The sequence below is a fragment of the Roseburia sp. CLA-AA-H209 genome (genome assembly GCF_020687575.1).
Classification (GTDB): Bacteria; Bacillota; Clostridia; order Lachnospirales; family Lachnospiraceae; genus Roseburia_C; species Roseburia_C amylophila.
Genome location: NZ_JAJEQU010000001.1, coordinates 57,396 through 288,081, shown reverse-complemented (window position 1 = coordinate 288,081; position 230,686 = coordinate 57,396). Strand labels below are relative to the sequence as shown.

The following is a 230,686-nucleotide window of genomic DNA, read 5'->3' as shown; positions in this document are numbered from 1 at the left end:
CTTTGACCGCAACAGCGGATATCATGTGGCACATATTGCCATGGCACAGGAGGCAGATGTAGTGATGATTGCTCCGGCATCTGCCAATGTCATTGCAAAGCTGGCACACGGAATTGCAGATGATATGCTCACTTCTACCATGTTAGCCTGTGAGGCTCCGATATATCTTGCCCCGGCAATGAATACACATATGTTTGACAATCCGGTAACACAGGATAATCTTAAGAAGCTAAGAGAATATGGTTATCACATCATTGAGCCATCCTCAGGCTATCTTGCCTGTGGCGATACCGGAAGGGGAAAACTTCCGGAACCGGAAGAACTGTTAGAATATATTCTGCAGGAAGCTGCCTGTGAGAAAGACCTGACAGGAAAGAAGGTTCTCATCACAGCAGGAGCCACCCAGGAGGCAATTGACCCGGTACGTTATGTGACCAACCATTCCACTGGAAAAATGGGTTATGCACTGGCAAAGAATGCGGCAAGAAGAGGGGCAGAGGTAACACTGGTCACCGGACCGACCAGCCTTGAAAAGCCTTTTTTTGTAAATACAATTCCGGTGGTTACGGCAGAAGAGATGTATCAGGCTGTCACAGATGCATTTGCAGAACAGGATATTGTAGTCATGGCTGCAGCAGTAGCAGATTACCGCCCAAAGACCGTTGCGGATGAGAAAATAAAAAAAGCCGATGGTGGACTGGCGCTGGAAATGGAACGCACGAAAGATATTTTGGGAACCATTTCTGCCCGGAAGGAAAAACAGTTCCTGTGTGGATTTTCCATGGAGACACAGCATCTGAAAGAAAATTCCAAAGCCAAGTTAGAAAAGAAAAAGCTTGATATGATTGTTGCCAATAATCTTAAGACAGCGGGAGCCGGATTTGGTACCGATACCAATGTGGTAACTTTGATTACAGAATCAGAAGAAAAAGAGCTTCCGATTATGTCGAAGGATGAAGTGGCTTCAGCTATCTTTGATGAGATTCTAAGCAAAATGCAGGCGTAGAAAATAATAATAATCCCTGTCAGCGGAAGGTCACCTGAGTTTGTGACTTGTAGCAGACAGGGATTTTGCTGTTTCTGATAGAAGCCTTTATTTCTTGTAGAAATCTTTGATGCCATCCATCCGGGCACTCATGTTAGAAAGCATGGCATCGAAAATAGTAATGGCAGCCATGGATTCGACAACCACAACAGCTCTTGGAACGATAATCGGATCGTGACGTCCCTTGATATTGATTTCGATTTCCTCGCCGTTTTTATTTATGGTCTTCTGGGTGGAAGCAATGGAAGGAGTCGGCTTGATGGCAGCACGGAATACAATCGGCGAGCCATCACTCATGCCGCCTAAGATACCGCCGGCGTGGTTGGTTTCTTTTGTGACAGAACCGTTTTCATCCGTTACAAAGGCATCGTTGTTGGTAAGTCCGGTAGCGGCAGCAACTGCAAATCCATCACCGATTTCAAAGCCTTTTACAGCACCAATGGAGAAAATTGCTTTGGCTAAATTTGCATCGATTTTTTCGAATACCGGGTCACCGATTCCTGCAGGAACACCGGTAATAACACATTCGATAATACCGCCGGCAGAGTTCTGCATGGCTTTGCATTCTTCCAGATAGGAAGCGGCTTTTGCAGCAGCATCTGCATCCGGCATATAGAGCGGATTCTTCGTAATTTCTGCAGCATCAAATCTGGTTTCGTCAATGGTGATGGGACCGATGCTCTTACTGTAGGTGAGAATCTCAATGCCAAGTTCCTTTAAAATCTTTGCGGCAACCGCACCGGCAGCCACACGTCCGATAGTCTCACGACCGGAAGAACGTCCGCCACCACGGTAATCCCGGAAACCGTATTTGGCATCAAAGGTAAAGTCAGCATGTCCCGGACGATAGTAGGAAGCAATCTCACGGTAGTCTTTGGAATGCTGGTTTTCATTTATCACAATCAGTGAGATTGGAGTTCCGGTGGTTCTGCCTTCAAAGACACCGGAAAGAATATGTACTGCATCATCCTCTTTTCGCGGGGTAGAGAAAGCAGATTGTCCCGGTTTACGCCGGTTTAAATAGGTCTGTATATCTTCTTCACAAAGGGAAAGTCCGGCAGGACAGCCGTCAATTACGACACCGATTCCTGATCCGTGTGATTCTCCCCAGGTTGTAATTTTAAAGTTAGTTCCAATAGTTGAGCCTGCCATAGCATCCTCCTGAGTTGTTTTTGTAAAAAAGTCAGACTCTATTATAGAAGATTTTTCAGATACTGGCAATCCCACAGTTGCAAAAAGTGCGAAAACAAGGTATGCTAGGATAGTATTTGTAAAAAGAACAGAAACAGGAGATTATATGTACGAATTATTAAAACAGGATGGAAGAGCAAAGAGGGGCATTTTTCATACCGTACATGGTGATATACAGACCCCGGTGTTTATGAATGTAGGAACGGTCGCTGCCATAAAGGGAGCTGTTTCTACCGAAGACTTAGAGCAGATTAAGACACAGGTGGAATTATCCAATACCTATCATCTGCATGTACGTCCGGGAGATAAATTAATCAAAGAGCTGGGCGGACTGCACAAGTTCATGGTGTGGGACAAACCAATCCTTACCGATTCCGGTGGATTCCAGGTATTTTCACTGGCAGGACTCCGTAAAATCAAAGAAGAGGGAGTCTATTTCCATTCCCACATTGATGGAGCGAAAATCTTCATGGGACCGGAAGAAAGTATGCAGATACAGTCTAATCTGGCATCCACCATTGCCATGGCATTTGATGAATGTGCACCGGCACTGGCTGACCGTGGATATGTAGAGGCATCCGTAGCCAGAACAACCCGCTGGCTGGCACGCTGTAAGGCTGAAATGACAAGACTGAATGGGTTGGAAGATACCATTAATAAAAATCAGATGCTGTTTGGAATTAACCAGGGAGCCATTTATCCGGATATCCGGGTTGACCATGCAAAGCGAATCAGTGAATTGGATTTAGATGGCTATGCAGTAGGTGGACTTGCGGTAGGCGAGACCCACGAAGAGATGTATGATATCTTAGACCAGACCGTTCCATATCTGCCACTTGAGAAACCAACCTATCTTATGGGTGTCGGAACTCCGGCAAATATTTTAGAGGCAGTAGACCGTGGCGTGGATTTCTTTGACTGTGTATATCCGACCCGTAATGGCCGCCACGGACATCTTTATACCAATCAGGGAAAGATTAATCTTTTCAATAAGAAATATGAAAAGGATATGCGCCCAATCGAGGAAGGCTGTCAGTGTCCGACCTGCCGCCGCTACAGCAGAGCCTATGTCCGCCATTTATTAAAGGCAAAGGAAATGCTTGGCATGCGTCTTTGCGTATTACACAATCTGTATTTCTACAACACTATGATGGAAGAAATCAGAGACGCCATCGATGCCGGCAGCTACAAGTCATACAAAGAGGAAAAACTCTATGGTATGAACCAGATAAACCGTGAAAAAGAGGCACAAATCTAAAAAAAGAATGAAATATCGGGAAAATACTTGTGAAACGCAGTCTTTTTGTGTACAATGTTTTTTATGAACTTAAGTTGTAATTCAGGAGGAAAAGAAATGTCTATTTTAGCATCACAGCAGGCACAGGCCTGGGGAAGCATTATTATGTGGGTAGTAATTATGGTTGTATTCGTATACTTCTTCATGATTCGTCCACAGAAGAAAGAAGCAAAGAAAAAAGAGCAGATGATGTCAGAGTTAGCAGTAGGTGATACCGTACTGACAACCAGCGGTTTCTACGGAATCGTAATTGACGTATCTGAAGATGATACTGTTATCGTTGAGTTTGGCAGCAACAGAAACTGCCGTATCCCAATGCAGAAAGCAGCAATTGCAGCAATCGAAAAACCGGAAGAAGCAGTAGAAGCAAAAGAAACCAAAGAGAAGAAATAAGATAAGACCTTAGAAAATCCGTGGAGTGTGCGAGATGTACAAACCACGGATTTTTTGTATACAAGGAACAGACAGTTGCCTGAAAAAATGCAGGTATGTTATAATAGAATAAAATTGCAACAAATAGAAATTGTTATAAATTCATAGAAAATGAGGTGAGAATGATGTCATACAGCATGAAAGAATTGTTAGATAAATATATAGCAGAAATTAAAAAAATATATGGAACGCATTTGCAGGAAGTGATTTTGTATGGCTCATACGCCAGAGGGGATTTTAAAGAAGATTCAGATATTGATATCATGATATTGCTTGACATAACAGATATGGAAATGAAGCAATATCAGCATCAGTTATCTTATGCGACATTCGATTTTAATATGGATAATGACCTGGATATTAAGCCGATAACAAAGAATGATGAACATTTCCGCAAATGGAGTGAAGCATATCCGTTTTATGAGAATGTAAGGAAAGAGGGAGTAAGGTTATATGAGAATATTCAAGAAAAAATCCATGCCATTGCCCTATGATAAAATGAACAAGAAGCCTGTTATTAAAGCCAGCATCTGCAATGGAGAACAGGTGGCGGGCTTTAAAGATATCCATACAGGAAAAATAGAGGAAATAATGCTGATAAAAAATGAGGCAGACCTTGATACTTTCCGGAAAATGTATGGAATTGAGGGAAAAATAGAAAAGGAATATTAAGCAAGGCATAATAGAAATTCAAGAACAGAAGGAAAAGGAGCATAACCATGCAGACAGACATTAACGCAGCATATTTTAAAAGCATCATTGACCAGGACCGTTGTTCCGTTGTGATATGTAATTTAAAGCACGAATAGTCTATATGTAGAGCGGTACATCGACAAAGGTGTATCGCTCTATTTTGAAAAGAAAGAGTTTAAAAAAACAACAATACTGTTTAAAAACAAACTATTTAAACAAAAAAATAAACTCGAATTAAAATGTTAATTGAGATATTATAGTAAATAATCAAAGAAAAATGAGGTTAATCATTTATGGATGTATATTATGAACTGTTAAAAAAGCCGGTATTTACATTAAATGATGTGAATCAGTTTTATCAGAATATGGAATCAGCCTGTTCAGCAGTTCGACGGTTGTTGAATAAGGGGCGCATTGTTCGGATAAAAAAGAATATGTACACTTGTATAAGTGGAGAAACAGATAGTCCTGTTGCAAACAAGTACCAGATAGGATGTGCTATTACGGAATCATCATATATATCGCATCATACAGCAATGGAATATTATGGCATGGGTGACCAGGTGTATTATGATATATATGTTTCGTCTAAAACACCATTTAAAGAGTTTGAATTTGACGGCTATAATTATTGCTATATTGCCTCGAAGTGTGATATCGGTATTGAAGAGATTATGTACAGTGGTGGTATACGGGTGACAACTAAGGAGAGGACAGTTGTTGACAGTATAAAAGATATGGACAAAATAGCCGGCATTGAGGAGGTAATAGCAGATATAGAAGCAGTGACATACTTACAGGAAAAACGTTTGTTACAGTATCTGCAAGCGTATCATAATCAGTTCCTGTATCAAAAGACAGGGTACCTGCTTTTGGCGTATCAAAATAAACTCGGATTAAGTGATGATTTTTTTGAATTTTGCAGGGGAAAAATCGGGAAAAGTAAGCGATATCTGACGAAGGAAATGACGGGTGGAAAATATGATAACAGTTGGAAGCTGGTTGTTCCAAATGATATATATGGCATGAAAAATGGGGTGTTAGATGATAGCATATAATAAGATTGAATTAGAAAAAGCGGCAAAACAGGCAGGATTTGTCAGAGATACATTTGAAAAAGTGCTACGGTTGAAAGAAGTTTTGAAATATATTAACAGTGATGCGTATTTAAGGGAGCATTTAGCGTTAAAAGGCGGTACTGCAATTAATATGACAATATTCAATCTGCCACGTTTGTCAGTAGATATTGATTTAGATTTTACTCCGAACTTATCCAAAGATGATACGCAGATGCATAGAAAACAGATTACGGAACAATTGTGTGAATATATGGAAGAATCAGGGTATTACCGGTCTGAATCATCAAGATATAGCCATAGTTTAGATGCATTTTTGTTTTTGTATCAAAATGCAGGCGGAAATAGGGATAATATCAAGGTGGAAATCAATTATTTCTTGCGGTCACATTTGTTTGAACCGACAAAACGGAGGATTGTGACGGATATGTTTCAGGAAGATGTGATGATTCGAACATTACATCCGATGGAAATTTTTGCTGCCAAGGCAAATGCATTAATGAGCAGGGCTGCAGCGAGGAACTTATATGATTTCAATAATATGATAACATATGGTTTATTTGGAAAAGAGGAAGAAATTCTTCTACGAAAATGTATTATATTTTATGCTTCAGTATCAGCAGAAGTAATTAACAGGAATTTTGACACATCTGCAATTGATGGCTTGAATTTTACGAAAATCAGGAGAGATTTGTTTCCGGTTTTGAGGAAGAAAGATAATTTTAATCTGGAAGAGAGAAAGAAGAAGGCAAAAACATATATACAGGAACTTATGATGTTGACACCAGAAGAAAGAGAATATTTAGAGGCATTTGAAAGAAAAGAGTATAGACCAGAGTTGTTGTTTGATGATAAAATAATTTTAGATAATATTTGTAGTCATCCTATGGCAATATGGAAAATGAAAGAACAGAAGGAAAAGGAGCATAACCATGCAGACAGACATTAACGCAGCATATTTTAAAAGCATCATTGACCAGGACCGTTGTTCTGTTGTGATATGTAATTTAAAGCACGAAATCATTTATATGAATCCGACTGCAGTAAAAAGCTATGAGAAATGGGGCGGTGAAAGCCTTGTTGGAAGAAGTCTTTTAAACTGCCATAATGAAGAATCGCAAAAACGCATCCAGCAGGTAATCGACTGGTTCTCAGCAGATGAAAGCCACAATCTCATCTATACATCCCATAATGTGAAGCAGAATAAAGATGTGTATATGGTTGCTTTAAGGGATGCCGAGGGAAAGCTGATTGGCTATTATGAGAAGCACGAATTCAGAAATGCGGAAACCATGAAAAAATATGATTTGTGGTAAAAGGACATTCGATAATCCTTCTTACAGTTGTAATATATTTTATAGAGCGGGTAGAATGAGATAAAGGAGATAAGAACAATGAAGATAAATGAAAAATACAATATTGGAAAATTATACATTTTTAATGAAAATTATGAATTGACACCATATATTCCAACACAGGAAGATATAGAAAAACATCCTAATTTTTTATTTGATAAGCGTAATTGTGAAAATGTACATATTTTTCCAAAGGATATTAGAATTGGAAAGAGTTGTTCAGACGCTATTGCAAATAAGCTGAAAGAAATTAGAAAAATAATTTGCATATCAGATAGTAGTCTTGTTCAAAGTATGGGAAGTGGCAGGGCTGTTATTTGCAGAGATACAATCCAGTGTGAAAGTGATAAATTATTTCAGTATATCCCACTGATATATAAGGATGTACGATATGATGTTACAGCAATACGTTTCTTTAAATCGGAAACAGAGGTGAATTGCATTTTAAATGCTATGCAAATAAAAGTGTATCAGGGAAAGGAACCTTTCTCATTACAGAATTATCCGATGCATGGTGGGGATGATGTGAATTATGATGATGAGGCAGTTTATTATAATATACCAATTAGATTTGAAGATTCATCGGAACAAATAGCATCTCAGATATTACAATTTGTGAAAAGAGAATAAGGACTAGTATATATAGAGAGCGGTACATCGACAAAGGTGTATCGCTCTATTTAAATTCAATAATATCATTTGGGGTACATTCTATGATTTTGCAAAGCTTTTCTACAGTGAGTAAAGTAATATTTCTGTTATGTTTTAAGCCGTCCAGGGTTTTATTGTCAATGCCCATCTTTAGAAGCTGGTATTGGGATATCTTTTTGGATTTCATGGTATTCCACAGGGGTTCATAGCTTATTATAGCAAATCATTCCTTTCTGTTAGTATGATGAATCTAATTTTAGAGAAATATTGTTGAACATAACATTGTGAATATATCCACAATGTGCTATGATTGAAATTGCCAAAAATAAAGTACAGGAGTGATGAAGATGAAAAAGAAAACAAAAATAATATTGGCGAGTATAGTGGTTTGTATCATTGTGGTAGCACTGGGAGCTGTAATTAAGATAAGCCTTGATAGACAGGCAAAGAAAAAGAGCCTGGCAGAGGGTGAGACAGCAATAGAAACGTATTTACAATCTTTTCAAGAGGAAAGTGAAGAGGCAAAAAAAGAAGAAATATATGCATCTTTTCAATCTGATGAAAAAATTAACGCAGTGATAGAAAAATATTTTCAGAGCAAGAAAGAGAGAAAGGAGGATTGGTATAAGAATTATTCAAAGACAAATAAGAAAATGTATAATTATTTCGTTGATTATTTTAATGATTTAGTTGATAAAGAAAATGAAAACTTTGAGAATGACAAAAGTATTACCAATTGTGATACTATTATCGGTAATTTAAATAATATTAATGATGAATTAAAGAAGGATAATGCTTTATCCTCTGATGATAAAAATGATCTTAAAGATACTTTATCAGGTTATATCAATACAATTAATGATGAAATTAATAATATTGTTTCAAATTATAATGATACGTATAATTCATATGTAATCAGTGACGTTGATAATGCTTCAAAAGATGATTTAAATACTGCAATTACAAATTTAAATACTTTAAAAGATGAATTAACAAATTTAGGTACTGATCATTTTACAGATATTATTTCTAATATCGATAGTAATGTTGAAACTTACACTAATAAAGTATCAGAGATTGAAGAAGCAGAAAAAAAAGCAGCTGAAGAAGCTGAAAAGAAGAAACAGGAAGAAAAGAAAAAGAAAGAATCAGCCGCTTCAAATAACGATTCAAATAGCAATAGCAGCAGTTCTTCAAGTAATAATTCTTCATCGAGTACTCCATCTAGAGGTGGCTTGACACAGGATTCTTGGGCTATTACTGCTTTAGATGGACATTTTAATGCTCCGCAGGTTATTTATGATGCTTGGAATAGTGGAAAAGGATATAGTTGGACTCAAGCTGATGATAATACATGTTATTGGAGTGTAGAAGGTGGAACTATTGGTTATGCTTGTGATCAATATGGTAATGTTCTTTATACATTTAATTAATTTTTAAAGGAGAAATATTTTATGAAATTTTATGTTGGTGGAAATAAAATAGCCGGTAAAAATAATAATTCTATTTTTGGCTGGAGTGCTGTCTGTGAAGATGGCATTCTGGTTGAAATTAGTTGTGTTAATGGCACAGATATAAAATAATAAATACAAAGGAGACAGAGTGATGGAATTTACAGAACAGGAGAAAAAAGTATTAGCAGATAAGTATGAGACATTCAAGGAAGAAATAGAACTTGCTATGATACAGAATTGTATTGTGGAATGCGAATTGTACTCTCTTCTGGCGGAGATTATCCGGGGAACAAAGAGTGGAAAGAAAATTTCTTTAAGGGATGTAACTGCAAGAAAAAGAACGGAATTATCAAAGAATTTAGAAGGGGAAGCAGGTTTCCCGGATTTTGTTGTGTTGGAAAGGAAGAAAAGTCGAGATGCAGCTAAATATGGGTGCATAGAAGCAAAACGACCGTATGATAATATGGAGATAACAGAGCAGATAGAAGGACATCTTAATTCTTATGGAAAAGTAATTTATACAAATGGACTCATATGGAAATTTTATAAAGTGAAAGAAAAGCCAGTAAAAGAGTTTTGCTTGGGTTGTATAGACCCTGATAATCAGGATTCTGTAATCTGGGAACCGGTAGATAACTGGTATAAACTGATGAGCTTTTTAGAGGACTGGAACTGGAAATCATAAGATAGGGTTGTCATAGAATAAGACACAAAAAGACAGGCATATCACACGACGTATAGCTATCTGTGTGATATGCCTTTTCCAATCCCCCTAAAAGTTACTGTCATTCCATCCCCAGTCTTCAGTCGGGAAGTAAGCAACATAGATTCGTTTCTTCGGAATACCAAGTTCTTCTTCTAAGAGCGTGCAGACTTTTCTTGTCATAAGATTCATCTGTGGCTTGGTCGGATAACCGTAGCATTTTACTTCTACATAAGCAATATCTTTGGTGCTTCCTAGAAAGCAAAGAGAAGCATTCCCTTCGAACCCGGTCATCACCCAGTTCTCGCCTTTGCCGAGACAGTCTCTGGTGATGATGCAGAGCTCCTTGGACAGGGCATCTTTTTTTGCAATATCTAAAGTAGCAGTAGTTTTCATGTTAATAAATGGCATTTGAAAATCCTCCTTGCAAATTGATAAGTTAATTGGCTCGTTATATAGGTGAGAGTGAAAAAGCTATGATTCATCAGAATATGGATGCTTGAAGCAAACGGTTAGAGGCGCCTGGCATTTCGTACAATATCAGGCAGCACCGGCACATGGATGTGACGGTGAGGTGCAGCTTGAACATGGATGTGAATCTGCACCGGTTGCCGTACGATGTCAGGCATACTAGGAAAATGCCTGCTGCCTCTTACCGGTTTGCTTTGCATCCATATCTGATGAATCATAGAACCTTTCTCAACTCCTATAAAATACCTACCTCAAGTCTACTGTACCAGTCCCCATCTGACAAGAAAAAGATTTGTATAATAACAACAAATCATATCAAGAGAATAGAATATAACCACAGTTTATAAATACTATGAGAAACTATAATGGTAAAATTTATTGAATTCTTCGGATAAATAAGCTATGATATAGGATAATGAGCATTACCATAATCAGTAGTTATGAAATTGGGATGCATGCAATAGGAAAAGAAAGAAGGATTTACCCATGAATTATAATGTTGGAGTAATTGCCGGTGACGGAATTGGACCGGAGATTGTAAGCGAAGCAAGAAAGGTGTTAGATGCCATTGGAGCAAAATTCGGACACACCTTTACATATGACGAGATACTGATGGGCGGTTGTTCAATCGATGCAACCGGTGTACCGCTGACCGATGATGCCATTGCACATGCAAAAGCAGCAGATGCAGTTCTGATGGGTTCCATCGGAGGAAATACAGCAACATCACCTTGGTACAAATTAGAGCCATCCCTTCGCCCAGAGGCAGGTCTTTTGAAATTAAGAAAAGCATTGAACCTTTTTGCAAACTTAAGACCGGCATACCTTTATGAAGAATTAAAGGAAGCATGTCCACTGCGTGACGATATTATCGGAGACGGATTTGACATGATGATTATGCGAGAGCTGACCGGCGGACTTTATTTTGGCGAGAGAAAGACAGAAGAAGTTGACGGTGTGATGACGGCAACCGATACTTTGACATATAACGAAAATGAAATCCGCAGAATTGCAAAGCGTGGATTTGACATTGCCATGAAACGCCGCAGGAAAGTAACCAGCGTGGATAAGGCAAACGTACTGGATTCCTCCAGACTCTGGAGAAAGATTGTAGAAGAAGTAGCAAAGGACTATCCGGAAGTAACATATGAGCATATGCTGGTAGATAACTGTGCCATGCAGTTGGTAAAAGACCCGAAGCAGTTCGATGTAATTTTAACTGAGAATATGTTTGGAGATATTTTATCCGATGAAGCAAGTATGGTAACCGGTTCCATCGGAATGTTATCCTCTGCAAGCTTAAATGATACGAAATTCGGTCTTTATGAGCCAAGCGGCGGTTCTGCACCGGATATCGCAGGAAAAGGAATTGCAAACCCAATTGCAACCATTTTAAGTGCAGCGATGATGTTAAGATATTCCTTTGATCTCGATAAAGAAGCAGATGCCATTGAAAATGCCGTAAAGAAGGTATTAAAGGCAGGCTATCGTACCATTGACATTATGCCACAGGAAGAAGCAAAGAAAGCAACCGTAACCCAGGTAGGAACAGCCAGAATGGGTGACTTAATCGTAGAGAATCTGTAAGAGATAAGAAATTTTCAGACAGAACAATAAAAAAGAGAGGAAGAATAAAGATGAAGAGTGATAATGTAAAAGCCGGAATGCAGCAGGCTCCGCACAGAAGTCTTTTTAACGCTTTGGGATTTACCGAAGAAGAAATGAAGAAACCAATGGTTGGTATCGTAAGTTCTTATAATGAAATCGTACCGGGCCATATGAATCTGGATAAAATTGTAAACGCTGTAAAATTAGGTGTTGCAGAAGCAGGTGGAGTACCGGTTGTATTCCCTGCAATTGCAGTTTGTGATGGAATTGCCATGGGACATATCGGAATGAAATATTCCCTGGTAACAAGAGACTTAATTGCAGATTCCACCGAATGTATGGCATTAGCCCATCAGTTTGATGCACTGGTTATGGTGCCAAACTGTGATAAGAATGTACCGGGACTTCTGATGGCAGCAGCAAGAATTAATGTTCCTACCGTATTTGTTTCCGGTGGTCCGATGTTAGCTGGTCATGTAAAGGGACGTAAGAGAAGCTTATCTTCCATGTTTGAGGCAGTAGGTTCCTATGCAGCAGGTACAATGACAGAGGAAGAAGTAAGAGAATACGAAGAGAAAGTATGTCCGACCTGTGGTTCCTGTTCCGGTATGTATACCGCAAATTCCATGAACTGTCTGACCGAGGCACTTGGTATGGGTTTACGTGGAAACGGAACTATTCCTGCCGTATATTCCGAGCGTATCAAATTAGCAAAACATGCCGGAATGGCAGTTATGGATATGTATCGGAAAGATATCCGTCCAAGAGATATTATGACAAAGGATGCGATTTTAAATGCACTGACCGTAGATATGGCGTTAGGCTGCTCTACCAACAGTATGCTTCACCTGCCTGCAATCGCACATGAAGTAGGATTTGATTTTGATATTTCCTTTGCAAATCCAATCAGTGAGAAGACTCCGAACCTCTGCCACCTGGCACCGGCAGGCCCGACCTATATGGAAGACTTAAATGAAGCCGGCGGTGTTTATGCTGTCATGAAAGAATTAGCAGATGCAGGACTTTTACATACAGACTGTATGACCGTAACCGGTAAGACCGTAGGCGAGAATATCAAAGATGCAGTCAATAAGAATCCGGAAGTTATCCGTCCGCTGGATAATCCATACAGTAAGACCGGTGGTCTTGCCGTATTAAAAGGAAATCTTGCTCCGGACGGCGGTGTTGTAAAACGTTCTGCAGTCGTAGAAGAGATGATGGTTCATGAAGGACCGGCAAGAGTATTTGACTGTGAGGAAGATGCCATTGCTGCAATCAAAGGTGGAAAAATTGTTGCCGGTGATGTAGTCGTGATCCGTTACGAAGGACCAAAAGGCGGCCCTGGTATGCGTGAGATGTTAAATCCGACTTCTGCAATCGCAGGAATGGGACTTGGTTCTTCCGTAGCATTGATTACAGACGGACGTTTCTCCGGCGCAAGCCGTGGAGCTTCCATCGGTCATGTTTCACCGGAAGCAGCCGTAGGCGGACCAATCGCATTGGTAGAAGAAGGCGACATCATCAGGATTAACATCCCGGAAATGAAGTTAGAGCTTGCAGTATCCGATGAAGAACTGGCAGCCCGTAAAGCAAAATGGCAGCCAAGAGAACCGAAGGTAACAACCGGATATCTGGCACGTTATGCTTCCATGGTTACTTCAGGAAACCGCGGTGCAATTTTACAGATTCCAGGTGCCGGGGAAGAAAAATAAGAACCGGTAATCTGTAAATATACAGCAGAAAGATAAGTTGGAAAGAGAGGAAATTTCAATGCTCTTAACAGGTGCTGAAATCGTAATAGAATGTTTGAAAGAGCAGGGCGTGGATACGGTATTTGGTTATCCGGGCGGTGCAATTTTAAATGTATATGATGAGTTATATAAACATAGTAATGAAATAAAACATATTTTAACTTCCCATGAGCAGGGAGCTTCCCATGCGGCAGACGGATATGCAAGAAGCACCGGAAAAGTTGGGGTGTGCTTTGCCACCAGCGGACCGGGTGCAACTAATCTGGTAACCGGAATCGCAACCGCATATATGGATTCTGTTCCAATGGTAGCAATTACCTGTAATGTCAATGTGCCGCTTCTTGGCAAAGACAGTTTCCAGGAAATTGATATCGCAGGAATTACCATGCCGATTACCAAGCACAACTTTATTGTAAAAGATGTCAATGATCTGGCAGATACCATCCGCCGGGCATTCCGCATTGCAAAAAAAGGAAGACCGGGTCCTGTTCTTGTGGATATTCCAAAGGATGTCACTGCCAACAAGGCAGAATATAAAGCACAGCGTATTGAACCGGTACTGCGTGTGACAGAAACCATCCGGGAGGAAGATTTAGAAGAAGCAGTAGCTTTGATTCAGAAAGCGAAAAAACCATATATCTTTGTGGGCGGCGGTGCCGTAATTTCCGACTGTTCGGATGAATTGAGAGAATTTGTGGATAAGGTGGATGCACCGGTTTGTGATACCCTGATGGGAAAAGGTGCATTTAACGGAACGGATGAACGTTATACCGGAATGCTTGGAATGCATGGAACCAAGACTTCCAATCTTGGAGTCAGCGAGTGCGATCTTCTGATTGCAGTAGGTGTCCGTTTCTCAGACCGTGTGCTTGGAAATGCTAAGAAATTTGCCCATCATGCAAAAATCTTACAGTTTGATGTGGATGCGGCAGAGATTAATAAAAATATCATGGTAACAAACAGCGTGATTGGTGATTTAAAGAAGATTCTTGCAAGAATCAATCCGATGTTATCTCCGATGGAGCATAAAGAGTGGATGGAGCACATCATGGAATACAAGAAAGAATATCCATTGAGCTATCATCCGGAAGGATTAAGCGGTCCGTTCGTAATCGAAGAAATCTATCGTCAGACCAACGGAGATGCTATCATGGTAACGGAGGTCGGACAGCATCAGATGTGGGCAGCACAGTATTATAAATACAAACAGCCGAGAACACTTCTGACATCCGGCGGACTTGGAACCATGGGTTATGGACTGGGGGCAGCAATCGGTGCGCAGATAGCAAATCCGGATAAACAGGTTATCAATATTGCCGGTGACGGATGTTTCCGTATGAATATGAATGAGATTGCAACAGCAGTCCGTCAGAAGCTTCCGTTAATCGAAGTTATCATCAATAACCATGTGCTTGGAATGGTAAGACAGTGGCAGACACTTTTCTATGAGAAGCATTATTCTGCAACTGTTTTAGACGATGGAGTAGATTTTGTAAAACTGGCAGAAGCCATGGGAGCAACGGGATATCGTGCAACCAGTCAGGCAGAATTTGTCGATATTTTGAAAAAAGCACTTGCAAGTAGTACACCAGTTGTTATAGACTGTATAATTGATAGTGATGATAAGGTGTGGCCAATGGTAGCACCGGGGGCAGCTATATCTGAGGTGTTTACCGAGGAAGATTTAAAATAATAAGCCATTACATACAGAAAGATATGTGTAAGAAGTGAGGAGGAATTAGAAAATGAGCAGAGTATATAATTTTTCTGCAGGTCCGGCAGTATTACCGGAAGAAGTTTTACAGGAAGCAGCAGATGAGATGTTAGACTACAGAGGATGTGGAATGTCCGTAATGGAGATGAGTCATCGTTCCAAAGTATATGACAACATCATCAAAGAGGCAGAAGCTGATTTAAGAGACTTAATGAATATCCCGGATAATTACAAGGTATTATTCTTACAGGGTGGAGCTTCCCAGCAGTTCGCTGCAATTCCAATGAACCTGATGAAAAATAAGAAAGCTGCATACATTGTAACTGGACAGTGGGCTAAGAAAGCTTACCAGGAAGCAAAAATGTATGGGGATGCAGTAGAAGTAGCATCTTCTGCAGATAAGACCTTCTCTTATATTCCGGATTGTTCAGATCTGGATATTCCGGAAGACGCAGATTATGTTTATATCTGTGAAAACAATACGATTTATGGAACCAAGTTCAAAGAACTTCCAAATACCAAAGGACATACATTAGTAGCAGACGTATCTTCCTGCTTCTTATCAGAACCGGTTGACGTTACCAAATACGGAGTAATCTACGGCGGCGTTCAGAAGAACGTTGGACCTGCAGGTGTTGTAATTGTAATCATTCGTGAAGACTTAATCAGAGATGATGTTCTTCCGGGAACACCTACCATGTTAAAATACAAGACTCAGGCAGACGCAGATTCTCTTTACAATACACCACCATGCTACGGCATATATATCTGTGGTAAAGTATTCAAATGGTTAAAGAAGATGGGCGGACTTGAAGTTATGAAACAGCGTAACGAAGAGAAAGCTAAGATTCTTTATGATTTCTTAGACCAGAGCAAGTTATTCAAGGGAACTGTAGTTCCAAAAGACCGTTCTCTTATGAACGTACCATTCGTTACCGGTGATGCTGACTTAGATGCAAAATTCGTCAAAGAAGCAACCGAAGCCGGTTTTGTAAACTTAAAGGGACACAGAACCGTTGGCGGTATGCGTGCCAGCATTTATAATGCAATGCCAAAAGAGGGTGTTGAGAAGCTGGTAGCATTTATGAAGAAGTTTGAGGAGGAGAACGCATAATGTTTAACTATACATGTTTAAATCCAATCGCTGGTGTAGGCTTAGACCTTTTGTCAGATGAATATAACAAAGTAGATGATATCAAAGATGCACAGGCAGTCTTAGTAAGAAGTGCAGCAATGCATGACATGGAACTTCCAAAGACTTTAGAAGTTGTTGCAAGAGCAGGTGCAGGTGTAAATAATATCCCATTGGATAAATGTGCAGAAGCAGGTATCGTAGTATTCAATACACCGGGTGCAAACGCAAATGGTGTAAAGGAACTGGTATTTGCAGGAATGTTATTGGCAGCCCGTGACGTAGTCGGTGGAATCGAATGGGTAAAAGGCGAGGAAGGCAATGCAGATGTTGCAAAACTTGCTGAGAAACAGAAGAAGAACTTTGCCGGAAGCGAAATTGCAGGAAAGAAGCTTGGCGTTATCGGACTTGGTGCCATCGGTGTTAAAGTAGCAAATGCTGCAACACATCTTGGAATGGAAGTATACGGATATGACCCATACATTTCTGTAAATGCTGCATGGAGCTTATCACGCAATGTAAATCATGTAAATGCTGTAGAAGAAATTTACAAGAACTGTGATTATATCACAATTCATGTTCCGCTTTTAGATTCTACCAAGAAAATGATTAATGCAGAAGCAATTGCAATGATGAAACCTACCACTGTAGTATTGAACTTTGCAAGAGACTTACTGGTTGATGAAGAGGCAATGGTAGCAGCATTAGAGGAAGGAAAGATTGCAAAATATGTCAGCGACTTCCCAAATCCAACCACAGTTGGAAAGAAAGGCTGTATCGTAACTCCTCATATTGGAGCTTCTACCGAAGAATCCGAAGATAACTGTGCAGTAATGGCAGTAAAAGAGATTCGTGATTTCTTAGAGAATGGAAATATTACACATTCTGTAAACTATCCGGACTGCAATATGGGCGAGTGCAAGAGTGCAGGAAGACTGTTACTGTTACACCGTAACGTAAAGGGAATGATTAGCAGCTATACTTCTATTTTAGGAGATGCAAATATCAACATTTCTGATATGACTAATAAGAGCCGTGGCGATTATGCATGTACACTGCTTGATGTGGATGCACCTGTTACTAAAGAAGTAGAAGAGAAACTTCAGACCTTAGATGGTGTATTAAAGGTTCGTATTGTAAAATAATAAATGCAGGTGAGAAAAAGATAATATATGGACTGCCCGGTTACGCCGCGACAGTCCATTTCTCTTACGCAGGAAACTCACAAAGCGTGTTTTTCGCAATTACGCAGGAAGGAGAAAACAATGGCAGATATCAGACCATTTTTATGTATCAGACCAAGAGAGGATGAGGCGGCAGAGATTGCAGCGCTTCCGTATGATGTATATAACAGAGAAGAAGCAAAGAAAGCGGTAGAAGGACATGACAAAAGCTTTCTTCGCATTGACCGTGCCGAGACACAGTTTGATGATTCCGTAGACACTTATGCACCGGAGGTATATAAGAAAGCCCATGACATGCTCTGGGATATGGTAGCAGAAGGTGATTTCGTAAAAGAAGAGAAACCGTGCTATTATATTTACGAACTGACCATGGACGGAAGGGTGCAGACCGGTATTACAGCCTGTGCTTCGATTGATGATTATCAGAATCAGGTCATTAAAAAACATGAGAATACCAGAGCAGATAAAGAGCAGGACAGAATCAACCATGTAAATATCTGTGATGCACAGACCGGACCGATTTTCTTAGCATACCGTTCCAATGATGTCATCAATGCAGTGGTAGAGAAGGTAAAGAAGACAGCACCTCTTTATGATTTTGTGGCAGAGGATGGAATCGGACATCGTGTATACAGAATTGTAGAGGCAGAAGATATTGCGGCTATCGAGGAAGCATTTGCAAAGATAAAAGAAATCTATATCGCAGACGGTCATCACCGTGCAGCATCCGCGGTAAAGGTAGGACTGATGCGGAGAGCAGAGCATCCGGATTATGACGGAACTGAGGAATTTAACTATTTCTTATCCGTATTATTCCCGGATGACCAGCTTATGATTATGGATTATAACCGTGTGGTAAAAGACTTAAATGGAATGACAGAAGAGGAATTCCTTGGAAAGATGAACGACCTGTTTGAAGTGGGCACGCCACAGAAGGAAGCGGTTCATCCAACGGAAAAAGGAAGTTTCAGCATGTACCTTGGGGATAACTGGTATGCCTGCCGGATGAAAGAAGCGGATTTAAGCAGTGACCCGGTAGATGGGCTGGACGTATCAATTTTACAGAATGTGTTACTGCATCCGGTACTTGGCATTGAAGACCCAAAGACCGATAAGCGGATTGATTTCGTAGGTGGAATCCGTGGACTGGAGGAATTGGAGCGCAGAGTACATAGTGACTGTAAAGTGGCATTTGCCATGTATCCGACCAGCATCGGAGAGCTGTTTGCAGTAGCAGATGCCGGAAGACTGATGCCGCCGAAATCCACCTGGTTTGAGCCAAAACTTCGCAGTGGATTATTTGTTCATGCACTTTCATAATAACTTTCATAAATAACTGGAGGATATTAAAATGGGATTTTATCTGACCGCATTAGAAGCCGGCACAGAGGGCATTACAGCGGAAGAAGTCAGCGATACTATTGAACAGATGAAGAAACCGGGCGTGGTACGTACTTACCTGGAGGGGCTGGTGCCGGATTTACTGGCGTTTCTCTTTCAGGTGGTGATTGCCTGCGTGGTATATGCCATTGGCGTAAAGTTAATCAAACTTTTCCGGAAACTCGTCCGGAAATGGCTGGATAAAAAGGATGCTGACAAGGGTGTAAAACAGTTTATGGATGCACTGGTCAAGTGCATTGGATATTTCTTCTTGATTGTAATCATTCTTTCGCTTTTTGGAATTGCAACCACATCTGTAATGGCAATTGCAGGTTCTGCAGGACTGACGGTAGGCCTGGCACTGCAGGGAAGCTTAGCCAACTTTGCCGGCGGCGTATTAATACTGATGTTAAAACCGTTTAAAGTGGGGGATTATATTGTAGAAGACAGCCATGGCAACGAAGGAACGGTAACAGAGATTTCGATTTTCTACACCAAGTTAAAGAGTGTTGACAATAAGATTATCGTAATTCCAAATGGAATCTTAGCCAACAGCAGCCTTACCAATGTAACCTACAGTGAGAAACGCAGGATTGACCTGGAAGTAGGGGTGTCCTATTCGGCGGATTTAAAGAAGACGAAGGCTGTGATAGAGCAGTTGCTTCTTTCCGAAGAACGCCGGCTTAAGGACGAGGCGGTGCAGGTCTTTGTATCGGAATTGGGAGACAGCAGTGTTACCATTGGTGCAAGAGTGTGGGTGCCGACTGATTTATACTGGGATATCCGCTGGGCACTGACTGAGGAGATGAAAAATGCCCTGGATGAAAATGGAATCGAAATTCCATTCCCGCAGCTTGATGTCAACGTAAAGAATCCGGTATAAAATCGGACAAAAAAGTGAAAAAGTTTGACAAATATTGGAAAATATGCTACTGTTAGTCATGTAGTCGTGCACAATTTTGTGCAACTTTTTAGATTTATTGTGTATTAGGAGGAAAAAGAAATGCAGGGAACTGTAAAATGGTTTAACGCAAAGAAGGGTTATGGATTTATCTCAGATGCAGAAGGAAATGATGTATTCGTTCATTTCTCCGCATTAAATATGGATGGATTCAAAGAGCTTAAAGATGGAGAAGCAGTTGAATTTGAGGTAGTAGAAGGAGAAAAAGGACCTCAGGCAGCTAACGTAGTTCGCTTAGGTTAATTCGTATAGAGTTGAATATGAAATAAGCGCAGAGCAGGAAGATGGATATCCGTCTTCCTGTTTTTAGGTTTATCAGGTGTAAATGTAAAAAAAATGTGTTATACTGATAAAGACTGTGAGTCAGATTATGAGAACATGGAGGATAAAACATTTGAATTTAGCAGCGTTAACAGCATATGAATTAATCAAAGAAGAAAATCTGACAGACATCCATGCAAAGGGATATCTGCTTCGACATAAAAAGAGTGGAGCTAAAATCAGCCTTATTTCCAATGATGATGAAAATAAGGTCTTTTATATTGGATTCCGTACTCCGGTAGAGGACAGCACCGGCGTACCACATATCATTGAGCATACGGTATTGTGCGGTTCGGACAAGTTCCCGGTGAAGGACCCGTTTGTGGAACTGGTGAAGGGTTCTTTAAATACATTCTTAAATGCCATGACTTACCCGGACAAGACCGTTTATCCGGTGGCAAGCTGCAATGATAAAGATTTTGCTAATCTGATGGATGTATACTTAGACGCTGTGTTCCATCCGAATATCTATAAGAAAGAAGAAATCTTCAAACAGGAAGGCTGGCACTATGAATTAGAGGATAGAGATGCACCGGTTACCATCAATGGAGTGGTATACAATGAGATGAAGGGCGCATTTTCTTCTCCGGAGGGTGTCTTAGACCGTGTAGTATTAAATTCCCTGTTCCCGGATACCACATACAGCAATGAGTCCGGCGGTGACCCGGAAGTAATTCCGGAGCTTACTTATGAGCAGTACCTTGATTTCCACCGGAAATTCTATCATCCATGTAATTCTTATATTTACCTTTATGGAAATATGGATATGGACGAAAAACTGGAATTTCTCGATAAAGAATATTTAAGCCATTATGATAAAATCGAAGTAGATTCCGCAATTCAGCTGCAGGCTCCTTTTGAAAAGCCGGTAACCATCAGCAAGCCATATTCCATTGCATCTTCCGAAAGCTTAGAGGACAATGCATATCTTTCCTATAATGTAGCAATCGGAACGAATCTTGAGAGTGAACTGACTCTGGCATTTGATGTCTTGGATTATGCACTATTAAGTGCACCGGGAGCACCGTTGAAGCAGGCACTTATTGATGCAGGAATCGGAAAAGATATCATGGGCGGATTTGATAACAGCACCTTACAGCCAATTTTTTCTGTGGTGGCAAAGAATGCCAATAAAGAAGACGAAGAGAAGTTTGTAGGAATTATCGAAGATACTTTAAAGAAAATCGTCAAAGACGGTCTCAATAGAAAATCCCTGTTAGCAGGAATCAACAGTGAAGAATTCAAATTCCGTGAAGCAGATTACGGTAATTTCCCGAAGGGATTAATTTATGGATTATCCTGTATGGACAGCTGGCTTTATGATGATGACGAACCATTCTTATATCTTAAAATATTAGACGTATTTGCAGCATTAAAGGAAAAGATTGAAACAGGATATTTTGAAGAATTGATTCAGAAATATCTTTTGGATAACAGCCATAAATCCTATGTATCCATTGAACCGGAAAAAGGCTTAAATGCCAGGCTGGAAAAAGAATTAGAAGAGAAACTGGCAGCTTATAAGAAGGACTTATCAGAAGAAGAGATTGATAAGTTAGTAGAGGATACAAAGCATTTAAAACAGTATCAGGAAGAGCCGTCACCAAAGGAAGACCTGATGAAGATTCCGATGTTAAAACGGCAGGACATGAAGCGTGAAGCACAGCCACTGGTATATGAAAAGGTAAGCTGCAATGGCATCGAAACCATTCATACCAACATTTATTCCAATGGCATTCATTATCTGAATCTGATGTTTGATATCAGTGATATTACAGAAGAAGAACTGCCATACCTTGGGGTGTTAAAAGCTGTACTTGGTTATATGGATACAGAGCATTATAATTATGCAGACTTAGCAAATGAGATTAATCTTATGACCGGCGGTATCTCTTCCCAGATTAATATTTATGCGGATACTAAGAAAAAAGACAGTTTCCATGCAAAATACGAAGTACGTTCCAAGATTCTTTATCAGAATCTGGAAGAGGGGCTTAGACTTCTTTCTGAGATTCTGATGGGCACACAGATTACAGATGAAAAACGTCTCTATGAGATTTTAGCGCGTATCAAATCGAGACTGCAGATGTCCTTAAGCTCTGCCGGACATTCCGTATCTGCCATGCGGGCAATGTCTTATTTCTCACCGGTAGCCCGATTCAATGACCTGGTTGGCGGAATTGCACTGTACCGGACGATTGCAGAATTAGAAGAACATTTTGAAGAAAAGAAGCAGTTCTTAATGGATAAATTAAGAAGCCTTACAGAGAAAATATTTGTAAAGAACAGACTGTTGATTTCCCTGACGGCAGACGCAGAAGGATATCAGCTGTTAGAAGAAAAATTCCCGCAGTTCTTAACTGTTTTACCGGATGGAGAGAAAGAGGGAGAAGCAGTTACCTTCCATTGTGAGAAAAAGAATGAAGGCTTCTTAGATGCATCCAAAGTACAGTATGTATCCAGAGCCGGAAATTATTTATCAAAAGGATATTCCTATACCGGAGCACTTCGTATCTTAAAAGTAATTTTAAGCTATGATTACCTTTGGATTAATGTCCGGGTAAAGGGTGGTGCATATGGCTGCATGAGCGGATTTATGCGGAACGGAGATGCATATTTCACTTCTTACCGTGACCCGAACCTTAAGAGCACCAATGAGATTTACGAAGGTATCCCGGCATATTTAAGAGCTTTTGATGCAGATGAACGTGATATGACAAAATATATCATCGGAACAGTAAGTGATATGGATACCCCGTTGAATCCGGCTGCCAAGGGCATGCGTTCCGTAAGTGCTTATCTTACCAATATTTCTTATGAGGAATTACAGCGTGAGAGAAATGAAGTTTTAGATGCACAGCCGGAAAACATCAAAAATCTCGCAGGACTTATTGAAGCGGTACTCGCACAGGATGCCTTGTGTGTCATCGGTGCAGAGGAAAATGTAGAAGCAGAAAAAGATATGTTCTTAGAAGTAAAGAATCTTTATTAAAAGCTGTGGGTAATAGTCCCGCAGCATACATAAGAAGGAGTAAGTATGACGGAAAATTTTAAATCAGGCTTTGTAACACTGATTGGACGGCCGAATGTAGGAAAGTCCACCTTGATGAATCATCTGATTGGACAGAAGATTGCAATTACATCCAATAAACCGCAGACTACCAGAAACCGTATCCAGACTATTTATACGGATGAAAACAGAGGGCAGATTATTTTTGTGGATACACCTGGTATCCATAAGGCAAAGAATAAGCTGGGCGAATTTATGGTAAATGTGGCAGAACACACATTGAATGAAGTGGATGTCATTTTATGGCTGGTGGAACCGAGTGATTTTATCGGCGCAGGAGAGCAGCATATTATTGAAAAGTTAAAAACTGTAAAGACACCGGTTATTCTGGTTATCAATAAATTAGATACCTTGGATAACAAGGATAAAATGCTGGAGTACATTGACACTTATCGTAAAGTTTATGACTTTGCAGAAATTGTACCGGCATCTGCACTGCGTGGAGAAAATACGGATGTTATTATTGATTTGATTTTTAAATATCTGCCGTATGGTCCGATGTTCTATGATGAGGATACCATTACTGACCAGCCGGAGCGTCAGATTGTGGCAGAGCTGATTCGTGAAAAAGCCTTACATGCTTTAAATGAAGAAATTCCTCATGGAATTGCCGTTTCTATTGACCAGATGAAGAAACGCAAAGGCAGGAAAATGTTTGATATTGATGCCACGATTATCTGTGAGCGGGATTCCCACAAGGGAATTATTATCGGCAAGCAGGGAGCCATGTTAAAGAAGATTGGTACCAATGCCAGATATGAAATTGAACACCTCTTAGATGCCAAGGTTAATTTGAAACTTTGGGTAAAAGTGAAAAAAGACTGGCGTGACAGCGATTATATGATTAAGAACTTCGGATACCGGGAAGAGGAATTCTAAATATTGACAGTATTATCTTAAGTGCTTCTGGAAAACCTAATTTCATACAAGTATGAAGAAAGGGCAGGAAGGAAGCATATGGTAAGAGCAAGCTGGAATCATTTTACTTTGACCGGAAGAGTAGATGATTATCTTAAGTTTAAGGAACAGGAAAAAGAGGAACAGGATGGATTGGGCAGCCTGAAAGAGAAAGTAAGAGGTGAACAGGACCGTGGGCACAAACGTGATGGTTACGGGTATGGTGCTTACCGCAATGCCAATCAGTGAATATGACAAACGAATTACGATACTGACCCTGGAGAGGGGAAAGATTACGGCGTTTGCCAGAGGTGCAAGAAGACCGAACAGTACACTGCTGGCAGCCTGCAATCCCTTTTCCTTCGGACAGTTTGAAGTCTATGAGGGCCGTACCTCCTACAATGTGGTGCGGGCAGAAATTAAAAATTATTTTACCGAACTCACCACAGATTTGAATGATACATACTATGGATTTTATTTTCTTGAGATGGCAGAATATTATGCCCAGGAAAACAGTGATGACCGGGAAATGCTAAAGCTTCTTTACCAGTCCTTAAAGGCACTTGGAAAGAAGAATTTTGATAACCGGCTGGTCCGCGTGATTTATGAATTGAAAATGATGGTGCTAAATGGAGTATATCCGAATCTTTTTTCCTGCCAGAAATGTGGGAGAAAGGAACCGATGCAGTTTTTCAGTGTGCAGCGTGCCGGACTTCTTTGTGATTCCTGCAGCGAAACAGAGCATGGCAGACGGTTAGATGCATCTACCATTTATACGATGCAGTATATTATTACCACGGAATCAGCAAAGCTTTTTCATTTTGCAGTATCAGAAAAAGTGTTGTTTGAACTGATTCGGACGGTGAAGGAATTTCGGGAAAAATATGCACCCCATACATTTAAATCAGAGCAATTTTTAGAAGGGCTTTTCTGATTTATGGGAGAAGCCGGGCATTTTGCCTGAGGTAACGCTTGAAATACCAAACCGAAAATAGTATAATTGTTGAGATTATGAGATATAGGGATTTGGAGGTTCGTATGAAGAAGAAGATAAGTGCACTCCTTGTAATGCTGTTAGTCTGTGGAATATTTGGCGGCTGCGCTGCTACAAAAGATGCAGATACCACGACACTCTTTCCGGAGAAAAAGGGTGGAATCACAGAAGTTGCAGTAGGCGACTTTGACAAAGACAATTATGATGAGAATGAGTTAGAACAGTATGTAAAGGATTCCATCAAAGAATATGAAGACAATGATGGAGCCGGGACAGTAAAATTAAAAAATCTTTCCGTAAAAGACGGAGTCGCAAAGCTTGGTATGCATTACAGTGACAGCACAGCATATTCTGCATTTGTGGGAGATACCGTATTTACCGGAACGGTGGTACAGGCAATTGCTGCCGGATATGATTTTAATACAGATTTCGTAGCGGTAACAGATGGAGCTGCCGGAGATGCAGCGGACAGCAAAGATGTCATGAAGAATGATGACTATCATGTTATCGTATTAAGCAAGGGTGTAGATGTTACGGTTGATGGAACACTGCAGTATGTTTCATCCGGGGTAACCGTCAAGGATAAGAACACCGCAACTGTGGATGAAATTCCTGCTGGTGAGACAGCAGAAGCAAGATATATTATTTATAAATAGAATGCGAGGAAGAATTTTATGGAAAAATCAATGGAAAAAATTGTAGCTTTAGCAAAGGCAAGAGGTTTTGTATATCCGGGTTCCGAGATTTACGGTGGACTGGCAAATACATGGGATTACGGTAACCTTGGTGTAGAATTAAAGAATAATGTGAAACGTGCCTGGTGGCAGAAATTCGTACAGGAAAATCCATACAATGTTGGTGTAGACTGTGCCATTCTTATGAACCCGCAGACATGGGTAGCTTCAGGACATTTAGGCGGATTTTCAGACCCTCTTATGGATTGTAAAGAGTGTCATGAACGTTTCCGTGCAGATAAGATTATTGAAGATTATGCAGAAGAGCATGGCATTACATTAGAGACTTCCGTAGATGGCTGGAGTCAGGAAGAAATGATGAACTTCATCAAAGATAACAGTGTTCCATGTCCATCCTGTGGAAAACATAACTTTACAGATATCCGTCAGTTCAACCTGATGTTCAAGACCTTCCAGGGTGTAACTGAGGATGCAAAAAATACGGTATATTTAAGACCGGAAACAGCACAGGGTATTTTCGTTAACTTCAAAAACGTGCAGAGAACATCCCGTAAGAAAGTGCCTTTCGGCATTGCACAGATTGGAAAATCTTTCCGTAACGAGATTACTCCTGGTAACTTTACTTTCCGTACCAGAGAGTTTGAACAGATGGAGCTGGAGTTCTTCTGTGAGCCGGGTACCGACCTTGAGTGGTTCCAGTACTGGAGAACCTTCTGCCATAACTGGCTGTTAAGCCTTGGCATGAAAGATGAAGAATTACGTCTTCGTGACCATGATCCTGCAGAGCTTGCATTTTACAGTAAAGCAACTACCGACTTTGAATTTTTATTCCCATTCGGATGGGGCGAACTGTGGGGAATTGCAGACCGTACCGACTATGACCTGACACAGCATCAGAATACATCCGGCCAGGATATGTCTTACTTTGATGATACCAAGAATGAAAAATACATTCCATACGTTATTGAACCGTCTCTTGGAGCAGACCGTGTGGTACTTGCATTCCTTTGTGCAGCATATGACGAAGAGAACATCGGAACAGAAGAGAAACCGGATATGAGAACCGTTCTTCATTTCCATCCGGCACTTGCACCGGTTAAGATTGGTGTGCTTCCGCTTTCCAAGAAATTAAATGAAGGTGCAGAGAAAGTATTTACACAGCTTTCCAAGAAATACAACTGCGAATTTGATGACAGAGGAAATATCGGTAAGCGCTATCGTCGTCAGGATGAAATCGGAACTCCATTCTGTGTAACTTACGATTTTGAATCTGAAACAGACGGAGCAGTTACGGTACGTGACCGTGATACCATGGAGCAGGAGCGTATCAAAATCGAAGATTTGGATACATATTTTGCAGAAAAATTCACTTTCTAAATCAAACACCTGATTTTTAACAGAACAGAGTGGTCTGATTTCGAAAAAATGGTTGCGAAACTATAAAATTATGATAAAATGAATATGTGCGCTTGTGGACAAGTGGCACGCGTAATGGGTGACATTGTGGATATCAATTGTTGTTGATAACAGACGATGTTCGCATATCAATAAACCAAAGTAAATTTATTAGGAGGAATTCAAAATGGCAAACAAATGGGTTTACATGTTCAGTGAAGGAAACATGTCCATGCGTAATCTCCTTGGTGGAAAAGGTGCTAACCTTGCCGAGATGACTGATATCGGTCTTCCAGTACCACAGGGATTCACAATCACAACAGAGGCTTGTACTCAGTATTATGAGGATGGCCGCAAGATTAACGACGAAATCATGGCACAGGCTATGGAAGGCGTTAAGAAAATGGAAGAGATTAACGGAAAGAAATTCGGAGACCTCAAGAATCCATTACTTGTTTCTGTTCGTTCCGGTGCTAGAGCATCTATGCCAGGTATGATGGACACCATCTTAAACCTTGGACTGAATGACGAAGTAGTTGCAGCAATGATCGCTGGAAACCCAGATCCTAAATTCGAGCGTTTCGTATATGACTCTTACAGACGTTTTATCCAGATGTTCTCTGACGTTGTTATGGAAGTTGGTAAGAAATATTTCGAGCAGCTCATCGATAAGATGAAAGCAGACAGAGGAGTTAAGTTCGACGTTGAACTTACAGCCGCTGACTTAAAAGAATTAGCAGAGCAGTTCAAAGCTGAGTACAAGAACCAGTTAGGAACCGATTTCCCATCTGATCCTGTAGAGCAGTTAAAATTAGCTATCGAAGCTGTATTCCGTTCATGGGATAACCCACGTGCAAACGTATATCGTCGTGATAACGATATCCCATATTCCTGGGGAACAGCTGTTAACGTAATGCCTATGGTATTCGGTAACTTAAATGATGAGTCTGGTACAGGTGTTGCATTTACCCGTGATCCTGCTACAGGCGAGAAGAAATTAATGGGTGAGTTCTTAATCAATGCTCAGGGTGAGGACGTAGTTGCTGGTGTTCGTACACCTATGCCAATCGCTCAGATGGAGCAGGAATTCCCAGAAGCATATGCTGAGTTCATCAAGGTTTGTGAGACTCTTGAGAATCACTACCATGACATGCAGGATATGGAGTTTACAGTAGAGAACAAGAAGTTATACATGCTTCAGTGCCGTAATGGTAAGAGAACTGCTCCAGCAGCTCTTAAGATTGCATGTGACCTTGTTGATGAAGGACATAAGACAGAAGAAGAAGCAGTAGCTATGATTGATCCTCGTAACTTAGATACACTTCTTCATCCACAGTTTGATGCAGCAGCATTAAAAGCAGCTACACCAATCGGAAAAGGTTTAGGAGCTTCTCCTGGAGCAGCTTGTGGTAAGATCGTCTTCACAGCAGAAGATGCAGAAGCTTGGAACGCTCGTGGAGAGAAAGTTGTACTTGTTCGTCTTGAGACATCTCCGGAAGACATCACAGGTATGAAAGCTTCCCAGGGTATCTTAACTGTTCGTGGTGGTATGACATCTCACGCAGCCGTAGTTGCCCGTGGTATGGGTACATGCTGTGTATCTGGATGTGGCGATATCGCTATGGACGAAGAGAATAAGAAATTCACTCTTGCTGGAAAAGAATTCCATGAGGGAGATTTCATCTCTATCGATGGTACAACAGGTAACATCTACGATGGCGAAATCAAGACAGTTGACGCTACCATCGCTGGTGAGTTCGGCCGTGTTATGGCTTGGGCTGACAAATATAGAAAACTTAAAGTTCGTACAAATGCAGATACTCCTGCAGATGCTAAGAAAGCTCGTGAGCTTGGAGCAGAAGGTATCGGACTTTGCCGTACAGAGCATATGTTCTTCGAAGAAGACAGAATTGCAGCATTCCGTGAGATGATCTGTTCTGACACTGTAGAAGAAAGAGAAGCAGCTCTTGAGAAGATTCTTCCATATCAGCAGGGAGACTTCAAAGCTCTTTATGAAGCACTGGAAGGATGCCCGGTTACTATTCGTTTCCTGGATCCACCTCTTCATGAGTTCGTTCCTACAGAGGAAGCTGACATTAAGAAATTAGCAGATGCTCAGGGCAAAACTGTTGAGCAGATTAAGACAATCATCGATGGACTTCATGAGTTCAACCCAATGATGGGTCACAGAGGATGCCGTCTTGCTGTAACATATCCTGAAATTGCTAAGATGCAGACAAAAGCTGTTATCCGTGCAGCAATCGAAGTTCAGAAAGAGCATGCAGATTGGAATGTGAAACCTGAAATCATGATTCCATTAGTATGTGAGGTTGAAGAACTTAAATACGTTAAGAAAGTAGTTGTTGAGACAGCAGACGCTGAGATCGCAGCTGCAGGCGTTAAATTAGAGTACGAAGTTGGTACTATGATCGAGATTCCTAGAGCTGCTCTTACAGCTGATGAAATCGCTAAAGAAGCTGACTTCTTCTGCTTCGGTACTAACGACTTAACTCAGATGACATTTGGATTCTCCCGTGACGATGCTGGTAAGTTCTTAGATGCTTACTATGACAAGAAGATCTTCGAGAACGATCCATTTGCTAAGTTAGACCAGACTGGTGTTGGTAAACTTATGGATATGGCACTGAAACTTGGTAAGCCAGTTAATCCGAACCTTCATGTTGGTATCTGTGGAGAGCACGGTGGAGATCCTTCATCTGTTGAATTCTGCCACAAGATTGGTCTTGACTATGTATCATGTTCACCATTCCGTGTACCAATCGCTAGATTAGCAGCAGCACAGGCAGCAATCGCTAACAAATAAGAATGGAACAAAATATAATATGTAGTATTCCTGTCATTGTCTGGATGCTATATAGTTAAAGATAAGCCCCTCCGGTTGGAGGGGTTTATTTTACTTTACAGGAAATTGCTTTCCTGTAAAGTAAAAAACAAAAGAGATTTCCCTTGTAAATTTGTATTATTTGTATTATAATGCATAATACAAAAAGAAAACTGACATATCAAAGAAAAAGGAAGAAAGAATATTCGGAAAGAGAATATCAAAAAATCAGAAAGGAGGGACCTTGGGTGGTTATATCCATAAATGAAACGTCGGAAGTGCCAATTTATCAGCAGATTCGAAATCAGATTGTACTTGGAATATCCGATGGAAGATTAAAGCCGGGAGAGCAGCTTCCCACTGTACGGGCATTGGCCGGAGAAATCGGGATCAATTCCATGACGGTGAATAAAGCCTATGCACTTTTAAAGCAGGAAGGTTATATTTATACAGACCGGCGGAATGGAGCCCATGTGCGGAAGGAATTTTCCGAAGCAAAGGAATTATCGGAGAAATCCAAAGAACTATTGCAGCAGATTATTTCCGAAGCCAAAATCTGTGGTATGACACAGGAAGAATTCTTAAAGATATGTGAGAATATGTATAAGGGGTGAGAAGAATGTTTCTAAATATTATATTTTTTGCAACATTGTATCCTGTTTTATTTATCATATGCATTGTATTTGCATTACAGAATTCCTATAAAGATGGCATGCTTTTTGCTGTAAATATGAAACGTGAATGGGTAGAGGATGAGAATGTAAAAGCAATCCAGAAGCACTTTAAAAAAGAAATGATATGGTATAGTCTTATTCTTGCAATTATTCCGTTTAGCTGTCTTTTTATTCCATACTTTTCCATACAGATGACAATCTGGATGGTGTGGTTGATTGTAGCAATTATTCTATTGATGCTTCCAACTGTATTTGCCAATAATCGTCTGAAACAATGGAAACGGAAAATGGGCTACTATGAAGAGCAGTCAGCAGAACGATATGTGGAATTAAAAAATGCAGGAACTGTCCATTGTATGCATTTTCTGCCGTTTTTTGTACCGCTTGCCCTGGGAACAGTCGCCGCAATTGCTGTTATTCCTTTTGCTAAGGTGATGGGAATCTTCTGTCTCATTGGTGCCGCAAGTGGATATATTTTTCTGCTGGTAGCAATCTGGACGGACCGGCAGCCGGTACAGGTAATAAGCAGCAACAGCGATATCAACATTAATTATACCAGAGCCAAGAAAAGAATCTGGAAGAACATGTGGCTGTGTGCAATCTGGTTGAATACAGCATTAATCCTGTTTTTAATTTTGGTATCTTTTATGCAAAAGCAGGTGGGATTTATTTACCTTGCAGGCATGATTGTATTTATAATTCTTCTGGCGGCTATGTGCATTCCGGCCATTGTGATATTAGGAAGAGTAGAAAAGGCATATGAAGATAAACATGATTTAAATGGAGGAATCGAAGACGACAGAAACTGGATTGGCGGCATGCTTTACTATAATCCAAAAGATCCGCATACAATCGTGGATAAGAGAGTTGGAATCGGAACTACAGTGAATATGGCATCCAAAGCCGGAAAAGGCACGATATTGTTTATTATAATAGCATTACTGATGCTTCCACTTGTCTGTGTATGGGTGATTGCAGAAGAATTTACACCGATTCATTTGGAAATTGAAAATCAGTCCCTTTGTGCAGAACAGATTCGTACAGATTATGAGATATCACTGGATGACCTGGATGATGTGGAAATACTGACAGAGCTGCCAAACTGGTCAAAGGTAAATGGAACCGGCATGGAAACCTTGGAAAAAGGAACCTTTAAAATCAGTGGTGAAGGAGAATGCCAGGTATTCTTAAATCCACAGAATAAAAAGTTCCTGTATTTTACTGCAAATGGAAAAAACTACTATATGAGTGGTATTGACGATACCGAGACAGAAGAGATTTATCAGGAAATTTTGAATCAAAAATAGGGTGATAGGATAAAACTACAGGAAACACGCTTTGCAATCTACTTGCGCAAATGAAAATATTTGACTTGTAACATAAAAAGAGTTACAATTTAAATATATAAAGGAGATGGAACTTTGAGAGAGTATTTAGAACAAATAATGCATCAAAGTATCACGGAACGTCCTTATGACTCTGTGGAGAAATTACCATTGGGATGCAGAAATGCATTTGAATTAACAATCATAGAAATTCAAAACCAGGAAATTCTTTTAGCAACACCGGTAGATACGATGAATCTGACAGAACTTCGAAAAATGCGAATTCAACTGGAGCGGTATACAGGGTATCGATGTGTGTTCTATTTAAAAAAAGCAAATTGGTATTCAATTCCTAAAATGGTGGAAGAGGGAATTCCTTTTATATGGGAAAATCATCAGATTTATCTACCGTTTATGGGAATGCTTTTGAAAAATAATGAGCAGAGAACACCAAAGAACTGTTCTGTTATTTCATTTTTGACGCAGAAAATGTTACTGAAAGCCTTATATGAAAATTGGCAGGATGTATCTGCGGTACGGGCAGCGGAGAAATTGGAAGTGTCCAGAATGTCAATAACCAGATGCTTTGATGAAATTGATGCTTTGGGAATGCCTTTTTTAAAAATAAATGGAAGATCAAGACGTTTCTTTGCCAGAAATGATAAGAAAGTAATGTGGGAGGAGATACGTCCGTTTTTGCGAAATCCTATTATACATGAATTCAGACCAGAAAGAAAACCTGATGCAGATATGGTTTTAAGTGGCATATCTGCCTTGGCAGAGTACTCCATGTTGGGAGAGGATAACTATGTCACATATGCTATAAGTAAAGCTCAGGTTGGAGCGTTGGGATTAAAATCTATTCGGGAAATCCCAAAGAATGAAGAACCAGTCTGTATAGTGCAGGAAATGGGATATATTTTGCCCTTCGAGAAGGGCAATGTGATAGATCCACTTTCATTGACACTGATACTGTCCGAAGAGGAAATGAAAGATCCTCGTGTAGAAAGTTCGGTAAATGAAATGTTGGAGGAATTTGTATGGTAAAAGGAATCGATATTTTTCAAGAGTATTTTAACGAATATACAGATCAGTATGTGCTTATTGGTGGGGCAGCATGCAGTGTGTCTTTTGAAGAACAGGATATCAATTTTGGACGAACAACAAAAGATCTCGATATTGTTCTGATTGTGGAGGCACAAACAAAAGAATTTGGAGAACGTTTCTGGAAATTTATCAAAGACGGAAAATATAGAATCAGGGCAAAAAGTAATGGGGAACCACAGTTCTATAGATTTGATAAGCCAGAAGATGAACGATTTCCTAAGATGATAGAATTATTTTCAAGAACTAATTATCTGTTACAGGAGGAGAATGGACTGACCCCAATTCATATTGACGATTCGGTCTCAAGTCTTTCTGCTATACTCTTAAATGATGCTTACTACCAGGCATTAATGGATGGAAGAGAAAATATGAGAGGAATCTCTGTGTTAAAGCCGGAATGGATTATCCCATTTAAGGCAAAAGCATGGCGGGACCTAAGAGAGAAAAAAGATGTGGATTCATCGGATATAAAAAAACATCGAAATGATATCATTCGAATTGTATCTGATATGGTTTTACAGAAATGTATTCTTCCAGACGAAGTGCGAAAGGATATGGAGAAATTTATAGAGCAGTTTGATGTTACGGAAAGTGAATTGAAGAATTTAAAAATTCGTGGAACAAAACCAGAAGACATCAAGCGGGTATTGCAAACTACATATCTGGATTAAGTTATGAATGATGGAAGGACATCTATATATTAGAAAAACAAAAACAGCCTGCCTTACCGGGCACTCTGAATTATCAGAAGTGCCGGATAGGGCAGGCTGTTTTGTTGGAAGTTCATTTTAATGGAAGTTAGTTCCTGTTGGAAATTAGTTTCCGGTAAAAATATCAGTGTTTTCTTCGGATATGTACTTCCGGAATAGCGACATTATCAAAGCTGACGCTGGAAGTATGTTCGTCCTTGGAGGAGTTCTGTTCCTCAGCTGTATGAGTAGTGGCATCAGAAGCAGCTTTGTGTACTTCCGGAATGGCAACATTATCATAAGTCAGATCATAATTTTTCTTTTCACGTTCTTTTCTTGCATTCTTGATTTTATTTTTAAAATGAAACATAAGGTGCTCCTTTATTTACAAAATATTAATAAAAAATGTAATTACAAGGCTGTTGATGAAATCGGCAAACAGACTTCCCACCAGTGGAATCAGAAGGTATGCTTTGACGGATGGAACATAGCGGTCACAGAGAGCCTGCATATTTGCCATGGCATTTGGCGTGGCACCCATACCGAATCCGCAGGTACCTGCAACAAGGACTGCTGCATCGTAATCCCGCCCCATAATATTGAACTCAATAAAGTAAGTAAATACAGCAATCAGAATGACCTGTGAGCTTAATAAAATGATAAGTGGAAGTGCCAAAGAAGCCAGTTCCCATAATTTTAAAGTAATCATAGCCATACCAAGAAATAATGACAGGGAAATACCACCCAGGTCATTAATTTCTCCCATATGGATCGTGGCATTGCCATGGGAGTATTCCACAATATTACGAATCAGTGCGGCTGCTAACATGGCACCAATATAAATTGGAAAAGTCAGTCCTGTTTTTGTCAGAAAATAGGAAAAAATAGTACCAAGTCCAATGGCAAGGATAAGCTGGAAAACAGCGGAAGCATACATGTTGGTATGGCGTTCGTGTTTTTTCTCATCTTCCACTAAGAGGCTGTCATCTTCGGAAGCAACAGTAGCAAGAAGATTTTTCTTTTCTACAAGACGTTTTCCTAAAGGACCGCCAATCAGGCTTCCTGTAATCAGACCGAAGGTAGCAGCAGCCGTACAGATGGTAGTGGCACCATGGATATTGAAATCCTCCAGTACCGGTCCAAAAGCACCTGCTGTACCATGTCCGCCCACCATTGGAATGGAACCGGTACACATACCGATTAATGGATTTAATCCTAATAGTTTGGATAATCCAACGGCAAGAAAGTTCTGGGTAATAATAAGGGCAATGACCAGTCCTAAAAATACTGCCATGGATTTCCCACCACTTTTTAAGACTTTTAAGTTAGCCTGAAATCCTACGGAAGTAAAGAAGAATACCATACATACTTCCCGCAGGGTATCATCAAAGGAAAATTCTGCAACTCCGGTACTGTAACAGATACAGGTGAAAATCGCAAAGAGCAGACCGCCGATTACGGGTGCCGGAATACAGAATTTTTCCAGAAAATGTATTTTCTTTCGTAAAAAACTCCCCAGCATGAGTACCAGTACAGCGACAGCTAAGGTCTGGTACATATCTAAATGTATATTCATAGTGTTCCTTTCTGGTTTTGTGTGTCGTTTTCGGAAGAAAGTGTAATGCCCTGTTTCTCATAATAGGCAACAGCTCCCGGATGGAATGGAATCGGTATGCCATCAGTAGCATAAGTTTCATCTAATTGCAGGTTTAAAGAAGTTGCATACTGTAAATCCTTCGCATGGGAAAAAAGCCATTTCGTTAAGTGTTCTACCGTATCGGAAGAGAGCCTGTCGGAAGCAAGGAGAACCGCTTTGACACCAAGGGTATGGATATCTTCCGTCTGTCCGGTGTAAGTATTGGCAGGAATGGTATATTCACTATAGGATGGATAAGCAGACAGCAATTTATTCCTGCATTTCTCATCAATATCCAAAAGACGGATATCACATTCTTTGGCTAATTCTTCGATTACAGTTGTCTGGATACCGGCAGTACAGAAAAATGCATCGATTTTTCCATTGATAAGCTGGTCAGCAGCATCGGTATAATCGAGGTTTACTGTTTTCACCAGCTCAGTGGTAAGTCCGCTCATGGTCAGAATCTGGTTAGCGTTCTGTTCAGTACCGGAATCCTCCGCACCGATGCTGACGGTTTTGCCCTGTAAATCATCCAGCGTCTGAATATTGGAGTCTGCACGGACGACAATCTGACAGGCTTCCGTATAAAGCCCGGCAATAGCGGAATATCCCTGACAAGGCTCTCCCTCAAAAATTCCACTGCCTTCATAGGCGGAGGCAATCAGGTCAGACTGGGCTAATCCAAGTTCGATATATCCACCGGAGAGCAGCCTTAGATTGGCAGCAGAGCCTGCGGTTGTCTTAACTTCAAACTGATAGGTATCATCCTCCGAGGAGGCAAGCCCGGTAAAGGTATTGGCAAAGGTATAGTAGATTCCACCTATGTCAGCGGCACCAAAGCGGATGGTTTTCTGATAACCACTGCATCCACTCACAAAAAGCAGCGCAAGACATAGAAGAAGACGGAATGGTTTTTTCATATATAAAATCCTTTCTTTTTAAAATTTAATCCCAGTAAAGTATTTTACAATAATTTTTTCAGAAAAGGAAGAGCGAAAAATTAGTGAGAAAAAATATCGTTAATCCTATATTTTTTTAGAAAAAAAGAGATTATAATGTGATGGAATGAAATGAAGGAGGAAGGATTTATGCAGAAAATAACAGTAAAAGTAGATGGTATGCAGTGTGGAATGTGTGAGGCACATGTAAATGATGCAGTGCGGGCAGCATTTCCGGTAAAGAAAGTAACTTCATCCCACAGTAAAAAAGAGACCGTAATTATTACCGATACCGATATTCCGGAGGAAAAAATCAAAGAAGTGATTAAAAACAGTGGATACGATGCGTTAGAAGTAACAAAAGAACCATATGAGAAGAAGGGATTATTTTCAGCACTCCGCAAGTAAACAGAATATCTTAAGAAAAATAATATATATATTATCGGCATAGTATGTTAAAATGAGGAATCGGAAATAATAGGAAAAGAGGACAACGAAATGTTATTGGATTTTGTAGAAATGCTGAAGGTTATTTTTCTTGGAATTGTAGAAGGAATTACAGAATGGCTTCCAATCAGCAGCACAGGACATATGCTTTTAGTGGATGAATTTATCAGGCTTGATATGACAGATTCATTCAAAGAGATGTTTTTCGTGGTGATACAGTTGGGAGCTATTCTTGCGGTAGTGCTTTTGTTCTGGAAGAAAATGTTCCCGTTCCAGTTTAAAGACAAGACACAGCCGGTCGTCCGGAAAGATATTTTTTCTTTATGGTTTAAGGTTGTAGCTGCCTGCATACCGGGAGCTGTGGTAACGCTTTTGTTTGATGATTATGTGGATGCACATTTTCATACACCGCTTGTGATTGCTGCTGCATTGATTTTCTATGGTTTTGCGTTTATTCTGATTGAAAACTGGAATAAAAAGCGGAAAGTAAGAGTGGAAAGCTTAAATGATATTACTTATCAGACAGCATTTCTTATCGGACTTTTTCAGGTACTTGCAATTATTCCGGGAACCTCCCGTTCCGGTGCAACCATTATCGGAGCACTTTTAATCGGAGTATCCCGTGTGGCTGCGGCAGAGTTTACATTTTTCCTGGCTGTGCCGGTTATGTTTGGCTGGAGCCTGATCAAACTTATTAAGTTTGGCATTGCGTTTTCTGCTCAGGAACTTTGTGTCTTAGGCTTAGGCTGCGTGGTAGCATTTGCGGTATCTGTAGTAGTCATCCGTTTCCTGATGGGCTATATCAAAAAACACGATTTTAAAGTATTTGGCTGGTACCGGATTATTCTTGGAGCCATTGTTTTAGGCTATTTTGCACTATAGGAACCGGTTAAGAAAATGAGAGATTCTTCCGATATAAAGAATGGAACAGATTGTTTTAAGCAAAAGGATTTGCTTATAGATATTTTCAAGGAGGAATTTTTATGAACACAAACGCAGTAAATCAGGTGGCAGAAAACGTTTCTGGTTATACGGAATCGGAAAAGAGCAGCAAAGTCTCCGGAAAAACCATTGGAGAGCCAAAGCTTTCGGATAAGGCGAAAGAGTATTATGAGAAGCTGAAAAAGAAATTTAGCACGATGGATTTCATTCTGGTATCCAAGGATATGAAAGAGACAGCAAAAGCCAATGCAGGACAGTATGCCAATGCCAACAAAATGGTGGTTCTAATTGATGAAGAGAAGATTGAGCGGATGGCAGAAGACGAGTCTTACCGGAAACAGTACGAGGGAATCATAGCCAATGCATCCAGTCAGCTTGCAACCATGCAGAGTCGGTTTGCGAATGGACAGAGTGGTGTGAAGGCATATGGCATTCAGGTAAATGATGGCGGCAATGCATCATTTTTTGCAGTTGTAGATAAGTCTTTAGCTCTTCAGAAGAAACGTATCGAAAAGAAACAGGAAGAAAACCGTGCAGAACGTAAGAAAGCTCAGAAGGAAGCTTATGAGAAACGTCTGAATAAGTCGGATGAGGATGCTGCTTCTGTTAAGAAATCGGACAAGACTGACAGCACGGATAAAACTGGTAAGAGTGAAGATCTGGTAACGGTTACTGCCGGTTCGCTGGAAGAACTGGAAAAGAAAATCCAGGATATGTTATATGACAGCATGAGCGATTATGTATTTACACCACAGGAAAAACAGGTTGGCTGGAATGTAGATTTTCGTGGATAATAAATAAAAGGCAGGATACAATATGGAAAAGAGCCCCTATCTATTGCACTCCGGGCAGTCCTGACTTTCTTAATCCACTGGAAAATCAAAGTGGAGAAAAAGGACTGCCTGGAGTAGAGGTACGGTTCGTATGCTGACGTTCCGGAAGGGAATGGATAAACTGGCGTGGTGTCGTTCCATAGCGTTTTTTAAATTCCCGGTAGAAGTAGGAAAGGCTGCTGAAACCGGCAGTCATGGCGGCATCTGTAATGGAAAGCTCCTGCTGTTCTAAGAGGTCGGCAGCCTTTTGCAGGCGCAGGCTCTTGATATAATCTAAGCATGACATTCCGACATATTTCTTAAAAAAGCGCATGAAATGGTATTCGCTGAAATAGCAGGAGGATGCCAGGCTTTCAATAGAAATATTTTCGGTATAATGTAATCCGATATATTCTAAGACACCCTTAATCTTCTGGGTATGTTCGCTTTGAAGCTGTGGCTGCTCAGAACTTTTGCTACAGTACGGAAGTAGAAGGGTAAGAAGTTTTAACAGCAGGGATTTTAACATCAGTTCATATCCCGGCTGGGCAGCGGAATAACAGCTGCTGATTTCATAGAACAATGCGAGGGCATCCGGGTAGACCGGGTGCTCTTTTACTATATGAAAAGGGGGAATCAGCTGCTGCTTGGCAAGGGGCATCAGATATCGCATGGCACAGATATCTGCAGAGGATGCACCAAGGAAATCAAGGTGAAAGACATATGTTTCCGAATGCATATGCCCGGCAGGTAATATGGCAATGGAATGCAGAGCCAGTGGAGGAATGAAAACGAAATCTCCAGGCATAGCCTGAAAGCTTTCAAGGTCAACCTGATACGTACAGACACCGCTGGTAATCAGGGTAAATTCAGCCTCTTCATGCCAGTGTGGCGTAACAATGGGATACCGTTCCTGCAACGTAGTAAGATATTTCTTTAATGGAAAAATTCGTTCGCCATGAACGGCCTTTTCTTTTTGCTCCAGAGGGAGCTGTTTTTTATCTTTCATTGGAACCTCCTTTTAATGTTGCTTATTTAAACAGCATTTATCCTGATTTTTTATACAAACAAAATGAAAGAAATGGAATTTTGGATGCAGACGGTGGAAGGGTAGGTCTGATGCAAAACAGCGCATTTCTAAAATACATTTTTTCTTTCTATGATAAAAACAGTCTTTCCAATGTTTGACAAGATATCTGTACCGTTCGCCGAAGTATGGATGCATGATAAGGATTGTTAGGCGCACTTAGAATTTCATACAGCAATAGCCAACGCTGGCACAGGGACGTGCCGGCGAGGCGCATATGAACATGGATGTGAATTTGCGCCGGTTGGCAGATAAAATAATATTAATACTGAAATTCTTAGTGCGCCTTACTATCTTTATGCAGCATCCACACTCGACGGACGGTGCAGATATCTTCGTCAAAGCAAGCGGAAAGACAGTTTATAATCAAGAAAAAATGTATCTAAGAAATGCTGCTATTTTGTATCCTATAACCTACCTTCCACCGTCTGCATCTGAAATCCATAATCATATCGTTAATTTTGTTTTACATAAAAGAGCAGGATTGTGCAATAAAAACGCAAATATCACGGAAGAAACTTCCTGAAACTTCGTATATAATAACAGTATCATACAAAGAACGAAGTGTAAATACAGGAATAATGGAAATATGGAGGATGAGAACATGAAGAAAAAATGGTGGCATGACAAGGTGGCATATCAGATTTATCCAAAGAGCTTTCAGGACAGCAACGGAGATGGAATCGGTGATTTGAGAGGAATCATATCCAGACTGGATTATTTAAAGGAACTGGGTATCGATATCGTATGGCTTTCACCGATTTATAAATCCCCATTTGTAGACCAGGGATATGACATTTCAGATTATTATAATATTGCTGAAGAATTCGGAACCATGGAAGAGTTTGATGAGCTGCTTGCGGAAGCAAAGAAACGTGATATGTATATCGTAATGGATCTGGTGGTAAATCATTGCTCCGACCAGCATGAGTGGTTCCGGAAAGCACTGGCAGACCCGGATGGAGAGTATGCAGATTATTTCTATTTTGTGAAAGGAAAAGATGGCAAGGCTCCAAGTAATTACCGTTCCTATTTTGGCGGAAGCACCTGGGAGAAGGTGCCAAATAGTGATAAATACTATCTTCATATGTTTGCCAAAGAGCAGCCGGATTTAAACTGGGAGAATCCGGTAGTGCGTCAGAAAATCTATGAAATGGTGAACTGGTGGTTAGACAAAGGCGTGGCAGGATTCCGTATAGATGCAATTATCAATATCAAGAAAGATATTAACTTCCCGTCCTTTGAGCCGGATGGACCGGATGGACTTGCAACCTGTATCAAGATGGTGGAAGCAGTAAATGGAGTAGGAGATTTCTTAGAGGAATTAAAGCATGAGACCTTTGAGAAGCACGATGCCTTTACAGTAGGAGAAGTCTTTAATATGAAGGAAGATGAACTCTTGGAATTTATCGGAGAGGATGGACATTTCTCTACGATGTTTGATTTCAGTGCCCATGTGCTTACTTTTGGGGAGCATGGCTGGTACGACCAGAAACCATTACGTTTTGAGGAATGGCGGAAAGTAATTTTCGATTCCCAGCAGGAATTACAGGGAAAATGCTTTAAGGCAAACATTATTGAAAATCATGATGAACCAAGAGGAGCAACCCATTATCTGCCGGAGCATGCCAGAAATGATGCAGGAAAGAAGATGCTTGGAACCGTATCCGTTCTTTTGCGTGGAATTCCATTTATCTATCAGGGACAGGAAATCGGGATGACCAACTGCAAACGAAATGATATTTCAGAATATGATGACATCAGCACCATCGACCAGTATCAGGAGGCGTTGCGTGCAGGACTCAGTGAAGAAGAAGCCTTGAAATGCTGCTATGAGAACAGCCGTGATAATGCCAGAACACCAATGCAGTGGTCCGATGGAAAAAATGGCGGATTTACAGATGGAACTCCATGGCTTGCCATGAATCCGAATTACATGGAAATCAATGTAGCAGCCCAGGAACATAAGGCAGATTCTGTATTGGCTTATTACAGGAAATTAATTGCACTGCGTAAGGCAAAAGAATACAAAGATACTTTCACTTATGGTATTTTTAAGCCAAAATATGAAAATGTAGATGACATATTTGCGTTTGAACGGGTAAATGAAGAAAGTGGTCAGAAGCTTTTGGTTCTTGCAAACTTTGGAACAGAAGAACATACCATCACATTAGAACATAAAGTTGCAAAGGTCTTATTAACCAATAAAGGCCGCCAGGAAGCAATCAATGCTGAGGCAGCCTTAAATGGAACAATTACATTAGACAGCTGTGAAACTGTTGTCTTAGAATTAGAAAAGTAAACTTTAGAAAGAAATTTGATCTGGAAATTTAATCCATAATCTCGCCATCAACAGAGATGGTAACAACCTGCCATGGAATCATTTTCCCACTTTGCTTTAAGGCATTCTGGACAGCCATTACAATGCCGCCGCAGCACGGAACCTCCATGCGCACAATACTGATCTCTCTGATATTGTTATTGCGGATAATTTCAGTAAGCTTTTCACTGTAATCCACATCATCCAGTTTGGGACATCCAATCAGGGTGATGTGGTTTTTTATGAATTTTTCATGGAAATTGCCATAGGCAAAAGCTGTACAGTCTGCAGCAATCAGCAGTCTTGCATTGTCAAAATACGGAGCATTTGTAGGTGCTAATTTAATCTGAACCGGCCACTGGGTAAGCTGGCTTTCCGGTGCGTTTCCTGCTGTGACTGCGTTGGATGCAGTACCGGATGCGGTATTAGAGCCTGCAGAAGTATTTTCCGTGTTTTTACGCTGCATGGAGCGCATCCGGCTGCCCGGACATCCGCTGAAAACCGGAGCTGCGTGATTGGCTGAAACTGCAGGTTTTACCGAAGCCGCTTCACGGTTCTTTAAGTGTTCTTTTACAGCCACTTCGTCATAGGCAGCGGCTTCTCTCTGTACAAAGGTAATAGCACCGGTAGGACATGCCGGAAGACAGTCGCCTAACCCATCGCAGTAATCCTCCCTTAAAAGCTGGGCTTTTCCATCGACCATGCCGATGGCACCTTCGTGGCAGGCGGATGCACATAAACCGCATCCATTACATTTTTCTTTATCAATATGAATTATTTTACGAATCATTTTAGATTCCTCCTCGTTGATTTTGTATGGTCAGTATACTATAATAGCAATAAATAATCGGTTGGAAAAACAACGGAGGTTGTAAAATGAAAAAATTTCCTGTAGAAATGAAAAAGTCACCTTTTTTTGAAGGAATTGAGGATACAGAAGAGGAGAAAGTCTTAAAGGGATTAGATGCCCATGAGATGACTTATGATAAAGAAAATTATATTCTGCACTGCGGAGAGCAGGTAAAAGAAATGGGAATGCTGGTTTCTGGTGGACTTTTGATTGTGCAGGAGGATTTCTGGGGAAACCGGAATCTGGTTGCAAAGATAGGTCCTGGGGATGTTTTTGCAGAGACCTTTGCCTGTATGCAGAGGCGGAATATTAATGTAAATGTGATTGCAGAAGAAGCAGCAAATGTGCTGTGGCTGAACGTTCAGAATATATTGGATGCAGATGGAGAAACGGAAGGCTGGAAACTGGTTCTGCTTCGGAATTTATTAGAGAATATGGCAGAAAAGAATCTTCGCTTTAATGAAAAATTAACCCATATGGGAAAACGCAATACCAGGGAAAAGTTATTGTCCTATCTGTCGGCAGAGGCACAGAAACATGGAACATCAGAGTTTGATATTCCATTTTCCAGACAGCAGTTAGCAGATTATCTTTCTGTGGAACGAAGTGCGATGTCAACGGAACTTGGAAAATTAAGAGATGAGGGAATGCTTTCTTTCCGGAAGAATCATTTTTGCCTGAACAGAGATGCATATTTATAATAGAAGAAAATGCACTCTTGAGAAATTGTACTGAATTCAAAACTTGATTTTTATTTAAAAGAGGGTACAATAATATGCAGTTAAAATAATATATAGAGAGTAGAGGAGAGAAAGATATGTTTGGTTTTGGTCAACTGATTGATATTTTGAAGAAAAGCCCAAAGAAAATTGTGTTTACAGAGGGAAATGACCCAAGAATTTTAGAGGCAGCATCCCGTCTGCTGGCAAGTAATTTTTTAAGCCCGATTCTGGTTGGAAATGAGGCTGAGATTCAGAAAGCAGCAGAGGAGAGCGGATTTAATATTCGCGGAGCCAAGATTATCGATCCATTACATTTTGAAAAATTTGATGAGATGGTTACTATGTTCTGTGAATTAAGAAAGAGCAAAGGCATAACACCAGAGCAGGCAAAAGGAATTCTTTCACAGGCTAATTATTTCGGAACCATGTTAGTAAAAATGGGATATGCTGATGCACTGTTAGGTGGAGCAACCTATTCTACAGCAGATACTGTTCGACCGGCGTTACAGTTAATTAAGACAAAACCGGGTAACAGCATTGTATCATCCTGCTTTATTCTGGTACGTCCTTCTGCAACCGGCGAGAATGAAGTACTGGCAATGGCTGACTGTGCAATCAACATTCATCCGACAGAAGATGAACTGGTTGAAATTGCCGGAGAAGCAGCAGAGTGTGCAAAGATATTCGGTGTAGATCCAAGGGTAGCATTCTTAAGCTATTCTACATTAGGCTCCGGAAAGGGCGAGGATGTAGATAAGATGCGTAATGCGGCAAACAAGACAAGAGAAAAATATCCGGAGCTTCCAATCGAAGGAGAGCTTCAGTTTGATGCAGCTGTATCTCCAAGAGTTGCACGTACCAAATGTCCGGAATCCAAAGTGGCAGGACATGCAAATACCTTTATTTTCCCGGATATCAATGCAGGAAATATTGGATATAAGATTGCACAGCGTCTTGGTAACTTTGATGCATATGGTCCGATTCTTCTTGGATTAAATGCACCAATCAATGACTTATCCCGCGGATGTAATGCATCAGAAGTATATTCCATGGCAATTATTACAGCTGCATTAGCTTAAACTGTTAGAATGAAAAGGTGACGGTATGCATAACGAATTAACACAAAGTGATATCAAGAAGATGGAAGAAGAAATTGAATATCGGAAATTAGTGGTACGAAAGAATGCAATCCGTGCTGTACAGGAAGCAAGAGAACAGGGTGACTTAAGTGAAAACTTCGAGTATTATGCTGCCAAGAAAGATAAGAATAAAAACGAAAGCAGAATTCGTTATTTAGAGCGCATGATTCGTACTGCAGTCGTGGTATCAGATGATTCTAAGGAAGACGAGGCAGGTATCAATAATACGGTGACGGTTTATATTGAAGAAGATGATATGGAAGAATCCTTCAAATTGGTGACTACCATGCGTGGAAATTCGTTGAAAGGATTAATCAGTATCGAATCTCCTATGGGGAAAGCAGTGCTTGGCCATAAGGTAGGAGACCGTGTCAGTGTGAAGGTAAATGACGATTACAGTTATGATGTTATAATCCGTAAAATTGAAAATACCGGAGAAGAGAACGAGAAAATCCGAAGCTTCTAAAAGATAATAAGAATAAGAATAAGAACCGGAAAACGGTTTAAAAAGGCGAGAAGAGGTCTGTAAAAGGTGATACTTTTGCAGGCTTCTTTTTTGTATATTTTGCACAAATTGTGAAATGAATTTTTGTGAACGGAAATGACGGAACGTGATTGACTATGACTGGTTTTGAACGTATAATAAAACCATAGAAAGCAGAAAATAGGAATGGGAGGGATGATATGCTGACAGAGGAAAGATATGGAAAAATCCTTTCCCTGCTGGAAGAACAGGGTAGTGTTAAAGTGACTGAGCTGATGCAGCTTTTCGATGCTTCCGAATCAACGGTACGAAGAGATTTGAATACTTTAGATGAAAATGGAAAGCTTTTGAAGGTTCATGGCGGTGCAATTTTAAGGGGAACAGTTTTTCACACACAGGATGATGATGTGCTACTTCGAAGAAACATGCATCGTGATGAGAAAGCAGCCATAGCGAAGTATGCAGCATCCTTAATTACAGCAGATGATTTTATTTATCTGGATGCAGGAACCACAACAGACAGCATGATTGATTTTATGGATGTGAAGCCATCCTGTGTGGTAACCAACGCAGTAGCCCATGCAAAACGGCTCTCTGAACTGGGATGTGAGGTTTATATCATCGGCGGAGAGTTCAAGGCATCCACAGAAGCTGTGGTAGGTGCTGAGGCAGTGGAGTCCTTGGATAAATATAACTTTACAAAAGGTTTCTTCGGAACTAATGGAATTAATGTAGAAAAAGGATATACCACACCGGATGTGAAAGAGGCTATGGTAAAGAAGAAAGCAATGGCAAATTGCAGACAGTGTTATATCCTGGGAGATAAGAGTAAATTTGCACAGATATCCAGTGTGACATTTGCACCATTTGCTTCAGCAGATGTGATTACAACAGGTCTTACCTTAGAGTCTTATCGGAAGTATAAAAATATAAAGGAGGTGGAAGAATGATTTATACCGTAACGTTTAATCCGTCACTGGATTATGTGGTGGATGTAAAAACCTTCAAAACCGGTCAGGTAAATCGGACGGAACAGGAGAAAATGTTCCCGGGAGGAAAGGGAATCAACGTATCCATCGTACTGAATCATCTGGGATTAAAGAGTACCGCATGGGGCTTTTTAGCTGGCTTTACCGGAGAAGAAATCAGCAAGCGTCTGGATGAAGAGGGTGTAAATACCGATTTCATTCAGGTAGAGGAAGGAATATCAAGAATTAATGTGAAGCTTCGGTCTACAGAAGAAACAGAAATCAATGGCCAGGGGCCGATGATCCGCAGCACAGATATCGGGAAGCTTTATGCCAAATTAGATACCTTAAAAGCCGGTGATGTGCTGGTACTGGCAGGAAGTATACCGGATGTTATGCCGCAGTCCATATATATGGATATCATGAAATACCTGGAAGGAAAGGATGTCATGATTGCTGTAGATGCAACCAGAGAACTTCTGGCAAATGTACTTCCGCTTCATCCATTCCTGATTAAACCGAATAATCATGAATTAGGACAGTTATTTGGTGTGACAATCAGCAGCAAAGAGGATGTAAAGAAATACGCAGCGAAGCTGCAGGAGCAGGGTGCAAGAAATGTACTTGTTTCCATGGCAGGTGACGGGGCTGTGCTTTTGACAGAAGAGGGAAAAGCTTTTGAGAGCGAAGCTCCGAAGGGTAAAGTAAAGAATTCCGTAGGAGCAGGAGACTCCATGGTGGCAGGTTTCCTTGCAGGATATTTAAAGAATAAGGATTATGCGCAGGCGTTTAAGATGGGAGTCTGTACCGGAAGCGCCAGTGCATTTTCAGAAGAACTTGCAACGAAAGAAGAAGTAGAACAATTATTAAAGAATCATGCATTTCCATTTTAAGAAAAAGGAGGAAGATATATATGAGAATCAGAGATTTGCTGGCACCGGAAAGCATTCAGTTGAATGGCTCAGCAACCGGAAAGGAAGATGTATTAAACCAGATGGTTTCCCTGATGGTAAAGAGTGGAAAAATAGCAGATGAAGAGACTTACCGGAAAGGAGTCTTTGCAAGAGAGGAAGAGAGTACCACAGGAATTGGAGAGGGCATTGCAATTCCTCATTGCAAATCAGCAGCCGTAAAGAAACCGGGATTAAGTGCAATGGTATTAAAGGATGGGGTAGATTTTGATGCATTAGATGGAGAGAAGGTTCATTTAATCTTCTTAATTGCAGCACCGGATACAGAAGATAATGTACATCTTGACGTATTAAGCCGTCTGTCTGTTCTTCTGATGGATGAGAATTTCACCAACGGATTAAAACAGGCTGCTTCGGTTGAAGAATTCTTAAAAGTCATTGATGAAGCAGAGTCTGAGAAGGAAGAAAAGGAAGAACAGAAGGAAACAGAAAGAAAGGAACCGGAAGTAAATCAGAAAAAGATTCTTGCAGTAACCGGATGCCCGACTGGAATTGCCCATACATACATGGCAGCAGAAAGTCTGGAAAAGAAGGCAGCAGAATTAGGTTGCTTTATTAAGGTGGAAACAAGAGGCTCCGGCGGAGCAAAAAATGTGCTTACTGCAAAAGAAATTGAAGAAGCAGACTGCATTATTGTTGCAGCCGATACCAAAGTCCCGATGGATCGTTTTGCGGGAAAACCGGTTATCATCTGTCAGGTTTCCGATGGAATCAGTAAAGCAGATAAATTAATACAGCGCGCTATGGCAAAGGATGCACCAATTTATAAAGGCAGCGGTGAAGCATCAGAAAATGAAAGCATGGGCGGAGAAAGCTTTGGACACAAAGTTTACAAGCATCTGATGAACGGTGTTTCCCATATGCTTCCATTTGTTGTCGGTGGTGGTATTATGATTGCCATTGCATTCTTAATCGACAGCTTTGGTGTAGACCTTGCATCACTTCCTACGGATGAGCGTGCTAATTTTGGTACAATTCTTCCGGCAGCAGCATTCTTTAAGTCCATTGGAGGACTGGCATTTGGCTTTATGCTTCCTGTACTGGCTGGCTATATTGCCATGAGTATTGCAGACCGTCCTGGACTGGTAGTAGGTTTCGTTGGAGGAGCAATTGCAGCAAATGGAAAATCAGGTTTCCTGGGAGCCTTAGTAGCCGGATTTGCCGCAGGTCTTATCATCCAGTTATTAAAGAAAATCTTTGATAAACTGCCAAAAGGCCTGGATGGATTGAAACCGGTTCTACTGTATCCGCTGCTTGGTGTACTGTTGATAGGAGCATTGATGACCTTTGTTATCGAACCGCCGGTTGGAGCATTAAATACTGCAATTAATACCGGACTGGCACATATGAATGGCGTAAGCTCTGTATTACTGGGAGCATTGGTAGCAGGAATGATGGCTGTGGATATGGGCGGCCCTGTAAATAAAGCAGCATATGTATTTGGAACTGCATCCATTGCCGCTGGAAACTATAATATTATGGCAGCCGTTATGATTGGCGGTATGGTACCACCAATTGCCATTGCACTTGGAACCTTATTTTTCAAAAATAAATTTACCGCAGAAGAAAGAAAAGCCGGACCGACAAACTTTATCATGGGCTTATCCTTTATCACAGAAGGCGCAATTCCATTTGCAGCAGCGGATCCGCTGCGCGTGATTCCAGCCTGTGTGGTAGGTTCTGCAATTGCAGGAGCAATGTCTATGGCATTTAACTGTACACTGATGGCACCACATGGTGGAATCTTCGTATTCTTGGTAATGGGTAATGCAATCTGGTATCTTTTATCATTGATTGTAGGTTCAGCAGTATCTTGTCTACTTTTGGGATTGTTAAAAAAGAAGATTGTATGATATAATAAGTGATGTACTCACGAATAGTGAGCATAAGCGAGTCAACATACTTGCAAATTAAAACTATGGTATAAAAAACGGGAAAAATATAACTTTTTAGGAGGAAGAACATGAAGGAATTTACTTACACAATCACAGATGAACAGGGAATCCATGCAAGACCGGCAGGGTTACTGGTAAAGGAAGCTGCAGGATTTGCAAGTGCAATTACAATCGAAAAAGATGGTAAGAAAGTAGATGCGAAGAGAATCCTTGGCGTTATGGGTCTGGGTGCTAAGAAAGGTGCAGAAATCACACTTCGTGCTGAAGGGGAAGATGAAGATGCAGCAATTGAAAAATTAAGTGCGTTCTTACAGGAGAATCTGTAAAGTCAGGAAGAATATTTAAGCTGAAGTGCATTTCGGAAAAGGTGTTCACAGCGATGAAAAGGGACCTGTCACTTAGGATAAGTGGCAGGTCCCTTTTATGATGATTTGTATTATTTTAAAATTCCTTAGTTATTTGAGATAAATGTTAATTCATCAGAGGAATAGAATGTCTCATAAGAATCATAATCACGTACTTCAAATTTAATAGAAGCATTGGTTACATCATCAATAGATGTAATATCATCATTTGCTTCAATTGACATAAAGGTACCGGTTCCAGGAAGAAGATATCCATATCCGTAATCATCCTGCATAAAGTCATTGATTGAGAAATCATCGGATTCAGCAACACAGGTTTTATCTGTAGTGTTTTCAATATAGAATACAAATACAAGTGTATCATCCCAACCGGTTGTTGTGCCGACATAATATGCATTGATGCCATTAGAGGAATCTAATGCAACTGCACCCGGAACAGAGGAAATAGAGAATGGAGTATAGGAATCGGAAAGATTGATATCCTGTACAACACCATCATCAATCAAAGTATCATAAGTATCAGAATCATAGAAGCTTACCTGAAGTTTAATATTATCAATGCTGTCAAAACCGGTTAAAGTGAAATCATCAGTAGAAATGCTAAGTTCTTCGTTGCTTTTTTTACCGGCAGCGATGTCACCTGAAATATAACCATACATGGTTACACCATTGATTGCACAATAATCAACACTGATTCCAAGGTCGTTAGAAGTATTGTTTTCAACAGTAACTTTAATTTCCGGAATTACAGAATCATCATAGTAGCTGTATACAATACTGGTAGCTGTAATGGTAACATCATTAGCTGAGTATAATACAACATTATCTAAAGGAACTTCTTTGTCATCGCCATAGCTGTAATCACTGTCATCATAGTCATCACTATCATCTGAATCGGAATCAAAATCAAAGTCATCAAGATCAGATGTGATACCACTGTTGTCAAAAAGTTCTTTTCCGGCATTGCTTAAGGTTTTAGAAACATTGATAACTGCATATACAATAACACCGATAGAAAAGATGGTTGCCAGAATGGAAATGATTAATCCGGCAATTGCTGCACCACGAAGGTCACGGTTCTTACCCATTCCAAGAATGGAAAGAATGATAGCAGCGATACCAAGAATGATTCCGATAATTGGAACAAACCATCCGAAAGGTAAAGCAGCGATACCAAGAATCAGACCAAGGACACCAAAAACACAGGATTTTTTCGGTGCATCACCATTGAGATTGTAGGAAGGTGCTGCATTGTAGCTGTTTCCATTATAGGTGTTTCCATTGTTAAATGCCTGCTGTCCGTAATCTGGCTGATTGTAAGCCGACTGATTATAAGCGTTCTGATTAAAGCTGTTTGGATTATAATCGGTCTGGTTGAATGCCTGCTGCTGATTTGCATTTGGTGCATCATAGGTCTGAGGACCATTTTCCGGCTGGTTGTAAGTCTGCTGCTCAGGAGCCGGCTGACCATAGTTCATCTGAGCATTGTTGTCTGGGTTTGGAGTTCCGGCAGGTTCATTCCCGGAAAAACCATTTGGATTGTCGTTTACATTTTCACCATTTAAATTATACATAACTTTCTCCTTTTCCTATATTATGTGAATGGTTGCACTCTATTAAGGTATCATATTAAAGTCAGCTTGACAATGTTTTTCTTTTTTTTGCATGATTTTGCAAAAAAAATAGAAAAAATTTTATAAAAATACATTGACATCATCGCTTTACAGTGATAAACTAAGCTCAATTAATGAACTGAATAAATAAAATCAGTGAGCAAAAGTAGTACGGTAAATGATTTCTTTACAGAGAGCCGGCGTTGGTGGAAGCCGGTAAGATAGTTTATTCGGAATGGATTTGTCAGATGCAAAGTGAACAATAGTAGCGGATGCCGTTTTCCCACGTTACAGGGACGAGGATATCGAAGGAGACTTCTGTATCCAAGAGGTTATGTTTGAATTAGTGGCGGATATTTTCTAATTGAAAATATCCGCTTTTTTAATTACTTACAGGTAAAAAGCAGACATAGCGAAGATGGGTGGCACCACGCGATAAGCGTCCCTGACTGGAAAAGAACATTTTCCGGTCAGGGACTTTTTCTTTGCACGAGCAGCATTTATAAAGCCGGTTTATAGGAGGATGATTATGGTAAGAAACAGAAAAGTATTCAAAAAAACAGTGAGCATTGTCAATGAAAAATCAACAGACATGTACGAAAGTCTGGTAGGAGATAAAAAAGGCTTCCTGTTAGAAAGTTACGATAAGAATTATGACCGCTATACTTTCTTTGGAATGGAGCCGGAAGAAATTGTAACATCAAGAGGAAATGCACTGGTGATTACAAAAGCAGATGGCACAGAGGAAGTAAGAGAAGGAAATCCGCTGGAGCGTCTGAAAGAATACTACAGTGAATTTCATATCGAAAAAGAAGACGAAGAGCTGTCCTTCTCCGGTGGACTGGTTGGAAATCTTGGATATGATTTTGTAAGATATTCTGAAGTGCTTCCGGACAATAACCCGGATGAAATCGGAATCGAAACCATACAGATGATGTTAATGACTTCTTTCCTTATGGTAGACCATGTAGCAGAAACACTGACCGCTGTAGTATTAGAAGAGCCTTCGGAAGAAGGACGAGAGCAGGCAATGGAAAAGGCAGGGCAGATGATAAAGAAAGCCATGGAGAAGAAGGAATGCAAACGGAACTTCTACCATGATGGAAAAATCATTAAGAAGTCGGACAGCATCGAAGAATATGGCGAAAAGGTAGAGAAAATCAAACATTATATCAGAGAAGGCCATGTGTTCCAGACCGTATTGTCACAGCGCTGGACGATTGAAACCAGACAGACCGGTTTTGAATTATATAAGGAATTAAGAGAATTAAATCCTTCTCCGTATCTTTATTATTTTAATTACGGAACCTTTGAAGTAATCGGAAGTTCACCTGAGATGATTGTAAAGAAGCAGGAAAATAAAGTGTTCACCTGTCCGATTGCAGGAACCCGGAAGAGAGGAAAAGATGAAGCAGAAGACAAACGGCTGCGGGATGAACTACTTTCCGATGAAAAAGAGCGGGCAGAACATGTTATGTTAGTAGACCTTGCAAGAAATGATATGGGAAGAATCAGTGAATTTGGAACCGTAAAGGTAACACAGTTTATGGAAGTACAGAATTATTCCCATGTAATGCATATTGTTTCCCAGGTAGAGGGACGCAAGAAAGGAGAATCCCATCCATTAGATTTGGTGGCATCCTTCCTTCCGGCAGGAACCTTAAGCGGAGCACCAAAGATTCGGGCTATGGAAATCATTGATGAATTAGAAAGTGTACGAAGAGGCTTATATGGTGGAGCAACCGGTTATATTGATTTCGGTGGAGACATGGATTTTTGTATTACAATCCGGACCATGGTAAAGAAAGGAAATGAGGTATACCTTCAGGCGGGAGCCGGAATCGTAGCAGATTCCGTACCGGAAAATGAATATTATGAATGCTGCAATAAAGTAATGGCATTGGCAAAGACTTTGGTTGAGGAGGAGAACTTATGATACTGCTGATTGATAACTACGATTCATTTACCTATAACCTGTATCAGTATATAGGAACTTTTACGAAGGATATTATCGTAAAACGAAATGACAAGATTACAATAGAAGAAATCCGCACCATGAACCCGGAACGCATCATTCTTTCTCCGGGACCAAAAGCACCGAAAGATGCCGGCATCTGTATGGATGTGGTGAAGGAATTTTATAAGACAATTCCAATCCTTGGCATCTGCTTAGGACATCAGTGTATCGGGGAAACCTTTGGCGGCGTAGTGAGCTATGCAAAGGAATTATATCATGGAAAACAGTCCCTGATTGCCCATGACGGCACAGGAATCTTTCAGGGAATTGAAAGCCCGATTCAGGTGGCAAGATATCATTCCCTGGCTGTTCAGAAAGATAGTCTTCCGGAGTGCCTTGTGGTAACGGCGGAGACAGAGGATGGCGAAATCATGGCAATGCGCCATAAAGATTATCCGGTAGCTGGATTACAGTTCCATCCGGAATCCATTTATACACAGCATGGGAAGCGTATGATAGAGAATTTCTTAAACGGGAGGATATAGAACATGATATTAGATGAAATTGTTGCAGATAAAAGAGAGCAGCTTTTTCGGGATAAGCAGAAAACAGATCTGACAGTGATGCGGACATTAGCGGAAGAGAAGTTAAGAGAAGAGGCGGCAAAGAAAGAAAAGATAAGAAGCTTTTATCAGAATCTTGCCAAAGATGGACTTTCCATTATCGGAGAATTTAAAAATGCATCCCCAAGCCTTGGAAAGATAGAAAGCAGGATTACATTGGAAGAGCGGATGGAAGATTATACCGCTTCTGTGGATGCGGTATCCTGCCTGACAGAAGAGAAGCATTTCCTTGGAAATACTGATTATTTCCGGAAAGTAAGAAATCTGACTCCGCTTCCAATGTTACGGAAGGATTTCATGATTGAAGAATATCAGTTTTATGAAGCAAAAGCCATTGATGCAGATGCAGTATTACTGATAGCAGCAATCTTAGATGACAAGGAAATGTATGACTTTTATCAGCTGGCAAAGGAATTAAAGTTAGATGTACTGGTGGAAACCCATGATGAATGGGAAATGGAGCGGGCATTGAAGCTGGATGCAGACATCATTGGAATCAACAACCGAAATCTTAAGGATTTTACGATTTCACTGGAACGAACCAAAACACTTTCTAAGATGGTGCCAAAGGATAAACTTTTAATTGCAGAAAGCGGAATTGTAAGAGATGATGATGTGGCATATCTTGCAGATTGCGGTGTCAGTGGATTTTTAATTGGAAGAGCATTTATGGAACATGAAAATCCAAAGGCACTGGCAGCCCACTGGAAACAGGTTTATAAGGAAGCCGCAAAGTAAGGAGAAATGGCATGGCAAAGATTAAGATTTGTGGCATCACAAGAGAATCTGAGACAGAAGTGCTGAACCAGATGCAGGTAGATTATGCAGGCTTTGTGTTCTTTGAAAAAAGCAAACGAAACGTTTCAATAGAGCAGGCAAAAGAAATTAAGAAACATTTGAAGCCTTCTATTAAAACTGTAGCAGTTACCGTAAATCCGGCACTGGATTTGATAGATGAAATCATAGAAGCAGGTTTTGATATTCTGCAGATTCATAAGATGCAGGAATTTCCTGAAAATCTTAAAATTCCGGTCTGGGTAGCATGTCAGGTGCGAAGCAGGGAAGAAGCGGAAGAAATAAATGTTCCGGATGGTATTTCCGGCATTTTATTAGACGCACCGGAATTTGGCAGTGGAAAGACTTTTTCCTGGCAGGATTTTCCAATGAAAAAAAGAAGGGAATGGCAGGAAAGAAGGATACCATTTATTTTAGCCGGCGGCTTAAGCAGTGAAAATGTAGAAGAAGGTATCCGGTTATTTGAACCTGATGTAGTAGATGTCAGTTCTTCGGTAGAAGGAGAACATGGAAAAGATCATAAAAAAGTAGAAGCATTTGTAAGAAAGGTGAGAGAACATGAATAAGAAGAGTTATTATGGAGCATTTGGTGGACAGTATGTAGCAGAATCATTGATGAATACTTTAAAAGAGTTGGATGATGCTTTTGAAAAGTATACAAAGGATGAAGAATTTTTAAAGGAAGTGGACTATTATCTTAAACAATATGTAGGAAGAGAGACACCACTTTATTTTGCCAGCCGTCTGAGTGAGGCTTATGGAACTAAGATTTATTTAAAAAGAGAGGATTTAAACCATACCGGAGCCCATAAGATTAACAACGTAATCGGTCAGATTCTTCTGGCAAAGAGAATGGGAAAAACCAAGGTAATCGCAGAAACCGGAGCCGGTCAGCATGGTGTGGCAACTGCAACCGGAGCAGCTCTTTTTAATATGGAATGTACCGTATATATGGGAGCAGAGGATATGAAACGTCAGTCGCTGAATGTAATGCGTATGGAAATGCTGGGAGCTAAAGTAGTGCCGGTTACATCCGGAAGTAATACCTTAAAGGATGCTACGAATGAGGCAATTCGTACCTGGGCAAAAACCGCAGAGGATACCTTTTATGTAATCGGTTCCGCTGTTGGACCGTATCCTTATCCGAAGATGGTAAAATATTTCCAGAGCGTCATCAGCAAAGAAGCAAAGAAACAGATTTTAGAGCAGGAAGGAAGACTGCCGGATGTGGTTATGGCATGTGTTGGCGGAGGTTCTAATTCTATCGGAATGTTTGCAGATTTTATTGAAGAAAAGGACGTAAAACTGATTGGTGTGGAAGCTGCCGGAAAGGGAATTGAAACAGGAGAACATGCCAGTGCCATGGCATTGGGCGAGCCTGGCGTATTACATGGTATGCGTTCCTATTTATTACAGGATGAGGATGGAAATGTGCAGCTTGCCCATTCCATTTCCGCAGGACTGGATTATCCGGGTGTTGGACCGGAGCATGCCTATCTTAAGGACAGCGGCAGAGCAGAATATGTTGCAATCAAGGATGATGAAGCCATGGATGCATTAATGGAGCTTTGTAAATTAGAGGGTATCATACCGGCAATCGAAAGTGCCCATGCAGTGGCATATGCAAAGAAGCAGGCGAAGAAAATGAAACCGGATGATATTATGGTGGTTTGTCTTTCCGGAAGAGGCGACAAGGATGTAAATACAATTGCAGATTATCTTGCAGGAAAGGGTTATTTAAACTAGGAGGTGCAGCATGAACAGAATCGAAGAAAAATTAGCACAGTTAAAAGAACAGAACAAAAAAGCATTTATTACATATATGACAGCAGGAATGCCGGACTTTGATAAAATGCAGGAGATTATCCGCACTCAGGAGCAGGCGGGAACAGACATCATCGAGCTGGGAATTCCATTTTCAGACCCGGTAGCAGACGGCCCGGTTATTCAGGATGCTTCCTATCATGCCATCTTAAAAGGTGTGAATTTAAAGAAAGTATTAGAAGCCATGAAAAAGCTTCGCAGTGCAAAAATTGAGATTCCAATCGTATTTATGATGTATTACAATACCATATTTCACTATGGTGTGGAAGCCTTTGTGGATGCTTGTATCGAAAGCGGAGTAGACGGACTGATTATTCCGGATCTGCCATTAGAGGAACAGGATGAGATAAAGGAATTTTTACAGAAGGAAAATGCACCGATTCTTATCCAGCTGGTATCTCCGGTTTCGAAAGACAGAATCCCTGAGATTTTAAAGGATGCAAGAGGATTTGTTTACTGCGTATCTTCCATGGGTGTAACCGGACAGGAAGCAACCTTCCATAAGAGTGTAATTGATTATCTGGGCAGTGTAAAAGAAGTATCAAAGATTCCTGTTATGATGGGCTTTGGTATCCGTACTGCAGAGGATGTTGCACCGATGAAAAATATTATCGACGGAGCAATCGTAGGCTCACATTTCATCAGACTGATGAAAGAAAATGATTATGATTTACAGGCAATTGGAACTTATTGTGGCAAATTTAAAAAGGAACTGAATCAGTAAAGGAGGAATTTGCGATGAAAGAATATATTGAACTGGTTGCAGAAGGAAAAGATTTAACAGAAGAACAGGCAAAAGCAGCAATGGAAATCTTATTAAGCGGGGAAGCATCCCAGGCTCAGATTGGTGCTTTTTTAATGGGACTTCGTATGAAAGGTGAGACCTTAGATGAATTAACCGGGTTTGCAAGGGTGCTTCGGGATAAGGCAGATACTATTTCTCCGAAGGTTTCTAATTATGTGGATCTGGTTGGAACCGGTGGAGACTGTACTTATACTTTTAATGTGTCTACAACTTCTGCATTTGTCGTTGCAGCAGCCGGACTCCCGGTAGCAAAGCATGGCAATCGTTCCATTTCTTCAAAGAGCGGAGCCGGTGATGTATTAGAGGCACTGGGCGTAAATATTATGGCAGAGCCTGCAAAAGTAGAAGCCTGCGTGGAAAAAGCCGGAATCGGATTTATGTTTGCACAGCTCTTTAACAAATCCATGAAATATGTAGGCCAGGCAAGAAAGGAAATGGGTGTGCGTACTGTGTTCAATATTTTAGGACCTCTTGCCAATCCTTCCAGAGCAAAAAGTATGGTGGTAGGTGTCTATGATGCAGCCCTGACAGAAAAAATTGCCCTTGCCATGAGCAGGCTTGGCGTTGAACGTGCCTTTGTAGTAAGCGGCAAAGACAATATGGATGAAATCACAACCACAACCGAGACCGTAATATCTGAAATCAAGGACGGGAAAGTAAATACATTTACCATAACACCGGAGCAGTTTGGTTTAAAGCGTGCTTCCTTAGAAGAACTGCGTGGTGGCGATGGAACAGAAAACGCCGTTATCACAAAGAAAATTCTCTCCGGAGAAGAAAAAGGCGCAAAACGCGACATCGTATTACTGAATGCCGGTGCAACCCTGTATGTTGGTGGAGCAGCATCCACCATTGAAGATGGAATCACCCTTGCAAAAGAAGCAATCGACAGTGGAAAAGCAGCAGGGAAGTTAGCGGAGCTGGTGAAGGTATCAAACGAAGCGTAGAAGAAACAAAACACTGAAAAAACAGATGAGTAACAGAAGCGAAAAACTTCGGAAATCGAAGTGATGTAAAGCACATAGTATTGTTAATTGTCAACCATATGCAAAATACAAGTTGACAATTGGGCGGCGCATACCATATAATACCCTATGGATAAAAATCTATAGGGTATTTTTGATGGGTGATTGAAAAATAAATATAGTATTCTTTTTAAATTTTGCATATTCAAAGGATATTGGCTTTTGATTGATATGAAATGCCGGAAGTTCTTAGGTGCATGTTTTTCTTGCATAGAAACTGTCTTTCCGTTTCTTTAACCGGATATCGGAACTGTCCGTTGGGTACGGATGCTGTATGATACCTGCAAGGGGCACTAAGAATTTCGGATAAAATATCACAATATCCGGCAACCGGTGCAAATTCGCATCCGTGCTCATATGCACCTCGCTGGCACGTCCATGTGCCAGCGTTGCCTGAAACAGACGAAATTCTAAGTGCCCCTAACAGTTACATAAATGCATCCGCACTTCAACGAACAGTTCTGATATCCTGTTAAACATTGGAAAGACGGTTTTAATAAAAAAAGAAAAACATGCATCTTAGAACTTCGGTATTTCAGAGCAGAAAAGCCAATATCCTTTGAATAGTTAAATTTACTGAAAATATATTTATTTTTCAATCACCCAATAACAACAAACGTTAGGAGAAAATTATGCAGAACACAACAACAGAAAAAAGAAAAATCACAACCCAGCAGATGGCACTGGTAGCAATCATGACAGCACTGACCTGTATCCTGGCACCATTTTCATTGCCGATTGGTCCGGTACCAATTTCCCTTACCAATCTGGTTATTTACTTCTCATTGTATTTACTGGGTTGGAAGCTTGGAACGTTAAGCTACGTCATTTACCTTCTGATTGGACTGGTTGGTGTACCGGTATTTTCAGGATTTACCGCAGGACCGGCGAAACTTTTTGGCCCGACCGGTGGATATTTAATCGGATTTATTCCAATGGCAATCATTGCCGGTATTGTAATTGATAAATATACTGAGAAATGGCTCTTGTGTCTGCTGGCAATGATTGTTGGAACGATTGTCTGCTATGCGTTAGGAACAGCATGGCTTGCTTATGAAGCAAAGATGGACATGATGGCAGCATTATGGGCTGGTGTAATTCCTTTTATTCCTGGTGACCTGGTGAAAATGGCACTGGCAATTTTAATTGCACCAAAAATCAGAGCTCAGGTATGCAGGGCAAGATAATTTTTCATAGTCTTTAGAGCAGTTTTTTCCAGACGGCTGACCTGAGCCTGGGAAATATGAATCTCATCAGCAATCTCCATCTGGGTTTTACCTTCAAAGAACCGCAGCTTAACGATATGATTTTCTCTGTCGTTGAGCCGGTTCATTGCATCGGAGAGGGCAAGCCCTTCCACCCAGTTATCTTCTTTATTCTTTTTATCACTAATCTGATCCATCACATAGAGTGTATCACCACCATCCGTATAGACCGGGTCATAAAGACTGACCGGACTTTGAATGGCATCTAGGGCATAGACGATTTCTTCTTTGGTAAGTCCGGCTTCTTTTGCAATTTCCTGTAAAGTAGGCTCCTGCATGGAATTTTTCATCAGGATTTCTTTGGCATGAATGGCTTTATAGGCAGTATCCCGCAGGGAACGGCTGACACGGATGCTGTTGTTATCCCGTAGATAGCGGCGGATTTCGCCAATAATCATAGGGACGGCATAGGTGGAAAATTTTACCCCCAGTGTATCATCAAAATTGTCAATGGACTTAATCAGTCCGATACATCCAATCTGAAAGAGGTCATCAATATTTTCCTGATTTCCGGAAAAACGTTTAATCACACTTAAGACCAGACGAAGATTTCCTTTGATATATGTTTCCCTTGCAGTCATATCCCCCTGTTTGATTCTGGCAAATAGAGCAGCCTTTTCTTCTTCCTTTAGGATTGGAAGCTTTGCGGTATTTACGCCGCAGATTTCAACTTTGTAGACGGACATGATGCGTACCTCCGGGTTAAAATGTTTTTGCAGCCATTGGCTGATACAGAAAGGATGTCCTTATTTACATAAAAATATGCCGGAAACAATAAAAATTTAATAATTTTTCATCTTGAAAAACGAATGGGTGAAAGCTATGATATACATAAAGAAAAAAATGGAAGTGGAATAATATGCAGGATGCAATAGATAAGAGAAATGAAAGAGAGCGAATTGCTCATAGTATTGTGAAACGCTGGAATGTTCATTACATGTCGGAAGAAGAGATTTTAGCCGCACGCAAGAAACAGCAGGATGAACAGCAGGCACAGGAGATTCTTGATCGTCTTGCAAGAGTGGCTGCAGAGGAAGAAGAAAAAAAGCAGCGTGAGATTGATGCGGCAGTAAGGCAGAAGATTGAGGAAGAAAGAGCACGTTTACAGAAAGAAGAAGCAGATGAAACGATTTCAGATGATAAGTTATCTGCTATTTTAGGAGAAAAGAGTCCTGAACGAAAAGAAACACCGCAGGCAGCGGAAGTGTCACAGGAGGTGGAAACACCGCAGGTGGTGGAGAAACAGACAGACAGTGGAGAACAAGTGTCTGAGGTCATAGAAGCGACCGTTGAAACAGAACAGGAATAAGTCGGGTTCTAACGGACAATATCTCATTCATATATTGTAATAAGAAGTGAAACTGGAGCATAAGTATGGATGATGCCTTGCTGTTACAGAAGTATCATGGATTAGGAAATGATTATCTTGTACTTGACCCGAATAAGAATAAGATACATTTATTGGAACGTCATATTGTAAAGCTGTGCAGAAGAAATATTGGCGCAGGAGCTGATGGCATTTTATATGGACCGATATGGCAGGATGAGAAGCTTTATGTAAAGATATTAAACCCGGATGGAAGTGAAGCAGAGCGCAGCGGAAATGGTGTTCGGATTTTTGCAAAATATTTATTAGATGCCGGATATATCAGACACAGACCGTTTAGCCTTTATACCAAGGCAGGCGAAGTAAGGATTGATTTTTTAAATGAAGACGGAAGTCTTATGAAAGTAAATATGGGAATACCACAATTTACCGGAGGGGTACTTGCTTATGTAGGTACGCCTCCGGAAATTATAAACAGGCCTCTGGTTTTTCATGGCCATCCTTACCGGGCAACCTGTGTTTCCATGGGAAATCCGAACTGCGTGATTCATTTAGATGAAATCAGTAAAGAAAAGGCAATGGAATTAGGACCTTATGTGGAAAATGCATCTTATTTTCCAAACCGGATTAATATGCAGCTTTGTAAAGTAATGGATAGAGGTCATATCCGGGTGGAAATCTATGAGCGGGGAGCCGGATATACCTTAGCTTCCGGAACCGGAGCCTGTGCAGCAGCGGCAGCATCCCATAAGCTGGGACTGGTGGATGACAGAATTGAAGTCACGATGCCGGGTGGGCAGTTACTGATAGAAATCGGAGAGGATGGCAGCGTGTTCCTTACCGGAGAGGTGCAGAAAATCGGAACAATTCTGATGGCAGAACACTTTCTGGCGTAGTTGACAACTGCTTGCCTTTGAGTATAAAATGGAAAAATAGAATGCTCAGAAAGGAACATGAGAAAGAATGAGAAAGATACTGGATTTAATAACAGATGAGATGGTGAAAGCATTTGAAGCAGCCGGACTTGATGCAAAATATGCAAAAGTAACTGTTTCAAACAGACCGGACTTATGTGAATATCAGTGCAACGGCGCTATGGCTGCTGCAAAAGAATATAAGAAAGCACCGATTATGATTGCGGAGGAAGTAGTAGCACAGCTTAAGGATAACGCAATGTTTGAATCCGTAGAAGCTGTAAAACCTGGCTTCCTTAACTTAAAGCTGAATAATGAATTTGTGGCTTCCTATATCAGTAAGATGCAGGAGGATACAGAGCGTTTAGGCTGTGATAAGGTGGAAAATCCAAAGACCATCATGATTGACTATGGCGGACCAAACGTTGCAAAACCACTTCATGTAGGACATTTACGTTCTGCTATTATCGGTGAAAGCATCAAACGTATTGGTAAATTCATGGGACACAATATGATTGGTGATGTGCATCTGGGTGACTGGGGTCTTCAGATGGGACTGATTATTACTGAGTTAAAGCTCCGTAAACCGGAACTTTGCTATTTTGATGAAAATTATGAGGGAGAATATCCGGTTGAGCCTCCATTTACCATTTCCGAGCTGGAAGAAATTTATCCGACAGCCAGCGGAAAATCCAAAGAGGATGCAGCTTATAAAGAAGCTGCCATGCAGGCAACCTATGAACTGCAGCATGGAAGAAGAGGCTATCAGGCATTACTTTCCCATATTTTAAATGTATCTGTAACGGATTTAAAGAAGAATTATGCTAATTTAAATGTATCTTTTGAATTATGGAAGGGTGAGTCTGACGCACAGCCATATATCCCGGACATGGTACAGAAGATGAAGGATGACGGTTATGCATATATCAGTGATGGTGCACTGGTAGTAGATGTCAAAGAAGAGACTGATACGAAAGAGATCCCGCCATGTATGATTTTAAAATCCGATGGGGCTTCTCTTTATAACACAACAGACCTTGCGACGATTGTATGGCGTATGAAAGACTATCATCCGGATAAAATTATCTATGTAGTGGATAAACGTCAGGAGCTGTATTTTACACAGGTGTTCCGTTGTGCCAGAAAGACACATCTTGTGGATGATGATACAGAGCTTCAGTTTTTAGGTTTTGGTACCATGAATGGAAAAGACGGAAAACCATTTAAGACCAGAGAGGGTGGTGTCATGCGGTTAGAGACACTGCTTTCCAGCATCAATGATGAGATGTACCGCAAGATTACAGAGAACCGTACGGTAGAAGAAGCGGAAGCAAAGGCAACCGCAAAAGTAGTTGCACTTTCCGCAGTAAAATACGGAGACTTTTCCAATCAGGCTTCCAAGGATTATATTTTTGATATCGACCGTTTTACTTCATTTGAAGGAAATACAGGTCCATATATTCTTTATACGATTGTCCGGATCAAATCCATTCTGAACAAATATAAAGAAGCAGGAAAAGAAGCAGGAACAGCAGCAATTCTTCCGGCACATTCCGAAAGCGAGAAGGCATTGATGTTAGAGCTGACCCGTTTCAATGCCATGATGGAAAATGCCTACGAAGAGACAGCACCACATAAGGTATGTTCTTATATCTATGACCTGGCAAATGCATTGAATCATTTTTATCATGAGACAAAGATTATGGCAGAAGAAGACGAGGCAGTGCAGGCTTCCTATGTTCGTTTATTAACACTGACCAGGCGGACATTAGAGGTTTGTATCGATGTATTAGGTTTCTCTGCACCAGACAGAATGTAAAGGAAAATATATGATTGACAATAGAATGGGTGCCATCTTTGATTTAGATGGCACTCTTTTAGACTCCATGGGAGTATGGCGGAAAATTGATGAGGATTTTCTTGGCAAAAGAGGATTTGTTGTGCCGGATGATTATCTGGTAGCAATTACTTCAAAGAACTTTGATGCGGCAGCAGAATATACCAAAGAGCGTTTTAATCTGCCGGAGTCCGAAGAAGAGATTATCAAAGAATGGTTTGATATGGCGATTGAAGCTTATACCAATGAAGTAAAGTTGAAAGCCGGTGTTATAGATTACCTGAAGCAATTAAAGGCAGAAGGAATTAAGATTGCAGCAGCAACTTCTTCCGATGAGAGGCTGTTTCGTCCCTGTCTTACCCATTGCGGCATCATGAAATATTTTGATGCATTTACAGTGACGCAGGAAGTGAAGCGGGGAAAAGGATTCCCGGATGTGTACCAGCTTGCAGCAGAAAAGCTTTCTTTGAAACCGGAGCAGTGTGTGGTATATGAAGATATTTTAAAGGGTGTGGAAGGTGCAAAGATGGATGATTTCTATGTGGTAGGTGTGGAAGATATCCATTCCTCCTATGAGAAAAATGAAATCATGCAGCTATCTGACCGCTATATTCTAAGCTTTGAAGAATTATTAGATTAATTCCGTTACACAAAAAACACAGTTTGACCGCATTTTTATCACAAAATCATCGTCTTTTTAACACAACTTTCTCATAAACTTTCTGAGGTAAGATGTTATAAGGAGGAAGAGACGTGATAGAGATTAGTCATTTGACGAAAAAATACGGGACGCATGTAGCGGTAGATGATTTGAATCTTACCATTGAGCCGGGAAGAATATATGGCTTCTTAGGACCAAATGGTGCAGGCAAATCAACTACAATGAACATGATTACCGGATATCTGGGGGCAACAGAGGGAACCATTAAAATCAATGGATTTGATATTTTGGCACAGCCGGAGGATGCAAAGAAATGTATTGGCTATTTGCCGGAGCTGCCACCTTTATACATGGATATGACGGTGGAAGAATATCTTTTGTTTGCAGCAGAACTTAAGAAGATTCCAAAGGAGAAACGGAAACTCTATGTAGAAGATGCCATGGCAACCACAAAGATTACTGATATGAGAGGCAGACTGATTAAAAATCTGTCCAAAGGATACCGGCAGAGAGTCGGACTGGCGCAGGCAGTCTTAGGTTATCCGGAAGTTATTATATTAGATGAGCCTACAGTAGGCTTAGACCCGAAACAGATTATTGAAATCCGTGATCTGATTCAGAGTCTTGGAAAGAAGCATACTGTAATTTTAAGTTCCCATATTCTTTCGGAAGTCCGGGCAGTATGTGATTACATATTTATTATTTCCCATGGAAAATTAGTTGCATCGGAAGAAACAGAAGAACTGGTAGAGCGGATGTCCGGTGGACAGGTAATAGAGCTTAAGTTAAAAGCTGAAGAAGAAAAAATAAAAGAAGTTTTTGCAGATGCAGAACATATTACTGCAGTAGAAACGAAAGAACTGCCGGAGGATGGAGTTACTGAGGTGACTGTAACGGCAGAAAAAAATAAAGATGTCAGAGAAGAGATTTTTCATATTTGTGCAGAAAGTGATATGCCGATTTTGGAAATGATAAACGGTGGTAAATCGCTGGAAGATATCTTTCTTGAACTTACATCAAAGGAGGAAGAATAATGCGTGCAATATGGAAAAGAGAATTAAAATCTTATTTTCAGACGGTGACCGGATGGCTTTTTATTGCAGCAACACTGGCACTGTTTGGCCTTTATTTTTATGTATACAATATGTATTATGGTTCGACAGATATCAGCAGTACTTTATCAGCAGTAACGTTTCTGTTTCTGGTTACTGTGCCGATTCTTACGATGCGTACCCTGGCAGAGGAGCGGAAGAATAAGACAGACCAGCTGATTTTAACTTCGCCGGTATCAGTAGAAAAAGTGGTTCTGGCAAAATATCTCGCCACCGGAACCGTATTTACCATCAGTGTAGCGGTTATGTGTCTGGCACCGTTAATTATGTCAGCATATGGAAACGTTGCTTTTGCAAAGAGCTATGTGGGAGTACTGGGTTTCTGGTTATATGGTATGACCTGTATTGCCATTGGAACCTTTGTATCTTCACTGACAGAAAGTATTGTAATTTCTGCAGTATTAACCTTTGTATTTCTCTTTGTGGGATATCTGATGACCGGAATTACCAATCTGATTTCACAGAATGGAAATATTATTACAAAGATTTTAGGCTGTTATGATTTGACAAAACACATGGATATGCTGATGCAGGGAATTCTTGATGTATCCGGCATTGTATATTATATTTCCATGATTATCCTGTTTTTGTTCCTGACGGTACAGTCCATACAGAAGCGTCGCTGGAGTATGAGCAGTAAGAAATTAAAGCTTGGCGTATTCAGTTCTGCCATGGTTGTGATCGGAATCGTGGTTACAGTCGCAGTAAACCTTGTAGTAAATGCATTGCCATCTTCCATTACATCTATTGATTTGACAGCACAGAAGATGTATTCCATTTCTGATGATACAAAAGAGATTCTTCATAATCTGGATGAGGATGTCACAATTTATGTTCTGGAAGCGGAAGGAAATATGGATGATACTCTTGCAACGACATTAAAGCGTTATGAAGGCGAATCTTCCCATATTTCGGTAGAATATAAAGACCCCTCCGTTTATCCGAATTTTTACCGGGATTATACGGATGATACATCTATCACCAGAAAGAGTCTGATTGTAGAAAGCAGTAAACGTTCCAAAGTAATTAATTACAGCAATATTTATGAGACCAGTATAGATTACAGTACTTATAGCAGCCAGACTACAGGTTATGATGGAGAGGGACAGCTTACCAGTGCCATTTCCTATGTCACATCGGATGAAATGCCGGTTATGTACGAACTGCAGGGACATGGTGAGACAGCATTGAACGGTAATTTTAAAGATGCTATTGAGAAAGCAAATGTCACTTTAAACAGCCTCAACCTGATGCAGGCAGACAGCATTCCGGAAGATGCACAGGCACTTATTATCAATGGACCGACCTCTGATTTTTCATCCGATGATGCGTCAAAAGTAATTGATTATATCAATAAAGGTGGAAAACTTTTTGTAACGCTATCTTATACAGATGCTGATATGAGTAATTTTTATTCGGTTTTAAATGAGTTTGGCATTACTGCAGTAGACGGAATGGTGATGGAGAGCAATACCGGTTCTTATTATCAGGCACCATATTATCTTTTACCAAATGTAGAAAGCAGTGCGCTGACTTCCGGTGTGGATGGCTATGTATTTACACCGTATGCAGTAGGTCTTACCTATAATACCGATACCGAAAATGTAACCTATACACCTTTACTTACCACTTCGGATGCAGCGTACAGTAAGACAGATGCTACAAGCTCCTTAGAGCAGACGGAGGATGATATTGCAGGACCGTTTACGGTAGGATTAAAGGCGGAAAAAACCATGGATGATACAATCGCAGATATTCTTGTATATTCTTCCATGAGTATGTTTACGGATGATGCAGACAGTATGGTATCCGGAAATAATTTATCCGTATTTTCAAAATCCATTGCAAGCTATATTCCGGAAGACAGCAGTTCAGCAGTTGTGATTCCGGTCAAAGAATATGACAGCGGTACCCTGACCGTACCGGCTTCGGTTGTCATTGCATCAGCTGTAATCGGCATTGCAGTAATTCCGTTATTGCTTCTTGCAATCGGTATCGTAATCTGGATGAGAAGGAGAAAGAAGTAATGAAGAAACAGAAAAAACAGTTGATTGCTTTATGCATCCTGCTTCTTATCTGTATTGTTGCATGGGTTAGCCTGACGAAGTGGAATAAAAGCCAGGAACAGAAAAAACAGGAAGAGGAAGAAGCATCCAAAGTTATGGTGACAGACATTTCAACAGAAGATGTAAAAGCATTTTCTTATCAGTATAATAATGAGACACTGTCTTTTGTAAAAGAAGATGACACCTGGTATTATGAGGCAGATAAAAGCATTGCATTAGACCAGGATGCCGTGGAAACATTGGTTACCACCGCAGCACAGTTTACAGCAGACCAGGAAATCAGGGATTATGAGGACTTGTCAGAGTATGGACTTGAAACGCCGTCAAATACCATTACACTGACGACAGGGGATGGAACAACAACACTTCTGATTGGAAATAAAAATGACATGCTGAGCCAGTATTATGTAAAGACGGATCAGTCTGACAGTATTTATCTGGCAGGAAGTGCAGTATATACCACTTATCAGAAAGGAATCGCGGATTTGACTGCAGCAGAAAGCACAACCGAAATTGCGGAATAAAAGGATTGACAAGTAAAATATCCATTGGTAAAATATATGAGAAAGTGTGGAAGAGAAATAGTAATCATTGGAAGCCTTCAGAGAGAAAACGGCAGGTGAGAGTTTTTGACGGAAGATGATGAACCGGTCTTGGAGCTGCATATCCAAGCAGAAGTGAAGGTATGTCGGGTTCTCCCGTTACAGAGAGAAGGCATAAGAAGATGTGCCGGAGTGCAGGAGCAGTCCTGAATTTAGGTGGTACCACGGATGAAACATTCGCCCTAAGCTAAATCATAGCTTAGGGCTTTTATATTGCTTTAAGCAGATGAGTCGCAAGAATAGAAAAAGGAGATAAGAAAATGAAACTGGAAAAATTAGTTGGTGACCGGTTTAAAGAGAGACCGGCAGATTGTGTGATTGACAGTCATGCACTTATGGTAAAAGGTGGATACATCAAATATGTGGCAAATGGTATCTATTCTTCATTCCTGCCATTAAAGAGAATTACACGTAAGATTGAGCAGATTCTTCGTGAAGAGATGGACAAGGTAGATGGACAGGAAGTACAGTTCCCGGTTGTTATGCCTGCATCTATCTGGGAAGAATCCGGAAGATATGAAAGCATCGGAGACGAGCTGCTTCGTTTTACAGACAGAAACGGTGCCAAGATGGTACTTGGTATGACCCACGAAGAAGCAGCCGTGCAGCTGGTTCGTGAGTATGCACAGAGCTATACCAAATATCCTTTTATGATTTATCAGATTCAGACCAAATTCCGTGATGAAGCAAGACCTCGTGCCGGATTAATCCGTGTGAGAGAATTTACCATGAAGGATGCATATTCCTTCCATACCAGCCAGGAAGATTTGGAGCAGTATTATCAGAGAGTACACAAGGCATATGAGCGTATTTTTGAAAGAGCCGGTATTCCGGAAGTAGTATCCGTTGCATCTGATTCCGGCATGATGGGTGGAAGTCTTTCCCATGAGTTCATGCTTCTTACTCCGATTGGAGAAGATTCCATTGTACTTTGTGATGATTGTGGATACAAAGCAAATATGGAAGCTGCAGAAAATATTTCTGACATTCCAAGAGCCGCAGAATCAGCAGAACTGGAAAAGGTTCATACACCAAATATCCATACCATTGAAGATATCTGTGAATTCTTTGGTGATAAGACAAACAACTCCTGTAAAGCAGTTGTTTATCAGAAAAATTCAGATGACAGCTATGTGGTTGTATTTATCCGTGGCGATCTGGAAATCAATGAGACCAAGCTTGTTAATTATCTTGGTGATCAGATTCATGCTGCTGTTATTACAGAAGAGTGCGGATTAAATGCAGGCTATATCGGACCGGTTGGCTTACATATCAATGCACCTCATGTGGTTTTATATGATAAGTCTCTGGAAGGAAGAAATAACTTATCCTGCGGAGCAAATGAAGAGGAATACCACTTCAAAGGACTTGATATGGAGCGTGATGTAAAAGACGCAGAATATCATGATTTTGCTAAGGTATACGAAGGTGGAATCTGCCCGAAATGTGGTAAGAAGACCGTCCGTATTTCTAAAGGTATTGAAGTGGGAAATATCTTCCAGCTCGGAACCAAATATACCAAGTCCATGAAGATGACTTATGTAGATAAAGATGGTGAGAGACAGACTCCAATCATGGGCTGCTATGGAATCGGTGTCGGAAGACTTGCTGCTGCTGTATGTGAAGCCCATCATGATGAGTATGGTCCAATCTGGCCAAAAGAAATTGCTCCATGGCAGGTCCACCTTTGCGCAGTAAGACCGGACAATGAAGAAGTAAAGGCTTTTGCTGATGATTTATATGAGAAAATGCAGAATGCCGGTATTGAAGTTATCTATGATGACCGTACCGTAAGTGCCGGCGTTATGTTTGCCGATGCAGACCTTCTTGGAATTCCACTTCGTGTTATCGTAAGTCCTAGAAATATGAAACAGGGAATCGTTGAAGTGACATCCCGTGATAAGACCTTAAAGGAACAGGTTCCGGTAGAAAACGTATTTGAAGAAATTCAGAAGTACTTATAAGAAGAGATTAAAAATAGCATATAGTGAATGATATGAGAAGAACTCCTGCCGGTTGGAAAACAATCAGCAGAAGTTCTTTTTATGCGAGTAGCGAGAAAAATCGCATGCCTGCATGCAGATTTGGCGAGCACCGCGATAACTCGAGAAACTCGCAAAGCGTGTTTTTCGTAGTTAGTGCGTCTGTTTATTGATATAGCTTGTCTTAAATTTTGAATACATAATCTTCTGGCTGCGGTACAGTCCGTAATAGCCGGAGAGCATATAGCTGAATGCAATCGCAAGAAGCAGGAATGGCATTGCAGCGAAACCGAACATTTCAAAGCTGATCAGCAAAGAAGTAATCGGGCTGTTGGTGACACCACAGAAAATGGCGGCCATACCGATGGCGGCACATAAGGTTGGGGAGAAACCGGTCAACGTTCCAAAGAGACAGCCGAAGCTTGCACCGATAAAGAAAGTAGGAACAATTTCGCCACCTTTAAAGCCGGCACCAAGGGTCAGGGCGGTAAAAATGATTTTTAAAAGAAAAGCTTCCGGAGCCACTGTGCCGTCAAAACATTTGGAAATAATATTAACGCCGGTTCCATTGTAATCCTGATTACCTACCAGAAGGGTGAGGAGAATAATGATGCAGCCGCCTGCCGCAGCACGAAGGTAAGGATTTTTGATAAATTTACGGTAAATGGCTTCACTGTAATGTAAGGAAATACAGAACAGGATACTGACCAATGCACATAAAACGGCAAGAATCGTTACGGTAACTGCAGAAGAAATTCCAAATTCCGGAATGTCTAAAATAGCAAAGGACGGCGGCGCAATCTGAAAGTGTAATGCCAGACCATGTGCTACTAAAGCAGAGATAACGCATGGCACTAATGCAGAATAGTGCATGATGCCGACACTGACTACTTCCAGCGGAAAAATAGCGGCAGCCATCGGTGTTCCGAATAAGGCGGAAAAAGCAGCACTCATGCCGCACATAATCATAATATGTTTATCTTTTTCATCAAAACGGAAAAGTCTTCCGAGAGAATTTCCGATGCTTCCGCCAAGCTGAAGTGCTGCACCTTCCCGGCCGGCAGAACCACCAAAGAGGTGTGTGATTAAGGTGGAGATAAAAATAAGCGGAGCCATACGCAGTGGAATTTCATCCCCGGAATGGATGGCGGAAAGCACCAGGTTGGTTCCAGTATCCTTTTCATCATGGAGAAGATGATAGAGCAGTATAATCATGATTCCACCCAGCGGAAGAAAGAAGATGAGCCATGGATAAGCAGTTCTTGTATCGGTGACCCATGTCATGCCAAAGTAAAAGGCAATTCCCACCATACCGATGAGAAGACCGGACAGAATAGAAAAAATAATCCATTTTATGGCGGTACGCAGACGGCGTAGATTGTGTTTGATTTTATGTATCACAAGTTCTTTGGTAACTGGTTCATTCATGATGTAGTAACTCCTTTTTATATAAAGTAAATATTATAAGCAGAAATTGTTTGTATTTTTTGAAAAATATATATTCTATAAGAAATAGTAGCATTCTGGAAATAAATTTACAAGATGAATGAAGAGATAAATGAAGAGAATTTTATTTGCAAAAAATAACCGGGGTGACTATAATAAGTGAAGGCTTTCTATAAAATCTGGAAATCACAGGCAATGGAGGAAGAAAGATGGAATCAGAAATCAGGATACGCCGGCAGATGATAGAGATTGGAAAAAGAATTTATCAGAGCGGAATGGTAGCTGCCAATGATGGTAATCTTTCTGTGCGTATATCAGAGAATGAAATTTTGTGTACGCCAACCGGAATATCCAAAGGATATATGACGGAAGAATGTTTATGTAAGATAAATCTGCAGGGAGAAGTCTTATCCTGTCAGGATGGGTTCCGCCCGTCTTCTGAAATGAAGATGCATTTGAAAGTATATGAAAAACGTCCGGATGTAAGAGCAGTTGTACATGCGCATCCGCCATATGCCACAACCTTTGCGATTGGCGGTCAGGCATTAAATCGTGCAATCATATCAGAATCCATTGTAAGTCTTGGCTGTGTGCCGGTAGCAGAATATGGTCTGCCGTCTACGCAGGAAATACCGGATGCCATTGCACCATATCTTGACTATTTTGATGCGTTGCTCTTAGCACATCATGGGGCACTGACTTATGGAAAGGACCTGACGGAAGCTTATTACCGGATGGAGTCGGTAGAATTATATGCAAGACTTCTTTACCAGAGTAAAATGATGGAAATGGACCGGGAGCTGGATGCAGATACGGTACACAAATTATGTCTGATGCGGGAAAAGGCAGGAATGAAGAATCCGGAAACAGTCTGTAGCAGTAAGAAATTATTATTTGAAAGCTGCCATGAGTGTATCCGCAGGAAAAATCTTTTGCCAGATGGATAGAAAAGAAAACGTTTGGCAGAAGGCAGCATTTTATAAGCAAGAAAAAGTTATTACAGAGAATAGCAGGAAACAGAAAAAGGAGATTAGAAGATGACAATAGAAGAAAGAGTAAAATTAGCAGAAGAAAAACACCACAGCGGATATAACTGTGCACAGGCAGTATTATGCAGTTACAGTGATAAGCTGGGTATTGATGAAGAAACTTTATTCCGTCTGTCGGAAGGATTTGGCGCAGGGATGGCAGATATGCAGGGAACCTGTGGTGCAGCAACCGGAATGTATATGATTGCAGGAGCACTGGGAAGCTCGGGAGCAATTGAAAAGGGCATGACCAAAGGCAGAACATATCAGACGGTAAAGGGACTGACAGCAGCATTTGATGAAAAAAACGGCTCTCATATCTGTAAAGAATTGAAAGGAATTGAAACCGGAAAGGTTTTGCGGAGCTGCGATGGCTGTATTGAAGATGCAGTCCGTATTGCAGAGCGCTTGTTTTCATAGAAAAAACACAATTTCATGGTAAAAGTGCACAAAAATGGAATGCCAAAATTATATAAGTGTACAAAATGTTAAAAACCCCATTGCTATTTTTGAGTAATGGGGTTATATTATATATATCCACTGAAAACGTTACCGAGAACGTAACCAACTAGGTTTCAGACAAGTCGGTATACAGATTGGGAAAGAGGTTTTCAGGAAGGATAGCATATTATATTTTAGGAGGATGTACTATGAAAAGAAAATTAGTATCTCTTATGTTAGTTGTATCTATGACAGCAGCTATGGTTGCTGGATGTGGAAGCGACGACAAGAAAACAGCTGACAATAATGCAGCAGGAACAGAGAAGACAGATGACAGCAAAGAAGCAGCAAGTGGTTCTGTTTACTACTTGAACTTCAAACCAGAACAGGATCAGCAGTGGCAGGATCTTGCAAAAGCTTATACAGATGAGACTGGTGTTCCAGTTGAAGTTGTTACAGCAGCATCTGGTACATATGAAGAGACTTTAAAGTCTGAGATAGCTAAATCTGATGCACCTACACTTTTCCAGGTAAACGGACCGGTTGGTCTTGCAGCATGGAAAGATTACTGCGCAGACTTATCAGGAACAGATGTTTATTCACATGTTAAGAGTGATGACTTTGTACTGAAAGATGGAGACGAAGTAAAAGGTATCGCATATGTACTTGAGACTTATGGTCTTATTTACAACAAAACCGTATTAAACGCATATTGCGGAATGGACGGAGCTAAAGTTACTTCTATTGATGAAATCAACAGCTTCGCAAAATTAAAAGAAGTAGCAGATGATATTCAGTCAAGACTTGCAGAAGTAAGTGAAGCAGCTGGTCCTGAATATGACCTTAAGGGTGCATTTACTTCAGCTGGTATGGATTCATCCTCTGACTGGAGATTCAAAACCCATTTAGCAAACCTTCCAATCTACTATGAATACAAAGCAGATGGAATCGAATCTACAGATGCTATCAAAGGAACTTACCTTGATAACTACAAACAGATCTGGGATTTATACACAACAGATTCTACTTGCGAAGGCTCTATGTTAGCAAGCAAGACTGGTGATGATGCAACAGCTGAATTTGGCTTAGGCGAAGCTGTATTCTATCAGAATGGTACATGGGCATACAATGATATTATCAATGCTGGTGTATTAACAGATGATGACCTTGGAATGATGCCTATCTACATCGGAGTTGATGGAGAAGAGAATCAGGGACTTTGTACAGGATCTGAGAACTACTGGTGTATTAATGCTAATGCTTCTGAAGAAAACATCAAAGCAACAGAAGATTTCTTGAACTGGGTTATTACAAGTGACACAGGACGTGACGTTGTTGCTAACCAGATGGGCTTCACAACACCATTTGATACATTTGATGATGGATATCAGGCAAGCAATGCATTCATGGATGCAGTTAACCAGTCCATTGCAGATGGTAAGAATTCTGTAGCTTGGTGCTTTACAACAATGCCTTCTGAGGCTTGGAAAGATGGCGTAGGTTCTGCATTAACAGCTTATGCTGCTGGAACAGGTTCCTGGGATGATGTTGTAACTGCATTCGTTGATGGCTGGGCTTCTGAGTACGCAGCAGCAAACGAGTAAGACTTATCACATATAATCAGAACAATATGTGAAAAAAAGGGCGGGCGGATATCGCCTGCCCTTTATAAAAGGGAAAGGAAAAATATTATGAACAAATCAATTAAAAAATATTTTCCTCTTTTTGCACTTCCAACGTTAGTTGCATTTACAATTGGTTTTATAATTCCTTTTGCTATGGGTATCTATCTTTCTTTTTGTAAATTCACAACTGTTACGGATGCAAAGTTTGTAGGACTATCTAATTATACCAAAATCTTTGGAGATGAGACATTTGTTCACTCGTTATGGTATACAGCACTCTTTACAATTGTTTCCGTGCTTGCCATTAACTTTTTTGCATTCGTAATTGCGATGCTTTTAACAAAGGGTATTAGAGGAACAAATGCGTTCCGTACCATTTTCTTCATGCCGAACCTGATTGGTGGTATTGTATTAGGATATATCTGGCAGTTGATTTTCAATGGTATTCTCGCAAATTACAGCAGAACATTGGCATATAATGAAAAATATGGTTTCTGGGGTATGATTATCCTGATGTGCTGGCAGCAGATAGGTTATATGATGATTATCTATATCGCGGGTATCCAGAATATTCCTGGAGATTTGATTGAAGCTGCAGAAATCGATGGGGCAACTTCCTGGCAGGTACTTAAAAATGTAACCTTACCGATGGTAATGCCATCCATTACCGTATGTACATTTTTAACACTGACCAACGGATTTAAATTATTCGACCAGAACTTAGCATTGACAGCAGGTGAACCTGCAAAGAAATCACAGCTTTTAGCATTGAACATCTATGATACTTTCTATGGTAGAAACGGATGGGAAGGCGTTGGTCAGGCAAAAGCAGTTGTATTCTTTATCCTGGTAGCAATAATTGCACTTGGACAGAACTATCTGACCAGACGTAAGGAGGTGCAGCAGTAATGAGTAATGTAAGAAAAGCAAAACATGGCTGGATTTTTACCATTATATTTACTATTTTAAGTGTACTGTGGGTACTTCCGATTGTAATCGTATTTATGAACTCCTTTAAATTGAAGGCATATATTAACCGCTTCCCGTTCCAGTTAGGACCGTTTAAAATGACTGACGGATGGGACAGATTTGTTGCCGGAGTGCAGAAGGCATTTGTTGGATTAACCAACTATGCAGAAGGTATCCGCAAGATTAACTTCTTTAATGCGTTTGGAACATCATTATTTATCACAATATGTTCTGTTGCGGTAATTATTCTCTGCACATCTATGTGTGCATGGTATATCATCCGCGTGAATGATAAGTTTTCAAAAGGTTTATATTGCCTTTGCCTGTTTTCCATGATTGTACCTTTCCAGATGGTAATGTTTACATTATCCAAGCTGTCAAATATGTTACATCTTGGAAATCCGGTTGGAATCATTTTAGTATATCTTGGATTTGGAGCAGGACTTGCGGTATTCATGTTTACCGGCTTCGTAAAGAGCATTCCGCTTGAAATCGAAGAAGCGGCAATGATTGATGGATGCAGCCCGATTCAGACATATTTCCAGGTTGTATTCCCGATTTTAAAGCCTACTGCAATTACAGTTGCAATTCTTCAGGTAATGTGGATCTGGAATGACTACCTTCTTCCATATCTGGTACTCGATATCAGAAAATGGAAAACGATTCCGATTGCAATTCAGTATTTGAAAGGTGGATATGGCTCTATTGACTGGGGCGCAATGATGGCTATGCTGGTACTGGCAATTCTTCCAATTATCATTTTCTATGGAATCTGTCAGAAATATATTATCGAAGGCGTTGTTGCAGGAGCTGTAAAAGGTTAAGCATTTATATAATAAGTATTTCGCTATAGATATAGTGTAAAGGCAGGACAAAACATGACAATAAAAGATATTGCAAAAGAATCCGGGTATTCAGTAAGTACTGTGTCAAGGGTTCTGAATAACAGGGATGATGTGAGTCCGGAAGCAGAAAAGAAGATTCGGCGGATTGTTGCAGAACACAATTTTGTTCCAAATGGAAATGCGAAGCATTTGAAACAGATTGCGTCTAAAACCATCTGCGTACTGATAAAAGGTACGTCGAATATGGTTTTTTCAGGGATAGCAGAAGAAATCCAGACGATTGTAAATAAGACCAGTTATACATTGAATATGATATATCTGGATGAAGAAGAAAATGAAGTAGAACAGGCAATTATTCAGTGTCGTGAAAGAAAACCTCTGGGGATTTTATTCCTCGGAGGTAATCCTGCATTTTTTAGGGAAAAGTTTCATGAAGTAAAAGTTCCATCGGTATTAGTGTCTACTGCAGGAAAAGATCTTGGCTTTCCGAACCTGTCCAGTGTAGCAACAGATGATGTGGAAGCGGCAAAATGTGCCATGAATTATCTGGTGAATCAGGGACATGTTCATATTGGAGTAATTGGAGGAAATTTAAGTTCTTCTTATGTCAGTGAACAGCGTTATATCGGGTGCGAGAAATGTTTTGGTGAAAAGGGAAGAATATTTGATTACGATAAATATTTTGTGAAAGCAAGATTTGACTTTGGAAGTGCGTATCGGGCTACGGAAAAACTTTTGGAGAAGGCAAAGGATATGACTGCTATATTTGCGATGAGTGATGTCATGGCAATTGGAGCGATTCGTGCGATACGTGACAGAGGTCTTCTGGTACCGGATGATATTTCCGTTGTGGGGTTTGACGGAATACCAATGGCGGATTACTATAATCCAAAGCTGACCACTGTAAGACAGCGGTACCAGACGATGGCACAACGCAGTCTTGAAATACTATTTCGTACAATTGACTTGAAAACCAAGGCAGTACATGAAATAATACCTTTTGAACTTGCACTGGGGGAAAGTGTTCGTGAGATAGGAAAATAATCTAGTTTGCAGGAGGAATTTAATTATGAGAACAAGTGGGATATTAATGCATATATCTTCACTTCCGTCACCATACGGAATTGGTACAATGGGAAAGGAAGCCAGAAAATTTGTAGACTTTTTGGATAAATCAGGACAGACTTACTGGCAGATATTACCGATATGCCCAACCAGTTATGGAGATTCTCCATATCAGTCATTTTCAAGCTTTGCGGGGAACCCATATTTTATTGACTTAGATTATCTTTGTAAGGATAAGTTACTGACAAAAAAGGAATGTTTAAGCTATGAATGGGGAGAAAATCCGGAATTTGTAGAGTATGGAACACTTTATGAAAACCGTTTTCCTTTATTGAAAAAAGCATATCAGCGCTTTAAAAAAGCATTACCGGATGATTTTGCGGACTTTTGTGAGAAAAACAGTGACTGGTTAGAGGACTATGCACTGTTTATGGCATTGAAGGATGCAAATGGCGGGGTTGCATGGTTTGAATGGAAGAAAGATTTAAAACTCCGTAAACCATCAGCAATTGAAAATGCGAAAGAAGAATTTGCAGATGCTGTTGAATTCTGGAAAATGTTGCAGTATCTGTTCTTCAAACAGTGGACAGAGCTGAAAGCATATGCCAATGAAAAAGGTATTCAGATTATCGGTGATGTACCTATTTATGTTGCTGGTGACAGTGCAGATGTATGGGCAAATCCGGGACAGTTCTATTTAGATGAGAACCTGGATCCGATTGATGTATCCGGATGTCCTCCAGATGCATTCTCTGCTGATGGACAGTTATGGGGAAACCCGTTATTCCGTTGGGATGCTATGAAGAAGGATGGTTATACCTGGTGGACAAAACGTATCAAAGCAATGTCTGAATTGTATGATGTTGTTCGTATTGACCACTTCAGAGGTTTTGATTCATATTACGCAATTCCTGCAAAGGATAAGACAGCAAGAAATGGAGAGTGGAGAGAAGGTCCTGGTATGGACCTGTTCAATGCTCTGGAAAAGAAACTTGGCAGATTAAATATTATTGTAGAAGATTTGGGTTATTTAACACCGTCCGTAAAACAGTTGTTAAAGGATACCGGTTTCCCTGGAATGAAGTTAATCCAGTTTGCTTTCGACAGCAGAGAAGAGAGTGATTACCTTCCACATACATATCAAAAGAATTGTGTTGTTTATACTGGAACTCATGATAATGATACCATTATGGGATGGTTCAAGACGGCTCCAAAGGAAAGCGTTAAATATGCCAAAGAATATTTAAGATTAAACAAAGAAGAAGGATATAACTGGGGCACCATGAAAGCTGTATGGGGCTGTGTTGGTGATATGGCTATTGTTCCGATGCAGGATATTCTTGGAATTGGCAGTGAAGGACGTATGAATACACCATCTACACTTGGCATGAACTGGAAATGGCGTGCAGTAGATGGACAGATTACTTCGGCACTTGCAAAGAAAGTCTGCAAAAATATGGAAATCTACTGTAGAAAGAGAAAAACAAAAGAAGAGCTGGAAGCTTTAGAAACAGCAGAATAAAATGTATCATTTTATAGTAAACAATACCTCGGGAGGCGGCAGGTCCAAACGGGTCTGGGAGGAACTGCAGAATTACCTTCTGGAGCATGAAATAAGGTATAAAGCACATTTTACAGAGTATGAGGGTCATGCGAAGAAGCTTGCAGACCGTGTATGTGATATTGATAGAGAAAAAGTGTATCTTATTGTGGTCGGTGGTGATGGTACGTTAAATGAAGTACTGAACGGGATGCATGATTTTGAAAAAATCCGGTTTGGATACATACCGACCGGCTCCGGGAATGATTTCGCAAGAGGTATGAAAATCAATGGAACACCTACAGAAAATTTAGAGCGGATACTTCAGGCGGAAGAGACAACGCCGATTGACTTAGGCTGTGTCAGCTGGGTGGAAGAAGGACAGAAGGAACAGAAGATTTTTGCAATTAGTTCCGGTCTTGGACTGGATGCGGATGTATGTAAACAGGCACTGCATTCCGGATTAAAGAAAGCATTAAATAGACTGGGACTTGGTTCATTAACCTACGTCTGTCTTACGATAAAATCCCTGTTTACCATGCCGACAGCAGAGGCGAAGATAGTATTTGATGATGAAGTGGAAGAGCCGATTTCCCGGATGATTTTTATTGCTGGAATGAATCAGTATTGTGAAGGCGGTGGAGTGCCGATGGCTCCGGAGGCCGTGGCTACGGACGGAGAATTTTCAGTCTGCTGTGGCTATGGAGTGGCAAGGTGGCGCACCTTTTTCCTACTGCCATTTCTGGTAAAGGGAAAACATACAGGATTTAAGTGCTTTGATATCCATAACTGCAGAAAATTCAGCGTGGATTTGGAAAAACCAATGGTATTGCATGCTGACGGAGAATATTGCGGGGATGTGACACACGCAGAGTTTAGATGTCTTTCAGGAAAACTGAATATTTTGTTATAATGGTGACTTCCTCCTGCATATACATATAACAGTATAGGCAGGAGGAATTTATATGGAAAATTTTAATACAGGCACTTATGATATGTATAAAGATATCAGTGCAAGGACAAATGGGGAAATTTACATAGGTGTGATTGGAGCTGTGCGGACCGGAAAGTCATCTTTTATCAAACGTTTCATGGAGCTGATGGTACTTCCGTTTATGGAGGATGAAAACAGCCGCCAGCGTGCGGTGGATGAAATGCCACAGGCGGCCCAGGGAAAAACCATTATGACAACAGAGCCGAAGTTTATTCCAAAAGATGCTGCAAAAATCCGGCTGGGCGAAGATACCGAAGTAAAAGTGAGGCTGATTGACTGTGTGGGTTATATGGTAGAGGGTGCCACCGGACATCTGGAAAATGGCGTGGAGCGAATGGTAAAGACGCCTTGGTTTGAAGAGGAAATTCCTTTTACAAAGGCGGCGGAGGTCGGGACCAGAAAGGTTATTAATGACCATGCAACCATTGGAATTGTAGTAACTGCAGATGGCAGTTTCACAGATATCCCGCGGGAGAATTATGTGAAAGGTGAGGAAGAAACCATAAAAGAGCTGCAGAGAATCGGAAAACCCTTTGTTATGGTACTGAATTCCGTAAAACCATACAGCGAGGAAACGGCACAACTGGCAAAAGAATTAGAAAAAAAATATGAAGTCAGTGTATTTCCACTGAATTGTGAGCAGCTTCGAAAAGAAGATGTCTATGCAGTGCTGAAGGGTATTCTCTATGAATTCCCGGTTGTGAAGATGAATTTCTTTCTTCCGAAATGGGTAGAAATGTTGGAAATGAGTCATCCAATCAAAGAAAATGTGGTTGCAAATGCTGGAAAAATGCTGTCGGAAGTAACACTGATAAAAGATTTGATGGATTACAAGATGGCTCCGGAGGGAGATTACATTTCCAATATGATGATGCAGGCGGTGAATCTGGAAAATGGCACAGCAGATATCCGGCTGGATATTGCAGATCAGTATTATTATGAAAATATCAGTGAACTGACCGGAACAGAAGTGACCGGGGAATACCAGCTTATTTCCATGATAAAGGAGCTTTCTGAGAAACGTAAGGAATATGAGAAAGTAGCGGATGCGGTACAATCGGTAGAAATGAAAGGATATGGAGTGGTGAGTCCGAAGCTTTCAGATATTAAAATGGATGATCCGGTGCTGATTAAACATGGTAATAAATTCGGCGTAAAAATTAAGGCAGTAGCACCGTCTGTTCATATGATCCGGGCAAATATTGAAACGGAGATTGCACCGATTGTAGGAAGTGAAGAGCAGGCAAACGACCTGATTCATTATATCAAAGAGGGACAGAGCACAGAAGATGGAGTCTGGGGAACCAGCATTTTTGGAAAATCCATTGGAGAACTGATGGAAGACGGTATCCGCAGCAAAATCAGCATGATGGATGATGAAAGCCAGATGAAGCTGCAGGATACCATGCAGAAAGTTGTAAATGATAATAATGGCGGATTAGTCTGTATTATTATTTAAGGATGCAAGCCGGTAATCCCGGGGCGATATTCCTTTCAGCTTGTGGAACGTCTTGGAAAAATGCAGCCCATTGTCAAAGCCTACGGAATTAGCTACAGCAGTAATGGATAGGCTGGAGTGTTCTAAGAGATAGCATGCCTGTTTTAAACGAAACTGGGTCAGATAATTTTTCGGCGACTGACCCAGTATGGTTTCAAAGGAGCGGTACAGATGGCTCCGGCTTACGCCTACATAATCAGCAATATCTTCTACGCGGATCGGGTAGGAATAGTTGGCGGAAATATAGGCAATTCCTTTCTGGACATAGTTGCTGGAACTGTTATACTGTTCATTATTGCTGGCATGTTTCATAAAAAGAGCCAGCGTCTGATAGAGTCGTCCGGTCATTTCTACAGAATCCATGAAATCATTTCCGCGGGCTTCATAGATACCGAGAAGGTGTTCCCGGATGGATTCGGAAAGCGGCGTCTGGTGAATCAGTGGAAAGTCTCTGGAAAAATCTGTGGCATTCAAAATAATGGCAGCGTCACTGCCATTAAAGCCTACCCAGGCATATTCCCACGGGTCTTTTTCGTCTGCATAATAGGTGATTTCGGTCTGAGGGTAGACAAGGAAGGTATCTCCGGTGGAAAGGGCATAAACTTTACCACCAACAGAATAATATCCTTTGCCGGATAGAATGTGATGAATCAGATAATGGTCCCGGATTCCCGGTCCCCACTGGTAAAGTGGTTCACATTTCTGGAAACCGACATTATAAACGGAAAGGGAAACCAGTTCTTTTTTATTTACTTTATAAGAATTCTTATATTTGGGGTCCATCGTATGCCTCCCTTCTGGAATTTGCAGATAGAATATAGATATATTATAGAGGCTGTCCTTTGCAGATGCAACAAAAATACATATTGTTTATACAATAGATACTGTTCAAATACAGGAATATAAGGTATACTCTTATTTGTAAGGAACACGAAAATACATATTTTAGTACAAAGGAGTGGAGAATATGTCTATTTTAGTTACAGGTGGAGCAGGTTATATCGGAAGTCATACCTGCGTGGAATTACAGCAGGCAGGCTATGACGTAGTAGTGCTGGATAATTTATCCAATGCCAGCGAAAAATCATTGGAGCGTGTAAAAGCGCTTACTGGAAAAGAAGTTACATTTTACCGTGGAGATATATTAGACCGTGATATCTTAAATGAAATCATGGAAAAAGAGAAGATTGACTGCTGCATTCATTTCGCAGGATTAAAAGCAGTTGGAGAATCTGTGGTAAAGCCATGGGAATATTATAATAACAACATTGCAGGAACATTGACATTAGTAGATGTGATGCGCCAGCACGGCTGCAAGAATATTATCTTTTCTTCCTCCGCGACCGTATATGGTGATCCGGCACAGATTCCAATCACAGAGGAATGCCCGAAAGGACAGTGTACCAATCCATATGGCTGGACGAAATCCATGTTAGAGCAGATTCTTATGGATATGCAGAAAGCTGATCCGGAATGGAATGTTATCTTATTAAGATATTTTAACCCAATCGGAGCACATCAGAGCGGAACTATGGGAGAAAATCCGAATGGAATTCCGAACAATCTGATGCCATATATTACCCAGGTGGCAGTTGGAAAGTTAAAAGAACTTGGCGTATTTGGAAATGATTATGACACACCGGACGGAACCGGAGTAAGAGACTACATTCATGTAGTAGACCTGGCAAAGGGACATGTAAAGGCATTAAAGAAGATTGAGGAAAATGCAGGCTTAAGTATTTACAATCTTGGTACCGGACATGGTTATAGTGTACTTGATATTGTAAAGAATTTTGAAGAAGCAACAGGCGTAAAGATTCCTTATTCCATTAAGCCACGTCGTGCTGGCGACATTGCGACCTGTTATTGCGACCCTTCAAAGGCAGAGCGGGAGCTTGGCTGGAAAGCAGAGTTTGGCATTCGTGAAATGTGTGCCGATTCTTGGAGATGGCAGAAGAATAATCCGAATGGATATGAGGACTAGAAAGAAGCTGAAGAAAAAAATTGCAAAAAAATTAAAAAAAGTGCTTGCAATTTAGAGGGCGTCGTGTTATAGTATCACTTGTCCGGTTCATTGGTCAAGCGGTTAAGACGCCGCCCTCTCACGGCGGAAACAGGGGTTCGATTCCCCTATGAACTGCTCACTATTAATAATTTAATAGCCCAACCCATAGAAGATGCTGAAAGCCAGATAATGGTTTTACAGCATTTTTTATTTTACAGGAAATTGTTTTCCTGTAAAGTAAAAAAGCTCCGCGAGGATGCACACTGCGGTGTATAAGGTAAATGCCGCAAGCGACCGCGACATTCTTTGTTCTTTTATGTAAGAAGCTTGCTAGGCGTGTTTGTGTGATTTTTTGCGTAAAAATTCGATATATCTTAATTTACTAAAATTAGCGAAAATATTTCTTCCAAATCAGCATATATTATGTTATAATTTACTATGTTTCCGGTAATAAACAAGGAAAAAATAAGCAAATCTAACAAATGTATGATGGAGGGTGACATGAAGAGAAGAGGAAAAGCATTGGGGATGGCATTGCTGTTTATCATGATGACTGTTTTTTCAGTAGTCTCAGATGCGGCAATGGTAAAGGCTGACGAACTTTTGATTAAGCTGCATTACCACAGAGCAGACGACAATTACGATGGATGGGATGTCTGGATGTGGGGAGAAGGTGCAGATGGTGCAGCTTATGAACTGGCAGAGGAAGATGGTGACTACGTGGCAACCATGGAAGTAACACCGGGTACAACCTCTGTGGGATTTATTGTGCGTACAGCAGACTGGACCAAGGATGTTGATGAAGACCAGTTCATTGATATTTCTGAGATGGTATCCGGCACTGTGGATATTTATGTAGAGTCTGGTGTGAAAGGATATACCAAAGAATATGGTGATGATGCCGTAACCGGAACTAAATTATCCGGAGCCAAATATGATGGGGAAGGCGCAGTAACCGTTCAGATGACCGGAGCAATTGAAGGGAATCTGATGCAGGCATTTTCCATTAAGAGTGCCGATGGTGTGGCGGTTACTATCAAAGAAGTAACACAAGATGATGATTTCGTATATCAGGTAGTTGTGGAAAAACCATTAGATGCTTATAAGAGCTACCAGATTACATACGAAGGAACTGAATATAAAGTAGTGATGCCGAGCGTATATTCCACCAAAGAATTTGAAGAAGAATATACTTATGACGGAGATGACCTTGGTGCAACCTGGACAAAAGACAGCACAGCGTTCCGTCTCTGGGCACCAACCGCACAGGCTGTTTCTGTAAATCTCTATGAATCAGGAACAGAAGGAACCGATGATTTAATCGAATCCATTCCAATGACTGCAGATATAAACGGGACCTGGGTGGCATCAAAGGATGGAGATTTAAATGGTACCTATTATACTTATACCGTTACCATTAATGGTGAGGAAAAAGAAGCCAATGACCCATATGCAAGAACCACAGGTGTCAACGGAAAACGTGCCATGATAATTGATTTGGAATCCACCAATCCGGAAGGGTGGGACAGTGACAGTAACCCACATGCCGGAGAGGGTATTAATGATGCTGTTATTTATGAAATGCATATCCGTGACGTCTCTTCAGATTCCAGTTCCGGAATTGAAAACGTTGGAAAATATTTAGGACTGACAGAGACCGGAACCACAACTGAAAATGGTGTTCCGACCGGACTTGACCATATCAAGGATTTGGGAATCACACATTTACATTTACTTCCGTTTTATGATTATGGTTCCGTAGATGAAACAAAGCTGGATACACCGCAGTTTAACTGGGGATATGATCCGGTCAACTACAACGTACCGGAAGGCTCTTATTCCACGGATCCATATCATGGAGAAGTCCGGGTGAAAGAAGCTAAAGAAATGGTAAAGACGTTACATGATAATGATATCAGTGTCGTTATGGACGTGGTTTACAATCATGTATACAATGCAGGAGAATTCTGTTTTAACGTAATTGTGCCGGAGTATTTCTCAAGAGTAAATGATAATGGGACTTATTCTAATGGTTCCGGCTGTGGAAATGACACAGCATCCGAGCGTTCCATGGTGAAGAAATATATTGTGGACTCTGTGAAATACTGGGCAGATGAATATCATATTGATGGCTTCCGTTTTGACCTGGTAGGACTTTTGGATACGGAAACCATGAACGAGGTAATCGAGGAAGTGCACAAAGACCACCCGGATGTTATCTTCTACGGAGAAGGATGGTCGATGCAGACAAGCCTTACCAAAGAAGGATATTCCATGACAACACAGACCAATTCCACAGAAGTACCGGAAATGGCTTTTTTTAGTGATACTTTAAGAGATTTGTTAAAAGGAAATACATTTTCAACTACAGAAAAGGGTTTTGTATCCGGAGCAAATGGCAAAGAGAAGACCTTACAGAAATGCTTTATGGGATTATCACCGGAATGGTGTACTACACCTTCCCAGTCCGTTAACTACGCATCCTGTCACGATAATCTTTCCCTGATGGATCGTATTATCCGTTCTACTCCGGAAGCTTCCGTGGAGGAGCGAATCCGCATGAACAATCTTGCAGCAGCCATTTATATGACGGCAGAGGGTGTTCCGTTTATGCAGGCAGGAGAAGAATTCTTAAGAAGCAAAGTGAAAGCAGATGGTGGTCTTGATGAAAACAGCTATGCCTCACCAGATTCAGTAAACAGCTTAAAATGGAGCAATCTGGAAGATGAACAGTATCAGAATGTTTACCAGTATTATAAAGGACTGATTACATTCCGTAAGGCACATCCGGTACTTCGCCTTGACAATGCAGAGGATGTAAAAGCACATGTGACTCCGGTAGAAGATTTAGATGATAATGTGGTAGCGTTTGCAATTACCGGTGATGTTGACGGAGAGACAGCAGATGGAATGTATGTGATCTTCAATGCCAATAATGAGAAAAAAGAAGTAACTCTTCCGGAAGGAAACTGGAATGTATGCATTAATGATACTTTAGCAGGAACAGATACGATTGAAATAATTTCTGGAACAGCAGAAGTAGCTCCGGTTTCTGCATTGATTTTAGTAAAAGGTGATGGAAACGGCAGCACAGCAGTAGTATCTGCAGGAACATTACCAGCATGGATGGCATATGTATTTACAATTCTGGTTGCCGTAGTGATTGGAGCATGTTCTGTCTGGTCACAGAAAAAGGCAGGAAAAGCCGGCAGAAAGTAGATAATTTGGAAATAAAATCTTGCAATTTAAGAAAATAGTGCTATAATAATACAGTACATGATGATTTAGGCTTTGAGAGTGGGCGTTGCGTCCACTCTCAATTCATGTTTAGAACAAAATTTAGACAGATGGAAAGGTGGTTACATGTCCAGAAAAGAAATTTATGAACAGAAGACAGAAAGCTTCATTCAGCCAATCGTTGATAAGTATCATTTTGAACTGGTAGATGTGGAATATGTCAAGGAAGGTTCCGACTGGTACTTACGGGCTTACATTGATAAGGAAGGCGGAATTACCGTCAATGACTGTGAAATGGTAGCACGGGAAATGAATGAGATTCTGGATCGGGAAGATTATGTGGAAGACTCTTATATTTTTGAAGTGAGTTCGCCGGGACTTGGCAGACCGTTGAAGAAAGAAAAGGACTATGTCCGTTCTATGGGAAAAGAAGTGGAGATACGTCTGTATCGTGCCATAGACCATGAAAAGGAATTTTGTGGAGTCTTAAGTGCATATGATGAGAATACCGTAACAATTGAAGACGAATCTTATGGACAGAAAGTATTTGATAAGAAGGATATTGCATTAATCCGTCTTGCCATCGATTTTTAATCATTAACATAGCATACAACTTAGAAAATAAGTATATAGGAGGATAAAGAAATGAATAACGAGTTGTTGGAAGCATTGACAATACTGGAGCAGGAAAAAAATATCAGCAAAGAGACTTTACTTGAGGCAATTGAGAATTCTCTGCTGACTGCATGCAAAAACCATTTTGGAAAGGCAGATAATATTAAAGTAAATATTGACCCGGAAACATGTGAGTTCCATGTGCTTGCTGAGAAGACCGTAGTGGAAAAAGTAGAAGATGATGTAACAGAAATCAGTCTTGCAAATGCACGCATGATTGATTCTGCGTACAATCTTGGTGATGTGGTAAATGTAGAAGTTAAATCCAAAGAATTTGGACGTATTGCAACACAGAATGCAAAGAACGTAATTTTACAGAAGATTCGTGAGGAAGAAAGAAAAGCAATTTACAGCGAATATTACAGCATGGAAAAAGACGTTGTAACCGGAATTGTACAGAGATATGTTGGAAAAAATATTTCCATTAATCTTGGTAAAGCAGATGCCATTCTTACTGAAAATGAGCAGGTAAAGGGAGAGGTATTCAAACCGACCGAACGTATCAAGGTATATATCCTGGAAGTAAAATCTACACCAAAGGGACCAAAGATTATGGTTTCAAGAACCCATCCGGAATTAGTAAAACGTCTGTTTGAATCAGAAGTTACTGAAGTAAAAGATGGTATTGTAGAAATTAAGAGTATTGCCCGTGAAGCAGGAAGCAGAACCAAGATTGCTGTTTACTCCAATGACCCTGATGTGGATCCGGTAGGAGCTTGTGTAGGTATGAACGGAGCCAGGGTAAATGCTATCGTAAGTGAATTACGCGGTGAGAAAATTGATATCATTAACTGGAATGAGAATCCTGCTATGTTAATCGAGAACGCATTAAGCCCAGCAAAAGTTATTTCCGTAATCGCAGATGGCGAAGAGAAGAGCGCAAAGGTTGTTGTTCCGGATTATCAGTTGTCACTTGCTATCGGTAAAGAAGGACAGAATGCAAGACTTGCTGCAAGACTGACCGGATTCAAGATTGATATCAAGAGTGAGACACAGGCAAGAGAGTCCGGTGAATTTATGGATTATGAAAATGATTACGAGGACTATGATGAGGAGTATGAAGAAGGTTATGAAGAAGGTTATGAAGAAGAAAACACAGGAGATGGTGAGTTCATAGATGGCAACGAATAAGAAGATTCCTATGCGGAAATGTGTAGGATGCCAGGAAATGAAAAGCAAGAAAGAATTGATTCGGATTATTCATACGCCGGAAGATGAACTTGTAGTGGACTCCACTGGAAGGAAGAATGGAAGAGGCGCATATATCTGTCCGAATATGGATTGCTTTTTGGCAGCAAAAAAGACAAAGGGCTTGGAAAGATCTTTGAAAATGGCGATTCCGGAAGAAATATATGAGGAGTTGCAAAAGGAGATGCAGAATATTGAAACAAGATAAGGTGTTATCCATGCTTGGACTTTCTGCCAAGGCAGGAAATGTTGCAAGCGGAGAATTTTCAACAGAGAAAGCGGTAAAAGAAGGAAAGGCTCATCTGGTCATTGTCGCAGGAGATGCTTCAGATAATACGAAGAAACATTTCCGTGATATGTGCAGCTTTTATGAAGTGCCATTTTATGCTTATGCTGATAAGGAGAGTCTCGGACATCATATTGGAAAAGAATTTCGGGCATCATTGGCAGTTACCAACGAAGGTCTTGCCAAAGCCGTCATAAAGCAATTGAAACTGTTAACAACTGAATAACGGAGGTAGTTATATATGTCAAAACTCAGAGTATATGAACTCGCAAAAGAATTAAATATAAAGCCGCAGGATGTTTTGGATTCCTTACAAGGAACCCAGTATGAAGTAAAGACATCCAGCAATAGTATAGATGAAGATGCACAGAAGCTGGTGCGTTCTAAAGTAAACGGAGCAGCAAAACCAGCAGCAGAGAAAAAGCCGGCAGCAGAGACAAAGCCGGCAGGTGAAGCAAAAGCTGCAACAGAAGCAAAGCCAGCAGGTGAAACAAAAGCTGCAGGCGAGGCAAAATCAACAGAGGCACCGGCTCGACCGAAGAAAAAAGCAAGTATTTCTGCTGTATTTAACCCACAGAACAGCAAGACCAATCCGGGAAGCAGACGTCAGGCTTATCACACCAATGCCAAGACAGGAGAAGCAAGAAGACCGGCACCGGCTGCAAGACCAGCTCAGCCTGCAAAACCGGCAGCACCAAAGCCTGCTGAGGTAAAAGCTGCAGAAGTTAAGCCGGCAGAGGTAAAAGCAACAGAAGTTAAGGCTGCAGAAGTAAAACCAGCAGAAACGAAAACTGCAGAAGTAAAGACTACGGAAACAAAAACTGTTCAGGAGAAACCGGTAGTGAAAACAGAAGAGAAGAAGACGGAGACAAGAAACTTTAACAATAACCGTCAACAGGGAGACAGACCGTATAATAACAACCGCCCGCAGGGAGACAGACCGTATAATAACAACCGCCCACAGGGAGACAGACCGTATAATAACCGTCAGCAGGGAGACAGACCGTACAATAACAACCGCCCGCAGGGGGACAGACCATATAATAACCGTCAGCAGGGAGACAGACCGTATAATAACAACCGCCCGCAGGGAGACAGACCGTACAATAACAACCGCCCGCAGGGAGACAGACCGTACAACAATAACCGCCCACAGGGAGACAGACCATACAATAATAACCGTCCACAAGGCGACAGAAATGGAAGAGGCGGAAGAAATGGTGGAAGATTCGATCAGGAATTAAACCGTTTCAATAAAGAAGCGATTCAGGCAGGACCGGATGATTTAAGAAAAGAAAGCCGTGAAAACCGTGACCGTGACAATACCCGTAAGAAACAGGTGCAGGAGCACGATAAGTTAGGAAGCAAGAAACAGGAAAGATATGTAAATCTTGAGAAAAACGGCGGTAAGAAGAAACGTCCTGCACAGCCGAAACCAAAGGAAGAAGATACCATCCGCAGCGTATCCCTGCCGGAGCGTATGACGATTAAGGAACTGGCAGATAAGATGAAGGTTCAGGCTTCTGAAATCATCAAGAAGCTCTTTATGAAGGGACAGATGGTTACCGTAAACCAGGAAATCGACTATGACAGTGCAGAAGAAATTGCACTGGAATTTAACTGTATTGCAGAGCCGGAAGAAAAGGTAGACGTAATTGCAGAGCTCTTAAAAGAGGATGAAGAAAGAGAAGAAGATTTAGTTCCAAGACCACCTGTTGTCTGTGTAATGGGTCACGTTGACCATGGTAAAACATCCCTTCTGGATGCAATCCGTAATACACATGTAACAGACCGTGAGGCTGGTGGTATTACACAGCATATCGGAGCCTATGTGGTAAGTATCAATGGACAGAAGATTACCTTCTTAGATACACCGGGACATGAAGCATTTACCGCAATGCGTCTGCGTGGAGCAAAATCTACCGACATTGCAATTCTTGTAGTTGCAGCAGATGATGGTGTCATGCCGCAGACTGTAGAAGCAATTAACCATGCTAAAGCAGCCGGAATTGAAATCGTAGTAGCAATCAATAAGATTGATAAGCCAAATGCCAATATCGACCGAGTAAAACAGGAGTTATCCGAATACGAACTGATTCCGGAAGACTGGGGTGGAAGCACCATTTTTGTACCGGTATCTGCTCATACCCACGAAGGTATTGACCAGTTATTGGAAATGTTATTATTAACAGCAGAAGTCAGCGAGTTAAAGGCAAATCCAAAACGTAAAGCCCGTGGTGTTATCATTGAGGCACAGCTGGATAAAGGAAGAGGAGCTGTAGCAACTGTTTTAGTACAGAAGGGAACCCTTACAGTTGGTGAGCCGATTGCCTGTGGTAGTGCATATGGTAAAGTACGTGCCATGATTGACGATAAGGGAAGAAGAGTAAAAGAAGCCGGACCATCCATGCCGGTAGAGATTTTAGGACTTTCCAGTGTACCGGATGCAGGAGAAACATTCGTAGCATGTGACAGTGAAAAAGATGCAAGAAACTTTGCAGAGACATATATTTCCGAAGGAAAGGCAAAACTGTTAGAGGAGACCCGTTCCAGAATGTCTTTAGATGACCTGTTCTCACAGATTCAGTCCGGAGATGTAAAAGAGCTGGATATCATCGTTAAAGCAGACGTCCAGGGTTCTGTAGAAGCCGTAAAACAGAGTCTTGTAAAACTTTCCAACGACGAAGTTGTGGTTAAGATTATCCATGGTGGTGTTGGTGCAATCAACGAATCTGATGTTACTTTAGCATCTGCATCTAACGCAATCATCATTGGATTTAACGTAAGACCGGACCCTACAGCAAAGGTTACTGCTGAAAATGAAGGTGTAGATATCCGTCTTTATAAAGTTATCTATAACGCAATTGAAGACGTAGAAGCTGCTATGAAGGGAATGTTAGATCCTGTATACGAAGAAAAAGTAATCGGCCATGCAGAAGTCCGTCAGATTTTCAAAGCATCCGGTGTTGGTAACATTGCAGGTTCTTATGTATTGGATGGTAACTTCGAGCGTGGATGTAAAGTCCGTATTACCCGTGAGGGAACACAGATATTTGAAGGAAATCTTGCTTCCCTGAAACGTTTCAAGGACGATGTGAAGGAAGTAAAAGCCGGATATGAGTGTGGTCTTGTATTCGAAGGATTTAATGATATTGCAGAACTGGATCAGGTAGAGGCATATAAGATGGTAGAGGTTGCCAGATAATCTGATAGAAGGACAGGAAAATTATGCAAAAAAATAGTATGAAAAATATGCGGATAAATGGAGAAGTTCAAAGAGAACTCTCCAACATTATCCGGAGTGAAGTAAAAGACCCGCGTATTGCGCCGATGACCAGTGTGGTCGCCGTAGAAGTGGCACCGGATTTAAAAACCTGTAAGGCGTATATCAGTGTATTCGGAGACGAAGAAGCTCAGAATAATACAATCAAAGGTCTTAATAGTGCAGAAGGGTATATTCGTCATGCCCTAGCAAAAAGTATCAATTTAAGAAATACTCCGGAGATTCGGTTTATCCTGGATCAGTCCATTGAGTATGGTGTAAACATGTCAAAGAAAATTGATGAGGTGATTGGACAGGAAGAGTCCTAAGCCTCATCCGAAGAGAAAGAGAGCAGGTGTTGCCAATGAAATTAGAGGAACAGCTTTATGATGTGAAGCGTGTAGCAATAGCCGGTCATGTAAAACCTGACGGAGACTGTGTAGGTTCCACGTTAGCAGTATATAACTATATCAGAAAATATCATCCGGAAATGGAAGTGGAACTCCATCTGGAACCAATTCCAAACATTTTCAAATTCCTTGCAAATGCAGATAAAATCGACAGCTCTTATATAGAAAAAGAGCCATACGATTTATTTATTGCATTGGACTGCGGCGATGAGAAACGACTGGGAAATGCAGTGAAATATTTTCATGCAGCAAAACGCACCTTCTGTGTTGACCATCATATCAGCAATCAGAACTTTGCAGATGCAAACTACATTTTCCCGGAGGCAAGTTCAACCTGTGAGCTTGTATATGAACTCATAGATGAAGAGAAGATTACAAAGGAAATTGCAGAATGTATTTATGTGGGAATTGTGCATGATACGGGTGTGTTCCAGTATTCCTGTACTTCCGCAAAGACCATGAACATTGCCGGCAGGCTGATGGAAATGGGAATTGATTTCAGCCGTATCGTGGATAAGACTTATTATGAGAAAACTTACGAGCAGAACCGGATTTTGGGTCAGGCATTGGTGGACAGCCAGCTCTTTTTAGATGGAAAATGCATTGCATCTATCGTAACCAAAGAAGAAATGGAAAAATACCAGGTTCTTCCGAAACATTTAGAAGGAATCGTACAGCAGCTTCGTGCTACCAAAGATGTGGAAGCTGCAATCTTTCTTTACGAAAATGAGGATGGAAGCTTTAAAGCAAGCATGCGTTCCAGTGGTAAGGTAGATGTGGCAGTTATTATGATGTCCTATGGTGGAGGCGGCCATATACGGGCAGCCGGAGCAACCATAGAAGGCAATGCTAAAGAGATTCTTGAGGGAATCGTAAAGGACGTTGAAAAACAGCTTTTGAAATAGACAGGATAACGTATGGACGGAATTATTAATGTGAGAAAAGAAAAAGGATTTACGTCCTTTGACGTAGTTGCAAAGCTGCGTGGAATTTTAAAAATGAAAAAGATTGGACATACAGGTACGCTTGATCCGGATGCGGAGGGCGTACTTCCTGTATGTATAGGAAAAGCAACCAGAGTCTGTGACCTTTTAACTGATAAGGACAAGGTATACGAGGCAGTCATGCTTTTGGGAAAAGAAACGGATACCCAGGATATGACAGGAACCATATTAAAGGAATCCGAGGTAAATCTTTCCATAGAAGAAGTAAAGCAGTGTATTGAAAGCTTTGTGGGAGAATATGCACAGATTCCGCCGATGTATTCTGCACTGAAGGTCAATGGAAAGAAATTATGTGACTTAGCAAGAGAAGGTGTGGAAGTAGAACGCAAGGCAAGGAAGGTTCAGATATTAGATATTGCAATTTTATCAATCGACTTGCCGCGAGTGACCATGCGGGTGCACTGTTCCAAAGGAACTTATATCCGGACATTGTGCCATGACATCGGAGAAAAATTAGGTTGTGGAGCCTGTATGGAGTACCTGGTACGGACAAGAGTTTCAGATTTTCAAATAGAAGATGCAAAAACACTGCAGGAAATTGAGACAATAATGAAAAGTGGTAAGATAGAAGAGATTTTATATCCCATTGATACCGTATTTAAAAATCTGCCACAGATTCACAGCCGCAAAGATAGTACTGCACTTTTATATAATGGAAATAAGCTGCCGCTTCCTGTGATAGCAGAGGCAGAGACGATAGAGCATACGCTTGCTTCTTTTTATAAAGAAGATGACTGCAAAAAAGTCAGAGTGTATGACAATGCAAATCATTTTGTTGGAATATATGAATACCGTACAGCGGACAGGCTGTTTAAGCCGGTAAAACTTTTCTTTACACAGCAATGAGAAGGAAAAAGACATTTAAGCAGGTATAAAAAATGAAGTATATACATGGAACAACAGAATTTCATATTGAAGAAGAATGCGTGCTTTCCCTTGGCAAATTTGACGGTCTGCACAGAGGACATGAGACTTTATTAGAACATATGATGGAGCAGAAGAATAAAGGCTGTGCAACGGTACTATTTACCTTTGCCATTCCGCCGAGACCGGGCAGGATAAATGAAGTCCAGAAGGTGCTTACGACGAATGAAGAGAAGGTTGCAATCTGTGAAGAGCAGGGCATTGATTATCTGATTGAATATCCTTTTACCAAAGAAGTCATGACCATGGAACCGGAAGCATTTATTGAAATGCTGGCTTCTTCCATGAAAATCCGTGGCATTGTGGTTGGAACAGATTTTCATTTCGGACATAACCGCCGCGGAGATTACCATCTGCTGGAAATATATGCGAAGAAGCTGCATTATGAACTTAAGGTAATAGATAAGGTTCAGTATGAGAATCGGGATATCAGCAGTACCTTTATCCGGGAAGAAGTAGAAAAGGGCAATATGGAAAAAGTAAAATACCTTCTTGGCTATGATTATTTTGTGGAAGGTGTTGTAATACATGGCAGAGAAATGGGCGCAAAGGTACTTGGAATCCCGACCATAAATATCATACCGCCGGAAAACAAACTGCTTCCGCCGTTTGGCGTCTATGTTTGTGATGTTGTAGTAGGGGATAAGACATATCATGGAATCGCAGATGTGGGATGTAAGCCGACTATCGAAGGGGTTAATCCGGTGGCAGTGGAAACCAATATTTTTGATTTTAATGAGAATCTCTATGGAAAGAAAGTGCGTGTCTGCTTCCGGAGCAGAGAGCGCAGCGAGATGAAGTTTGAATCCTTAGAGGCTTTAAAGCAACAGCTCGAACAGGATATTGCCTATGGCAGATTTTATGTACAGCAGCATTAAACATATGAATTTCGTAAATTTTCGAACAATTGTTACATAATTGTTACATATTTATGTTGACATTATGAAATCACGTTGCTATAATCTTAAAATATGGAGAAGCATATTGATTCGAACAGATGCGGAAATGCAGGGTGCATTTTGCATCGTTACAATGTCAGGAGGCATATTTTTATGAAGAACAATAGAAAGTGGAAGACAACAGCATTTATTCTTACCTGTGGACTTACAGTGGCGCTTGAGGGTGGCGCAGCTGCACAGACATCAGCAGGTTCCGGCTTAAATGCAGGAATATTTGCTACAATGGATTCCTATTATAATACAGATATTGTTGTTTCAGCAACCAATACTGTTACAACGATGGAAGGACAGTCTGAGGATGCTGCAGCAACCGATACAACGGTACCTGCAGATACAGCAGCAACCGATACAGCGGTACCAGCAGATACAACAATCTGTGGATATACCAATCTTGGTATTGCACAGGTTGACAGCAGTTTAAATGTAAGGGAACAGCCGGATACCAATTCTGATATCGTAGGAAAGATGCAGAACGATGCCGGATGTGAAATATTAGAGGACAATGGCGAGTGGCTTAAAATTGAATCTGGTCAGGTAACCGGATATGTAAAAGCAGAATATATCATTACCGGAGAGGCAGCTGTAGCAAAAGCCCAGGAAGTAATGAAGACCATTGCAACCGTTACAACACAGACTTTAAATGTACGTGCTGAGATGAATACCGATTGTACCAAACTGGCATTGATGCCGGAAGGAGAAGAATTAGAGGTTTTAAATCAGTATGATGGCTGGGTGGAAGTAGACTTAGATGGTGATGTAGGATATGCAAGCACCGACTATGTAGAGATTTCACAGCAGCTGCCAAAGGCACAGACCATGACAGAATTAAAATATGGTCAGGGTGTTTCAGATACAAGGGTATCACTGGTGGCTTATGCAACACAGTTTGTCGGTAATCCATATGTATGGGGCGGAACCAGCCTTACCAGAGGAGCGGACTGTTCCGGATTCGTATTATCCGTATATGCAAATTATGGCGTATATCTGCCACACTCATCCAGAGCACAGGCAGGATGCGGAACCAGAATCAGTGCATCCGAAGCACAGCCGGGAGATTTGTTCTTCTATGGTAGCGGTAAGGGCATCAACCATGTGGCAATCTATATCGGAAATGGTCAGATTGTTCATGCAAGTTCACCTTCTACCGGAATCAAGATTTCCAATGCATATTATCGTTCACCAGTATGTGTTGTCCGTGTATTAGGAAACTAGATAAGGAAACTAAAAGAATTTTGTTTACAAATAATAAGTAGTATGTTATATTTGTTAGGTATGATTTAGCCGATATTCGGTAGATGGACACTCCGACCTTTTGCTGATTATCAGGCGATAAGAAAATATAAGGAGGAAACGTAAATGTTATCAAAAGAAAGAAAAGAAGCAATCATCGCAGAATATGGTAAAACTGCTACAGACACAGGTTCACCAGAGGTACAGGTTGCACTTTTAACAGCCAGAATCAATGAGCTGAATGAGCACTTAAAAGTAAATCAGAAGGATCATCATTCCAGAAGAGGACTTTTAAAGATGGTTGGTCAGAGACGTCGTTTACTGGCTTACTTAAAGAAAGTTGATATTGAAAGATATCGTTCTTTAATCGAACGTTTAGGTTTAAGAAAGTAATTTCTTGTAAAAGGAAACCGTATAGAATAGAGCGGAGTTGTCCGCTCTATTTTTCGGTTGCCAGGCTTCCACAGGTTGCCGGATATCCGTAAGGAACTGCAAGTGCAGAGTCTTATGGATGACAATGTAAGAACGGCAGAAGGACGATTCCGAGACCACTGATTAGTGCAATTACAGATTGTGTTAATCAGTAGTTTCGGTCGATACACCTCCGGATGGCTGCAAACAGCACCATTTCGGAACTTCTGCCATAATAAGCAGGAATATCCTGTATACAAAAAAGGAGAAATGATATGTACCAGAGTTATTCAATGGAACTTGCCGGAAGAACTCTTACGGTTGATATTAACCGTGTGGGTAAACAGGCAAATGGATGTGCATTCATGCACTATGGTGATACCACTGTATTATCTACTGCAACAGCATCTGAAAAGCCAAGAGACGGAATCGACTTTTTCCCTCTTAGCGTAGAGTTCGAAGAGAAATCTTATGCAGTAGGAAAAATCCCTGGCGGATTTAATAAGAGAGAAGGAAAAGCATCTGAGAATGCAATCCTTACTTCCCGTGTAATTGACAGACCTATGCGTCCGTTATTCCCAAAGGATTATCGTAATGATGTAACATTAAACAACCTCGTTATGAGCGTTGACCCGGAATGCCGTCCGGAAATCGTAGCAATGCTTGGTTCTGCGATTGCAACCTGCATTTCGGACATCCCATTTGACGGACCATGTGCTATGACACAGGTCGGAATGAAAGATGGTGAATTTGTAATCAACCCATCCCAGGAAGTTTGGGACAATGGTGATTTACAGTTGACGGTTGCTTCTACAAGAGAGAAAGTAATCATGATTGAAGCCGGAGCAAATGAGATTCCGGAAGATAAAATGATTGAAGCAATTTACATGGCACACGACATCAACCAGACCATTAATGATTTCATTATGAAACTGGTAAACGAAGTTGGTAAACCAAAACATGAATATACAAGCTGTGCAGTTCCAGAGGAAATGTTTGCAGCTATGCGTGAGATTGTTACACCGGATGAGATGGAAGTAGCAGTATTCTCTGACGACAAACAGACCAGAGAAGAAAATATCCGTAAAGTAACAGAGAAAATGGAAGAGGCATTTGCAGATAACGAAGAGTGGCTTCCATTAGTTGGTGAGGCTGTATATCAGTATCAGAAGAAGACCGTTCGTAAGATGATTTTAAAAGACCACAAACGTCCGGATGGAAGAGCAATCAACCAGATTCGTCCGCTGGCATCTGAGGTTGATATTATTCCTAGAGTACATGGTTCTGCTATGTTTACCCGTGGACAGACTCAGATCTGTGATGTTGTAACATTAGCGCCATTATCTGAAGTTCAGAAAATCGATGGATTAGATGAGAATATTACAACCAAGAGATATATGCACCATTACAATTTCCCATCCTACTCTGTTGGAGAAACAAAACCTTCCAGAGGACCGGGACGTCGTGAAATCGGACATGGAGCACTGGCTGAGAAAGCATTGGTTCCGGTTCTTCCTTCTGAAGAAGAATTCCCATATGCAATCCGTGCTGTATCCGAGACCTTTGAATCTAATGGTTCTACCTCTATGGCATCTACCTGTGCATCCTGTATGGCACTTATGGCTGCAGGTGTTCCGATTAAGAAAATGGTTGCAGGTATTTCCTGTGGTCTGGTAACTGGAGAGACAGATGATGATTACATCGTATTAACCGATATTCAGGGACTTGAGGACTTCTTCGGAGATATGGACTTCAAGGTAACCGGTACACATGACGGTATTACTGCAATCCAGATGGATATTAAGATTCACGGATTAACAAGACCTATCGTAGAAGAAGCAATCAGAAGAACCAGGGAAGCAAGACTTTATATCATGGACGAAGTTATGTCCAAAGCAATTGCTGAACCAAGAAAAGAAGTTGGACAGTATGCTCCAAAGATTCTTCAGGTTCAGATTGACCCGGCTAAGATTGGTGATGTAGTAGGTCAGAAGGGCAAGACAATCAACGAGATTATCGACCGCACCGGTGTTAAGATTGACATCAATGATGAAGGTGCAGTAAGCATCTGTGGTACCGATAAAGCAATGCTTGAGAAAGCTGCTGACATGATCCGTATCATTACAACTGATTTTGAAGAAGGTCAGATTTTCACGGGTAAAGTAGTAAGCATCAAAGAATTTGGTGCATTCATCGAATTTGCACCGGGCAAAGAGGGAATGGTTCACATTTCCAAGATTGCAAAAGAGAGAATCGAACATGTAGAAGATGTTCTGACTCTTGGTGATACAGTAACCTGTATCTGCATGGGCAAAGACAGAATGGGAAGAATCAGCTTCTCCATCAAGGATGTTCCTGCTCAGAACTAATTGCAGATTCGTGGCATGTGATTTTTCAATACTCACATAAATAAAATAAGGCGTATGCTTTTGCGGATGAAAATCCACAAGGGTATACGCCTTTTTACGTAAGTAGCGAAGAAAAAGTCTGGCAGAAAAAAAGAGCCGGGTTTGCTGAGTAAACTTCTTTTTCGGGTATCCGGAAAGCTCTGCCGGTGGTCAAAAATGCTGCACTGCATATATTATAAGAAAACATAAAATGGTGCAGTATGGAACGGGTCAGACAGATTACAAGGGTGAATGAAGCTCATAAACTAGGATATATTGGAAATAATGTCACTGTGGCCGTGATGGATACAGGAATTGGAACTCATATTGATTTTGGACAAAGAATCAGAGGATTTCGTGATTATGTAGGTGATAAGAAGATACTTTATGATGATAATGGTCATGGAACCCATGTTTCAGGAATTATTGCAGGTTCCGGTTTTGCTTCTCATGGACGTTACCGGGGGATGGCACCGGGAGCAGCGATATATGCGATAAAAGTATTAGACCGTATGGGAAAGGGAAATACCAGACTGGTGGTATCAGCATTAAAATGGCTGATTTCTAATTATGAGAAAATGAATATCAGAATCTTAAATATTTCCGTAGGAATGCTTGCTTCGGCCAGAAGGGAAGAACAGGAGGAATTGTTAGCAGCAATTGAAGCAGTCTGGGATGCAGGAATCGTAGTGGTTGCTGCTGCAGGAAATAACGGGCCAAAGGATAAGAGTATTACGATACCGGGGCTATGCCGGAAGATTATAACGGTGGGCAGCAGTGATGATGAGGAAGGAGAAGTAAAAAATCTGGGCCTGATGCGTGGGTATAGTGGGAGAGGTCCGACGGAAGCCTGCATTATGAAACCGGAAGTAGTGGCTCCTGGAACAGCGATTGTCAGCTGTAAGCGGATGGGAAATGGTTATGAGATGAAAAGTGGAACCTCTATGGCAACACCGGTGGTGGCGGGGGCGGTCGCGGTGCTTTTAAGCCGTTATTCAAATCTAAAACCGGCAGAAGTAAAACTGCGGCTTTATGAGACGAGTGTAGATACCGGAAAATCCAAGCATGCACAGGGCTGGGGGAGGCTGGATGTCATGCAGCTGATTCGATAAAATAAAAGAACATGGAAGAGATAAAAAACAGAGAGAAAGAGACAGAGGGAAAGAGACAGAGGGAAAGGAATACGCCGGACATTTGATTTCTGGGAGAAAATGCGGTAAAATGAAGAATACGCATAAAATAAGGGGTAGAAAAGAAAGAGGAGGGAATAAGGTGAAGAAAATATTTAAAGTTTTAATCAGCAGACTTTTTATCACAGTTTTACTTATTTTACTTCAGTTTGGATATTTATTTTATCTGCTGCTGGAAGTTGGTAAAATGTCTACTTACATCAACCTGATTCTCAATATACTTGCATTTATCGTAGCTTTATTCGTTGTAAATCGAAGAATGAATCCGGCATACCGGCTGGCATGGGTATTTATTATTCTGATGTTTCCGTTGATCGGATTGTTGCTGTACGTGGTATTTGGAAGACCGGAACTCACCAAAAAGGCAAGAGAGAAAATGAACCGTGTAAATGAGGAAGTAGAACCGCTTCTTACAGAAGATAGAGCGTGCAGAGAACGGCTGGCAGAAGAAGATCCGGTTGCCGCTGGACAGTCTGCATATATCAGTGACTGGGCGCATTTTCCGGTTTATGAACATACAGCAACAAATTATTATCCGTCCGGAGAAGAAATGTTTCCGGTTATGTTAGAAGAAATCCGGAAAGCGAAAAAGTTTGTTTTTCTGGAATATTTTATTTTAGATGATGGAAAGATGTTCCGGGAGCTGATTCAGCTTTTGAAGGAAAAAGTGGAAGAGGGCGTAGAAGTACGTCTGATTTATGATGATGTTGGCTGCATTACGACACTGCCGAATAATTTCTATAAAGAATTGCAGAAAATCGGAATTAAATGTGCGGCGTTTAATCCGTTGCGGGCGAGACTGGCTGTCATTATGAATAACCGTGACCACAGAAAAATCCTCGTTATTGATGGAAATGTTGCATTTACTGGCGGAATCAATATTGCAGATGAATATATCAATGAAATTGAGCGGTTTGGATACTGGAAGGATACCGGAATCCATATGAAAGGTGCAGCGGTATGGAGCTTTACCTGTATGTTTCTTGAAATGTGGAATTATATAATAAATTCCACGGAGGATTATGAGAAGTTCCGGCCGGATGCAGACTATGTGGCAAAGATTCCGTCCGTTGGATATGTGCAGCCGTATAGTGATACACCGTTAGATCACGAAAATACCGGCGAGAATGTATACATGAACATTATTAATTCAGCACAGAAGTATGTCTACATTTTCACCCCGTATCTGATTATTGACCATGAAATGCTGGTAAGCCTTCAGAATGCGGCAAAACGTGGTGTGGATGTGCGGATTGTAACACCTGGGATTCCGGATAAGAAATTTGTTTATCTTCTGACACAGGCAGATTATGGTGTTCTTATTGAAAGTGGTGTAAAGATTTATCAGTATACACCGGGATTTATTCATGCAAAGAGTTTTGTCTGTGATGATAAAATTGCTACCGTAGGCAGTATCAATCTGGATTACCGCAGTATGTATCTGCATTTTGAATGCGGAGTCTGGTGCTATAAGACCGAGGCAGTGCTGCAGTTAAAAGAAGATGCACTTGCGGTAATCGGACAGTCACAGCAGATTGATCTGGAATTCTGCAAACACAGATTTGTAGGAGTACGGATGATACAGACCTGTCTGCGTCTGCTGGCCCCGCTTTTGTAGAAAAGGTTTTACAGGGAGAAGAAATAAGTAAGCGTCTTGCGAAAATAATCCTGATAGGTAGCTTTTGGAATCGTAGTATCATATAAGACCCGGATGGAGCCGATTTCTTTTTCATTTAATGTATAGTAAAGTGTGCCGGCTTCTTTTCCCTGTGTTACCGGAGCTTTTATTTCTTCTGGAAGAGAAAGCTTTTTTTCAATAAGATTTAAGTCATTTCCTGCAGTATCAAGATATGAAAAGGTTCCTTCATAGGAAAGACTGACCTTTTTATCAGTGCCACCCCGTACTGATAATTCCGGCAGAGCGGGCGGTGTGGTATCCTGATAGAGCCGGCATACGGAAAAACCATAGTCTAAAAGGGCGGACGCATCAGCAAAACGCACTTTATAATCCGGTGCAGCCATAATGACTGCGATGAGTTTAATGTTATCTTTTTCAGCAGTGGCTGAGACACAGTACTTGGCAAGACCGGTGGAACCGGTTTTTAATCCTGTGGCATAGGCGTATTGTTTGATGAGCTTATTGGTGTTGGTTAGACCAAATTCGGAAGACCCTTTTTTCGTGACATGGGTAATATTTTCCATCCAGATGGTGGAATAATTATGTATCTGCGGATATTTTGTGATTAATTCCCGGGACATTAGAGCAACATCATAGGCACTGGTCATATGATTGTCAACGTCAAGACCGCAGCAGTTAACAAAGTTGGTATCCTTCATACCAAGTCCGGCAGCCCGCTCATTCATCTGGGCAACGAAGGCATCTTCCGAACCGGCAATGAATTCTGCCATGGCAACGCAGGCGTCATTGGCACTGGCAACACTGATACACTTTATCATGGTATCAACGGTCTGGGTTTCACCCGGCTCTAAGAAGACCTGGGAACCGCCCATACTTGCAGCATGTTCCGAAACTGTGACAACATCATCCAGGGAAATTTTTTGTGTGTCCAGAGCATCGAAAATCAGAATCAGCGTCATGATTTTCGTAATGCTGGCAGGATGCAGGATGGAATGAGCATCCTTTTCATAGATGATGGTTCCGGTAGATGCTTCCATTAAAAGAGCGCTGGGAGCGGACAATGCGACCGGAGCAGATGCATCGGAAGCAGCATCCGGATTGGAAGCATCTGGCATGGAAGCATCAGGGGATGGATTGTCGGATTCTGCAGGAGTTTCGTTTTCTGCAAGAACAGAAAATTGTGATGCCATTGGTAAAAAGGCCGGGCTGAGAAGAGACAGGCTTATGAAAATGGAAAGAATGGTATGCATAAGAATACCTCCGGTATGTTCTATTACATTTTAATAGAGAAGAGAAAGAAATATGCAGATAAAGCATGGTTTATTTTGTTGACGCAAAGAGGTGAAAGATGTTATTAAAAATCATTATTGTAATAGCATGTGCGATTTTGGCTTACATAATCTGGCAGTGGCAGGAATTAAAAAAATTTGCAAGAACGGATTATGAGATAAAAAGTGGTAAAGTGCAAAGAGAATATAAGGCGGCAGTCTTGGCTGATTTACATGGATTTCAATACGGGAAAGACAACATCCGGCTTTTGGATGCAATTAGAAGCGGACAGCCGGATCTGATTCTGATTCCAGGAGATATGGTGGTCAGCAGGAAAAGTGACACCTATGAGACAGCGTTAAAGATATTGGAAGAGCTGTGCAGGATTGCACCGGTTTATTATTCTTACGGAAATCATGAATCCCGTGCCCACATAAGAAAAAGTGAGTATCAGGAGAAATTTTTCGCTTTTGAAAATAAGGTAAAAGAGCTTGGCATCCATGTACTGCATAATGAAACAGAAGCTTTTGGAGAACTGGCGGTTACCGGGCTTGAAATTCCATTGTCCTGTTATAAAAAAGGAGTGGATGTGCCACTTCCACAGGATTATCTTGAGAAAACGCTTCCGGAGCAGACGGAAGATACATTTCAGGTGCTGTTAGCACACAATCCAAGATACGCGAAGGAATATGCAGACTGGGGAGCGGATTTGACTTTTTGCGGACATAATCATGGAGGACTGATACGGATTCCGGGCGTTGGAAGCCTGATTTCTCCACAGTTTCAGTGGTTCCCGAAATATGATGCAGGAGCCTTTGATTTTGAGGGAAAGAAAGTAATCGTAAGCCGGGGACTTGGAACCCATACCTTTCATATCAGAATCTTTAACCGGGCGGAACTTGTGTTTATGGTTATAAAACCACAAGATATTGCTTGATTTGTGGTATAAAGTTGTGAAAAACACTAAATCTTGTGAAAACACTTGCGTTTTTTCTTAGATACCGTTAAAATAGATGTGCTAGGAAAGAATGGAGAGATTTTGAAATGGAATTAACAGTAAAGCTGCAGGTGTTCGAAGGACCGTTAGATTTGCTCCTTCATCTGCTGGATAAGAATAAAGTAAATATCTATGATATCCCAATTGTGGAGATTACCAATCAGTATATGGAATATATCCGGGAAATGAAGAGGCAGGATTTAAATGTTATGAGTGAGTTCTTAGTTATGGCAGCTACACTGATTGATATTAAATCAAAGATGCTTCTTCCGGCAAAAGAGACAGAAGAAGAGGAAGCAGAAGACCCGAGAGCAGAACTGGTAGAACAGCTTTTGGAATATAAGATGTATAAATGCATTTCCTATGAATTAAAAGACCGTCAGATGGATGCGGAAAAGGTGATGTTTAAGGAGCCGACGATTCCGGACGAGGTAGCTGCCTATGAAGAGCCGGTGGATTTAGAGGAACTGATGGCAGATGTCACATTGAAGAAATTGAATGATATTTTCAAATCCATCATGCGTAAGCAGGAAGATAAGATTGACCCGGTTCGTTCCAAATTTGGCAAGATTGAGAAAGAAGAAGTATCACTGTCCGATAAAATGGTATATTTAGAGCAGTATGCAATGACACATCCACATTTCAGCTTCCGCAGTCTTTTAGAAGCACAGTGTGGCAAGATGGAGATTATCGTGACCTTTCTTGCAGTGCTTGAGTTGATGAAGATGGGCAAGATAACCATTTATCAGGATAAAATATTTGATGATATCAGAATAGAGTCCAAGGTTGCAGCCTAGGCTCTTATTATATGAGGGTAGTAATGGAAGAAAAGAATTATGAAGCAATTATAGAAGCAATTTTATTTACCATGGGGGAATCGGTAGAATTGGATAAAATTGCGAATGCAATTGAATTAGACAAACAGGAAACCAAAAAGAAAATAGAAGCACTCCGGCAGAAATATGAGCAGGAAGAAAGAGGTATCCAGATTATCGAACTGGACGGCGCTTATCAGATGTGTACGAAGAATGAAATGTATGAATATCTGATTCGGATTGCAAAACAGCCGAAGAAGCGTGTCCTTACAGACGTACTGTTAGAAACCTTATCCATCATTGCTTATAAGCAGCCGATCACCAAGGCGGAGATTGAAAAAATCCGTGGCGTATCCTGCGATCATGCAGTAAGCAAACTGGTGGAATATAATCTGGTCAATGAAGTGGGAAGATTGGATGCTCCGGGCAGACCGATGCTATTTGGCACAACAGAGGAATTCTTACGGAGCTTTGGTGTGCATTCCATCGATGAACTCCCGGTGCTGAATGAAGACCAGGTGGAAGAATTCAAGCATCAGGCTGAACAGGAAGCAGAAATGAAGCTTGAAGTATAGCAACAGGGAATGTAGTAAGCGGAAGTATAATCATAGAAAGAAATGAATAGAATGCAGAGAAAATGTATTTCGGAGCGGTCATGAAAAAGAGACGGTGGAAGAAAATGATAGCATTATCTCTGCTTTTTATATTTTTTAGTTCCAATCATATTCCGGCAGAACCGCTGCCACAGGATAATCCGGATGAAACACAGGAAGAAAATGAAATAGAAATCGAAGAACCAAAGAATTTGTACGCGCTGTCTGCATGCTTAATGGATGCGGATTCAGGGCGTATTTTGTTTGGAAAAGAAGAGGATGTGCGCCGGGCAAATGCCAGTACGACAAAGATTATGACATTGATTGTAACCTTAGAGCATGCAGATTTAAATGACGTGGTTACATTTTCTGATTATGCAGCCTCCCAGCCGGATGTGCAGCTGAATGGAGCAAGTGGGGAACAGTTTTTATTAAAAGACCTTTGTTTCTCTCTGATGTTAGAATCCCACAATGATTCAGCAGTGGCAATTGCGGAACATGTGGCAGGAAGTGTGGAGGCATTTGCTGACTTGATGAATGAGAAGGCGGCGGAGCTTGGCTGCATGGATACCTATTTCATTACGCCAAACGGACTGGATAAGGAAGATGAAAACGGATTCCATGGAACGACAGCAGCCGACCTTGCCCGGATTATGAGCTATTGCATCAAGGAGTCTCCCATGAAAGAGACTTTTCTTGAAATTACGCAGACACCGTCCTATTCCTTTTCTAATATAGAAGGAACACGAAACTACAGCTGCAATAATCACAACCGTTTCCTTACGATGATGGACGGAGCAATCAGTGGTAAAACCGGTTTTACGGGCAATGCCGGATACTGTTATGTGGGAGCATTGCGGCGGGATGACCGTACCTATGTGGTGGCACTTTTAGGCTGCGGCTGGCCAAACAATAAGAATTATAAATGGTCAGACACAAAACAGCTGATGCAGTATGGAATCGATTCTTTTGAAAAGGTAAATCTTCTGGAGTTGGAAATCCCCAAGGAAGCAGAATGTCCCCTTAAGATAAGTGGGGCAAAGACAGAAGGCTATAGCAGAATTAAGATGACAGAGGTTCAGAACAGGACAGAGGAAAAACAGATAGAAAATATACTGCTTCGTAAGGATGAATCCATTGAATTTAAATTGGAGAGAAAGCAGAGACTTGAGGCTCCGGTGGAAGCAGGAACTACTGTTGGAACCCTTAAGTATATACTGAACGGGCAGGTGGTGAGAGAGGAAGAACTTGTCTTAAAAGACAGTGTTAAGGCATGGGATTACCGCTACAGCTGCCTCAGAATGGTTGACCTTTTTTCTTTATAAAGTCAGAAAATCAGCTATAAAATGCGATATGTAAAATCTGTGAAAAAATTAACAATTTGCTATTGAAAAGTTTTGGTCAATGTACTACAATTACCCTAGCGAAAAATTTTATTTTTCTAAAATAGATGGAGGACTAAGAGATGAGCAACAGAAGTAATAACTTAGCAGAACAGAGAATTTGCCGTTTGCTGGATGAAAACAGCTTTATGGAAATCGGTTCTCTGGTAACCGCAAGAAATACGGATTTTAATCTGGCAGATGAAGCTACGCCATCAGATGGTGTCATTACCGGACATGGTCTGATTGATGGTAATCTGGTATTTGTCTACAGTCAGGATTCTTCCGTATTAAATGGAACAATTGGCGAGATGCATGCAAAGAAAATTGCAGCTGTTTATGACAGAGCAATGAAGATGGGTGCGCCGGTAATCGGACTTTTGGATTGTGCCGGAGTTCGTCTTCAGGAATCAGTAGATGCTTTGAATGCATTAGGAATGATTTATGAAAAACAGGTTATGGCATCCGGAGTAATTCCACAGATTTGTGCTGTATTTGGCAACTGTGGCGGCGGACTTACCGTAGTACCTGGATTATGTGATTTTGCATATATGGAAGCTGATAAAGCAAAAATGTTTGTAAATGCACCAAACGCAATCGAAGGAAATTACGTTGGAAAATGTGATACTTCTTCTGCAGATTTCCAGAGCACAGAGACCGGCGTCATTGATATGGCAGGTTCTGAAGAAGAAATCTTTGCACAGATTCGTGAACTGGTCTGCATGCTTCCGGCAGATAACACAGAGAATGGTTATATGGAAGACTGTGAAGATGATTTGAACCGTGCATGCGAAAATGTAGATACCATGAAAGGCGATCCTCGTTTCGTATTAAGCGAGATTTCTGATAATCATAATTTCTTAGAGACAAAGAAGGATTACGCAAAGAGCATGGTAACCGGATTCATCCAGTTAAACGGACTGACTGTCGGTGCCGTTGCTAACTGCACAGAAGAATATGATGAAGAAGGAAAGAAAGTCGCAGAGCATGATGCAGCACTTTGTGCAAAAGGCTGTGAAAAAGCTTCTGAATTCATCCAGTTCTGTGATGCATTTGATATTCCTGTATTATCTCTTACCAATGTGGCTGGATTTACAGCAACAAAATGCAGCGAAAGAAGACTTGCAAAAGCTCTGGCTAAACTTACATATGCATTTGCAAATGCTACTGTTCCTAAGGTTAGTCTGCTTACCGGTAATGCTTACGGAAGTGCAGCAGTAATGATGAACTCCAAAGCAATCGGTGCTGACCTTGTATACGCATGGCCGGATGTTAAGACCGGTATGATGGATGCACGTCTTGCAGCAGAGATTATGTATGCAGACGCTGATGCGGACAAGCTTGCTGAGAAAGCAAAAGAATATGAGGCATTACAGTCTAACGTTGTAACTGCAGCTAAGAGAGGATATGTAGACTTGATTATTGAGCCTGCTGATACCAGAAAATATCTTGTAGCAGCTTTTGAAATGCTGTTTACAAAACGTATGGATACTCCATATAAGAAACATGGAACAAAATAGAAAGGTGAATCTTATGAAGAAAAAATTGTGGATGCTTGTATGTGTTTGTCTGCTTGCATTTTCTGTTACGGCCTGTGGTAAGACAGATCAGACTTCAATAACATTCAATGGAGGCACCTATGACCAGTGGAAGGATACAGTACAACAGACAGTACAGCAGATAACTACTGTGTCAGAAGCTGATATTGATAATGCTCTTTCTTCCGTTTCAGAGAAGAGCGATGCAGTAAACTACAACTTCTATAGCAGTTGGAAAGAAGCTGTTGCTGACGAAGGAGACTTCCAGGGATTTGGTGACTTTACCATGACAGAGTCAAATAAGACAATGGTAATGGAACAGATATTGAATTATACCAACCGTGATTTGAGTTTTACTGTTGTATTTGATACAACTACAGACACACCGGAACTTACCAGTATGACATTTGACAAGGTATATTCACTTGGCGAGAAAATGGGCAAAGCCGGAATGAATACACTTATGGGCATGGGTACCGTATTTGTAATCTTAATTTTAATCAGTATTATTATTTATGCATTCCGCATTATTCCTTATTTACAGAATAAGAAAAAGAATGCGGCTGATGCAACTGCTGCAAAAGAAGATAAAGTAGTAGAACAGATTGCTCAGAAAGAAGAGCTGGTTCAGGATGATTTGGAACTTGTTGCAGTTATCTCTGCTGCAATTGCGGCAGCAACAGGAAGTTCTACAGATGGATTTGTAGTACGTTCCATTAAGAGAAGATAGTTTGAAGAATAATTAGGAGGATATAAAGATGAAAAACTATACAATTACAGTAAATGGAAATGTTTATGATGTTACCGTAGAAGAGAACGGAGCATCTGCACCTGTAGCTGCACCAAGAAAGGCAGCAGCTCCTACAGCAAAAGCAGCAGCACCTAAGGCAGCAGCCGGAGCAGGAAGCATTAAGATTGAAGCCGGAGCAGCCGGAAAAGTATTCAAGATTGAGGCTCAGCCTGGAACAGCAGTAAAGAAAGGTGATGCAGTTCTGATTCTTGAAATTATGAAAATGGAGACTCCTGTTGTTGCACCGGAAGACGGAACAGTTGCAAGCATCGAAGTTGCAGTTGGTGACAGCGTAGAAGCAGGAGCATTACTTGCTACAATGAACAACTAGGAGGAAAATTATGTTAAGTTATGTTGGAGACACAATGAGTAACCTCCTGCATCAGACTGCATTCTTTAACCTGACCTGGGGTAACTACCTTATGATTGTAATTGCCTGCGTATTCTTATATCTGGCAATCAAGAAAGGTTATGAACCTCTTCTTCTGGTTCCGATTGCATTTGGTATGCTTCTGGTTAACATTTATCCGGACATTATTGCAAGTCCGGAAGAGACCAGCAATGGTGTCGGTGGTTTACTTTATTATTTCTATACTCTGGATGAGTGGTCAATCTTACCTTCTCTGATTTTCCTTGGAGTTGGTGCGATGACAGACTTTGGCCCTTTGATTGCAAACCCAATCAGCTTCCTTTTAGGAGCAGCAGCACAGTTCGGTATTTTCGGAGCTTACCTGCTTGCAATTCTGATGGGATTCAATGACAAGGGAGCAGCAGCCGTATCTATTATCGGTGGAGCAGATGGTCCGACCTCTATCTTCCTTGCCGGTAAATTAGGACAGGCTGCATTGATGGGACCGATTGCGGTGGCAGCATATTCTTATATGTCTCTGGTTCCGATTATTCAGCCGCCAATTATGAAACTGTTTACAACAAAGAAAGAACGTGCAATCAAGATGGAGAACCTTCGTCCGGTATCCAAACTGGAGAAGATTTTGTTCCCAATCGTAGTTACTACAATTGTATGTCTGATTCTTCCGACAACCGCTCCGTTGGTTGGTATGCTTATGCTTGGTAACCTCTTCCGTGAGTCTGGTGTAGTCAGACAGCTTACAGATACAGCATCCAATGCTTTGATGTATATCGTAGTTATTCTTCTGGGTACTTCCGTTGGTGCATCTACCAGTGCAGAAGCATTCTTAAATTTCAGCACACTTAAGATTGTTGCTCTTGGACTGATTGCATTTATGTTTGGTACTGCAGCCGGAGTCCTCTTTGGAAAACTGCTTTGCTGGATTACCAAAGGAAAAATTAATCCGTTGATTGGTTCCGCCGGAGTTTCCGCCGTGCCTATGGCTGCGCGTGTATCGCAGAAGGTTGGTGCAGAAGAAGACCCGACAAACTTTTTACTTATGCATGCAATGGGACCAAACGTTGCCGGTGTTATCGGTACAGCAGTAGCTGCCGGTGTATTTATGGCAATCTTTGGTATATAGGAGGATAGAAATGTCAGAAGAAATGAAAAAACCTTTAAAAATTACAGAAACTGTTCTTCGTGATGCACATCAGTCTCTGATTGCAACCAGAATGACAACAGAACAGATGCTTCCAATTATCCCGAAAATGGATGAAGTTGGATATTATGCAGTAGAGTGCTGGGGTGGAGCAACATTTGATGCCTGCCTTCGTTTCTTAAAAGAAGATCCATGGGAGAGACTTCGTAAATTAAGAGATGGATTTAAGAAAACTAAACTTCAGATGCTGTTCCGTGGACAGAATATCTTAGGATATCGTCCATATGCAGATGATGTGGTTGAGTATTTCGTACAGAAATCTATTGCAAACGGAATTGATATTATCCGTATTTTTGACTGCTTAAATGATGTTCGTAACCTTCAGACAGCAGTAACAGCATGTAACAAAGAAAAAGGACATGCCCAGGTTGCATTATCCTATACATTAGGAGATGCTTATACCTTGGATTACTGGATGGAAATGGCAAAGAGAGTAGAAGACATGGGTGCTGATTCCTTATGTATTAAGGATATGGCAGGACTTTTAGTTCCTCAGAAAGCAACCGAACTGATTCAGGCTCTGAAATCTTCAACCAGCCTTCCAATCGAACTGCATACACATTATACTTCCGGTGTTGCTTCCATGACATACATGAAAGCGGTAGAAGCTGGATGTGACATTATCGATACCGCAATGTCACCATTTGCACTTGGTACCAGCCAGCCTGCAACCGAAGTTATGGTAGAAGCATTCAAGGGAACACAGTATGATACCGGTCTTGACCAGAACAAACTGGCTGAAATCGCTGATTACTTCCGCCCAATGCGTGAGGAAGCATTAGACAGCGGTCTGATGAATCCAAAGGTACTTGGTGTTAATATCAAGACTTTATTATATCAGGTACCGGGTGGAATGTTATCCAACCTGATTTCCCAGTTAAAAGAGCAGGGACAGGAAGATAAATACGAAGAAGTGCTGGCTGAAGTACCTCGTGTTCGTAAAGACCTTGGTGAGCCACCACTTGTTACACCTTCTTCCCAGATTGTTGGTACACAGGCTGTATTTAACGTATTAATGGGTGAGCGTTACAAGGTTGCTACCAAAGAGACCAAGGATATTCTTCTTGGAAAATATGGTCAGACTGTAAAACCTTTCAATCCGGAAGTTGTGGATAAGGTTCTCGGTGCTGACAAAGATAAGGCAATTACCTGCCGTCCGGCAGACTTACTTGAGCCTGAATTAGATAAGATTGAAGCTGAAATGAAACAGTACAAACAGCAGGATGAAGATGTATTATCCTATGCATTATTCCCGCAGGTTGCTACTGAGTTCTTCAAATATCGTCAGGCACAGCAGACGAAAGTTGATACAACAATTGCAGATACAAAGAACGGAGCATATCCGGTATAGGGTACCTTGCTATCTATAGCAGTAAAGAGGCGGCTACAGACAAATATGTCTGTAGCTGTTTTCCTTTTGATGGGTATAATGGAATATCAGAATTACATAAAAATTCTATGGACAAGAGGACAAAAGATTGCTATGATGAAGTCATGATTTGTCATGGGGTAGACAATTTTAATTGCAAAGCATTTGAAAATATTGTGGCAGTTCTTTCACGGTATTTGGAGAGGGAAAAGGTGAAGGACAATGAAACTGTATGAATTGGGGACAGGGGAGCCGGTGCAGGTGCTGGTGAAAGTGGAGAATGCTTCAGCAGAATATGATAGTACAGTTGCTTTTGGAAAAGAAGGCATTTTATTAATTGAGCCAATACGTTATGATGGAAAAATTATTAATTTTTCCGGAGATAAGGTGCATATCAGTGTAATTTATATGGAAGATGGAATCAAACCGCTGATATGGGAGGGGTGCAGAATGCAGACCGTCCAGGCAGGAAAAGAAAAATATCATGCAATTGTATGCAAGCGTGATGGAATAAAATGGAACCGCAGACAGGCGTACCGCCAGTATCTGGGACTGGATGGAATGTTGTCCATTGACAGTACAAGAGCAAATCGTTCTGTGGTTGTGAAGGATATCAGTGCTACCGGAGTGTCATTTGTGGGGATGCCGGATATGAATTATCTTACGATGGGACCGTTTCATTTGACGTTTGAAGATAAAGCAAGCAGGCTTAAAGTGCAGTTATCTGGTATGGCTGTTCGTCAGGAGCCGGTAGATGAAACGAAAGTGATTGTAGGATGTACGGTAAAGCAGGCAAATCTCGACTTGGGGACTTATGTCGCCTCCAAGCAGAAGCAGGAAATTGCCAGACGACATGGAAACTGACGAAAATCCTGCAAAAAAATGTTAAAACGACATAAAAAATGCAAAATATTTGTAGAATCGAGAAGAAGGAACTATGAATGGGAATACCAATGATTTGACCAGTCGAATCAACGAATGTTATGGAAGTTTAAGCAAAGGACAGAAAATATTAGCAACCTATATTACGGATAATTATGATAAGGCGGTATTTCTTACGGCAGCAAAAATGGGACAGGTAGTAGGTGTGAGCGAATCGACTGTAGTACGATTTGCTACACATTTAGGCTATAAGGGTTATCCGGAATTTCAAAAGGCTTTAGAGGAGATGGTTCGGAATAAGCTCAACTCCATTCAGCGTATGGAAGTGACTTATGGAAGAATCAGCCAGTCGCATATATTAGAAACGGTATTGCAGTCGGATCAGGAGAAAATTAAGGATACCTTGGAACATATTGATGAACATGCTTTTGAACTGGCAGTAGATACCATTATCAAAGCAAAACATATTTATATTGTTGGAATACGAAGCTGCGCTCCACTGGCAGCTTTTATGGCGTTTTACTTTAATCTGATGTTTGAAAATGTGACATTGCTTCAGACCAATAATTCCAGTGAATTATTTGAACAGATGGTGCGAATCAGTAAGGATGATGTCATTATCGGAATCAGTTTTCCAAGATATTCCATGCGTACCTTAAAGGCAATGGAATTTGCCAATAACCGGAATGCAAAAGTAATTACATTAACAGATAGTGTGCATTCCCCAATGAATTTATATTCTTCCTGTAATCTGATTGCAAGAAGTGATATGGCATCTATTGTGGATTCTCTGGTGGCGCCGCTTAGTGTTATCAACGCACTGATTGTTGCTCTGTGTATGAAGAAGCAGGGCGAGGTTGCCAAGACATTGGAGACCCTGGAGGATATCTGGAATGAATATCAGGTATATGAAAATGATGAAATTAATTATATTGATGATAAAATCAAAATGAGATATGCCAAATTAGGAGATGCAGATGAGTAAGGTACTTGTAATCGGTGGTGGACCGGCGGGCTGTTTTGCAGCAATTGCTGCGGCAGAGCAGGGACATCAGGTCGTATTGTTAGAACGCAATGAGAAAATCGGGAAAAAATTATTCATTACCGGAAAAGGAAGATGCAACCTTACCAATGCATGTGATACGGAAGAACTATTTTCAAACATTCCAAGGAATTCCAAGTTCTTATACAGCGCAATCTATTCTTATGACAATTTCCGGGTCATGGATTTCTTTGAACAGAATGGTACACCGGTAAAGGTGGAGCGGGGAAACCGCGTATTTCCGGTATCAGACCATTCATCGGATGTCATTGCAGCCTTAAAACGCTCCCTGGATGCACATAAAGTAAAGATTATGTATCATACAGCGGTAGAAAAGCTTATGGTATCGGAGAATTGTGTACATGGAGTAATTACTGCAGAGGGAAAGAAAATGCCGGCAGATGCAGTAGTTATTGCAACAGGCGGCTGTTCTTATGCATCTACCGGTTCTACCGGGGATGGTTATCGTTTCGCAGAAGCCTGCGGACATACCATAAAAACCTGCAGTCCATCCCTTGTGCCTTTTAATGCAGAAGAGGAATATGTCAAAGAATTGCAGGGGCTATCGTTGAAAAATGTAAAGGCAAGCATTTATCAGGGCAAAAAGCTTTTGTATGAAGCTTTTGGAGAAATGTTATTTACCCATTTTGGCGTAAGTGGACCTCTGATGTTAAGCGCCAGCAGTGTGGTAAATGATGCGGTAAGAAAACAGCCGTTGCAATTATACATTGACTGGAAACCCGCACTTTCAGAAGAACAGTTAGATCACAGAATTTTAAGGGACTTTGAAGAGGCAAAGAACCGGCAGGTGATTCATGGAATTGAAAAATTATATCCGTCCAAATTCCTGCCGATTATTTTAAGACTTGCTAAGATTCCAGCAGAAAAGCGTGTCAATGAAGTAACCAAAGAGGAACGGCAGCGACTGGTGGACTTGACAAAGAAGTTCCCGGTTACACTGACTGGTTTACGGGGCTTTTCGGAAGCCATTATTACAAAGGGTGGTGTTTCCGTAAAAGAAGTAAATCCATCGACCATGGAATCAAAATTAACAAAGCATCTTTATTTTGCCGGAGAGGTATTGGATTTGGATGCATTTACCGGCGGCTTTAATCTGCAGATTGCCTGGTCTACCGGATATCTGGCAGGAAGCAGCATTGGAAATGAATAAAGAGAATAAAAAGCAGAAAAATCGGAGGATGAGAAATGAGCTTTAATATAGCAATCGACGGACCGGCAGGAGCCGGAAAAAGCACTATAGCAAAACAGCTTGCAAAGGAACTTTCTTTTATATATGTAGATACAGGAGCCATGTATCGGAGTATGGCATTGTATTTTATGAGAAATGGCATTGCAAAGGAAGATGAGGCAGCAATTTCAGATGCCTGTAAAACCGTGGAAGTATCGATTGCCTATGAGAACGGAGAACAGCAGGTGCTTTTAAACGGTGAGAATGTCAGCAAAGAAATCCGGAAAGAAGAAGTTGGAAAAATGGCATCTGCCACCAGTGTTTATAAGGAAGTCCGTAAAAAACTGGTTGAATTACAGCAGAAGCTTGCAGCAGATAAAGATGTTATCATGGATGGAAGAGATATCGGAACCTGTGTGCTGCCGAATGCCCAGGTAAAGATTTATCTTACTGCAAGTGTTGAAACAAGAGCCGAGAGAAGATATCAGGAATTGCTGGAAAAAGGTGCTGCCTGTGACTTGGAAGTGATTAAAAAAGATATTGCGGACCGTGATTATCAGGATATGCATCGGGAGATTTCACCATTAAAGCAGGCAGAAGATGCCATTCTTGTAGATTCTTCGGATATGGGAATTGAAGAAGTGGTAGAAACCATCAAAAATATTTATAGGGAAAAATGTTAATATGAAAAATGTCAGAGTTGCAAAAAGTGCAGGTTTCTGCTTTGGCGTAAAGCGTGCAGTAGATATGGTTTATGCACAGCTTGAAACAAACGATGAAACAAAGGATGGAATAAAAGACCCGATTTATACTTACGGACCGATTATTCATAATGAAGAAGTGGTAAAGGATTTAGAGGCAAAGGGCGTAACCGTAATCCATGATATTTCAGAAATAGAAGAATCAGAAAAAGGAACCATCGTCATCCGTTCCCATGGTGTAGGCGAAAAAATATATCAGACATTAGAAAATGCCGGTTACCATATCGTGGATGCCACCTGTCCTTTTGTAAAGAAGATACATCGTCATGTACGGGAATATGGAGATGCCGGTTATCATGTTGTAATTATCGGAAATGCCAGCCATCCGGAGGTAGAAGGAATCCGTGGATGGGGAAATGAAGAGGAAATTACGGTAATTGGAACGAGGGAAGCAGCAGAAAATTTCCGGGTTTCAGCAGGAAAAAAGGTTTGTATCGTATCACAAACGACATTTAACTACAATAAATTTCAAGAATTAGTTGAAATTATAAATAAAAAAGGTTATGATATAATTGTTTTAAATACAATCTGTAATGCAACGGAAGAGCGGCAGACCCAGTCGAGGGCTTTGGCAAAAGAAGTTGAAGCGATGATTGTGGTTGGTGGGAAGAGCAGTTCCAACACACAGAAGTTATTTGAAATATGTAAAAACGAATGTGCAAATACTTACTATATACAAACCATAGATGATTTGGATCCGGCAGTACTTCGGACCATTGATAACGTAGGTATTACCGCAGGGGCATCTACCCCAAATAAAATTATTGAGGAGGTTCAAAATAATGTCAGAAATGAGTTTTGAACAAATGTTGGAAGAATCTTTTAAAACAATAAGAAATGGAGAGGTAGTCGAAGGCGTCGTTATCGGTGTTAAGCCAGATGAGATCATCCTTAATATTGGATATAAGTCAGACGGAATTATTACACGTAATGAATATACGAACGAAGCAAATGTAGACCTGACCACCGTTGTATCCGTAGGTGACACTATGGAAGCCAAAGTTTTAAAGGTAAATGATGGAGAGGGACAGGTACTTCTTACTTACAAACGTCTTGCTGCTGAAAAAGGAAGCAAGCGTTTAGAGGAAGCATTCAACAATCAGGAAGTGCTTACCGCAAAGGTTACACAGGTATTATCCGGTGGATTAAGTGTTGTAGTTGACGAAGCAAGAGTATTTATTCCTGCAAGCCTTGTATCAGATACTTACGAGAAAGATTTATCTAAGTATGAAGGACAGGAAATTTCATTTGTAATCACTGAGTTCAACCCAAGAAAGAGAAGAATTATCGGTGACAGAAAACAGCTTTTAGTAGCAGAGAAAGCTGAAAAACAGAAAGAACTCATGGAGAGAATCCATGTTGGTGATGTTGTAGAAGGTACAGTAAAGAACGTAACAGACTTTGGCGCATTCATTGACCTTGGTGGAGCAGACGGACTGTTACATATTTCTGAAATGTCCTGGGGACGTGTTGAAAGTCCTAAGAAAGTATTCAAAGTTGGCGATACTGTAAAAGTATTCATCAAAGATATCAATGAGAGTAAGATTGCACTGAGCATGAAATTTGAGGATGAGAATCCTTGGAATAATGCTGCAGAGAAATATGCAGTAGGTAATGTGGTAACAGGTGTTGTTGCAAGAATGACAGACTTTGGTGCATTCGTAGAATTAGCTCCTGGAGTAGATGCATTACTTCATGTATCCCAGATTTCTAAAGAGCATGTTGAGAAACCTTCTGATGTATTAAAAGTAGGTCAGAAAGTAGAAGCTAAAGTAGTTGACTTTAATGAAGAAGACAAGAAAATCAGCTTAAGCATGAAAGCACTTCTGCCAGAAGAGGAAGCTGATACAGAAGAAGTTCCTACAGAAGAATAATAAGGTAGGAGGTAGCATATATGTTTGAAGGCTATGAAAAGTTTAAAAAAGATATATATGCAATGACCACGATTGACTTAAATGCTTACAAAGAGAAACAGATGCGTCGTAGGATTGACAGCCTTTTGGTAAAGAATAAGGCTCAGTCCTATGATGAGTATGTACATCTGCTTCATACAGATAAAGAGAAGTTTGACCAGTTTATTAATTTCCTGACTATTAATGTTTCGGAATTTTACCGGAACCCGGAACAGTGGAAGTTTTTGGACGAAGAGGTTTTCCCGGCACTTATAAAACAGTTTGGCAGCAATTTGAAAATCTGGAGTGCAGCGTGTTCTACCGGAGATGAGCCATACTCTCTTGTAATGGCTTTATCAAAGCATGTTCCGCTGAACCAGATACATATAATTGCTACTGATATTGATAAACAGGTACTTGAGAAAGCAAGAGTTGGACTTTATAACGAAAAGAGCATTGAATCTGTACCGGATGATTTGAAGCGTAAGTATTTTACACAGGTAGGAAAATCCTATAAGATTTCCGATGAAATCAAAAAGCATGTAGAATTTCGGGAACATAATCTTTTGCGGGATCCATATCCATCAGGTTGTCATTTGATTGTCTGCAGAAATGTAGTAATTTATTTTACAGAAGAAGCAAAAGACGAGATTTATCGCAAGTTCTATGATTCTTTGGCAAAAGATGGAATGTTATTTATCGGAAGTACAGAGCAGATTATGAATTATCGTGAGTTGAATTTAAAAAGACATCAGTCATTTTTCTTTCAGAAATAATAATGACATAGTAAAGACCTCGTTCTCAAAATTGGGAAAGAGGTCTTTTTTTACAGGAAATTGCTTTCCTGTAAAGTAAAAAACGCTCCGCGAGGATGCACACTGCGGCGTATAAGGTAGGTATCACTTAATTTTCTTGTTTTTTATAGCTTCTAACAAGTGGTTTACATAACTTTTGATAAGTTCCGGCGATGAAAGAATTTTTTCCGTAAGTTCAAAGTAAGATATTTTTTCCTTATAGTCGTGTTTAAAAGAAGGAGAAATAAGCTCTTCGTACTGTGGAAGAAAGCTTCCTTCATGCCGGGTATAGCAGGTGGCAGCGGTAGCCTGTCTGCGGTGTTCTTTATCGACATATGATGCTACACTTTTGTGCATTGCAGTATCTTCAGCCGGAAGATAATAATAATCCTTATAATTTGGAAAGAAATATTTCAGGGCATCCTCTTCTAAACGGACGGAGAGGGTGCATTTTTTGCCCTTTGCATAGAAATAAACAGAACCCATGCGGCAGGAAATATGCTTTGGAAATGGAAATTCCGGCTCAATAGAAAGAATCAGTTCTTTCTTTTTCTGTTGCTTATAATCTGTATATTCAGAAACAGAAGCACTGCAGGATAAATACTGTCCGTAAAACAGATGGACATAGGATAAGACGGGAAGTAATGCAGGCATATCCAGAACATCTTCGTAGTTGTGGAGCAGAAGAATTTCCAATTTATCCGGACGTGGTTCCTTGGTATACGAATGATAGATCTCAATCAATTCACCGCCGGAATATAAGTCATCCCTGCCAATACCAAGAAAAGCTTCGATGGTCTTCTGCTTGTAATTTGGCAGCTGGAGAATATGCTTTATCTGGGAAATGGATTTGAAAATATCCACATAAGTAAAATCAGCAAAGTGCTCGTTACATTCATAAGTATTGCATTTTGCTTTCAGATAAGGAATATCAAAGCCGATTCCATTGAAAGTGATAATTGTATCAAAACTGTCTAATAGCAAAAGAAACTGCTCAAGTACTTCTTTTTCTTCTTCCGGTGTTTCGGCAAAAAACTGTTTGATATAAAGCATCTGTTCTATGTGATAGGCACATCCAATCAGATAAAGACTGGTATGAGCCGGGGAAAATCCGGTAGTTTCGATATCGAAAAAGACAGAGGAAGCAGTGAATATTTCCTCATCTAAATTCGAAGCCGGACTATATGGAATTTCATGTACAATTGTTTTCATATCTGTCCTCCTGTCATTTTTTTATTATACACGATGTATGGGCAAAAAGTAATCATTCCTTGTTAAAAATCGACAAAAATATTGAGAAAAAATCTTTTTAGTGTGTCAAAAAATTCTAATTTGTGTTATAATACATTTTATGTTAAACGCATTGCATATGCAGTGCAATACTATCATAGAAAGAGGGGCACATAAGATGGGTTTAATGACATTTAAAGGTGGCGTCCATCCTTTCGAAGGAAAGGATTTATCAAAAGATAAGCCAATACGTGAATTATTACCCAAAGGTGAACTGGTATATCCGTTATCGCAGCATATTGGAGCACCGGCAACACCAATCGTAGCGGTAGGAGATTCCGTTTTGAAAGGGCAGAAGATAGCAGAAGCAGGCGGCTTCGTATCTGCACCAATCCATGCGTCCGTATCCGGAACTGTTAAGAAAATTGAGCCAAGAAGAGTTCCAACAGGTGATATGGTGAACTCCATTGTAATTGAAAGCGATGGTGAATTTAAGGAGGTAGAGTATCAGGCAGTAGAAGATGTCAGTGCTCTTTCCAAAGAAGAAATTATTAACCGTATAAAAGAAGCAGGAGTTGTTGGTATGGGTGGAGCAGGATTCCCAACCCACGTAAAATTATCTCCGAAGGAACCGGAAAAAATCGACTATATTATTGCCAACTGTGCAGAGTGTGAACCATATCTGACATCTGATTACCGCATCATGTTAGACCACACGGAAGAACTGGTAGAAGGCATGCGTATCATTCTCAGTATGTTTGAACATGCCAAGGGTGTATTTGCAGTCGAGAATAATAAACCGGATTGTATCGCAAAATTATTAGAATTAACGAAAGATGAGCCTCGTATGGAGGTCGCACCTCTTATGACAAAATACCCACAGGGTGGTGAACGTCAGCTTATTTATGCAGTAACCAAACGTGCAATTAATTCCAAGATGCTTCCGGCAGATGCAGGATGTATCGTAGATAATGTTGCAACCATGGTTGCCGTATACCATGCAGTAAAAGAAGGAAAACCTGTTACAAGCAGAATCTTTACAGTTACCGGTGATGCAGTAGAAGAGCCGGGTAACTTTGAGTTCTTAATCGGAACCAGTTTCCAGGAACTTTTAGATGCTGCCGGTGGATTTAAAGAGCAGCCTGAGAAAATTATTTCCGGTGGACCAATGATGGGCTTTTCCATGTTCGGATTAGATGTGCCGACAACCAAGACTACTTCAGCACTCCTTTGTATGACCAAAGATGAAGTGGCAGAAGCAGATGCAGATGCAACAGCATGCATCAATTGTGGTCGTTGCGTAGAAGCATGTCCGGAACAGATTGTTCCATCCAGATTATCTAAATTCTCAGAGCATGGAGATATGGCAGGATTTGAAAAATGGCATGGTCTTGAGTGCGTGGAATGTGGAAGCTGCAGTTTTATCTGCCCGGCAAAACGTCCGTTAGCACAGCTTATTAAGACAATGAAAAAACAGGTTCTTGCTGAAAAGAAAAAAAATAAATAACAAAGAAAGAGGTGGACTATTGTGAGTGAGTTATATCATGTATCATCATCACCACATGTACGAGCCAAAGATACAACAAGCAGAATCATGCTTTATGTAATTATAGCTCTGCTTCCAACAAGTATATTTGGTATTGTTAATTTTGGATATAAAGCAGCAGTATTGATTTTGGTATCTGTTGCAAGCTGTATTGCATCAGAGTGGATTTTCAATCTGATTGTACATAAGAAGAATACCGTCAGTGATTTAAGTGCGGTAGTTACCGGACTGTTACTTGCATTAAACCTGCCGGCATCCCTTCCATGGTGGGAAGCTGTAATCGGCAGTGTATTTGCAATCGTTATTGTTAAAATGATGTTTGGCGGACTGGGACAGAACTTTATGAACCCGGCACTGGGTGCAAGATGCTTTTTACTGATAGCATTTGCCGCAGACATGACAAACTTTACCGTAGATGGATATTCAGGAGCAACTCCACTGGCTCTGATCAGAGAACAGGGTGTTGGAGCTGTTAATACCATGAATATGTTAATTGGAAAGACCGCCGGAACCATCGGAGAGACATCAGCTATTGCTATCTTAATTGGAGCAATGTTCTTAATCCTGATGGGTGTCATTACACTTCGGATTCCGGGAACCTATATCATTACATTTGTAGTATTTATCAGCTTGTTCGGCGGACATGGCTTTGACATCGACTATATCGTTGCTGAGCTTTGTGGTGGTGGATTAATGCTTGGTGCATTCTTTATGGCAACCGACTATGTAACATCACCGATCACACCGAAGGGACAGATTTTATATGGAATTCTTTTAGGTATTCTTACCGGATTATTCCGTATCTTTGGAGCAAACGCAGAAGGTGTATCCTTTGCAATTATTTTAAGCAACCTTCTGGTTCCTATGATTGAAAGGATTACAATTCCAAAGGCCTTTGGACAGGTAAAGGAGGCAAAGCAGCATGAATAAGAAGATTGTACATGACGCGTTGATTTTAACCGTATTTACCGTAGTAATCGGATTTATTCTCGGACTGGTATATGAGATTACCAAGGATCCGATTGCAAAGGCAGAAGAGGCAACTGCACAGGCTGCATACAAAGCAGTGTTTGAAGATGCAGATTCTTTTTCCACCTATGATTTTGATGCAGAAGCCGCAGCCAGCCTGTTAGAGCAGAATGGTTACAGTGATGAAATCAATGGTGTGCAGGAAGCATTAGATAAAGATGGCAATGTATTAGGATATGTGATTACTGTAACAGCTAAAGACGGAAGCCAGGGTAATATCACATTTTCTGTTGGCATAAAGAATGATGGAACCGTAAACGGCTATTCCGTTACCAGTATGTCAGAGACACCTGGACTTGGAGACAAGGCAAAGACAGAAGACTTCTCCAAACAGTATAAGAATAAGAATGTAGACAGCTTTACCGTTGTGAAACAGGCACCATCTGCTGATAACGAGATTGAAGCAATTTCCGGTGCAACCATTACATCAAAAGCAATGACCAATGGTGTAAATGCCTGCATTACATACTTCCAGAATGAATTGGAAGGAGGCGCTGAATAATGAATAAGTATTTAGAACGCGTATATAACGGATTGATTAAAGAAAATCCTACCTTTGTATTGATGCTTGGTATGTGTCCGACACTGGCAGTAACAACATCAGCAATGAATGCACTGGGAATGGGATTATCTACAACAGTGGTATTGATTTTCTCTAACCTGTTGATTTCCTTATTCCGTAAAGCAATTCCAAATGGTGTCAGAATGCCGGCATACATTGTTATCGTAGCATCTTTGGTAACCATTGTAGAATTTATTATGAAGGCTTATACACCGGCACTGGCTAAACAGCTTGGTGTATATATCCCTCTTATTGTTGTTAACTGTATTATCCTTGGACGAGCAGAAAGCTATGCATCTAAAAATCCACCTGTATTGTCTATCTTAGACGGTGTTGGTATGGGACTTGGATTTACCTTCGGATTAACCTGTATCGGTATTGTCCGTGAGATTTTAGGTGCAGGACAGTTGTTTGGATTCCAGATTCTTTCACTGAAATGGTATACACCAATCAATATCTTTGTTATGGCACCGGGTGCATTCTTGGTACTGGCATTCTTAGTTGCTTTAATGAGTATTGTTCGTCAGAAGATGGAAGCAAAAGGCAAACCACTGGCAGAGCCTGCCGGCTGTATCAGTGGAGACTGTGCCGGATGCAGCATGTCTGCAACCTGCAGCGAAAAAGAGAAGAAAGCTGCAGATGCAGAGGAAAAAAGTGAATAGGAGGAATATGACAGATGCAGACATTATTATTGATTGCAATTGGTTCGGCCATTGTAAATAACGTAGTATTAAGCCAGTTCCTTGGTATCTGTCCTTTCTTGGGTGTATCAAAGAAAACAGAGACCGCTGCTGGAATGGGTGGAGCCGTTATCTTTGTCATAACGATATCCTCCTTTGTTACCTCATTGATTTATAAGTTTATACTGATTCCGACGGGAACACAGTATTTACAGACGATTGTATTTATCCTTGTAATCGCAGCACTGGTACAGTTTGTAGAAATGTTCTTAAAGAAATCCATGCCTGCTCTTTATAAGAGCCTTGGAGTGTATCTTCCTTTGATTACAACCAACTGTGCAGTATTAGGTGTAGCACTTACCAACGTAACCAAAGAGTATGGTATCTTAGAGGGCGTTGTAAACGGTTTTGCAACCGCATTTGGATTCTTTATTGCTATTACAATTATGGCAGGAATTCGTGAAAAAATTGAATATAATGATATCCCTAAGCCATTTAAAGGAACAGCAATTGTATTAATTACAGCATGTCTGATGTCCATTGCATTTATGGGCTTCTCAGGAATGATTTAGGAGGAAAGAAAAGATGAGTGTACAGGCAATTATTATTGCAGCCGTTATTGTAGGCGGCGTAGGACTTTTTATTGGATTTTTCCTCGGCGTTTCCGGAGAAAAGTTCAAAGTAGAAGTAGATGAAAGGGAAGAAGCAATTGTTGGTGTTCTTCCTGGAAATAACTGTGGTGGTTGTGGTTATGCCGGATGTTCCGGTCTTGCAGCTGCTATTGTAAAAGGTGATGCCCCGGTCAATGGATGTCCTGTTGGTGGTGCGCCGGTTGCAGCAAAAGTCGGTGAAATCATGGGTGTTGCTGCAGAAGAAGGCACAAAGCAGGTTGCCTTTGTAAAATGTGCAGGAACCTGTGAAAAAGCCGGTCATGATTATGAATATACCGGAGTAGAAGATTGTGCTGCTATGGCATTTATTCCGGGCGGCGGAGCAAAGAGCTGTAGCTATGGCTGCCTTGGCTTTGGAAACTGTGTAAAGGCATGTCCGTTTGATGCAATCCATGTTGTAGATGGTATTGCAAAGGTGGATAAGGAAGTATGTAAGGCATGTGGAAAATGTGTTGCAGCCTGTCCGAAGCACTTGATTGAGCTGGTACCATATGAAGCAAAGCATCTGGTACAGTGCAGTTCCAAGGATAAAGGCAAAGACGTTATGAAAGCCTGCTCCGTAGGTTGTATTGGCTGTCATCTCTGTGAGAAGAACTGTCCAAATGATGCAGTTCATGTCGTAGATAATGTGGCTTATATCGACCAGGAGAAATGTACCGGATGTGGCATTTGTGCCGAGAAATGTCCGAAGAAGATTATTTTATAATCGTTTCTGTGATAGAAAGAACGGGATTGTCATTGATTTGGCAGTCCCGTTTTGCGTAGTTGATGTTATATGAGGATTGGATATGAGAAAATTTAGAGAAAAGTATATTGGAAATAAAGATTTTTATAAAATGGTTCTGCTGGTAGCTATTCCAATTATGATACAGAATGCCATCACTAACTTTGTGAGTCTTTTGGACAATATCATGGTAGGACTGGTTGGAACGGAGCAGATGTCCGGTGTCGCAATCATCAATCAGTTGATGCTGGTTTACAATATCTGTATTTTTGGAGCAGTATCCGGTGCAGGCATTTTTGGGGCGCAGTTTTATGGAAAAGGGGACCATAAAGGAGTGCGGGACGCCTTCCGTTTTAAAATTGTAGCCTGTGGTTTCTTAGCAGTCATGTGGATGCTGATATTTGGCTTTGCAAATGAACCGTTAATTCGGCTGTTTTTGCATGACGGAGGAAGCACGGGAGATATTGAAGCTACATTATTGTATGCAAAACAGTATTTACAGACGGTAATGCCATCCATGGTTCCTTTTGCATTGATTCAGGCATATGCCCAGACATTACGTGAAACAGGAGAAACGGTTCTTCCGATGAAAGCCGGAATTGCTTCTGTAGCAGTAAATCTGATGTTTGACTATGTATTAATATTTGGTGCATTTGGACTGCCTGCATTAGGAGTAAGAGGTGCAGCGGCAGCAACCGTATTGGCAAGAGTTGTGGAATGCATTATTGTTGTCTTGTGGACCCATGCGAGAGCAGATAAGAATCATTTTATTGTAGGAGCTTACCGTGATTTTAAAATACCGGGAACACTGGTACGACAGATTATCATAAAAGGAACGCCATTGCTTTTAAATGAGACTTTATGGGCTGGAGGAATGGCAGTCCTGATGCAGTGTTATTCCACAAGAGGTCTTGCTGTTGTAGCTGGATTTAATATATCAAATACAGTAGCCAATCTTTTTAATGTTGTATTTATTGCGTTGGGAAGTGCGATATCCATCATTGTAGGACAGCAGCTTGGTGCTGGTAAATTGGAAGAGGCGGTGGATACGGACCGCAAGATGATTGTATTTTCTGTATTTTGTTGTTTTGTTATAGGAGCCTGCATGTTTGCAATTGCTCCGTTCTTTCCAAGAATATACAATACGACAGAAGAAGTGCGTGGACTAGCAAAACAATTTATCCGGATTGCATCAGCCTGCATGCCGTTATATGGATTTATGCATGCAACCTATTTCACACTGCGTTCCGGTGGCAGGACAGTCATTACCTTTCTTTTTGACAGTGTCTATATCTGGGTGGTAGATATTCCACTGGCATTTGTGTTAACCAGATTTACAGGAGTTCCGATTGTATCTATTTATTTATCCTGTCAGTTGATAGAGATTATAAAATGCATCATCGGATATGTTATGGTAAAGAAGAAAATCTGGGTCAACAATATGGTTATGGAGCAGCAATAGGATTATGTTTACATTTCATGAAATGGAATATTGCTGCCGATGCCGGAAGTGGTATGAAGTTCGTAATTGTCGGTGATAAAAATGGCTTCCGTGTCATCCAAGGATTCTATCAGCTTCATGCCGTCCTCTAATCCTAAAGCAAAACAGGTGGTGGAAAGTCCGTCACCATCTACGGATTTCGGACAGATAATGGTGACACCCAGCAGGTTATTGTCATAAGGATAACCGGTTTTCGGATTTAAAATGTGGTGATAGAAGTTATCACCCACATAGAAATAACGTTCATAAACACCGGAACTTACTACCGTTTCATCAGAGACTTCAACACTGGCAATGGCAGTGCCGTCATCGGAAAATGGTTTCTGGATACCAATATTATAGTTGCTTCCATCTGGTTTATCACCCAGCGTAAGGACATTGCCTCCAAGGTTAATCATGCCGGAGGTAATGTCTTTTTCATTTAAATAATCTTTCATTTTATCAGCAATATAACCTTTGGCGATGCCTCCCAAGTCAATCATGGCATCCGGATTGGAAAGACTAACTTCGTTTCCATCAATAACAATCGCATGATAGTCGATGGTGGAAAGTGTGGCTTCAATATCAGATTCAGATGGAACCGTACCGCTGTTATTTGGAAAGTCCCAGAGGGAAGACAATTTACCAATGGTGATATCAAACTGTCCCAGGCTTAAATCACCATAATAAATACCTTTTTGTAATAATTCGATCGTATCATCATCCACAGTAACCGGTGTGCCACCAGCATTGTTTATTTTACTGATATCGCTGTCTGCGATGGTATTGCTGAAAAGGTTCTCATAATGGGAAGCAAGCTTGAAGCAGTCATCAATATAAGAAGCATTTTCTTCTCCATATAGTGTAATAGTAATGACTGTATTAAAATAAAAATCAGATTTGGAAACAGGTTCTTTGCTGCGTCCGCATCCCACGAAGGAGAAGGAGCAGAAGAAGAGAAAGAAAGCAAGTAAACTGCAGGTTAATTTATAAGAAAATATCGTCTTTTTTGTTTTCATCATGTATACTCCGGTTCTTTTAAAATCATATAGCACAAGCATAGCACAAGGAAGATAAAATTTACAGATGATTTTTTTCGAAAGGTATGATAAAGTATAAAATGTATGCATATTAATAAAAAATTATAATCGGCATTCAGATAGTGAATATGCCGTAGATGATTAAGAGGCGGAAAAATGGATATACAGTTGCGTGAAACATTAAAGAATAAGAAGCGTGTAATTGTAAAAATCGGTTCTTCATCTCTTTTACATGAAGAGACCGGAAAATTAAATCTTTTAAAACTGGAACGTTTGGTAAGAGAATTATGTGATATTAAGAATCAGGGCATGGATGTATGTCTGGTCAGCTCCGGGGCTATTGCAGTAGGAAGACAGTCCATGGGATTCAAAGAAAGACCGGAGAAAATAGCTGTAAAACAGGCATGTGCGGCAGTGGGACAGGCGAGACTTATGATGACTTATCAAAAGCTTTTTTCAGAGTACCACCAGAATGTGGGACAGGTTCTTATGACAAAAAAAACTATGGTTGATAACGTGTCGAGAAAAAATGCCCAGAATACTTTTGAAGAATTGTTTGAAATGGGAATTATACCAATTGTAAATGAAAATGATACCGTATCTACTTATGAGATGCAGTTTGGTGATAACGATTCCCTGTCGGCTATTGTAGCCTCATTGGTAGGAGCAGATTTGTTGATTCTTTTATCTGATATTGACGGGTTGTATACGGATGATCCGAGAAAGAATCCAAAAGCAGAATTGATACCGGTAGTAGAAAAAATTGATAATCGGATTGAAAACATGGCAGGAGATACAGTAGGTAGTGATGTTGGTACCGGTGGAATGACCACCAAATTAACGGCAGCAAGGATTGCAACCTTATCCGGAGCAGATATGATTATTGCCAATGCAAAGGATGTGGGAGTTCTGCATCAGATTTTCGAAGGAAAACCGGTGGGAACCTTTTTCAAAGCCAATAAAAATGATGATTTCTATATTGCAGATTATGTAGAAGAAAGCATGGGGTAAAAAGATGATTGAAAATACAATAGCAAGAATCAATGAATTATATCATAAATCCCAGAAAGAAGGACTGACACCGGAAGAAAAGGAAGAACAGGCAGCACTTCGCAAGGAATACATAGCAAGTGTAAAGCGGAATCTGAAGGGACAGTTAGATAATATTGATATGGTAAATGCAGATGGAACGGTAACCAATCTGGGAGAAAAATATGGAAACAAAGGCAAGCATCAGAACTAAGTATAAGACACTGCGAAATGCAATGCCGGAGAATATTGTAAGAGAAGAATCCCAAAGGATATGTCAGAATATCAGTACCTGGGAAATCTTTCAGAAAGCACAAAATTGTTTCTTTTATTATCCCCTTGGGAAAGAAGCTTCTTTATTGCCTTTTTTTAAAGAAAGTATTCAAAAAAGAGCAGCTTTTCCCCGGGTGCGTGGAGAAGAAATGGTCTTTTGTGAAGTCAATAGTACAGATGATTTTCAGGAAGGGTATTTTCATGTGATGGAGCCAAAGGATGAGATACCGGCGATGGATTTAGCAGAACTTGAGCAGGAGAAAACAATTGTATTCACACCGGGACTGGTCTTTGATATTAACGGTGGAAGAAGCGGATATGGTAAGGGCTTTTATGATCGTTTTTTTCAGAAATATAAGAAAGTAATCCGGGTTGGGATTGCACTTTCCTGTCAGTTGGCTGGGCAGGTGCCCATGGAGACCCATGATATTCCGATGGATTATCTTGTAACACCGGAGAAGATTTATAAAGTAACGGATAACAGAGACGAAAATAAGTAGCTGGAGGAAAATATGGAATTACAGGAATTAGGTAAGAGAGCAAAAGCAGCAGAAGTCATCATGCGGAATATGGGCATGAAAGAAAAAGAAAAGATTTTGCTTGAAGTTGCAGAACATTTAGTAGAAGATACCGATGCTATTTTAGCAGCAAACCAGAAGGATATGGATGCAGGAAGAGAAGCCGGAATGCATCAGGGACTTTTAGACCGTCTGATGTTAAATAAAGAGCGTATTGCACAGATGGCAGAAGGAATCCGCCAGGTAGCAGAATTAGAAGATCCGGTAGGAGAAGTCCTTTCCATGAAACAGCGCCCGAATGGACTTATGATTGGAAAGAAGCGTGTACCATTAGGTGTCATTGGAATTATTTATGAATCACGTCCAAATGTAACAGCAGATGCCTTTGCTTTGTGCTTTAAAACTGGAAATACCGTGATTTTAAAAGGTGGAAGTGATGCCATTCATTCCAATATGGCAATCGTAAAGAGCATCAATGAAACTTTAAGTAATAACCAGCTGCCGGAAGGAGTGCTTTCTTTAATCGAAGATACCAGCCGGGAAACTGCTACTGCATTTATGAAAATGAATGAGTATGTGGATGTACTGATTCCAAGAGGTGGCTCAGGACTGATTCGTGCTGTGGTAGCCAATGCTACAATTCCGGTGATTGAGACCGGTACCGGTAACTGCCACATTTATGTGGATGAAACCGCAGACCTTGATATGGCGGTGAATATCATTAATAATGCCAAAACGCAGCGCATCGGTGTATGCAATGCCTGTGAATCTTTAGTGCTGCATGAGAGCATCGTAGATGAACTGATGCCACGCCTTTCTGCAAAATTATCCGAAAGCCATGTAGAAATCCGTGGGGATGAGCGGGTTCAGAAAGCTACAAAAGATGCAGTGGCTGCAACAGAAAAAGACTGGGGCACCGAATATTTGGATTATATTATTTCTGCAAAGACAGTTTCAGATATTGATGAAGCCATTACACATATCAATAAATATAATACCGGACATTCGGAAGCAATCATTACCAATAATTATGAGCATGCGCAGAAGTTCTTAAATGAGATTGATGCTGCGGCTGTTTATGTAAATGCATCCACACGTTTTACCGACGGATTTGAGTTTGGCTTTGGGGCAGAAATCGGAATCAGTACCCAGAAGCTGCATGCCAGAGGACCGATGGGCTTAGAAGCACTGACGACCACCAAATATATCATTTATGGGGATGGCCAGATCAGAGAATAATAAGAAAAATATTAAGAAAACAGGAAAAGAAATGAGAGAAATAGAAAAGATAAATCACACCGGTGAAGTTCCGGTAATGGAACCGCAGAGACAATTTTATTTTATGGACCTTGCAAAGCAGTATGTGACGCAGATTTCCAGGAAGAAAGGCAGACCGCTTACCTTTCATGTGACAACTTTTGGGTGCCAGATGAATGCCAGAGATTCCGAAAAGTTATGCGGAATTTTAGAGACCGTAGGTTTTGAAGAGACCGATTCCGAGGAAGCAGATTTTGTCATTTATAATACCTGTACCGTACGTGAAAATGCCAACAATAAGGTTTACGGACGTCTGGGATATTTAAGCGGCTTTAAGAAAAAGAATAAAGATATGATGATTGCATTATGCGGCTGTATGATGCAGGAACCGGAGGTTGTGGAAAAATTAAAACAGAGCTATCGTTTTGTAGACCTGGTTTTCGGAACCCATAATATCTTTAAATTTGCAGAACTTCTGGTGCGCTGCTTTGAAGAGCAGAAAATGGTGATTGACATCTGGGATGATACGAAAGAAATTGTAGAAGAACTTCCGGTAGAACGGAAATACAGCTTTAAGTCCGGTGTTAATATTATGTTTGGCTGCAATAATTTCTGCAGTTACTGTATTGTGCCATATGTAAGAGGAAGAGAACGCAGCAGAAAACCGCAGGATATCATAAGAGAAATTGAAAAATTGGTAGCAGATGGTGTAGTAGAGGTTATGCTCTTAGGACAGAATGTCAATTCCTATGGAAAGAACTTAGATACACCAGTGACCTTTGCACAGCTCTTACAGGAAGTAGAAAAGATTGAAGGTCTGGAAAGAATCCGGTTTATGACATCCCATCCAAAGGATTTATCCGATGAACTGATTGAAGTAATGAAGAATTCTAAAAAAATCTGCAGACATCTTCATCTGCCGCTTCAGTCCGGCAGCAGCAGAGTGTTAAAAGAAATGAACCGTCACTATGACAAGGAGCATTATCTTGCACTGGTTGAAAAAATCAAAAAAGCAATGCCGGATCTGGCAATTACAACAGATATTATTGTAGGATTTCCGGGAGAAACGGAAGAAGATTTCTTAGAGACCATGGATGTGGTAAGACAGGTAGAGTATGACAGCGCGTTTACTTTTATTTATTCAAAACGTACCGGAACGCCTGCTGCCAAAATGGAAAATCAGATTCCGGAAGATGTGATAAAAGACCGTTTTGACCGGCTGTTAAAACTGGTACAGGATATTTCCGCAAAGAAAGCCGGAGCATTAACCGGAAGCGTGCAGGATGTATTAGTCGAAGAATTAGATGAACAGCAGGAAGGCCTTGTAACCGGAAGATTATCCAATAACTCAGTGGTACATCTGCCGGGTGATGTATCCATGATTGGAACTATCGTACCGGTACTTTTAAAAGAATGCAAAGGCTTTTATTATATGGGAGAGGTTGCAGAGTAAATGAACCGTCGTTTTGGAAAAAATGATATCCTGTTGCTGGGAATGCTTGCAGTAGTTATTTTAGTTTTCTATGTAGGAATGACCTCTGCATTACAAAGCGGTGACAGTATTATCATTACGGTAAATGGCAGCGAATATGGCAGATATTCCCTGACAGAAAATAAAGAGATTCCAATTAAAATAGATGGAAAAGTTACCAATATCGTAACGATTGAAAATGGGACTGCCTATATGTTTGAGGCGGACTGCCCGGATCAGTTGTGTATGCATCAGAACGCAATTTCCAAAGATAAAGAATCCATTATCTGTCTGCCAAACCGGGTTGTAGTAACCGTAGAAAGTGAGCAGAAAAATACATTGGATGATGTGGCAGGGTAGGTGAAAGCATGAAGAAAAGTGTAGCATATCTTGGCGTGTTTTTGGCACTGGCCATGATATTAAGTTATGTGGAAGCAATATTGCCCTTTGCCATTGGAATACCGGGAGTAAAGCTTGGACTTGCCAACCTTGTTACGGTGCTGATGCTGTATCTGATTGGCTGGAGAGAGGCTCTTTGTGTATCGGTGCTTCGTATTGTGCTTACCGGAATTTTATTTGGAAATTTGGTCAGCATCTGTTATGGACTTGCCGGCGGATTATTAAGCTTTGTACTTATGTTTATTCTGATTCGAATGAACTGTTTTCATGTAGTTACGGTCAGTATCTGTGGCGGAATCATACATAATATGGGACAGCTTATCGTAGCAGGATTTCTGGTAAGCTCATATTATGTCATTTACTATATGCCGGTTTTATTGATTGCAGGCTTTGTGACGGGTGCCCTGATTGGAATTGTGGCAAAGGAAGTAGGAGGAAGATTATGTATTCATATATCAAAGGCGAATTATCCGAAATAGTGGCAGAGAATCATATTGTCGTTGAAAATGGCGGAATCGGCTATAATATTTATATTCCGGGACAGGTATTATCTCTGCTACCGGGAGTTGGCGAAGAAGTAAAAATCTATACTTATCTTTGTGTCAGAGAGGATGCATTTATTTTATATGGCTTTCTTACCAGAGATGATTTGAATGTATTTAAATTGCTGATTGGTGTATCCGGAATCGGACCAAAGGGTGCACTGGCAATTCTTTCTGTCATGTCAACGGATGATTTGCGTTTTGCAGTATTGTCTGATGATGCAAAAGCAATTGCAAAAGCTCCGGGTGTTGGAAATAAGACGGCACAGCGGTTGATTATAGAATTAAAAGACAAGCTTAGTTTAGAGGATGCCTTTGAACAGAAATTAAGCCATACACAGGAAGCTGTTTCTGGTAACGGCTTAAAAGGAATCCGCAATGAAGCAGTAGAGGCACTGGTTTCACTGGGTTATTCTTCCACAGAGGCTTTGAAGGTGCTGCGGGATATCGAAATTACGGAAGACAGTTCGGTAGAAGATATTTTAAAACTGGCTTTGAAGCAGATGGCATTCTTATAAGAGGAGCAGAAAATGGAAAAACGTGTAATTTCAACGCAGATGCAGGATGAAGATATCAAAATCGAAAAAACACTGCGTCCGATGACCTTGGATGAATATATTGGTCAGGAGAAAGCAAAAGCAAATCTTAAAGTGTATATAGAGGCTGCAAAACAGCGTGGAGAGTCCTTAGACCATGTATTGTTTTATGGTCCTCCGGGACTGGGTAAGACTACTCTTGCCGGCATTATTGCCAATGAAATGGGCGTACATATGAAAGTCACTTCCGGTCCGGCAATTGGAAAGCCGGGAGAAATGGCAGCTATTTTGAGTAATCTTGCAGAAGGTGACATTTTATTTGTAGATGAGATTCATCGTCTGAACCGGCAGGTAGAGGAAGTATTATATCCTGCCATGGAGGATTATGTCATTGACATTATGGTGGGAAAAGGCGCAACTGCCCGTTCAATCCGCCTTGATTTACCGCATTTTACGCTGGTTGGTGCCACTACCAGAGCCGGACTTTTATCGGCACCCTTAAGAGACCGTTTTGGAGTGGTACATCATCTGGAATTTTATAATGTGGAGGAACTTAAGACAATTATTGTCCATTCTGCAAAAAAGTTAGAGGTAAAGATTGATGAGGAAGGTGCAATCGAATTGGCACGCCGTTCCAGAGGAACGCCGCGTCTTGCCAACCGCCTTTTAAAGAGGGTGCGTGATTTTGCACAGGTGCAGTACAATGGTGAAATTACCAAAGAAGTAGCATCCTTTGCACTGGATTTACTGGAAGTAGACAAGATGGGCTTAGACCAGAATGACAGGAATATTTTGCTTACGATTATTGAAAAATTCCAGGGTGGCCCGGTAGGGCTGGATACCCTTGCGGCAGCGATTGGGGAAGATGCCGGAACCATAGAGGATGTTTATGAACCATATCTTGTAAAGAATGGATTTATCAACCGGACACCAAAGGGAAGGGTCGCAACAGAATTTGCATATCATCACTTTGGAATAGAGGGCTAAGAAAATAGTTGTTTTTCGACAGATTTATAGCTATAATATGCTATATGTAGTAGTCAGAGAATATTTTTAGGCAGATACGCAGAGAGGAAATGAAAATGGCAGCAAAAAATAATACAGAAGTGATTATTGATGGAAAAGTATATACTTTAAGCGGATATGAGAGTCAGGAGTATTTACAGAAGGTAGCAACTTATATCAATGATAAGATTGCAGAATTTAAAATGCTGGATGAATATAAGAGAATTCCAAGTGATATGCGTTCCACATTGCTGGCATTGAACATTGCAGATGATTACTTCAAAGCGAAAAATCAGGTTGAAAAATTAGAGCAGGATTTAGAGGTAAAAGACCGTGAAATCTATGATTTAAAGCATGAACTGATTTCCAACCAGATCCGCATGGAAAGTGATGCCAAATCTTTAAAGGATCTGGAAAAAGAAAATAAAGAGCTGCTTTTAAATAAGACCAGATTAGAAGCAACCTTAGAAGATGCTTTACTTGGTAAAGTAGATAAACTTGAAAAACCGGAAAAAACTGAAAAACCAGAGGAAAAGAAAGCAGACCATACGGAAGAAAAGAAAGAGGAAAAGCCTTCCGGAAAGAAAGCGTAATAGAGAATAAAAACTATGAAAGGGGGCAGACATTTATCTGTCCCTTTTGTTGCCATAGGAGATGAGGAAAGATGAAAGAGTTAGAACTTTTAGCACCGGCAGGTTCCTTGAAAACATTAAAGGCAGTCATTCATGCCGGAGCAGATGCCGTATATCTTGGCGGAACTATGTTCGGCGCAAGAGCATATGCCAATAATTTTAACGAAGAAGAATTATTAGAAGCAATCCGTTTCGGACATATTCATGGACGCAAAATTATTCTTGCGGTGAATACCCTGTTAAAAGAATATGAATTAGGACAGCTCTATGATTATCTGCGCCCTTATTATGAAGCGGGAGTAGATGCTGTCATCGTGCAGGATATGGGCGTTATGGAGTTTATCAAAACTCATTTTCCAAATCTTCCGATACATACCAGTACCCAGATGACCATTACCAATGTAGAGGGAGCCAGGCTTTTAAAGGAACAGGGCGTTGAGCGTGTGGTGACAGCGAGAGAAATGTCCTTAGAAGAAATTCAAAGAATCCATGATGAAGTAGGCGTGGAACTGGAAAGCTTTATTCATGGCGCATTGTGTTACTGTTATTCCGGACAGTGCCTTTTCAGTAGTATCATTGGCGGAAGAAGCGGAAACCGTGGCAGATGTGCACAGCCATGCCGCCTTTCCTATGAAGTATTGCAGGGAGAAAAAAGTCTTACCGGACATCATGCAACGCCGATTCTGAGCCTTAAGGATATGTGTACACTGCCATTTTTGTATGAACTGGCAGACCATGGGGTATATTCCTTTAAGATAGAAGGACGGATGAAGACACCGGAGTATGCTGCCGGTGTAGTAAGTATTTACCGGAAATATATGGATTCCTATCTGGATGGAAGTCGCATTCCGGTGGAGAAGAAGGATATCAGGGCACTTTTAGAACTTGGAAACCGAGGTGGCTTTACCAACGGATATTACTATCATCATAATGACAGTGATATGCTAAGCGGAGAGAGTGCTTCCCATAATAAGAGCGAAGGTGTTCTTCAGGATAACATCCGTAGAGAATATGTAGACACCGAATTAAAAGAAAAGATTAAAGGAAAGTTAATATTAAATAAAGAATGCCCTGCTAAGATAGAAGTGCAATATGGAAAAATAAAAGTTTCTTATCAGGGAGATATGGTTCTTGTAGCGCAGAATCGTCCGTTGACGAAAGAAGTTGTAACAGAAAAGATTACAAAGACTGGAAATACACCATTTGTTTTTGAAAAGCTTGAAGTTACAATGGATGATGATATTTTTATGCCGGTAAACCAGTTGAACCAGCTGCGAAGAGGTGCGTTGGAAGCATTAGAAGAAGCGTTGTTGAAACCTTATGAAAGAACGCTTCCAGAATTGGTGGAAACTTCTTCCGCTGAAACAGATAGGCAGACAACAGGAAATGCCATAAAAGAAAAGCAGATTTCCGGACAGTCATTATCACAGACTTCTGGACAACAATCTGCCAATTCATCCACAGAAGTCCGGGTACTGATTGAAGACGCAGAACAGCTTCCGGCAGTATTAAAAGCCGATTTCGTGGATACGGTTTATCTTGATTGTATGTTGTATACAAGAGAAAATCTAATTCGCAAGTTAAGTGAGGATATAGACAGGGTACATGCATCCGGTAAGAAAGCATTTTATGTATTCCCGTTTATTTTCCGGCAGCAGACCAGTCTTTTTTATGAAAAAATCATGCCGGAGCTAAAAAAGCTTCCATTAGATGGTATTATGGTGCGGAGTCTTGATGAGATTGCGTTTATAAAGGAATGGGGCAATGAAAACTGGCAGATGGTATCCGACAGTAATTTATATACCTATTCCAATGAAGCGGCAGAATATTTTTATCGTCTTGGAATGATACAGGATACAATTCCGGTGGAATTGAACCGGAAGGAGATTTTAAGAAGAGAAAACAGCCGGTCTGAAATGATTATCTATGGCAGACTTCCACTTATGATAACGGCACAGTGTATTCATAAGAACACGTTAGGCTGTATGCATCAGCACAAGGTGCTGAACTTAAAAGACCGTTATTCTGTACATTTTCCGGTGAAAAATTTCTGCTCGGAATGTTATAACGTAATTTATAATTCGCTTCCGGTCTGTCTCTTTAAGGAAGACGTAACCGTGAAAAAGATTGCACCGGCTGCCGTAAGGCTTTCCTTTACGACAGAAACTGAAGAAGAGACAGAACAGATTTTAACAATTTATGGCGATATTTATAAAAATGGTGGCATTTTGGGGCAGATGCCAATGGAATGCACCAATGGACATTTTAAACGAGGCGTAGAATAAAGCAGAGGTATTTATGGTTCATTTGATTGTGGAATTATCAAAATATGCACTGATTATTCTGTTTTCTGTGTATACATATGAATGTTTTTCGGTATTCCGGAATATATCAGAACGAAAACAGGAAAAGAAATTTAAACGGCAGGCAAGGATTTTGTATGCGATTCATTTTACGGCATATGTAGTCATATTTGCGGTGACAGAGGATGCATATACTTTTATTTTTTATCTGGCGCAGATAATTCTTCTTGTTGTGGTACGGAATGTGTACAAATTATGTTATCCGAAGGCTTCAAGACTTTTGGTTAATAATATGTGTATGCTTATGATTATCGGGTTTATTATTCTGACCCGCCTGAATTTTGGACATGCTATCAAGCAGTTTGCGATTGCAGCGGTATCCTGTGTGATTTCCCTTGTGATTCCGGTGATGATACGGAGGATGGAATTTTTCAGGAATCTTACCTGGATTTATGCGGCAATCGGTATTGTGGGACTTGGTATTGTATGTATCGCAGGAAGCACCAGCTATGGAGCAAAGATTTCCTTTACCATAGCAGGAATTACGGTACAGCCGTCTGAATTTATTAAAATTCTTTTTGTGTTTTTTGTGGCTGCCATGTATCATAAATCAACGGAATTCCGTCAGGTGGTAATTACCACTTTGATTGCAGCACTGCATGTATTGATTCTGGTATTATCCCGGGATTTAGGTGGCGCATTGATTTTCTTTGTGGCTTATATGGCAATGCTTTATGTGGCAACGAGAAAACCACTCTATTTTGCCGGTGGACTGCTGGCGGGAAGTGTAGCGGCAGTAATTGCCTATAAATTATTTAATCATGTCAGAGTCCGTGTGGTGGCATGGAAAACACCACTAAAAGTAATTGACAAAGAGGGCTATCAGATCTGCCAGTCGCTTTTTGCAATCGGGACCGGAGGCTTTTTCGGTCTGGGGTTATATCAGGGCATGCCAAATAAAATTCCGGTAGTAGAGCAGGATTTTATTTTTGCAGCAATTTCAGAAGAACTGGGTGGAATGTTTGCTCTGTGTCTGATTTTGGTCTGTGTAAGCTGTTTCCTGATGTTTTTAAATATTGCCATGCAGTTAAAGGATTCCTTTTATAAGCTGGTGGCACTTGGACTTGGAACGATTTACGGATTTCAGGTATTCTTAACCATTGGCGGAGTAACAAAATTTATTCCATCCACCGGAGTAACCCTTCCGTTAGTCAGCTATGGAGGAAGCTCCATGTTAAGTACATTGATTATATTTGGCATTATTCAGGGATTATATATTTTGCGGGAAGACGAAGGAGTGTCACATAATGAAAAAGGAGAATATAAATCAGCAAAAAAGAAAGCAAAATCGGGATTTGAAACAGAAGTCAGGGACCTCAGTTAGTAAGAATAAAGAATTTGCAGTGATTACTTATTTTTTCCTTGCTATCTTTATCTGCCTGATGGGATATATGGTATATTTTCAGACGGTAAAAAGCGAAGATTTTATCAATAGTCCATATAATAGCAGACAGGATACTTTTGCAGACCGTGTGGTCAGAGGAAAGATTATGTCAGCAGATGGCAAAGTTTTGGCCGAGACCGTAGTGGATGCTGCCGGTAATGAAACCCGGAAATATCCTTATGGTAATATGTATGCGCATGTGGTCGGTTTTTCCACCAATGGAAAGTCAGGTATTGAATCCAATATGAACTTTAATCTTTTACGTTCCCATTCTTTTGTATTAGAGCGTATGTTTAACGAGATTAAAGATGAAAAAAGCATGGGAGACAATGTGGTTACCACGTTGGATTCCACTTTGCAGGAAACTGCATATCAGGCATTGGGTAATTATGATGGTGCAGTTGTTGTGATGGAGCCTTCCACCGGAAAAGTGCTTGCCATGGTGTCCAAACCGGATTTTGACCCGAATACTATTGCGGCAGACTGGGATTCCATTATTTCAGAAGATAATAATAACTCGGTTCTTTTAAACCGGGCGACCCAGGGATTATATCCGCCTGGTTCTACTTTTAAAATAATTACAACTTTAGAATATATCCGGGAAAATCCGGATTATGAGAATTACAGTTATAGTTGTAACGGAAGTATTACAGAGAATGATTTTACAATACACTGTTATAATAATGCCGTGCATGGAACGCAGGATTTGAAGCAGTCCTTTGCAAATTCCTGTAATTCATCTTATGCCAATATCGGATTATCTTTGGACACAGATTCTCTTTCGGATCTTTGTTCAGATCTGATGTTTGATAAGACACTGCCGGGAAACTTTGAAACAAGTAAAAGTCAGTTTAAATTAACAGATGAATCCCCGGAAAGTATGAAAATGCAGACGGCAATCGGACAGGGAGAGACGCTGGTAACACCACTCCATATGTTATTGATTACCAGTGCAATTGCCAACGATGGAATTCTGATGAAACCTTATGTGGTAGACCATACGGAAAATGAAAATGGTATAGAAGTAAAGAAATATGAGCCGGCTGCAAGCAAGCAGCTTCTTTCGGAAAAAGAAGCAAAGACCATGCAGGAATTTATGGCAGGTGTAGTTGCAGATGGTACTGCATCCAAGTTAAATGGGCAGAGTTATACTGCATACGGCAAGACTGGCTCCGCAGAGTTTAATAACAATAAGGGAGAAAGCCATTCCTGGTTTGTTGGATATGCACACCGGGAGGATAAGGAAGATATTGCAGTTGTTGTAATTGCAGAAGGTGCAGGTGCAGGCAGTACCGTTGCAGTTCCAGCAGCAAAACAGGTTTTTGATGTATATTACAGATAAATGAAAACAGATAGGATGACATGCTGCGTCAGGAATCATCCGGGACTTCTGAAATGGATTGTTGCATCCTTATGAAAAAAGGGGTATACTGTTTGTTAAACAAAAGGTAGTGACCACATCAGGAGGTATTGCAATGATTGAAGCAACAAGTTGTGGTGGTGTGGTAATATTTCGGGGTAAGGTGCTTGTCCTTTATAAGAATTATAAGAATAAGTACGAAGGCTGGGTGCTTCCAAAGGGAACAGTAGAACCCGGGGAAGAATTCAAAGATACCGCAGCAAGAGAGGTATTGGAGGAAACGGGCGTAGATGCATCCATAATCAAATATGTCGGGAAGAGCCAGTATAGCTTTACTGTGCCAGAAGATACGGTGGAGAAACAGGTACATTGGTATCTGATGATGGCAGACAGTTATTACAGTAAGCCACAACGTGAAGAGTTCTTTGTAGATTCCGGATATTATAAATATCATGAAGCCTATCATCTTTTAAAATTTGCCAATGAGAAGCAGATTTTGGAAAAAGCTTATAATGAATATCTGGATTTGAAAAAGTGCAATCTGTGGGGAACCCACAAATATTATTAGAGCAGCCATCTGACTGCTTTTTTAAATCAGATATGAGGTGTAGCATGCATTGGTATTCTAATTTATATCTGGGAGAAAGGCTGAAAAATCAGGAAGCAAAGGTAAAAAGCAGAGTGGAGCGGAATGTGCCACAGCCGTCGCTTTATCTTCTGACCCTTCCGTCAAATGAAGAGAATCTTCTGGATATTATACCGGCAACAGATTTATTACAAAAGGCATATCCGAAGAAAGAACTTTTTATTATCGGTCTGGAAAAAGGATATGACGCAGCATTAGAGATGTCAGCAGCAATTGTGAATGATATTTATCATAAAACAGGAACATTTGAAGTGCGTAAATTTGTACTGAAACAGCAGACTTGTAAAAATACTGAAATGGAGACATGAGGATGACAGTGCTGTTATCTATTTTGAAAATCCTGGGCATAATATTATTATGCATATTAGGTTTACTGGTTTTACTTATCATGCTTTTGCTGTTTGCTCCGGTATCTTACCGGATTCGTGGAGAGACAAGGCAGGGACAGACTACGTTAAAAGTGCATGGAGCATGGTGTCTTATGGCTTTGCATTTTTCCTTTCTGATGGAGCAGGGAAAGCGGCTTGCAGTTTTAAAGATTTTTGGCATAAAAGCATGGAAGTATCCATCGGATGAAAAATCCAAAAAGAAATTAGAGAAAAAGAAAGTAAAGAAAAAGCCGAAAAAGAAATCCGGGGAAAAATCCCATAAGGAACCGGAAAAAGACTTAGTGCAGAAACGTCAGAAGCCGGAAGAGCAAACAGCACCGGCGATTGAAAAAAAGATAGATGTAACGGGGCTGGAAGAACAGAATCCACCGGCTGCAGTGCAAGAAGAACAGACGGAAAAACAGTATAAACAGAAACGCCATAAGAAGACATATAAGAAAAAGTTTGTTTCCGTATTTGGTAAAATCAGCAAGACAATACGCTCGATAGTAGAAAAGATAAAAGCAATTCCGCAGAAATTTAAAAATATCGGCAGTAAAATAAAAAAAGTGAATCAGTGGATACAGGATGAGCAGAATAGAAGTGCCGTTCGGTTTGTCCTGGGTGATGTAATAGGGCTGTTAAAAAAATACGGACCAAAGCATATGAAGGCAGATGTTGCTTATGGTATGGAAGATCCGGCAGCCACAGGACAGGTTTTAGCAGTGCTCAGCGTATTACCATTTTTATATTATGATAAGGTATCTATTATGCCGGATTTTGAGGCAGAACGTTTTTATATCGAAGGCAGCTGGGATATAAAGGGACGGATACAGGTGATTCATTTATTAAAGGCTGCAATTCAAATCTGGAGAAATCCGGATGTGAAACACTTTATAAAGCAATTTTAACAGAATCAATACGAAGTAGAATCAGGAGGAATTATTATGTCAGACAGTAATAACACATTTCGCAATACGGTAGAATCTTTATTCAAAGGAATGGACAGCTTCATTACAACCAAGACGGTTGTAGGAGATGCCATTCATATCGGAGATACCATCATTCTTCCATTAGTGGATGTATCCTTTGGTGTAGGCGCAGGTGCATTTTCACAGGAGAAGAAGAACAACGGAGCAGGAGGAATGGGTGGAAAGATTACACCGAGTGCGGTTCTTGTCATTCAGAATGGCACCACCAAGCTTGTAAATATTAAGAATCAGGATGGAGTGACCAAGATTCTTGATATGGTACCAGATTTCGTAAATAAGTTTGCATCCAGGGGAAAGAAGGATGAGGCAGCAACTGCAAAGTTAGATGAAGAATCCAAGAAAGCAGCAGAGTCTGAGATGAATGAAATTTTGTCTGATGCAGTAAATAAGGATGAAGAATAAGAACAGTATAGAATAGTAACAGAAGAACGTACAGCGTGCTAAGTGAAAAAGAAGGGCATATACTATAATGGTATATGTCTTTTTGATTGGAGAAAAAACATGAAACGCTTGATGGGGTATTCCTTTTTCATGGTGGGATTTGGTATGTTTTTTATGTTTATTATTCCAAGTGACGTGATTGGGATTATTATTATATTGATATTGCTGTTGATAGGGTATAATCTTTTCTGCTGTAAGTAATAGGAAAGCAATTTTCTGTAAAAGAACAAAGAATGTGCCTTGGCACATTCTCGCGCCTGCGGCGGTCGCTTGCGACAACTACCTTATACGCCGCAGTGTGCATCCTCGCGGAGCGTTTTTACTTTACAGGAAAGCAATTTCCTGTAAAGTAAAAAAAGGACTGTCCAGAAGAACAGTCCAAATAGAAAATGCTAATTAAGCTCTTTCAACGGATCCGGATCTTAAACAGGAAGTACATACGTACATTCTTTTTGGAGTTCCGTTTACTTTACATTTTACAGATTTGATGTTTGATTTCCACATTCTATTAGATCTTCTATGAGAATGGCTCACATTGTTACCGAAATGAGCGCCTTTTCCACAAACTGCACATTTTGCCATGATAGCACCTCCTTTAAATTCTTCACTAAGCCTGTTATGACACAAGCTCACAACAAAGCTATCTTAACAGAAATACAGACAGAATGCAAGAAAAAAATTGCATTTTTTGAAAATAAAGAAAAATACTGTTTCTTTTTTCAGAAAAAGAGGTTATAATATAGTTCATGTTATGTATATACTGGCGGAAATGCGAGAAGATTAATTTTAATTGGAGGTTATAGAATGACAGGTAAAATGGAAAACGAATTAGGTAAAGTCGTAATTGATAATGAAGTAATTGCAACCTATGCCGGTTCTGTTGCAGTTGAGTGCTTTGGCATTGTGGGAATGGCTGCAGTTAATATGAAAGATGGCCTGGTTAAATTATTAAAGAGAGATTATCTGACACATGGTATAAATGTGGATGTGGATGAAAATAATAAAATTACAATTGATTTCCATGTAATTGTTGCCTATGGCGTAAGTATTGAGACAGTAGCAGACAATCTGATTCATACGGTAAAATATAAAGTGGAAGAGTTTACCGGAATGCAGATTAAGAAAGTCAACATTTTAGTTGAAGGCGTCAGAGTGATTGATTAAGGAGGAACTGTTGAAGTGGAAGTAAGTACAATAAACGCTGCGGTATTTGCTAAAATGTTTTTGGCCGGAGCAAAGAATCTCGAAGCAAAGAAAGAGTGGATTAACGAACTGAATGTTTTCCCTGTACCGGATGGAGATACAGGAACCAATATGTCTATGACAATTATGTCAGCAGCAAAGGCAGTAAGCGAGCTTGAAAATCCGACTATGAAGGAACTTGCAAAGGCAATTTCCTCGGGTTCATTAAGAGGAGCAAGAGGAAACTCAGGAGTTATCCTTTCCCAGTTATTCCGTGGATTTACCAAGGTGATTGCAGAATATGATGAGCTTGATGTAGTGATTCTGACAGAAGCTATGCAGAAGGCTGTTGAGACTGCATATAAGGCAGTTATGAAACCAAAGGAAGGAACGATTCTTACTGTTGCTAAGGGGGCAGCCAACAAAGCATTAGAACTTTGTGATGATACCGATGATATTGTATTCTTTGTAGATGAAGTTATTAAAGAAGCAGACCATGTGTTAAGCAAGACACCGGATATGCTTCCTGTATTAAAACAGGCTGGCGTAGTAGATTCCGGCGGACAGGGACTGGTTCAGGTATTAAAGGGCGGTTATGATTCCCTGATTGGCAAAGAAATTGATTACAGCATTGAAGGTTCTGCAGCATCTGCAGGTGTTATGAAGATTACTGCTGAGACAGAAGCTGATATTAAGTTTGGTTATTGTACCGAATTTATCATTGTATTAAATCAGCCATTAACAGAGAAGCAGGAGCATGAATATAAAAACTTCTTAGAGTCCATTGGTGATTCTATCGTTGTTGTGGCAGATGATGAGATTGTGAAAACCCATGTACATACCAATGACCCTGGTCTTGCCCTTCAGGAAGCATTGAAACATGGTTCATTAAGCAAAATCAAGATTGATAATATGCGTGAAGAACATCAAGAAAAATTAATCAAGGATGCTGAGAAACTCGCAAAAGAGCAGAAAGAGGAAGAAACCAAAGAAGAAAAGACAGAGGGACCAAGAAAAGAAATGGGCTTCATTTCCGTATCCATTGGTGCCGGTGTCAATGAAATCTTCAACGGACTTGGCGTGGATTATATCATCGAAGGTGGTCAGACCATGAACCCAAGTACCGAGGATATGTTAAATGCCATCGACCATGTGAATGCAGATAACATCTTTATTCTTCCAAATAATAAGAATATTGTACTGGCTGCAAATCAGGCAGCATCTTTAGTAGAAGATAAGAAGATTATTGTTATTCCAACCAAGACAATTCCACAGGGAATTACAGCACTGATTAACTTTATTCCGGATCAGTCGGCAGAGGAAAATGCAGAGCGTATGACCGAGGAATTAGAAAATGTAAAGACCGGTCAGGTAACTTATGCAGTCCGTGATACCGTAATCGATGACAAAGAGATTAAACAGGGCGATTATATGGGAATTGGCGACAAGAGCATCCTTGCTGTTGGTAAGGATATCAAGAGCACTACAGAAGATATGGTTGCTGAGATGGTAGATGAAGAATCTGCGATTATCTGTATCTATTATGGTGAAGAAGTAACAGAAGAAGATGCCAATGCATTAGGTGCTGCTTTAGAAGAGAAGTATCCGGAGGTAGAAGTGGAGATTCACTTTGGCGGACAGCCGATTTACTATTATGTAATATCAGTAGAGTAACAGGAGTGTTTATGGACAGAAATGCACCCATTCAGGAATTGAATGGAGTTGGACCAAAAACTGAAAAAATATTGCAAAAACTTGGAGTATATACCGTTGGGGATATACTCCTTGCTTTTCCAAGGGATTATAAGCGGATGCCGGAGCCAGAGCATATCAGTGTGGCCGAGCTGGAGAAAGTCTATGCTTTTCATGTACGGCTTTGTTCTTTGCCGGTAACGAGAAATACCAGAGCCATGCAGATATCTACTGCACAGTTTAGCGATGGAACAGGGAAAGTAGAGGCGGTCTGGTTTCGGATGCCCTATATCTGTAATCAGCTGAACCGGGAACCGGAAGTAATATTATATGGAAAGCTGACCTTAAAAAATAAGAAATATGTCATGGAACAGCCGGCAGTGTGGAAGCCGGATGAATACAGGAAAATGCAGATATCCCTGCAACCGGTATATCCTCTGACTAAGGGAATATCCAGCAAGCAGTTTGGTAAACTTGTACGTACAGCCCTTGACAGTGTAAAAGAAGATGGTGAATATATTCCGGAAGAAATCTTAGCCCGCCATCAGTTTATGGGATTGAGAGAGGCATTGGAAAAAGTACATTTTCCAACAGATTTAGAAGAACTGACTGGAGCAAGAAAACGTCTTGCTTTTGACGAATTTTTCTTATTTCTGCTACAGATACAGCGGTTTAAGGAACATCATGAGCAGACGCCAAATGGATTTCCGGTAGTAAGGGATGAGTTTATTGAAGTGGTGGCAGAACAGCTTCCGTTTCCACTGACAAATGCCCAGAAGAAAACACTGGAAGATATGGAAAAAGATATATACAGTCCTTATGCCATGCAGCGGTTGATACAGGGGGATGTAGGCTCCGGTAAGACCATTCTTGCATTCCTTATTATGGCAAAATTTGCTCATGAAGGTTATCAGACTGCTATTATGGCACCAACTGAGGTTCTGGCAAGACAACATTATGACACTTTTCAGAAATGGATTGCCATGTTTGAACTGGACTTTCCTGTTATTCTTCTTACCGGTTCGTTGACTACAAAGGAAAAACGTGAAGCATATGCGAGAATGGAAACAGAACAGAATGCCATGATAATTGGAACCCATGCATTGATACAGGAAAAGGCACTTTATCAGAAGCTGGCGCTGGTAGTAACGGATGAACAGCATCGTTTCGGGGTAAGACAGAGGGAGACACTGGCAGATAAGAGCAGCCGGCTGCCACATGTACTGGTTATGAGTGCGACTCCGATTCCGAGAACCCTTGCAATAATTCTTTACGGAGATCTGGACATCTCGGTAGTAGATGAGCTTCCGGCAGAACGTCTTCCGGTCAAAAATTGTGTCGTTGGACCGAAAATGCGGGAGAAATCCTGGAATTTTATTTTAGATGAAGTTCAAAAAGGACATCAGGCATATATTATCTGTCCTCTGGTAGAAGCCAATGAGGAATTGGAATTGCAGGATGTTACTTCATATGTAAAGAAATTAGAACAATATTATGGAGACAGAATCAGCGTAGGATTACTTCATGGAAAAATGCGTCCGGCAGAGAAGAATAAAGTAATGGAAGCCTTTGTCACTGGTGAAATCCAGGTTCTGGTTTCTACAACGGTAGTGGAAGTAGGTGTGAATGTGCCGAATGCCACTGTTATGATGATTGAAGATGCACAGCGTTTCGGGCTGGCACAGCTCCATCAGCTGCGGGGACGTGTCGGAAGAGGAAATGCACAATCCTATTGTATTCTTATGAATTCTTCCAATGGAAAGAATGCCAAAGAGAGATTGAATATTCTGGCGGGCTCTAATGATGGATTCTATATTGCCAGTGAAGATTTGAAAATGCGTGGACCAGGAGATTTCTTCGGGGTACGTCAGAGTGGTTTGATGGAATTTAAAATTGCAGATGTCTTTTCGGATGCCGATATGCTTTCTATTGCATCCGAAGAAGCAAAAGAATATGTCGAAAAGTGTAACTTAAACGATTGCCAAAAAGACATGAGACTCGAAAAAACACTGAAAAATGCGTACAAAATGACAGAATACAACATAAATTTTTAGAAAGTTTTGAAAAATTAAGGAACGAATTGTGAAAAGTTTACGAAAATGTTAAGTGAAATGCTTCCATTGAGGCCGCCCGGGCAGGAGAACAGGGAAAGGGGCTGTTCACCGATTCCGGTGGACAGCCTCTTTTGACATCTAAGCGGGCAATGAAAAAGATGTGTTAACGTTCAGCCATCTGCTTTTCCTGCGCCTCAATCATTTTCTTTACCATATAACCGCCTACGGAACCATTCTGACGGGAAGTTAAATCCCCATTATATCCCTCAGACAGTGGTACACCTAACTCACTTGCAACTTCGAATTTGAAACGGTTTAATGCACTTTGTGCTTCTGGAACAGAAGATTTTTTCGAACGATTAGACATAGTAAATTTCCTCCTTAGCATTTGTATATAACCGAATGGTTACAATACTATTATCTACCGATAAAAAAGGATAATACTAATAAATATTCACTTTTTTGGAATAATCTTGAAAAAGCTCTTGACACATACAAGTATAATTGTATACAATTATTCAAGAATATTTGTGAATCAAAAGGAGTGTGTTCCATGAGAGAAGTCGTTATGAATGAAAAAACTAATCTATTACAGTTGGAAGAGCATTTTTATCAGCTTGTAGATGTTGAGGAACCGAATGTATTCCGCAATCTTTTTCCATATGAGGAAATTCCGAAAATTGCATTTAATGACAGAATCGTTCCGCATAATATGCCGGAGGATATCTGGATTACTGATACAACATTCCGTGATGGTCAGCAGTCAAGAGCACCATATACCACAGAACAGATTGTAACCATCTATGATTACTTACATAAATTAGGCGGACCAAAGGGTAAAATTCGTCAGAGCGAGTTCTTCTTATATAGCAAGAAGGATCGTGATGCCGTATATAAATGCTTAGAGCGTGGTTATAAATTCCCGGAAGTCACCAGCTGGATCCGTGCCAGCAAACAGGATTTCCAGCTGGTAAAAGATTTGGGACTGCGTGAAACCGGTATTTTGGTAAGCTGCTCCGATTATCATATTTTCTATAAAATGAAAATGACCAGAAGCGAAGTTATGAATCTTTACTTAAGTGTGATTCGTGAATGCTTAGAGACTGGAATCAGTCCAAGATGTCATTTGGAGGATATTACACGTTCTGATATTTACGGATTTGTAATTCCGTTCTGCTTAGAGCTGATGAAGTTAATGAAAGAATACAATATTCCGATTAAGATTCGTGCCTGCGATACCATGGGATATGGTGTAAACTTCCCGGGAGCAGTAATTCCGCGAAGTGTACCGGGTATCATTTACGGACTTACCACACATGCAGGAGTTCCTTCTGAATTAATTGAATGGCATGGACACAATGATTTCTATAAAGCAGTCAATAACTCGACCACAGCATGGCTTTACGGTGCATCCGGCGTAAACTGTTCCTTATTTGGTATTGGTGAGAGAACCGGTAACACACCTCTGGAAGCAATGGTATTTGAATATGCGCAGTTAAAGGGTACCCTGGATGGAATGGATACCAGAGTTATCACAGAACTGGCAGAATATTATGAGAAGGAATTGAATTATAAGGTTCCAAGCCGTACACCGTTTGTCGGAAGTAATTTTAACGTTACAAGAGCAGGTATCCATGCAGACGGACTTTTGAAAAATGAAGAAATTTATAACATTTTTGATACCGAAAAATTCTTAAATCGTCCGGCACTGGTATCTGTTTCCAATACATCAGGACTTGCTGGAATTGCACACTGGATTAATACCTATTACCGTCTCAGTGATGACCGTAAAGTAGATAAGAATTCGGAACTGGTAAAGACCATCAAACAATGGGTAGACGAGCAGTATGATGAGGGACGTGTAACTGTAATTACAGATAACGAACTTGTAGTACAGATAACTGACTGTTGTAAAAAACTCGGAATTGTATTATAAATTAAGGAGGCTTTATCGTGGGTGAAGAAGGATATTCTTTAAGCGGAAGAGTATTTCATACGATTCGTGAAAATATTTTATCCGGAAAATACAAGTGCGATGAAGAATTGAAAGAAAAAACCCTGGGTGATGAACTTGGTGTCAGCCGTACGCCGGTAAGAGAAGCCTTAAGGCAGCTTGAACTGGAAGGGCTTGTCAGAATCATTCCAAACCGCGGAGCATTCGTAGAGGGAATTACGAAAGAAGACGTAAAAGATATCTATGAAATCCGTGCACGGCTGGAGGGACTTTGCACAAAGTGGGCGGCAGACAGAATTACCAAGGAGCAGATAGCGGAATTGGAAGAAAACATTTTTCTGGTGGAATTTCATGCTAAGAAGGAAAATTATGCACAGATATTGGAGCTGGATAATAAGTTTCATGAGGTGCTTTATGAAGCTTCCGGAAGCAAAATGTTAAAGCATGAATTGTCTGCATTTCATCATTATGTGGAAAGAGTTCGAAAAATCACTTTGTCAATGCCGGATCGTGTGGTAAAATCAAATGATGAACATAAAAAGATTGTAGAAGCATTGAAACAGCACAATGCAAAAGAAGCAGAACTGCTTGCGACAAGTCATATGTTAAATACCATTGAAAATATGGATAATTATGGCTGGGACAATCTGCTGAAATAGTAAATGGAGGATAGAAAGATGGACAAAATTAAAATGACTACCCCTTTGGTTGAGATGGACGGAGACGAAATGACAAGAATCCTTTGGAAAATAATTAAGGATGAACTGTTATTACCATTTATTGATTTGAACACAGAATATTATGACCTGGGTCTCGAACATCGTAATGAAACGGATGACCAGGTAACTGTAGATTCTGCAAATGCAACAAAGAAATACGGTGTTGCAGTAAAATGCGCTACCATTACACCAAATGCAGCACGTATGACTGAGTACAACTTAAAGGAAATGTGGAAGAGTCCGAATGGAACTATCCGTGCAATGTTAGATGGAACAGTATTCCGTGCACCAATCGTTGTAAAGGGAATTGAGCCATGTGTTAAGAACTGGAAGAAGCCGATTACCATTGCAAGACATGCTTACGGTGATGTATACAAGGCTTCTGAAATGAAGATTCCGGGACCGGGAAAATGTGAACTGGTTTATACAGCAGAGGACGGAACAGAAACAAGAGAGCTGATTCATAACTTTACCGGAGCAGGTGTTGTCCAGGGACAGCATAACTTAAATGATTCTATCGAAAGCTTTGCAAGAAGCTGCTTTAGCTATGCACTTTCTACCAGACAGGATTTATGGTTTGCAACCAAGGATACCATTTCCAAAAAATATGACCATACTTTCAAAGATATTTTCCAGGAAATCTTTGATGCAGAATATAAAGAAAAATTCGGAGAAGCAGGAATTACCTACTTCTATACCTTAATCGATGATGCGGTAGCCCGTGTGATGAAAGCAGAGGGCGGCTTTATCTGGGCATGTAAGAACTATGATGGAGATGTTATGAGTGATATGGTATCATCTGCATTTGGTTCCCTTGCCATGATGACTTCCGTACTGGTATCACCGGCAGGATATTATGAATATGAAGCTGCACACGGAACAGTTCAGCGTCACTATTATAAACACCTCAAGGGAGAAGAAACATCCACCAACTCCGTAGCAACTATTTTTGCATGGACCGGAGCACTCCGTAAGAGAGGTGAATTAGATGGCAACCAGGAGTTAAGCACATTTGCCGATAAACTGGAAAAAGCCTGTGTAGATACGATTGAATCCGGAAAGATGACCAAAGACCTTGCGCTGATTACTACAATTGAAAATCCGACTGTATTAAACAGTGAAGACTTTATCAAGGCAATCCGTGCTACATTAGAGAAAATGTTATAAATTTTATACTCCGGGAGGGCAGAATAGTGTGCCGTCCCGGAATTTTCAGCTATAAAAAGCCCTTGTAAAGAATGCTTTACTTATGGGGTGAAGAGAAAAAGTGAGGAGACTTCCATGATTTTAGCCTGTCAGAATATCAGTAAATCCTTTGGGACAGACACCATAATACAGAATGTTTCTTTTCATGTAGAAGATAATGAGAAAACAGCAATTGTCGGCATCAATGGTGCCGGCAAATCTACGTTATTGAAAATTATAGTGGGAGAGCTGGCACCGGACAGTGGCGAGGTAACCGTTGCAAAAGGAAAAACTATCGGTTATCTTGCCCAGTATCAGGATAAAGACAGCAACGAGACCATTTATAATGAAGTGCTTCATGCCTGCGATGCATTAATCGAAAAAGAAGAAAAGCTTCGTAAAATGGAAGAAGACATGCAGCATGTAAGCGCAGATGAATTAGAGAAATATATGGAGCAGTATAACCGTTTCAGCCATGCCTTTGAATTAGAGGGCGGACTGACTTTTCGCAGTGAGATAAACGGTGTGTTAAAGGGACTTGGTTTTTCGGAAAATGATTTCGGAAAGAAAATGTCAGAGTTATCCGGAGGACAGAAGACCAGAGTGGCATTAGGCAGACTTCTGGTAACCAAGCCTGACATTATCATGCTCGACGAGCCGACCAACCACCTTGATATGGCATCGATTGCATGGCTTGAAAACTATCTTTTGAATTATAAAGGAGCCGTAATTATCGTAGCCCATGACCGTTATTTCTTAGACCGGATTGTTACGAAGGTAGTGGAAATATCCCGCCATACGGCAACGGTATTTCCGGGAAATTATACCGCATATGCGAGGCAGAAGGAAATACAGCGGGAAAGTCTTTTGCGACAGTATTATAACCAGCAGCGGGAAATCAAGCACCAGGAAGAAGTAATATCCAAGTTAAAATCCTTTAACCGGGAAAAGTCCATTAAGCGTGCGGAAAGCCGTGAGAAGGCATTGGATAAAATAGAACGTATTGAGAAGCCAATCGATGAAAAAACAGATATGCATATTACATTGGAGCCGGAAATTACCAGTGGAAATGATGTACTTTCGGTGAAAGGACTTTCAAAATCTTATGAGCATAAACTGTTTTCAAATATTGATTTTCAGATTAAACGAGGGGAAAAAGTTGCCTTAATCGGAAATAACGGTACCGGGAAAACCACCATTTTAAAGATAATCAATGGAATTGTAGACGCAGATGCCGGGGAGATAAAGCTTGGAAGCAATGTGGAAATCGGATATTACGATCAGGAGCATCAGAACTTAGACCCGGATAAGACGTTATTTGATGAAATTGCAGATGCTTATCCGAATCTGAAGGCAACGAAGATTCGAAATGTGTTAGCGGCATTTTTATTTACGGATGATGATGTGTTTAAGCGGATTCGTGATATCAGTGGTGGAGAAAGAGGTCGTGTTTCACTGGCAAAACTGATGTTATCCAATGCGAACTTCTTAATTTTAGACGAGCCGACCAACCACCTTGATATTATGTCAAAGGAAATTTTAGAGTCAGCCATCAATTCCTATACCGGAACGGTGCTTTATGTATCCCATGACCGTTATTTTATTAATAAAACTGCCAGCAGAATTCTTGATTTAAAGAATGAAACAATTCTAAATTATATTGGAAATTATGATTATTATCTGGAGAAAAAGGAAGTTCAGGAGTTAGCGGCGTTTGGCACAGCTACACAGGATCGTGCAGACAATTCAGCAGCAAAAGGAAATGTCATTGTTTCCGATGGAACTGGAGAAAATAAGGGAACAGAGCAGATATCCGGCGGAGGAAAACAGAAGTTAAGCTGGGAAGAAATGAAGAAACAGCAGGCAGCAAAACGTAAGCTGGAAAACGAATTAAAGCGTACAGAAGATGAAATTGCTAAGAGAGAGGCAAAGATAGAAGCATTAAATGATGAATTGTCAAAGCCGGAGGTAGCATCAAATTCCTATGAATTAAACAAAATCCATGAGGAGCAGATGCAGGAAGAGGCAGCGCTGGAAGAACTCTATGCAAAATGGGAAGAATTAAGTTTACAGAAAGATTGTTAAAGTTGTAACACATTGACATCCTTTCGGCAAGAAACTATAATTATTGTAGGGTATTGAGAGCAGGAGGAACTGGCAGAATGAGCAAAGAAATATCACAGGCAGTAATTCGTAGAATGCCAAGATATTACCGATATCTGGGGGAACTTTTAGATGAAGGGGTAGAACGTATTTCATCGAATGAACTGAGTGCAAGAATGAAAGTGACCGCATCACAGATCAGACAGGATTTAAATAATTTTGGTGGTTTTGGACAGCAGGGATATGGGTACAATGTACAATTTCTGTATGAAGAAATCGGAAAGATTATGGGATTAAATGAACAGCATAATATTATTATTATTGGAGCTGGTAACTTAGGACAGGCGCTTGCTAATTATGTGAAGTTTGAAAAACTCGGTTTCGTCATAGTAGGATTGTTTGACGTGAATCCGGAGTTATGCGGAAAATCCATTCGTGGCAATAAAATCGAAATGATTGATAAACTGGAAGAATTTGTAAAGACACATAAGGTAGATATTGCTACACTGACTATGCCGAAAGAAAAGGCAGATGCTGTGGCAAACCAGCTGGTAAGCCTTGGTGTACATGCAATCTGGAATTTTGCCCATGTGGATCTGGAAGTGTTGGATGAAAATGTTGTAGTGGAAAATGTACATTTATCAGACAGCCTGATGCAGTTATCCTATAATATGACAAAGAACAAAAGGAAAAAGGAAACGCTGGAATAGAGGTGTTTTGCATGAAAGATGACAAGGAATTTCTGGAAGCATTAGAAAGCAGAAAAGTACCAATACTTGTATTGGATCAGAAATGGCACAGGCTTTTTGCTTTAAGCGGAAAAACCAGTGAAATCAAGCAGCTGGAAGAAAAGTTAAATCAGTTGTTAGAACAGCAGGGAAAGCTTAATAATGATTTGAAAGAACTGAAAAAGACAAAGAATCGGTTGATGAAAAGCATTGTTGTCAACATGGAAGGAACTCATGAGGAAAATGAGGGGGATATTTCTTCCAGAAAATTAGATGAAGACAAGAGACTGATTGATGAAGTCAATGTCAAAATGGAAGAAATTGAGGATGAATTAATTGAACTTCCACGAAATATAAACAGTGCAAATCAGGAACTTATGTTAGAAAGCATGCGTTACTGCTATGAGAGACTAAGACAGAACAGCAAAGAAGCAGATGAAATTACGGCCTGGATTGATAAGGTAAGGGTAGAACTTAAGAAAAATATCATCAAAAAACAGAACCGTGAAATCAACAACCGGCAGATTTATTCTTATATGCATGATATTTTTGGTGTGGATATTTTAAATATATTTGATCTGCGGCAGGAAGATGAAGACCGTCTGCAGGGAAAAAAAGCGGTGGAAAATGCGGACGAAAGGAATTAATTTATGGAATATCTTGTAAATTCCCGGGAAATGAAAACATGTGATACCAATACAATTGAACATTTTAAAGTGCCATCCATGGTTCTGATGGAGCGGGCAGCACTTTCTGCGATAGAAGTAATACAGGAAAAAGAAATTTCATGTAACCGCGTGCTGGTAGTGTGTGGAACCGGAAATAACGGCGGCGATGGTATGGCAATTGCAAGATTGTTATACTTATCCCACATTCCGGTTGAAGTATATCTCTATGGAAATAAAACGCATTTTTCAAAGCAGGCAAAAGAACAGTATGAAATCCTGGCATCATATGGTGTACCATTTATTGATGAAATGGAGGATGCAAATTCCTACAGCCTGATTATTGATGCGTTATTTGGTATAGGATTATCACGAAAATTAGATGATGAACTGGTGCACTTGATGGAACGGCTAAACCAGAGCAGTGCCCACCGGCTGGCAGTGGATATACCATCCGGTGTCTCGGCAGATAATGGAGCTGTATTGGGTGGTGCATTCAAAGCAGATGATACCGTAACCTTTGCTTACTGCAAGACCGGAATGGTGTTATTTCCTGGTGCAGAATACTGCGGAAATATTACGGTTAAGGATATCGGAATTGGAGAAGAAAGCTGGTTAGATAAAAGACCTGCAGCTTATGCAATCACAAAGGAAGATTTAAATTTTTTAAATAATCGTGCTGCTGATTCGAACAAGGGAACCTTTGGAAAAGTCCTTCTGGTTGCCGGAAGTGTGAATATGGCAGGTGCGGCGGTTCTTGCAGCAAAGGCAGCTTATCGCAGTGGCTGTGGTCTGGTGAGAATATATACACCGGAAGAAAACCGTATTATCTTACAGACAGCAGTGCCGGAGGCAATTCTTACTACCTATTCTGCAAAAAAGGCTGATACACAGCAACTGATAGAATGTCTGTCCTGGGCAGATGTTATTATTTTAGGACCTGGAATTGGCAAAAGTGATGTGGCACACAGTATTGTAAAGACGGTACTTAAGAATGCGGCAGTACCAATGGTAGTAGATGCCGATGCATTAAATATCATAGCAGAGCAGACCGAACAGCTTCTTCGCCCGCATACAGAACTGGTATTAACGCCACATCTGGGGGAAATGTCCCGGTTAAAACAGCTTGCCGTTTCCTATATCAAAGAAAATATTGAGCAGGTTGCGGAAGATTTCGCAAGGGAATATAATGTAATCTGTGTTTTGAAAGACAGCAGAACGGTAACGGCAATTCCTTATGGGAAAACATTTATTAACCGGAACGGTAACAGCGGAATGGCGACTGCGGGAAGTGGTGATGTACTGAGCGGAATTATTGGAAGTCTGATGGCGCAGGGCTTATCTGCAGAGCAGGCGGCACCGCTTGGGGTATATGTACATGCGGCGGCAGCAGATGAACGGAGCAAAACAGTTTCAAAGCATGGACTGACTGCAGGCGAAATTATAAACGGATTATCCGATGTGTTGTCATAATAATAATTTGAGGTGAATGAAATGAAAAAATATAGCAGGGTATATGCCAGCGTGAATCTGGATGCGGCCATTGAGAATATGGAGGCAATGCACCGGCTTTTAAAGAAAGATACCAGCATGTTTGCGGTAATTAAAACAGATGGATACGGACATGGTGCAACGGAACTTGCCCGTGTATTAGAGCCGCTTCCGTATCTCCATGGCTTCTGTGTGGCCACAGTGGAAGAAGGCGTAATTTTAAGAAATCATGGAATTAAGAAGCCGATTCTGATTCTTGGTTTTGCATTCCCGGATGAATATGAGATTATTGTAGAACAGAAATTAGAGCCTGCTGTATTTACGTATGATATGGCAGTTGCACTTTCTGAAGCTGCAACAAAGAAAAATCAGGATGTGGCAATTCACATTGCAGTGGATACTGGAATGAGCCGGATTGGTTATCAGGTGGAAAAAGAAAATGCAGGAGAGATAGCGCAAATCAGTAAGCTGCCACATATAATAATGGAGGGGATTTTTACCCACTTTGCAAGGGCAGATGAAAAGGACAAAACGGGTGCCCATAAGCAGCTTGAACTGTTTCAGAAAATGATTGCAATGTGCAAAGAAGAAGGCGTTATTTTCCATCATGCACACTGTTCAAACAGTGCAGGAATTATTGATTTGCCGGAAGCAAATATGGACATTGTAAGAGCGGGAATTACATTATACGGACTCTGGCCATCGGATGAAGTGCAAAAAGACAGACTGCCAATGCACCCGTTAATGGAATTAAAGAGTCATGTTTCTTATGTAAAGACACTGCCGGCTGGAAGGGAAATCAGCTATGGTGGAACCTATACCACAACCAGAGAGACGAAGGTGGCAACGATTCCGGTCGGTTATGGAGACGGTTATCCGAGAACTTTATCTAACAAAGGTTCTGTACTGATTCAGGGAAAAAGAGTACCGATTCTTGGCAGAGTCTGCATGGATCAGTTTATGGTGGATGTTACTGATGTGCCGGATGTTGTCGTTGGAACAGAGGTAACACTTCTTGGCAGAGACGGCGATGAAATCATTACAGCGGAAGAAATCGGGGATTTATCCGGCAGATTCAATTATGAATTTGTCTGCTGTCTTGGCAAACGTATTCCAAGAATCTATTTCGAAAACAACAAAGAAGTAGAACAGAAAGATTATTTTCAGGATTAGAACAGTATACACTCGATAAAATTGGTAATACTTTCAGTAAAACCTATTCTATGGAGTGTATATTATGATTATCAGACGAGGAGATATCTATTATGCGGATTTAAGACCGGTAGTAGGCTCGGAACAGGGCGGAATCAGACCGGTTCTGATTATACAGAATGATGTAGGAAACCGGCACAGTCCTACGGTTATCTGTGCCGCAATCACATCACAGATGAATAAAGCGAAGCTGCCGACCCATGTGGAGCTGTCCTGTCATGAATATGACATTGTAAAAGATTCGGTTATTTTATTGGAACAGCTTCGTACCATTGACAAGACACGATTAAAAGATAAGGTGTGTCATCTGGATGGAAAAATTCTGTCGAAAATCGATAAAGCACTGAAGATTAGTCTGGAATTATATACATAACTTGACTATTTTTGCCTAAAATGTTATATTTTTCAGAAATATGTATAAAAAGGAGAGTATTCAAAAATGGATGACGGAGGGAGTCCGAATACAGGATTTTTTAAAAAAATTTTTCATAAACTTCCATTCAAAGATTCCGAGGATGTAACAGAGGAAGAAATTATTTCCATGGTAAATGAAGGCCATGAGCAGGGAGTCCTTCGGGAAAATGAAGCGGAGATGATACATAATATCTTTGAATTTGGTGATAAAGAAGCCGGTGATATTATGACACACCGTAAAAACATTTCTGCACTGGATGGAAATGACATTTTTGAAGATGTAATCACTCTGGTGATAGACAGCCATTATTCGAGAATGCCGGTATACTCTGATACCATAGACAATATTATCGGAGTATTACATATCAAAGAGACCTTATCCTACAGCAGACAACCGGAGCTTTTAAAGAAGCCGATTAAGGAAATTGACGGGTTAATCCGTCCGGTGGATTTCATACCGGAGACACGCAACATCAATGCATTGTTTCAGGAGATGCAGTCGGCAAAAGAGCATATGGTAATTGTTGTGGATGAATATGGTCAGACAGCCGGACTGGTCACCATGGAGGATATCTTAGAGGAAATTGTCGGAAATATTTTAGATGAACATGATGAGGAAGATACCTATATAGAGAAGAAACCGGACGGAACATTTGTAATGAATGGAATGACACCGTTAGAGGAAGTAGGGGAAGCACTGAATCTTGATTTTGAAGATGAGGATTATGACACCTTAAATGGCCTTCTGATTTCGCTTATTGATAAAATTCCATCGGAGCACGAAGTCTTTGAAGTAAAATACAAAGGCTATATTTTCGAAGTACTTTCCGTGGAAGATAAGATGATAAAATATGTACATGTTGTTCCAGAAAGGTCAGAATCTGCCGAGTCTGACACTGCGACTTGTCAGCAGGATGAAAAAATGGTAGAATAATACACGAAATACGGATAGAAAAGAGGATTTATTATGTCAGGACATTCCAAGTTTGCCAATATCAAACATAAGAAAGAGAAAAATGATGCGGCAAAAGGAAAAATATTTACAATTATAGGACGTGAAATTGCAATTGCGGTAAAAGAGGGTGGAGCAGACCCTGCTAACAACAGTAAATTAAGAGACGTAATTGCAAAAGCAAAGGCGAATAATATGCCAAACGATACCATCGAGCGTGGTATTAAAAAAGCAGCCGGAGACGGTGATTCCGTAAATTATGTACAGGTTACTTATGAAGGATACGGTCCAAGCGGAACTGCAATTATTGTAGACGCATTAACCGATAACAAGAACCGTACCGCTGCAAATGTAAGGAATGCATTTACAAAGGGACAGGGAAATATCGGAACACAGGGCTGTGTATCTTACCTTTTTGACCAGAAGGGTCAGATTATCATTGCCAAGGAAGACTGCGATATGGATGCAGACGATTTGATGATGATGGCATTGGATGCCGGAGCAGAGGATTTCTCAGAAGAGGAAGACAGCTTTGAAGTAATTACAGCACCGGATGATTTCAGTGCAGTACGTGAAGCTTTGGAAGCAGAAAATATTCCAATGGCAAGTGCTGAGGTTACCATGATTCCTCAGACTTATGTTTCTTTAACAGACGAGAAAGATATTACCAATATCCAGAGAATCCTAGATCTTCTGGATGAAGATGATGATGTACAGGAAGTATATCACAACTGGGAGGAATAAAACTGATACCTGCATTTATCAGAGACAATGATAGATAGATGCAGGTATTTTCTAATAATATATTACATATGGTATAAAGGAGAAGGAAAGATGGAAGAGAATTATCAGATTGAGACAAAATGTATTCAGTCTGGCTGGAAACCAACCAAGGGGGAACCGAGAGTATTACCGATTTACCAGAGCACTACATTTAAGTATGATACCAGTGACCAGATGGGACGGTTATTTGATTTAGAGGAAGCCGGATATTTTTATACGAGACTTCAGAATCCGACCAATGATGCAGTAGCTGCAAAGATTGCAGATTTAGAGGGCGGTATAGCAGCAATGCTGACCTCATCCGGACAGGCAGCCAACTATTTTGCAGTATTTAATATCTGTGAAGCAGGAGACCATATTGTGGCATCCAGCTCCTTATATGGTGGAACCTTTAATCTGCTGGGAACCACACTTAAGAAACAGGGAATTTCCTGTACCTTTGTGGATCCGGATGCATCGGAAGAAGAGCTTTCAGCGGCATTTTTACCAAATACCAAGGCGGTGATTGCGGAGACCTTATCTAATCCATCCCTTGTAGTACTTGATATTGAGAAGTTTGCACATGTTGCCCATGCACATGGGGTACCACTTATCGTAGATAATACATTTGCAACACCGATTAACTGCAGACCTTTTGAATGGGGAGCAGATATCGTAACTCATTCTACTACCAAGTATATGGACGGACATGCCATGGCAGTGGGTGGATGTATCGTTGACAGTGGTAATTTTGATTGGGAGAAATATAAGGATAAATATCCGGGACTGACACAGCCGGATGAATCTTATCATGGAATTGTATACACTCAGAAATTTGGTAAGCTGGCTTATATCGAAAAAGCAACAGCACAGCTTATGCGTGACCTTGGTTCCATTCCATCCCCGATGAATTCCTTCTTACTGAATGTCGGGCTGGAAACTTTACATTTAAGAGTGCCAAGACATTGTGAAAATGCCCAGAAGGTAGCAGAATATTTAAATGCAAATGATAAAGTGGCATGGGTAGACTATCCGGGCTTAAGGGATAACAAATATCATGCACTGGCAGAAAAATATATGCCAAATGGCACCTGTGGTGTTATTGCATTTGGCTTAAAGGGTGGTAGGGAAGTATCCGTATCCTTTATGGATCATCTGAAATTAGCTGCAATTGTAACACATGTAGCAGATTCCAGAACCTGTGTCCTGCATCCTGCCAGCCATACACATCGTCAGATGACAGATGAGCAGTTAATTGAAGCAGGTGTAGCACCGGATTTAATCCGGCTTTCCGTTGGAACAGAAAATGTAAAAGACATCATTGCAGACCTGGAACAGGCATTGGAGAATGTTTAAGCAGAAAGGGGTAGCAAAATGAAGAAAATTCTATTTGCAGCATCAGAATGTGTACCATTTATTAAAACCGGAGGGCTTGCGGACGTGTGTGGTGCACTGCCAAAGGAATTTGACCCTCAGTATTGGGATATTCGTGTGGTAATTCCAAACTATAGTTGTATACCGGAACATTTCCGGAGCCAGTTTGAATATGTAACACATTTTTACATGGGAACAGGTTCTTATATCCCAAGCAAATATGTGGGTGTATTAAAATATGAATTAGATGGAATTACATATTACTTTATCGATAATAAAGAGTATTTTGACTGTTTTTCACCTTATGGAAATATCAGACAGGATATCGAAAAATTCTGTTTCTTTGATAAGGCAGTATTATCTATGCTTCCTGTTATCGGCTTCCAGCCGGATATTATCCATTGTCATGACTGGGAAACAGGTCTCATTCCGGTATATCTGAAAAACGAGTTTCAGGGAGATATGTTCTTCTGGGGTATGAAATCTGTTATGACTATTCATAACTTGAAATTCCAGGGTGTATGGGATATTAAGACCATGCAGGGGTTAACCGGACTTCCGGCATCACTTTTTACACCGGATAAGCTGGAATATAAGAAAGATGCTAATATGTTAAAGGGTGGTCTGGTTTATGCAGACTACATTACCACAGTCAGTGATTCTTATGCCAATGAGATTCAGACAGAAAATTATGGGGAAGGTTTAAATGGTCTGCTTTCTGCCCGTCATTATGATATGCAGGGAATTGTAAACGGTATCGATTATCAGGTTTACAACCCGGCAACAGATAATAAGATTTACTGTAACTATGATGCTGAGTCATTCCGCAAGAAGAAAGTCAATAACAAGCTGAAATTGCAGGAAGACTTAGGACTGACCGTAGATAAGAAGAAATATATGATTGGTCTTATTTCGCGTCTGACAGACCAGAAGGGTTTAGATTTGATTAACTTCGTTATCGACCGTATCGTAGATGACTTTACACAGCTTGTAGTAATTGGAACCGGTGAAGGCCAGTATGAGAACATGTTCCGTTATTATGCATGGAAATATCCGGATCGTGTGTCTGCAAATATCTGTTACTCCGATGACCTGGCACATAAGTTATATGCATCTGCCGATGCCTTCTTAATGCCATCCCGGTTTGAGCCATGTGGACTGACACAGCTTATTTCATTCCGCTACGGAACAGTGCCAATCGTCCGCGAGACTGGTGGATTAAAAGATACTGTTGTTCCATATAATGAATATGAGAATACCGGAGACGGATTCTCATTCAGTAATTACAATGGGGAGGAAATGCTTTCTGTCATTAATTATTCCAAACACATTTTCTTTGACAAGAAGAAACAGTGGAACCAGATTATTGACCGTGGCATGGCAAAAGACTTCTCCTGGAAGAGCTCCAAGTGCCGTTATGAGAACCTTTACAATTATTTAAAGGGCTGGCCGGTATAAAAAAGAATATCATGTAGATAATAAGACAGACAGTGTAAAACTGCCTGTCTTATTTTTTTCGCGAGTAGCGAGAAATAATCCAGACAGAAAGAAGGGAGCATCTGATATGGAGCAGAAAGAAAACCAAGTGCTGCCAAAGAAAAAAGTCCCAAATGTGGAATTGAAAAATGAAGAAATCAAAAATGCAGAATTACAAAATACAGAATCAAAAATAGAAAAAGCAGAAAACAAAGAACAGAAAAAAGATGAATCGAAAAAGGAACAGTTAGACGAACAAGAACTGATCAGGGAATCCGGGCAGATTTCCTTATCTGACAGCCGATGGCATCAGAAGATTCATTTATTATCGGTGATTGGTGAGATTGAAGGTCATGAATGTCTTTCTTCCAATACCAAGACAACGAAATATGAGCATGTACTGCCGAAGCTTGCAGAAATAGAAGATTCTGACCAGGTGGATGGTGTTCTTGTGCTTTTGAATACAGTAGGCGGTGATGTGGAATCCGGACTTGCTATTGCAGAAATGCTATCTTCCTTAAGTAAACCGACAGTGTCCCTTGTCTTAGGCGGAAGTCATTCCATTGGTGTGCCGCTGGCGGTTTCAACGGACTATTCTTTTATTGTGCCATCGGGAACCATGGTCATCCATCCGGTGCGTATGAGCGGGACAGTAATCGGAGCACCGCCAACTTATGATTATTTCCAGCAGATGCAGAATCGGATTATTCATTTTATAGCATCTCACAGCAGAGCGGATGAAAAAAGATTAGAGCAGCTCATGATGAATACCACCATGCTGACGAAGGATCTGGGAACCATTCTTGTAGGAGCGGATGCAGTAAAAGAAGGACTGATTGACGAAGTGGGGGGAATCGACCAGGCACTTCATAAATTGCATGAGATTATACGAGAACAGAAAAACGAATGCCTGTAATGACAAACGCATCAAAATATGGTATACTAATGCACAGTGTTGATAATTTTATACAAGTAACTGTAGTGAGAGATACCAAGGAGGCAGCTATGTCATTATTACAGTCTGTTTTATTAGGTCTGATACAGGGATTAACCGAATTTCTGCCGGTAAGCAGTTCCGGTCATCTTGCAATATTTAAACAGTTTTTTCAAATAGAAACCGGCGGAATGTTTTTTGATATTCTGCTTCACATCGGAACACTGATTGCCGTATTTATTGTATATTATAAGGATATATTCCGCATGATTAAAGAAGGCTTTGCCATTATTGGTGATTCTTTTGTAAATGTGGCAACCTTTTTTAAACGTGTGATAACAAAAGAAGATTTACCATACCGTAAAATCGTGCATAATAGTTACCGGAAATTTGTGATGCTTGTCATTGTTTCCACGATTCCAACCGGAATTATTGGAATTGCAGCGAAAGATCTGGTGTCTGCGGCAGAGCAGATTTTACTGGTTCCTGGAATCTGCCTTATTATTACGGCAGTGCTTTTATTTATTGCAGACCGGATTCCGGATGGCGGCAAGACACCAAAGCAGGTAACTTATACCAATGCATTTTTAATCGGTATCAGTCAGGGAATCGCAACCATGCCGGGCTTATCGCGGTCAGGAACCACAATCACAGCATGTCTTTCTACCGGAATGACCCGCAAATTTGCGGTAAAATATTCTTTTATCATGTCCATTCCGGCAATACTTGGAGCACTGGTAGTAGAGATTAAGGATGTTGAATTTGCAGCATTACAGTCTGCAGATGTTTTGAATTACATAGTTGGAACGCTGGTGGCAGCCGTAGTCGGTTATATCTGCATTAAGACCATGCTGGTAGTAGTGCGCAAAAAGAAATTCACGATATTTTCCATCTACTGTCTCATAATGGGACTGGTATCAATTGGAGGATATTTTTATATGTAAACGGGAGATTGAAATGGCAACTGGAACTAGAAAAAAGACAACTCAGAAGAAGAAAACAATGGGAACAACAGCATCAAAGGCAAGAAAACAGCGGGAACAGCAGGAATCCTTCCGGAATGAAGTGATTCTTTGGATTACACTGGCAGTCTGTATTGTTTTGCTGCTTGCCAATTTTGGAATCGGCGGAAAAATCGGAAGCGGAGTCAGTTCCTTTTTCTTTGGAATATTTGGATTAATGGCATATGTATTCCCAATCTGTCTCTTTTTAGCAGTGGTGTTCGCAGTGTCTAACCGGGAAAATAAAGTAGCAGCAGTCAAAATTGTAGCGGCGGTATTATTTGTATCCTTTTTATGCCTGTTTGTGCAGATGGTAACAGACAGCAGCAAGGAAGCCGGAGCAATATCTGCGTTCCAATATGGCTTTGACAATAAAGCCGGTGGCGGTATTATCGGCGGATTATTAGAACAGCTTTTGTGTCCGAATTTTGGTGTGCCGGGTACTTATGTCATTGATATTATTGTTTTGATAATATCGCTGGTGCTGATTACAGAACGCTCTATTATGAAGGGTATGCAAAAAGGTGGAAAAGTCATTTACGATTCAGCGAAGGATGATGCAATCCGTCGTATGGATGCTGCCAGGGAACGCCGGGAAGAGCGGGAGAAAGAAAGAGAAAAAGAGCAGGCAAGACGACGGATGGAAAAGAAGGTAAGCGGTGTGGCATTGGATACCAAATTACCATCCCCGGATAAAAAGAAAGTCAAATCAGATGATATTAATGAAATTACTTTGAGTGATATCGAAGATATGCCGGTGGTACAGGAAGAAAATAAAGTTGTGCTTACGGCAACCAACGGCAGCCAGAAAATGGAACAGCCGGTAATTCATACGATGAATGAGCCGGTGGCAACGATACACAGAGCAGAGGTAAAACCGGTAGAACCGATCATTCAGCCTGCATCTGAACCTGTGTTTGAGCCGGAAGCAATTGCAGAGCCAAATGCAGAAAGCAATCTGCCAAAAGAACCGGCGCATCCTGTAATGGAAGAAGAAAAGCCAAGGAAGAATAAGAAGCAGGACAAGATAGAAATCGAAGATGAAGTGGCGGCTGTAGAAGAATCTATCGTAAAACAGGAAAATTCCGGTGGCAGATATGTATTCCCTCCGGTGAATCTACTGAAAAAGGGAAGTGCAGGTGCTTCCGGTGATACCAGAGATTATCTCAATCAGACAGCAGCAAAATTAAAAGAGACCTTAAAGAATTTTGGAATTAATATTACAATTACGGCTATCAACTGCGGACCAGCAGTAACGAGATATGAATTCCAGCCGGAAATGGGTGTAAAGGTCAGCAAAATCGTAAATTTGTCCGATGATATCAAGATGAATCTTGCGGCGGCGGATATCCGGATTGAAGCACCGATTCCGGGTAAAGCAGCCATTGGTATCGAGGTGCCGAATAAAGAAAGTATTCCGGTTATGTTCCGTGATCTGGTAGAGTCAGAGGAATTTCATGCCAATAAATCACCGATTGCTTTTGCAGCCGGAAAAGATATTGCCGGAAAAGTCATGATTGCGGACATTGCAAAGATGCCGCATCTATTGATTGCAGGAGCTACCGGTTCCGGTAAATCTGTCTGTATCAATACAATTATTATGAGTATTTTGTACCGGGCAGATCCGGAGGATGTAAAGCTTATCATGATTGACCCGAAGGTGGTTGAGTTAAGTGTATACAATGGAATCCCACATCTGTTTATTCCGGTTGTTACAGATCCGAAGAAGGCGGCAGGTGCATTGCACTGGGCGGTAGCTGAAATGACAGACCGTTATCAGAAATTTGCAGAATACGGTGTTCGTGATTTGAAGGGCTATAACCAGAAAATAGAAGGAATCAAAGATATTGATGACCCGGATAAGCCAAAGAAGATGCCGCAGATTGTAATTATTGTGGACGAGTTAGCGGATTTGATGATGGTTGCACCGGGGGATGTGGAAGATGCTATCTGCCGGTTGGCGCAGCTTGCAAGAGCCGCAGGAATCCATCTTGTCATTGCAACGCAGCGTCCTTCCGTAAATGTCATTACCGGACTGATTAAAGCAAATATGCCATCCCGAATCGCATTTTCTGTAACGTCCGGTGTGGATTCAAGAACCATTCTTGATATGAACGGTGCGGAAAAGCTTTTAGGAAAAGGCGATATGCTTTATTATCCGCAGGGCTTACAGAAACCGCTTCGTGTACAGGGTGCGTTTGTATCCGATAAAGAGGTATCAGATGTGGTTGAATTCTTAAAGGAACACAATGAGGGGGAAGGCTACAGTAGTGATATTGAAGAGCGGATGAACAATATTTCTGTATCCGCAAGCACTGGTGCTGATGCGGCATCTGGTGATGGAAATGACAGAGATGCTTATTTCTTGGATGCTGCAAAGCTTTTGATTGATAAAGATAAAGGTTCCATCGGAATGATTCAGCGTTATTTTAAAGTTGGTTTTAACCGGGCAGCAAGAATTATGGATCAGCTGGAAGAAGCTGGTGTAGTAGGACCGGATGAAGGAACCAAGCCGCGACAGGTGTTAATGTCTCCGGAACAGCTGGAAGCATTTATTGAAGAGGGTAATTAAGAAAGATTTATAGAATACAATCCATGAGGAGGAAATGAAGATGAAGTCAGATATTGAAATTGCACAGGAAGCAGAACTGGTACATATTAAGGAAGTGGCTGAGAAGCTCGGAATAAACGAGGATGAGCTGGAATTTTACGGAAAATACAAAGCAAAGATTTCCGATGAATTATGGGAGTCTGTAAAAGACAGGGAAGATGGCAAACTGGTTCTTGTAACAGCTATTAACCCGACACCTGCCGGCGAAGGAAAGACCACAACAAGTATCGGACTTGGTGAGGCGATGGCTTTACTTGGTAAAAAAGCGGTACTTGCACTTCGTGAGCCGTCTTTAGGACCGTGCTTTGGAATCAAAGGTGGAGCCGCAGGTGGTGGATATGCGCAGGTAGTTCCGATGGAAGATTTAAATCTGCATTTTACCGGAGATTTCCATGCAATTACATCCGCAAATAACCTGTTGGCAGCATTATTAGATAATCATATCCAGCAGGGTAACCAGCTTGGAATTGACCCACGTCAGGTAGTATGGAAACGTTGTATGGATATGAATGACCGTGCACTTAGAAATATTGTAATCGGTCTTGGAAGCAAGATGGATGGTATGGTACGTGAAGACCATTTCATCATTACAGTGGCATCTGAAATTATGGCTGTTTTATGTCTGGCGGACAATATGGAAGATTTGAAACGCCGTCTGGGCAGAATCATTGTTGCCTATTCCTTTGACGGAACTCCGATTACGGCAGATGATTTACATGCAACCGGTTCCATGGCAGCACTCTTAAAAGATGCCATCAAACCAAATCTGATTCAGACATTAGAGCACAATCCGGCCATCGTTCATGGTGGACCATTTGCAAATATTGCTCATGGATGCAACAGTGTCCGTGCTACTAAGACAGCTTTAAAATTAGGTGATATTGCAATTACAGAGGCCGGTTTTGGTGCTGACCTTGGTGCTGAGAAATTCTTTGATATCAAGTGCCGTAAGGCGGGACTTAAACCGGACGCAGTGGTACTGGTAGCAACCATCCGTGCATTAAAATATAACGGTGGGGTTCCAAAGGCAGACCTTGCAAAAGAAGATTTGGAAATCTTAAAGAAGGGAATTGTAAACTTAGAGAAACATATCGAGAACCTTCAAAAATTTGGTGTACCGGTAGTAGTTACCTTAAACTCCTTTGTAACCGATACCAAAGAAGAAATTGCATTTGTAGAGAATTTCTGCAAGGAAAGAAACTGTGAATTCGCATTATCTGAAGTATGGGAAAAAGGTGGCGAAGGCGGAATCGAACTTGCAAAGAAAGTACTGGATACTTTAGAGCATAAAGAAGCACATTTCAAACCTCTGTATGACGATGAGATGTCTCTTATGGATAAGATTAAGACGATTGCAACTGAGATTTATGGAGCAGATGATGTAACTTACAGTAAGGCTGCATTAAAAGAATTAAAACATATTGAAGAAATGGGAATGGGCAATTTCCCTGTATGTATGGCAAAGACCCAGTATTCTCTTTCTGATGATGCATCAAAGCTTGGCAGACCGACTGGCTTTACCGTAAATGTCCGTGAAGTATATGTATCTGCCGGAGCCGGCTTTGTAGTAGCTATTACCGGCTCTATTATGACCATGCCTGGACTTCCGAAAGTACCGGCTGCAAATAATATTGATGTAACTAATGACGGCGTAATTACAGGATTATTTTAGGAGGTATCATGGCATTATTAATTGATGGAAAAAGAATTTCTGCTGAAATAAAAGATGAATTAAAAGAAGAAGTAGTACAGTTAAAGGAACAGGGAATCACAGGTGCACTTGCTGTAATCCAGGTAGGAAATGACCCAGCATCCAGTGTATATGTCAGAAACAAAAAACGTGCCTGTGAATATATTGGGATAGATTCTCTTTCTTATGAGCTTCCGGAAGAGACTTCCCAGGATGAATTACTGGCTTTAATCGATAAATTGAATAAAGAAGAACATGTAAAAGGCATTCTGGTACAGCTTCCATTGCCAGAGGGCATTGATGAGGATGCGGTAATCCGTGCCATTTCTCCGAAGAAGGATGTAGATGGTTTCCATCCGGAAAATGTCGGCGCATTGATGATTGGACAGAAAGGATATATTTCCTGCACACCTGCCGGAATCATCCAGCTTCTGAAGCGTTCTGACATTGATATTGAGGGAAAACACTGTGTTATCGTTGGAAGAAGCAATATTGTTGGAAAACCGATGGCAATCTTAATGCTGCGTGAGAATGCAACTGTTACAGTAACGCATTCAAAAACCCGTAATTTAAAGGAAATCTGTAAAGAGGCAGATATTCTGATTGTTGCAATTGGGAAAAAAGAATTTATTGATGCATCCTATGTAAAAGATGGTGCAGTTGTCATTGATGTAGGAATTCATCGCGATGAGAACAATAAACTTTCCGGTGATGTAAAATTTGATGAAGTAGAGCTGCTTTGTAGTGCGATTACACCGGTTCCGGGTGGAGTCGGACCAATGACCATTGCAATGTTAATGAACAATTGTGTGGAAGCTATGAGACATGAATAGGAGAAGGCTATGAAGTGTGCAAATTGTGGAGCAGAAATAAAATTAGGCTGTGTATACTGTTCTGTATGTGGAAAAGAAGCACAGATTGTTCCGGATTATAATGTGGAAGAGGATATTTTAAAAGAATTATTAGAAGAAGACGATAAACCGAATAAGAATACCTCTTCCAACGGAAAGAAGAAAAAATCATTGAAAAACAGCCAGAAGAAAAAGAAAGAGGCAGAACAGAAAAAGAAACAGAAAAGACTTCTGATTACAGTATCAGTTCTGATTGCTATTGCAATCATTGGTGTTATCATTGTGCTTCTGGTGCAGAACAGCCATAAGAAATCTTTTGATTATCAGTATCAGAAGGGAATCAGTTACACGGAAGAGAAGAATTATACCAAGGCATTGACCTATTTTGAACAGGCTGAGAAATTGCAGCCGGATAATGTGGATGTATTACTCCGGATGGCTGATTTGTACCGTCTCCGAAAAGATGAAACATCAGAAGAAGCGTATTTGTTACAGATACTTACCTTTGATAAGAACAATGAAGAAGCGTATCAGATGCTGATTGCCTTATATGATAAGCAAAAGGAATATGATAAACTACAGGATTTATATGAACAATCAGACTCTGATAAAATAAAAGCGCTGTTTGATAATTATGAAGTAAAGGCTCCGGAGTTTTCGGAAGAAGCCGGGGAATACAATGATACGATAGAAATCGAACTGATGGCAGACTCAGACTGTACTATTTATTATACGTTAAACGGTGATTCTCCGATTGAAAAGGGAATGGAATATACAGAACCGATTTCTTTAGAGGATGAGAAAGAATATACCATCAAAGCAGTAGCAAAGGACGCAAGAGGCTTTTATAGTGAGATTGCAGAAGCAGATTATGAAATTACTTTTGAAGCTCCGGATTCTGCTAATGTAACACCTGCTGCCGGAACATATTATGATGCGCAGAGCATCAGTATACAGGTTCCCGCCGGTTCCACTGCTTACTATACCTGGGATGGCTCAACACCAACACAGGATTCTGATGTATACAGTGAACCACTTGAAATGCCACAGGGCAATAATGTGTTGTCTGTTCTTGTGGTAGATGACCATGGACTGGCAAGCCCGGTGATAAGATATAATTATATTTATCTGCCGGAATAAGCTATGGCGGATTAAAAAATCCCCGGAACGAAGGCAGATAAGAATGTTTATCAATTAGCTGCCTTCGTTCCGGGGATTTTAAAAATTAGTCTTCTTTTACAAATTCAATGACACCCTTGTCAAGTCTGGATACTCTTGCTAAAGAATAAACATCGATGCCCTGTTCCTCTAATTTTTCACGACCAGGCTGAAATGCTTTTTCGATTAAGACACTGACACCTGCGATGGTGGCATGTGCTTTACGGATTAGGCGGATAGCACCGGTAGCAGCTTCGCCGTTGGCAAGGAAATCATCCACGATAAGAATGTGGTCATTTTCGCTGATGTATTTTGCGGAAATGGTTAATTCATAGCTGGTTCCTTTGGTATAAGAAGTTACAACAGTCTGATATAAATCATGATTTAAAATTTTAGAAGGCTGTTTCTTTAAAATAACAAGTGGAACGCCTAATGCTTCTGCAGCCATAAGAGCCGGAGCAATACCGGAGCTTTCGATGGTAGCAATACGTGTGATACCTTTTCCTTTATAATGTTCTGCAATATCTTTGCCCATTTTCTTCATTAATTCAGGATCCACCTGATGATTAATAAAGCTGTCAACCTTTAAAATGTTTTCGCTTTCTGCGATTCCTTCTGCAAGAATTTTGTCTTCTAATAATTTCATTTTGTTACTCCTTTGATTGTATTATATTTAAGCAGAAATCTGCTGTTTATTCATTGTTGTCTGAATAGTAAGCGGCATAAATCTTTTCTAAGATATGTTCTTCATAATCCTCCGGCAGACCGGCAAATTTAGCATGAAGAAGTGCGGCAATTTTGTCGGAACGGATAAAGTAACGCTGCTCCATGGAAGGCTCGCTGTCAGCACCACTGACATGATCGATTTCTTCTGCAGTATAGTTTGAAGAGAACCATTCCATAATTTCGCTGGTGCGTCTGCTTTCCATATCTGCATCCGCAGACATCTGGTTGATTTTACGGAAATGTGTAATTCCGATTCCAAGAAAAATAACAAACAGAACAGACATTACAACAATCATAATAACACGCATATAATCAGCCATTGGTAATTTGATGATGTCCAGAGCAAAAAGAATGACAAAAATCAGACCGGCAATTCCAACTCCAAGGAATGTATAAGCGGTAGAACGATTATCTTCCAGCTGGGCATCTTTCTCCTTGTATACCATGTTATGTACCTGACCTTTCGTTATAATAATACTATTATAAGTGATTTCATCCGACGATACAATAACCTTGTCTGTATTTCTGAAATAAGGTATACTGCAAGTATGAAGATAACAATATTATGCGTAGGAAAAATCAAAGAAAAATATTTCAGGGATGCCATTGCCGAGTACGAAAAAAGACTGGGCAGATACTGTAAGCTTGAAATTGTGGAAGTGGCAGATGAGAAAACACCGGATGGAGCATCCGAGGCAGAGGAACAGCAGATTCGTCGTAAAGAGGGGGAACGTCTTTTAAAATATTTAGAGGGAAAGAACTGCTACGTCATTGCCCTTGCAATCAACGGAAAAATGCTGGATTCTGTTGCTTTATCGGAAAAAGTCAGTGACTTGATGGTAAAGGGCAACAGCCATATCGTTCTTGTGATTGGAGGCTCCCTTGGAATTGCGGATGAAGTATTAAAACGTGCAGATGAAAAAATAAGCTTTTCGAAGATGACATTTCCGCACCAGCTGATGCGTGTTATTTTATTGGAGCAGTTATACCGGAGCTATCGGATTATCAATCATGAACCGTATCACAAATAAGCAACCGTATCATAAATAGAAGAAACGGATAAAAGGAGGAGATTTTATGAGGATGTACGACCTCATTTTAAAGAAAAAGGAAGGAGCTGCTTTAAGCAAAGAAGAAATCCAGTGGATGATAAATGCATTTACAACCGGTGAAATTCCGGATTATCAGATGTCAGCCATGCTGATGGCAATCTGTTTTCAGGGAATGAATCACGATGAGACACTGGCATTAACACTTGCTATGCGGGATAGCGGCGATGTGCTTGATTTATCCGGTATTAAAGGCGTAAAGGTGGATAAACACAGCACCGGTGGTGTAGGAGATAAGACCTCTCTGATTCTGACACCAATCATTGCTGCACTGGGTGTTCCGGTAGCAAAAATGTCCGGAAGAGGATTGGGTCATACCGGCGGAACCATTGATAAGTTAGAATGCTTTGAAGGATTCAGCACATCCATATCAGAAGAAGCCTTTTTAAAGCAGGTATCAGAGGTTGGCGTTGCAATTGCGGGACAGACTGCTAATCTTGCACCAGCAGATAAGAAGCTGTATGCACTCCGGGATGTCACGGCTACGGTAGCGGAGAAATCCTTAATTGCCAGCAGCATTATGAGTAAGAAATTAGCCAGCGGGTCGGATGCCATTGTCCTTGACGTAAAGACTGGAAACGGTGCATTCATGCAGACTGTGGAAAAGGCAGAGGAACTTGCCCGGATTATGGTGGCCATCGGAAATGGTGCTGGAAAGAAAACTTATGCGGTTATTACAGATATGTCACAGCCCCTTGGTAATACAGTAGGCAATATTGTGGAAGTGCAGGAAGCCATTGAAGCATTGAATGGAAAAGGGCCAAAGGATCTGATGGATGTTGTCTATGCATTAGGGTATCTTATGTTAAAGGCTGCCGGTGTGGCAGAAGATGAAAAAGAAGCAAGAACAATGATGGAGAAAGTCATTGCAAGCGGAAAGGCACTGGATAAATTTGCAGACTTTGTAGAAGCACAGGGTGGCAGAAAGGAACAGGTTTATCATCCGCAGTTATTGGCAAAAGCAGCAATTACAGAGACCATCACCGCACCGGAAGATGGATATGTAGAAGCTTTAAATGCTATGGCAATTGGAACTGCCTGCATGAGCCTTGGCGGCGGCAGAGCGACAAAGGAGAGTCAGATTGATTTAACTGCCGGTATCCGCCTTAAGAAAAAAATAGGAGACAGCGTAAAAAAAGGAGAATGTCTGGCCGAATTATATGGTAATGATGCAGCAAAATGCAACGATGCAAAGGAACTGGTTCAAAATGCATTTCTTTTCAGTAAAGAGCCACTGGATGCACCGGAAACAGTTTTAAAATATATTACCGCATAGAAAAGAAAAAAACTCATATAGTTATATATGAGGAAAAACAATAAGAAAGAGCTAAAAAAAGATTTTAAAAATCATATGGTGGAATCCTTAGAACTGCCGAAAGACTTAGTCTACCGGGCAGCAATTGTAACCGTTATGGGTAACAGGGAACTGCTGTTGGAAAATTATAAGGGAATCTTAGAATACGAGAAAGAATATATCAGGATTCAGGCGAAAAGCTGCCGGATTCTTGTTCGTGGAAAAAATCTCAACATTTCCTATTATACGAATGAAGAGATGAAAATAACAGGAATCATCCAAAGTATTGAGTATGAATAGAGGTTTTCTATGACAACACTTTCCCTGCTTAAATATATAGGCGGTTACCTTGAGGTAGTCTTAAGTGGTTATGCCCCGGAGCGATTTTTAAATCTGTGTGGCAATCACAATATTTTAATCTGGAATCTACGAAAAGAGGAAGATGTTTATCGCTTTTTTATCAGCATTCGTGCATTTTGGAGTATCCGTCCGTTCGTAAGCAAGACCGGATGCAGGATTCGGATTCTGCGCAAAATAGGATTTCCGTTCTGGATGAACCGTTACCGGAAACGAAAATGCTTCCTGATGGGAGTAATTCTCGCAGCTGGTCTGGTGTGGTTTTTATCACGATTTCTCTGGAATGTGGAGGTAGATGGTAATTCATCTGTTACGACAGAAACCGTTTTAACATTTCTTGATGAGGAGGATTGTGGTTACGGAGACCGGATTCGTACAATTGACTGCGAACAGTTAGAACGGGATCTGCGGGCACAGTTTCCGGAAATCATCTGGGCATCGGTACAGATTTACGGAACGAAAATGACGGTATTAATCAAGGAAAATCTGGTACAGCAGGAAGCAATGGAAGAATTGCCGTATGAAGCTTCAGACCTGATAGCAGAAGAGGATGCGACAGTGGAATCCATTATTACAAGAAATGGAACCCCACTAGTAAAGAACGGCGATGCAGTAAAGGCAGGAGATATATTAGTAAGTGGCCGGATTGATTTGACCAATGACAGCGGGGAACGGTATGCCTATGAATATTGCAATGCAGATGCGGATATCTATCTACTGACGGAATATCCCTACCATGATAAATTTTCCCTTGCCCACGAAGAAAAAAGAATGACCGGTGCAGAAAAGAAACGGTATTCCATTGATTTCTTCGGAAAAGTAATAACACTTCCGGCATTAAGCGATGAATTTGAATGTGCAGACAAAACCACGGATTATAAGCAGCTTTGCCTCCATGGGGACTTTTATCTGCCACTTGGAATCTATTATAGTACTTTAAAAGAGTATCGGACAGAACAGGAAATTTATACGAAAGAGCAGGCAGAAGCGGTTGCTACAGAAAATTTTAATATTTATTTGTCACATTTAGCAGAAAAAAATATTCAAATTTTAGAAAAAAATGTTATTATAGATATGGACGATAAAAACTGTATCATGGAAGGAATCATCAAAGTGCGCACAAAAGCTGCTTTAAGGCACGAAACGGAACAGCTTACAGCACCTGATACAGAAGACACAGAGGAAGGGCTAGTATTAAATGAGCTTGAATGAAACAAGAATTGATATACCGGCAGAGCATGTTTCCAATATTTTCGGACAATTTGACCATAATATAAAATTGATTGAACGGACCTTAAATGTTACGGTAGTGCCCCGCAATGAAGGAATCAAAGTCATTGGAGATACCGCAAATGTAGAGGGTGCATGCAAGGTGTTTGCAGAACTTTTACAACTGGCAGAGAGAGGAAACATGATTGATGAGCAGAAGGTTGCATATACACTTTCTCTTTTGGGAGAACATAAAGAAGGCTCGTTGGTAGAAATCGATAAGGACTGCATCTGCCATACGATAAACGGCAAACCGGTGAAACCAAAGACTTTAGGCCAGAAGGCTTATGTGGATGCCATCCGTAAGCAGATGATTGTATTTGGAATCGGGCCTGCCGGAACCGGAAAGACTTATCTTGCCATGGCAATGGCAATTACTGCATTTAAGAATGAAGAAGTAAATCGTATTATTTTAACCCGTCCTGCAATTGAAGCCGGTGAGAAATTAGGATTTCTTCCGGGAGATTTACAGAGCAAGGTAGATCCGTATCTTCGCCCGCTGTATGATGCACTGTATCAGATTATGGGAGCAGAAAGCTTTCAGCGGAATATGGAAAAGGGGCTTATTGAAGTCGCACCATTGGCTTATATGAGAGGCCGTACCTTAGATAATGCATTTATTATCTTGGATGAGGCACAGAATACTACACCGGCACAGATGAAGATGTTTTTAACACGTATTGGATTTGGCTCCAAGGTTGTGGTGACCGGAGATGCTACCCAGAAGGATCTGGCTCCGGGAACGAAGTCGGGACTGGATGTGGCATTACGTGTACTTCGCAATGTGGATGAGATATCCGTCTGCAAATTGACCAGTGCTGATGTAGTAAGGCATCCTTTGGTACAGAAGATTGTAAAAGCCTATGACGATTATGAATCAAAAGCAAATAAAAGAACGAAAAGAGTAACGAAAAATGAAGGAAGATAGATTTTCACCCAAAAGAATGATTCGTATGCTGGGAATCCTTATTTCCGTTGCGCTTTATTCTGTTTTTCTGGCAATTATCTGCAAGTTTACCATAGACCGTGTACTGGTGCTTGTTTTTGTAAATGCTTTATATCTGCCATTGCTGATTGCAGTGATTGAAATGGAACGTATCAGAGGGCATCTGAACCGGAATGAAAGAAGTGATTTTCATCAGCTGTTTCTTTGCTTTCTTGCAGCAGCAGCCTGTTATGTGGGTTTCTTTTTTATGCCGGCATATATGGCACCGGTCATGATTCCGGTCATGATTCTTTCCTGTGGCGGAAATGAACTGATTGGTATTTTAGGCGGAATTTATTTTAATACACTGCTTTGCATGTGTTCCAGCGGCAGTTTTTATGAATATGCGGCATATACTATGCTGACGGTACTTTCCGGAATTCTGCTTATGGTAATCAGCCAGAAAAAATATAAAATTTATGGATGCATCATGACCGTTGCATTGTCGTTTGCTGTTCCGAGTATCTTCTATTACATCAGCAGCTTTGAAATCAATTATCATCAGTACTTATCCGCAGGATGCAGCATGATACTGACTGCAGTTTTTTCGTACTTTTTTGCAGACAGGCTGTATTATTATACGAAGCATGAAAAAGAACGTACTTTAGCTGAAATTATTGCAGAAAATTTTCCGCTGGTACAGGAGATTAAAAACTATTCGGAAATTGATTATGCACATGCCCGTAAAGTTTCGAGTGTGGCAGAAGAATGTGCAAAGGAGTTAGGGGCAGATGATAAGACGGTAGCTGCGGCAGGCTTTTACTACCGGATTGGAAAACTTGAGGGTGAGCCGTTTGTAGAAAATGGAGTTCGTCTTGCTGAGATTAACTGTTTTCCGAAAAACGTGGTTAAGATTTTAAGCGAATACAATGGTGAATTAAATGCCATCAGCTCCATAGAGTCCGCAATCGTACATATTGTGGACAGTATTGTTACCAAATTTGAACTTTTGGACAAGGAAACCGTGAAGAACAGCTGGAATCATGATATTATTATTTATCAGACATTAAACGAAAAATCAGCTGCCGGATTATATGATGAAGCGAATCTTGGCATGAACCAGTTTATTAAAATCAGAGAGTTTTTAACGAAAGGAGCGGATTTATTTTGAGCCTTGCGATAGAGAAAGAAACGGAGGTTACCTTCGATTTTGATTATGAAACACTTGCAAAAGATGTAATATCGTTTACAATGGAACATGAGCATTTTCCTTTTGAAGCAGAAATCAGTCTTACGCTGACAGATAATGATGGCATTTGGAAGGTAAATAAAGAGTTCCGGGAGATAGACCGCCCGACGGACGTTTTATCCTTTCCGATGTTAGAATATGATGCACCGGGAGATTTTTCCCAGATAGAGAATCAGACAGAGGACTGCTTTAACCCGGATACAGGGGAAATTCTTCTGGGAGATATTATTATTTCTGTGGACAAGGTCAGAGAACAGGCAGAGGAATATGGTCACAGTATGCAAAGAGAATTTGCATTTCTGATTGTACATAGTATGCTGCATCTGTTTGGTTACGACCATATGGAAGAGCAGGAAGCTGCAGTGATGGAAGGAAAGCAGCGTGAGATTTTAGAATGCTTAAATATTTTAAGATAAAAATGGAGGAACATCATGAAAAAGAGATTAAGTATTGTTTTATGCATGACACTGATGGCAACCAGTCTTTTAGCTGGATGTAAGAAAAAAGAGGAAGCTCCGGAACCGACAGAAACCGTTTCTGAAGCAGAACCGGAAACCGAAACCGAAACCGGCAAAGATGGTATGGCAAGAAGTTACCTGACCGGTGAATGGATTGATGCAGATTTAGCAAAGAAGAAACCGGTTGCAATCATGATTGGAAATACCAATGATGCATTGCCACAGTATGGACTGTCGCAGGCAGACGTACTTTACGAAGCTCCTGCTGAAGGCGGAATTACCCGTCTGATGCCAATTTTCCAGGATTACTCCGGATTAGACAAGATTGGTTCTGTAAGAAGCTGTCGTCACTACTATGCATATTATGCAATGGAATTTGATGCAATTTATGTTCATTACGGACAGGCAATTTACGCAACTGAGCTATTAGAGAGTGGCAAAGTTGAGGACTTAAACGGTTTAGAGGGTGCCATTGATTCTGCTACTTTCTATCGTGACAAGTCAAGAAAGGCTCCACACAATGCATTTGTAAGCACAGATGGTCTTGATGCCGGAATTGAATTAAAAGGTTATGATACCGAGCTGCCTTCCGATTATGAAGGACATTATCAGTTTAATGAGGATGATGAAAAAGAAATTGAACTTACAGATGGAGCAGATGCAGCAGTGGTTCAGCCGGGATATTATGTAAACAATCCTTGGTTTGTATATAACAGTGAAGATGGTTTATACTATCGTTTCCAGTATAAAAAAGAGCATATGGATGAAAATACAGGCACACAGCTTGCTTTTAAGAACATTCTGCTTCAGTACTGCGATTATACCAAGTTAGATGATGCACACGGTTATCTGGATGTTGAGAGCACCGGTGAAGGAACCGGAAAATATATTACTAACGGTAAAGTAATAGATGTGACATGGAAGAAAGCAAGCGAAAACGAGCCAACCAGATACTATGACGCTTCCGGAAATGAAATCACATTAAACCAGGGTAAAACCATGGTATGTGTATTGTTAAATGATATGGAGAAGAAATTAAATATCTATGCAACAGAAGATGAGTTTACACCACCTTCCGCAAAATAATTATTTCGAAAATTACTTGAGGTAAATTTATGAGTTCAGGAAAAAAGAGTGACTCCAACTTTTTAGTACAGGGTTCCATTCTTGCAATTGCCTCTATAGTCAGCAGGATAATCGGTCTGCTCTATCGTATCCCGATGACAAATATCATTGGAGATACCGGTAACAGTTATTACAGTGCAGCCTTTGAAATTTATAATATCCTGCTGATTATTTCTGCATACAGCCTGCCATTGGCGGTATCCAAGCTGGTATCTGCCCGTGTCTCGAAGGGGCAAAGAAAAAATGCATATCGAATTGTAAAAGGGGCCCTGCTTTTAGCAACCGGTACCGGACTTACTGCAAGTTTGATTCTTTTCTTTGGTGCGTCATTCTTCACAAACATGCTGAATACGCCCCTTAGTATTTTTGCATTGAAGGTTCTGGCACCGACGATACTGGTAGTTGCTGTATTAGGAGTCTTACGTGGATTTTTCCAGGGACTTGGTACCATGATGCCGAGTGCCATTTCACAGATTATCGAACAGATTGTCAATGCGATTGTCAGTATTGCAGCTGCCTATATCCTCTATGGATATGGGGCAAGAATCGGAGCAGTGCTTGGAAATAAAGAAAAGTATGGCTCTGCTTACGGTGCTGCAGGTGGAACACTGGGTACCAATATGGGAGCAGTGTTTGCACTTTTATTCCTTGGAATGTTGTTTCTGGCATACAAACGTATTTTTAAACGACAGATGCGCCGGGATACCAGCAGCAAAACAGAATCCTATCAGAATGTCTTTCGTGTACTGATTATGACCATTGTTCCGGTACTTTTAAGTACCACAATTTATAATATCAGTGCAATTTTAGATCAGGGTATCTATAAGAACGTAGCGGAATTACAGGGCTATAAGCCGGATGATATTGATGTCTGGTGGGGAATCTTCTCCGGAAAATATAAGACTATTATCAATATTCCGATTTCCATTGCTTCTGCGATGGCGGCTTCCTGCGTACCAAATCTTACCGGTGCGTATGCAAGAAAGGACAGAGAGTCCGTGCGAAGCCAGATTAACATTGCAATCCGCTTTATTATGGTAATTGCATTCCCTTGTACCATTGGAATTGCAGTGCTGTCAGGACCGATATTAAAGCTGCTGCATCTTTATGGCAGCACCGGAACTACTGCAGCAACCATGCTTACAACGGGAGCTGTTGCAATTTTGTTCTATTCTCTTTCCACATTATCTAATGGATTGTTACAGGGAATTAACCGGATGAGAGAGCCTGTTAAAAATGCGGCTATCGCATTGGGACTGCATCTGATTGCACTATTAGTGATGATGTTTGGTTTACATCTTGGTATTTATGCAGTGGTATATTCGAATGCTTTATTTGCATTCTTTATGTGCCTCTTTAACGCAATGTCTTTACGGAAATACAGTGGTTATCGTCAGGAAGTTGTGAAAACTTTCTTAATCCCGGTGGCAGCTTCTGCCATTATGGGTGTCGTAGTCTTTGGCGTTTACAAAGGTATTTTTGCTGTTATTAAGGTAAATGCCATTGCAGCTATACTTGCAATTGTAATCGGAGCTGTTGTATACGGTGCAATGCTTTTATTATTAAAAGGCTTAAGTGAGGAAGAATTAAAGAAATTCCCGAAGGGATACCTTTTCGTCCGTATTGCCAAGAAATTACATTTATTATAAAAATGCAATAAAAGGGCAAAACATAGAATTCTTGAAAAAATTGTATAAAAAGAAAAAACCTGCGCATACTGTTTGTGGTGATGAATATGAAAAACACAAAACGTATGCGCACTTTTTTCCTTGGAGCACTGGTATTATCTATCTCTGCATGGATTGGTGGAAGACAGTATTATCTGAAACTGAATGAAAAAGAACAGGAAAAAATAATAGAAGTTCAGGAAGCTGAGACGGAGCAATTCGAGGAAAGTGTGGAAAGTGCAAACATTCAGAATAAAAAAGCATTTGTTGTCCGGGAAGAGGACGGGTACCTGAATGTCTATTTCGGCGAAGAGGATGCCTTATACATGTATACTGGAATTGCTTATCAGGGACTGCCGGAAGAATTGAAAAAAGAAATCAGCAATGGAAAAACCTTTGATACACTGGAAGATTTATACCGTTTCTTAGAAAGCTATTCCAGTTAAAAAGTTGATTGTTTCAGACTGTTATGATACAATCTAAAAGGCTGAATGGGTCTGATTGCATAGCAGTCCAAAAGAAATAGAGAGAAGAGTAAATAACTGGCATGAGTAAGCATACAGAACGCATAGGTGTCGTTGTAGTCGGTGGAGGTGCTGCTGGATTGGTGGCAGCCATTATGGCGGCACGAAACGGTGCAAAAGTTCTTATTTTAGAGCACAACGAAGTACCTGGTAAGAAGATTTTAGCAACCGGAAACGGTAAATGTAATTATACAAATAAAGTGCAGGGTGTGGACAAATATTACGGACAGAACCCTGCTTTTGTTGCACCTGTATTTGAGCAGTTTGGACTGGAAGAGACACTGCAGTTCTTTAAAGAACTTGGCATATATCCAAAGGAGCGTAACGGCGGATATTATCCTCAGAGCGAGCAGGCAACTGCAATCAGGGATGTGTTGCTGATGGAATTAAAGAAACAGAACGTTGGAGTGGTTTGTGGCTGTGGCATAAGAGGCATAGAAAAGACCGCAAAGGGCTTCACTTTTCATACCAAGGGCGGTGATTTTTATGCAACAAAATGCATAATGGCAACCGGTGGTAAGACCTTAAGGAAAAGCGGCAGTGATGGAAGCGGTTTCCTATATCTTGAAAGTCTGGGACATCATATCATAGATTTAGTACCGGGGCTTATCGGATTGAAGGGAAAACAGTCATTTTTTGCTGATATTGCAGGAATTCGTGCAGATGCGAAGGTCGATTTATACATAGAAAGCACGCATGTATGCAGCGAACAGGGAGAATTGCAGCTTACGAATTATGGAATATCCGGCATTCCGGTATTTCAGCTTTCAAGAGTTGCCACAAGAGCGTTATCAGAACAGAAAAAAGTCTATGCGACACTTAATTTTGTGCCATTCTGGGAGAAAGAACAGTGCTTAACCTATTTCAAGGAAAGATTTAAGAAAGCAGATGAAAAACACATCGGGGAAGCCTTAATCGGCTTTTTCCCGGAAAAATTAATTCCGGTATTATTAGAAGAGTCACATATAAAAGCTGCAAAATATGCGAACCGGCTGCAGACAGAAGAATTAGAGAGATTTATAGATACGGTGCAGGGACTCCGGGTGGATATTACTGACTGGAATACCTTTGATACGGCACAGGTGACTGCCGGTGGCGTAGACACTGATGAAATAGATGCAGAAACCATGGAGTCAAAGCTTTGTCCGGGACTTTATTTTGCCGGAGAAATGGTGGATATTGACGGAATCTGCGGTGGTTATAATTTGCAATGGGCATGGAGCAGCGGCGCAGTAGCCGGGATACATGTGGCAAGGGAGTTATCATGATACGAGTAAATCAGTTAAAGCTTCCGATTGAACATTCGGAAGAGATGTTAAGAAGACAGATTATCAAAACACTTCATCTAAAAAATGAAAAGGATCTGATCCGTTATCAGATTCGAAAGCAATCCATTGATGCAAGAAGAAAAAATGAACTTTCCTTTGTATACACAGTGGATGTGGAAGTGAAGCAGGAAGATACGATTTTACATAAGAATAAAAATGCCAATATCATTAAAGCAAAGGATATACATTATCATTTCCCGGCTGCCGGAGAGAAACAGCTGTCCCACAGACCCGTTATTGTAGGAAGCGGCCCGGCTGGAATGTTCTGTGCCTATGAACTGGCAAAGCATGGCTATTGTCCAATTATTTTGGAGCGTGGAAGCAGTGTGGAAGAGCGAACCGCTGAAGTAGAACGTTTCTGGAAGGACGGCATCTTAAATCCAAAGACGAATGTACAGTTTGGAGAAGGCGGAGCAGGTACTTTTTCCGATGGGAAATTAAATACGCTGGTAAAAGATGTGGCAGGAAGAAACCGGGAAGTGTTAGAAATCTTTGTGAAAATGGGCGCTCCGGAAGAAATTTTATATATAAATAAGCCTCATATCGGAACTGATATTTTAAAAACAGTCGTAAAAAACATCCGGCTGGAAATTGAAAGAATGGGTGGAACTTACTGCTTTTTCAGCCAGCTTACAGACATTACGCTGAATGGGAAGAAAGATAAAGTAGAAGCCATCCGGATTAACGGAGAAAAGGAAGTAGCAACAGACGTTCTGGTGCTGGCAATCGGACATTCCGCCAGAGAAACTTTCCCAATGTTACAGGAAGCGGGACTTATGATGGAAGCCAAAGCATTTGCAGTGGGATTTCGTGTAGAGCATCCGCAGGCGATGATTGATGCATGCCAGTATAACGGACATAAAAATACCCTGCTGCCTGCTGCATCCTATAAGCTGACCGCAAATCTTGAGAATCACCGCGGGGTATATTCTTTCTGTATGTGTCCGGGTGGTTATGTAGTAAATGCTTCTTCGGAGGAAGGTATGCTGGCAGTCAATGGCATGAGCTATCATGCAAGAGCCGGGCAGAATGCCAACAGTGCCATTATCATATCGGTTCGACCGGATGATTTTGAAGGGGATGGACCGTTAGCTGGAATTGAGTTTCAGCGGAAATTGGAAAAAAATGCCTATCGCATTGGAAACGGAGCAATTCCGCAGCAGCTTTACGGAGATTTTAAAGAGAATCGTATATCTACAGGATATGGGGCTTTTGAAAGTACCACAAAGGGTGCACATACATTTGCAAATCTCAGGGAAATTTTTCCAAAAGAATTAGCAGCATCTTTTCAGGCAGGAATGGAGCTCTTTCCGAAATACATTCCGGACTATAACAGGGAGGATGCCATTTTATCCGGCGTGGAGAGCCGAACTTCCTCTCCGGTGCGGATTACAAGGGATGAATCCTTTGAAAGTAATATTGCAGGCATTTACCCTTGCGGAGAAGGTGCCGGTTATGCCGGCGGTATTATGTCAGCAGCCATGGACGGATTGAAAGTAGCGGAAGCAATTGCAGGAAAATATGCAAGACTTAAAATAGATTAAAACAACAGGTGTTTTGAAATAGAAAAGGAGATACAGAACATTGACGGAATATACACCAATGATGCAGCATTATTTAAAAACACATGAAGAATACAAGGACTGTATTTTATTTTACCGTCTGGGTGATTTTTATGAAATGTTTTTTGATGATGCAAAGGTTGTATCAAAAGAATTAGAGCTTACCTTAACCGGAAAGAGCTGTGGTGCAGAGGAACGGGCACCCATGTGCGGAATCCCATATCATGCAGCAGAAACTTATCTGACCAGACTGGTGAAAAAAGGTTATAAGGTTGCTATCTGTGAGCAGGTGGAAGACCCAAAGCTTGCCAAGGGAATGGTAAAGCGTGAAGTAACAAGAGTTGTAACGCCGGGAACTACCTTAAATGCACAGGCACTGGATGAAACGAAAAATAATTATATCATGTGTATCGCATATATCGGTGACCATTATGGTATTTCTTCTGCAGATATTACCACCGGAGACTATTATGTGACAGAAGTGGATTCGGAACGGAAATTATTGGACGAAGTCAATAAATACCAGCCGACAGAAATCATCTGTAATGAAGCATTTTATATCAGCGGAATTGATATCGATGATATGAAAAACCGTATGGGAATCGTAATTTATTCTCTGGATGCATGGTATTTTTCTGATGAGACAGCACAGATGACTTTAAAGGATCATTTTAAAGTCAGGGATTTAGAGGGACTTGGTCTTGCAGATTATGACAGCGGCGTCGTTGCAGCCGGTGCATTATTAAAATACCTTTACGAGACACAGAAAACAACCCTTTCCAATCTGGTGGCAATTCATCCGTATACCACCGGAAAATTCATGATTATTGACAGTTCTACCAGACGAAACTTAGAGCTGGTTGAAACCCTCCGGGAAAAGCAAAAGCGTGGTTCTCTCCTTTGGGTATTGGATAAGACCAGGACAGCCATGGGAGCAAGAACCTTAAGAAGCTTTGTGGAACAGCCATTAATTGAGCGCACGGAAATAGAAGAACGTTATGATGCCATTGACGAATTTAATACCAATGCCATCACAAGAGAAGAAATCCGGGAATATTTAAATCCGGTCTATGATCTGGAACGGTTGATTACCCGTGTTACTTATCAGACCGCAAGTCCAAGGGATTTGATTGCATTTCGCAATTCCATACATATGCTGCCACCGATTAAGACACTGATGAGTGATTTTCAGTCACCACTTTTAAAACGTTTATATGAGCAGCTTGATACGTTGGATGAATTATACGAATTAATCGAACGCTCCATTACGGAAGAACCGCCACTTACCCTTCATGACGGCGGCATCTTAAAAGAGGGCTATAACGAAGAGGTGGACCGCCTGCGGAAAGCCAAGACAGATGGAAAGAGCTGGCTTGCTGATTTGGAGGCAAAAGAGCGGGAGAAAACCGGAATCAAGAATCTGAAAATCAAATATAACAAAGTATTTGGCTATTATCTTGAAGTAACCAATTCCTTTAAAGACATGGTGCCGGAATATTTCACCAGAAAGCAGACTCTGGCAAATGCTGAGCGTTTTATCACACCGGAATTAAAAGAATTAGAGGATGTTATCCTAGGTGCGGAAGACAAGCTGATTGTCTTAGAATATGAACTGTTCCGGGAAGTCCGCCAGAAGGTGGCGGATGAAGTGGTCCGTATCCAGAAGACCGCCAAAGCAGTGGCACAGATTGATGTATTTGCATCTCTTGCAACGGTAGCGGAACAGAATAATTACTGCCGTCCGAAATTAAACGAAAAAGGTCTTATCGACATCAAAGACGGCAGACATCCGGTAGTAGAACGGATGATTCAGAATGAAATGTTTGTGGCAAATGATACTTATCTTGATAATGGCAGCAACCGTGTGTCCATTATTACCGGTCCGAATATGGCAGGAAAGTCTACCTATATGCGACAGAGTGCGTTGATTGTCCTGATGGCTCAAATCGGAAGTTTTGTTCCGGCAAAATCAGCCAAAATTGGAATTGTAGACCGTATTTTTACCAGAGTAGGGGCTTCTGATGACCTCGCCAGCGGACAGAGTACCTTTATGGTTGAAATGTCAGAAGTGGCAAACATATTACGGAATGCCACTTCCAACAGTCTTTTGATTTTAGATGAAATCGGACGTGGAACCAGTACCTTTGATGGATTGAGTATTGCCTGGGCAGTGGTAGAGCATATCAGTAATCCAAGGCTTCTTGGCGCAAAGACATTATTTGCAACCCATTATCATGAACTGACGGAGCTGGAAGGCAAATTAAATAGCGTAAATAACTACTGCATTGCAGTAAAAGAAAAGGGTGATGATATCGTTTTCCTGCGCAAGATTGTAAAAGGCGGAGCTGATAAGAGTTACGGTATCCAGGTAGCAAAGCTTGCGGGAGTGCCGGATAATGTCATTGAACGTGCCAAAGAAATTGTAGAAGAATTAAGTAATAATGATATTACGGAAATCGTTCAGAATATCAGTGCGGAGGGAAGCAGTAAACGCAGCAAACCGAAGTTAGACGAGGTGGATTTAGAACAGATATCACTGCTTGATACCATGGACAACGATACGATATTAAACGAATTAAAAGAACTGGATTTGGGTCAGATGACACCAATCGAAGCAATGAATAAGTTATACGAATTACAGAATAAAGTGAAAAACAGATGGTAAAGGAGGTGGATGGCGTTATGCCACAGATTGCACTGTTAAGTCAGGAAACAATTGATAAAATTGCGGCAGGAGAAGTCATCGAACGACCAAGCTCGGTGGTAAAGGAGTTAGTGGAAAATGCGATAGATGCAGGTTCCAGTGCAGTAACGGTTGAAATCAAAGAAGGTGGAATATCCTTTATCCGTATTTCGGACAATGGTTGCGGAATCGAAAGGGAACAGATTCCTTTGGCATTTTTGCGTCATTCCACCAGTAAGATTAAATCCGTAGAAGATTTGTTTACCGTTACATCCTTAGGGTTCCGAGGTGAAGCATTATCAAGTATCGCAGCAGTAAGTCAGGTGGAACTCATTACAAAGACAAACGGTGATTTTACCGGATCCCGTTATCTCATTGAAGGCTCAAAGGAATTTTCTTTGGAAGAAATCGGTGCGCCGGATGGAACCACTTTTATTATACGGAATCTTTTTTATAATACACCGGCAAGAAAGAAATTCTTAAAATCCGCCCAGACAGAAGGCACCTATATTCATGAACTGATGCAGCGGATGATTTTATCCCATCCAGACGTAGCTTTCAAATTTATTATGAATAATCAGGTAAAACTGCAGTCATCCGGAAATGGAAATATCAAGGATATTATCTACCATTTATACGGAAGGGATATTACAAAAGCGCTGCTTCCGATTGCACATGAAAGCGAGCTTTTTATAGTCAGTGGATTTATTGGAAAGCCGATGATTTCCAGAGGAAACCGGGGCTACGAATTATATTTTGTCAATGGCAGATTTATCCGGAGCCAGATTTTATCCAAGGCTATAGAGGATGCCTTTAAACCGTTTCTGATGCAGCATCAGTATCCCTTTACGGTACTTTATTTTGAGATTGACAGTAGTCTTTTGGATGTAAATGTGCATCCCACCAAGATGGAACTTCGCTTTTCCAACCAGCAGGAGCTGTACCGGGAAGTGCAGAGTATTTTATCGGCAGCGCTAGTGCACCGTGATATTATACCGGAAGTTCCGGTGGATACACCAAAGAAAAACGAGATGGAAGTTCCTAAGATAGAGAAGGTAATGCCGGAGCCATTTGAGCAGAAACGTTTGGAAGAAATCCGGAAGGCAGTACGAAAAGACAGTCCTTACGAAATAAAATATCCTGTCAGCAGACCAATGGGAACCGGGTCAGTCAGCTCTGCGACACAGGAAAAGCTTCTTGATACGATAAAATCAATGCCACCGGAAGATATGATGGAAGAACGGATTCGGAAAGAGCCGCTTCCGGAACAATCGAAAAAAGAAACGGAAAAAGAACTGGCAAAAGAAGCCTATGTCCTCCGGGAGGAAGAAACTTACGGAGCAAAGCCGGAAGGAAGCTATGAACAGGGTTCTTTCTTAAAAGAAGAGGAGATGGCAAAGCAGAAGATTATCGGACAGCTTTTTGATACCTACTGGCTGGTAGAATATAATGACAGACTGTTTATTGTAGACCAGCATGCTGCCCATGAGAAAGTCATGTATGAAAAATTAAAAAAGCAGTTTGAGAAGAAAGAGTTTACTTCTCAGGCTATCAGCCCGCCGATTGTCATAACATTATCCATGCGTGAGGCAGAAGTACTGGAGCGATTCAAAGAACAATTTACGAAGCTAGGTTTCGAAATTGAGCACTTTGGTGGTGCAGAATACAGTATCTGCGGAGTTCCGGGTAATCTTTACCGGCTGAATACCAGGGATGTATTGATTGACATGTTAGACGAGCTTACCGATGGCATATCCGAGCGGGCAACGGCAGATGTTATTTTAGATAAAATTGCATCCATGTCCTGCAAAGCTGCAGTAAAGGGAAGCCAGCGACTGAGCCTGCCGGAAATGGAACAGCTTATGAAGGATTTGATGAAGCTTGATAATCCATATAATTGTCCACATGGAAGACCAACGATTATTGCTATGTCAAAATATGAAATTGAGAAAAAATTCAAGCGGATTGTGTAGGAAAAGATGATGAAGAAACCAATTGTAGTACTGACAGGTCCTACTGCGGTAGGAAAAACAGAATTATCCATTCAGCTTGCAAAGGTCATTGGCGGAGAGATTATCTCCGCCGATTCCATGCAGGTGTATAAACATATGGATGTAGGTTCCGCAAAAATCACACCGGAAGAAATGGATGGTGTACGTCATTATCTGGTGGATGAATTAGAGCCTTTCGATGAATTTCATGTGGTAAAATTTCAGGAATATGCCCAAAAATATTTAAATGAAATATATGCCCACGGAAAGATTCCGATTATTGCCGGCGGCACCGGATTTTATATCCAGGCGCTGTTAAATGATATTGATTTTACGGAACAGGAAAGTGACAGTGCATACCGGAAAGAGTTGGAAGCGCTGGCAGAAGAACATGGCAATCAGTATCTTCATGACCGGTTAAAGGAAGTGGACCCGGAATCTGCCGAAGCCATCCATCCGAATAACAGAAAACGCGTCATCCGTGCGTTGGAATTCTATCAGGAGACCGGTAGAAAGATTTCTGAGCATAATGCAAAAGAGCAGATGCGGACTTCACCTTATAATTTTGCCTATTTTGTATTAAATGATGAGCGCAGCCACTTATACAAAAGAATCGATGCCAGAGTAGATAAAATGATAGAAGATGGACTGGAAGCAGAAGTCCGCCGCTTAAAGGAAATGGGCTGCACCAAAGATATGGTGGCAATGCAGGGAATTGGCTATAAAGAAATGTTATCCTATCTTGATGGCAGTTATTCTTTGGAAGAAGCAGTTTATATTATCAAGCGGGAAACAAGACATTTCGCAAAACGGCAGATTACATGGTTTAAACGGGAACGGGATGTCATCTGGCTTAACAAAAATGAGTTTGATTATAAAAATGAGGCAATTCTTGCATACATGATAAAGATACTTAAGGAAAAAGCTATTATTTCTTAAGTTTTTATTCATACAAAAAGAAAGAGAACATTATATGATAGACTTGCTGTAGTTTAGGAAGGAATTGCAGCCGGAAAGACGAGGAAAATGATGAGAGAAGAAATGATTGAAAAGAAATATGAAGAAATGGGTATCAGCAAAGAAGTATACCGTTTTGGGAAAAAGATAGAGGATGAATTAAAAGAACGTTTTGCAGCAATTGATGCAACAGCAGAATATAATCAGATGAAAGTAATTGATGCCATGCAGAAAAACAGAGTTTCCGCAGAATGCTTTGCCATGTCCAATGGATATGGATATAACGATCTGGGAAGAGATACACTGGAAAAAGTATACGCAAGCTGTTTCCATGGAGAAGATGCTCTGGTCCGTCCGCAGATTACCTGCGGAACCCATGCACTGGCACTGGCATTGATGTCAAATTTAAGACCGGGGGACGAATTATTATCACCGGTAGGAAAACCGTACGATACTTTAGAGGAAGTTATCGGTATTCGACCATCCAAAGGCTCACTGGCAGAATATGGCATTACTTATCGCCAGGTAGATTTACTTTCCGATGGCAGCTTTGATTATGAGAATATCAAAAAAGCAATCAATGAGAAAACACATCTTGTGACCATTCAGCGTTCCAAGGGATACCAGACAAGACCTACCTTATCCGTAGAGCGGATTGGAGAACTGATTTCCTTCATCAAATCCATAAAACCGGACGTTATCTGTATGGTAGATAACTGCTACGGTGAATTTGTAGAAGAAAGAGAGCCACTGGATGTAGGAGCAGACATGATTGTAGGTTCCTTGATTAAGAATCCGGGGGGCGGACTGGCACCAATCGGCGGCTATATTGTCGGCAAAAAAGAATGTGTGGAAAATGCAGCATACCGCCTTACTTCTCCGGGACTCGGCAAAGAAGTGGGTGCTTCCTTAAATGTAATTTCTTCTTTCTATCAGGGACTGTTTCAGGCACCGGTAGTTACAGCAGGTGCATTAAAGGGTGCAATTTTTGCTGCAAATATCTACGAAAGACTGGGCTTTGCCGTTGTACCGAATGGCACAGAGAGCCGTCACGATATTATTCAGGCAGTTACCTTAAACAGCCCGGAAGGTCTGATTGCATTCTGCAAAGGAATTCAGGCTGCAGCGCCGGTGGACAGCTATGTAACACCGGAGCCATGGGCAATGCCGGGCTATGACAGTGATGTCATTATGGCTGCCGGGGCATTTGTACAGGGTTCCTCCATTGAATTAAGTGCCGATGGTCCATTAAGAGAGCCGTATGCCGTATATTTTCAGGGTGGACTGACCTGGTATCATGCAAAACTTGGAATCCTGATGTCTTTACAAAAACTTTATGAACAGAAACTTGTTAATGAAGATATGATGTGTTAATATAAAGTATATGCCTTTTTGGAAGAAATGGGTTACCGGTGAGAGTAGAAAGAGGTTATAATATGACAGCAAAAAATCTGCCAGTCTCCGAACAGCCCTATGAAAAGTGCTTGAAATCCGGGGCGGCATCCCTATCGGATGCAGAGCTTTTAGCGGTAATTATCCGCTGTGGCACAAATGGAAGTTCTTCAACAGAAGTAGCAAAGCATGTATTGAGCAAACGCACCGGAAATCTTTTAGGGCTTTATCAGATGAGTCTTAAGGAATTACAGGAGGTTCCGGGTATCGGGAAAGTAAAAGCAATCCAGTTAAAGTGTATCGCAGAGCTTTCAAAGCGGATTGCACAGACCGGACGCCAGCAGGCAGTTGTAATGCAGAATGCTTTTTCCGTAGCAGACTATTATATGGAGCAGCTTCGGCATGAAGAAAAAGAACATCTGATGCTTTGCATGTTTGATACGAAGTGTCATCTGATTGCAGATTCCATTCTTTCAATTGGCACAGTAAATGCCTCACTGATTTCCCCGAGGGAGATTTTCTTGAAAGCATTTGAATATCATGCAGTACATATGATTTTAGTGCATAATCATCCCAGCGGAAATCCGCTACCAAGCAGGCAGGACATTGAAGTTACCAGAAAGATAGTGGAAGGCGGCAGGCTTCTTGAAATTGAGCTTGCTGATCATATTATTATTGGTGATAAAAAATATTTTAGTTTTAAAGAACAGGAAATGCTATGATTTCCGGAGGGAGAAAGAAATGTCGAATAACATTTATGGAATTGATCTTGGAACCTCTAATATGAAGGTATATTGCAAGGCAACTGGGAAAATACTAAATGAAAAAAATACGATTGCCATCATAAATAAGAATCAGATGTATGCTTATGGTGATGCAGCGTATGCAATGTATGAGAAGGCACCGGAGCAGATTCAGGTTTCTTTTCCGATTATCTGTGGTGTTATTGCAGATTTTAATAATATGCAGACCATGATACAGGAATTTTTAGAAAAACACGCAAAGGGCAAGACCCGTGGTGCAGAATTTATCGTTGCGGTACCAACAGATATTACGGAAGTTGAGAAAAAAGCTTTCTTTGATATCTTTTATAAGAGCAAAATGAAACCGAAGTCTGTCCTTTTATGTGAGAAGCCATTGGCTGATGCTGTTGGTTTGGGACTTGATGTCAATGAGCCGACCGGAGCCATGATTGTAGATATCGGAGCAGATACCACAGAAATTTCAGTAATTTCCCTGGGTGGACTTGTATTAAGTGACTTACTGCATTTTGGTGGAAACCGCATTGATGACTCCATCAGCAGTTACATCAAAAAGAACTTTAATCTTGTAATCGGACGCAAAACTGCTAAGACTTTAAAAGAAGAACTTGGTTCCGGTACACCTGGCATGGAAAAGAGTATGGTTATAGTTGGCCGTGACGTAGTCAGTGGTCTGCCGATTGAGATGGAGATTACTGCAGAAGTCATTTATGCTGCAATTAAGGATAATCTTAATTCTATCTGTAACTCTATTAAAATGATTTTGGAGAAGACTCCGCCTGAACTTGCAAAAGATATTATTCATTCCGGTATTTATATTACCGGTGGCGGTTCTAAAATACATAATCTGGATAAATTATTTACTGAGATTACCAATATAAAGGTAAATTCCTGCGAGAATCCGGAAGAATGTGCAGTTCGTGGATTGAATAAGATTGTTTCAGATGAAAAATATAAACATTTAGGATTCAGTATGAAGTCCAAAATATATAAATAGAGGCATAAAATGAGACGTAGACCAAAACATCAAATTCCAACAAAGTATATATTATTGTCCATGACCGCATTATGTATTCTGGCAATGTATGTCAGTTTTTCATTGAATCTTGGTGGCGGACCGTTGAATTCGATTGCCGGTGCAATTTTTGAACCAATGCAGAAGGGAATCAATTATGCTGGTACATGGCTTTCTGACAAGGCAGATAATTTAAAAAATCTGAATGACGTCATGGAAGAAAACGAACAGTTGAAGGAACAGGTAGAAGAACTGACCAACGAATTAAACACCCTTAAATTAGAACAGTATGAACTGGATAATTTAAGGGAACTGTTAGCTTTAGACCAGCAGTATTCGGATTACAAGAAAACCGGAGCAAATGTTATCGGAAAGGACCCGGGCAACTGGTTTTCTGTCTTCACCATTGACAAAGGCTCCAAAGATGGAATTGAAGTAGATATGAATGTTATTGCCGGAAACGGACTGGTAGGAATTGTTATTGATGTGGGACCACATTATGCAAAGGTGCGTTCTGTGATTGATGATTCTGCCAAGGTATACGGCATGATATTAAATACGTCAGATAACTGTATCATAAATGGTAATCTTCAGAGTATGAATGAAGACCAGGTAATCGAGTTTTCCGGATTAAACGACAGTGAGAACAAGGTTCAGATAGGAGATCAGATTGTAACTTCCAATGTCAGTGACAAATATCTGCAGGGCATTCTGGTTGGATATGTCAGCAGTATTTCGGAAGATTCCAACCACCTGACCAAATCAGGAACCATTACTCCGGCAGTTGACTTTGAACATCTTCAGCAGGTTTTGGTTATACTTGACAAAAAGGAAACGGGGTCTGATTGATGAGAAGAAAAATCACCGTTACATTAATTATTATTGTATGCTTTTTATTGCAAAGCACATTATTTAAGGCGTTATCCTTTGCGTCTATTTCCCCGAATCTTTTGATTGTGGTCTGTGCATCTTTTGGATTTATGCGCGGAAGAAAAGAAGGGATATTTATCGGTTTCTTCAGTGGACTGCTGATAGATATCTTTTTTGGGGAGATGATTGGATTTTATGCCCTTTTATATATGTATGCAGGCTTCTTAAACGGATGCTTTAAGAAGATGTTTTACCCGGACGATATTAAGCTTCCAATGCTTTTGATTGCCGGAAGTGATTTATCTTATAATCTGTTTATCTACTTTTTCCGGTTTTTATTCCGCAAGCAGTTTGCAATTGGATATTATATGTTACACATTATCATACCGGAACTTGTATACACGCTTTTGATTTCTGTAGTTTTATATTTCATTATTTTGAAAATTAACCAGCGGTTAGAGCGTATTGAAAAAAGGAGTGCAGCGAAATTTGTTTGATACACTGAAAGAAATACTTCATAAAGTTGCAAAATCAAGAATATTTGTACTCTGCGTTGTCATGATTCTTTTGTCATCGACTCTGATAGGCAGACTATTTTACCTTCAGATTATCAAAGGTGAAGAGTATCAGGATAATTACAGTTTAAAAATCCAGAAACCACGTATCTTAAATGGTTCCCGTGGCAATATTTATGACCGTAATGGTAATCTTTTAGCCTACAACGAACTGGCAAACAGCGTAACCATTGAGGATAATGGTTCTTATGACAAGACTTCAGAAAAGAATGAGGCTCTTAATACAGAACTTTACAATATTATCAAAGAGCTGGATAAAAACGGCGATGTCATTGAAAATGATTTTGAAATCGGACTGGATGATGACGGGAACTATTATTATACGGTAGAGGGAACCACATTAAAGCGTTTCCTTGCTGACACTTATGGACATTCTTCTGCGGATGATTTAGCCTATAATAAGAAGCTGAAATATAACGAAGCAGAAGCAACCCCAAAGCAGGTAATGGATTACCTTTGCAGATCCAGCAAACAGAATGGCTATGATTTATCAGAAGATGATTATGCCAGAGAAGATTTATACCGGATTGTTGTATTGCGTTGTGCCATTGCAGAAAACAGCTATCAGAAATATATTTCCACAACCATTGCCCAAAATGTTAGTGATGAAACCGTAGCATATATTACAGAAAATATGAATGCATTGCAGGGTGTGGATATCTCGGAAGATACCATCCGAAAATATGTAGACAGCGAGTATTTTTCCCATATTATCGGATATACCGGAAAGATTTCCCAGGAAGAATATGATGAATTATCTGCTGATAATGATGAGTATTCTTTAAATGATGTCATTGGAAAATCCGGAATTGAGCAGGTTATGGACGAAACACTACAGGGCAAAAAGGGTAGTGAAACCGTTTATGTCGACAGTCTCGGAAAAGTAATGGAGACAACCGAACGGATTGAGCCACAGGCCGGAAATGACGTTTATCTTTCTATTGATAAAGATTTGCAGGAAGCGGTTTATAATCTTTTGGAACAGGAAATTGCCGGAATCTTATATTCTAAAATTGTGAATATCAAAGAATATAATACCGCAGCCGGAACAGCGTCCGATATTCTGATTCCAATTGATGATGTGTATTTTGCATTGATTAATAATAATGTATTGGATTTAAACCACTTTAGTGCTGAAGATGCTTCCGATGTGGAAAAACAGATTTTCAGTGCCTTTGGAAGTAAACAGCAAACAGTATTAGCCCAGGTGGAAAGCAGCCTTAGCAGTTCAGCCGCAACTCCAGTGGATGAGTTGCCTGAGGAAATGCAGAATTATATGACCTATATTCCGAAAATGCTGGTCAATAATAAAATTTTGCTTACAGATTCCATTGACAAATCGGATGAAACTTATAAAAATTATGTAGATAATAAAATCAGTGTAAATGAATATTTAAATTATGCTATCAGCCAGAAATGGATTGATATCACGAAGTTTTCCGTAGACGAGAAGTATTCTGATTCTTCTGAAATCTATGATGCACTGGTCAGCTATATTGTAGAAGAACTGGCATCAGATAAGGGATTTTCAAAGATTATGTATAAGTACATGATTCACGATGACCTGATTAATGGAACGCAGCTTTGTCTTGCACTTTTTGACCAAAAAGTGTTAAACTATGATGACACGGCAGTAAGTGGGTTACAGTCCGGCAGCATCAGTGCCTTTAATTTTATAAAAGAAAAGGTGAAGAATCTTGAGATCACACCGGCACAGCTTGCATTGGATCCTTGTTCCGGCTCCTGTGTCATTACAGATGTAAAGACCGGCGAACTGTTGGCATGTGTTACTTATCCGGGCTATGATACCAACCGTCTGGCAAATACAGTAGACAGTAATTATTATAATTTACTGTATCAGGATTTATCAAATCCGTTCTATAATAATGCAACACAGCAGACGACGGCACCTGGTTCTACCTTTAAGATGGTTACTGCAACAGCAGGACTTACTGAGGGTATTATTTCACCTGGTACAACTATTTTGGATAAAGGACAGTTTGAAGAAGTAGCAAATGGACCAAAATGCTGGATTTATCCAAGCAGTCACGGTTCCATCAATGTTTCAGAGGCGTTAGGAGATTCCTGTAACTATTTCTTTTATAAAGTTGGTTACGATTTAAGTATGGTAAATGGGACTTATAATGAAGACCATGGAGTGGAACTGATTAATAAATACTCATCCATGTATGGGCTTGATTCTAAAACCGGAATTGAAATTGCAGAAAGTAAACCGAAGCAGACCACAGAGTTCCCGATTACTTCTGCAATTGGACAGAGTAACAACAGTTTTACTACGGTACAGTTATCCCGTTATGTAACTGCAGTTGCAAAGAGTGGAACCGTATATAATTATACCCTGTTAAAACAGGTTACAGATTCCGATGGTAACGTATTAGAAACCTATGAACCGACCGTAAAGAACACAATGGACAACATTTCAGAAAGTACCTGGGATGCCATTCATTCCGGTATGAAGATGGTGGTAGAAACCCATGAGCAGTTTGATGGACTTACTGTGGATTCTGCCGGTAAGACGGGTACCGCACAGCAGGTACCAACCAGACCAAACCATGCGTTATATGTAGGATATGCACCATATAATGATCCTGAGATTTCCATTGCAACCCGTATTGCATACGGATATACATCAGCCAATACAGCAGAACTTGCTGCATCAGTATATAAATATTATTTCCATTTGGAGGATACATCTACCTTGTTAGATGGTCAGGCAGAGGATGTTGGAGCTGCTGCCAATGCCTTTAATGATTAAATGTCAGGAGGGAAGTATATGTCGCAACCAGTTGTTTTAAAGAGTAATCCCCATGGAATCAATCTGATTTTAGATGATAAAATTCCATTTCAGGAGCTATTAGACGAGATACTTCATAAATTTAAAGAATCCGACAAATTCTTTAAAAATGCCAGAATTGCCTTGGCTTTTGAGGGCAGGAAATTAAGTCAGGAAGAAGAACTTGCAATCGTTGATTTGATCAGTCGGAATACCAGCATTGATGTGGTATGTATTTTAGATAATAATTCTCTGCGGGATGAAATCTGTGCCCGAAAGATTCAGGAATTTGATGAAAGCCAGTCTGGAAGAACCGGTGAATTCTATAAGGGAACACTGCGAAGTGGACAAGTCATCGAATGTAAGACAAGCATTGTTATACTTGGCGATGTGAACCCAGGTGCAAAAATTATTGCAAAAGGAAATATTGTGGTATTAGGCTCGCTTCGTGGCAATGCCTATGCTGGAGCGGCAGGAGATGAGCATACCTTTGTAGCTGCCCTTGATATGGACCCGGTACAGATTAAAATAGGTAATGTAATTGGAAGAAGCTCTGACCGCGGACCACTGAGTGCCATTAAGAACCGGCGGAAGACTTTAGAACCGCAGGTAGCTGTTGTTATGGATGATTCCATACTAATCGAACCGATTACAAGTGGATTATTAATGAATATATAAGATTTAGGAGGAAGAATAAATCATGAGCGAAGTAATTGTTATTACATCAGGAAAAGGCGGTGTTGGTAAGACAACAACTACTGCAAATGTAGGAACCGGTCTTGCACAGTTAAATAAAAAAGTAGTATTGATTGATACCGATATCGGATTACGTAACCTTGATGTAGTTATGGGTCTTGAGAACCGTATTGTATACAATCTGGTAGATGTTGTAGAAGGCAACTGCAGAATCAAACAGGCATTAATCAAAGATAAGAAATATCCGAACCTTTTCTTATTGCCGTCTGCCCAGACCAGGGATAAAACCTCTGTTACACCGGAGCAGATGCAGAAATTAGTAGAAGAATTAAGAGAAGAATTTGATTACATATTATTAGACTGCCCGGCTGGAATCGAGCAGGGATTTAAAAATGCAATTGCAGGAGCAGACCGTGCACTGGTTGTTACCACACCGGAGGTATCTGCAATCCGTGATGCAGACCGTATCATTGGTCTTTTAGAGGCAAATGAGATTAAGAAAATCGAGTTAATCGTAAATCGACTGCGTATGGATATGGTAAAACGTGGCGATATGATGTCCATTGAAGATGTTCATGAGATTCTTGCTATCGATTTAATCGGTGCAGTTCCGGATGACGAACAGATTGTAATCTCAACCAACCAGGGTGAGCCGTTAGTAGGCTCTGACAGCCTTGCAGGACAGGCATATTTAAATATCTGTAAACGTATCATGGGAGAAGAAGTACCGCTTCTTGACTTAGAGTCTAAAAATGGCGTATGGTCTAAATTCGTAAGTTTATTTAAGAAAAACTAGGGGGATAATAATTATGGGATTCATGGATTTTTTTAAGAAAAAGAATTCCGGTAATGTAGCGAAAGACCGTCTGAAATTATTGTTGATTTCAGACCGTGCTGACTGCTCACCGGATGTAATGGAAAATATCAAAAACGATATTATCCAGGTAATATCAAAGTATATGGAAATTGATGCGGAAGGGCTTGATATTCAGATTACCCAGACCGAATCAGATGGTAATAACGGAGCTGTTCCGGCATTGTTTGCAAATATTCCGATTAAGGATTTGAAGCATTCCGGAAAATAATAGACTTCAGATTGGAAGTAGTGATTTATGTTAAAACAATACCGCTTAAGAGACTACCGTTTCCGACTGGTATTTTATGTGGTGGCACTGACCATCATTGGAATTATGGTAGTTGGCAGTGCAAAGCCTTCCGTACAGAATAAGCAGATTGCAGGATTAATCTTAGGTCTGATTGTAATGGTTGGTATATCGCTGATTGATTACAATTTTATATTGAAATTCAGTTGGATATTCTATTTTGTTAATGTGGCTTTATTGGCAGCTATCTTTGTCATTGGAGAAAAGACAAAAGGCGCGCGCCGCTGGCTGAAGCTTGGAATCCGCTTTCAGCCTTCCGAATTAGGCAAAATCCTGTTAGTTTTGTTTTTTGCCTATTATCTAAGCAAAAATAAAGATAAACTGAATAATATCCGGACGCTGTTTTGTACGCTGGTATTGGCAGCAGTACCGCTTCTTCTGATTTTTAAGGAGCCGGATCTTTCTACCACAATTGTTACAGCATTAATTTTTGCATCCCTCTTGTTTATTGCCGGATTAAGTTATAAAATAGTAATGGGTGTGCTGGCAGTGGCAGTTCCGTCACTGGTTGTGGTCTTAACGCTGGTATTACAGCCGGGACAGAAACTTTTGACAGGAAATCAGGCACTTCGTATTTTAGGCTGGCTGGAACCCGATAAATATCCTAACATTGCATATCAGCAGCAGAACTCGATTATGGCAGTGGGCTCCGGACAACTCTGGGGCAAGGGACTTAATAATACGAATATTGTTTCTGTTAAAAACGGTAACTTTATATCAGAACCACAGACAGACTTTATTTTTTCTATAGTAGGTGAAGAGATGGGCTTTATCGGCAGTGTTATTATTATCGTATTACTGTTTCTTATTACCATAGAATGTCTGTTGGTTGCAAGACGTGCAAAAGACATGGCAGGCCGGTTGATTGCCAGCGGAATTGCTGCATTGATTGGTTTCCAGAGTTTTGTAAATATATGCGTTGTCACAGGCTTGATGCCAAATACCGGACTTCCACTTCCTTTTGTAAGCTATGGATTAACATCGTTAGTCACGCTGTTTGCGGGAATTGGTCTGGTAATGAATGTAGGGCTTCAGCCTAGAAAATATGGACAGGGGGACTAAACGAATGAATATCGGTTTGATTGCACACGACGCGAAGAAAAAGCTTATGCAGAATTTTTGTATTGCATACCGGGGAATTCTTTGTAAAAATGAACTTTTTGCAACGGGAACTACCGGAAGACTAATTGAGGAAGTAGCAAATCTGAATGTCCACAAATATCTCGCAGGTCATTTAGGCGGTGCACAGCAGCTTGGTGCACAGATTGAGCATAACGAGATTGACCTTGTGATTTTCCTGCGTGATCCATTATCACAGAAGTCACATGAGCCGGATGTAAACAGTGTTGTTCGTTTATGCGATATACACAATATTCCGCTGGCAACAAATCTTGCTACTGCAGAGCTTTTGATTAAATCATTAGACAGAGGAGACCTTGAGTGGCGTGAAATGTATAAATAAACGTGTACTGGCAGGTCTGCTTGTTGTATGTGTGTTCGTATCTGTAACGGGTTGTGGGAAAGCCAAAAGCGTTGTAGAGAATGGCTATCCGGTATATGGAGAAAGCAGCAGCGTAAATGTGCTATCCGGTGCAGAGGATACGGTCAGCTCTTATTTTGGTGCCAATTTATGTGTTGGCGGAACTGAAAATATCGGGCAGGAATCCGTAGAACATAACAGTGTGGCAGAGGCCGCCGGAGTATTTAACACGGCAACTAATACAATTACATATGCCCAGAATATATATGAGCGGATGTATCCGGCTAGTACAACAAAGATACTGACCGCTTATCTTGCTATCAAATATGGAAATCTCAGTGATGTGGTAACAATCAGTGACAATGCCGTAAATCTGGCATCTGATTCTTCTAAATGCGGATTGCAGGCGGGAGACCAGATGACTTTACAGGATTTACTTTATGGTCTGATGCTGCGAAGCGGAAATGATGCAGCCATTGCAATTGCAGAACATATTTCCGGTTCCGTAGAAGCTTTTGTGGATTTGATGAATCAGGAAGCACAGCAACTTGGTGCAACCGGTTCTCATTTTATGAATCCAAATGGACTGCCGGATGAGAATCATTATACAACCGTTTATGATTTGTATCTGATTTTCCAAAAGGCATTACAGGACGAGACCTTTTACCAGCTGATTTCTACCAGCTCCTATACCACCAATTATACAGCGGCAGATGGCAGTGCTAAGACCCAGGACTGGAGCAGTACCAATCAGTATAAAACCGGTGAATCCAAATTACCGGATGGATTTACACTGGTGGGCGGGAAGACAGGAACCACCGGGGACGCAGGATTCTGTCTTGTGTTACTTACGGATAATGCCGGTGGACAACCGGTGATATCCATTGTATTAAAGGCAGACTGTAAATCCAATCTGTATCTTATGATGAATGAAATACTTGCCGGATGTGGTAACTAGGCATTGTATAAAGCAGCAACATATTATATAATGAATTTATATAGTTCTTCATTGAAGAAAATAATGTCTGGGAGGAAATGCGATGATTGAAATAATTGCAGGAGAAAAGGGTAAAGGAAAGACAAAAGTATTACTGGATAAGGTAAACGAAGCTGTAAAAACAGTCGGTGGCAACATTGTATATCTGGATAAGAGCCAGAAACATATGTATGAGCTGGACAATAAAGTCAGACTTGTCAATGTTGCAGATTTTCCAATATCCAATTGTGATGAGTTTTTAGGTTTTATATGTGGTATCGTTTCATCTGATCATGATTTACATGAGATGTATCTGGATAGTTTTCTTACGATTTCCGGTATGAAGGACGAAGAATTTACTCATGCTATTGAAAAACTTGATGTCATCAGTGAGAAGTATAAAGTTAAATTTATTTTAAGTATTTCTATGGATGCTTCAAAACTTCCAGAATGTGCAAAAGCAAAAGTAGTTGCAGCACTTTAAAAATGCCTGAATTGGCAGTAAAAGCGGTGTCTTAAGTCCTTAAAATGCTTAAGACACCTTTTTTACTAAGCCTGTTCGATAGAGCGGATTCGTCCGTAGGCAGAAAGCAGATAAAGACCGCTGATTCCGACAAGTGCATAGATAATGCGGGAAAGCCAGCTCATATTACCAAACAGAAATGCCACCAGGTCAAATCGGAAGAATCCGATGAGTCCCCAGTTGATGGCTCCAATGATTACAAGTGTTAGTAATGTATAATCTAATCCTTTTGAACTCATAGCCAAAGTCCTCCTTTACTATGTAGTATGGTGCAAAGTGGATGACATTATACATCAGTTTCTATTTATTCTTTATAAAGGCGGAACAATTGTGGCTGAAACAAAAAAGATTGTAAAGTATCGAAAACCATTTCATTTAAATATAGAGATTGTCATTTTTGTCATTATTCTTGTATATATTCTTTTTTATGTATTTTCTTATTTCACTGAAAAACACATTGGAATATATGAAGTGACCCAGGGTACAATTGCCGAGAATAATACTTATACCGGATTGATTGTAAGGTCAGAAAGTGTTTATACTTCCGACTATAGTGGTACCTTTAATTATTACATTGCAGACAATGCCCAGGCTGGCTGGAACAATATTATCTGTTCTGTGGATGAGACAGGCTCTGTCAGTGATCAGTTGGCTGCTGCAGCTGCTTCAGATACCACGGGGCTTGACAGTGATTATTTTAAAAATCTGAAGTCCAATGTATCACAGTTTACCCAGTCCTATGATTCATTGTCTTTTTATCATGTATATGATTTTAAAGAAAATGTAAGCTCCCAGGTCATGGAATCGGTAAATATGAGCGCATTATCCGATTTGACAGCATCCGGGGCAACGGCAAGTGATACCTTCCATATCAGTTATGCCCAGACTCCGGGGCTGATTGCTTATTATACCGATGGCTATGAAAATATCACGACAGATAATTTTACGGCAGATGATATTCAGCCGCTGGATTATAAGAAGACAACCATTAAAAATAACAGTACGATTGCTGCAGGTGACCCGATTTATAAGCAGATTACCAGTGAAAACTGGAATATCATTCTTCCGGTCCAGAAAGCAACCTATGACCGGTTAACAGACAGCAATGTTATTGAAATCAAATTTAAAAAAGACAATACGAGCTGCTGGGCGAATTATGAATTAAAAGCCCAGGGGAATGATTATTATGTGATATTATCTCTGCATAATAACATGGTTCGCTTTGCAGGAGACCGTTTTACCGATGTGGAATTACTGCTGACAGAGCGGAGTGGACTTAAGATTCCAAATTCTTCCATCACGGAAAAGGCGTTCTATACTGTTCCGAAGGAATATTTTACCCGTGGAGGCGATTCTAACTCCTTAGGCTTATATGTAAGGGACAGTAAGACCAATGCTGTTAATTTCATTGCAACAGCTATTTTCCAGGAATCCGAAACGGATTATTATATTGACGAAGAAGAAATTACTGCAGGCAGTATCATTCAAAAGCCGGATTCCAACGATACTTTTGAGGTGCAGGCGCAGTCCACACTTCAGGGTGTATACAATGTCAACAAGGGATATGCTGTATTCAAGCAGATTGATATTTTGTATCAGAATGAAGAATATACCATTGTAAAGGCTGGAACAGATTTTGGAATCTCCATTTATGATCACATTGCATTAGAGGGCGATGCTGTTTCCGAGGATGATTTGATTAATTAATATTGTTAAAAAAGTAACATTATCATAAAATGATATCATGAGATTAAGAGGTGTATAAAATGCTGAAAGAAAACTTAAAAGAAGTGCAGGAAAATATTTTAAAGGCATGTGAAAAGTCCGGAAGGAATCCGGAAGATGTAACATTGATTGCTGTCAGCAAGACCAAGCCGGTACCAATGCTGCAGGAAATTTACGATGAAAACATCCGTGACTTTGGGGAAAATAAAGTGCAGGAGCTGGTAGAAAAATATGATGAGCTTCCACAGGATATCAAATGGCATATGATTGGTCATTTACAGAGAAATAAAGTGAAATATATCGTTGATAAGGTCTGCCTGATTCATTCTGTAGATTCTTACCGTCTCGCTGAAGAAATTAATATTCAGGCAAAGAAGAAAAATATCACAGTTCCGATTCTTGTGGAAGTCAATATTGCTGAAGAAAGCAGCAAATTTGGTGTTCATGCAGAGGATGCCATTGCACTGGTAGAACAGATTGCACAGCTTGAAAATGTACGGATAAAAGGACTTATGACCATTGCTCCGTTTGTAGAAAATCCAGAAGATAACCGTCAATATTTTCGAAATATCCGCCAATTATCTGTTGACATAGCCGCAAAAAACATTGATAATGTATCTATGAATGTCCTGTCCATGGGTATGACAGGAGATTATATGGTTGCCATTGAGGAAGGTGCTACAATGGTTCGTGTCGGTACCGGAATTTTTGGTGAAAGAAATTATAATAAATAAGTAGTTAGGAGAATGAACAATGGGTCTTTTTGATAAATTTATGGATGTTATGCGTTTGAACTCAGATGATGACGACGATGATTTCTATGATGACGATTATTATGATGATGAGGAAGAAGAAAAGCCAAAGAAAAAGCTTTTCCATAAGCATGAGGAAGAGGATGACGATTTCGATGAGCCTGTTGTAAAGGAGAAACCAAAAGCAGTCAGCAAGATTACTCCAATGCGCAGCAGCCGGAAGCAGAATGGTAATATGGCAGTCTGTGTGATTAAGCCAACCTCTTTTGAGGATGCAAGAGAGATTACTGAGACTCTTCTTATGAACCGTACCGTTGTATTGAATGTAGAGGGTCTGGATGTTGAGATTGCCCAGAGAATTATTGACTTTACCTCTGGTTCCTGTTATGCAATCAATGGAAATTTGCAGAAGATATCCAATTATATCTTTATTATTACACCGGAATCTGTTGATATTTCAGGTGACTTCCAGGAGATTTTAGACAGCTTCTCCGGTTCGTCCATTCAGACAGATTTTCGTTAATAGTATTACAATCAAAATATATGATGTGATATAGCTATGATGCAGGATGAACAATTAATAAAAAAACGCTTCCTGGACTTGTTCCAGCAGGCACAACGCAAGGGGATTGTCTGTTTCAGCGATTTTCTTACCCTGAATGAACAGAATATCTTAAATAGCTGCGCCGGATCATTGGGAATTACCTATGAATTATCGGGCGGCTGTTTTTATGCAGAGCGTCAGATAGCAGCTTTTCTTCCTGATGCTCTTTATTATGAATGGAGTTATCCGATTAAATGTATTGAAATTGCACCGGCTTATCCGAAATTTGCAGATACAATTTCCCACCGGGATGTATTGGGAGCATTGATGAATCTTGGCATTGCAAGAGAGAAGCTTGGAGACATTCTGATAAAGGATAATAAGGCTTACCTTTTTGTAAAAAGGGAAATTGCCGATTACATAGCCGAGGAACTTCAACAGGTATGTCATACTATAGTACATTGTGTTTTAGAAGAACCATCAGCTATGGCAGTGGAGCCAGAATTAAAAGAATTCGAAAAAATTGTGGCATCGAATCGCTTAGATAGTGTGATAGCTGCCATGAGCGGAAAATCAAGAAGCCAGTCGGTTGTGCTGATACAATCCGGTAAAATTTTTATCAATGGTGCAGAGTGTTTACATAACACATACTTATGTAAACAAAATGATGTGATTTCCATCCGCGGCACCGGAAAATTTATTTTTGATGGGGAAATTGGCACCACAAAGAAAAGTAAGATGAAAATCCGTTTCCGGCAGTATGTTTGATTAATGAAGAAATCCACTTCCGGCAGCATGTTTGATTAATGATGAAAATCCACTTCCAGCAGTATGTTTCATAAAAAGACGAAAGGCGATAGATTTATGAATAAGAAGATCATGTATATAGTTACTATATTGAGTACAGCAGTATTACTTTTTCTCGACCAGATAGTAAAATATTTAGCCGTGCTTCATCTCAAAGGACAGGCTGCGATTCCAATTATTAAGAACGTTTTTGAATTGCAGTATCTTGAAAATCAAGGGGCAGCCTTTGGTATTATGCAGGGAAAGAAAACTCTTTTTGTAATTGGGACATTGATTTTCCTTGTAATAGTGGTAATTCTTTATCATAATATTCCACTGACGAAAAGATTTACACCAATCCGCATTGTTGCTGTACTGATTGTTGCCGGTGCTATTGGAAATATGATTGACCGTGTTGTACACCAGTATGTCATTGACTTCTTTTATTTTAAGCTGATTAATTTCCCGATTTTTAATGTTGCAGATATTTATGTGGTAGTAGCATGTATTCTCTTTATTCTGCTGATGCTGTTTTATTATAAGGAAGAGGAATTAGGTCAGATTTTCCCATTTATGAAAAGCAAAAAAGCGGAAGAGTAGGGGGAATTTCTTTTATGCATAATGAAACTTTTGAAGTTACGGATGAATATGAAGAGGAACGTCTGGATAAGTTTCTGGCTGCTATCTACCCGGAACAGTCCAGAAGTTTCTTTCAGAAATTGATAAAGGATGGTTTGGTATCAGTTAATGATGTGCCGCAATCAAAAGCAAATTATCGGATGCATATAGAAGATATGGTTTCTGTGACCATACCAGATGCGGTAAAGACAACAATTTTACCAGAAGCTATTCCATTAGACATCTTATATGAAGATGATGATGTAATTATCGTTAATAAACCCAAAGATATGGTTGTACATCCATGTCCCGGACATTACAGCGGAACCCTTGTAAATGCAATCATGCACCATTGCAGGGAAAATCTTTCCGGAATCAATGGTGAAATCCGGCCGGGCATCGTTCATCGAATTGATAAGGATACCACCGGTTCACTGATTATCTGCAAAAATGACCAGAGCCATCGTCTGATTGCAGAACAGATTAAAGTGCATTCCGTTAACCGGCTTTATCGCGGCATTGTAAAGGGGATTGTAAAAGAAGATTCCGGCACCATTGAAGGTGCAATCGGCCGTCATCCAAAAGACCGTAAGAAAATGGCAATGAATGAACGAAATGGGAAACCGGCAATTACCCATTACCGTGTTATAGAGCGTCTAAAAGATGCAACTTATATGGAATTCAAACTGGAAACGGGACGTACCCATCAGATTCGTGTTCACATGGCAAGTATTGGTCATCCCTTACTGGGCGATACCGTATATGGCAGTCTGAAGAATCCATATCATCTGCAAGGACAGACCCTTCATGCTTATATCATTGGATTTGTGCATCCGACAACCGGAGAATATGTTGAGTTTAAAGCACCGATTCCGGAATATTTTGAAGAACTTTTAAATAAATTGAGGAAGAATTAGTTCGGGAATCTTCTTCAATTTTTTTGCTTTCTCCGGTATTATTTTCGGTAATATTTAGTGTTTGGCTGTGTTTAATTTTAAAAAATCTTATTTATTTTCAGAAAATACTAGGAATAGTGCACTAAATATGTTATAATTCATCTATCAAGTTATATATTTTGCATAAAGAGGTGATTGCTATGGGAAATAATGTTGTTATAACCATCGGACGTGAATTTGGAAGTGGCGGAAGAGAAATTGGCAAGAAAGTTGCAGATCGTCTCGGCATAAAGTTTTATGATAAAGAGCTTTTACAGGAAGCTGCAAAAGAAAGCGGTTTCTGCCGTGAAATTTTTGAAAATCAGGACGAAAAGCCAACGAACAGTTTCTTATATTCTTTAGTTATGGATACATATTCCATAAATGGCTATTCATCCGCACCGTTTTTAGATATGCCCTTAAATCATAAAGTATTTTTAGCACAGTTTGAAACCATTAAGAAAATTGCTGAAAAAGAATCCTGTGTCATTGTTGGTCGCTGCGCCGACTATGCACTGGCAGAAAATCCAAACTGCATCAATGTATTTATTCATGCTGACAAGGAATTCCGGACAAAACGTGTAGCTGCTGAATTGCAGGTAAATGAATCCAAAGCAAAGGATGCAATCCAGAAAAAGGACAAACAGCGTGCCAGCTACTACAATTACTATACCAGCAAGAAATGGGGCGACTCAAGAAGCTATCATCTGACCTTAGACAGCAGCGCTCTTGGCATTGATAAATGTGTAGAAATGATTTTACAGTATCGTGCATTATATCTTATGAAATAAGAACCAAAAAGCGCATGAACTTTTAAAGTATTTCAAAAGAAACTTTAGAGTTCATGCACTTTTTATTTTTCATTCATATTTTTTCCTCATTTGCTATAAAGCAGAACTGCCAAAGGGGGATAAAAAGCTCTGAAACAGCCATAAGGGAATGCCTGCATAGGTCAAAGGTATTTATGCGTGCGTCAGTGCTAACCGGCTTAAAATGGAAGTATCTATTCGCAAAACATGAGTTTTGCGAATAGATAACTCACACCCTATATATACCATATTAACGCACGGAAGTCAACTTTTTTATTAATTGTATAATCTTTTCAAATACAAGCTACTACCAAACATAAAAGCCAATTTTAGTAAACGGTTAACTGGATGTTCCACAAAACCAGTGGAACGATCAGTTAATTTTTTTAGACCACAAAAACAGTGGCTAAAAAAACACAGCCGTTGACAAAAAATAATCTTTTATATATATAGGCAAACAAGCACAGCTTAGACAAGCTGCGCTTGCGCCAATTCCTACTTGCTACTTCGGGATTACTGGACGCCCCACTATAAGATATGTTACAATACAATTATTCATTCTAATGATATAGGGGGTACATCATGAGCAGAAAAAACAGATTCAAAGAAATCAAAATTAAACCTAAGACATATCGTGTATCTGGCAAAGGGAACAAATCCGTTCTTACCGATATTTGCGGAATTGTTGCGACTTTTGTAATCATATTATTCATAATGTGGCTACGCAAAAATGGTTATATGATTTTTTAACATATCGCAACGCCTGGCATCATGGTGGGGACCCCATGCCCCACCCATTCAACCAGGCGTTGTAAATATGTTATAGGTATCATATAAACTATAGTATTTTTTATGGGCCTTAAAGAACTGACTACCAACCTTTTCTTTCATTGGATACCATATTTTAACCGATACAAATAAATTGCCTATACTAATCATGGATAATATTTTTCCAATCAATCCATAATTAGATACTTTTCTATGCACAAGTTCATATTCTATTAATGAGCGAATCTGTCTATCAATCATCCGGTCAAACTGACTTACTAATACAATGTCATATCCGTATTTTCTATGTTGAGTAAAAAATGACAACCATTCATTCCGACCAGTGCGCCCCCAATCCCTTGAATTAAATAATATCTGACATTCATCAATAACTAATAATATACTACCCTCTTTTGGTCTTTTATTTTTAAATAGATTTCGTGAATAATCTATAAGTCTTTGCGGCGTCAATTCCAAGTTATCAATATAGCAAAACGAATCATAGAATCGTTTCGCTTTTATCTTCTTATAATTCACATGAACATCAAAATTGCAGATTGTTGGACGCCCGGAACGGATTCTATAGTATAACTTTTCCGCTAAATGTAATGACTTACCGCTACCCGGCGTACCTGAATACAATGTTATCAATATATATTCACCTCTATTCTATTGCCCTAATCCATCTTAAAATAATTTGATATGCATAAAACAAACCAATTGCCACAAGCCACGCTTCACCAATTGCAATAATCTGACTTATAGGCAAGAAGTAATTGAGATAGCCTAAATAAGGTAAGTCCTGCATTTTATTTATAAATGTTACAAATGGACTTGTTGGCAAGAACTTTAATATTTTATCGAATATGCCCGATACTGAAGAAAAATCCATAAAAATCCCCCCTATCCTTTTATTATATTTCGTGTAACTAATATTAATCCAACTATAAACGTAAGCAATACCCCAGTTCTAAATATCGTCACCAAAGGACGCACTTTATCAAAATTCAGATGAAAAGTATATTCAAAATTCAAAGAATCAACTTTCAAAGTGTATTCCCATTCCGGAGCTACTGGTTTCGCTTTTAATACTTCGAAGCACCGGACTAAATCAAATGGAATACAGAATGGAAATATAGTTGTCCATCCGTCATATTTTAATTTGTTATTCTTATCATCCGTTGGCGGTTCTGGATTAGTTGTATCATCAATAACATCATCAATAGGAATATCCGTATCAATTACAACATCACCAACCTTATCAACCGGAGTAACTCCCGGTATAGGTAAGTCAATAACAGCGTCACCTTCCGCCACTCCACCAACCGGAATATCTGACACAGGTACATCAATATCACCGTTTATAACTTTGTTTCCTGCCTCATCTTCTCCGGCAGTTTGCCCCGGTACAACAACATCATATGCATCCGGATAAGTACCACTATTTATTAAATCTAATATTGAATCCGGCACAGACAGTCCGCCTAATATTTTGGGGAATATAACATCCGGCGCAAGGTCTCCACGTACGCCATCTACCGGTATCGTTGAATACAATACACGCCCCTTACAATTCGCACAATCTAGCAATTGTGCAATACCATATTTGTTAGTAATAGTTCCATTAAACAAATATGTACCTTGGGTTGTTTCAATAGCTTTACTTACACCATAACTAGGCGCAAAACGATAGATAGGCTTGTTATCAGTACCTATAGCAACTTGATAAACCATACCGCTACCGGACATTGCACCAATTGTATTATATAGCGTTCCATCCGCATTATATATATCATAAACCAAGCCACCGGAATAATTTTTATAGTCTGCATACCGCCCTTTTATAGTTGCTTTATCCGGCACATTATAAGCAGTAATATAATAATAATATACAGCACATGGAATGTCAGAACCCGCATAAGGATATAATTTAGTTTGACTTGATTGGAATTTATAAATAGTCAATGCGTTATAGTCCGTATCATCATACTTAGCTTTTATCTGTTCCATCTGCGCTGTGGTTAAATACGGTAATTGTATAGAAAGCGTATCAGCAATTGAACCCGGCGTCAACGTTGGATAAGCTTCATGCGGTTTACTTCCGACCTTTGAACCATCAGTCCCGGTAAACATATCTGCCGCCCATTCTTTCAACTTACGCCACCCATCCGAGCCGGCATCCATAACAATACGTCCAGTTTCCTGCGCATCTTGTATTACATTATCTAACCATATATCAAATGTTTCATCTATACCATCCATCTCAGAATCAACAGCCGATTTCATAGAATCGAGTATTGATTTTGCATCTTTTTCTATGACGTCTTTATTTTCATATGCTTCAGCAGCAGTCCAAGTTATTCCCAACATACCGAGAAGCGTTCCCATAACTTCACTTAATGACCATAAAGTATACGCCCATTCTGCCGCCTGCGCCTGCTGATAGTCACATACAACAGTTGATACAGATAAATAAAATGCCATAAATAACATACATATTCTTTTAGCAATTGTTTTCATTATGTTATCTCCTTTTAATTCAAAAACTGGCATGGAAAATTCATTCCATGCCAGTCAGTTGCCAAACGTACCTTACGCTTTACCGGTCAGCTTCTTAAACACTTTGATGCCGAATGTAACAACCATTACAGCACCAACAACGCCTAATGCGATAGGTAATACATTAGCAATTGCAGTATTGCAATTGGTAGCAACAGTCGTAAACGCTTCTGTCAACGCAGTCTGAATACCTTCCATTGTTATTCCCTCCTTTTCATGCTTTTTTAAAAATCTTTATAATTCCACCGATTGCAAATGATATAACTTCACACGAACAACCGAATAGAAAACCGCCTATTATACCCATTCCGAAGATTGTAATTGCACCATAAATATCATATGTTTGCATCTTAATACCTCACCTTGTTGAACAATATTCTTGCGATAACCAATCCGCACAATACACCGATTCCGAACAATACACATATAAGCAATACTTCCATATTCCCAGCATGGGTAGCAAATAAATCACTGGACGCAACTTCCGCAACCGTATCTGATATTTCTGTATTTAATACATTTTCCATAACAGACCTACTTTACAACAACATCAGCAACATAAGCCTTGCCATTATAGCCGCAACTATAACTGACAATAACCTCATGTCCAACAGAATCCGGCTTTATTTTTTGTGATAAATCATCAAACAAAAAAATCTTATCAGTTGCTTTACCAACGCAACCGTCAACACCATCCTGCTCCACAAAAAGTATCTTTCCGACTTTCTTTTTCATCTCTACATATCCGACTAATTTAACCATCCTTTACTGCTCCTCTCCTAATTCAATAATATCTTTTTTGTACTTTTCCAATACTGCGGCAATCTCCGGTATAACGACCGCTTCAATAAATACCGCCTGCGATTGAGATTTTGAAGTTACAACAACCTGAAATGCTGCCATTTTTTCTTTTTCTTCACTGATTGCCATTCTCTTTCTTTTCTCCTTTTTGACATTTTTTAAAATATTTATAGTTAACATCCAAGTAACCACTAACGTCCTTTTGATACTCTAAATCAGCACCGCAGGAATCAGCTACTTCTTGGATAAAACTATCTACTTCATCCGAGTCTATTAATGCAGTAAATGTTTTCGGTTTTGGAATTGTTTTAGAAACAAAATACCGTTGTTTTCCCGGAGTTATAGCGCATAAATCCTTTGTTATGTATTTTGTTATATAGTTTGATACTTTGTAAGTATCAGTAACTTTTGTAGCAGTTGAAAAACCTAGTTTCCAATCATCCAAGTTATAGACAATTTTTCCGTCATATCTTTTACCGGAATCAGTAAACGTAAATCCAGTAGTGTTACATAACAATCCGTGAATATGCCAAGCACCGTCTTTGTGTTGTTCCGGCACAAGCAGAAATAATAATTCATTTGCTTTGCGTCTTCTACAATTATCAACCCAGTTATGAACCTTTTTCATACACAACGAAAAATCATAACGATTTTCTATCTTATCCGGCGAATAGGTCAGTGTAATAAAATATTCCCAGTCGCATTGCCTAGCGTACATATATAACGCAGAACGTGTACGGTTGAGCGAACTATAAATAGAATGTTGTTTTTTACGTTCAATAGCCTTTTCATCAGCATCCGTATAAAAACGTTGAATCTTTTCAGTAAACGGATTATAACAATATTCCCTATCTTCAATACGAGGAATAAAACGTCCTTGTCCAGTCTTTTCATCAACCACATAAGACGCAAACCGCCACGCTAAAGCATCAACATTTTTATCAATCATATCAGCACGATAAGAACTCTCACCGTCTAACATTGTATAAACACCTTGCTTATACGTTGCAACCTCTAATTGACCATTAGCGTATTCAGTAATTTTTACATTGTAAGCCATTTTTTTTCCTCAATGACGGGAAAGTGTTGCCATAGTCAAGTAGGGCAACACCCTGCCACCCAGAACTAACTATTCAAATGGGGCATAAAAAAAATAGATAGCTCATAACCTTTCTTTTGATTATGAGTTATCTATTTTATTTTTTTATATCGCACATTAATCTATTCAGCAAAACACCCATTTTGCGAATAGTTTATAAGCGCCATGCTCAAAGGGGAGAGTATGAATATCGCATGGCACAAACTACCATTCCGGCGTTGCCTACATTTTCGCAAAACTACGAGCGAGTTTTGCGAATAGATACTTCACTACCACTATATATACCATATTAACGCACAAAGCAGACTTTATATCAAGTCTTTTGAATCTAATATAATTGTAAATGGACCGTCATTCAGCAAAGTTATCTTCATATCGGCTCCAAAGGAACCAGTTTGTACATCTGGAACTTCGTCACGACATTTTCCAATGATATATTCATATAATTCATTGGCTTTTTCTGGATTACCTGCATTTACAAAGGACGGTCGATTTCCCTTACGGCAATCTGCATATAATGTAAATTGTGAAACTAACAAAAGGGATCCATTTACATCCTTTAGACTTAAATTTGTCTTGCCATTCTCATCTGCAAAAATCCTTAATCCCAATAGCTTTTTAACTAATTTATCTGCAATTTCTTCATTATCATCCTCCGCGATTCCGATTAATACCAGGTAGCCATTCTGAATGGAACCAATAATTTTCTGTTCAACTTCAACTTTGGCATGTGTAACGCGCTGTATTACGAATTTCATTCATCTAATTCCTTTCTTTACATATTCTTATCCTATTATATATGTAAAGACATGGATTTTCCAGTAGTTTTCATGTATAATGTATTCGTAAAACACAATGAACACAAAACCTGGAGGCTATTCATGAAACTTCAAAAATTATATAGTTATACCAGAAAGGCAATTGATGATTTTCAGATGATTAAGGAAAATGATTCTATTGCGGTTGGTATTTCCGGAGGAAAAGACAGTCTTACGCTGCTATATGCCCTGGCTGGTCTACGCAGATTTTATCCGGTGCACTACTCTCTTACTGCCATAACAGTTGATTTGGGATATCCGGATTTTGATTTAACAGAAATCAAAGCATTGTGTCAGAAGCTGGATGTGCCATATCATATTATTCCAACACAGATTGGGGCAATTATAAAAGAGCAGAACAAAAAGAATAGCCCCTGCTCTCTTTGTGCAAAGCTTCGTAAAGGAGCATTGAATCAGGCGGTCATTGAGCTTGGCTGCAACAAAGTTGCTTATGCGCATCATAAGGATGATATCATAGAAACGATGCTGCTTTCTCTTATGTTTGAAGGAAGATTTTATGCATTTCCACCGGTTACACATCTCGACCGTAGTAATCTTGATGTTATCCGGCCGTTGATGTATGTTCCGGAAGTCGATGTAATTGGTTTTAAAAATCATTACAATCTTCCTGTTGTTAAAAATCCATGTACATTTGATGGAAAAACAAAGCGTCAATATGCCAAGGATTTATTACAACAGCTTAATAAAGATCATCCTGGTGTAAAGAACCGTTTATTTACAGCAATTATAAATGGGAATATTCCAGACTGGAGGCAATTATCCAATGAATGAAAAGGCATATTATGAATCAGTAAATACAAAAAATGAATTAAAGTTACGTGAACTTCAGAAGGAGCTGCCCCCCTTCTGCCGAGAGTTTTTTATCGGAATGAAGGCGTCTGTTTCGTCCCGGACCCTATTGGCTTATGCATATGATTTAGGTATATTTTTTGATTTTATACATCAGAATAATCCCATTTGTGCGAAAAAGCCGGTAAATGAATTCACTATCGATTTGTTAGACCAGATTTCGCCTATGGATATTGAGGAATATCTTGATTATTTAAGGGTTTATGAAAAAGATGGTGTTGCGCATACCAATGATGAAAGAGGCATTTCACGTAAACTGGCAAGCTTACGAAGCTTTTATAATTACTATTTCTGTAAAGAAATGATAACAAAAAATCCTGCACAGCTTGTCCGGATGCCAAAAAAACACGAAAAAACCATAACGAGACTTGATGTAGATGAAGTTGCTATGCTGTTAGATGAAGTTGAATCTGGTGAAAAATTAACCGAACGCCAGCAAAAGTTTCATGAACAGACCAAATGTCGTGACCTTGCAATTATGACATTGCTTTTAGGAACAGGAATCCGTGTTTCTGAATGTGTGGGACTTGATATCACAGATGTAGACTTTCGTAACAACGGAATCAAAGTACATCGAAAAGGTGGTGCAGAAGTCGTTGTATACTTCGGTGATGAGGTTCGCACTGCTCTTTTGAATTATCTGGAAGAAAGAAATACCATTGAAGCTGTGGAAGGAAGCACCAATGCCCTCTTCCTTTCCCTGCAGAAGAAACGAATCGGTGTCCGGGCAGTAGAAAATCTGGTAAAAAAATACTCGAAATTAATTACTACGATGAAGAATATTACACCGCATAAACTGAGAAGTACCTATGGAACGTCACTATATCGCGAAACAGGCGATATTTACCTGGTGGCTGATGTCTTAGGCCATAAAGATGTAAATACCACGAAAAAGCATTATGCGGCCTTAGAGGATGAACGTCGAAGAACTGCTCCAAAATATATTCATTTGCGGGATGAATAAAAATAAGCATTCTTATCATTATATTATAATTAATATTTTATAAGAAAAACAGTTTCCCTTCCGGTATTATAAAAGTAGAAATATATTTATAATCACCAGAAGGGAAACTGTTTTAATATAAGATAATAAAAGGAATCTTATAAAATACTTGATATCTTATCCTGAATCCGCTGTTTTACTAATTCGGCAATTTCTTTGGATTTCATATCTTTATACTCTTCGTAATAAATCGGCTCCAAATAATGAACCTGTGTAGTAATCGGCCACAGATAAAAACCGTTAAAGACTTTGTAGGAATCAATCAGCGCAATTGGTACAATTGGTACATGTGCTTTGATTGCAGATTTAAAACTACCCGCTTTGAAATCACAGACACGATTACGGTTATTGAATTCGTAACCACCTTCCGGAAAAAGAATGTATTTCTTTCCGTTCTTTACATCTTCTGAAACTTCGGTAATAATTTTCAAAGCCTGACGGACATTATCTTTTATTAAACGCTTACCCTGAAGTAAGTCAACAAATTCACTTACCAGAATGGTATGGGATTTTGCTTCGTCCATAACAAGGGAACATGGTTCCTTATGAGTGCTTATGATACCAAGAGCATCATATTTACCCTGATGATTCGGATACATAACATATCCACCTTCTTTTGGAAGATTTTCTTCGCCATAGGCTACAGTCTTGATTTTACCGGAACGCTTCATTAAATAAATGACATGACGAACCAGTTTATATCGTTCTTCTTCCGAATATTTTTCCGGATGATCTGCCCACTTTCTCATTTTCGGTATAATATATGGGGCTCGAAAAAGATTCATTAGAATAACATATATAAAACGTAACATTTTCTAACTCCTTGATATTTTAATCTTGTACTATGCGTAAAATAATACATAATTATTATACCACATTCCAAAAATTCGACAACTATTCTTTCTTTTCTGATAAATTTTTATTTTAAATTTCTTAGCATATTATGCTGCAATCACTTTAAGGACTGCTTCTGCCAGCTTCTGATGTCCCTCTTCATTTAAATGTTCTCTATCAGCACTGCTTGGTGCTGCAATATCAGATGCAGCGAGAAAATCGCAATTGTATTTTAGGGCAATTCTTTGATAAACGGATTTTAATTTTTTAGATACTTCAACAGATTTTTGATTAAATTCAGGATCAAACTCCGGCTCCCAAACTCCTTCACCTAATTGGATTGGAGAAATTAACAAAATACGGGTATCTGAATCAATTTTCCGAATCTGTTTTAATAATTGTTCTATTCCAAGTCCAATTACTTCTGCTGATGCATTATATAAGCTTTTGCAGTCATTCGTTCCTAACATAAGAACAACCCGGTCAATTGGAGCGTGGCTTTCTAACAGTGTCGGAAGTAAGGCAGCCCCCTTCCGTCCCTCTCTTAGCTCATCTTCAAAGACGGTGGTTCTACCGCATAAACCTTCTTCTATAATACGATAACCTTTTTCATATAAATGTTGTTCTAAAAGACCTGTCCATCTGGTATCACGTCCATATCTCTCTTTTGTGCCAGGAATTAAACCGTAAGTATTTGAATCGCCAAAGCATAATATTTCTTTCATAGTAAACCTCCATTTGTCTAAAATAATGTAATTTGATATATGTAGTTGAAAATAATACTTTTTCTAATTTCCTACTATATTAATATGGTTACTATGAAAAGTCAATATAAAATTAAAAATAATATTTAAAATAGCATTAAAACAAAATCTCTTCTTGCATATCTTATTTATCCAGAAAGGTATCTAATTTATCTAAAAGCGGTCTGTGTTCTGTCATATCTGAAATCCTATTTAAATTCACTGGAAGAATAAGAAACAGTAAGGTACTCTCCCGCATGGATGGTATCACTGGTCAACTGGTTCATATCTTTTACTTCTTCGATATAGGATGCATAATCGGCGTCATCACCGGCATATTGCTGGGCAATAGTCCAGAGAGTATCCCCTTTCTGTACTTCAATGCTGGTATAATATTTATAGGTATTTACCTCATTGGAAGCTTTGCTCTGTGAAGAAGCAAGCAGGTTGCTTCCTAAAATAACACCAAGGATGGTTAAAAGCACTGCCAGAAAAGAAATAATAAGATATCTTTGAATCTGGCACACATATGCTCTGTTTCTTCTTCCGTTTGCACGAATTGCCATCGTACGATTCGATGTATACTGAGTTCCATCCATATCTCTGCGTCTGTTGTCTATTTTATTTCCCCTTCCGTAGTATTCTTTATATTCGTTGTATCCATATACTCTATTATCACGATTCATTGTTCTATCTCCTTTCGAACGTCTGTTGCGAACATTTGTTTATATATGCATTATATATAGGGAACATTCGTTTGTCAAGAAGAAAGGCGAACAAATTTTCGGAATATGTGTTTGCTTTTTCTGTGAACATATGTTAGACTGAGAATATAAAAAGGAGGTAATGAGATGGCATACGGAAAAATCAGTTCAAAACAAAAGGAAATTCTTGAATATATTAAACAGGAAATTTTAAATAAAGGATACCCACCTGCTGTTCGTGAAATTTGTGAAGCAGTTAATCTGAAATCAACTTCTTCGGTTCATTCTCATCTGGAAACTCTTGAGAAGAATGGATATATCAGACGTGACCCTACGAAGCCAAGAGCAATTGAGATCATTGATGACAGCTTTAATTTAACCAGACGTGAGGTTGTTAATGTTCCTATGGTAGGAAGTGTTGCTGCAGGACAGCCGATTCTTGCAGTAGAAAATATTACCAGCTATTTTCCTATTCCGGCAGAGTTTATGCCAAATGCAGAAAGCTTTATGCTTCGAGTTAAGGGAGAAAGTATGATTAATGCAGGTATTTTCGATGGGGATAATGTTCTTGTAAAGCGTCAGTCTACTGCATCTAATGGTGATATTGTGGTTGCTCTTGTAGATGATTCTGCAACGGTTAAGACCTTTTATAAGGAGGATGGTTATTATCGTCTGCAGCCAGAAAATGATTCCATGGATCCAATTATTGTGAAAGAATGTTCTATTCTCGGAAAGGTATTCGGCGTATTCCGTTTCCTGGCTTAGTAATAATTTCAAGCTTATTAAGTAAGTATATTTTAGAAAGAAGGCGCTACCATACAGACTGTGTTTGTACGATAGTGCCTTCCTGATATGAACATCTTATTATATAACTTTTTATATATCCCTTTTCATAATATACTTCTTAACTATATATTTCTTAAAGTTCTTCCGGGTCAATATCTTTTCCATCTCTCCAGATGCGCTCTAAATCGTAGAAGAGACGATCTTCTTTTGAGAAGATATGAACGATAATATCACTGTAGTCCATCAGAATCCAGCTGGAACGCTGATTTCCTTCAATCTGTTTTGCATGATAACCGGCTTTATATAACTGTTCATCTACGCTGTCCTGCATAGCCTGTAACTGGTTGGCATTGCTTCCACTGGCGATAATAAAATAATCTGCGATAACAGATATTTCACTGATATCAATAATACGGATATCTTCTGCCTTCTTTTCCGATAAAGCCTGATATGCAAGTTTCGCCATTTCTTTCGACTGTTTATTCATGAGAACCTCCTGTATAGTAATGATATGTTTCAAGTGTCATTGGATCGATATTTTTATCATTTTTACTGCCATTGAGATAATGAATGGTATCACATAAAATCATTTTCAGTGCTTCATCTAAATCTTCAAAGGCTGTTTTTCTGATTTCTTTTAGGTTTGCTGCTTTATCCCGTTTTGGTTCGATATAATCAGCAATAAATACGATTTTATCCAGTGTATTCATTGCCGGTGCCCCGGTGGTATGAACAGAAATTGCATGAAGAATCTCTTCGTCCTCTACTTCATATAATACTCTGGCAAGAAATGCACCGACTTTAGCATGAAGTAAAAAAGGATTATCCTTTTCCACCTGCGTGACAGGAATGTTATTCTTCACACAGATTTTTAATTTCTTTTCGTTTGGAATACATTTGGCACAATCGTGAAGCAGACCTGCAAGCTGAGCCTTTTCCATATCATAACCATTTGCCATGGCAAGACAGGCTGAAGTATACATGACCCCTAAAGTATGCTCGTAACGGTCTTTATCCAATTCCTTTTTTAATGTTTTTTTTATCTTATTTAATCTTTCGTTCATTGGTGTCTGACCTTCATCCTCCTGATATAAACACTGATGGGCAATATATTCTTCCACTTCCGGTGTGACAAGATAACGTATCGGTTCCCCTTTTGCTACCCGCTCCCGGATATTATGAGAAGAAACGGAAACATTTGGTGTGATAATCGGCCTTATATCTGCCTCATAGAGCCGCTTTAACTCTGCAGCCTTATTCTTTATCCGGTTCATATCCAAATCGTCTCTGATGGCAACTAAAAACGTTGCAAGACGGCAAATTTCTGCCGGTTCCATCCATTTATCCAGATAATCAAGGGAATCTGCTCCCATAATGAAATAGAGTTCCCAGTCCGGATAGGTCCGATGAAGCTCCTGCAGCGTCAGATACGTATAACTGGTGCGGGCTGCATTAATCTCCATGGCCGAAAAATAAAAATCCGGATTATTTTTAATCGACAGGCGAATCATTTCCAGCCGGTGGGCAGACTGTTCAATCTCTTTATCATCCTTATGAGGCGAATGTCCCGTTGGAATAAAAAGAATCTGGTCTAAATGATATTGTGTTACCGCATTCTGTGCAATAATCAGATGCCCGATATGAATCGGATCAAAGGTTCCGCCAATAATTCCAATACGCACTTTCTTCAATCTTCTACCACCCTTCCAAGGTATAAAAGCTTTCGTTTATAACAATTCAATCTTTGGATGTTTCTTTGATTTACGGTAAAGAACGATTTTTTTACCAGTTACCGCAACCACCTGTGCATGCGTACGCTCTGCAATCATTTCGCCTAATTCGCGAGGATCATCTGCACAGTTTTTTAATACAGAAATCTTGATTAATTCACGTTTTTCAATGGCATCATCTACTGCTGAAATAATTTCCGGTGTAAGAGATGCCTTTCCAATCTGGAAAATTGGATTTATCGTACTTGCCATTCCTCTTAAATGGGAACGCTGCTTACTCGTTAATTCCATAATGATTTACTCCTTATAATAATCAAATTCAAGTCCATACATACGGACGGTATCGCCTTCCTGAATACCTTTTGCCTCTAATTCCTTTAAGATACCCTGTTCTTTTAAGAATTTCTGGAAGAAAAGGAAACCTTTCTCCGAATCAATATTGGTGTAACCCAGCATTTTATCAATCTTAGGTCCTTCCACCACATAAGCACCATCTTCCGGATCAATCTCAATGGTATAAGGTTCACCCTCTAATGCTCTCGAATCCGGGAAGAATTCCTGCTCATAGATAACCGGTGTATCGTCCATTTCATCTAAAAGACTCTTCACATAAAACATTAACTCACGTACACCCTGACGGCTGACCGCAGAAATTGGGAATACTTTAATGCCGGATGGTTCAAAGGTTTCTTTTAATTTCTCAATTATTTCATTATTGCCTTCATAAATAGCATCAATTTTATTGGCTGCAATAACCTGAGGTTTCTTTAACAATTCAGGGTTAAAGGATTCCAGCTCCTGATTGATGGCATGAATATCTGCAATCGGATCTCTGCCTTCTGTTCCGGCAGCATCCACAACATGAATGATAACCTTGGTTCGCTCTATATGCTTTAAGAATTCATGTCCAAGACCGATTCCTTCGGATGCCCCTTCAATCAGCCCCGGAATATCAGCCATGACAAATCCGGCACCTTCGCCTAAATCAACGACACCAAGAATCGGATTTAAAGTTGTAAAATGATAATTTGCAATCTTTGGTGTTGCATTGGTGGAACTGGATAATAAAGTTGATTTTCCCACATTTGGGAAGCCGACTAAACCAACGTCAGCAATTACTTTAAGTTCCAGTCGAACTTCAAGTTCCAATGCTTCCTGCCCCGGCTGTGCATATTTCGGTGCCTGCATGGAAGAGGTTGCAAAATGCTGATTGCCAAGTCCACCCTTTCCACCGGTTAAAATAATCTGTCTTTTATTCTCACCGGACATATCTGCAATTACCTTATCGGTAGCTGCATCACGGATAATGGTTCCGGCAGGAACATGGATGACAAGGTCTTCACCCTTTTTTCCGTGGCAGTTTCGTTTTTTTCCTTCTTCTCCGTTTTCTGCAGCCCATTTGTGTTTATGGCGGAAATCATTTAATGTATTCATGCTATCATCTACTTCAAAGATGATATCGCCACCTTTTCCACCATCGCCACCGTCCGGGCCGCCATCCGGAACATATTTTTCACGGCGGAAGCTCACATGACCGTTGCCGCCTTTTCCTGATTTTATAATAATTTTTGCACTATCGGCAAACATAATTTTCTACCTCATTATTGATTGTGATTAAATATCAGTTACTGTAATCAAATGATACTTTAATTGTTTCTAAATTACTTCAAGTTAAAATATAGTTTCCTATAAGTGAAAATAGACCCGGCGCTTTCGTGTCGGGTCTATCATGCATCTTATTCGTTTGTTGCTACTGGATAAACAGAAGCCTGTTTCTTATCTCTGCCTTTTCTTTCAAATCTAAGAACACCGTCTGTTAATGCGAATAAAGTATCATCTCCGCCGATACCAACGTTAACGCCTGGATGAATCTTTGTTCCACGCTGTCTGTATAAAATGTTACCAGCCTTAACGAACTGTCCGTCTGCTCTTTTTGCACCTAATCTCTTGGATTCAGAATCTCTACCGTTCTTAGTAGAACCAACTCCCTTTTTATGAGCAAAAAACTGAAGGTTCATATTCAACATGTTCTACACCTCCTTGAAGTTTAAAATGATGTAATCATTTCCATAATTGTTTTGTATTCCCTGTAAGCCTAAAACCATTGTGTCCAAAAGCAACTTTGCATCATGTCCTGCCGGCTGCTCAAAAGATACGGAAATCAATCCGGTCTCTTCGTCCTGATTGGTCTTGAACTGTTCTTTCGTGAACATTCCAAGGGCATTGATTGTATTAATCACAAGAACCGAAATTCCTGCACATACAATATCCTCTCCGGCATCTGCATATTCAGCATGTCCGACACAGGAAAAAGCAAGATACTCTTGTTTCTGGTTTCGAAAAATCGTTATCTTTGTCATAACAATTTCCTATCGATTACGCATTAATTTTTTCGATTTTCACCTGTGTGAACGCCTGTCTATGACCGTTCTTCTTGTGATAGCCGGTTTTTCTCTTATACTTGTAAACGATAACTTTCTTAGCTCTGCCTTCTTTTACTACAGAAGCTTCTACAGTTGCGTTAGCTGCGTCTGCACCAACCTTTAATCCGTTGTCAGATACTGCTAAAACCTGATCGAAAGTTACTTTCTCACCAGCCTCAACACCAAGCTTTTCAATGGTAATGATATCGCCTTCAGATACTTTGTACTGTTTACCACCTGTTGCTATAATTGCGTACATATGGCACCTCCTATTATCATTACTCGCCAGTTGTGGTGCTATCCTTACGATAGACTTATACCTCACTGTGCGGCATACTGTTGTATCATAGCACACGAATTACGATTCGTCAACTATTTCACGCTATAATTTTAATTATTTTTCAGGTACCATTATTTTTCAGGTACTTTCCAGGTATTGTATTCAGATATTTCTTTGCATATCTTGATAGATACCTTGATGTGGCTTTTGCAGCTGTTATCACCTTAGCTGAGCCACCTGCTCCAAAAGGTTCTTACGCTCCTTCTTCCGGGTCAGCTCCACTAAGCCAAGCTTTGTAATATCCACAAGCCGTACCGGAACCGGGTCTTCTTTTAAGGATAACCGGAACTGGTGCATCAGCTCTTTTCTTTGCTCTTCTTTTGCCATATTGATGAAATCCACAATGACAATTCCTGAAATATTACGAAGCCGGAGCTGTCTTGAAATCTCTGCAGCAGCTTCTAAATTAATCTTATAATAATATTCTTCTGCATTTTTTCCGGAAGTATTCTTTCCACTGTTTACATCGATAACTGTCAGAGCTTCCGTTGGCTGAATGATAAGATAAGCACCAGACTTCATCCAGACCCGTTCCGATATTGCACGCTGTATCTGCGTCTCAAAGGAATAAAGGGTTCCTAATGAAATGGCATCATTTCCATAGAACCGTATCTTAGATAAAATATCAGGATTTCCGGCATAAAGCTGTTGAAGCTCTTCATAGATATTCTTATCATCCGTAATAATTTCACCAAGCTCTTCCTGGTAAAGGTGATTAATGGCATTTTCATAAAATTTCTTTGGCGGCATCAGAATGCTGTAACAGGTACGGAAATGAAAAGTTGCAGCTAACTTCTGATAGTCAGATAGAAGTTTCCGGTATTCTGTTTCCAATTCTTCCGGAGAAGCTCCTGCCGCATTGGTTCTTACGATAAGACTATGCGGCTTTCTTTTTTCTTCCTGTCCGGCATTCTGCTTTGTATCGGTAACTGCTTCTTTTTCAAAAAGCCTCATTTGTTCGAAAAGCTGTACCTGACTGCTTAACCTTTCTTTTTCATCCGCACTTAATTTAGAAGAAATGGCAAGAGGTCGTTTTTCATTTGTCAGGACAAAATATTTTCCAGTAAGGGAAAGCTTGGTATCTGCAATGGGATACTTGGTCTTGATTGCCTCTTTGGTAATCTGCACCACAAGTTCATCCCCTTCGGTCAGCTTTCCGCTTCTGCACTGCTTCGAAAACCAGGCATCTTTTATATGTGCTGTTTCCAGATAACAGGTTACTCCCTTTGCAATGTCCACAAAAGCGGCATCTAAGTTCGCGGCAATCTTTTTTACCCTGGCAATATAAATTATTCCCGGTACAACCTGATTTTCTTCGGATAACGGATGAAATGCAATTTCCCTAAACTTGTCCTTTTCATCTAACAGTGCCGTAAAATAGGAGTCGCCTACATAATGCTGCCTTGTAATGATAAATTTATTCAAGAATGTCATCTCCCATTTCATCCAATGCAATCAGAGTGCCGTCTTCTTTTCGGGCATATACGTCCACACGATGAATCTGAAACTGCATTTCGTTATAAGGAAGTTCCAGATACCGGTAAAAGGCTTCTAACAAAAGCTCTGGTTTTACATTATCTACGCTTCCTGTAGATACTTTAAGATAAAAGAATGGACAGCCATCTGCTTCCTCAACATGAAAATCATATACCAGCTGCTTTAAGTCCATGACTTTTTCGCTTTTTTTCGTCTTTTTCGTAACCAGAATCTCCGGAGCATCTTCATAAAATGCTTTTACTCTACCTTTCAGTTCATCCAAAGTGAATGGACAATTTCCTTTATCCTTATAAAATACGTTATAGTCCGCTGCTGCAACAATGGACATCGCTGTTTTTGCATGCTCCGGCAGCATCCGGTAAGATACAATTTCAACACCTTCCACCATGGTATCATTTAAAGCCTTAACGGATTCAATTGAATTTCTGGTAGAATGTACTTCAATATCAAGATATTCTCCATCACTGGTGATTCCAACTCCCAGCGGTGCCGCAAAAGACATAATCTGATGCGGGGAAAATCCCTCGGAATATGCAATATCAATCTCAGCACGACGCATTGCTTTCTGGAAATAACGCATCATATCAAGGTGTCCGATAAATTTCATTACACCATATTTTCGAAATTTAATTCTTATTTTCAAAGCAGACACCTCCCTTAAACTGAGCAGCTCCACAGCCCTGACACTGCATCCGGCAGTTTGGAGTCACTTCTTCTTTTCTGGCACGTTCCCATTCGCGGATTAAGAACTTTTTCGAAACGCCATCATCAATAAAATCCCATGGAAAAATTTCATCCAGAGGACGTTCCCGCATGGTATAGAAATCGGTATCGATGCCACATTCCGCAAAAGCCTCTACCCAGCGGTTATTATCAAAAAATTCCGTCCAGGCATCAAAGATACCACCTTTTTCATAAACCTTAAGCAAGGCAGGGGCAATCCGGCGGTCTCCTCTTGCAAGAATACCCTCTAATACCGTAACATCTGCTTCATGCCAGTTATACTTGATGCTCTTGCGGTTTAACTGTTCTTTTACAGCATCATTTACCACCTTGGCTCTACCAAGATAGCTGTCCTTATCATACATTCTCGCCCACTGGAATGGAGTAAATGGCTTTGGTACAAAGAAAGAGGTACTGATAGTAATCTGACATTTTCCATTCCGCTCTTCCTTTGGAATCTCATAATAACGGACTGCAATTTTATTGGCAAGTTCTGCTATGGCACGCATATCATCTTCCGTCTCGGTCGGAAGTCCTAGCATGAAATAAAGCTTTACTTTATTCCAGCCGCCTTCAAACGCCATTCCGGCACCATTTAAAATCACCTCTTCCGTCAGTCCTTTATTAATAACATTACGAAGACGCTGGGAACCGGCTTCCGGAGCAAAGGTAAGGCTGCTCTTTCTGATATCCTGCACTTTTCCCATAACGTCTAAGGAAAATGCATCGATACGAAGAGATGGCAGAGAAATATTTACGCCTTTATCCTTAAAGTTATCAATCAGAAAATTAACCAGTTCTTCCAGTTGCGAATAATCACTGGAACTTAAAGAACTTAAAGAAATCTCTTCATGTCCGGTATTCTTTAACATTTCATAAGCATAATATTTTAAGACTTCTACATCTTTTTCACGGACCGGACGGTAAATCATTCCTGCCTGACAGAAACGGCAGCCGCGGATACAGCCACGCTGAATCTCTAATACTACACGATCCTGGGTTGCTTTAATAAAAGGAACAACCGGTTTCTCCGGATAAACAGAATGGGACATATCCATCTGAATCTGTTTCTTTACCGTTGCCGGCACATCCTCATATTTTGGTGTAAAGGATGCAATCGTTCCATCTTCTTTATAAGCCACCTCATACATGGAAGGCACATAGATTCCAGGAATAGACGCTGCACGGCGTAAGAATTCCTTTCTGCTGACCTTTTCTTTCCTGCACTGCTTATACAGCGTAAATAATTCCGTATAAGAAATTTCGCCTTCTCCGATATAGAACAAATCAAAGAAATCTGCAATCGGCTCCGGATTATAGCTGCAAGGACCGCCACCGATTACAATCGGATCATCTTCTTTTCGCTCAGAAGACAGCATGGCAATCTGTGATAAATCAAGAATCTGTAAAATATTGGTATAGCACATCTCATACTGGATGGTAATACCAAGGAAATCAAAATCCTTAATCGGCTCCTGACTTTCCAGTGCAAATAAAGGAATATTTTTTTCTTTCATAATCTTGTGTAAATCCGGCCACGGAGAATAAACCCGTTCGCAGTATACATCATCCCGTTTATTAAACATATCATATAAAATCTGAATGCCCAGGTGAGACATTCCGATTTCATAGACATCCGGAAAGCACATTGCAAAACGGATGTCAACATCCTTCGGATTCTTCTTTACCATGTTCAGCTCGTTTCCGATATAACGGGCCGGTTTATCAATTGTTAAAAGTATTTCATCACTTAATGCTAAAGTGTTCATCTGGTACCTCAATCATTCTTAAATATCATAATCCGATTTGTGAAAAAAATAACGTTTATTTATTTTTTGCAAAATCCGAAATCATCATAACATACTTTTGCAGTTTTGTATAATCATAGTTTTCTTCTAATTGCCGGTACATCCATTTGGTATCTTTTTCACCGGCAGTTCCCGGAAAAGGAAGCTTTCCTTTATCACATAAAACAAACACCACAAAAAGGAAAATACAAAGCAGCCATTTTACTTTCCAAATGGCTGCTTTTCCTGTGTTTATTAACTCCTCGTCCGTGTCTTTCCGTGATTCCGAAAAAGAATTTCTGGCACGAAGAATATATTCCCGTCTGTTTGCAATATAATCCTGTTCCAAATAAATCGCACCTTTCTGCATATCATCGCCTGATTGTTGTTCTGCTGTAATCTATGCAGAAAGTGCAGGAACTATGTATGTTATCTCTGGGCAAGTTCCTGGGTAACATCCTCCCATGTTACGCCTTTTTCTACCATCAATACCATTGCATGATAAAGGAAATCTGAAATTTCATAAATAATCTCTTCCGGTTCCGGATTCTTTGCGGCAATGACAATCTCGGTTGCTTCTTCGCCGACCTTCTTCAAAATCTTATCAATCCCCTTATCGAAAAGGTAGTTGGTATAAGAGCCTTCCTTTGGATGAATCTTACGATCCGCAATAATGGAGTAGACATCCTCAAATACCTGAAGCGGATTTTTCTCAGCATATTCTTTCTTGACAATTTCATTAAAGAAGCAGCTTGGTGCTCCGGTATGACATGCCACGCCAATCTGGGATACCTTTGCAAGAATGGTATCAAAGTCACAGTCTGCCGTTAAAGATTTCACATACTGGATATGACCACTGGTCTCACCCTTCATCCACAACGCCTTACGGCTGCGGCTGTAATAAGTCATCTTTCCGCTGGAAATGGTGGTATTGAACGCTTCTTCATTCATATAAGCTACCATAAGTACTTCATCGGTACGGTAATCCTGTACTACAACAGGTACCATTCCATCCGAATTCAATTTGAAATCACTCCATTTTAATGCCGGAGCAAAATTGTCCATACGGATTCCGCTGGCTGCAAATTCTGTCTTTAATTTCATGATATCTGTCCTGGTATCATTAATAAATGCACCACAGATTCCTCTGACATTTTCACGTTTTAATACATCCACCAGTGCATCCTTGTCATAATTATCATACTGAACGACATATGGCAGATTTGTAATATTTTCTACTCCGTCCATCATGGATGGATCAAGAACAATCATTTCATGGAAATATTCATCCAGTTCATCTTTGTGTTTGAATAAGAAATCAATATTCTTTACAGAAACTATCATACGGTCCTTTCCGAATCGTTTTGCACCTTCCTCCGCCAAAGACATGCTGACAGATTTGGCTCCGTTTAAAACAACCTGTTTACATCCGGCATAGATAAATTTCTTAATGTCTTCCAGACGGTTGATATTTCCACCTGCATAAATCGGAATCTCTACAGTACGGAAAATATCTTTTACCGTATGAATATTTTTCTCATGCTCTTCATCACCGGTTGATAAGTCATAGATTAAAATCTTATCAATTCCACTGTCATTATAAAGCTTGGTAAGTTCCTTTAAATCTCCTGCAGAACTAAGGTCACTCGGGCTCTTTACTGCCTCTCCGTTTTTCAGATAAATGGTTGCTACTATATTCTTGTGTTTCATATGCTCACCTATAAACTGCCTTTCGTTGATAATATGTCGGTAATACGCGGGTCAATGATGGTTGCCTCATCCAATGCCTTTGCAAATGCTTTAAACATGGCTTCAATCATATGATGGTTATTTCCGCCTGTAATGACCTTAAGATGTAAATTCATTCCGGCGCTATAGGAAATGGCATAAAAGAATTCTTTTACCATTTCGGTATCCATATAACCTACGCGGTCTGTGGTA

General features: G+C 40.3%; 230 protein-coding genes, 1 tRNA gene, 1 pseudogene and 2 other annotated features (2 of these 234 only partly in view). Of the genes and pseudogenes, 185 read left to right on the top strand and 47 right to left on the bottom strand.

The features are described 5' to 3' along the window. Positions 1 to 1,006: the 3' portion of a bifunctional phosphopantothenoylcysteine decarboxylase/phosphopantothenate--cysteine ligase CoaBC gene (gene coaBC / locus LKD41_RS01455; protein WP_227700181.1), read on the top strand. Its footprint begins 188 nt before the window's first position; only the last 1,006 of its 1,194 coding nucleotides appear in the window; its start codon lies off the left edge, out of view; it ends in the stop codon at positions 1,004 to 1,006. 87 nt (positions 1,007 to 1,093) lie between these two features. Here the strand turns inward: coaBC and aroC are convergent, their stop codons facing one another. Further along, positions 1,094 to 2,197: a chorismate synthase gene (gene aroC / locus LKD41_RS01450; RefSeq protein WP_227700180.1), complete on the bottom strand. Its 1,104-nt coding sequence runs from the start codon at positions 2,195 to 2,197 to the stop codon at positions 1,094 to 1,096. 145 nt (positions 2,198 to 2,342) lie between these two features. Here aroC and tgt point away from each other — a divergent pair, with 145 nt between their 5' ends. From tgt to LKD41_RS01410, 8 genes are all read left to right on the top strand, one after another. Further along, a complete protein-coding gene (tgt, locus tag LKD41_RS01445; protein WP_117840953.1) occupies positions 2,343 to 3,494 on the top strand; it encodes a tRNA guanosine(34) transglycosylase Tgt in 1,152 nt (383 codons plus the stop codon). A gap of 96 nt (positions 3,495 to 3,590) precedes the next feature. Continuing rightward, positions 3,591 to 3,926, top strand: coding sequence for a preprotein translocase subunit YajC (gene yajC / locus LKD41_RS01440; RefSeq protein ID WP_022243061.1), 336 nt, complete (start codon positions 3,591 to 3,593; stop codon positions 3,924 to 3,926). Positions 3,927 to 4,102: 176 nt separating this feature from the next. Further along, positions 4,103 to 4,459: a nucleotidyltransferase domain-containing protein gene (locus tag LKD41_RS01435; RefSeq protein WP_331470866.1), complete on the top strand. Its 357-nt coding sequence runs from the start codon at positions 4,103 to 4,105 to the stop codon at positions 4,457 to 4,459. Beyond that, positions 4,419 to 4,637, top strand: a complete 219-nt coding sequence (locus tag LKD41_RS01430; RefSeq protein WP_118087383.1) for an aspartate dehydrogenase — start codon at positions 4,419 to 4,421, stop codon at positions 4,635 to 4,637. Before LKD41_RS01435 ends, LKD41_RS01430 begins: the two co-directional genes overlap by 41 nt. 314 nt (positions 4,638 to 4,951) lie before the next feature. Beyond that, a complete protein-coding gene (locus LKD41_RS01425) occupies positions 4,952 to 5,716 on the top strand; it encodes a type IV toxin-antitoxin system AbiEi family antitoxin domain-containing protein (protein ID WP_022243056.1) in 765 nt (254 codons plus the stop codon). Then, positions 5,703 to 6,683 (top strand): nucleotidyl transferase AbiEii/AbiGii toxin family protein, encoded by a 981-nt coding sequence (locus LKD41_RS01420; RefSeq protein WP_227700179.1) that lies wholly within the window; start codon positions 5,703 to 5,705, stop codon positions 6,681 to 6,683. Before LKD41_RS01425 ends, LKD41_RS01420 begins: the two co-directional genes overlap by 14 nt. Further along, positions 6,667 to 7,050: a PAS domain-containing protein gene (locus LKD41_RS01415; protein ID WP_227700178.1), complete on the top strand. Its 384-nt coding sequence runs from the start codon at positions 6,667 to 6,669 to the stop codon at positions 7,048 to 7,050. The genes LKD41_RS01420 and LKD41_RS01415 overlap by 17 nt, the downstream gene beginning before the upstream one ends. Positions 7,051 to 7,128: 78 nt before the next feature. Beyond that, positions 7,129 to 7,719, top strand: coding sequence for a hypothetical protein (locus LKD41_RS01410; RefSeq protein ID WP_117947655.1), 591 nt, complete (start codon positions 7,129 to 7,131; stop codon positions 7,717 to 7,719). A gap of 46 nt (positions 7,720 to 7,765) precedes the next feature. Here the strand turns inward: LKD41_RS01410 and LKD41_RS15885 are convergent, their stop codons facing one another. Beyond that, positions 7,766 to 7,927 (bottom strand): helix-turn-helix domain-containing protein, encoded by a 162-nt coding sequence (locus tag LKD41_RS15885; protein ID WP_255669400.1) that lies wholly within the window; start codon positions 7,925 to 7,927, stop codon positions 7,766 to 7,768. A 160-nt stretch (positions 7,928 to 8,087) separates the two neighbouring features. Between LKD41_RS15885 and LKD41_RS01400 the strand changes: the two genes are divergently transcribed. Genes LKD41_RS01400 through LKD41_RS01395 form a run of 3 tightly spaced genes read left to right on the top strand, consistent with a single transcriptional unit; the run spans position 8,088 to position 9,879 of the window. Then, a complete protein-coding gene (locus LKD41_RS01400) occupies positions 8,088 to 9,173 on the top strand; it encodes a CT620/CT621 family type III secretion system effector (protein ID WP_227700177.1) in 1,086 nt (361 codons plus the stop codon). A gap of 21 nt (positions 9,174 to 9,194) precedes the next feature. Next, positions 9,195 to 9,323, top strand: coding sequence for a hypothetical protein (locus LKD41_RS15630; protein ID WP_255669398.1), 129 nt, complete (start codon positions 9,195 to 9,197; stop codon positions 9,321 to 9,323). A gap of 22 nt (positions 9,324 to 9,345) precedes the next feature. Continuing rightward, positions 9,346 to 9,879 carry a hypothetical protein gene (locus tag LKD41_RS01395; protein ID WP_227700176.1) on the top strand — a complete coding sequence of 178 codons (534 nt, stop codon included), beginning with the start codon at positions 9,346 to 9,348 and terminating at the stop codon, positions 9,877 to 9,879. An 87-nt stretch (positions 9,880 to 9,966) separates the two neighbouring features. Here LKD41_RS01395 and LKD41_RS01390 read toward each other — a convergent pair whose 3' ends face one another. Beyond that, positions 9,967 to 10,308, bottom strand: a complete 342-nt coding sequence (locus tag LKD41_RS01390; protein WP_227700175.1) for a phenylpyruvate tautomerase MIF-related protein — start codon at positions 10,306 to 10,308, stop codon at positions 9,967 to 9,969. 546 nt (positions 10,309 to 10,854) lie between these two features. On the opposite strand from LKD41_RS01390, the gene leuB reads away from it, so the two are divergent. The 19 genes from leuB to LKD41_RS01295 all read left to right on the top strand — a co-directional run bounded on the left by leuB (position 10,855) and on the right by LKD41_RS01295 (position 34,089). Continuing rightward, the gene (gene leuB / locus LKD41_RS01385) at positions 10,855 to 11,955 is read left to right on the top strand and encodes a 3-isopropylmalate dehydrogenase (protein ID WP_022243051.1); all 1,101 of its coding nucleotides are present in this window, start codon (positions 10,855 to 10,857) and stop codon (positions 11,953 to 11,955) included. Between the two features lie 50 nt (positions 11,956 to 12,005). Continuing rightward, positions 12,006 to 13,688 (top strand): dihydroxy-acid dehydratase, encoded by a 1,683-nt coding sequence (gene ilvD / locus LKD41_RS01380; protein WP_227700174.1) that lies wholly within the window; start codon positions 12,006 to 12,008, stop codon positions 13,686 to 13,688. A gap of 58 nt (positions 13,689 to 13,746) precedes the next feature. After that, entirely contained in the window at positions 13,747 to 15,420 is a 1,674-nt protein-coding gene (gene ilvB / locus LKD41_RS01375) for a biosynthetic-type acetolactate synthase large subunit (protein ID WP_227700173.1), read from the top strand. A gap of 52 nt (positions 15,421 to 15,472) precedes the next feature. Further along, on the top strand, positions 15,473 to 16,555 hold the full coding sequence (serC, locus tag LKD41_RS01370; protein ID WP_227700172.1) for a 3-phosphoserine/phosphohydroxythreonine transaminase: 1,083 nt from the start codon (positions 15,473 to 15,475) through the stop codon (positions 16,553 to 16,555). After that, complete coding sequence (locus LKD41_RS01365) at positions 16,555 to 17,718, top strand: phosphoglycerate dehydrogenase (protein WP_022243047.1); 1,164 nt, start codon at positions 16,555 to 16,557, stop codon at positions 17,716 to 17,718. Before serC ends, LKD41_RS01365 begins: the two co-directional genes overlap by 1 nt. Positions 17,719 to 17,838: 120 nt before the next feature. Next, entirely contained in the window at positions 17,839 to 19,077 is a 1,239-nt protein-coding gene (locus LKD41_RS01360) for a DUF1015 domain-containing protein (RefSeq protein ID WP_117946863.1), read from the top strand. Positions 19,078 to 19,108: 31 nt separating this feature from the next. Further along, the gene (locus LKD41_RS01355) at positions 19,109 to 20,020 is read left to right on the top strand and encodes a mechanosensitive ion channel family protein (protein ID WP_117946864.1); all 912 of its coding nucleotides are present in this window, start codon (positions 19,109 to 19,111) and stop codon (positions 20,018 to 20,020) included. Between the two features lie 120 nt (positions 20,021 to 20,140). Next, complete coding sequence (locus LKD41_RS01350) at positions 20,141 to 20,341, top strand: cold shock domain-containing protein (RefSeq protein ID WP_022243044.1); 201 nt, start codon at positions 20,141 to 20,143, stop codon at positions 20,339 to 20,341. Between the two features lie 151 nt (positions 20,342 to 20,492). Further along, the gene (locus tag LKD41_RS01345; protein WP_331470865.1) at positions 20,493 to 23,411 is read left to right on the top strand and encodes an insulinase family protein; all 2,919 of its coding nucleotides are present in this window, start codon (positions 20,493 to 20,495) and stop codon (positions 23,409 to 23,411) included. A gap of 45 nt (positions 23,412 to 23,456) precedes the next feature. Continuing rightward, positions 23,457 to 24,368, top strand: coding sequence for a GTPase Era (gene era, locus LKD41_RS01340; RefSeq protein ID WP_022243042.1), 912 nt, complete (start codon positions 23,457 to 23,459; stop codon positions 24,366 to 24,368). A gap of 78 nt (positions 24,369 to 24,446) precedes the next feature. Beyond that, positions 24,447 to 24,635, top strand: coding sequence for a YqzL family protein (locus tag LKD41_RS01335; protein ID WP_022243041.1), 189 nt, complete (start codon positions 24,447 to 24,449; stop codon positions 24,633 to 24,635). Beyond that, positions 24,580 to 25,320 carry a DNA repair protein RecO gene (gene recO / locus LKD41_RS01330; protein ID WP_022243040.1) on the top strand — a complete coding sequence of 247 codons (741 nt, stop codon included), beginning with the start codon at positions 24,580 to 24,582 and terminating at the stop codon, positions 25,318 to 25,320. The genes LKD41_RS01335 and recO overlap by 56 nt, the downstream gene beginning before the upstream one ends. Before the next feature lie 104 nt (positions 25,321 to 25,424). Continuing rightward, positions 25,425 to 26,036 (top strand): hypothetical protein, encoded by a 612-nt coding sequence (locus LKD41_RS01325; RefSeq protein ID WP_227700170.1) that lies wholly within the window; start codon positions 25,425 to 25,427, stop codon positions 26,034 to 26,036. Positions 26,037 to 26,054: 18 nt separating this feature from the next. Next, complete coding sequence (locus LKD41_RS01320) at positions 26,055 to 27,452, top strand: glycine--tRNA ligase (protein WP_022243038.1); 1,398 nt, start codon at positions 26,055 to 26,057, stop codon at positions 27,450 to 27,452. A 205-nt stretch (positions 27,453 to 27,657) separates the two neighbouring features. Continuing rightward, positions 27,658 to 30,294 (top strand): pyruvate, phosphate dikinase, encoded by a 2,637-nt coding sequence (ppdK, locus tag LKD41_RS01315; RefSeq protein WP_117840960.1) that lies wholly within the window; start codon positions 27,658 to 27,660, stop codon positions 30,292 to 30,294. A gap of 266 nt (positions 30,295 to 30,560) precedes the next feature. Continuing rightward, complete coding sequence (locus LKD41_RS01310) at positions 30,561 to 30,926, top strand: GntR family transcriptional regulator (protein ID WP_227700169.1); 366 nt, start codon at positions 30,561 to 30,563, stop codon at positions 30,924 to 30,926. Positions 30,927 to 30,931: 5 nt separating this feature from the next. Continuing rightward, a complete protein-coding gene (locus LKD41_RS01305; protein WP_227700168.1) occupies positions 30,932 to 32,293 on the top strand; it encodes a DUF5808 domain-containing protein in 1,362 nt (453 codons plus the stop codon). A 114-nt stretch (positions 32,294 to 32,407) separates the two neighbouring features. Further along, entirely contained in the window at positions 32,408 to 33,358 is a 951-nt protein-coding gene (locus LKD41_RS01300; RefSeq protein ID WP_227700167.1) for a helix-turn-helix domain-containing protein, read from the top strand. Then, a complete protein-coding gene (locus tag LKD41_RS01295) occupies positions 33,352 to 34,089 on the top strand; it encodes a hypothetical protein (RefSeq protein WP_227700166.1) in 738 nt (245 codons plus the stop codon). Before LKD41_RS01300 ends, LKD41_RS01295 begins: the two co-directional genes overlap by 7 nt. A gap of 163 nt (positions 34,090 to 34,252) precedes the next feature. Here LKD41_RS01295 and LKD41_RS01290 read toward each other — a convergent pair whose 3' ends face one another. From LKD41_RS01290 to LKD41_RS01280, 3 genes are read right to left on the bottom strand one after another with little or no spacing between them, the layout of a single operon-like run. Further along, on the bottom strand, positions 34,253 to 34,477 hold the full coding sequence (locus tag LKD41_RS01290; protein WP_227700165.1) for a hypothetical protein: 225 nt from the start codon (positions 34,475 to 34,477) through the stop codon (positions 34,253 to 34,255). A 15-nt stretch (positions 34,478 to 34,492) separates the two neighbouring features. Next, positions 34,493 to 35,683, bottom strand: coding sequence for a sodium/glutamate symporter (gltS, locus tag LKD41_RS01285; RefSeq protein WP_022242630.1), 1,191 nt, complete (start codon positions 35,681 to 35,683; stop codon positions 34,493 to 34,495). Further along, entirely contained in the window at positions 35,680 to 36,666 is a 987-nt protein-coding gene (locus LKD41_RS01280; protein WP_227700164.1) for a TAXI family TRAP transporter solute-binding subunit, read from the bottom strand. The genes gltS and LKD41_RS01280 overlap by 4 nt, the downstream gene beginning before the upstream one ends. 168 nt (positions 36,667 to 36,834) lie before the next feature. Between LKD41_RS01280 and LKD41_RS01275 the strand changes: the two genes are divergently transcribed. From LKD41_RS01275 to LKD41_RS01265, 3 genes are all read left to right on the top strand, one after another. Further along, entirely contained in the window at positions 36,835 to 37,092 is a 258-nt protein-coding gene (locus LKD41_RS01275; RefSeq protein WP_117946871.1) for a heavy-metal-associated domain-containing protein, read from the top strand. A gap of 90 nt (positions 37,093 to 37,182) precedes the next feature. Next, positions 37,183 to 38,013 carry an undecaprenyl-diphosphate phosphatase gene (locus LKD41_RS01270; protein WP_022242628.1) on the top strand — a complete coding sequence of 277 codons (831 nt, stop codon included), beginning with the start codon at positions 37,183 to 37,185 and terminating at the stop codon, positions 38,011 to 38,013. Between the two features lie 101 nt (positions 38,014 to 38,114). Further along, positions 38,115 to 38,867, top strand: coding sequence for a DUF6033 family protein (locus LKD41_RS01265; RefSeq protein WP_022242627.1), 753 nt, complete (start codon positions 38,115 to 38,117; stop codon positions 38,865 to 38,867). An 85-nt stretch (positions 38,868 to 38,952) separates the two neighbouring features. On the opposite strand, the gene LKD41_RS01260 is transcribed toward LKD41_RS01265, so the two are convergent. After that, positions 38,953 to 39,894 carry an AraC family transcriptional regulator gene (locus LKD41_RS01260; protein ID WP_227700163.1) on the bottom strand — a complete coding sequence of 314 codons (942 nt, stop codon included), beginning with the start codon at positions 39,892 to 39,894 and terminating at the stop codon, positions 38,953 to 38,955. A gap of 295 nt (positions 39,895 to 40,189) precedes the next feature. On the opposite strand from LKD41_RS01260, the gene LKD41_RS01255 reads away from it, so the two are divergent. Beyond that, positions 40,190 to 40,498 (top strand): hypothetical protein, encoded by a 309-nt coding sequence (locus tag LKD41_RS01255; RefSeq protein ID WP_227700162.1) that lies wholly within the window; start codon positions 40,190 to 40,192, stop codon positions 40,496 to 40,498. 78 nt (positions 40,499 to 40,576) lie between these two features. Continuing rightward, positions 40,577 to 42,274 carry an alpha-glucosidase gene (locus LKD41_RS01250; RefSeq protein WP_227700161.1) on the top strand — a complete coding sequence of 566 codons (1,698 nt, stop codon included), beginning with the start codon at positions 40,577 to 40,579 and terminating at the stop codon, positions 42,272 to 42,274. A gap of 28 nt (positions 42,275 to 42,302) precedes the next feature. On the opposite strand, the gene LKD41_RS01245 is transcribed toward LKD41_RS01250, so the two are convergent. After that, positions 42,303 to 43,082: an ATP-binding protein gene (locus tag LKD41_RS01245; protein WP_227700160.1), complete on the bottom strand. Its 780-nt coding sequence runs from the start codon at positions 43,080 to 43,082 to the stop codon at positions 42,303 to 42,305. A gap of 86 nt (positions 43,083 to 43,168) precedes the next feature. Between LKD41_RS01245 and LKD41_RS01240 the strand changes: the two genes are divergently transcribed. From LKD41_RS01240 to LKD41_RS01210, 7 genes are all read left to right on the top strand, one after another. After that, positions 43,169 to 43,843, top strand: a complete 675-nt coding sequence (locus LKD41_RS01240) for a Crp/Fnr family transcriptional regulator (protein ID WP_227700159.1) — start codon at positions 43,169 to 43,171, stop codon at positions 43,841 to 43,843. Between the two features lie 116 nt (positions 43,844 to 43,959). Beyond that, positions 43,960 to 44,943, top strand: a complete 984-nt coding sequence (pta, locus tag LKD41_RS01235; RefSeq protein ID WP_227700158.1) for a phosphate acetyltransferase — start codon at positions 43,960 to 43,962, stop codon at positions 44,941 to 44,943. 25 nt (positions 44,944 to 44,968) lie between these two features. Then, entirely contained in the window at positions 44,969 to 45,469 is a 501-nt protein-coding gene (locus LKD41_RS01230; protein WP_022242620.1) for a GreA/GreB family elongation factor, read from the top strand. 218 nt (positions 45,470 to 45,687) lie between these two features. Then, entirely contained in the window at positions 45,688 to 46,437 is a 750-nt protein-coding gene (locus LKD41_RS01225; protein WP_227700157.1) for a DeoR/GlpR family DNA-binding transcription regulator, read from the top strand. Then, positions 46,434 to 47,348: a 1-phosphofructokinase gene (gene pfkB, locus LKD41_RS01220; RefSeq protein WP_227700156.1), complete on the top strand. Its 915-nt coding sequence runs from the start codon at positions 46,434 to 46,436 to the stop codon at positions 47,346 to 47,348. Before LKD41_RS01225 ends, pfkB begins: the two co-directional genes overlap by 4 nt. A 20-nt stretch (positions 47,349 to 47,368) precedes the next feature. Then, on the top strand, positions 47,369 to 49,279 hold the full coding sequence (locus LKD41_RS01215; RefSeq protein ID WP_227700155.1) for a PTS fructose transporter subunit IIABC: 1,911 nt from the start codon (positions 47,369 to 47,371) through the stop codon (positions 49,277 to 49,279). 110 nt (positions 49,280 to 49,389) lie between these two features. Beyond that, positions 49,390 to 49,647: an HPr family phosphocarrier protein gene (locus tag LKD41_RS01210; protein ID WP_117697112.1), complete on the top strand. Its 258-nt coding sequence runs from the start codon at positions 49,390 to 49,392 to the stop codon at positions 49,645 to 49,647. 125 nt (positions 49,648 to 49,772) lie between these two features. Here LKD41_RS01210 and LKD41_RS01205 read toward each other — a convergent pair whose 3' ends face one another. After that, entirely contained in the window at positions 49,773 to 51,260 is a 1,488-nt protein-coding gene (locus LKD41_RS01205; protein ID WP_227700154.1) for a hypothetical protein, read from the bottom strand. A 186-nt stretch (positions 51,261 to 51,446) separates the two neighbouring features. Further along, positions 51,447 to 51,749, top strand: a binding site (T-box leader). A gap of 79 nt (positions 51,750 to 51,828) precedes the next feature. Here LKD41_RS01205 and trpE point away from each other — a divergent pair. From trpE to trpD, 7 genes are read left to right on the top strand one after another with little or no spacing between them, the layout of a single operon-like run. Beyond that, positions 51,829 to 53,235, top strand: a complete 1,407-nt coding sequence (gene trpE / locus LKD41_RS01200) for an anthranilate synthase component I (protein ID WP_227700153.1) — start codon at positions 51,829 to 51,831, stop codon at positions 53,233 to 53,235. Then, a complete protein-coding gene (locus LKD41_RS01195) occupies positions 53,232 to 53,801 on the top strand; it encodes an anthranilate synthase component II (RefSeq protein ID WP_227700152.1) in 570 nt (189 codons plus the stop codon). Before trpE ends, LKD41_RS01195 begins: the two co-directional genes overlap by 4 nt. Before the next feature lie 3 nt (positions 53,802 to 53,804). Further along, a complete protein-coding gene (gene trpC, locus LKD41_RS01190) occupies positions 53,805 to 54,617 on the top strand; it encodes an indole-3-glycerol phosphate synthase TrpC (protein ID WP_022242612.1) in 813 nt (270 codons plus the stop codon). 11 nt (positions 54,618 to 54,628) lie between these two features. After that, positions 54,629 to 55,240: a phosphoribosylanthranilate isomerase gene (locus LKD41_RS01185; protein WP_227700151.1), complete on the top strand. Its 612-nt coding sequence runs from the start codon at positions 54,629 to 54,631 to the stop codon at positions 55,238 to 55,240. Beyond that, on the top strand, positions 55,233 to 56,420 hold the full coding sequence (gene trpB / locus LKD41_RS01180) for a tryptophan synthase subunit beta (RefSeq protein ID WP_022242610.1): 1,188 nt from the start codon (positions 55,233 to 55,235) through the stop codon (positions 56,418 to 56,420). Before LKD41_RS01185 ends, trpB begins: the two co-directional genes overlap by 8 nt. A 10-nt stretch (positions 56,421 to 56,430) precedes the next feature. Next, entirely contained in the window at positions 56,431 to 57,222 is a 792-nt protein-coding gene (trpA, locus tag LKD41_RS01175; RefSeq protein WP_227700150.1) for a tryptophan synthase subunit alpha, read from the top strand. A 14-nt stretch (positions 57,223 to 57,236) separates the two neighbouring features. Then, on the top strand, positions 57,237 to 58,250 hold the full coding sequence (gene trpD / locus LKD41_RS01170; RefSeq protein ID WP_227700149.1) for an anthranilate phosphoribosyltransferase: 1,014 nt from the start codon (positions 57,237 to 57,239) through the stop codon (positions 58,248 to 58,250). Between the two features lie 267 nt (positions 58,251 to 58,517). Here trpD and LKD41_RS01165 read toward each other — a convergent pair whose 3' ends face one another. Then, the gene (locus LKD41_RS01165) at positions 58,518 to 58,685 is read right to left on the bottom strand and encodes a hypothetical protein (RefSeq protein ID WP_227700148.1); all 168 of its coding nucleotides are present in this window, start codon (positions 58,683 to 58,685) and stop codon (positions 58,518 to 58,520) included. A gap of 275 nt (positions 58,686 to 58,960) precedes the next feature. Between LKD41_RS01165 and LKD41_RS01160 the strand changes: the two genes are divergently transcribed. After that, on the top strand, positions 58,961 to 59,515 hold the full coding sequence (locus LKD41_RS01160) for a biotin transporter BioY (protein WP_022242607.1): 555 nt from the start codon (positions 58,961 to 58,963) through the stop codon (positions 59,513 to 59,515). Here the strand turns inward: LKD41_RS01160 and sigG are convergent. Next, positions 59,494 to 60,279, bottom strand: a complete 786-nt coding sequence (gene sigG / locus LKD41_RS01155; protein ID WP_022242606.1) for an RNA polymerase sporulation sigma factor SigG — start codon at positions 60,277 to 60,279, stop codon at positions 59,494 to 59,496. The two genes, LKD41_RS01160 and sigG, sit on opposite strands and share 22 nt — an antisense overlap. A 173-nt stretch (positions 60,280 to 60,452) precedes the next feature. Here sigG and LKD41_RS01150 point away from each other — a divergent pair, with 173 nt between their 5' ends. From LKD41_RS01150 to LKD41_RS01115, 8 genes are all read left to right on the top strand, one after another. After that, on the top strand, positions 60,453 to 60,902 hold the full coding sequence (locus LKD41_RS01150; RefSeq protein WP_227700147.1) for a hypothetical protein: 450 nt from the start codon (positions 60,453 to 60,455) through the stop codon (positions 60,900 to 60,902). 65 nt (positions 60,903 to 60,967) lie between these two features. Then, positions 60,968 to 61,816 (top strand): diaminopimelate epimerase, encoded by an 849-nt coding sequence (dapF, locus tag LKD41_RS01145; protein WP_227700146.1) that lies wholly within the window; start codon positions 60,968 to 60,970, stop codon positions 61,814 to 61,816. A 67-nt stretch (positions 61,817 to 61,883) separates the two neighbouring features. After that, positions 61,884 to 63,653, top strand: coding sequence for an arginine--tRNA ligase (argS, locus tag LKD41_RS01140; RefSeq protein WP_227700145.1), 1,770 nt, complete (start codon positions 61,884 to 61,886; stop codon positions 63,651 to 63,653). A gap of 10 nt (positions 63,654 to 63,663) precedes the next feature. After that, the gene (locus tag LKD41_RS01135; RefSeq protein WP_022242602.1) at positions 63,664 to 64,311 is read left to right on the top strand and encodes an HAD family hydrolase; all 648 of its coding nucleotides are present in this window, start codon (positions 63,664 to 63,666) and stop codon (positions 64,309 to 64,311) included. Positions 64,312 to 64,424: 113 nt separating this feature from the next. Continuing rightward, the gene (locus LKD41_RS01130) at positions 64,425 to 65,366 is read left to right on the top strand and encodes an ABC transporter ATP-binding protein (protein WP_227700144.1); all 942 of its coding nucleotides are present in this window, start codon (positions 64,425 to 64,427) and stop codon (positions 65,364 to 65,366) included. After that, the gene (locus LKD41_RS01125) at positions 65,366 to 67,471 is read left to right on the top strand and encodes a Gldg family protein (protein WP_227700143.1); all 2,106 of its coding nucleotides are present in this window, start codon (positions 65,366 to 65,368) and stop codon (positions 67,469 to 67,471) included. The genes LKD41_RS01130 and LKD41_RS01125 overlap by 1 nt, the downstream gene beginning before the upstream one ends. Then, positions 67,471 to 68,034: a DUF4340 domain-containing protein gene (locus LKD41_RS01120; RefSeq protein WP_227700142.1), complete on the top strand. Its 564-nt coding sequence runs from the start codon at positions 67,471 to 67,473 to the stop codon at positions 68,032 to 68,034. The genes LKD41_RS01125 and LKD41_RS01120 overlap by 1 nt, the downstream gene beginning before the upstream one ends. 38 nt (positions 68,035 to 68,072) lie before the next feature. Further along, positions 68,073 to 68,300 (top strand) — a binding site (T-box leader). Positions 68,301 to 68,372: 72 nt separating this feature from the next. Further along, positions 68,373 to 70,076 carry a proline--tRNA ligase gene (locus tag LKD41_RS01115; protein ID WP_022242598.1) on the top strand — a complete coding sequence of 568 codons (1,704 nt, stop codon included), beginning with the start codon at positions 68,373 to 68,375 and terminating at the stop codon, positions 70,074 to 70,076. Between the two features lie 171 nt (positions 70,077 to 70,247). Here the strand turns inward: LKD41_RS01115 and LKD41_RS01110 are convergent, their stop codons facing one another. Beyond that, positions 70,248 to 71,522 carry a chloride channel protein gene (locus LKD41_RS01110; protein WP_227700141.1) on the bottom strand — a complete coding sequence of 425 codons (1,275 nt, stop codon included), beginning with the start codon at positions 71,520 to 71,522 and terminating at the stop codon, positions 70,248 to 70,250. 227 nt (positions 71,523 to 71,749) lie between these two features. On the opposite strand from LKD41_RS01110, the gene LKD41_RS01105 reads away from it, so the two are divergent. The 9 genes from LKD41_RS01105 (at position 71,750) to spoIVA (ending at position 81,506) form a co-directional block, all read left to right on the top strand. Continuing rightward, positions 71,750 to 72,487, top strand: a complete 738-nt coding sequence (locus LKD41_RS01105; RefSeq protein WP_022242596.1) for a class II aldolase/adducin family protein — start codon at positions 71,750 to 71,752, stop codon at positions 72,485 to 72,487. Positions 72,488 to 72,577: 90 nt separating this feature from the next. Then, positions 72,578 to 72,988: a C-GCAxxG-C-C family protein gene (locus tag LKD41_RS01100; RefSeq protein WP_022242595.1), complete on the top strand. Its 411-nt coding sequence runs from the start codon at positions 72,578 to 72,580 to the stop codon at positions 72,986 to 72,988. Positions 72,989 to 73,218: 230 nt separating this feature from the next. After that, positions 73,219 to 74,613 (top strand): ABC transporter substrate-binding protein, encoded by a 1,395-nt coding sequence (locus LKD41_RS01095; protein ID WP_227700140.1) that lies wholly within the window; start codon positions 73,219 to 73,221, stop codon positions 74,611 to 74,613. A gap of 87 nt (positions 74,614 to 74,700) precedes the next feature. Further along, positions 74,701 to 75,543 (top strand): carbohydrate ABC transporter permease, encoded by an 843-nt coding sequence (locus tag LKD41_RS01090; protein ID WP_022242593.1) that lies wholly within the window; start codon positions 74,701 to 74,703, stop codon positions 75,541 to 75,543. Next, positions 75,543 to 76,427: a carbohydrate ABC transporter permease gene (locus tag LKD41_RS01085; protein ID WP_022242592.1), complete on the top strand. Its 885-nt coding sequence runs from the start codon at positions 75,543 to 75,545 to the stop codon at positions 76,425 to 76,427. Before LKD41_RS01090 ends, LKD41_RS01085 begins: the two co-directional genes overlap by 1 nt. Positions 76,428 to 76,481: 54 nt before the next feature. Beyond that, positions 76,482 to 77,492: a LacI family DNA-binding transcriptional regulator gene (locus tag LKD41_RS01080; RefSeq protein WP_022242591.1), complete on the top strand. Its 1,011-nt coding sequence runs from the start codon at positions 76,482 to 76,484 to the stop codon at positions 77,490 to 77,492. Between the two features lie 25 nt (positions 77,493 to 77,517). After that, positions 77,518 to 79,035 carry a 4-alpha-glucanotransferase gene (malQ, locus tag LKD41_RS01075; protein ID WP_022242590.1) on the top strand — a complete coding sequence of 506 codons (1,518 nt, stop codon included), beginning with the start codon at positions 77,518 to 77,520 and terminating at the stop codon, positions 79,033 to 79,035. Between the two features lies 1 nt (position 79,036). After that, positions 79,037 to 79,966, top strand: a complete 930-nt coding sequence (locus LKD41_RS01070; protein ID WP_022242589.1) for a diacylglycerol/lipid kinase family protein — start codon at positions 79,037 to 79,039, stop codon at positions 79,964 to 79,966. A 52-nt stretch (positions 79,967 to 80,018) separates the two neighbouring features. Then, a complete protein-coding gene (gene spoIVA, locus LKD41_RS01065) occupies positions 80,019 to 81,506 on the top strand; it encodes a stage IV sporulation protein A (RefSeq protein WP_227700139.1) in 1,488 nt (495 codons plus the stop codon). On the opposite strand, the gene LKD41_RS01060 is transcribed toward spoIVA, so the two are convergent. Then, positions 81,486 to 82,328 carry an AraC family transcriptional regulator gene (locus tag LKD41_RS01060; RefSeq protein ID WP_227700138.1) on the bottom strand — a complete coding sequence of 281 codons (843 nt, stop codon included), beginning with the start codon at positions 82,326 to 82,328 and terminating at the stop codon, positions 81,486 to 81,488. The two genes, spoIVA and LKD41_RS01060, sit on opposite strands and share 21 nt — an antisense overlap. A gap of 184 nt (positions 82,329 to 82,512) precedes the next feature. Here LKD41_RS01060 and galE point away from each other — a divergent pair, with 184 nt between their 5' ends. The 17 genes from galE (at position 82,513) to cls (ending at position 102,331) form a co-directional block, all read left to right on the top strand. Continuing rightward, a complete protein-coding gene (gene galE, locus LKD41_RS01055; protein WP_022242586.1) occupies positions 82,513 to 83,529 on the top strand; it encodes a UDP-glucose 4-epimerase GalE in 1,017 nt (338 codons plus the stop codon). 84 nt (positions 83,530 to 83,613) lie between these two features. Next, positions 83,614 to 83,685: transfer RNA gene (locus LKD41_RS01050), tRNA-Glu, on the top strand. Positions 83,686 to 84,051: 366 nt separating this feature from the next. Beyond that, on the top strand, positions 84,052 to 86,769 hold the full coding sequence (gene pulA, locus LKD41_RS01045) for a type I pullulanase (protein ID WP_227700137.1): 2,718 nt from the start codon (positions 84,052 to 84,054) through the stop codon (positions 86,767 to 86,769). A 144-nt stretch (positions 86,770 to 86,913) separates the two neighbouring features. Continuing rightward, on the top strand, positions 86,914 to 87,381 hold the full coding sequence (gene rimP, locus LKD41_RS01040) for a ribosome maturation factor RimP (protein ID WP_022242582.1): 468 nt from the start codon (positions 86,914 to 86,916) through the stop codon (positions 87,379 to 87,381). Positions 87,382 to 87,432: 51 nt separating this feature from the next. Next, a complete protein-coding gene (gene nusA / locus LKD41_RS01035; protein WP_227700136.1) occupies positions 87,433 to 88,593 on the top strand; it encodes a transcription termination factor NusA in 1,161 nt (386 codons plus the stop codon). Further along, positions 88,580 to 88,858 carry an RNase P modulator RnpM gene (gene rnpM / locus LKD41_RS01030; protein ID WP_022242580.1) on the top strand — a complete coding sequence of 93 codons (279 nt, stop codon included), beginning with the start codon at positions 88,580 to 88,582 and terminating at the stop codon, positions 88,856 to 88,858. Before nusA ends, rnpM begins: the two co-directional genes overlap by 14 nt. After that, entirely contained in the window at positions 88,845 to 89,162 is a 318-nt protein-coding gene (locus tag LKD41_RS01025) for a L7Ae/L30e/S12e/Gadd45 family ribosomal protein (RefSeq protein ID WP_022242579.1), read from the top strand. The genes rnpM and LKD41_RS01025 overlap by 14 nt, the downstream gene beginning before the upstream one ends. A 15-nt stretch (positions 89,163 to 89,177) precedes the next feature. Next, the gene (gene infB / locus LKD41_RS01020; RefSeq protein WP_227700135.1) at positions 89,178 to 92,141 is read left to right on the top strand and encodes a translation initiation factor IF-2; all 2,964 of its coding nucleotides are present in this window, start codon (positions 89,178 to 89,180) and stop codon (positions 92,139 to 92,141) included. Between the two features lie 23 nt (positions 92,142 to 92,164). Continuing rightward, positions 92,165 to 92,527 carry a 30S ribosome-binding factor RbfA gene (gene rbfA / locus LKD41_RS01015; RefSeq protein WP_022242577.1) on the top strand — a complete coding sequence of 121 codons (363 nt, stop codon included), beginning with the start codon at positions 92,165 to 92,167 and terminating at the stop codon, positions 92,525 to 92,527. A gap of 35 nt (positions 92,528 to 92,562) precedes the next feature. Continuing rightward, positions 92,563 to 93,513 (top strand): DHH family phosphoesterase, encoded by a 951-nt coding sequence (locus tag LKD41_RS01010; protein WP_117697168.1) that lies wholly within the window; start codon positions 92,563 to 92,565, stop codon positions 93,511 to 93,513. 12 nt (positions 93,514 to 93,525) lie between these two features. After that, positions 93,526 to 94,458 carry a tRNA pseudouridine(55) synthase TruB gene (truB, locus tag LKD41_RS01005; protein ID WP_022242575.1) on the top strand — a complete coding sequence of 311 codons (933 nt, stop codon included), beginning with the start codon at positions 93,526 to 93,528 and terminating at the stop codon, positions 94,456 to 94,458. Between the two features lie 32 nt (positions 94,459 to 94,490). Next, a complete protein-coding gene (locus LKD41_RS01000; RefSeq protein ID WP_022242574.1) occupies positions 94,491 to 95,414 on the top strand; it encodes a bifunctional riboflavin kinase/FAD synthetase in 924 nt (307 codons plus the stop codon). A gap of 174 nt (positions 95,415 to 95,588) precedes the next feature. Continuing rightward, positions 95,589 to 96,707, top strand: coding sequence for a C40 family peptidase (locus tag LKD41_RS00995; protein WP_022242573.1), 1,119 nt, complete (start codon positions 95,589 to 95,591; stop codon positions 96,705 to 96,707). Positions 96,708 to 96,851: 144 nt separating this feature from the next. Next, entirely contained in the window at positions 96,852 to 97,118 is a 267-nt protein-coding gene (gene rpsO / locus LKD41_RS00990; protein ID WP_022242572.1) for a 30S ribosomal protein S15, read from the top strand. Positions 97,119 to 97,411: 293 nt separating this feature from the next. Further along, a complete protein-coding gene (locus tag LKD41_RS00985; RefSeq protein ID WP_117697175.1) occupies positions 97,412 to 99,505 on the top strand; it encodes a polyribonucleotide nucleotidyltransferase in 2,094 nt (697 codons plus the stop codon). A 239-nt stretch (positions 99,506 to 99,744) separates the two neighbouring features. After that, entirely contained in the window at positions 99,745 to 100,635 is an 891-nt protein-coding gene (locus tag LKD41_RS00980) for a S8 family peptidase (RefSeq protein ID WP_022243719.1), read from the top strand. Between the two features lie 160 nt (positions 100,636 to 100,795). Beyond that, positions 100,796 to 102,331 (top strand): cardiolipin synthase, encoded by a 1,536-nt coding sequence (cls, locus tag LKD41_RS00975; protein WP_227700134.1) that lies wholly within the window; start codon positions 100,796 to 100,798, stop codon positions 102,329 to 102,331. A gap of 8 nt (positions 102,332 to 102,339) precedes the next feature. Here the strand turns inward: cls and LKD41_RS00970 are convergent, their stop codons facing one another. Further along, positions 102,340 to 103,602: a D-alanyl-D-alanine carboxypeptidase family protein gene (locus LKD41_RS00970; protein ID WP_331470864.1), complete on the bottom strand. Its 1,263-nt coding sequence runs from the start codon at positions 103,600 to 103,602 to the stop codon at positions 102,340 to 102,342. 98 nt (positions 103,603 to 103,700) lie between these two features. On the opposite strand from LKD41_RS00970, the gene LKD41_RS00965 reads away from it, so the two are divergent. The 16 genes from LKD41_RS00965 (at position 103,701) to LKD41_RS00890 (ending at position 119,218) form a co-directional block, all read left to right on the top strand. Further along, complete coding sequence (locus LKD41_RS00965) at positions 103,701 to 104,558, top strand: metallophosphoesterase (RefSeq protein WP_227700133.1); 858 nt, start codon at positions 103,701 to 103,703, stop codon at positions 104,556 to 104,558. A gap of 107 nt (positions 104,559 to 104,665) precedes the next feature. Further along, on the top strand, positions 104,666 to 105,415 hold the full coding sequence (locus tag LKD41_RS00960; RefSeq protein WP_022243723.1) for a segregation and condensation protein A: 750 nt from the start codon (positions 104,666 to 104,668) through the stop codon (positions 105,413 to 105,415). A 23-nt stretch (positions 105,416 to 105,438) separates the two neighbouring features. Next, complete coding sequence (gene scpB / locus LKD41_RS00955; protein ID WP_022243724.1) at positions 105,439 to 106,008, top strand: SMC-Scp complex subunit ScpB; 570 nt, start codon at positions 105,439 to 105,441, stop codon at positions 106,006 to 106,008. Positions 106,009 to 106,112: 104 nt separating this feature from the next. Next, positions 106,113 to 107,351, top strand: coding sequence for a D-alanyl-D-alanine carboxypeptidase family protein (locus LKD41_RS00950; protein ID WP_227700132.1), 1,239 nt, complete (start codon positions 106,113 to 106,115; stop codon positions 107,349 to 107,351). A gap of 140 nt (positions 107,352 to 107,491) precedes the next feature. Continuing rightward, a complete protein-coding gene (locus tag LKD41_RS00945) occupies positions 107,492 to 108,928 on the top strand; it encodes an acyl-CoA carboxylase subunit beta (protein WP_117697184.1) in 1,437 nt (478 codons plus the stop codon). Positions 108,929 to 108,941: 13 nt separating this feature from the next. Further along, positions 108,942 to 109,676, top strand: a complete 735-nt coding sequence (locus tag LKD41_RS00940; protein WP_227700131.1) for an OadG family transporter subunit — start codon at positions 108,942 to 108,944, stop codon at positions 109,674 to 109,676. 28 nt (positions 109,677 to 109,704) lie between these two features. Next, entirely contained in the window at positions 109,705 to 110,067 is a 363-nt protein-coding gene (locus tag LKD41_RS00935) for a biotin/lipoyl-containing protein (protein ID WP_227700130.1), read from the top strand. Between the two features lie 10 nt (positions 110,068 to 110,077). Beyond that, positions 110,078 to 111,229, top strand: a complete 1,152-nt coding sequence (locus tag LKD41_RS00930) for a sodium ion-translocating decarboxylase subunit beta (RefSeq protein WP_117697187.1) — start codon at positions 110,078 to 110,080, stop codon at positions 111,227 to 111,229. Positions 111,230 to 111,239: 10 nt separating this feature from the next. Next, complete coding sequence (locus tag LKD41_RS00925; protein WP_022243730.1) at positions 111,240 to 112,658, top strand: oxaloacetate decarboxylase subunit alpha; 1,419 nt, start codon at positions 111,240 to 111,242, stop codon at positions 112,656 to 112,658. A 240-nt stretch (positions 112,659 to 112,898) separates the two neighbouring features. Next, positions 112,899 to 113,540, top strand: coding sequence for a hypothetical protein (locus tag LKD41_RS00920; protein WP_227700129.1), 642 nt, complete (start codon positions 112,899 to 112,901; stop codon positions 113,538 to 113,540). 73 nt (positions 113,541 to 113,613) lie between these two features. Continuing rightward, entirely contained in the window at positions 113,614 to 114,543 is a 930-nt protein-coding gene (locus LKD41_RS00915) for a MurR/RpiR family transcriptional regulator (protein ID WP_022243732.1), read from the top strand. Continuing rightward, positions 114,536 to 115,771 carry an NAD(P)/FAD-dependent oxidoreductase gene (locus LKD41_RS00910; protein WP_117841010.1) on the top strand — a complete coding sequence of 412 codons (1,236 nt, stop codon included), beginning with the start codon at positions 114,536 to 114,538 and terminating at the stop codon, positions 115,769 to 115,771. The genes LKD41_RS00915 and LKD41_RS00910 overlap by 8 nt, the downstream gene beginning before the upstream one ends. A 35-nt stretch (positions 115,772 to 115,806) precedes the next feature. Next, on the top strand, positions 115,807 to 116,472 hold the full coding sequence (gene cmk, locus LKD41_RS00905; RefSeq protein ID WP_022243734.1) for a (d)CMP kinase: 666 nt from the start codon (positions 115,807 to 115,809) through the stop codon (positions 116,470 to 116,472). A 1-nt stretch (position 116,473) separates the two neighbouring features. Further along, positions 116,474 to 117,352, top strand: coding sequence for a 4-hydroxy-3-methylbut-2-enyl diphosphate reductase (gene ispH / locus LKD41_RS00900; RefSeq protein WP_022243735.1), 879 nt, complete (start codon positions 116,474 to 116,476; stop codon positions 117,350 to 117,352). After that, positions 117,333 to 118,424 (top strand): 30S ribosomal protein S1, encoded by a 1,092-nt coding sequence (gene rpsA / locus LKD41_RS00895; RefSeq protein ID WP_022243736.1) that lies wholly within the window; start codon positions 117,333 to 117,335, stop codon positions 118,422 to 118,424. The genes ispH and rpsA overlap by 20 nt, the downstream gene beginning before the upstream one ends. Before the next feature lie 20 nt (positions 118,425 to 118,444). Then, positions 118,445 to 119,218: a CheR family methyltransferase gene (locus tag LKD41_RS00890; protein ID WP_022243737.1), complete on the top strand. Its 774-nt coding sequence runs from the start codon at positions 118,445 to 118,447 to the stop codon at positions 119,216 to 119,218. A 123-nt stretch (positions 119,219 to 119,341) separates the two neighbouring features. Here LKD41_RS00890 and LKD41_RS00885 read toward each other — a convergent pair whose 3' ends face one another. Continuing rightward, positions 119,342 to 120,448, bottom strand: a complete 1,107-nt coding sequence (locus LKD41_RS00885) for a ribonuclease H-like domain-containing protein (RefSeq protein WP_227700128.1) — start codon at positions 120,446 to 120,448, stop codon at positions 119,342 to 119,344. A 196-nt stretch (positions 120,449 to 120,644) separates the two neighbouring features. Here LKD41_RS00885 and rsxC point away from each other — a divergent pair, with 196 nt between their 5' ends. From rsxC to LKD41_RS00850, 7 genes are all read left to right on the top strand, one after another. After that, positions 120,645 to 121,973 carry an electron transport complex subunit RsxC gene (gene rsxC / locus LKD41_RS00880; protein WP_117841014.1) on the top strand — a complete coding sequence of 443 codons (1,329 nt, stop codon included), beginning with the start codon at positions 120,645 to 120,647 and terminating at the stop codon, positions 121,971 to 121,973. A gap of 21 nt (positions 121,974 to 121,994) precedes the next feature. Then, positions 121,995 to 122,942 carry an RnfABCDGE type electron transport complex subunit D gene (locus LKD41_RS00875; protein WP_022243740.1) on the top strand — a complete coding sequence of 316 codons (948 nt, stop codon included), beginning with the start codon at positions 121,995 to 121,997 and terminating at the stop codon, positions 122,940 to 122,942. Beyond that, positions 122,935 to 123,543, top strand: coding sequence for an RnfABCDGE type electron transport complex subunit G (locus LKD41_RS00870; RefSeq protein WP_117841015.1), 609 nt, complete (start codon positions 122,935 to 122,937; stop codon positions 123,541 to 123,543). Before LKD41_RS00875 ends, LKD41_RS00870 begins: the two co-directional genes overlap by 8 nt. Further along, the gene (gene rsxE / locus LKD41_RS00865) at positions 123,543 to 124,265 is read left to right on the top strand and encodes an electron transport complex subunit RsxE (protein ID WP_022243742.1); all 723 of its coding nucleotides are present in this window, start codon (positions 123,543 to 123,545) and stop codon (positions 124,263 to 124,265) included. The genes LKD41_RS00870 and rsxE overlap by 1 nt, the downstream gene beginning before the upstream one ends. A 14-nt stretch (positions 124,266 to 124,279) precedes the next feature. Next, positions 124,280 to 124,855, top strand: a complete 576-nt coding sequence (gene rsxA / locus LKD41_RS00860) for an electron transport complex subunit RsxA (RefSeq protein ID WP_022243743.1) — start codon at positions 124,280 to 124,282, stop codon at positions 124,853 to 124,855. 13 nt (positions 124,856 to 124,868) lie between these two features. After that, positions 124,869 to 125,660 carry an RnfABCDGE type electron transport complex subunit B gene (locus tag LKD41_RS00855; protein ID WP_117946913.1) on the top strand — a complete coding sequence of 264 codons (792 nt, stop codon included), beginning with the start codon at positions 124,869 to 124,871 and terminating at the stop codon, positions 125,658 to 125,660. 82 nt (positions 125,661 to 125,742) lie between these two features. Continuing rightward, positions 125,743 to 127,140: an MATE family efflux transporter gene (locus tag LKD41_RS00850; protein WP_227700127.1), complete on the top strand. Its 1,398-nt coding sequence runs from the start codon at positions 125,743 to 125,745 to the stop codon at positions 127,138 to 127,140. A gap of 8 nt (positions 127,141 to 127,148) precedes the next feature. Here LKD41_RS00850 and LKD41_RS00845 read toward each other — a convergent pair whose 3' ends face one another. Continuing rightward, on the bottom strand, positions 127,149 to 128,177 hold the full coding sequence (locus LKD41_RS00845) for an FAD:protein FMN transferase (RefSeq protein WP_118544381.1): 1,029 nt from the start codon (positions 128,175 to 128,177) through the stop codon (positions 127,149 to 127,151). A 177-nt stretch (positions 128,178 to 128,354) separates the two neighbouring features. On the opposite strand from LKD41_RS00845, the gene proB reads away from it, so the two are divergent. From proB to LKD41_RS00760, 17 genes are all read left to right on the top strand, one after another. Then, complete coding sequence (gene proB, locus LKD41_RS00840) at positions 128,355 to 129,209, top strand: glutamate 5-kinase (RefSeq protein ID WP_227700126.1); 855 nt, start codon at positions 128,355 to 128,357, stop codon at positions 129,207 to 129,209. A gap of 4 nt (positions 129,210 to 129,213) precedes the next feature. Beyond that, entirely contained in the window at positions 129,214 to 129,441 is a 228-nt protein-coding gene (locus tag LKD41_RS00835; RefSeq protein ID WP_117946917.1) for a DUF896 domain-containing protein, read from the top strand. Beyond that, positions 129,413 to 130,000 (top strand): 5-formyltetrahydrofolate cyclo-ligase, encoded by a 588-nt coding sequence (locus LKD41_RS00830; RefSeq protein ID WP_227700125.1) that lies wholly within the window; start codon positions 129,413 to 129,415, stop codon positions 129,998 to 130,000. The genes LKD41_RS00835 and LKD41_RS00830 overlap by 29 nt, the downstream gene beginning before the upstream one ends. 12 nt (positions 130,001 to 130,012) lie before the next feature. After that, positions 130,013 to 131,257 (top strand): glutamate-5-semialdehyde dehydrogenase, encoded by a 1,245-nt coding sequence (locus LKD41_RS00825; protein ID WP_118057425.1) that lies wholly within the window; start codon positions 130,013 to 130,015, stop codon positions 131,255 to 131,257. A gap of 31 nt (positions 131,258 to 131,288) precedes the next feature. Continuing rightward, positions 131,289 to 132,728, top strand: coding sequence for a tRNA (N6-isopentenyl adenosine(37)-C2)-methylthiotransferase MiaB (miaB, locus tag LKD41_RS00820; protein ID WP_227700124.1), 1,440 nt, complete (start codon positions 131,289 to 131,291; stop codon positions 132,726 to 132,728). Further along, complete coding sequence (locus tag LKD41_RS00815) at positions 132,729 to 133,106, top strand: NusG domain II-containing protein (RefSeq protein WP_227700123.1); 378 nt, start codon at positions 132,729 to 132,731, stop codon at positions 133,104 to 133,106. Between the two features lie 8 nt (positions 133,107 to 133,114). After that, positions 133,115 to 133,624 carry a Gx transporter family protein gene (locus LKD41_RS00810; RefSeq protein ID WP_117698410.1) on the top strand — a complete coding sequence of 170 codons (510 nt, stop codon included), beginning with the start codon at positions 133,115 to 133,117 and terminating at the stop codon, positions 133,622 to 133,624. Then, positions 133,588 to 134,205, top strand: a complete 618-nt coding sequence (gene ruvA / locus LKD41_RS00805) for a Holliday junction branch migration protein RuvA (RefSeq protein ID WP_117841022.1) — start codon at positions 133,588 to 133,590, stop codon at positions 134,203 to 134,205. Before LKD41_RS00810 ends, ruvA begins: the two co-directional genes overlap by 37 nt. Positions 134,206 to 134,217: 12 nt before the next feature. Then, the gene (ruvB, locus tag LKD41_RS00800) at positions 134,218 to 135,210 is read left to right on the top strand and encodes a Holliday junction branch migration DNA helicase RuvB (RefSeq protein ID WP_022243755.1); all 993 of its coding nucleotides are present in this window, start codon (positions 134,218 to 134,220) and stop codon (positions 135,208 to 135,210) included. A 95-nt stretch (positions 135,211 to 135,305) separates the two neighbouring features. Beyond that, positions 135,306 to 135,821: a cell division protein ZapA gene (locus LKD41_RS00795; protein WP_227700122.1), complete on the top strand. Its 516-nt coding sequence runs from the start codon at positions 135,306 to 135,308 to the stop codon at positions 135,819 to 135,821. 71 nt (positions 135,822 to 135,892) lie between these two features. After that, positions 135,893 to 138,145 carry a U32 family peptidase gene (locus LKD41_RS00790; protein ID WP_227700121.1) on the top strand — a complete coding sequence of 751 codons (2,253 nt, stop codon included), beginning with the start codon at positions 135,893 to 135,895 and terminating at the stop codon, positions 138,143 to 138,145. Positions 138,146 to 138,158: 13 nt separating this feature from the next. Then, complete coding sequence (locus tag LKD41_RS00785; protein ID WP_227700120.1) at positions 138,159 to 139,547, top strand: FtsW/RodA/SpoVE family cell cycle protein; 1,389 nt, start codon at positions 138,159 to 138,161, stop codon at positions 139,545 to 139,547. Further along, positions 139,471 to 140,949, top strand: a complete 1,479-nt coding sequence (locus LKD41_RS00780) for a peptidoglycan D,D-transpeptidase FtsI family protein (protein ID WP_227700119.1) — start codon at positions 139,471 to 139,473, stop codon at positions 140,947 to 140,949. The genes LKD41_RS00785 and LKD41_RS00780 overlap by 77 nt, the downstream gene beginning before the upstream one ends. A 133-nt stretch (positions 140,950 to 141,082) precedes the next feature. Continuing rightward, on the top strand, positions 141,083 to 141,535 hold the full coding sequence (locus LKD41_RS00775; RefSeq protein WP_022243760.1) for an NUDIX hydrolase: 453 nt from the start codon (positions 141,083 to 141,085) through the stop codon (positions 141,533 to 141,535). Positions 141,536 to 141,579: 44 nt separating this feature from the next. After that, on the top strand, positions 141,580 to 141,921 hold the full coding sequence (locus tag LKD41_RS00770) for a hypothetical protein (protein WP_227700118.1): 342 nt from the start codon (positions 141,580 to 141,582) through the stop codon (positions 141,919 to 141,921). A 2-nt stretch (positions 141,922 to 141,923) separates the two neighbouring features. Then, complete coding sequence (locus LKD41_RS00765; protein WP_227700117.1) at positions 141,924 to 142,892, top strand: hypothetical protein; 969 nt, start codon at positions 141,924 to 141,926, stop codon at positions 142,890 to 142,892. Between the two features lie 36 nt (positions 142,893 to 142,928). Continuing rightward, the gene (locus tag LKD41_RS00760) at positions 142,929 to 143,375 is read left to right on the top strand and encodes a GerW family sporulation protein (protein WP_022243763.1); all 447 of its coding nucleotides are present in this window, start codon (positions 142,929 to 142,931) and stop codon (positions 143,373 to 143,375) included. Between the two features lie 435 nt (positions 143,376 to 143,810). Here LKD41_RS00760 and rpmB read toward each other — a convergent pair whose 3' ends face one another. Continuing rightward, the gene (rpmB, locus tag LKD41_RS00755; RefSeq protein ID WP_117698403.1) at positions 143,811 to 143,996 is read right to left on the bottom strand and encodes a 50S ribosomal protein L28; all 186 of its coding nucleotides are present in this window, start codon (positions 143,994 to 143,996) and stop codon (positions 143,811 to 143,813) included. A gap of 222 nt (positions 143,997 to 144,218) precedes the next feature. Between rpmB and LKD41_RS00750 the strand changes: the two genes are divergently transcribed. From LKD41_RS00750 to recG, 3 genes are read left to right on the top strand one after another with little or no spacing between them, the layout of a single operon-like run. After that, positions 144,219 to 144,578, top strand: a complete 360-nt coding sequence (locus LKD41_RS00750; protein WP_022243764.1) for an Asp23/Gls24 family envelope stress response protein — start codon at positions 144,219 to 144,221, stop codon at positions 144,576 to 144,578. Positions 144,579 to 144,593: 15 nt separating this feature from the next. Beyond that, a complete protein-coding gene (locus tag LKD41_RS00745; RefSeq protein WP_227700116.1) occupies positions 144,594 to 146,270 on the top strand; it encodes a DAK2 domain-containing protein in 1,677 nt (558 codons plus the stop codon). An 11-nt stretch (positions 146,271 to 146,281) separates the two neighbouring features. After that, complete coding sequence (recG, locus tag LKD41_RS00740; RefSeq protein ID WP_227700115.1) at positions 146,282 to 148,342, top strand: ATP-dependent DNA helicase RecG; 2,061 nt, start codon at positions 146,282 to 146,284, stop codon at positions 148,340 to 148,342. A gap of 163 nt (positions 148,343 to 148,505) precedes the next feature. Here the strand turns inward: recG and LKD41_RS00735 are convergent, their stop codons facing one another. Beyond that, positions 148,506 to 148,709: an alpha/beta-type small acid-soluble spore protein gene (locus tag LKD41_RS00735; protein WP_022243767.1), complete on the bottom strand. Its 204-nt coding sequence runs from the start codon at positions 148,707 to 148,709 to the stop codon at positions 148,506 to 148,508. A 186-nt stretch (positions 148,710 to 148,895) separates the two neighbouring features. Between LKD41_RS00735 and LKD41_RS00730 the strand changes: the two genes are divergently transcribed. The 19 genes from LKD41_RS00730 to LKD41_RS00640 all read left to right on the top strand — a co-directional run bounded on the left by LKD41_RS00730 (position 148,896) and on the right by LKD41_RS00640 (position 171,604). Continuing rightward, positions 148,896 to 150,278, top strand: a complete 1,383-nt coding sequence (locus LKD41_RS00730; protein WP_022243768.1) for an isopropylmalate/homocitrate/citramalate synthase — start codon at positions 148,896 to 148,898, stop codon at positions 150,276 to 150,278. A gap of 17 nt (positions 150,279 to 150,295) precedes the next feature. Continuing rightward, positions 150,296 to 150,955, top strand: a complete 660-nt coding sequence (locus LKD41_RS00725; RefSeq protein WP_117698399.1) for a GntR family transcriptional regulator — start codon at positions 150,296 to 150,298, stop codon at positions 150,953 to 150,955. An 18-nt stretch (positions 150,956 to 150,973) separates the two neighbouring features. Next, positions 150,974 to 152,182: an NADP-dependent isocitrate dehydrogenase gene (locus LKD41_RS00720; RefSeq protein ID WP_227700114.1), complete on the top strand. Its 1,209-nt coding sequence runs from the start codon at positions 150,974 to 150,976 to the stop codon at positions 152,180 to 152,182. Between the two features lie 114 nt (positions 152,183 to 152,296). After that, positions 152,297 to 154,285, top strand: coding sequence for a ribosomal protection-like ABC-F family protein (abc-f, locus tag LKD41_RS00715; protein ID WP_227700113.1), 1,989 nt, complete (start codon positions 152,297 to 152,299; stop codon positions 154,283 to 154,285). Between the two features lie 77 nt (positions 154,286 to 154,362). Continuing rightward, complete coding sequence (locus tag LKD41_RS00710; RefSeq protein WP_022243772.1) at positions 154,363 to 155,013, top strand: redox-sensing transcriptional repressor Rex; 651 nt, start codon at positions 154,363 to 154,365, stop codon at positions 155,011 to 155,013. Between the two features lie 11 nt (positions 155,014 to 155,024). Beyond that, positions 155,025 to 155,678, top strand: coding sequence for a hypothetical protein (locus LKD41_RS00705; protein WP_117946931.1), 654 nt, complete (start codon positions 155,025 to 155,027; stop codon positions 155,676 to 155,678). Positions 155,679 to 155,681: 3 nt separating this feature from the next. Next, positions 155,682 to 157,169, top strand: a complete 1,488-nt coding sequence (locus LKD41_RS00700) for an NAD(P)H-hydrate dehydratase (RefSeq protein ID WP_227700112.1) — start codon at positions 155,682 to 155,684, stop codon at positions 157,167 to 157,169. A gap of 21 nt (positions 157,170 to 157,190) precedes the next feature. Further along, positions 157,191 to 158,360 carry an alanine racemase gene (alr, locus tag LKD41_RS00695; protein ID WP_227700111.1) on the top strand — a complete coding sequence of 390 codons (1,170 nt, stop codon included), beginning with the start codon at positions 157,191 to 157,193 and terminating at the stop codon, positions 158,358 to 158,360. A gap of 64 nt (positions 158,361 to 158,424) precedes the next feature. Continuing rightward, positions 158,425 to 158,772, top strand: a complete 348-nt coding sequence (locus tag LKD41_RS00690) for a type II toxin-antitoxin system PemK/MazF family toxin (protein WP_022243776.1) — start codon at positions 158,425 to 158,427, stop codon at positions 158,770 to 158,772. Positions 158,773 to 158,838: 66 nt separating this feature from the next. Next, positions 158,839 to 159,747 (top strand): hemolysin family protein, encoded by a 909-nt coding sequence (locus tag LKD41_RS00685; RefSeq protein ID WP_022243777.1) that lies wholly within the window; start codon positions 158,839 to 158,841, stop codon positions 159,745 to 159,747. Positions 159,748 to 159,780: 33 nt separating this feature from the next. Then, entirely contained in the window at positions 159,781 to 160,509 is a 729-nt protein-coding gene (locus LKD41_RS00680) for a YebC/PmpR family DNA-binding transcriptional regulator (RefSeq protein WP_022243778.1), read from the top strand. A gap of 90 nt (positions 160,510 to 160,599) precedes the next feature. Further along, on the top strand, positions 160,600 to 161,883 hold the full coding sequence (locus LKD41_RS00675; protein WP_022243779.1) for an O-acetylhomoserine aminocarboxypropyltransferase/cysteine synthase family protein: 1,284 nt from the start codon (positions 160,600 to 160,602) through the stop codon (positions 161,881 to 161,883). Positions 161,884 to 161,901: 18 nt separating this feature from the next. Next, the gene (glgA, locus tag LKD41_RS00670; RefSeq protein WP_022243780.1) at positions 161,902 to 163,359 is read left to right on the top strand and encodes a glycogen synthase GlgA; all 1,458 of its coding nucleotides are present in this window, start codon (positions 161,902 to 161,904) and stop codon (positions 163,357 to 163,359) included. A gap of 106 nt (positions 163,360 to 163,465) precedes the next feature. Beyond that, positions 163,466 to 164,293 carry a ClpP family protease gene (locus LKD41_RS00665; RefSeq protein ID WP_227700110.1) on the top strand — a complete coding sequence of 276 codons (828 nt, stop codon included), beginning with the start codon at positions 163,466 to 163,468 and terminating at the stop codon, positions 164,291 to 164,293. 89 nt (positions 164,294 to 164,382) lie between these two features. After that, the gene (locus LKD41_RS00660) at positions 164,383 to 165,255 is read left to right on the top strand and encodes an undecaprenyl-diphosphate phosphatase (protein WP_022243782.1); all 873 of its coding nucleotides are present in this window, start codon (positions 164,383 to 164,385) and stop codon (positions 165,253 to 165,255) included. Positions 165,256 to 165,268: 13 nt separating this feature from the next. Beyond that, positions 165,269 to 167,884: a DNA translocase FtsK gene (locus LKD41_RS00655; RefSeq protein ID WP_227700109.1), complete on the top strand. Its 2,616-nt coding sequence runs from the start codon at positions 165,269 to 165,271 to the stop codon at positions 167,882 to 167,884. 40 nt (positions 167,885 to 167,924) lie between these two features. After that, complete coding sequence (locus LKD41_RS00650; protein WP_227700108.1) at positions 167,925 to 169,595, top strand: formate--tetrahydrofolate ligase; 1,671 nt, start codon at positions 167,925 to 167,927, stop codon at positions 169,593 to 169,595. Positions 169,596 to 169,603: 8 nt separating this feature from the next. After that, positions 169,604 to 170,446: a bifunctional methylenetetrahydrofolate dehydrogenase/methenyltetrahydrofolate cyclohydrolase FolD gene (gene folD, locus LKD41_RS00645; RefSeq protein WP_227700107.1), complete on the top strand. Its 843-nt coding sequence runs from the start codon at positions 169,604 to 169,606 to the stop codon at positions 170,444 to 170,446. A gap of 9 nt (positions 170,447 to 170,455) precedes the next feature. Next, positions 170,456 to 171,604: a chitobiase/beta-hexosaminidase C-terminal domain-containing protein gene (locus LKD41_RS00640; RefSeq protein ID WP_227700106.1), complete on the top strand. Its 1,149-nt coding sequence runs from the start codon at positions 170,456 to 170,458 to the stop codon at positions 171,602 to 171,604. Positions 171,605 to 171,689: 85 nt separating this feature from the next. Here LKD41_RS00640 and LKD41_RS00635 read toward each other — a convergent pair whose 3' ends face one another. Both LKD41_RS00635 and LKD41_RS00630 read right to left on the bottom strand, forming a co-directional pair. Then, a complete protein-coding gene (locus LKD41_RS00635) occupies positions 171,690 to 172,268 on the bottom strand; it encodes a xanthine phosphoribosyltransferase (RefSeq protein ID WP_117698389.1) in 579 nt (192 codons plus the stop codon). Positions 172,269 to 172,314: 46 nt separating this feature from the next. Next, positions 172,315 to 172,794, bottom strand: coding sequence for a hypothetical protein (locus LKD41_RS00630; protein WP_022243788.1), 480 nt, complete (start codon positions 172,792 to 172,794; stop codon positions 172,315 to 172,317). A 102-nt stretch (positions 172,795 to 172,896) separates the two neighbouring features. Here LKD41_RS00630 and rlmH point away from each other — a divergent pair, with 102 nt between their 5' ends. The 28 genes from rlmH (at position 172,897) to LKD41_RS00490 (ending at position 203,052) form a co-directional block, all read left to right on the top strand. Next, entirely contained in the window at positions 172,897 to 173,379 is a 483-nt protein-coding gene (gene rlmH, locus LKD41_RS00625; RefSeq protein WP_022243789.1) for a 23S rRNA (pseudouridine(1915)-N(3))-methyltransferase RlmH, read from the top strand. Between the two features lie 46 nt (positions 173,380 to 173,425). Then, entirely contained in the window at positions 173,426 to 174,733 is a 1,308-nt protein-coding gene (locus LKD41_RS00620; protein WP_227700105.1) for a pyrimidine-nucleoside phosphorylase, read from the top strand. A 27-nt stretch (positions 174,734 to 174,760) separates the two neighbouring features. After that, entirely contained in the window at positions 174,761 to 175,051 is a 291-nt protein-coding gene (locus tag LKD41_RS00615; protein WP_227700104.1) for a YabP/YqfC family sporulation protein, read from the top strand. 9 nt (positions 175,052 to 175,060) lie between these two features. Further along, the gene (locus LKD41_RS00610) at positions 175,061 to 176,320 is read left to right on the top strand and encodes a sporulation protein YqfD (protein ID WP_227700103.1); all 1,260 of its coding nucleotides are present in this window, start codon (positions 175,061 to 175,063) and stop codon (positions 176,318 to 176,320) included. Then, a complete protein-coding gene (locus tag LKD41_RS00605) occupies positions 176,307 to 177,305 on the top strand; it encodes a PhoH family protein (RefSeq protein WP_022243793.1) in 999 nt (332 codons plus the stop codon). The genes LKD41_RS00610 and LKD41_RS00605 overlap by 14 nt, the downstream gene beginning before the upstream one ends. Then, positions 177,292 to 178,473: a hypothetical protein gene (locus LKD41_RS00600; RefSeq protein ID WP_227700102.1), complete on the top strand. Its 1,182-nt coding sequence runs from the start codon at positions 177,292 to 177,294 to the stop codon at positions 178,471 to 178,473. The genes LKD41_RS00605 and LKD41_RS00600 overlap by 14 nt, the downstream gene beginning before the upstream one ends. Then, positions 178,470 to 178,967, top strand: a complete 498-nt coding sequence (ybeY, locus tag LKD41_RS00595) for an rRNA maturation RNase YbeY (RefSeq protein WP_227700101.1) — start codon at positions 178,470 to 178,472, stop codon at positions 178,965 to 178,967. Before LKD41_RS00600 ends, ybeY begins: the two co-directional genes overlap by 4 nt. A 15-nt stretch (positions 178,968 to 178,982) precedes the next feature. Beyond that, positions 178,983 to 180,095, top strand: coding sequence for a DUF3048 domain-containing protein (locus LKD41_RS00590; protein WP_227700100.1), 1,113 nt, complete (start codon positions 178,983 to 178,985; stop codon positions 180,093 to 180,095). 29 nt (positions 180,096 to 180,124) lie between these two features. Then, positions 180,125 to 181,783 (top strand): putative polysaccharide biosynthesis protein, encoded by a 1,659-nt coding sequence (locus LKD41_RS00585; protein ID WP_022243797.1) that lies wholly within the window; start codon positions 180,125 to 180,127, stop codon positions 181,781 to 181,783. Positions 181,784 to 181,869: 86 nt separating this feature from the next. Beyond that, entirely contained in the window at positions 181,870 to 182,247 is a 378-nt protein-coding gene (locus tag LKD41_RS00580; protein WP_227700099.1) for a hypothetical protein, read from the top strand. A gap of 101 nt (positions 182,248 to 182,348) precedes the next feature. Continuing rightward, the gene (locus LKD41_RS00575; protein WP_227700098.1) at positions 182,349 to 183,593 is read left to right on the top strand and encodes an NAD(P)/FAD-dependent oxidoreductase; all 1,245 of its coding nucleotides are present in this window, start codon (positions 182,349 to 182,351) and stop codon (positions 183,591 to 183,593) included. Further along, on the top strand, positions 183,590 to 185,197 hold the full coding sequence (locus LKD41_RS00570) for an NAD(P)/FAD-dependent oxidoreductase (RefSeq protein ID WP_227700097.1): 1,608 nt from the start codon (positions 183,590 to 183,592) through the stop codon (positions 185,195 to 185,197). The genes LKD41_RS00575 and LKD41_RS00570 overlap by 4 nt, the downstream gene beginning before the upstream one ends. Positions 185,198 to 185,255: 58 nt before the next feature. Further along, positions 185,256 to 187,880, top strand: a complete 2,625-nt coding sequence (gene mutS, locus LKD41_RS00565) for a DNA mismatch repair protein MutS (protein ID WP_227700285.1) — start codon at positions 185,256 to 185,258, stop codon at positions 187,878 to 187,880. 17 nt (positions 187,881 to 187,897) lie between these two features. Beyond that, complete coding sequence (gene mutL, locus LKD41_RS00560; protein WP_227700284.1) at positions 187,898 to 189,871, top strand: DNA mismatch repair endonuclease MutL; 1,974 nt, start codon at positions 187,898 to 187,900, stop codon at positions 189,869 to 189,871. 6 nt (positions 189,872 to 189,877) lie between these two features. Continuing rightward, the gene (gene miaA, locus LKD41_RS00555) at positions 189,878 to 190,828 is read left to right on the top strand and encodes a tRNA (adenosine(37)-N6)-dimethylallyltransferase MiaA (RefSeq protein ID WP_227700096.1); all 951 of its coding nucleotides are present in this window, start codon (positions 189,878 to 189,880) and stop codon (positions 190,826 to 190,828) included. Between the two features lie 90 nt (positions 190,829 to 190,918). Then, on the top strand, positions 190,919 to 192,220 hold the full coding sequence (locus tag LKD41_RS00550; protein ID WP_117841050.1) for a methionine gamma-lyase family protein: 1,302 nt from the start codon (positions 190,919 to 190,921) through the stop codon (positions 192,218 to 192,220). Positions 192,221 to 192,282: 62 nt separating this feature from the next. After that, positions 192,283 to 192,960 carry a RadC family protein gene (gene radC / locus LKD41_RS00545; RefSeq protein ID WP_227700095.1) on the top strand — a complete coding sequence of 226 codons (678 nt, stop codon included), beginning with the start codon at positions 192,283 to 192,285 and terminating at the stop codon, positions 192,958 to 192,960. A 19-nt stretch (positions 192,961 to 192,979) separates the two neighbouring features. Further along, a complete protein-coding gene (locus LKD41_RS00540) occupies positions 192,980 to 193,996 on the top strand; it encodes a rod shape-determining protein (RefSeq protein WP_022243806.1) in 1,017 nt (338 codons plus the stop codon). Between the two features lie 9 nt (positions 193,997 to 194,005). Continuing rightward, a complete protein-coding gene (mreC, locus tag LKD41_RS00535; RefSeq protein WP_227700094.1) occupies positions 194,006 to 194,863 on the top strand; it encodes a rod shape-determining protein MreC in 858 nt (285 codons plus the stop codon). After that, complete coding sequence (mreD, locus tag LKD41_RS00530) at positions 194,863 to 195,381, top strand: rod shape-determining protein MreD (protein WP_022243808.1); 519 nt, start codon at positions 194,863 to 194,865, stop codon at positions 195,379 to 195,381. Before mreC ends, mreD begins: the two co-directional genes overlap by 1 nt. Next, positions 195,374 to 198,235 carry a penicillin-binding transpeptidase domain-containing protein gene (locus tag LKD41_RS00525; RefSeq protein WP_227700093.1) on the top strand — a complete coding sequence of 954 codons (2,862 nt, stop codon included), beginning with the start codon at positions 195,374 to 195,376 and terminating at the stop codon, positions 198,233 to 198,235. The genes mreD and LKD41_RS00525 overlap by 8 nt, the downstream gene beginning before the upstream one ends. An 18-nt stretch (positions 198,236 to 198,253) precedes the next feature. Beyond that, positions 198,254 to 198,931: a septum site-determining protein MinC gene (gene minC / locus LKD41_RS00520; RefSeq protein WP_227700092.1), complete on the top strand. Its 678-nt coding sequence runs from the start codon at positions 198,254 to 198,256 to the stop codon at positions 198,929 to 198,931. A gap of 22 nt (positions 198,932 to 198,953) precedes the next feature. After that, positions 198,954 to 199,745, top strand: a complete 792-nt coding sequence (minD, locus tag LKD41_RS00515; RefSeq protein WP_022243811.1) for a septum site-determining protein MinD — start codon at positions 198,954 to 198,956, stop codon at positions 199,743 to 199,745. A gap of 13 nt (positions 199,746 to 199,758) precedes the next feature. Continuing rightward, positions 199,759 to 200,034, top strand: a complete 276-nt coding sequence (gene minE, locus LKD41_RS00510; RefSeq protein ID WP_117698374.1) for a cell division topological specificity factor MinE — start codon at positions 199,759 to 199,761, stop codon at positions 200,032 to 200,034. Positions 200,035 to 200,061: 27 nt separating this feature from the next. Further along, on the top strand, positions 200,062 to 201,174 hold the full coding sequence (locus LKD41_RS00505; RefSeq protein ID WP_117698373.1) for an FtsW/RodA/SpoVE family cell cycle protein: 1,113 nt from the start codon (positions 200,062 to 200,064) through the stop codon (positions 201,172 to 201,174). Between the two features lie 4 nt (positions 201,175 to 201,178). Then, positions 201,179 to 201,574 (top strand): methylglyoxal synthase, encoded by a 396-nt coding sequence (locus LKD41_RS00500; RefSeq protein ID WP_022243814.1) that lies wholly within the window; start codon positions 201,179 to 201,181, stop codon positions 201,572 to 201,574. Beyond that, positions 201,558 to 202,550, top strand: coding sequence for a D-alanyl-D-alanine carboxypeptidase family protein (locus LKD41_RS00495; RefSeq protein WP_022243815.1), 993 nt, complete (start codon positions 201,558 to 201,560; stop codon positions 202,548 to 202,550). The genes LKD41_RS00500 and LKD41_RS00495 overlap by 17 nt, the downstream gene beginning before the upstream one ends. An 82-nt stretch (positions 202,551 to 202,632) precedes the next feature. Next, a complete protein-coding gene (locus tag LKD41_RS00490) occupies positions 202,633 to 203,052 on the top strand; it encodes a twitching motility protein PilT (protein WP_227700091.1) in 420 nt (139 codons plus the stop codon). Between the two features lie 65 nt (positions 203,053 to 203,117). On the opposite strand, the gene LKD41_RS00485 is transcribed toward LKD41_RS00490, so the two are convergent. Further along, entirely contained in the window at positions 203,118 to 203,330 is a 213-nt protein-coding gene (locus LKD41_RS00485) for a DUF378 domain-containing protein (protein ID WP_022243817.1), read from the bottom strand. Between the two features lie 91 nt (positions 203,331 to 203,421). Between LKD41_RS00485 and LKD41_RS15730 the strand changes: the two genes are divergently transcribed. The 7 genes from LKD41_RS15730 to LKD41_RS00450 all read left to right on the top strand — a co-directional run bounded on the left by LKD41_RS15730 (position 203,422) and on the right by LKD41_RS00450 (position 209,242). Next, a complete protein-coding gene (locus LKD41_RS15730) occupies positions 203,422 to 204,798 on the top strand; it encodes an HlyD family efflux transporter periplasmic adaptor subunit (RefSeq protein ID WP_227700090.1) in 1,377 nt (458 codons plus the stop codon). A 59-nt stretch (positions 204,799 to 204,857) separates the two neighbouring features. Then, entirely contained in the window at positions 204,858 to 205,550 is a 693-nt protein-coding gene (locus tag LKD41_RS00475) for a YggS family pyridoxal phosphate-dependent enzyme (RefSeq protein WP_227700089.1), read from the top strand. Between the two features lie 19 nt (positions 205,551 to 205,569). Beyond that, a complete protein-coding gene (locus LKD41_RS00470; protein ID WP_117699220.1) occupies positions 205,570 to 206,091 on the top strand; it encodes a cell division protein SepF in 522 nt (173 codons plus the stop codon). Positions 206,092 to 206,127: 36 nt separating this feature from the next. Then, positions 206,128 to 206,880 (top strand): YlmH family RNA-binding protein, encoded by a 753-nt coding sequence (locus LKD41_RS00465; protein ID WP_118176843.1) that lies wholly within the window; start codon positions 206,128 to 206,130, stop codon positions 206,878 to 206,880. Positions 206,881 to 206,976: 96 nt separating this feature from the next. Then, entirely contained in the window at positions 206,977 to 207,498 is a 522-nt protein-coding gene (lspA, locus tag LKD41_RS00460; RefSeq protein ID WP_227700088.1) for a signal peptidase II, read from the top strand. 14 nt (positions 207,499 to 207,512) lie between these two features. Next, positions 207,513 to 208,433, top strand: a complete 921-nt coding sequence (locus LKD41_RS00455; protein WP_227700087.1) for an RluA family pseudouridine synthase — start codon at positions 207,513 to 207,515, stop codon at positions 208,431 to 208,433. Between the two features lie 179 nt (positions 208,434 to 208,612). Beyond that, the gene (locus tag LKD41_RS00450; protein WP_022243824.1) at positions 208,613 to 209,242 is read left to right on the top strand and encodes a cytidylate kinase-like family protein; all 630 of its coding nucleotides are present in this window, start codon (positions 208,613 to 208,615) and stop codon (positions 209,240 to 209,242) included. Positions 209,243 to 210,058: 816 nt separating this feature from the next. On the opposite strand, the gene LKD41_RS00445 is transcribed toward LKD41_RS00450, so the two are convergent. The 9 genes from LKD41_RS00445 to dtd all read right to left on the bottom strand — a co-directional run bounded on the left by LKD41_RS00445 (position 210,059) and on the right by dtd (position 215,245). Continuing rightward, entirely contained in the window at positions 210,059 to 210,679 is a 621-nt protein-coding gene (locus LKD41_RS00445; RefSeq protein WP_227700086.1) for a zonular occludens toxin domain-containing protein, read from the bottom strand. Positions 210,680 to 210,692: 13 nt separating this feature from the next. Further along, entirely contained in the window at positions 210,693 to 210,920 is a 228-nt protein-coding gene (locus LKD41_RS00440) for a hypothetical protein (protein WP_227700085.1), read from the bottom strand. An 11-nt stretch (positions 210,921 to 210,931) separates the two neighbouring features. Beyond that, a complete protein-coding gene (locus tag LKD41_RS00435) occupies positions 210,932 to 212,548 on the bottom strand; it encodes a hypothetical protein (protein WP_227700084.1) in 1,617 nt (538 codons plus the stop codon). A 72-nt stretch (positions 212,549 to 212,620) separates the two neighbouring features. Beyond that, complete coding sequence (locus LKD41_RS00430) at positions 212,621 to 212,785, bottom strand: hypothetical protein (RefSeq protein WP_158564676.1); 165 nt, start codon at positions 212,783 to 212,785, stop codon at positions 212,621 to 212,623. A 152-nt stretch (positions 212,786 to 212,937) separates the two neighbouring features. Continuing rightward, positions 212,938 to 213,114, bottom strand: coding sequence for a hypothetical protein (locus LKD41_RS00425; protein WP_227700083.1), 177 nt, complete (start codon positions 213,112 to 213,114; stop codon positions 212,938 to 212,940). A gap of 7 nt (positions 213,115 to 213,121) precedes the next feature. Beyond that, positions 213,122 to 213,349 (bottom strand): hypothetical protein, encoded by a 228-nt coding sequence (locus LKD41_RS00420; protein ID WP_118172575.1) that lies wholly within the window; start codon positions 213,347 to 213,349, stop codon positions 213,122 to 213,124. A gap of 3 nt (positions 213,350 to 213,352) precedes the next feature. Continuing rightward, complete coding sequence (locus LKD41_RS00415; protein WP_227700082.1) at positions 213,353 to 213,517, bottom strand: hypothetical protein; 165 nt, start codon at positions 213,515 to 213,517, stop codon at positions 213,353 to 213,355. Further along, on the bottom strand, positions 213,504 to 214,448 hold the full coding sequence (locus LKD41_RS00410; protein ID WP_227700081.1) for a rolling circle replication-associated protein: 945 nt from the start codon (positions 214,446 to 214,448) through the stop codon (positions 213,504 to 213,506). Before LKD41_RS00410 ends, LKD41_RS00415 begins: the two co-directional genes overlap by 14 nt. Positions 214,449 to 214,795: 347 nt before the next feature. Then, complete coding sequence (gene dtd / locus LKD41_RS00405) at positions 214,796 to 215,245, bottom strand: D-aminoacyl-tRNA deacylase (protein ID WP_227700080.1); 450 nt, start codon at positions 215,243 to 215,245, stop codon at positions 214,796 to 214,798. Positions 215,246 to 215,368: 123 nt separating this feature from the next. Here dtd and LKD41_RS00400 point away from each other — a divergent pair, with 123 nt between their 5' ends. Further along, entirely contained in the window at positions 215,369 to 216,097 is a 729-nt protein-coding gene (locus LKD41_RS00400; RefSeq protein WP_227700079.1) for a tRNA lysidine(34) synthetase, read from the top strand. Beyond that, positions 216,090 to 217,139 carry a tyrosine-type recombinase/integrase gene (locus LKD41_RS00395; protein WP_118057465.1) on the top strand — a complete coding sequence of 350 codons (1,050 nt, stop codon included), beginning with the start codon at positions 216,090 to 216,092 and terminating at the stop codon, positions 217,137 to 217,139. Before LKD41_RS00400 ends, LKD41_RS00395 begins: the two co-directional genes overlap by 8 nt. Positions 217,140 to 217,276: 137 nt before the next feature. Here LKD41_RS00395 and LKD41_RS00390 read toward each other — a convergent pair whose 3' ends face one another. From LKD41_RS00390 to LKD41_RS00380, 3 genes are all read right to left on the bottom strand, one after another. Next, positions 217,277 to 217,990: a lysophospholipid acyltransferase family protein gene (locus LKD41_RS00390; protein ID WP_227700078.1), complete on the bottom strand. Its 714-nt coding sequence runs from the start codon at positions 217,988 to 217,990 to the stop codon at positions 217,277 to 217,279. A gap of 129 nt (positions 217,991 to 218,119) precedes the next feature. Beyond that, on the bottom strand, positions 218,120 to 218,737 hold the full coding sequence (locus LKD41_RS00385; RefSeq protein WP_022243829.1) for an SGNH/GDSL hydrolase family protein: 618 nt from the start codon (positions 218,735 to 218,737) through the stop codon (positions 218,120 to 218,122). Between the two features lie 227 nt (positions 218,738 to 218,964). Next, entirely contained in the window at positions 218,965 to 219,441 is a 477-nt protein-coding gene (locus LKD41_RS00380; protein WP_227700077.1) for a LysM peptidoglycan-binding domain-containing protein, read from the bottom strand. A 165-nt stretch (positions 219,442 to 219,606) separates the two neighbouring features. On the opposite strand from LKD41_RS00380, the gene lexA reads away from it, so the two are divergent. Beyond that, entirely contained in the window at positions 219,607 to 220,224 is a 618-nt protein-coding gene (lexA, locus tag LKD41_RS00375; protein ID WP_022243831.1) for a transcriptional repressor LexA, read from the top strand. A gap of 154 nt (positions 220,225 to 220,378) precedes the next feature. Here the strand turns inward: lexA and rsfS are convergent, their stop codons facing one another. The 14 genes and pseudogenes from rsfS to hisB form a co-directional block, all read right to left on the bottom strand. Beyond that, a complete protein-coding gene (gene rsfS / locus LKD41_RS00370) occupies positions 220,379 to 220,732 on the bottom strand; it encodes a ribosome silencing factor (RefSeq protein WP_022243832.1) in 354 nt (117 codons plus the stop codon). Continuing rightward, positions 220,725 to 221,309, bottom strand: a complete 585-nt coding sequence (gene yqeK / locus LKD41_RS15880; RefSeq protein ID WP_227700283.1) for a bis(5'-nucleosyl)-tetraphosphatase (symmetrical) YqeK — start codon at positions 221,307 to 221,309, stop codon at positions 220,725 to 220,727. The genes rsfS and yqeK overlap by 8 nt, the downstream gene beginning before the upstream one ends. A gap of 30 nt (positions 221,310 to 221,339) precedes the next feature. Then, a pseudogene (gene nadD, locus LKD41_RS15875) lies at positions 221,340 to 221,927 on the bottom strand (nicotinate-nucleotide adenylyltransferase); the annotation flags it as partial. A 45-nt stretch (positions 221,928 to 221,972) separates the two neighbouring features. Continuing rightward, complete coding sequence (gene yhbY / locus LKD41_RS00355) at positions 221,973 to 222,266, bottom strand: ribosome assembly RNA-binding protein YhbY (protein ID WP_022243834.1); 294 nt, start codon at positions 222,264 to 222,266, stop codon at positions 221,973 to 221,975. A 6-nt stretch (positions 222,267 to 222,272) separates the two neighbouring features. Continuing rightward, positions 222,273 to 223,562, bottom strand: coding sequence for a GTPase ObgE (gene obgE / locus LKD41_RS00350; RefSeq protein WP_117698620.1), 1,290 nt, complete (start codon positions 223,560 to 223,562; stop codon positions 222,273 to 222,275). 149 nt (positions 223,563 to 223,711) lie between these two features. Beyond that, a complete protein-coding gene (gene rpmA / locus LKD41_RS00345) occupies positions 223,712 to 224,002 on the bottom strand; it encodes a 50S ribosomal protein L27 (protein WP_022243836.1) in 291 nt (96 codons plus the stop codon). Positions 224,003 to 224,005: 3 nt separating this feature from the next. Next, on the bottom strand, positions 224,006 to 224,335 hold the full coding sequence (locus tag LKD41_RS00340) for a ribosomal-processing cysteine protease Prp (RefSeq protein WP_022243837.1): 330 nt from the start codon (positions 224,333 to 224,335) through the stop codon (positions 224,006 to 224,008). Between the two features lie 16 nt (positions 224,336 to 224,351). Continuing rightward, a complete protein-coding gene (gene rplU / locus LKD41_RS00335) occupies positions 224,352 to 224,657 on the bottom strand; it encodes a 50S ribosomal protein L21 (RefSeq protein ID WP_022243838.1) in 306 nt (101 codons plus the stop codon). A gap of 240 nt (positions 224,658 to 224,897) precedes the next feature. Further along, positions 224,898 to 226,163, bottom strand: coding sequence for a ribonuclease E/G (locus LKD41_RS00330; RefSeq protein ID WP_227700076.1), 1,266 nt, complete (start codon positions 226,161 to 226,163; stop codon positions 224,898 to 224,900). Continuing rightward, complete coding sequence (locus LKD41_RS00325) at positions 226,156 to 226,878, bottom strand: TIGR03936 family radical SAM-associated protein (RefSeq protein ID WP_227700075.1); 723 nt, start codon at positions 226,876 to 226,878, stop codon at positions 226,156 to 226,158. The genes LKD41_RS00330 and LKD41_RS00325 overlap by 8 nt, the downstream gene beginning before the upstream one ends. Continuing rightward, positions 226,862 to 228,727: a TIGR03960 family B12-binding radical SAM protein gene (locus tag LKD41_RS00320; protein WP_227700074.1), complete on the bottom strand. Its 1,866-nt coding sequence runs from the start codon at positions 228,725 to 228,727 to the stop codon at positions 226,862 to 226,864. Before LKD41_RS00320 ends, LKD41_RS00325 begins: the two co-directional genes overlap by 17 nt. Positions 228,728 to 228,782: 55 nt before the next feature. Beyond that, on the bottom strand, positions 228,783 to 229,115 hold the full coding sequence (locus LKD41_RS00315) for a hypothetical protein (protein ID WP_227700073.1): 333 nt from the start codon (positions 229,113 to 229,115) through the stop codon (positions 228,783 to 228,785). A gap of 59 nt (positions 229,116 to 229,174) precedes the next feature. Further along, positions 229,175 to 230,455, bottom strand: coding sequence for a bifunctional phosphoribosyl-AMP cyclohydrolase/phosphoribosyl-ATP diphosphatase HisIE (gene hisIE / locus LKD41_RS00310; RefSeq protein ID WP_022243843.1), 1,281 nt, complete (start codon positions 230,453 to 230,455; stop codon positions 229,175 to 229,177). Positions 230,456 to 230,463: 8 nt separating this feature from the next. After that, a protein-coding gene (gene hisB / locus LKD41_RS00305; RefSeq protein ID WP_022243844.1) for an imidazoleglycerol-phosphate dehydratase HisB crosses the window boundary here: on the bottom strand, positions 230,464 to 230,686 show its 3' end. 371 nt of this gene lie beyond the right edge of the window; 223 of the gene's 594 nt are visible here — the last part of the coding sequence; its start codon lies off the right edge, out of view — the gene reads right to left on this strand; it ends in the stop codon at positions 230,464 to 230,466.

What these genes read in the sequence shown, in the direction of transcription:
- LKD41_RS00410 (WP_227700081.1), bottom strand. Translation starts at nt 214,448, where the DNA reads ATGGCTTACAATGTAAAAATTACTGAATACGCTAATGGTCAATTAGAG.
- rsxE (WP_022243742.1), top strand. Translation starts at nt 123,543, where the DNA reads ATGAATAAGTATTTAGAACGCGTATATAACGGATTGATTAAAGAAAAT.
- tgt (WP_117840953.1), top strand. Translation starts at nt 2,343, where the DNA reads ATGTACGAATTATTAAAACAGGATGGAAGAGCAAAGAGGGGCATTTTT.
- LKD41_RS00700 (WP_227700112.1), top strand. Translation starts at nt 155,682, where the DNA reads ATGGAATATCTTGTAAATTCCCGGGAAATGAAAACATGTGATACCAAT.
- ilvB (WP_227700173.1), top strand. Translation starts at nt 13,747, where the DNA reads ATGCTCTTAACAGGTGCTGAAATCGTAATAGAATGTTTGAAAGAGCAG.
- alr (WP_227700111.1), top strand. Translation starts at nt 157,191, where the DNA reads ATGAAAAAATATAGCAGGGTATATGCCAGCGTGAATCTGGATGCGGCC.
- LKD41_RS00810 (WP_117698410.1), top strand. Translation starts at nt 133,115, where the DNA reads ATGAAGAAAAGTGTAGCATATCTTGGCGTGTTTTTGGCACTGGCCATG.
- ilvD (WP_227700174.1), top strand. Translation starts at nt 12,006, where the DNA reads ATGAAGAGTGATAATGTAAAAGCCGGAATGCAGCAGGCTCCGCACAGA.
- LKD41_RS00945 (WP_117697184.1), top strand. Translation starts at nt 107,492, where the DNA reads ATGAGCAACAGAAGTAATAACTTAGCAGAACAGAGAATTTGCCGTTTG.
- hisIE (WP_022243843.1), bottom strand. Translation starts at nt 230,455, where the DNA reads ATGAAACACAAGAATATAGTAGCAACCATTTATCTGAAAAACGGAGAG.
- LKD41_RS01295 (WP_227700166.1), top strand. Translation starts at nt 33,352, where the DNA reads ATGGTAAAAGGAATCGATATTTTTCAAGAGTATTTTAACGAATATACA.
- trpE (WP_227700153.1), top strand. Translation starts at nt 51,829, where the DNA reads ATGGTAAGAAACAGAAAAGTATTCAAAAAAACAGTGAGCATTGTCAAT.
- LKD41_RS00610 (WP_227700103.1), top strand. Translation starts at nt 175,061, where the DNA reads ATGACAACACTTTCCCTGCTTAAATATATAGGCGGTTACCTTGAGGTA.
- LKD41_RS00930 (WP_117697187.1), top strand. Translation starts at nt 110,078, where the DNA reads ATGTTAAGTTATGTTGGAGACACAATGAGTAACCTCCTGCATCAGACT.
- truB (WP_022242575.1), top strand. Translation starts at nt 93,526, where the DNA reads ATGGACGGAATTATTAATGTGAGAAAAGAAAAAGGATTTACGTCCTTT.
- LKD41_RS00960 (WP_022243723.1), top strand. Translation starts at nt 104,666, where the DNA reads ATGGAATTAACAGTAAAGCTGCAGGTGTTCGAAGGACCGTTAGATTTG.
- LKD41_RS00950 (WP_227700132.1), top strand. Translation starts at nt 106,113, where the DNA reads ATGATAGCATTATCTCTGCTTTTTATATTTTTTAGTTCCAATCATATT.
- LKD41_RS01125 (WP_227700143.1), top strand. Translation starts at nt 65,366, where the DNA reads ATGCGTGCAATATGGAAAAGAGAATTAAAATCTTATTTTCAGACGGTG.
- LKD41_RS00965 (WP_227700133.1), top strand. Translation starts at nt 103,701, where the DNA reads ATGTTATTAAAAATCATTATTGTAATAGCATGTGCGATTTTGGCTTAC.
- aroC (WP_227700180.1), bottom strand. Translation starts at nt 2,197, where the DNA reads ATGGCAGGCTCAACTATTGGAACTAACTTTAAAATTACAACCTGGGGA.
- LKD41_RS01415 (WP_227700178.1), top strand. Translation starts at nt 6,667, where the DNA reads ATGCAGACAGACATTAACGCAGCATATTTTAAAAGCATCATTGACCAG.
- LKD41_RS01260 (WP_227700163.1), bottom strand. Translation starts at nt 39,894, where the DNA reads ATGAAAGATAAAAAACAGCTCCCTCTGGAGCAAAAAGAAAAGGCCGTT.
- obgE (WP_117698620.1), bottom strand. Translation starts at nt 223,562, where the DNA reads ATGTTTGCCGATAGTGCAAAAATTATTATAAAATCAGGAAAAGGCGGC.
- dtd (WP_227700080.1), bottom strand. Translation starts at nt 215,245, where the DNA reads ATGAAATTCGTAATACAGCGCGTTACACATGCCAAAGTTGAAGTTGAA.
- recG (WP_227700115.1), top strand. Translation starts at nt 146,282, where the DNA reads ATGGACAGAAATGCACCCATTCAGGAATTGAATGGAGTTGGACCAAAA.
- LKD41_RS00910 (WP_117841010.1), top strand. Translation starts at nt 114,536, where the DNA reads ATGAGTAAGGTACTTGTAATCGGTGGTGGACCGGCGGGCTGTTTTGCA.
- LKD41_RS01100 (WP_022242595.1), top strand. Translation starts at nt 72,578, where the DNA reads ATGACAATAGAAGAAAGAGTAAAATTAGCAGAAGAAAAACACCACAGC.
- LKD41_RS00655 (WP_227700109.1), top strand. Translation starts at nt 165,269, where the DNA reads ATGGCAACTGGAACTAGAAAAAAGACAACTCAGAAGAAGAAAACAATG.
- LKD41_RS00660 (WP_022243782.1), top strand. Translation starts at nt 164,383, where the DNA reads ATGTCATTATTACAGTCTGTTTTATTAGGTCTGATACAGGGATTAACC.
- glgA (WP_022243780.1), top strand. Translation starts at nt 161,902, where the DNA reads ATGAAGAAAATTCTATTTGCAGCATCAGAATGTGTACCATTTATTAAA.
- LKD41_RS00675 (WP_022243779.1), top strand. Translation starts at nt 160,600, where the DNA reads ATGGAAGAGAATTATCAGATTGAGACAAAATGTATTCAGTCTGGCTGG.
- LKD41_RS01085 (WP_022242592.1), top strand. Translation starts at nt 75,543, where the DNA reads ATGAGTAATGTAAGAAAAGCAAAACATGGCTGGATTTTTACCATTATA.
- LKD41_RS01010 (WP_117697168.1), top strand. Translation starts at nt 92,563, where the DNA reads ATGAAATTAGAGGAACAGCTTTATGATGTGAAGCGTGTAGCAATAGCC.
- LKD41_RS01395 (WP_227700176.1), top strand. Translation starts at nt 9,346, where the DNA reads ATGGAATTTACAGAACAGGAGAAAAAAGTATTAGCAGATAAGTATGAG.
- pulA (WP_227700137.1), top strand. Translation starts at nt 84,052, where the DNA reads ATGAAGAGAAGAGGAAAAGCATTGGGGATGGCATTGCTGTTTATCATG.
- ispH (WP_022243735.1), top strand. Translation starts at nt 116,474, where the DNA reads ATGAAAAATGTCAGAGTTGCAAAAAGTGCAGGTTTCTGCTTTGGCGTA.
- LKD41_RS00320 (WP_227700074.1), bottom strand. Translation starts at nt 228,727, where the DNA reads ATGAACACTTTAGCATTAAGTGATGAAATACTTTTAACAATTGATAAA.
- LKD41_RS01250 (WP_227700161.1), top strand. Translation starts at nt 40,577, where the DNA reads ATGAAGAAAAAATGGTGGCATGACAAGGTGGCATATCAGATTTATCCA.
- argS (WP_227700145.1), top strand. Translation starts at nt 61,884, where the DNA reads ATGAGAAAGATACTGGATTTAATAACAGATGAGATGGTGAAAGCATTT.
- LKD41_RS01325 (WP_227700170.1), top strand. Translation starts at nt 25,425, where the DNA reads ATGAAGAAGAAGATAAGTGCACTCCTTGTAATGCTGTTAGTCTGTGGA.
- LKD41_RS00795 (WP_227700122.1), top strand. Translation starts at nt 135,306, where the DNA reads ATGGCAGCAAAAAATAATACAGAAGTGATTATTGATGGAAAAGTATAT.
- LKD41_RS00640 (WP_227700106.1), top strand. Translation starts at nt 170,456, where the DNA reads ATGAAGTGTGCAAATTGTGGAGCAGAAATAAAATTAGGCTGTGTATAC.
- LKD41_RS00435 (WP_227700084.1), bottom strand. Translation starts at nt 212,548, where the DNA reads ATGAAAACAATTGCTAAAAGAATATGTATGTTATTTATGGCATTTTAT.
- rpmB (WP_117698403.1), bottom strand. Translation starts at nt 143,996, where the DNA reads ATGGCAAAATGTGCAGTTTGTGGAAAAGGCGCTCATTTCGGTAACAAT.
- LKD41_RS00600 (WP_227700102.1), top strand. Translation starts at nt 177,292, where the DNA reads ATGAAGGAAGATAGATTTTCACCCAAAAGAATGATTCGTATGCTGGGA.
- LKD41_RS01240 (WP_227700159.1), top strand. Translation starts at nt 43,169, where the DNA reads ATGAAAAAATTTCCTGTAGAAATGAAAAAGTCACCTTTTTTTGAAGGA.
- scpB (WP_022243724.1), top strand. Translation starts at nt 105,439, where the DNA reads ATGGAAGAAAAGAATTATGAAGCAATTATAGAAGCAATTTTATTTACC.
- LKD41_RS00750 (WP_022243764.1), top strand. Translation starts at nt 144,219, where the DNA reads ATGACAGGTAAAATGGAAAACGAATTAGGTAAAGTCGTAATTGATAAT.
- LKD41_RS00400 (WP_227700079.1), top strand. Translation starts at nt 215,369, where the DNA reads ATGAAACTTCAAAAATTATATAGTTATACCAGAAAGGCAATTGATGAT.
- rnpM (WP_022242580.1), top strand. Translation starts at nt 88,580, where the DNA reads ATGGCAACGAATAAGAAGATTCCTATGCGGAAATGTGTAGGATGCCAG.
- nusA (WP_227700136.1), top strand. Translation starts at nt 87,433, where the DNA reads ATGAATAACGAGTTGTTGGAAGCATTGACAATACTGGAGCAGGAAAAA.
- ruvA (WP_117841022.1), top strand. Translation starts at nt 133,588, where the DNA reads ATGTATTCATATATCAAAGGCGAATTATCCGAAATAGTGGCAGAGAAT.
- LKD41_RS01070 (WP_022242589.1), top strand. Translation starts at nt 79,037, where the DNA reads ATGTATCATTTTATAGTAAACAATACCTCGGGAGGCGGCAGGTCCAAA.
- LKD41_RS01205 (WP_227700154.1), bottom strand. Translation starts at nt 51,260, where the DNA reads ATGTATAATTTAAATGGTGAAAATGTAAACGACAATCCAAATGGTTTT.
- LKD41_RS00505 (WP_117698373.1), top strand. Translation starts at nt 200,062, where the DNA reads ATGTTAAAACAATACCGCTTAAGAGACTACCGTTTCCGACTGGTATTT.
- LKD41_RS01410 (WP_117947655.1), top strand. Translation starts at nt 7,129, where the DNA reads ATGAAGATAAATGAAAAATACAATATTGGAAAATTATACATTTTTAAT.
- LKD41_RS00580 (WP_227700099.1), top strand. Translation starts at nt 181,870, where the DNA reads ATGAAAAACACAAAACGTATGCGCACTTTTTTCCTTGGAGCACTGGTA.
- trpD (WP_227700149.1), top strand. Translation starts at nt 57,237, where the DNA reads ATGAAAGAATATATTGAACTGGTTGCAGAAGGAAAAGATTTAACAGAA.
- yajC (WP_022243061.1), top strand. Translation starts at nt 3,591, where the DNA reads ATGTCTATTTTAGCATCACAGCAGGCACAGGCCTGGGGAAGCATTATT.
- LKD41_RS00845 (WP_118544381.1), bottom strand. Translation starts at nt 128,177, where the DNA reads ATGAAAACAAAAAAGACGATATTTTCTTATAAATTAACCTGCAGTTTA.
- LKD41_RS00980 (WP_022243719.1), top strand. Translation starts at nt 99,745, where the DNA reads ATGGAACGGGTCAGACAGATTACAAGGGTGAATGAAGCTCATAAACTA.
- LKD41_RS01365 (WP_022243047.1), top strand. Translation starts at nt 16,555, where the DNA reads ATGTTTAACTATACATGTTTAAATCCAATCGCTGGTGTAGGCTTAGAC.
- LKD41_RS01400 (WP_227700177.1), top strand. Translation starts at nt 8,088, where the DNA reads ATGAAAAAGAAAACAAAAATAATATTGGCGAGTATAGTGGTTTGTATC.
- LKD41_RS01230 (WP_022242620.1), top strand. Translation starts at nt 44,969, where the DNA reads ATGCATAACGAATTAACACAAAGTGATATCAAGAAGATGGAAGAAGAA.
- LKD41_RS00760 (WP_022243763.1), top strand. Translation starts at nt 142,929, where the DNA reads ATGTCAGACAGTAATAACACATTTCGCAATACGGTAGAATCTTTATTC.
- LKD41_RS00735 (WP_022243767.1), bottom strand. Translation starts at nt 148,709, where the DNA reads ATGTCTAATCGTTCGAAAAAATCTTCTGTTCCAGAAGCACAAAGTGCA.
- LKD41_RS00440 (WP_227700085.1), bottom strand. Translation starts at nt 210,920, where the DNA reads ATGGATTTTTCTTCAGTATCGGGCATATTCGATAAAATATTAAAGTTC.
- rlmH (WP_022243789.1), top strand. Translation starts at nt 172,897, where the DNA reads ATGAAGATAACAATATTATGCGTAGGAAAAATCAAAGAAAAATATTTC.
- yqeK (WP_227700283.1), bottom strand. Translation starts at nt 221,309, where the DNA reads ATGAACGAAAGATTAAATAAGATAAAAAAAACATTAAAAAAGGAATTG.
- rsfS (WP_022243832.1), bottom strand. Translation starts at nt 220,732, where the DNA reads ATGAATAAACAGTCGAAAGAAATGGCGAAACTTGCATATCAGGCTTTA.
- rimP (WP_022242582.1), top strand. Translation starts at nt 86,914, where the DNA reads ATGTCCAGAAAAGAAATTTATGAACAGAAGACAGAAAGCTTCATTCAG.
- spoIVA (WP_227700139.1), top strand. Translation starts at nt 80,019, where the DNA reads ATGGAAAATTTTAATACAGGCACTTATGATATGTATAAAGATATCAGT.
- LKD41_RS00615 (WP_227700104.1), top strand. Translation starts at nt 174,761, where the DNA reads ATGAGGAAAAACAATAAGAAAGAGCTAAAAAAAGATTTTAAAAATCAT.
- LKD41_RS01335 (WP_022243041.1), top strand. Translation starts at nt 24,447, where the DNA reads ATGGTAAGAGCAAGCTGGAATCATTTTACTTTGACCGGAAGAGTAGAT.
- LKD41_RS00870 (WP_117841015.1), top strand. Translation starts at nt 122,935, where the DNA reads ATGAATAAGAAGATTGTACATGACGCGTTGATTTTAACCGTATTTACC.
- LKD41_RS01120 (WP_227700142.1), top strand. Translation starts at nt 67,471, where the DNA reads ATGAAGAAACAGAAAAAACAGTTGATTGCTTTATGCATCCTGCTTCTT.
- LKD41_RS00890 (WP_022243737.1), top strand. Translation starts at nt 118,445, where the DNA reads ATGTTTGAAGGCTATGAAAAGTTTAAAAAAGATATATATGCAATGACC.
- miaB (WP_227700124.1), top strand. Translation starts at nt 131,289, where the DNA reads ATGAGAGAAATAGAAAAGATAAATCACACCGGTGAAGTTCCGGTAATG.
- LKD41_RS00790 (WP_227700121.1), top strand. Translation starts at nt 135,893, where the DNA reads ATGAAAGAGTTAGAACTTTTAGCACCGGCAGGTTCCTTGAAAACATTA.
- LKD41_RS00420 (WP_118172575.1), bottom strand. Translation starts at nt 213,349, where the DNA reads ATGGTTAAATTAGTCGGATATGTAGAGATGAAAAAGAAAGTCGGAAAG.
- LKD41_RS00720 (WP_227700114.1), top strand. Translation starts at nt 150,974, where the DNA reads ATGGACAAAATTAAAATGACTACCCCTTTGGTTGAGATGGACGGAGAC.
- LKD41_RS00650 (WP_227700108.1), top strand. Translation starts at nt 167,925, where the DNA reads ATGAAGTCAGATATTGAAATTGCACAGGAAGCAGAACTGGTACATATT.
- LKD41_RS01165 (WP_227700148.1), bottom strand. Translation starts at nt 58,685, where the DNA reads ATGAGCACGGATGCGAATTTGCACCGGTTGCCGGATATTGTGATATTT.
- LKD41_RS01275 (WP_117946871.1), top strand. Translation starts at nt 36,835, where the DNA reads ATGCAGAAAATAACAGTAAAAGTAGATGGTATGCAGTGTGGAATGTGT.
- rpmA (WP_022243836.1), bottom strand. Translation starts at nt 224,002, where the DNA reads ATGTTGAATATGAACCTTCAGTTTTTTGCTCATAAAAAGGGAGTTGGT.
- LKD41_RS01355 (WP_117946864.1), top strand. Translation starts at nt 19,109, where the DNA reads ATGGGATTTTATCTGACCGCATTAGAAGCCGGCACAGAGGGCATTACA.
- LKD41_RS00430 (WP_158564676.1), bottom strand. Translation starts at nt 212,785, where the DNA reads ATGGAAGGTATTCAGACTGCGTTGACAGAAGCGTTTACGACTGTTGCT.
- serC (WP_227700172.1), top strand. Translation starts at nt 15,473, where the DNA reads ATGAGCAGAGTATATAATTTTTCTGCAGGTCCGGCAGTATTACCGGAA.
- LKD41_RS00385 (WP_022243829.1), bottom strand. Translation starts at nt 218,737, where the DNA reads ATGAAAGAAATATTATGCTTTGGCGATTCAAATACTTACGGTTTAATT.
- LKD41_RS00575 (WP_227700098.1), top strand. Translation starts at nt 182,349, where the DNA reads ATGAGTAAGCATACAGAACGCATAGGTGTCGTTGTAGTCGGTGGAGGT.
- LKD41_RS00490 (WP_227700091.1), top strand. Translation starts at nt 202,633, where the DNA reads ATGATTGAAATAATTGCAGGAGAAAAGGGTAAAGGAAAGACAAAAGTA.
- minD (WP_022243811.1), top strand. Translation starts at nt 198,954, where the DNA reads ATGAGCGAAGTAATTGTTATTACATCAGGAAAAGGCGGTGTTGGTAAG.
- rbfA (WP_022242577.1), top strand. Translation starts at nt 92,165, where the DNA reads ATGCAAAAAAATAGTATGAAAAATATGCGGATAAATGGAGAAGTTCAA.
- LKD41_RS00885 (WP_227700128.1), bottom strand. Translation starts at nt 120,448, where the DNA reads ATGAAAACAATTGTACATGAAATTCCATATAGTCCGGCTTCGAATTTA.
- LKD41_RS01105 (WP_022242596.1), top strand. Translation starts at nt 71,750, where the DNA reads ATGGAATCAGAAATCAGGATACGCCGGCAGATGATAGAGATTGGAAAA.
- LKD41_RS00825 (WP_118057425.1), top strand. Translation starts at nt 130,013, where the DNA reads ATGGAATTACAGGAATTAGGTAAGAGAGCAAAAGCAGCAGAAGTCATC.
- trpB (WP_022242610.1), top strand. Translation starts at nt 55,233, where the DNA reads ATGAATAAGAAGAGTTATTATGGAGCATTTGGTGGACAGTATGTAGCA.
- LKD41_RS15885 (WP_255669400.1), bottom strand. Translation starts at nt 7,927, where the DNA reads ATGAAATCCAAAAAGATATCCCAATACCAGCTTCTAAAGATGGGCATT.
- gltS (WP_022242630.1), bottom strand. Translation starts at nt 35,683, where the DNA reads ATGAATATACATTTAGATATGTACCAGACCTTAGCTGTCGCTGTACTG.
- LKD41_RS00915 (WP_022243732.1), top strand. Translation starts at nt 113,614, where the DNA reads ATGAATGGGAATACCAATGATTTGACCAGTCGAATCAACGAATGTTAT.
- LKD41_RS01420 (WP_227700179.1), top strand. Translation starts at nt 5,703, where the DNA reads ATGATAGCATATAATAAGATTGAATTAGAAAAAGCGGCAAAACAGGCA.
- LKD41_RS01425 (WP_022243056.1), top strand. Translation starts at nt 4,952, where the DNA reads ATGGATGTATATTATGAACTGTTAAAAAAGCCGGTATTTACATTAAAT.
- LKD41_RS01080 (WP_022242591.1), top strand. Translation starts at nt 76,482, where the DNA reads ATGACAATAAAAGATATTGCAAAAGAATCCGGGTATTCAGTAAGTACT.
- LKD41_RS01320 (WP_022243038.1), top strand. Translation starts at nt 26,055, where the DNA reads ATGGAAAAATCAATGGAAAAAATTGTAGCTTTAGCAAAGGCAAGAGGT.
- lexA (WP_022243831.1), top strand. Translation starts at nt 219,607, where the DNA reads ATGGCATACGGAAAAATCAGTTCAAAACAAAAGGAAATTCTTGAATAT.
- LKD41_RS00850 (WP_227700127.1), top strand. Translation starts at nt 125,743, where the DNA reads ATGAGAAAATTTAGAGAAAAGTATATTGGAAATAAAGATTTTTATAAA.
- LKD41_RS01305 (WP_227700168.1), top strand. Translation starts at nt 30,932, where the DNA reads ATGTTTCTAAATATTATATTTTTTGCAACATTGTATCCTGTTTTATTT.
- mutL (WP_227700284.1), top strand. Translation starts at nt 187,898, where the DNA reads ATGCCACAGATTGCACTGTTAAGTCAGGAAACAATTGATAAAATTGCG.
- LKD41_RS01090 (WP_022242593.1), top strand. Translation starts at nt 74,701, where the DNA reads ATGAACAAATCAATTAAAAAATATTTTCCTCTTTTTGCACTTCCAACG.
- minC (WP_227700092.1), top strand. Translation starts at nt 198,254, where the DNA reads ATGTCGCAACCAGTTGTTTTAAAGAGTAATCCCCATGGAATCAATCTG.
- LKD41_RS00540 (WP_022243806.1), top strand. Translation starts at nt 192,980, where the DNA reads ATGTCGAATAACATTTATGGAATTGATCTTGGAACCTCTAATATGAAG.
- LKD41_RS01135 (WP_022242602.1), top strand. Translation starts at nt 63,664, where the DNA reads ATGATTGACAATAGAATGGGTGCCATCTTTGATTTAGATGGCACTCTT.
- LKD41_RS01435 (WP_331470866.1), top strand. Translation starts at nt 4,103, where the DNA reads ATGAAAGAATTGTTAGATAAATATATAGCAGAAATTAAAAAAATATAT.
- LKD41_RS01150 (WP_227700147.1), top strand. Translation starts at nt 60,453, where the DNA reads ATGCAGGATGCAATAGATAAGAGAAATGAAAGAGAGCGAATTGCTCAT.
- LKD41_RS01265 (WP_022242627.1), top strand. Translation starts at nt 38,115, where the DNA reads ATGAACACAAACGCAGTAAATCAGGTGGCAGAAAACGTTTCTGGTTAT.
- rsxA (WP_022243743.1), top strand. Translation starts at nt 124,280, where the DNA reads ATGCAGACATTATTATTGATTGCAATTGGTTCGGCCATTGTAAATAAC.
- LKD41_RS00415 (WP_227700082.1), bottom strand. Translation starts at nt 213,517, where the DNA reads ATGGCAATCAGTGAAGAAAAAGAAAAAATGGCAGCATTTCAGGTTGTT.
- LKD41_RS01350 (WP_022243044.1), top strand. Translation starts at nt 20,141, where the DNA reads ATGCAGGGAACTGTAAAATGGTTTAACGCAAAGAAGGGTTATGGATTT.
- LKD41_RS00635 (WP_117698389.1), bottom strand. Translation starts at nt 172,268, where the DNA reads ATGAAATTATTAGAAGACAAAATTCTTGCAGAAGGAATCGCAGAAAGC.
- galE (WP_022242586.1), top strand. Translation starts at nt 82,513, where the DNA reads ATGTCTATTTTAGTTACAGGTGGAGCAGGTTATATCGGAAGTCATACC.
- rplU (WP_022243838.1), bottom strand. Translation starts at nt 224,657, where the DNA reads ATGTACGCAATTATAGCAACAGGTGGTAAACAGTACAAAGTATCTGAA.
- LKD41_RS00455 (WP_227700087.1), top strand. Translation starts at nt 207,513, where the DNA reads ATGCATAATGAAACTTTTGAAGTTACGGATGAATATGAAGAGGAACGT.
- LKD41_RS01360 (WP_117946863.1), top strand. Translation starts at nt 17,839, where the DNA reads ATGGCAGATATCAGACCATTTTTATGTATCAGACCAAGAGAGGATGAG.
- LKD41_RS01115 (WP_022242598.1), top strand. Translation starts at nt 68,373, where the DNA reads ATGAAACTGGAAAAATTAGTTGGTGACCGGTTTAAAGAGAGACCGGCA.
- LKD41_RS01215 (WP_227700155.1), top strand. Translation starts at nt 47,369, where the DNA reads ATGAGAATCAGAGATTTGCTGGCACCGGAAAGCATTCAGTTGAATGGC.
- LKD41_RS01210 (WP_117697112.1), top strand. Translation starts at nt 49,390, where the DNA reads ATGAAGGAATTTACTTACACAATCACAGATGAACAGGGAATCCATGCA.
- LKD41_RS00785 (WP_227700120.1), top strand. Translation starts at nt 138,159, where the DNA reads ATGGTTCATTTGATTGTGGAATTATCAAAATATGCACTGATTATTCTG.
- LKD41_RS00920 (WP_227700129.1), top strand. Translation starts at nt 112,899, where the DNA reads ATGAAACTGTATGAATTGGGGACAGGGGAGCCGGTGCAGGTGCTGGTG.
- LKD41_RS00780 (WP_227700119.1), top strand. Translation starts at nt 139,471, where the DNA reads ATGAAAAAGGAGAATATAAATCAGCAAAAAAGAAAGCAAAATCGGGAT.
- LKD41_RS01095 (WP_227700140.1), top strand. Translation starts at nt 73,219, where the DNA reads ATGAAAAGAAAATTAGTATCTCTTATGTTAGTTGTATCTATGACAGCA.
- LKD41_RS00835 (WP_117946917.1), top strand. Translation starts at nt 129,214, where the DNA reads ATGATTGAAAATACAATAGCAAGAATCAATGAATTATATCATAAATCC.
- LKD41_RS01110 (WP_227700141.1), bottom strand. Translation starts at nt 71,522, where the DNA reads ATGAATGAACCAGTTACCAAAGAACTTGTGATACATAAAATCAAACAC.
- sigG (WP_022242606.1), bottom strand. Translation starts at nt 60,279, where the DNA reads ATGTCCGTCTACAAAGTTGAAATCTGCGGCGTAAATACCGCAAAGCTT.
- infB (WP_227700135.1), top strand. Translation starts at nt 89,178, where the DNA reads ATGTCAAAACTCAGAGTATATGAACTCGCAAAAGAATTAAATATAAAG.
- LKD41_RS00425 (WP_227700083.1), bottom strand. Translation starts at nt 213,114, where the DNA reads ATGGAAAATGTATTAAATACAGAAATATCAGATACGGTTGCGGAAGTT.
- LKD41_RS01245 (WP_227700160.1), bottom strand. Translation starts at nt 43,082, where the DNA reads ATGATTCGTAAAATAATTCATATTGATAAAGAAAAATGTAATGGATGC.
- pta (WP_227700158.1), top strand. Translation starts at nt 43,960, where the DNA reads ATGTTTGGTTTTGGTCAACTGATTGATATTTTGAAGAAAAGCCCAAAG.
- LKD41_RS00690 (WP_022243776.1), top strand. Translation starts at nt 158,425, where the DNA reads ATGATTATCAGACGAGGAGATATCTATTATGCGGATTTAAGACCGGTA.
- LKD41_RS01160 (WP_022242607.1), top strand. Translation starts at nt 58,961, where the DNA reads ATGCAGAACACAACAACAGAAAAAAGAAAAATCACAACCCAGCAGATG.
- rsxC (WP_117841014.1), top strand. Translation starts at nt 120,645, where the DNA reads ATGGGTTTAATGACATTTAAAGGTGGCGTCCATCCTTTCGAAGGAAAG.
- LKD41_RS01185 (WP_227700151.1), top strand. Translation starts at nt 54,629, where the DNA reads ATGGCAAAGATTAAGATTTGTGGCATCACAAGAGAATCTGAGACAGAA.
- LKD41_RS00475 (WP_227700089.1), top strand. Translation starts at nt 204,858, where the DNA reads ATGCTGAAAGAAAACTTAAAAGAAGTGCAGGAAAATATTTTAAAGGCA.
- LKD41_RS01060 (WP_227700138.1), bottom strand. Translation starts at nt 82,328, where the DNA reads ATGGACCCCAAATATAAGAATTCTTATAAAGTAAATAAAAAAGAACTG.
- rpsA (WP_022243736.1), top strand. Translation starts at nt 117,333, where the DNA reads ATGTCAGAAATGAGTTTTGAACAAATGTTGGAAGAATCTTTTAAAACA.
- pfkB (WP_227700156.1), top strand. Translation starts at nt 46,434, where the DNA reads ATGATTTATACCGTAACGTTTAATCCGTCACTGGATTATGTGGTGGAT.
- LKD41_RS00830 (WP_227700125.1), top strand. Translation starts at nt 129,413, where the DNA reads ATGGAAACAAAGGCAAGCATCAGAACTAAGTATAAGACACTGCGAAAT.
- LKD41_RS00585 (WP_022243797.1), top strand. Translation starts at nt 180,125, where the DNA reads ATGAGTTCAGGAAAAAAGAGTGACTCCAACTTTTTAGTACAGGGTTCC.
- LKD41_RS00705 (WP_117946931.1), top strand. Translation starts at nt 155,025, where the DNA reads ATGAAAGATGACAAGGAATTTCTGGAAGCATTAGAAAGCAGAAAAGTA.
- malQ (WP_022242590.1), top strand. Translation starts at nt 77,518, where the DNA reads ATGAGAACAAGTGGGATATTAATGCATATATCTTCACTTCCGTCACCA.
- LKD41_RS00630 (WP_022243788.1), bottom strand. Translation starts at nt 172,794, where the DNA reads ATGGTATACAAGGAGAAAGATGCCCAGCTGGAAGATAATCGTTCTACC.
- LKD41_RS00380 (WP_227700077.1), bottom strand. Translation starts at nt 219,441, where the DNA reads ATGAATCGTGATAATAGAGTATATGGATACAACGAATATAAAGAATAC.
- folD (WP_227700107.1), top strand. Translation starts at nt 169,604, where the DNA reads ATGGCATTATTAATTGATGGAAAAAGAATTTCTGCTGAAATAAAAGAT.
- LKD41_RS00765 (WP_227700117.1), top strand. Translation starts at nt 141,924, where the DNA reads ATGACAGTGCTGTTATCTATTTTGAAAATCCTGGGCATAATATTATTA.
- LKD41_RS00390 (WP_227700078.1), bottom strand. Translation starts at nt 217,990, where the DNA reads ATGTTACGTTTTATATATGTTATTCTAATGAATCTTTTTCGAGCCCCA.
- LKD41_RS00925 (WP_022243730.1), top strand. Translation starts at nt 111,240, where the DNA reads ATGTCAGAAGAAATGAAAAAACCTTTAAAAATTACAGAAACTGTTCTT.
- LKD41_RS00855 (WP_117946913.1), top strand. Translation starts at nt 124,869, where the DNA reads ATGAGTGTACAGGCAATTATTATTGCAGCCGTTATTGTAGGCGGCGTA.
- LKD41_RS00550 (WP_117841050.1), top strand. Translation starts at nt 190,919, where the DNA reads ATGAGAGAAGAAATGATTGAAAAGAAATATGAAGAAATGGGTATCAGC.
- abc-f (WP_227700113.1), top strand. Translation starts at nt 152,297, where the DNA reads ATGATTTTAGCCTGTCAGAATATCAGTAAATCCTTTGGGACAGACACC.
- ppdK (WP_117840960.1), top strand. Translation starts at nt 27,658, where the DNA reads ATGGCAAACAAATGGGTTTACATGTTCAGTGAAGGAAACATGTCCATG.
- LKD41_RS01270 (WP_022242628.1), top strand. Translation starts at nt 37,183, where the DNA reads ATGTTATTGGATTTTGTAGAAATGCTGAAGGTTATTTTTCTTGGAATT.
- LKD41_RS00590 (WP_227700100.1), top strand. Translation starts at nt 178,983, where the DNA reads ATGAAAAAGAGATTAAGTATTGTTTTATGCATGACACTGATGGCAACC.
- LKD41_RS01195 (WP_227700152.1), top strand. Translation starts at nt 53,232, where the DNA reads ATGATACTGCTGATTGATAACTACGATTCATTTACCTATAACCTGTAT.
- cmk (WP_022243734.1), top strand. Translation starts at nt 115,807, where the DNA reads ATGAGCTTTAATATAGCAATCGACGGACCGGCAGGAGCCGGAAAAAGC.
- rpsO (WP_022242572.1), top strand. Translation starts at nt 96,852, where the DNA reads ATGTTATCAAAAGAAAGAAAAGAAGCAATCATCGCAGAATATGGTAAA.
- LKD41_RS00340 (WP_022243837.1), bottom strand. Translation starts at nt 224,335, where the DNA reads ATGACAAAGATAACGATTTTTCGAAACCAGAAACAAGAGTATCTTGCT.
- miaA (WP_227700096.1), top strand. Translation starts at nt 189,878, where the DNA reads ATGATGAAGAAACCAATTGTAGTACTGACAGGTCCTACTGCGGTAGGA.
- leuB (WP_022243051.1), top strand. Translation starts at nt 10,855, where the DNA reads ATGAATTATAATGTTGGAGTAATTGCCGGTGACGGAATTGGACCGGAG.
- LKD41_RS00710 (WP_022243772.1), top strand. Translation starts at nt 154,363, where the DNA reads ATGAGCAAAGAAATATCACAGGCAGTAATTCGTAGAATGCCAAGATAT.
- LKD41_RS00935 (WP_227700130.1), top strand. Translation starts at nt 109,705, where the DNA reads ATGAAAAACTATACAATTACAGTAAATGGAAATGTTTATGATGTTACC.
- radC (WP_227700095.1), top strand. Translation starts at nt 192,283, where the DNA reads ATGACAGCAAAAAATCTGCCAGTCTCCGAACAGCCCTATGAAAAGTGC.
- LKD41_RS01430 (WP_118087383.1), top strand. Translation starts at nt 4,419, where the DNA reads ATGAGAATATTCAAGAAAAAATCCATGCCATTGCCCTATGATAAAATG.
- LKD41_RS01390 (WP_227700175.1), bottom strand. Translation starts at nt 10,308, where the DNA reads ATGCCATTTATTAACATGAAAACTACTGCTACTTTAGATATTGCAAAA.
- yhbY (WP_022243834.1), bottom strand. Translation starts at nt 222,266, where the DNA reads ATGGAATTAACGAGTAAGCAGCGTTCCCATTTAAGAGGAATGGCAAGT.
- LKD41_RS00970 (WP_331470864.1), bottom strand. Translation starts at nt 103,602, where the DNA reads ATGCATACCATTCTTTCCATTTTCATAAGCCTGTCTCTTCTCAGCCCG.
- LKD41_RS01000 (WP_022242574.1), top strand. Translation starts at nt 94,491, where the DNA reads ATGAAGTATATACATGGAACAACAGAATTTCATATTGAAGAAGAATGC.
- LKD41_RS00775 (WP_022243760.1), top strand. Translation starts at nt 141,083, where the DNA reads ATGATTGAAGCAACAAGTTGTGGTGGTGTGGTAATATTTCGGGGTAAG.
- minE (WP_117698374.1), top strand. Translation starts at nt 199,759, where the DNA reads ATGGGATTCATGGATTTTTTTAAGAAAAAGAATTCCGGTAATGTAGCG.
- dapF (WP_227700146.1), top strand. Translation starts at nt 60,968, where the DNA reads ATGGATGATGCCTTGCTGTTACAGAAGTATCATGGATTAGGAAATGAT.
- trpA (WP_227700150.1), top strand. Translation starts at nt 56,431, where the DNA reads ATGAACAGAATCGAAGAAAAATTAGCACAGTTAAAAGAACAGAACAAA.
- LKD41_RS01280 (WP_227700164.1), bottom strand. Translation starts at nt 36,666, where the DNA reads ATGAAAAAACCATTCCGTCTTCTTCTATGTCTTGCGCTGCTTTTTGTG.
- LKD41_RS00730 (WP_022243768.1), top strand. Translation starts at nt 148,896, where the DNA reads ATGAGAGAAGTCGTTATGAATGAAAAAACTAATCTATTACAGTTGGAA.
- LKD41_RS00395 (WP_118057465.1), top strand. Translation starts at nt 216,090, where the DNA reads ATGAATGAAAAGGCATATTATGAATCAGTAAATACAAAAAATGAATTA.
- LKD41_RS15630 (WP_255669398.1), top strand. Translation starts at nt 9,195, where the DNA reads ATGAAATTTTATGTTGGTGGAAATAAAATAGCCGGTAAAAATAATAAT.
- LKD41_RS00685 (WP_022243777.1), top strand. Translation starts at nt 158,839, where the DNA reads ATGGATGACGGAGGGAGTCCGAATACAGGATTTTTTAAAAAAATTTTT.
- LKD41_RS01255 (WP_227700162.1), top strand. Translation starts at nt 40,190, where the DNA reads ATGAACATGGATGTGAATTTGCGCCGGTTGGCAGATAAAATAATATTA.
- LKD41_RS00605 (WP_022243793.1), top strand. Translation starts at nt 176,307, where the DNA reads ATGAGCTTGAATGAAACAAGAATTGATATACCGGCAGAGCATGTTTCC.
- mreD (WP_022243808.1), top strand. Translation starts at nt 194,863, where the DNA reads ATGAGAAGAAAAATCACCGTTACATTAATTATTATTGTATGCTTTTTA.
- mreC (WP_227700094.1), top strand. Translation starts at nt 194,006, where the DNA reads ATGAGACGTAGACCAAAACATCAAATTCCAACAAAGTATATATTATTG.
- LKD41_RS00315 (WP_227700073.1), bottom strand. Translation starts at nt 229,115, where the DNA reads ATGCAGAAAGGTGCGATTTATTTGGAACAGGATTATATTGCAAACAGA.
- LKD41_RS00770 (WP_227700118.1), top strand. Translation starts at nt 141,580, where the DNA reads ATGCATTGGTATTCTAATTTATATCTGGGAGAAAGGCTGAAAAATCAG.
- lspA (WP_227700088.1), top strand. Translation starts at nt 206,977, where the DNA reads ATGAATAAGAAGATCATGTATATAGTTACTATATTGAGTACAGCAGTA.
- LKD41_RS00500 (WP_022243814.1), top strand. Translation starts at nt 201,179, where the DNA reads ATGAATATCGGTTTGATTGCACACGACGCGAAGAAAAAGCTTATGCAG.
- era (WP_022243042.1), top strand. Translation starts at nt 23,457, where the DNA reads ATGACGGAAAATTTTAAATCAGGCTTTGTAACACTGATTGGACGGCCG.
- LKD41_RS01290 (WP_227700165.1), bottom strand. Translation starts at nt 34,477, where the DNA reads ATGTTTCATTTTAAAAATAAAATCAAGAATGCAAGAAAAGAACGTGAA.
- LKD41_RS00940 (WP_227700131.1), top strand. Translation starts at nt 108,942, where the DNA reads ATGAAGAAAAAATTGTGGATGCTTGTATGTGTTTGTCTGCTTGCATTT.
- LKD41_RS00680 (WP_022243778.1), top strand. Translation starts at nt 159,781, where the DNA reads ATGTCAGGACATTCCAAGTTTGCCAATATCAAACATAAGAAAGAGAAA.
- LKD41_RS00815 (WP_227700123.1), top strand. Translation starts at nt 132,729, where the DNA reads ATGAACCGTCGTTTTGGAAAAAATGATATCCTGTTGCTGGGAATGCTT.
- mutS (WP_227700285.1), top strand. Translation starts at nt 185,256, where the DNA reads ATGATGCAGCATTATTTAAAAACACATGAAGAATACAAGGACTGTATT.
- LKD41_RS00485 (WP_022243817.1), bottom strand. Translation starts at nt 203,330, where the DNA reads ATGAGTTCAAAAGGATTAGATTATACATTACTAACACTTGTAATCATT.
- LKD41_RS00470 (WP_117699220.1), top strand. Translation starts at nt 205,570, where the DNA reads ATGGGTCTTTTTGATAAATTTATGGATGTTATGCGTTTGAACTCAGAT.
- LKD41_RS00665 (WP_227700110.1), top strand. Translation starts at nt 163,466, where the DNA reads ATGGAGCAGAAAGAAAACCAAGTGCTGCCAAAGAAAAAAGTCCCAAAT.
- LKD41_RS00450 (WP_022243824.1), top strand. Translation starts at nt 208,613, where the DNA reads ATGGGAAATAATGTTGTTATAACCATCGGACGTGAATTTGGAAGTGGC.
- ruvB (WP_022243755.1), top strand. Translation starts at nt 134,218, where the DNA reads ATGGAAAAACGTGTAATTTCAACGCAGATGCAGGATGAAGATATCAAA.
- LKD41_RS01225 (WP_227700157.1), top strand. Translation starts at nt 45,688, where the DNA reads ATGCTGACAGAGGAAAGATATGGAAAAATCCTTTCCCTGCTGGAAGAA.
- LKD41_RS00985 (WP_117697175.1), top strand. Translation starts at nt 97,412, where the DNA reads ATGTACCAGAGTTATTCAATGGAACTTGCCGGAAGAACTCTTACGGTT.
- LKD41_RS00570 (WP_227700097.1), top strand. Translation starts at nt 183,590, where the DNA reads ATGATACGAGTAAATCAGTTAAAGCTTCCGATTGAACATTCGGAAGAG.
- LKD41_RS00995 (WP_022242573.1), top strand. Translation starts at nt 95,589, where the DNA reads ATGAAGAACAATAGAAAGTGGAAGACAACAGCATTTATTCTTACCTGT.
- LKD41_RS00620 (WP_227700105.1), top strand. Translation starts at nt 173,426, where the DNA reads ATGAGGATGTACGACCTCATTTTAAAGAAAAAGGAAGGAGCTGCTTTA.
- proB (WP_227700126.1), top strand. Translation starts at nt 128,355, where the DNA reads ATGGATATACAGTTGCGTGAAACATTAAAGAATAAGAAGCGTGTAATT.
- trpC (WP_022242612.1), top strand. Translation starts at nt 53,805, where the DNA reads ATGATATTAGATGAAATTGTTGCAGATAAAAGAGAGCAGCTTTTTCGG.
- LKD41_RS00465 (WP_118176843.1), top strand. Translation starts at nt 206,128, where the DNA reads ATGATGCAGGATGAACAATTAATAAAAAAACGCTTCCTGGACTTGTTC.